Source organism: Burkholderia sp. D-99 (assembly GCF_011605345.1).
GTDB lineage: Bacteria > Pseudomonadota > Gammaproteobacteria > Burkholderiales > Burkholderiaceae > Burkholderia.
This window is the reverse complement of sequence record NZ_JAAOXM010000002.1, coordinates 626,384-854,569: the sequence shown is the minus strand read 5'-3', so window position 1 is coordinate 854,569 and position 228,186 is coordinate 626,384. Positions and strand designations below refer to the sequence as shown.

At 66.5% G+C, this 228,186-nt stretch carries 210 protein-coding genes and 3 pseudogenes (1 of these 213 running past the window's edge); 117 read left to right on the top strand and 96 right to left on the bottom strand.

Going from position 1 to position 228,186, the window contains the following annotated elements; genetic code table 11:
* Positions 1–59 precede the first annotated feature (59 nt).
* Together HAV18_RS11020 and HAV18_RS11015 are read left to right on the top strand one after the other, a co-directional pair.
* Positions 60–434 carry a nuclear transport factor 2 family protein gene (locus tag HAV18_RS11020; RefSeq protein WP_166955464.1) on the top strand — a complete coding sequence of 125 codons (375 nt, stop codon included), beginning with the start codon at positions 60–62 and terminating at the stop codon, positions 432–434.
* A gap of 690 nt (positions 435–1,124) precedes the next feature.
* On the top strand, positions 1,125–2,045 hold the full coding sequence (locus HAV18_RS11015; RefSeq protein WP_166954203.1) for a hypothetical protein: 921 nt from the start codon (positions 1,125–1,127) through the stop codon (positions 2,043–2,045).
* A gap of 97 nt (positions 2,046–2,142) precedes the next feature.
* On the opposite strand, the gene HAV18_RS11010 is transcribed toward HAV18_RS11015, so the two are convergent.
* A complete protein-coding gene (locus tag HAV18_RS11010; RefSeq protein ID WP_208101904.1) occupies positions 2,143–3,789 on the bottom strand; it encodes an EAL domain-containing protein in 1,647 nt (548 codons plus the stop codon).
* Between the two features lie 451 nt (positions 3,790–4,240).
* On the opposite strand from HAV18_RS11010, the gene HAV18_RS11005 reads away from it, so the two are divergent.
* On the top strand, positions 4,241–4,498 hold the full coding sequence (locus HAV18_RS11005; RefSeq protein WP_243771602.1) for a hypothetical protein: 258 nt from the start codon (positions 4,241–4,243) through the stop codon (positions 4,496–4,498).
* 35 nt (positions 4,499–4,533) lie between these two features.
* Here the strand turns inward: HAV18_RS11005 and HAV18_RS11000 are convergent, their stop codons facing one another.
* Complete coding sequence (locus tag HAV18_RS11000; RefSeq protein ID WP_166955460.1) at positions 4,534–4,839, bottom strand: hypothetical protein; 306 nt, start codon at positions 4,837–4,839, stop codon at positions 4,534–4,536.
* Positions 4,840–4,913: 74 nt separating this feature from the next.
* Complete coding sequence (locus HAV18_RS10995; RefSeq protein ID WP_166955459.1) at positions 4,914–5,960, bottom strand: AraC family transcriptional regulator; 1,047 nt, start codon at positions 5,958–5,960, stop codon at positions 4,914–4,916.
* Positions 5,961–6,053: 93 nt separating this feature from the next.
* On the opposite strand from HAV18_RS10995, the gene HAV18_RS10990 reads away from it, so the two are divergent.
* The 3 genes from HAV18_RS10990 (at position 6,054) to HAV18_RS10980 (ending at position 8,550) form a co-directional block, all read left to right on the top strand.
* Positions 6,054–7,073 carry a sterol desaturase family protein gene (locus HAV18_RS10990; protein WP_166955458.1) on the top strand — a complete coding sequence of 340 codons (1,020 nt, stop codon included), beginning with the start codon at positions 6,054–6,056 and terminating at the stop codon, positions 7,071–7,073.
* 36 nt (positions 7,074–7,109) lie between these two features.
* Positions 7,110–7,790, top strand: a complete 681-nt coding sequence (locus HAV18_RS10985; RefSeq protein WP_166955457.1) for an alanyl-tRNA editing protein — start codon at positions 7,110–7,112, stop codon at positions 7,788–7,790.
* Positions 7,791–8,019: 229 nt separating this feature from the next.
* Positions 8,020–8,550, top strand: coding sequence for a YcxB family protein (locus HAV18_RS10980; RefSeq protein WP_166955456.1), 531 nt, complete (start codon positions 8,020–8,022; stop codon positions 8,548–8,550).
* Between the two features lie 89 nt (positions 8,551–8,639).
* Here HAV18_RS10980 and HAV18_RS10975 read toward each other — a convergent pair whose 3' ends face one another.
* From HAV18_RS10975 to HAV18_RS10965, 3 genes are all read right to left on the bottom strand, one after another.
* The gene (locus HAV18_RS10975; protein WP_166955455.1) at positions 8,640–10,271 is read right to left on the bottom strand and encodes a histidine-type phosphatase; all 1,632 of its coding nucleotides are present in this window, start codon (positions 10,269–10,271) and stop codon (positions 8,640–8,642) included.
* A 179-nt stretch (positions 10,272–10,450) separates the two neighbouring features.
* A complete protein-coding gene (locus HAV18_RS10970; RefSeq protein ID WP_166955454.1) occupies positions 10,451–10,885 on the bottom strand; it encodes a phosphatase in 435 nt (144 codons plus the stop codon).
* Between the two features lie 324 nt (positions 10,886–11,209).
* Positions 11,210–12,568, bottom strand: a complete 1,359-nt coding sequence (locus HAV18_RS10965) for an NAD(P)/FAD-dependent oxidoreductase (RefSeq protein WP_166955453.1) — start codon at positions 12,566–12,568, stop codon at positions 11,210–11,212.
* A 100-nt stretch (positions 12,569–12,668) separates the two neighbouring features.
* Between HAV18_RS10965 and HAV18_RS10960 the strand changes: the two genes are divergently transcribed.
* The gene (locus tag HAV18_RS10960) at positions 12,669–13,622 is read left to right on the top strand and encodes a LysR family transcriptional regulator (RefSeq protein ID WP_166955451.1); all 954 of its coding nucleotides are present in this window, start codon (positions 12,669–12,671) and stop codon (positions 13,620–13,622) included.
* 30 nt (positions 13,623–13,652) lie between these two features.
* Here HAV18_RS10960 and HAV18_RS10955 read toward each other — a convergent pair whose 3' ends face one another.
* A complete protein-coding gene (locus HAV18_RS10955) occupies positions 13,653–13,850 on the bottom strand; it encodes a hypothetical protein (RefSeq protein ID WP_166955450.1) in 198 nt (65 codons plus the stop codon).
* A 191-nt stretch (positions 13,851–14,041) separates the two neighbouring features.
* Between HAV18_RS10955 and HAV18_RS10950 the strand changes: the two genes are divergently transcribed.
* The gene (locus HAV18_RS10950) at positions 14,042–14,959 is read left to right on the top strand and encodes an AraC family transcriptional regulator (protein ID WP_166955449.1); all 918 of its coding nucleotides are present in this window, start codon (positions 14,042–14,044) and stop codon (positions 14,957–14,959) included.
* Positions 14,960–15,329: 370 nt separating this feature from the next.
* Entirely contained in the window at positions 15,330–16,217 is an 888-nt protein-coding gene (locus tag HAV18_RS10945) for an NAD(P)H-binding protein (RefSeq protein WP_166955448.1), read from the top strand.
* Between the two features lie 34 nt (positions 16,218–16,251).
* Here HAV18_RS10945 and HAV18_RS10940 read toward each other — a convergent pair whose 3' ends face one another.
* The 3 genes from HAV18_RS10940 to HAV18_RS10930 all read right to left on the bottom strand — a co-directional run bounded on the left by HAV18_RS10940 (position 16,252) and on the right by HAV18_RS10930 (position 19,196).
* Positions 16,252–17,454 (bottom strand): benzoate/H(+) symporter BenE family transporter, encoded by a 1,203-nt coding sequence (locus tag HAV18_RS10940; protein WP_166955447.1) that lies wholly within the window; start codon positions 17,452–17,454, stop codon positions 16,252–16,254.
* Positions 17,455–17,609: 155 nt separating this feature from the next.
* The gene (locus HAV18_RS10935) at positions 17,610–18,041 is read right to left on the bottom strand and encodes a hypothetical protein (RefSeq protein WP_166955446.1); all 432 of its coding nucleotides are present in this window, start codon (positions 18,039–18,041) and stop codon (positions 17,610–17,612) included.
* Positions 18,042–18,170: 129 nt separating this feature from the next.
* Positions 18,171–19,196, bottom strand: a complete 1,026-nt coding sequence (locus HAV18_RS10930) for a fatty acid desaturase (protein WP_166955445.1) — start codon at positions 19,194–19,196, stop codon at positions 18,171–18,173.
* Positions 19,197–19,495: 299 nt separating this feature from the next.
* On the opposite strand from HAV18_RS10930, the gene HAV18_RS10925 reads away from it, so the two are divergent.
* The gene (locus HAV18_RS10925) at positions 19,496–20,320 is read left to right on the top strand and encodes a phosphate/phosphite/phosphonate ABC transporter substrate-binding protein (RefSeq protein WP_166955444.1); all 825 of its coding nucleotides are present in this window, start codon (positions 19,496–19,498) and stop codon (positions 20,318–20,320) included.
* A gap of 162 nt (positions 20,321–20,482) precedes the next feature.
* On the opposite strand, the gene dbpA is transcribed toward HAV18_RS10925, so the two are convergent.
* The 5 genes from dbpA to HAV18_RS10900 all read right to left on the bottom strand — a co-directional run bounded on the left by dbpA (position 20,483) and on the right by HAV18_RS10900 (position 25,962).
* Positions 20,483–21,880, bottom strand: a complete 1,398-nt coding sequence (dbpA, locus tag HAV18_RS10920) for an ATP-dependent RNA helicase DbpA (RefSeq protein WP_166955443.1) — start codon at positions 21,878–21,880, stop codon at positions 20,483–20,485.
* Between the two features lies 1 nt (position 21,881).
* Positions 21,882–22,079: a hypothetical protein gene (locus HAV18_RS10915; RefSeq protein ID WP_014900532.1), complete on the bottom strand. Its 198-nt coding sequence runs from the start codon at positions 22,077–22,079 to the stop codon at positions 21,882–21,884.
* 868 nt (positions 22,080–22,947) lie between these two features.
* Complete coding sequence (gene mqo / locus HAV18_RS10910) at positions 22,948–24,591, bottom strand: malate dehydrogenase (quinone) (protein ID WP_166955441.1); 1,644 nt, start codon at positions 24,589–24,591, stop codon at positions 22,948–22,950.
* 529 nt (positions 24,592–25,120) lie between these two features.
* Positions 25,121–25,408: a hypothetical protein gene (locus tag HAV18_RS10905; protein ID WP_166955439.1), complete on the bottom strand. Its 288-nt coding sequence runs from the start codon at positions 25,406–25,408 to the stop codon at positions 25,121–25,123.
* Positions 25,409–25,473: 65 nt separating this feature from the next.
* On the bottom strand, positions 25,474–25,962 hold the full coding sequence (locus HAV18_RS10900; RefSeq protein ID WP_166955438.1) for an Lrp/AsnC family transcriptional regulator: 489 nt from the start codon (positions 25,960–25,962) through the stop codon (positions 25,474–25,476).
* Positions 25,963–26,077: 115 nt separating this feature from the next.
* Here HAV18_RS10900 and HAV18_RS10895 point away from each other — a divergent pair, with 115 nt between their 5' ends.
* The 3 genes from HAV18_RS10895 (at position 26,078) to HAV18_RS10885 (ending at position 29,462) form a co-directional block, all read left to right on the top strand.
* Positions 26,078–27,115 carry a histone deacetylase family protein gene (locus tag HAV18_RS10895; protein ID WP_166955436.1) on the top strand — a complete coding sequence of 346 codons (1,038 nt, stop codon included), beginning with the start codon at positions 26,078–26,080 and terminating at the stop codon, positions 27,113–27,115.
* A gap of 60 nt (positions 27,116–27,175) precedes the next feature.
* Positions 27,176–28,252 carry an ornithine cyclodeaminase gene (locus HAV18_RS10890; RefSeq protein WP_166955435.1) on the top strand — a complete coding sequence of 359 codons (1,077 nt, stop codon included), beginning with the start codon at positions 27,176–27,178 and terminating at the stop codon, positions 28,250–28,252.
* Between the two features lie 76 nt (positions 28,253–28,328).
* Positions 28,329–29,462 (top strand): branched-chain amino acid ABC transporter substrate-binding protein, encoded by a 1,134-nt coding sequence (locus tag HAV18_RS10885; RefSeq protein WP_166955434.1) that lies wholly within the window; start codon positions 28,329–28,331, stop codon positions 29,460–29,462.
* An 80-nt stretch (positions 29,463–29,542) separates the two neighbouring features.
* Here the strand turns inward: HAV18_RS10885 and HAV18_RS10880 are convergent, their stop codons facing one another.
* Positions 29,543–30,412 (bottom strand): mechanosensitive ion channel family protein, encoded by an 870-nt coding sequence (locus HAV18_RS10880; RefSeq protein WP_166955432.1) that lies wholly within the window; start codon positions 30,410–30,412, stop codon positions 29,543–29,545.
* A gap of 332 nt (positions 30,413–30,744) precedes the next feature.
* On the opposite strand from HAV18_RS10880, the gene HAV18_RS10875 reads away from it, so the two are divergent.
* Entirely contained in the window at positions 30,745–32,118 is a 1,374-nt protein-coding gene (locus HAV18_RS10875; protein WP_166955430.1) for a M23 family metallopeptidase, read from the top strand.
* Positions 32,119–32,591: 473 nt separating this feature from the next.
* Complete coding sequence (locus tag HAV18_RS10870; RefSeq protein ID WP_166956756.1) at positions 32,592–35,891, top strand: autotransporter outer membrane beta-barrel domain-containing protein; 3,300 nt, start codon at positions 32,592–32,594, stop codon at positions 35,889–35,891.
* A gap of 82 nt (positions 35,892–35,973) precedes the next feature.
* Here HAV18_RS10870 and HAV18_RS10865 read toward each other — a convergent pair whose 3' ends face one another.
* From HAV18_RS10865 to HAV18_RS10855, 3 genes are all read right to left on the bottom strand, one after another.
* Positions 35,974–36,813: an AraC family transcriptional regulator gene (locus HAV18_RS10865; protein ID WP_166955428.1), complete on the bottom strand. Its 840-nt coding sequence runs from the start codon at positions 36,811–36,813 to the stop codon at positions 35,974–35,976.
* A 152-nt stretch (positions 36,814–36,965) separates the two neighbouring features.
* Complete coding sequence (locus HAV18_RS10860; protein ID WP_166955426.1) at positions 36,966–37,802, bottom strand: fucose-binding lectin II; 837 nt, start codon at positions 37,800–37,802, stop codon at positions 36,966–36,968.
* 118 nt (positions 37,803–37,920) lie between these two features.
* Positions 37,921–38,310, bottom strand: a complete 390-nt coding sequence (locus tag HAV18_RS10855; RefSeq protein ID WP_043178912.1) for a fucose-binding lectin II — start codon at positions 38,308–38,310, stop codon at positions 37,921–37,923.
* Positions 38,311–39,265: 955 nt separating this feature from the next.
* Here HAV18_RS10855 and leuA point away from each other — a divergent pair.
* Positions 39,266–40,975: a 2-isopropylmalate synthase gene (gene leuA, locus HAV18_RS10850; RefSeq protein WP_166956754.1), complete on the top strand. Its 1,710-nt coding sequence runs from the start codon at positions 39,266–39,268 to the stop codon at positions 40,973–40,975.
* Here leuA and HAV18_RS10845 read toward each other — a convergent pair.
* Positions 40,893–41,948: a LysR family transcriptional regulator gene (locus tag HAV18_RS10845; RefSeq protein ID WP_166955424.1), complete on the bottom strand. Its 1,056-nt coding sequence runs from the start codon at positions 41,946–41,948 to the stop codon at positions 40,893–40,895. The genes leuA and HAV18_RS10845 overlap by 83 nt on opposite strands.
* Before the next feature lie 102 nt (positions 41,949–42,050).
* The gene (locus HAV18_RS10840; protein WP_166955422.1) at positions 42,051–42,824 is read right to left on the bottom strand and encodes a helix-turn-helix domain-containing protein; all 774 of its coding nucleotides are present in this window, start codon (positions 42,822–42,824) and stop codon (positions 42,051–42,053) included.
* Positions 42,825–42,922: 98 nt separating this feature from the next.
* On the opposite strand from HAV18_RS10840, the gene HAV18_RS10835 reads away from it, so the two are divergent.
* The 4 genes from HAV18_RS10835 to HAV18_RS10820 all read left to right on the top strand — a co-directional run bounded on the left by HAV18_RS10835 (position 42,923) and on the right by HAV18_RS10820 (position 47,902).
* Complete coding sequence (locus HAV18_RS10835) at positions 42,923–44,404, top strand: efflux transporter outer membrane subunit (RefSeq protein WP_243771600.1); 1,482 nt, start codon at positions 42,923–42,925, stop codon at positions 44,402–44,404.
* Between the two features lie 124 nt (positions 44,405–44,528).
* Positions 44,529–45,647: an HlyD family secretion protein gene (locus HAV18_RS10830; protein ID WP_166955420.1), complete on the top strand. Its 1,119-nt coding sequence runs from the start codon at positions 44,529–44,531 to the stop codon at positions 45,645–45,647.
* Positions 45,644–47,236 (top strand): DHA2 family efflux MFS transporter permease subunit, encoded by a 1,593-nt coding sequence (locus tag HAV18_RS10825; RefSeq protein WP_166955418.1) that lies wholly within the window; start codon positions 45,644–45,646, stop codon positions 47,234–47,236. Before HAV18_RS10830 ends, HAV18_RS10825 begins: the two co-directional genes overlap by 4 nt.
* A 261-nt stretch (positions 47,237–47,497) precedes the next feature.
* Complete coding sequence (locus HAV18_RS10820; RefSeq protein ID WP_166955416.1) at positions 47,498–47,902, top strand: peptide ABC transporter ATPase; 405 nt, start codon at positions 47,498–47,500, stop codon at positions 47,900–47,902.
* A gap of 167 nt (positions 47,903–48,069) precedes the next feature.
* Here HAV18_RS10820 and HAV18_RS10815 read toward each other — a convergent pair whose 3' ends face one another.
* The 4 genes from HAV18_RS10815 to HAV18_RS10800 form a co-directional block, all read right to left on the bottom strand.
* Positions 48,070–48,390, bottom strand: a complete 321-nt coding sequence (locus tag HAV18_RS10815; RefSeq protein WP_166955414.1) for a helix-turn-helix domain-containing protein — start codon at positions 48,388–48,390, stop codon at positions 48,070–48,072.
* On the bottom strand, positions 48,387–48,728 hold the full coding sequence (locus HAV18_RS10810; RefSeq protein WP_166955412.1) for a SymE family type I addiction module toxin: 342 nt from the start codon (positions 48,726–48,728) through the stop codon (positions 48,387–48,389). Before HAV18_RS10810 ends, HAV18_RS10815 begins: the two co-directional genes overlap by 4 nt.
* A 158-nt stretch (positions 48,729–48,886) precedes the next feature.
* Positions 48,887–49,159, bottom strand: a complete 273-nt coding sequence (locus tag HAV18_RS10805) for a hypothetical protein (RefSeq protein WP_166955410.1) — start codon at positions 49,157–49,159, stop codon at positions 48,887–48,889.
* A gap of 3 nt (positions 49,160–49,162) precedes the next feature.
* Positions 49,163–49,762 (bottom strand): NAD(P)H-dependent oxidoreductase, encoded by a 600-nt coding sequence (locus HAV18_RS10800; RefSeq protein ID WP_166955408.1) that lies wholly within the window; start codon positions 49,760–49,762, stop codon positions 49,163–49,165.
* Positions 49,763–49,872: 110 nt separating this feature from the next.
* Here HAV18_RS10800 and HAV18_RS10795 point away from each other — a divergent pair, with 110 nt between their 5' ends.
* A complete protein-coding gene (locus HAV18_RS10795; protein WP_166955406.1) occupies positions 49,873–50,790 on the top strand; it encodes a LysR substrate-binding domain-containing protein in 918 nt (305 codons plus the stop codon).
* A gap of 105 nt (positions 50,791–50,895) precedes the next feature.
* On the opposite strand, the gene HAV18_RS10790 is transcribed toward HAV18_RS10795, so the two are convergent.
* Positions 50,896–51,705, bottom strand: coding sequence for a TlpA disulfide reductase family protein (locus HAV18_RS10790; protein WP_166955404.1), 810 nt, complete (start codon positions 51,703–51,705; stop codon positions 50,896–50,898).
* 417 nt (positions 51,706–52,122) lie between these two features.
* On the opposite strand from HAV18_RS10790, the gene HAV18_RS10785 reads away from it, so the two are divergent.
* Positions 52,123–52,677, top strand: a complete 555-nt coding sequence (locus HAV18_RS10785; protein ID WP_166955402.1) for an MFS transporter — start codon at positions 52,123–52,125, stop codon at positions 52,675–52,677.
* Between the two features lie 100 nt (positions 52,678–52,777).
* Here the strand turns inward: HAV18_RS10785 and HAV18_RS10780 are convergent, their stop codons facing one another.
* Together HAV18_RS10780 and HAV18_RS10775 are read right to left on the bottom strand one after the other, a co-directional pair.
* Complete coding sequence (locus HAV18_RS10780) at positions 52,778–53,365, bottom strand: DUF4410 domain-containing protein (protein ID WP_166955400.1); 588 nt, start codon at positions 53,363–53,365, stop codon at positions 52,778–52,780.
* A gap of 260 nt (positions 53,366–53,625) precedes the next feature.
* On the bottom strand, positions 53,626–54,633 hold the full coding sequence (locus HAV18_RS10775; protein ID WP_166955398.1) for a hypothetical protein: 1,008 nt from the start codon (positions 54,631–54,633) through the stop codon (positions 53,626–53,628).
* Between the two features lie 193 nt (positions 54,634–54,826).
* Between HAV18_RS10775 and HAV18_RS10770 the strand changes: the two genes are divergently transcribed.
* Complete coding sequence (locus tag HAV18_RS10770) at positions 54,827–55,552, top strand: class I SAM-dependent methyltransferase (protein ID WP_166955396.1); 726 nt, start codon at positions 54,827–54,829, stop codon at positions 55,550–55,552.
* 157 nt (positions 55,553–55,709) lie between these two features.
* On the opposite strand, the gene HAV18_RS10765 is transcribed toward HAV18_RS10770, so the two are convergent.
* From HAV18_RS10765 to HAV18_RS10755, 3 genes are all read right to left on the bottom strand, one after another.
* Complete coding sequence (locus tag HAV18_RS10765) at positions 55,710–56,186, bottom strand: GNAT family N-acetyltransferase (protein WP_166955394.1); 477 nt, start codon at positions 56,184–56,186, stop codon at positions 55,710–55,712.
* A 154-nt stretch (positions 56,187–56,340) separates the two neighbouring features.
* Positions 56,341–57,342, bottom strand: a complete 1,002-nt coding sequence (locus HAV18_RS10760) for a zinc-dependent alcohol dehydrogenase family protein (RefSeq protein WP_166955392.1) — start codon at positions 57,340–57,342, stop codon at positions 56,341–56,343.
* 61 nt (positions 57,343–57,403) lie between these two features.
* A complete protein-coding gene (locus tag HAV18_RS10755; RefSeq protein WP_048021417.1) occupies positions 57,404–57,706 on the bottom strand; it encodes a helix-turn-helix transcriptional regulator in 303 nt (100 codons plus the stop codon).
* 106 nt (positions 57,707–57,812) lie between these two features.
* Between HAV18_RS10755 and HAV18_RS10750 the strand changes: the two genes are divergently transcribed.
* Positions 57,813–58,268, top strand: coding sequence for an ATP-binding cassette domain-containing protein (locus HAV18_RS10750; RefSeq protein ID WP_243771599.1), 456 nt, complete (start codon positions 57,813–57,815; stop codon positions 58,266–58,268).
* A gap of 223 nt (positions 58,269–58,491) precedes the next feature.
* Here HAV18_RS10750 and HAV18_RS10745 read toward each other — a convergent pair whose 3' ends face one another.
* A complete protein-coding gene (locus HAV18_RS10745) occupies positions 58,492–59,529 on the bottom strand; it encodes an aldo/keto reductase (protein WP_166955390.1) in 1,038 nt (345 codons plus the stop codon).
* 131 nt (positions 59,530–59,660) lie between these two features.
* Here HAV18_RS10745 and HAV18_RS10740 point away from each other — a divergent pair, with 131 nt between their 5' ends.
* The 7 genes from HAV18_RS10740 to HAV18_RS10710 all read left to right on the top strand — a co-directional run bounded on the left by HAV18_RS10740 (position 59,661) and on the right by HAV18_RS10710 (position 68,801).
* Positions 59,661–60,548 carry a LysR family transcriptional regulator gene (locus HAV18_RS10740; protein ID WP_166955388.1) on the top strand — a complete coding sequence of 296 codons (888 nt, stop codon included), beginning with the start codon at positions 59,661–59,663 and terminating at the stop codon, positions 60,546–60,548.
* A gap of 174 nt (positions 60,549–60,722) precedes the next feature.
* Positions 60,723–61,022: a helix-turn-helix transcriptional regulator gene (locus HAV18_RS10735; protein WP_021160594.1), complete on the top strand. Its 300-nt coding sequence runs from the start codon at positions 60,723–60,725 to the stop codon at positions 61,020–61,022.
* Positions 61,023–61,042: 20 nt separating this feature from the next.
* Positions 61,043–62,395: a pyridoxal-dependent decarboxylase gene (locus HAV18_RS10730; protein WP_166955386.1), complete on the top strand. Its 1,353-nt coding sequence runs from the start codon at positions 61,043–61,045 to the stop codon at positions 62,393–62,395.
* Between the two features lie 60 nt (positions 62,396–62,455).
* The gene (locus HAV18_RS10725; protein WP_166954202.1) at positions 62,456–62,602 is read left to right on the top strand and encodes a hypothetical protein; all 147 of its coding nucleotides are present in this window, start codon (positions 62,456–62,458) and stop codon (positions 62,600–62,602) included.
* Positions 62,603–62,722: 120 nt separating this feature from the next.
* On the top strand, positions 62,723–63,190 hold the full coding sequence (locus HAV18_RS10720) for a cupin domain-containing protein (protein WP_166955384.1): 468 nt from the start codon (positions 62,723–62,725) through the stop codon (positions 63,188–63,190).
* 328 nt (positions 63,191–63,518) lie between these two features.
* The gene (locus HAV18_RS10715) at positions 63,519–65,990 is read left to right on the top strand and encodes a GH92 family glycosyl hydrolase (RefSeq protein WP_166955382.1); all 2,472 of its coding nucleotides are present in this window, start codon (positions 63,519–63,521) and stop codon (positions 65,988–65,990) included.
* Between the two features lie 114 nt (positions 65,991–66,104).
* Positions 66,105–68,801 (top strand): GH92 family glycosyl hydrolase, encoded by a 2,697-nt coding sequence (locus tag HAV18_RS10710; protein ID WP_166955380.1) that lies wholly within the window; start codon positions 66,105–66,107, stop codon positions 68,799–68,801.
* A 60-nt stretch (positions 68,802–68,861) separates the two neighbouring features.
* Here the strand turns inward: HAV18_RS10710 and HAV18_RS10705 are convergent, their stop codons facing one another.
* Entirely contained in the window at positions 68,862–69,536 is a 675-nt protein-coding gene (locus tag HAV18_RS10705; protein ID WP_166955378.1) for a metalloregulator ArsR/SmtB family transcription factor, read from the bottom strand.
* 72 nt (positions 69,537–69,608) lie between these two features.
* Between HAV18_RS10705 and HAV18_RS40365 the strand changes: the two genes are divergently transcribed.
* From HAV18_RS40365 to HAV18_RS10690, 3 genes are read left to right on the top strand one after another with little or no spacing between them, the layout of a single operon-like run.
* Complete coding sequence (locus HAV18_RS40365; protein WP_407062417.1) at positions 69,609–69,758, top strand: hypothetical protein; 150 nt, start codon at positions 69,609–69,611, stop codon at positions 69,756–69,758.
* A gap of 4 nt (positions 69,759–69,762) precedes the next feature.
* Positions 69,763–71,004, top strand: coding sequence for an MFS transporter (locus HAV18_RS10695; RefSeq protein ID WP_166955376.1), 1,242 nt, complete (start codon positions 69,763–69,765; stop codon positions 71,002–71,004).
* A gap of 14 nt (positions 71,005–71,018) precedes the next feature.
* Entirely contained in the window at positions 71,019–71,840 is an 822-nt protein-coding gene (locus HAV18_RS10690) for an SDR family NAD(P)-dependent oxidoreductase (protein WP_166955374.1), read from the top strand.
* A gap of 190 nt (positions 71,841–72,030) precedes the next feature.
* On the opposite strand, the pseudogene HAV18_RS39845 reads toward HAV18_RS10690, so the two are convergent.
* From HAV18_RS39845 to HAV18_RS10670, 4 genes and pseudogenes are all read right to left on the bottom strand, one after another.
* Positions 72,031–72,162: pseudogene (locus tag HAV18_RS39845) on the bottom strand (5'/3'-nucleotidase SurE); the annotation flags it as partial.
* 48 nt (positions 72,163–72,210) lie between these two features.
* Entirely contained in the window at positions 72,211–72,990 is a 780-nt protein-coding gene (gene surE / locus HAV18_RS10680; protein WP_166955372.1) for a 5'/3'-nucleotidase SurE, read from the bottom strand.
* A 196-nt stretch (positions 72,991–73,186) separates the two neighbouring features.
* The gene (locus tag HAV18_RS10675; RefSeq protein ID WP_166955370.1) at positions 73,187–73,495 is read right to left on the bottom strand and encodes an AzlD family protein; all 309 of its coding nucleotides are present in this window, start codon (positions 73,493–73,495) and stop codon (positions 73,187–73,189) included.
* On the bottom strand, positions 73,488–74,222 hold the full coding sequence (locus HAV18_RS10670) for an AzlC family ABC transporter permease (RefSeq protein ID WP_166955368.1): 735 nt from the start codon (positions 74,220–74,222) through the stop codon (positions 73,488–73,490). Before HAV18_RS10670 ends, HAV18_RS10675 begins: the two co-directional genes overlap by 8 nt.
* Positions 74,223–74,347: 125 nt before the next feature.
* On the opposite strand from HAV18_RS10670, the gene HAV18_RS10665 reads away from it, so the two are divergent.
* From HAV18_RS10665 to HAV18_RS10655, 3 genes are all read left to right on the top strand, one after another.
* Positions 74,348–74,806, top strand: coding sequence for an Lrp/AsnC family transcriptional regulator (locus HAV18_RS10665; RefSeq protein ID WP_006749370.1), 459 nt, complete (start codon positions 74,348–74,350; stop codon positions 74,804–74,806).
* 309 nt (positions 74,807–75,115) lie between these two features.
* Positions 75,116–75,685: a hypothetical protein gene (locus HAV18_RS10660; protein WP_166955366.1), complete on the top strand. Its 570-nt coding sequence runs from the start codon at positions 75,116–75,118 to the stop codon at positions 75,683–75,685.
* A 159-nt stretch (positions 75,686–75,844) separates the two neighbouring features.
* Positions 75,845–76,570: a YebB family permuted papain-like enzyme gene (locus HAV18_RS10655; RefSeq protein ID WP_166955364.1), complete on the top strand. Its 726-nt coding sequence runs from the start codon at positions 75,845–75,847 to the stop codon at positions 76,568–76,570.
* 43 nt (positions 76,571–76,613) lie between these two features.
* Here the strand turns inward: HAV18_RS10655 and HAV18_RS10650 are convergent, their stop codons facing one another.
* From HAV18_RS10650 to HAV18_RS10640, 3 genes are all read right to left on the bottom strand, one after another.
* The gene (locus HAV18_RS10650; RefSeq protein WP_166955362.1) at positions 76,614–76,901 is read right to left on the bottom strand and encodes a helix-turn-helix transcriptional regulator; all 288 of its coding nucleotides are present in this window, start codon (positions 76,899–76,901) and stop codon (positions 76,614–76,616) included.
* Positions 76,888–77,229 (bottom strand): type II toxin-antitoxin system RelE/ParE family toxin, encoded by a 342-nt coding sequence (locus HAV18_RS10645; RefSeq protein WP_166955360.1) that lies wholly within the window; start codon positions 77,227–77,229, stop codon positions 76,888–76,890. Before HAV18_RS10645 ends, HAV18_RS10650 begins: the two co-directional genes overlap by 14 nt.
* A 246-nt stretch (positions 77,230–77,475) precedes the next feature.
* Positions 77,476–78,108 (bottom strand): LysE family translocator, encoded by a 633-nt coding sequence (locus HAV18_RS10640; RefSeq protein WP_166955358.1) that lies wholly within the window; start codon positions 78,106–78,108, stop codon positions 77,476–77,478.
* A 434-nt stretch (positions 78,109–78,542) separates the two neighbouring features.
* Between HAV18_RS10640 and HAV18_RS10635 the strand changes: the two genes are divergently transcribed.
* Positions 78,543–80,174: a ShlB/FhaC/HecB family hemolysin secretion/activation protein gene (locus HAV18_RS10635; RefSeq protein WP_407062416.1), complete on the top strand. Its 1,632-nt coding sequence runs from the start codon at positions 78,543–78,545 to the stop codon at positions 80,172–80,174.
* Between the two features lie 63 nt (positions 80,175–80,237).
* On the top strand, positions 80,238–83,246 hold the full coding sequence (locus HAV18_RS10630) for a GLUG motif-containing protein (protein ID WP_166955356.1): 3,009 nt from the start codon (positions 80,238–80,240) through the stop codon (positions 83,244–83,246).
* Between the two features lie 464 nt (positions 83,247–83,710).
* Here the strand turns inward: HAV18_RS10630 and HAV18_RS40165 are convergent, their stop codons facing one another.
* Positions 83,711–83,845: a hypothetical protein gene (locus HAV18_RS40165; protein ID WP_279573906.1), complete on the bottom strand. Its 135-nt coding sequence runs from the start codon at positions 83,843–83,845 to the stop codon at positions 83,711–83,713.
* On the opposite strand from HAV18_RS40165, the gene HAV18_RS10625 reads away from it, so the two are divergent.
* The 14 genes from HAV18_RS10625 to HAV18_RS10560 all read left to right on the top strand — a co-directional run bounded on the left by HAV18_RS10625 (position 83,844) and on the right by HAV18_RS10560 (position 104,002).
* Complete coding sequence (locus HAV18_RS10625) at positions 83,844–86,948, top strand: ATP-binding protein (RefSeq protein WP_166955354.1); 3,105 nt, start codon at positions 83,844–83,846, stop codon at positions 86,946–86,948. The genes HAV18_RS40165 and HAV18_RS10625 overlap by 2 nt on opposite strands.
* Positions 86,949–87,575: 627 nt before the next feature.
* On the top strand, positions 87,576–88,244 hold the full coding sequence (locus HAV18_RS10620) for a response regulator (RefSeq protein ID WP_166955352.1): 669 nt from the start codon (positions 87,576–87,578) through the stop codon (positions 88,242–88,244).
* A 178-nt stretch (positions 88,245–88,422) separates the two neighbouring features.
* Positions 88,423–91,515: a hybrid sensor histidine kinase/response regulator gene (locus HAV18_RS10615; protein WP_166955350.1), complete on the top strand. Its 3,093-nt coding sequence runs from the start codon at positions 88,423–88,425 to the stop codon at positions 91,513–91,515.
* A 420-nt stretch (positions 91,516–91,935) separates the two neighbouring features.
* A complete protein-coding gene (locus HAV18_RS10610) occupies positions 91,936–92,511 on the top strand; it encodes a fimbrial protein (RefSeq protein WP_166955348.1) in 576 nt (191 codons plus the stop codon).
* 112 nt (positions 92,512–92,623) lie between these two features.
* The gene (locus HAV18_RS10605; protein ID WP_166955346.1) at positions 92,624–93,379 is read left to right on the top strand and encodes a molecular chaperone; all 756 of its coding nucleotides are present in this window, start codon (positions 92,624–92,626) and stop codon (positions 93,377–93,379) included.
* Between the two features lie 205 nt (positions 93,380–93,584).
* Positions 93,585–96,152 (top strand): fimbria/pilus outer membrane usher protein, encoded by a 2,568-nt coding sequence (locus HAV18_RS10600; protein ID WP_347814746.1) that lies wholly within the window; start codon positions 93,585–93,587, stop codon positions 96,150–96,152.
* 47 nt (positions 96,153–96,199) lie between these two features.
* Positions 96,200–97,135 (top strand): fimbrial protein, encoded by a 936-nt coding sequence (locus HAV18_RS10595; RefSeq protein WP_208101902.1) that lies wholly within the window; start codon positions 96,200–96,202, stop codon positions 97,133–97,135.
* Positions 97,136–97,564: 429 nt separating this feature from the next.
* Positions 97,565–98,101 carry a fimbrial assembly protein gene (locus HAV18_RS10590; RefSeq protein WP_166955342.1) on the top strand — a complete coding sequence of 179 codons (537 nt, stop codon included), beginning with the start codon at positions 97,565–97,567 and terminating at the stop codon, positions 98,099–98,101.
* A gap of 105 nt (positions 98,102–98,206) precedes the next feature.
* Positions 98,207–100,468 (top strand): TcfC E-set like domain-containing protein, encoded by a 2,262-nt coding sequence (locus HAV18_RS10585; RefSeq protein ID WP_347814745.1) that lies wholly within the window; start codon positions 98,207–98,209, stop codon positions 100,466–100,468.
* 51 nt (positions 100,469–100,519) lie between these two features.
* The gene (locus HAV18_RS10580; protein WP_243771598.1) at positions 100,520–101,188 is read left to right on the top strand and encodes a pilus assembly protein; all 669 of its coding nucleotides are present in this window, start codon (positions 100,520–100,522) and stop codon (positions 101,186–101,188) included.
* Positions 101,185–101,664 carry a hypothetical protein gene (locus HAV18_RS10575; RefSeq protein WP_407062415.1) on the top strand — a complete coding sequence of 160 codons (480 nt, stop codon included), beginning with the start codon at positions 101,185–101,187 and terminating at the stop codon, positions 101,662–101,664. Before HAV18_RS10580 ends, HAV18_RS10575 begins: the two co-directional genes overlap by 4 nt.
* A complete protein-coding gene (locus tag HAV18_RS10570; RefSeq protein WP_166955338.1) occupies positions 101,661–102,680 on the top strand; it encodes a hypothetical protein in 1,020 nt (339 codons plus the stop codon). Before HAV18_RS10575 ends, HAV18_RS10570 begins: the two co-directional genes overlap by 4 nt.
* Before the next feature lie 8 nt (positions 102,681–102,688).
* Positions 102,689–103,243, top strand: a complete 555-nt coding sequence (locus tag HAV18_RS10565) for a hypothetical protein (RefSeq protein WP_166955336.1) — start codon at positions 102,689–102,691, stop codon at positions 103,241–103,243.
* A gap of 87 nt (positions 103,244–103,330) precedes the next feature.
* Entirely contained in the window at positions 103,331–104,002 is a 672-nt protein-coding gene (locus HAV18_RS10560; RefSeq protein WP_166955334.1) for a hypothetical protein, read from the top strand.
* A 100-nt stretch (positions 104,003–104,102) separates the two neighbouring features.
* On the opposite strand, the gene HAV18_RS10555 is transcribed toward HAV18_RS10560, so the two are convergent.
* The 12 genes from HAV18_RS10555 to HAV18_RS10500 form a co-directional block, all read right to left on the bottom strand.
* On the bottom strand, positions 104,103–105,146 hold the full coding sequence (locus tag HAV18_RS10555; RefSeq protein ID WP_166955332.1) for an acyltransferase: 1,044 nt from the start codon (positions 105,144–105,146) through the stop codon (positions 104,103–104,105).
* On the bottom strand, positions 105,143–106,285 hold the full coding sequence (locus tag HAV18_RS10550) for a hypothetical protein (RefSeq protein WP_166955330.1): 1,143 nt from the start codon (positions 106,283–106,285) through the stop codon (positions 105,143–105,145). The genes HAV18_RS10555 and HAV18_RS10550 overlap by 4 nt, the downstream gene beginning before the upstream one ends.
* Entirely contained in the window at positions 106,275–107,558 is a 1,284-nt protein-coding gene (locus tag HAV18_RS10545) for an oligosaccharide flippase family protein (RefSeq protein ID WP_166955328.1), read from the bottom strand. The genes HAV18_RS10550 and HAV18_RS10545 overlap by 11 nt, the downstream gene beginning before the upstream one ends.
* 17 nt (positions 107,559–107,575) lie before the next feature.
* The gene (locus tag HAV18_RS10540) at positions 107,576–108,730 is read right to left on the bottom strand and encodes a polysaccharide pyruvyl transferase family protein (protein WP_166955326.1); all 1,155 of its coding nucleotides are present in this window, start codon (positions 108,728–108,730) and stop codon (positions 107,576–107,578) included.
* Positions 108,727–109,983 (bottom strand): glycosyltransferase family 4 protein, encoded by a 1,257-nt coding sequence (locus tag HAV18_RS10535; protein WP_166955324.1) that lies wholly within the window; start codon positions 109,981–109,983, stop codon positions 108,727–108,729. The genes HAV18_RS10540 and HAV18_RS10535 overlap by 4 nt, the downstream gene beginning before the upstream one ends.
* A complete protein-coding gene (locus HAV18_RS10530; protein WP_166955322.1) occupies positions 109,980–112,277 on the bottom strand; it encodes a polysaccharide biosynthesis tyrosine autokinase in 2,298 nt (765 codons plus the stop codon). Before HAV18_RS10530 ends, HAV18_RS10535 begins: the two co-directional genes overlap by 4 nt.
* 4 nt (positions 112,278–112,281) lie before the next feature.
* Positions 112,282–112,812: a low molecular weight protein-tyrosine-phosphatase gene (locus HAV18_RS10525; RefSeq protein WP_166955320.1), complete on the bottom strand. Its 531-nt coding sequence runs from the start codon at positions 112,810–112,812 to the stop codon at positions 112,282–112,284.
* The gene (locus HAV18_RS10520) at positions 112,809–113,984 is read right to left on the bottom strand and encodes a polysaccharide biosynthesis/export family protein (protein ID WP_407062414.1); all 1,176 of its coding nucleotides are present in this window, start codon (positions 113,982–113,984) and stop codon (positions 112,809–112,811) included. Before HAV18_RS10520 ends, HAV18_RS10525 begins: the two co-directional genes overlap by 4 nt.
* A 46-nt stretch (positions 113,985–114,030) precedes the next feature.
* Entirely contained in the window at positions 114,031–115,446 is a 1,416-nt protein-coding gene (locus tag HAV18_RS10515) for an undecaprenyl-phosphate glucose phosphotransferase (protein ID WP_166955318.1), read from the bottom strand.
* 870 nt (positions 115,447–116,316) lie between these two features.
* A complete protein-coding gene (locus HAV18_RS10510; RefSeq protein WP_166955316.1) occupies positions 116,317–116,649 on the bottom strand; it encodes a DUF2322 family protein in 333 nt (110 codons plus the stop codon).
* Positions 116,650–116,702: 53 nt separating this feature from the next.
* Positions 116,703–118,136 carry an MFS transporter gene (locus HAV18_RS10505; protein WP_166955314.1) on the bottom strand — a complete coding sequence of 478 codons (1,434 nt, stop codon included), beginning with the start codon at positions 118,134–118,136 and terminating at the stop codon, positions 116,703–116,705.
* A 226-nt stretch (positions 118,137–118,362) separates the two neighbouring features.
* Complete coding sequence (locus HAV18_RS10500) at positions 118,363–119,064, bottom strand: flavin reductase family protein (RefSeq protein WP_166955312.1); 702 nt, start codon at positions 119,062–119,064, stop codon at positions 118,363–118,365.
* A 290-nt stretch (positions 119,065–119,354) separates the two neighbouring features.
* Between HAV18_RS10500 and HAV18_RS10495 the strand changes: the two genes are divergently transcribed.
* Together HAV18_RS10495 and HAV18_RS10490 are read left to right on the top strand one after the other, a co-directional pair.
* A complete protein-coding gene (locus HAV18_RS10495; RefSeq protein ID WP_166955310.1) occupies positions 119,355–119,681 on the top strand; it encodes a thioredoxin family protein in 327 nt (108 codons plus the stop codon).
* Between the two features lie 10 nt (positions 119,682–119,691).
* Complete coding sequence (locus HAV18_RS10490) at positions 119,692–120,111, top strand: secondary thiamine-phosphate synthase enzyme YjbQ (protein ID WP_166955308.1); 420 nt, start codon at positions 119,692–119,694, stop codon at positions 120,109–120,111.
* A gap of 75 nt (positions 120,112–120,186) precedes the next feature.
* On the opposite strand, the gene atsR is transcribed toward HAV18_RS10490, so the two are convergent.
* Genes atsR through HAV18_RS10475 form a run of 3 tightly spaced genes read right to left on the bottom strand, consistent with a single transcriptional unit; the run spans position 120,187 to position 123,428 of the window.
* Positions 120,187–121,998 carry a hybrid sensor histidine kinase/response regulator AtsR gene (gene atsR / locus HAV18_RS10485; RefSeq protein ID WP_166955307.1) on the bottom strand — a complete coding sequence of 604 codons (1,812 nt, stop codon included), beginning with the start codon at positions 121,996–121,998 and terminating at the stop codon, positions 120,187–120,189.
* A gap of 13 nt (positions 121,999–122,011) precedes the next feature.
* On the bottom strand, positions 122,012–122,512 hold the full coding sequence (locus HAV18_RS10480) for a molybdopterin-dependent oxidoreductase (protein ID WP_166955305.1): 501 nt from the start codon (positions 122,510–122,512) through the stop codon (positions 122,012–122,014).
* 46 nt (positions 122,513–122,558) lie between these two features.
* Positions 122,559–123,428, bottom strand: a complete 870-nt coding sequence (locus tag HAV18_RS10475) for a helix-turn-helix domain-containing protein (protein WP_166955304.1) — start codon at positions 123,426–123,428, stop codon at positions 122,559–122,561.
* Positions 123,429–123,786: 358 nt separating this feature from the next.
* Here HAV18_RS10475 and HAV18_RS10470 point away from each other — a divergent pair, with 358 nt between their 5' ends.
* From HAV18_RS10470 to HAV18_RS10460, 3 genes are all read left to right on the top strand, one after another.
* Entirely contained in the window at positions 123,787–124,374 is a 588-nt protein-coding gene (locus HAV18_RS10470) for a tetratricopeptide repeat protein (RefSeq protein WP_166955302.1), read from the top strand.
* 120 nt (positions 124,375–124,494) lie between these two features.
* Positions 124,495–125,322, top strand: a complete 828-nt coding sequence (locus HAV18_RS10465; protein ID WP_166955300.1) for a hypothetical protein — start codon at positions 124,495–124,497, stop codon at positions 125,320–125,322.
* Positions 125,323–125,443: 121 nt separating this feature from the next.
* Complete coding sequence (locus HAV18_RS10460; RefSeq protein WP_166955299.1) at positions 125,444–126,472, top strand: hypothetical protein; 1,029 nt, start codon at positions 125,444–125,446, stop codon at positions 126,470–126,472.
* Between the two features lie 201 nt (positions 126,473–126,673).
* Here the strand turns inward: HAV18_RS10460 and HAV18_RS10455 are convergent, their stop codons facing one another.
* Complete coding sequence (locus HAV18_RS10455; RefSeq protein ID WP_166955298.1) at positions 126,674–127,690, bottom strand: 1-aminocyclopropane-1-carboxylate deaminase; 1,017 nt, start codon at positions 127,688–127,690, stop codon at positions 126,674–126,676.
* Positions 127,691–127,881: 191 nt separating this feature from the next.
* Here HAV18_RS10455 and HAV18_RS10450 point away from each other — a divergent pair, with 191 nt between their 5' ends.
* Complete coding sequence (locus tag HAV18_RS10450) at positions 127,882–128,382, top strand: Lrp/AsnC family transcriptional regulator (protein WP_166955297.1); 501 nt, start codon at positions 127,882–127,884, stop codon at positions 128,380–128,382.
* A gap of 29 nt (positions 128,383–128,411) precedes the next feature.
* Positions 128,412–128,737, top strand: a pseudogene (locus tag HAV18_RS10445) (RES family NAD+ phosphorylase); the annotation flags it as partial.
* A 29-nt stretch (positions 128,738–128,766) separates the two neighbouring features.
* Here HAV18_RS10445 and HAV18_RS10440 read toward each other — a convergent pair.
* Positions 128,767–128,898: pseudogene (locus HAV18_RS10440) on the bottom strand (IS5/IS1182 family transposase); the annotation flags it as partial.
* A 75-nt stretch (positions 128,899–128,973) separates the two neighbouring features.
* On the opposite strand from HAV18_RS10440, the gene HAV18_RS10435 reads away from it, so the two are divergent.
* The 12 genes from HAV18_RS10435 (at position 128,974) to HAV18_RS10380 (ending at position 139,692) form a co-directional block, all read left to right on the top strand.
* On the top strand, positions 128,974–129,813 hold the full coding sequence (locus HAV18_RS10435) for a hypothetical protein (protein WP_243771597.1): 840 nt from the start codon (positions 128,974–128,976) through the stop codon (positions 129,811–129,813).
* 31 nt (positions 129,814–129,844) lie between these two features.
* Positions 129,845–130,342 (top strand): Lrp/AsnC family transcriptional regulator, encoded by a 498-nt coding sequence (locus HAV18_RS10430; RefSeq protein WP_166955296.1) that lies wholly within the window; start codon positions 129,845–129,847, stop codon positions 130,340–130,342.
* A gap of 151 nt (positions 130,343–130,493) precedes the next feature.
* Entirely contained in the window at positions 130,494–131,573 is a 1,080-nt protein-coding gene (locus HAV18_RS10425; protein ID WP_166955295.1) for a homoserine dehydrogenase, read from the top strand.
* Positions 131,570–133,000, top strand: a complete 1,431-nt coding sequence (locus HAV18_RS10420; protein ID WP_166955294.1) for an aldehyde dehydrogenase family protein — start codon at positions 131,570–131,572, stop codon at positions 132,998–133,000. The genes HAV18_RS10425 and HAV18_RS10420 overlap by 4 nt, the downstream gene beginning before the upstream one ends.
* Before the next feature lie 77 nt (positions 133,001–133,077).
* Entirely contained in the window at positions 133,078–133,875 is a 798-nt protein-coding gene (locus tag HAV18_RS10415; RefSeq protein WP_166955293.1) for an ABC transporter ATP-binding protein, read from the top strand.
* A 31-nt stretch (positions 133,876–133,906) separates the two neighbouring features.
* Positions 133,907–134,686 (top strand): transporter substrate-binding domain-containing protein, encoded by a 780-nt coding sequence (locus tag HAV18_RS10410; RefSeq protein ID WP_166955292.1) that lies wholly within the window; start codon positions 133,907–133,909, stop codon positions 134,684–134,686.
* Positions 134,687–134,760: 74 nt separating this feature from the next.
* On the top strand, positions 134,761–135,438 hold the full coding sequence (locus HAV18_RS10405; protein WP_166955290.1) for an ABC transporter permease: 678 nt from the start codon (positions 134,761–134,763) through the stop codon (positions 135,436–135,438).
* 12 nt (positions 135,439–135,450) lie between these two features.
* Complete coding sequence (locus HAV18_RS10400; RefSeq protein ID WP_166955289.1) at positions 135,451–136,146, top strand: ABC transporter permease; 696 nt, start codon at positions 135,451–135,453, stop codon at positions 136,144–136,146.
* Positions 136,147–136,189: 43 nt separating this feature from the next.
* A complete protein-coding gene (locus HAV18_RS10395; RefSeq protein ID WP_166955288.1) occupies positions 136,190–137,359 on the top strand; it encodes a PLP-dependent aspartate aminotransferase family protein in 1,170 nt (389 codons plus the stop codon).
* A 25-nt stretch (positions 137,360–137,384) separates the two neighbouring features.
* Complete coding sequence (gene dapA, locus HAV18_RS10390) at positions 137,385–138,332, top strand: 4-hydroxy-tetrahydrodipicolinate synthase (protein ID WP_166955287.1); 948 nt, start codon at positions 137,385–137,387, stop codon at positions 138,330–138,332.
* Complete coding sequence (locus HAV18_RS10385) at positions 138,329–139,258, top strand: homocysteine S-methyltransferase family protein (protein WP_347814744.1); 930 nt, start codon at positions 138,329–138,331, stop codon at positions 139,256–139,258. The genes dapA and HAV18_RS10385 overlap by 4 nt, the downstream gene beginning before the upstream one ends.
* Positions 139,255–139,692, top strand: a complete 438-nt coding sequence (locus HAV18_RS10380; protein ID WP_166955285.1) for an Lrp/AsnC family transcriptional regulator — start codon at positions 139,255–139,257, stop codon at positions 139,690–139,692. Before HAV18_RS10385 ends, HAV18_RS10380 begins: the two co-directional genes overlap by 4 nt.
* Before the next feature lie 300 nt (positions 139,693–139,992).
* Here the strand turns inward: HAV18_RS10380 and mdeB are convergent, their stop codons facing one another.
* Positions 139,993–142,722 (bottom strand): alpha-ketoglutarate dehydrogenase, encoded by a 2,730-nt coding sequence (mdeB, locus tag HAV18_RS10375; protein WP_166955284.1) that lies wholly within the window; start codon positions 142,720–142,722, stop codon positions 139,993–139,995.
* Positions 142,723–142,884: 162 nt separating this feature from the next.
* Here mdeB and HAV18_RS10370 point away from each other — a divergent pair, with 162 nt between their 5' ends.
* The 3 genes from HAV18_RS10370 (at position 142,885) to HAV18_RS10360 (ending at position 145,932) form a co-directional block, all read left to right on the top strand.
* The gene (locus HAV18_RS10370) at positions 142,885–143,412 is read left to right on the top strand and encodes an Lrp/AsnC family transcriptional regulator (protein ID WP_166955283.1); all 528 of its coding nucleotides are present in this window, start codon (positions 142,885–142,887) and stop codon (positions 143,410–143,412) included.
* Between the two features lie 283 nt (positions 143,413–143,695).
* Positions 143,696–145,417 (top strand): ubiquinone-dependent pyruvate dehydrogenase, encoded by a 1,722-nt coding sequence (gene poxB / locus HAV18_RS10365; RefSeq protein WP_166955282.1) that lies wholly within the window; start codon positions 143,696–143,698, stop codon positions 145,415–145,417.
* Positions 145,418–145,491: 74 nt separating this feature from the next.
* Positions 145,492–145,932: a GNAT family N-acetyltransferase gene (locus tag HAV18_RS10360; RefSeq protein WP_166955281.1), complete on the top strand. Its 441-nt coding sequence runs from the start codon at positions 145,492–145,494 to the stop codon at positions 145,930–145,932.
* A gap of 358 nt (positions 145,933–146,290) precedes the next feature.
* Here the strand turns inward: HAV18_RS10360 and HAV18_RS10355 are convergent, their stop codons facing one another.
* Entirely contained in the window at positions 146,291–147,208 is a 918-nt protein-coding gene (locus HAV18_RS10355; RefSeq protein ID WP_166955280.1) for a LysR family transcriptional regulator, read from the bottom strand.
* 119 nt (positions 147,209–147,327) lie between these two features.
* Here HAV18_RS10355 and HAV18_RS10350 point away from each other — a divergent pair, with 119 nt between their 5' ends.
* The 5 genes from HAV18_RS10350 to HAV18_RS10330 all read left to right on the top strand — a co-directional run bounded on the left by HAV18_RS10350 (position 147,328) and on the right by HAV18_RS10330 (position 153,164).
* Complete coding sequence (locus HAV18_RS10350) at positions 147,328–148,311, top strand: aldo/keto reductase (RefSeq protein WP_166955278.1); 984 nt, start codon at positions 147,328–147,330, stop codon at positions 148,309–148,311.
* Between the two features lie 472 nt (positions 148,312–148,783).
* Positions 148,784–149,374 carry a class I SAM-dependent methyltransferase gene (locus HAV18_RS10345; protein ID WP_166955277.1) on the top strand — a complete coding sequence of 197 codons (591 nt, stop codon included), beginning with the start codon at positions 148,784–148,786 and terminating at the stop codon, positions 149,372–149,374.
* 154 nt (positions 149,375–149,528) lie between these two features.
* Entirely contained in the window at positions 149,529–150,968 is a 1,440-nt protein-coding gene (locus HAV18_RS10340; RefSeq protein WP_166955276.1) for an alkaline phosphatase, read from the top strand.
* A 32-nt stretch (positions 150,969–151,000) separates the two neighbouring features.
* Entirely contained in the window at positions 151,001–152,392 is a 1,392-nt protein-coding gene (locus HAV18_RS10335) for an alkaline phosphatase (protein ID WP_166955275.1), read from the top strand.
* Positions 152,393–152,426: 34 nt separating this feature from the next.
* The gene (locus tag HAV18_RS10330) at positions 152,427–153,164 is read left to right on the top strand and encodes a hypothetical protein (RefSeq protein ID WP_166955274.1); all 738 of its coding nucleotides are present in this window, start codon (positions 152,427–152,429) and stop codon (positions 153,162–153,164) included.
* Between the two features lie 180 nt (positions 153,165–153,344).
* Here the strand turns inward: HAV18_RS10330 and HAV18_RS10325 are convergent, their stop codons facing one another.
* The 3 genes from HAV18_RS10325 to HAV18_RS10315 all read right to left on the bottom strand — a co-directional run bounded on the left by HAV18_RS10325 (position 153,345) and on the right by HAV18_RS10315 (position 156,768).
* Positions 153,345–154,484 (bottom strand): acyltransferase, encoded by a 1,140-nt coding sequence (locus HAV18_RS10325; protein WP_166955273.1) that lies wholly within the window; start codon positions 154,482–154,484, stop codon positions 153,345–153,347.
* Positions 154,481–155,290 carry an OXA-1043 family class D beta-lactamase gene (gene blaOXA, locus HAV18_RS10320; RefSeq protein ID WP_166955272.1) on the bottom strand — a complete coding sequence of 270 codons (810 nt, stop codon included), beginning with the start codon at positions 155,288–155,290 and terminating at the stop codon, positions 154,481–154,483. The genes HAV18_RS10325 and blaOXA overlap by 4 nt, the downstream gene beginning before the upstream one ends.
* Before the next feature lie 326 nt (positions 155,291–155,616).
* On the bottom strand, positions 155,617–156,768 hold the full coding sequence (locus tag HAV18_RS10315; protein WP_166955271.1) for a porin: 1,152 nt from the start codon (positions 156,766–156,768) through the stop codon (positions 155,617–155,619).
* Between the two features lie 570 nt (positions 156,769–157,338).
* On the opposite strand from HAV18_RS10315, the gene HAV18_RS10310 reads away from it, so the two are divergent.
* The 3 genes from HAV18_RS10310 to HAV18_RS10300 all read left to right on the top strand — a co-directional run bounded on the left by HAV18_RS10310 (position 157,339) and on the right by HAV18_RS10300 (position 160,266).
* Entirely contained in the window at positions 157,339–158,394 is a 1,056-nt protein-coding gene (locus HAV18_RS10310; protein ID WP_166955270.1) for an ABC transporter substrate-binding protein, read from the top strand.
* Positions 158,395–158,464: 70 nt separating this feature from the next.
* Positions 158,465–159,430 (top strand): proline/glycine betaine ABC transporter permease, encoded by a 966-nt coding sequence (locus HAV18_RS10305; protein WP_166955268.1) that lies wholly within the window; start codon positions 158,465–158,467, stop codon positions 159,428–159,430.
* A gap of 14 nt (positions 159,431–159,444) precedes the next feature.
* The gene (locus HAV18_RS10300) at positions 159,445–160,266 is read left to right on the top strand and encodes a glycine betaine/L-proline ABC transporter ATP-binding protein (RefSeq protein ID WP_166955266.1); all 822 of its coding nucleotides are present in this window, start codon (positions 159,445–159,447) and stop codon (positions 160,264–160,266) included.
* Between the two features lie 33 nt (positions 160,267–160,299).
* On the opposite strand, the gene HAV18_RS10295 is transcribed toward HAV18_RS10300, so the two are convergent.
* Positions 160,300–161,331 (bottom strand): NAD(P)H-quinone oxidoreductase, encoded by a 1,032-nt coding sequence (locus tag HAV18_RS10295; RefSeq protein ID WP_243771596.1) that lies wholly within the window; start codon positions 161,329–161,331, stop codon positions 160,300–160,302.
* Positions 161,332–161,451: 120 nt separating this feature from the next.
* On the opposite strand from HAV18_RS10295, the gene HAV18_RS10290 reads away from it, so the two are divergent.
* The gene (locus tag HAV18_RS10290) at positions 161,452–162,345 is read left to right on the top strand and encodes a LysR family transcriptional regulator (RefSeq protein ID WP_166955264.1); all 894 of its coding nucleotides are present in this window, start codon (positions 161,452–161,454) and stop codon (positions 162,343–162,345) included.
* Between the two features lie 320 nt (positions 162,346–162,665).
* Here the strand turns inward: HAV18_RS10290 and HAV18_RS10285 are convergent, their stop codons facing one another.
* Entirely contained in the window at positions 162,666–163,373 is a 708-nt protein-coding gene (locus HAV18_RS10285; RefSeq protein WP_166955262.1) for a hypothetical protein, read from the bottom strand.
* A 109-nt stretch (positions 163,374–163,482) separates the two neighbouring features.
* Between HAV18_RS10285 and HAV18_RS10280 the strand changes: the two genes are divergently transcribed.
* Positions 163,483–164,385, top strand: coding sequence for a LysR family transcriptional regulator (locus HAV18_RS10280; protein ID WP_166955260.1), 903 nt, complete (start codon positions 163,483–163,485; stop codon positions 164,383–164,385).
* 16 nt (positions 164,386–164,401) lie between these two features.
* Here the strand turns inward: HAV18_RS10280 and HAV18_RS10275 are convergent, their stop codons facing one another.
* The 5 genes from HAV18_RS10275 to HAV18_RS10255 all read right to left on the bottom strand — a co-directional run bounded on the left by HAV18_RS10275 (position 164,402) and on the right by HAV18_RS10255 (position 171,461).
* Positions 164,402–166,069: a GMC family oxidoreductase gene (locus tag HAV18_RS10275; RefSeq protein WP_166955258.1), complete on the bottom strand. Its 1,668-nt coding sequence runs from the start codon at positions 166,067–166,069 to the stop codon at positions 164,402–164,404.
* Between the two features lie 15 nt (positions 166,070–166,084).
* A complete protein-coding gene (locus tag HAV18_RS10270; RefSeq protein ID WP_166955256.1) occupies positions 166,085–167,302 on the bottom strand; it encodes a mandelate racemase/muconate lactonizing enzyme family protein in 1,218 nt (405 codons plus the stop codon).
* Positions 167,299–168,630, bottom strand: coding sequence for a nitrate/nitrite transporter (locus HAV18_RS10265; RefSeq protein WP_166955254.1), 1,332 nt, complete (start codon positions 168,628–168,630; stop codon positions 167,299–167,301). The genes HAV18_RS10270 and HAV18_RS10265 overlap by 4 nt, the downstream gene beginning before the upstream one ends.
* Before the next feature lie 132 nt (positions 168,631–168,762).
* The gene (aldA, locus tag HAV18_RS10260) at positions 168,763–170,187 is read right to left on the bottom strand and encodes an aldehyde dehydrogenase (RefSeq protein ID WP_166955252.1); all 1,425 of its coding nucleotides are present in this window, start codon (positions 170,185–170,187) and stop codon (positions 168,763–168,765) included.
* 335 nt (positions 170,188–170,522) lie between these two features.
* Positions 170,523–171,461, bottom strand: coding sequence for a LysR substrate-binding domain-containing protein (locus HAV18_RS10255; RefSeq protein ID WP_111938505.1), 939 nt, complete (start codon positions 171,459–171,461; stop codon positions 170,523–170,525).
* A gap of 230 nt (positions 171,462–171,691) precedes the next feature.
* Between HAV18_RS10255 and HAV18_RS10250 the strand changes: the two genes are divergently transcribed.
* Positions 171,692–172,567 carry a LysR substrate-binding domain-containing protein gene (locus HAV18_RS10250; RefSeq protein ID WP_166955250.1) on the top strand — a complete coding sequence of 292 codons (876 nt, stop codon included), beginning with the start codon at positions 171,692–171,694 and terminating at the stop codon, positions 172,565–172,567.
* A 95-nt stretch (positions 172,568–172,662) separates the two neighbouring features.
* Here the strand turns inward: HAV18_RS10250 and HAV18_RS10245 are convergent, their stop codons facing one another.
* The 3 genes from HAV18_RS10245 to HAV18_RS10235 form a co-directional block, all read right to left on the bottom strand.
* A complete protein-coding gene (locus tag HAV18_RS10245) occupies positions 172,663–173,040 on the bottom strand; it encodes a hypothetical protein (protein WP_166955248.1) in 378 nt (125 codons plus the stop codon).
* Positions 173,037–173,762, bottom strand: coding sequence for a hypothetical protein (locus HAV18_RS10240; protein WP_243771595.1), 726 nt, complete (start codon positions 173,760–173,762; stop codon positions 173,037–173,039). The genes HAV18_RS10245 and HAV18_RS10240 overlap by 4 nt, the downstream gene beginning before the upstream one ends.
* Positions 173,763–173,866: 104 nt before the next feature.
* Positions 173,867–174,586: a hypothetical protein gene (locus HAV18_RS10235; protein ID WP_166955244.1), complete on the bottom strand. Its 720-nt coding sequence runs from the start codon at positions 174,584–174,586 to the stop codon at positions 173,867–173,869.
* Between the two features lie 223 nt (positions 174,587–174,809).
* On the opposite strand from HAV18_RS10235, the gene HAV18_RS10230 reads away from it, so the two are divergent.
* Together HAV18_RS10230 and HAV18_RS10225 are read left to right on the top strand one after the other, a co-directional pair.
* Complete coding sequence (locus HAV18_RS10230; RefSeq protein ID WP_048021519.1) at positions 174,810–175,067, top strand: type II toxin-antitoxin system ParD family antitoxin; 258 nt, start codon at positions 174,810–174,812, stop codon at positions 175,065–175,067.
* 2 nt (positions 175,068–175,069) lie between these two features.
* A complete protein-coding gene (locus HAV18_RS10225) occupies positions 175,070–175,363 on the top strand; it encodes a type II toxin-antitoxin system RelE/ParE family toxin (RefSeq protein WP_407062413.1) in 294 nt (97 codons plus the stop codon).
* 182 nt (positions 175,364–175,545) lie between these two features.
* Here the strand turns inward: HAV18_RS10225 and HAV18_RS10220 are convergent, their stop codons facing one another.
* The 4 genes from HAV18_RS10220 to fae form a co-directional block, all read right to left on the bottom strand.
* A complete protein-coding gene (locus HAV18_RS10220; RefSeq protein ID WP_243771638.1) occupies positions 175,546–176,880 on the bottom strand; it encodes an MFS transporter in 1,335 nt (444 codons plus the stop codon).
* Between the two features lie 160 nt (positions 176,881–177,040).
* Complete coding sequence (locus HAV18_RS10215; protein ID WP_166955240.1) at positions 177,041–178,492, bottom strand: NAD-dependent succinate-semialdehyde dehydrogenase; 1,452 nt, start codon at positions 178,490–178,492, stop codon at positions 177,041–177,043.
* A 46-nt stretch (positions 178,493–178,538) separates the two neighbouring features.
* Positions 178,539–179,561 (bottom strand): aldo/keto reductase, encoded by a 1,023-nt coding sequence (locus HAV18_RS10210; RefSeq protein WP_166955238.1) that lies wholly within the window; start codon positions 179,559–179,561, stop codon positions 178,539–178,541.
* Positions 179,562–179,602: 41 nt separating this feature from the next.
* On the bottom strand, positions 179,603–180,127 hold the full coding sequence (gene fae, locus HAV18_RS10205) for a formaldehyde-activating enzyme (RefSeq protein ID WP_124520836.1): 525 nt from the start codon (positions 180,125–180,127) through the stop codon (positions 179,603–179,605).
* Between the two features lie 326 nt (positions 180,128–180,453).
* Here fae and HAV18_RS10200 point away from each other — a divergent pair, with 326 nt between their 5' ends.
* The 3 genes from HAV18_RS10200 to HAV18_RS10190 all read left to right on the top strand — a co-directional run bounded on the left by HAV18_RS10200 (position 180,454) and on the right by HAV18_RS10190 (position 182,805).
* Positions 180,454–181,371 carry a LysR family transcriptional regulator gene (locus HAV18_RS10200; protein ID WP_044848054.1) on the top strand — a complete coding sequence of 306 codons (918 nt, stop codon included), beginning with the start codon at positions 180,454–180,456 and terminating at the stop codon, positions 181,369–181,371.
* Positions 181,372–181,752: 381 nt separating this feature from the next.
* The gene (locus HAV18_RS10195) at positions 181,753–182,103 is read left to right on the top strand and encodes a hypothetical protein (protein WP_166956734.1); all 351 of its coding nucleotides are present in this window, start codon (positions 181,753–181,755) and stop codon (positions 182,101–182,103) included.
* Between the two features lie 141 nt (positions 182,104–182,244).
* A complete protein-coding gene (locus HAV18_RS10190; RefSeq protein WP_166955236.1) occupies positions 182,245–182,805 on the top strand; it encodes a hypothetical protein in 561 nt (186 codons plus the stop codon).
* Here the strand turns inward: HAV18_RS10190 and HAV18_RS10185 are convergent, their stop codons facing one another.
* Positions 182,806–183,681 carry a LysR family transcriptional regulator gene (locus HAV18_RS10185; protein WP_166955234.1) on the bottom strand — a complete coding sequence of 292 codons (876 nt, stop codon included), beginning with the start codon at positions 183,679–183,681 and terminating at the stop codon, positions 182,806–182,808.
* Positions 183,682–183,842: 161 nt separating this feature from the next.
* Here HAV18_RS10185 and HAV18_RS10180 point away from each other — a divergent pair, with 161 nt between their 5' ends.
* Both HAV18_RS10180 and HAV18_RS10175 read left to right on the top strand, forming a co-directional pair.
* Positions 183,843–185,162, top strand: coding sequence for a DUF3422 family protein (locus HAV18_RS10180; protein ID WP_166955232.1), 1,320 nt, complete (start codon positions 183,843–183,845; stop codon positions 185,160–185,162).
* Between the two features lie 34 nt (positions 185,163–185,196).
* Positions 185,197–185,400, top strand: a complete 204-nt coding sequence (locus HAV18_RS10175; protein ID WP_166955229.1) for a hypothetical protein — start codon at positions 185,197–185,199, stop codon at positions 185,398–185,400.
* Between the two features lie 60 nt (positions 185,401–185,460).
* On the opposite strand, the gene HAV18_RS10170 is transcribed toward HAV18_RS10175, so the two are convergent.
* Positions 185,461–185,916, bottom strand: coding sequence for a DUF3304 domain-containing protein (locus tag HAV18_RS10170; protein ID WP_208101899.1), 456 nt, complete (start codon positions 185,914–185,916; stop codon positions 185,461–185,463).
* 85 nt (positions 185,917–186,001) lie between these two features.
* A complete protein-coding gene (gene cynR / locus HAV18_RS10165; protein ID WP_166955227.1) occupies positions 186,002–186,898 on the bottom strand; it encodes a transcriptional regulator CynR in 897 nt (298 codons plus the stop codon).
* Between the two features lie 113 nt (positions 186,899–187,011).
* On the opposite strand from cynR, the gene HAV18_RS10160 reads away from it, so the two are divergent.
* From HAV18_RS10160 to HAV18_RS10125, 8 genes are all read left to right on the top strand, one after another.
* On the top strand, positions 187,012–187,671 hold the full coding sequence (locus HAV18_RS10160) for a carbonic anhydrase (RefSeq protein WP_166955225.1): 660 nt from the start codon (positions 187,012–187,014) through the stop codon (positions 187,669–187,671).
* 30 nt (positions 187,672–187,701) lie between these two features.
* Positions 187,702–188,172, top strand: coding sequence for a cyanase (cynS, locus tag HAV18_RS10155; protein ID WP_166955223.1), 471 nt, complete (start codon positions 187,702–187,704; stop codon positions 188,170–188,172).
* Between the two features lie 107 nt (positions 188,173–188,279).
* The gene (locus HAV18_RS10150) at positions 188,280–188,747 is read left to right on the top strand and encodes a nucleoside deaminase (RefSeq protein ID WP_166955221.1); all 468 of its coding nucleotides are present in this window, start codon (positions 188,280–188,282) and stop codon (positions 188,745–188,747) included.
* Positions 188,748–189,260: 513 nt separating this feature from the next.
* On the top strand, positions 189,261–190,382 hold the full coding sequence (locus HAV18_RS10145) for an ABC transporter ATP-binding protein (protein WP_243771637.1): 1,122 nt from the start codon (positions 189,261–189,263) through the stop codon (positions 190,380–190,382).
* A 10-nt stretch (positions 190,383–190,392) separates the two neighbouring features.
* Complete coding sequence (locus tag HAV18_RS10140) at positions 190,393–191,379, top strand: ABC transporter permease subunit (protein ID WP_166955217.1); 987 nt, start codon at positions 190,393–190,395, stop codon at positions 191,377–191,379.
* Positions 191,376–192,215 (top strand): ABC transporter permease subunit, encoded by an 840-nt coding sequence (locus tag HAV18_RS10135; protein ID WP_166955215.1) that lies wholly within the window; start codon positions 191,376–191,378, stop codon positions 192,213–192,215. The genes HAV18_RS10140 and HAV18_RS10135 overlap by 4 nt, the downstream gene beginning before the upstream one ends.
* Positions 192,216–192,463: 248 nt before the next feature.
* Entirely contained in the window at positions 192,464–193,270 is an 807-nt protein-coding gene (locus HAV18_RS10130) for a hypothetical protein (RefSeq protein ID WP_166955213.1), read from the top strand.
* A gap of 95 nt (positions 193,271–193,365) precedes the next feature.
* The gene (locus tag HAV18_RS10125; protein WP_166955211.1) at positions 193,366–193,800 is read left to right on the top strand and encodes a GNAT family N-acetyltransferase; all 435 of its coding nucleotides are present in this window, start codon (positions 193,366–193,368) and stop codon (positions 193,798–193,800) included.
* A 28-nt stretch (positions 193,801–193,828) separates the two neighbouring features.
* Here HAV18_RS10125 and HAV18_RS10120 read toward each other — a convergent pair whose 3' ends face one another.
* The 3 genes from HAV18_RS10120 to HAV18_RS10110 form a co-directional block, all read right to left on the bottom strand.
* Complete coding sequence (locus HAV18_RS10120; protein WP_166955209.1) at positions 193,829–194,404, bottom strand: hypothetical protein; 576 nt, start codon at positions 194,402–194,404, stop codon at positions 193,829–193,831.
* A 137-nt stretch (positions 194,405–194,541) separates the two neighbouring features.
* The gene (locus HAV18_RS10115; protein WP_166955207.1) at positions 194,542–195,825 is read right to left on the bottom strand and encodes a cystathionine gamma-synthase family protein; all 1,284 of its coding nucleotides are present in this window, start codon (positions 195,823–195,825) and stop codon (positions 194,542–194,544) included.
* A 140-nt stretch (positions 195,826–195,965) separates the two neighbouring features.
* The gene (locus HAV18_RS10110; RefSeq protein WP_166955205.1) at positions 195,966–196,862 is read right to left on the bottom strand and encodes a LysR family transcriptional regulator; all 897 of its coding nucleotides are present in this window, start codon (positions 196,860–196,862) and stop codon (positions 195,966–195,968) included.
* 138 nt (positions 196,863–197,000) lie between these two features.
* Here HAV18_RS10110 and tam point away from each other — a divergent pair, with 138 nt between their 5' ends.
* Positions 197,001–197,786: a trans-aconitate 2-methyltransferase gene (gene tam / locus HAV18_RS10105; protein WP_166955203.1), complete on the top strand. Its 786-nt coding sequence runs from the start codon at positions 197,001–197,003 to the stop codon at positions 197,784–197,786.
* Positions 197,787–197,815: 29 nt separating this feature from the next.
* Here the strand turns inward: tam and HAV18_RS10100 are convergent, their stop codons facing one another.
* Complete coding sequence (locus tag HAV18_RS10100; protein WP_166955201.1) at positions 197,816–198,406, bottom strand: N-acetyltransferase; 591 nt, start codon at positions 198,404–198,406, stop codon at positions 197,816–197,818.
* A gap of 748 nt (positions 198,407–199,154) precedes the next feature.
* Between HAV18_RS10100 and HAV18_RS10095 the strand changes: the two genes are divergently transcribed.
* On the top strand, positions 199,155–200,318 hold the full coding sequence (locus tag HAV18_RS10095; protein WP_166955199.1) for a porin: 1,164 nt from the start codon (positions 199,155–199,157) through the stop codon (positions 200,316–200,318).
* A 221-nt stretch (positions 200,319–200,539) separates the two neighbouring features.
* On the top strand, positions 200,540–201,199 hold the full coding sequence (locus HAV18_RS10090) for a M24 family metallopeptidase (protein WP_166955197.1): 660 nt from the start codon (positions 200,540–200,542) through the stop codon (positions 201,197–201,199).
* Between the two features lie 111 nt (positions 201,200–201,310).
* Here HAV18_RS10090 and HAV18_RS10085 read toward each other — a convergent pair whose 3' ends face one another.
* The 4 genes from HAV18_RS10085 to HAV18_RS10070 form a co-directional block, all read right to left on the bottom strand.
* Positions 201,311–203,761, bottom strand: a complete 2,451-nt coding sequence (locus HAV18_RS10085) for a phosphocholine-specific phospholipase C (protein ID WP_166956731.1) — start codon at positions 203,759–203,761, stop codon at positions 201,311–201,313.
* Positions 203,762–203,805: 44 nt separating this feature from the next.
* The gene (locus HAV18_RS39835; RefSeq protein ID WP_243771593.1) at positions 203,806–203,943 is read right to left on the bottom strand and encodes a hypothetical protein; all 138 of its coding nucleotides are present in this window, start codon (positions 203,941–203,943) and stop codon (positions 203,806–203,808) included.
* A gap of 168 nt (positions 203,944–204,111) precedes the next feature.
* Entirely contained in the window at positions 204,112–204,792 is a 681-nt protein-coding gene (locus tag HAV18_RS10075; RefSeq protein WP_166955193.1) for an HAD family phosphatase, read from the bottom strand.
* A 23-nt stretch (positions 204,793–204,815) separates the two neighbouring features.
* Positions 204,816–205,760: a choline ABC transporter substrate-binding protein gene (locus tag HAV18_RS10070; RefSeq protein WP_166955191.1), complete on the bottom strand. Its 945-nt coding sequence runs from the start codon at positions 205,758–205,760 to the stop codon at positions 204,816–204,818.
* A gap of 268 nt (positions 205,761–206,028) precedes the next feature.
* On the opposite strand from HAV18_RS10070, the gene HAV18_RS10065 reads away from it, so the two are divergent.
* From HAV18_RS10065 to HAV18_RS10050, 4 genes are all read left to right on the top strand, one after another.
* Positions 206,029–206,709, top strand: coding sequence for an MgtC/SapB family protein (locus HAV18_RS10065; protein WP_166955189.1), 681 nt, complete (start codon positions 206,029–206,031; stop codon positions 206,707–206,709).
* A gap of 43 nt (positions 206,710–206,752) precedes the next feature.
* On the top strand, positions 206,753–207,520 hold the full coding sequence (locus tag HAV18_RS10060; protein WP_166955187.1) for a DeoR/GlpR family DNA-binding transcription regulator: 768 nt from the start codon (positions 206,753–206,755) through the stop codon (positions 207,518–207,520).
* A gap of 140 nt (positions 207,521–207,660) precedes the next feature.
* Positions 207,661–208,161 carry a molybdopterin-dependent oxidoreductase gene (locus HAV18_RS10055; protein ID WP_166955185.1) on the top strand — a complete coding sequence of 167 codons (501 nt, stop codon included), beginning with the start codon at positions 207,661–207,663 and terminating at the stop codon, positions 208,159–208,161.
* Between the two features lie 78 nt (positions 208,162–208,239).
* Positions 208,240–208,605, top strand: coding sequence for a winged helix-turn-helix domain-containing protein (locus tag HAV18_RS10050; protein WP_230950191.1), 366 nt, complete (start codon positions 208,240–208,242; stop codon positions 208,603–208,605).
* A 108-nt stretch (positions 208,606–208,713) separates the two neighbouring features.
* Here HAV18_RS10050 and HAV18_RS10045 read toward each other — a convergent pair whose 3' ends face one another.
* Complete coding sequence (locus HAV18_RS10045; RefSeq protein WP_166955183.1) at positions 208,714–210,060, bottom strand: DUF2325 domain-containing protein; 1,347 nt, start codon at positions 210,058–210,060, stop codon at positions 208,714–208,716.
* 120 nt (positions 210,061–210,180) lie between these two features.
* On the bottom strand, positions 210,181–210,750 hold the full coding sequence (locus tag HAV18_RS10040) for a hypothetical protein (RefSeq protein ID WP_166955181.1): 570 nt from the start codon (positions 210,748–210,750) through the stop codon (positions 210,181–210,183).
* A 75-nt stretch (positions 210,751–210,825) separates the two neighbouring features.
* On the opposite strand from HAV18_RS10040, the gene HAV18_RS39625 reads away from it, so the two are divergent.
* Positions 210,826–211,230 carry a hypothetical protein gene (locus tag HAV18_RS39625; protein WP_208101898.1) on the top strand — a complete coding sequence of 135 codons (405 nt, stop codon included), beginning with the start codon at positions 210,826–210,828 and terminating at the stop codon, positions 211,228–211,230.
* On the opposite strand, the gene motB is transcribed toward HAV18_RS39625, so the two are convergent.
* Positions 211,214–212,170, bottom strand: a complete 957-nt coding sequence (motB, locus tag HAV18_RS10030; RefSeq protein WP_166955179.1) for a flagellar motor protein MotB — start codon at positions 212,168–212,170, stop codon at positions 211,214–211,216. The genes HAV18_RS39625 and motB overlap by 17 nt on opposite strands.
* Positions 212,171–212,180: 10 nt before the next feature.
* Positions 212,181–213,050, bottom strand: coding sequence for a flagellar motor stator protein MotA (motA, locus tag HAV18_RS10025; protein ID WP_166955177.1), 870 nt, complete (start codon positions 213,048–213,050; stop codon positions 212,181–212,183).
* A 473-nt stretch (positions 213,051–213,523) separates the two neighbouring features.
* Here motA and HAV18_RS10020 point away from each other — a divergent pair, with 473 nt between their 5' ends.
* The gene (locus HAV18_RS10020; RefSeq protein ID WP_208101897.1) at positions 213,524–214,450 is read left to right on the top strand and encodes a patatin-like phospholipase family protein; all 927 of its coding nucleotides are present in this window, start codon (positions 213,524–213,526) and stop codon (positions 214,448–214,450) included.
* A gap of 407 nt (positions 214,451–214,857) precedes the next feature.
* On the opposite strand, the gene HAV18_RS10015 is transcribed toward HAV18_RS10020, so the two are convergent.
* From HAV18_RS10015 to HAV18_RS10005, 3 genes are all read right to left on the bottom strand, one after another.
* Positions 214,858–216,339, bottom strand: coding sequence for an aldehyde dehydrogenase family protein (locus tag HAV18_RS10015; protein WP_166955173.1), 1,482 nt, complete (start codon positions 216,337–216,339; stop codon positions 214,858–214,860).
* Positions 216,340–216,367: 28 nt separating this feature from the next.
* Positions 216,368–217,318 (bottom strand): agmatinase, encoded by a 951-nt coding sequence (gene speB, locus HAV18_RS10010; RefSeq protein WP_166955171.1) that lies wholly within the window; start codon positions 217,316–217,318, stop codon positions 216,368–216,370.
* A 168-nt stretch (positions 217,319–217,486) separates the two neighbouring features.
* Complete coding sequence (locus HAV18_RS10005) at positions 217,487–218,371, bottom strand: helix-turn-helix transcriptional regulator (protein ID WP_166955169.1); 885 nt, start codon at positions 218,369–218,371, stop codon at positions 217,487–217,489.
* A 198-nt stretch (positions 218,372–218,569) separates the two neighbouring features.
* Between HAV18_RS10005 and HAV18_RS10000 the strand changes: the two genes are divergently transcribed.
* The 4 genes from HAV18_RS10000 (at position 218,570) to HAV18_RS09985 (ending at position 222,790) form a co-directional block, all read left to right on the top strand.
* Positions 218,570–218,914, top strand: a complete 345-nt coding sequence (locus HAV18_RS10000; RefSeq protein ID WP_011356376.1) for a cupin domain-containing protein — start codon at positions 218,570–218,572, stop codon at positions 218,912–218,914.
* 85 nt (positions 218,915–218,999) lie between these two features.
* Entirely contained in the window at positions 219,000–220,460 is a 1,461-nt protein-coding gene (locus tag HAV18_RS09995; RefSeq protein ID WP_166955167.1) for an FAD-binding oxidoreductase, read from the top strand.
* An 87-nt stretch (positions 220,461–220,547) separates the two neighbouring features.
* Positions 220,548–221,738, top strand: coding sequence for an MFS transporter (locus HAV18_RS09990; RefSeq protein ID WP_166955165.1), 1,191 nt, complete (start codon positions 220,548–220,550; stop codon positions 221,736–221,738).
* Positions 221,739–221,869: 131 nt separating this feature from the next.
* Positions 221,870–222,790, top strand: coding sequence for a LysR family transcriptional regulator (locus tag HAV18_RS09985; RefSeq protein WP_166955163.1), 921 nt, complete (start codon positions 221,870–221,872; stop codon positions 222,788–222,790).
* A 228-nt stretch (positions 222,791–223,018) separates the two neighbouring features.
* On the opposite strand, the gene HAV18_RS09980 is transcribed toward HAV18_RS09985, so the two are convergent.
* The gene (locus HAV18_RS09980; protein ID WP_166955161.1) at positions 223,019–223,849 is read right to left on the bottom strand and encodes a helix-turn-helix transcriptional regulator; all 831 of its coding nucleotides are present in this window, start codon (positions 223,847–223,849) and stop codon (positions 223,019–223,021) included.
* Positions 223,850–224,087: 238 nt separating this feature from the next.
* Here HAV18_RS09980 and HAV18_RS09975 point away from each other — a divergent pair, with 238 nt between their 5' ends.
* The 3 genes from HAV18_RS09975 to HAV18_RS09965 all read left to right on the top strand — a co-directional run.
* On the top strand, positions 224,088–225,812 hold the full coding sequence (locus HAV18_RS09975; protein ID WP_166955160.1) for an amidohydrolase: 1,725 nt from the start codon (positions 224,088–224,090) through the stop codon (positions 225,810–225,812).
* Positions 225,813–226,022: 210 nt separating this feature from the next.
* A complete protein-coding gene (locus tag HAV18_RS09970) occupies positions 226,023–227,138 on the top strand; it encodes a polyamine ABC transporter substrate-binding protein (RefSeq protein ID WP_166955158.1) in 1,116 nt (371 codons plus the stop codon).
* Between the two features lie 98 nt (positions 227,139–227,236).
* Positions 227,237–228,186: the 5' portion of a DUF3138 family protein gene (locus tag HAV18_RS09965; protein WP_166955156.1), read on the top strand. It continues 640 nt past the right edge of the window; only the first 950 of its 1,590 coding nucleotides appear in the window; its start codon is at positions 227,237–227,239; its stop codon lies beyond the right edge, outside the window.

Here is a 228,186-nt window from a genome sequence, read left to right as displayed (position 1 = left end):
GCCGAGGGCGGGGAGGAGCGCTCACTATACGAGCGGTTCACTATCGAGGAAAGCCAGCCATGACCCAGACCCAAGCCGTAGTCGCGTTGATCGACGACTACTTCAATTTGGCCTATGAGCCGAAGAGCCGTGACTTCAACAAAGTCTTTCACCCAAGCTGCATGATTCAGTGGCTGGATGAAGGGCGGTTGCGCACCCTGTCGTCGCAGGAGTATGCGGCGCTCATCGACGGTAGGCCGAGTCCGCGATCGACCGGCGCGCCCAGGGACGAGGCGATTCTCTCGATGGAGCATGTCTCGGATGGCCTTTCAACGGCGACGGTGCGGGTGCGGATCGGAAGCCGGCTGTTCAACGATCACTTCGTCATGCATAAGGTGGATGGCAACTGGTTGATCGCAACCAAGGCGTCTGCCGTGGTGTGTACGTTTGACTGACGCGCCGCGCGCGCCGGGCGATGCGTTCGTCGATGCGGATATTCGATGTCGCCTGATGACCGCGTGATGCCCGTAGGCCCAGACGAGCACGCTGCAGCGGCATTGGAGCACGGGCGGAAGGCGCTCCGGACGTCGTAGTCCAGCACTGGCGCGTGATGGCTGACGGCAATCATGAGCATGAGCGGCAGATTCAGGTTTTCAATTATTTGAATCCCGCCTGATTGACGTCGCAGAATCATCGTTCGTAGAATCGCCGGTCAAGAACAACATCATTCTGAGAGAGGCGCCATGAATGCGCACCGCGCGGTCGAAGCAATTGCGGAAGGGCCGGCTCGGCAGGAGCCGCTTCTCGCGTTCAATACCCGGCCTGGCAGTCATGCTCCAATACTCCGCCGGAGCGCCGGGCCGCCTCGCATCGCATCGGTCGCGGCGATGTGCCGATACATCGAGCAAGCTGCATGGGAGCGCATCGCGTATCTCGACCTGAATTGGTCGGCCTCGTTTCCGATCGCCGCGGATCAACGCCCCCATTCTGTAGTCGACACGCCTATCGCTCGACATGAGCGAAGGCAATCGGCCGCAACACTACACGCATCCACTGATCCCGATTGAATCCGGCTGGCCGTCCAGTTTGCCTGGAAGTTTGCCGCCGCACGCATTGCCGACGAACTCATTCACCCCGGACTCCCCATGAACTCACCCTCCCGGCAAATCTCGTTACCCGGTGCCGCCGCGCTCATCGCGGCGGTCATTACCGCGGCGCAGTTTCTGATCGGCCTCTACGTGTGGTCGACGAAGTCTTCGCTGCCCGTGAGTGTGCTGGCTGTGCAACTGTCCAGTTTCATCGGGAGCCTGGTGTTTCGAAGCGGCCTGGTTTTCCTGATTGTCCGATGGCATGGAGAGTCTCGGGATCAGCTCGCATTCCGTCGCCCCGCGTTGCCGCTGACGGCCTTTGCGTTGTGCCTGCTGGTCTGGCAGGCCGCGCAGATACTGGTATTCCAGGCGCAGGTGAAAATATTGAGCGGCGGTGTCCTCAGCCTGACGCAAATCGTGACGATCATGGCCCCGCTGAATGCCGCCCTTTATGCGCTCGTGGCCTGGCTGGCGTGGTGGTTCGTCACCCACCTGTTCCGCAACGAAGTGTTGCCCGGGGCGCCGCGCGGTCATGCCCGGCGGCGCATTGCGGGTCTCGCGGCCTGGTTGTTTGCCAGCGTATTGCTGGTCTTCATGCCGCAGGCAGTGCTGATGCTGCTCGATCATTTTGACGATGATCTCAAGCTCGTGATGCTGAACTACGTCGGGGGCATGGTTGTTCCCGCCGCGATCGTCTTCGCAGGCGCGATGTTCGGCCTGCCTCGCGATCTCGGCCGACTGCACGTCTGGCGTCTGCTGGGGGCGTCGCTTGCGTCGATGGTATCGGTCTTGCTGCTGGCTTATGCGGTGCTGCGCGTGCTGGGCGACGTGCTCGGGATCGTCAGTTTGATGTCCGGAATGATGCCGATCGTCGTTCTCGCCGTAACCGGCGTGGCCTACTGGGTGTGGTTCCGCGTGTTCTATGCCGCTGCGCGTCGCGAGACTGCTGAACCGTCGCAAGGCATGCCGTCGTCATGAAAGCCGCAAGCGGATACGGCGTGATCCGCTTGCTCGACAAGACGACCCACGGTGATTCGGTAGCGTGCGCGTCGGTCGCACGCACCGACGCAGGACCTTACACCGACACCCACCCGACATCGCGCTTCAGATTCTCCACCCGCTGCGGCCGCTGATACAGATACCCCTGCGCGTACTGAATCCCGACCGTATGCAGCGCACGATGCTGCGCTTCCGTTTCCACGCCCTCCGCGATGATCTTCAGGTCGTAGTGATGCGCGACGGACGCGATGCCCTCGATCAACCCCGCGCTGCCGCCGTTCAGTTGCGAGACGAACTGCCGGTCGATCTTCACGTAGTCGAACGGAAAGCGCGACAGCATGTCGAGATTGCTGTGATGCGTGCCGAAATCGTCGATCGCGAACTTCGCGCCTTTTGCTCTCAACGCATGGAAGATCGCGGTGGTTCGCGCATTCTTCTCGAGCAGGATGCGCTCGGTGACTTCGAGCACCAGCGTAAAGCCGGGCGGCAGCGCGCGGATCGCATCCTCGACGACGGACACGAACCGCGTGCGCTCGAGATCCTTCGGCGCGATGTTGACGGCGATGCGCAGCGGCATCGACGGCGTCAGCGCGGACAGTTCCGACACGGCTGTCCGCAGCACGAATTCGGTCACTTTCGGCAGCACCGCGCTCGATTCGACCTGCGGGATGAACACGGCCGGGCTGATGGCCCCCCACTTGGGATGCTCCCAGCGCAGCAGCGCTTCGACGCCGACGGTCCTGCGCGTTCCAACCTCGACGATCGGCTGGTACACGACATGGAGCTCGTCGCGCCTGAGCGCGTTGCGGACGGCCTTCAGCAACAGCCGACGCGGTGCCATGGCCAGCAGGTAGGCCGCCATCACGAGGCCGTCCGCCAGCAGCACGATCGTGATGCCGATCAGCCGATAGTGTTGCCGGACCTGCGACGCATAGTGCGCGGATGCGGCAACAGACACCGTGAACGGCCAGCGGGGCGACGCGATCGTGCTTCCGCCGGCGGGTTCCGCGGCCGATTCCGGCGTGAATTTTCCGTGCTGATCGAGATGGCCTGAACCCGCGATCGACAGTGTCGCGGTTTCCGTCCCGTAGCGGGCGCCGTGCGCGAGCGCGTCGGCCACGTAGTCACCTTCGATCAGGTAGAGCACGCCCGCGCCGGGCGCGGTGGCGTAGAACACGGGCAGCACCGGAATGCCCTGCTGGAACGGCGTCTGGCGCAGCAGCGTGACGAGCGTCGTTCCCGGCTCCGGCTCGTGTGTGTATGCGCCGAGCGGCAAGTCGATCGCCCCCAGCGCCGACGAGCACATGACGCGGCCGTCGTTCACCAGCGCAACGGCGCGCAGGTAGCGCAGGCGCGTGCCGATTTCGGCGAGCGTCCGGAATACCGTCGCGCACGGCCGCCCGACGAGCGCGGTCAGTTCGTCCACATGTCGCAGGCGCGCACCGTCCAGGATGCGGTCCACCGATGCCACGATGTCGTTTGCCACCACGCGTTCATGCTCGGTGACGGTATCGCGCGCGTATCGGTCGGCCAGCGCGATCGCGAATGCCGGCACGAGCACGCAAACGATTACGGCGACGAAAAAGACAACCCGCGGCCACGCGCCGCTGCGCTGGAAAACTGGCTTCGAGCCTGGCGTGAACGCCGACATTCCCGCGGTCGCCTTGGGTGTTGTGTGTTGGGAGAGGCAAGTCGAACCGGTCGATACACCAGCGGCGCGCATGCATCATGCCCCGTTCGGGCAATGCGCTGTGCGCGCCGGTGTCGCGATGCGATCGATTCTACGGTCGCAACGGGCCTCTGCGGCAACCCCGTCGCAATCGGCCGTTCATTCCGAGGCTTGCCTCTATGAACATGCGTATGCAGTGCATATATATTGGCGTCGCGCACCGAAAAAACCCCCGGCCGCATGGTCTTGCGGCCGGGACGAAAAACACCGTCTCTTGGCACGAGGATGGTGCGCGGCAAGTATAAGATGTGATGAGAGATTACGAAATATTGTTATTCAACAATTGGTGTAGTTTTGTCATTGTGTCTCGACGAGAAACATTCTTTCGAGATGCTGTCTTCGCCGGCCTGCCGGCGGCCTGCAATCGGTCGCCACGCGATACGGTCGCGCGTCTCGCCTTAGCGTCCGGATGAAAAAAATACCGTGGCTTCGGTCATCGCGACCGATGGTGCAGCGCAACCGACGGAGGCTCGCGTGGATCCGGATGGCCGTGAACGGGCAAGCCCGCCATTGCCTGCTCGATCGCGCGCTCACGTCACGCGGTACGCCGTGCTACGACACCATCAGTGGCGAGCATGGGCTGCTTTTGAAAGGTGAACGAAAGAATTTGCTGACGCTACCGCTCAGCATTGCCGCCCCCGCGATGCGAGCCGGCGCCGCCAGCGCGTTCATGCAGGTGCTGCAGGAATCCGGTGGTGAATGAGCGATGCTGCGCCGGTGCGTCTCGCCGGCCGCGATTCAGAAATCGTTGCGCATCTTTCGTAGCAGGTCGCCAGCCGACTGGTGGGTATCCACCGCGGTGAGGACGTCGGTCAGGAACCACGGCAGGTTCAGTTGCGTATTGGAATCGCTGACGCATACGCGGATCGGCGGCGCCTTCGACGGCGAGCGGGTGTCGGTCGTGGCGTTGCGGGACGGCACGCAGTTGTTCGCGTGCGCTTGAACGGGAACCGGCTCGGCGCTGCCGGATGTTGCGCCGGCGGCTGCCGGCAAGCTGACGGCGGCAAGCAGGGTCAGGACAACGACAGGGGCAACGCGTTTCATGGGATTCTCCGGCGATGCTCGTTCGACCGCGCGGGCGGACGCGAGTTCGTCGGCGGCACGGTTGCGAGCCGCGCTCAGCCGCGTGCGACGTTCGCTGCGCGCGCAGGTTGCCGGCTACGCCACTGTTGCGGCGATTCGCCGGTCCAGCGCCGAAAGGCGCGCGTGAATGCGCTGTGCTCCGAATAGCCGAGCAGCCATGCGACTTCTGCGAGGGTCAGCCGCGGATCGTTCAGGTGGTCGATCGCGAGCCGCCGCCGCGTGTCCTCGTGCAGTATCCGGAAGTTGAGCCCGAGTTCGGCAAGCCGCCGATGGAGCGTGCGCGACGACACATGCAGGTCCGACGCGATCTGTTCGATGCTCGCTTCGCCTTGCGTCAGCAGGCGTGCGACGGCTTCGCGCACCGACTGTTCGAGATCGTCCGTCTGCCGCAGTTCGGCAAGCAGCGTGCTCGCCTGGCGTTCCATCATCTGCAGCAGCGCGTCATCCGGTTGGCGCAGCGGCTGCGTGAGCAGGTGCAGCGGGAACGCGAGGCGGTTCACCGGCTGGCCGAACCGCACCGGGCAGCCGAAATAATCGACGTACGGCCGTTCGTCGCCGGGCGACGGATGCATGAAGCAGACCTCGTCGGGCCCGTCACGCGTGCCGGTGATATTGCGTGCGAACTGCACGATGGCCGTGAGCGCGACTTCGTCGACGAGCGGGCCGAGCGGCTCGGGCGCGTCGTGCCATTCGATCGCGACCGATGTCACCTCGACGCGCACTTCCATGCGTGCGACGTTCGCGATCAGGTGTTCGTATTGCTGCCAGCGCGCGAGCGCGGCGCCGGCATCGCGGCACGCATGCAGTGCGTAGCCGAGCGCACCGAGGTGGGCGGGCGTGATCCGCTGGCCGACGTGCAGGCCGAGCAGTGGATCGTCGAGCGCGCGCACCGCGCATTCGAGCAGGCGCCGCCAGTGCGCGCTCGCGTACAGCGTGAGGCCGCGGTCGTCCTCGGGAGGCCGCGCCTCGCCGAGCACGCGCGCGGCGTCCCTGCCCTGCTCGGACAGATAGTCGAACAGCAGCCGCACGTAGGTGCTCGAGTAGTAGACGCGCTGCGTCGATAGCGGGGAGGCGGCGGGCATGGCGGAAAGTGTCAAGTAATCGTCGGCAAGTGTCAACGCGGGGCGACCCGTGCGCGACCATACTGCCGATCAATTCTTGATCGAGGCCGCAACATGCCGACCGAGTGGATGACGTGGCTCCATGCGTTCCTGGGTAACGACGTGGACTGGAAGCAGGTGCTGCTGATCGGCATGACGCCGGTCTTCCTGATCGCGTTCGCGATCGAATACGCGGTGATGACCCGGCGCGGCCGCCGTGACCCGTTTCGCTGGAAGGAGATCGTTGCGAACCTGTCGCTCGGCGCCGGCTATCAGGTGGCCGAGACCGTGATGGGGCTCCTGTTCACGGGCGCGATCTTCGCGTGGGTCTACCGGCACCGGCTGTTCGACGTGCCGGTGAACGGCTTCACGATCGTGCCGATCTTCGTTGTCGTGGAGTTCTGCTACTACTGGTTTCATCGCACGTCGCACCGCGTGCGCTGGTTCTGGGCCGCGCACGTGCCGCATCACAGCGGTGAAGTGATGAACTTCACGACGGCGATGCGGCAGTCGCTGCTGAACGCGTTCGTCGGCGTGTTCGTGTTCTACCTGCCGCCGGTCTGGTTCGGCATCCCGCCTGCTGTCGTGCTGTTCCTGCTTGCGGTCGATCTCGCCTACCAGTACTTCGTGCATACCGAAGCGATCGGGCGGCTGCCGCGCTGGTTCGAGTACGTGTTCGACACGCCGTCGAACCATCGCGCGCATCACGGCCGCAACCCGCGCTATATCGACAGGAACTACGGTGGCGTGCTGATCATCTTCGATCGCCTGTTCGGCACCTATGTCGAGGAAACGGAGCCGGTCGACTACGGGATCACGCAGCAGATTCGTTCGTACAACTTCCTGGTGCTGAACCTGCACGAATTCGTCGACATGTGGCGCGACGTGTTCGCGCCGGGGCCGATCATGCAGCGGCTGAAGCATCTGTGGATGCCGCCCGAGTGGGAGCGGCCGGGGCATCGGCCGATCCACACGTGGAGCGTCGAGCGCAAGGACGAGGCGGGAGCCGCGACCGCGCCGGCGCCGCACGTTGCGCCTGGCGACGACGCAGCCGGGCGCAAGATCGTACAAGCCACCCGGACGCGATCCGGCTAACCTGCGTGCTTTCCTCGGCGAAAGGCGCGGCGGGCAATGACGAAGAAAGTATTCTGGGACGATCCCTACCGGACCACGCTGGATACGGTCGTCAGCCGCGTCGACGGCGATCGCGTGCAGGTGGACGCGACCATCTTCTTTGCGTTTTCAGGCGGGCAGGAAAGCGACGCGGGGTCGCTCGGCGGCTATCCGGTCATCCAGGCCGACAAGCAGGGTCTCGACATTGTCTATACGCTGCCGCGCGATCATGCGCTGAGCGTCGGGGATCGCGTGACCTGGCGCATCGACTGGGCGCGGCGATACCGGCTGATGCGTCTGCACTTCGCGGCTGAAATGGTGCTGCAGCTGGTCTATCGGCTCAGGCCGGGCATCGAACGCATCGGCGCGCATATCGGGCAGGACAAGGCGCGCATCGACTTCGCGAGCGACACGAGCGTGGCACCGCTCTTTCCCGAGATCGAATCGGCGGCGGCCGATCTGTCGATGCGCGACCTGCGCATCGTGACCGACTTCAGCGATGTCGACGCGCAACGCAGATACTGGACGGTCGACGGCTTCGCGACGATGGCGTGCGGCGGCACGCATCCGGCGTCGACCGGCGAGATCGGCACGCTGACGCTCAAGCGCAGAAATACCGGGAAGGGCAAGGAGCGGATCGAGGTCATGCTGGCCGAGCCGGAGAGTGCCGGCGGGCATCGGGGCGAGCGGGTCGCGTGACCGTCGGAAGCGCACGTTCGAAAGGTTGAATGTCGTCGCCGATACGCGATTCGGCAAGGCTCTGGTTCCGCGCATGTATATTGGCGATCCATGCATCGATTGGCCGGCGATTTCGCGTGGCTTCGTTTGCAGGTCGCCCTGCGCACGCGTCGCCGGCTGTCCGGATCGTGGCGCGCGCGGTGAAAGATCCAGCGCCAGCATAAAAACAGCCAACATTCCGAGCCCGCGCATGAGCGATACCGATATCGTGTTTCAACCGACCGTGGACGATCTGGTCCACGCTTACCGCCTGAATCTCTGGCGCAGATACAACTGGAAAAATCTGCTCAGGACATTCGCGATCATGTCGATTGTGTACGTCGTCCTATTGTTCGGCGGCTTCCGGGTGGCAAGCGGCGCGTTGCCGGAATGGCGCAATATCTGGTGGATCGCGGGAATCGCGGCGGTGGTCACGATCGGTGTGCCGCTGCTCTACCATCTGGTAATGCGTCGTGTCGCTCGCAAGATATACAGCCAGCAAAAGACCCTCCATCAGCCGCACACGGTCATCTGGCGCAGCGAATGCTTCATCGTCGAATCCCCGACTTCGCACGAGGAATTTCGCTTTGCGGATCTTGTTCACTGGAGCGAGGATCGTTACGTGATCCTGCTTTATCAGTCGGCGGTGATGTTCCGCCTCATACCGAAGCGGGCGCTTGCGGCGTCGCAGGTGGACCTCCTGCGACGGACGCTGCTACAGAACGGCGTCCGCAAGATCTAGCGGGCCGGTGCGCACACCCTGAAACCCGGCGCGGTGCTTCGCCCGGGTTGCGAAACGGGCTGGTCGCACGATGCGATGCCCGCGTCACGTTACTGATACCCGTAGCACTGCTTCAACCCCGCGTAGTCGTAGAAGTGACTCCCCGGCGCGATCTTCGCGCCGTCGCACGCAGCCTGGAAATCCGTTTCGCGCTCGTTGTACAGCATCTTCACGATGAGCCGCGACCCGTTGCGATAGACATCCCACTGCATGTTCGCGGCCATCGGCGATACCTTGTCGCCGCGCCACGGGTTGTTCGCGGACGTGTACGTCTGCGCTTGCGGCGTCGGCACGAACACGTTCTTCAGGTTCATGATCGACGCAAACGGAATCACGATCTCCGCATGCGTGAAGCGCAGCTTCGCGGCGCGGGTCAGGTCGCCGCGCGCGATCGCATCGACTTCGCCGAAGAAATCGTCCTGCAGCACCTTCGCCATCCGGTACGTGACAGGGTTCGCTTCCTGGATGCCGGGCCCCTTCTGGTAGTAGTCCTCGGCATCCTGCAGATACGCGAGATACTGCGCCTGCTCCGCGCCGATGTACTTCTCCATCGTGACACCGCCGGTTTCTGCCGTCATCGCGGGCGCGACCTGCAGCAGGTTGTACAGCACGTTGACCGCTTCGACGGCCGTCGCGATCTTCGTCTTGCCGTCGCCCTTCAGCGTGTTGGTGAACTTGCCGTCCGCCGACGTGAACGCATAGGTTCCCGTGTTCGCGAACGTGTAGCCATCGGTGCCGAGCTTCGCGATGAAGGCCGGCGACACGAGCGCGGCGAGTACCGTTTGCGCGACCTCGGCCGCCTGCGGCGCGGCCTTGATCGCTTTGAGCTTCGCGGCAACCGTCGCGTCGTTCGCATAGGCCTGGTAAGCCTGGCTCGCCTGGTAGGTCGCGTAGTACGGATTGCCCGCATCGGTCACGAGGTCGGTGGCCGGCTTCAGCGAGTGGAAATACAGCAGGAAACGGTTGGTGCCGGCCGGCTGGGCGACCGGCGCGTTCGAGGGATAGCCGGATGGCGCGGCCGGCAGCGTGATCGCCGGGGCCAGCGCCGGCTGCGCGGCCACGAGCGACGCGGAGAAATAGGTCGAACTGTCGACCGCGCGATCCTGGCCCGAGTTGACGACGACGATCTGCCGGTTGCCGGCCGCGAACAGCGCAGGCAACCGCTGCGCGAGGCGCGCGGCGAGTTGCTGGTGTTCACGGATGCCGGTTTGCGTGAGGTTGCCGTACCCGGGTGTCGAGATGCCCGCCACGCCATAGCCGAGCAGCGCATTGGCCTTCATCATCGCGTACGTATCGGCCTTGAGTTGCGCGCCGAGCGCGGTCAGCGCGCCGTCGGCCTCGGCCTTGACCAGCATCGCGTAGATCGCGCCGTCGTACTTGAAGCCCGACAGCCCGCGCGAGCCGTGGCGCGCGACGAGTTCGGTGTAGACGGGCGCGTAGCCGGCGGGCGGCGCTTCGTACGTCGCGGCGTCCTGCTGCGGACGGTAGGGCGTCTTCGTCTGGTAATAGGTCGCGGGGGCCGGCGTGGGCCGGGGTTGCGGCTGCGGTTGCGGTGCGGGCGTCGAGCCGCTGTTGTCGGCAGAGGCCGCGGGCGGTGTCGAGTCTTCCCCGCCGCAAGCGGCGAGCAGCAGGCAGGCAACGGCGAGGGCGGTGGCGGTGGCGGTGCGGATCGGGCGTGTCATCGTGGCGTGCAACGGGCGGGGCGACGCGGGTTCGCGTCGTCCCGTTTCCGGGAGGGATCGGTCAAGCCCGGAAGTGTTGCAAGCGACTTTGACAGCAGAATGTCAGGATGCGGTCGGGCAATCGTCGGATTGCCGCCGGATCGCGGGTGGCCGGCTGCCGCCAGCCCGTGTGCCGGCGTTCAGTGCAGCCCGGCCGACGCGATCGAGCGCACGGTGTCGGTGATGTTCACGCAGCGCGAGAGGCCGAAATGCTCGGCTTCGCGGCGCTCCGGTTCGCTGCTCGCGATCGCAAATGCGCGTTCGGGTGGCACGCCGAGTGCCTGCAGCGCGACGTCGTAAGGATGCTGGTTCGATCGGGAGTCCTGCTGATTGGCGTCCGTGACGACGACCGAGAAGCGGTCGAGATTCGCGCGGCCGAACTGGCCTTCGAACATGTCGCTGAGCCGTGCGGCCGGCAGCGTCGTGACGAGACCGAGTCGATATCCTTCTTCCGATGCCCGGTCGAGCCACTGGATGATCGCGTCGCGTTGATGGCGCGATTCGTGCGAATCCGGTGTTGCTTCGATTTGCGCGAATGCAGCGTCGAGACGGGTGACGATGGCTTCGATAACCACGGTGATTCCTCTTCAGAGACGTGATGATCCGTTCGCCGACGGGAATGCCACACACCTTAGCGTCGATCCGGAAAACGCGACCAATTAATATTTTTATCCGACCTATACTGTTTGGCTAATGAGTAGGCGGGCGAGCCAGAACCGGCGCGGGATGCGGGTCGCGCGGCATTTCTCGTGCGACATGCATCGCATCGACGGCCTTCGATGTGATGCACCAGATTCGAGCACGTTGTGGATGCAACCGTTATATGCATATAAAAAAACGGCATATCGGGCGATGTGCGCCCGATATGCCGTTGTGTGACGCCGGGTGCCGGTCGTCGATCAGTGCAGCTTGATCGACGGCTGGTTGCGGCTTTGCAGCCAGTGGCTCAGCGACTGGAACAGCGCGCGCTTCACGCCGACCACGCTGAACAGGTGCTTGCGATACAGGAACTTGTACAGGCCGATCGCGGCGAGCCCGTCGACGATCAGCGAGCGCGAACGCACGCCGAGGTCGGCCTGATACACGGCGCCCGCATCCCCGAGCGACACGACGGTGCCTGCATCGCGGAACGTGAAGCCGGCCACCGGCTTGCCGGCGACACGGCGCGCGAACGCGTTGACCAGATACACGGCCTGCTGGTACGCGACCTGCGCGCGCGGTGGCAGGAAGCCGCTCGCGCCGGCCGTCGGGCACGCGGCGCAGTCGCCGAACGCATACACGTGCGGATCGTCCGGCGTCTGCAGCGTATCGGTCACGATTACCTGGTTCGACCGGTTGAGCGCGATGTCGCCGATCTGCCGCAGAAGCGCGGGCCCTGCCACGCCGGCCGCCCAGATCGTGATGTCGCTCGCGAGCCGTTCACCCGTCGCGGTCGTCACGGCATCCGCGCCGACTTCCGCCACGCGGGTATCGGTCAGCACGTCGACGTTCAGCGCGCGCAACTGCGCGTGCATCTTCGCGGACAGCCGCTCGTCGAGCGCCGGCAGGATGCGCGGGCCGCCTTCGATCAGCCGGATGTGCACGTCGCGGGCCGACACCAGCGCCTTGAAGCGGTACGTCGTCAGTTGCTGGATCGCATGCCGCAATGCCGCTGCCAGCTCGACGCCCGTCGCGCCCGCACCGATCACGTTGATGCAGATCGGCGCCGCCCGCCGCGCGGGCTGCTGCTCGGCCAGGTGATTCGCCTTCGTGCAGGCCGCGAGGAACTTCCGGCGGAAATCCTCGGCCTGGTCGAGGTTCTCGAGCGGCAGCGCATGGCGTGCCGCACCCGGTACGTTGAAGAAGTTCGTCACGCTGCCGACGGCGAGCACGAGGTCGTCATAGCCGAGCTCGCGCTGCGGCAGGATCTCCGTGCCGTCCGCGTCATGCACCGCCTCGATCGTCGCCGTGCGTGCCGCGCGGTCGACCCGCTGCAGCGCGCCCTGCACGAAGCGGAAGCCATGGCGCTTCGCTTGCGCCGCGTATTCGATCGTGTGGGAGGCCGGGTCGCGATGGCCCGATGCGGCTTCGTGCAGCAGCGGCTTCCAGAAGTGCGTCGGGTAGCGGTCGACGAGCACGACTTCGGCTTGACCGCGGCGCCCGACCGTATCGCCGAGACGCGTGGCGAGGTGCAGGCCGCCGGCGCCGCCGCCGACGATTACGATGCGCGGCAGGCGCGGTGCGCGGTCCGTTGCAAGGTTGGGCGTGGTGTTGTCCATGTTGGGCTCCCGCTGAATGACGATTCGGATGACATTGCTCAAGAACCGACGATATAGTTTCGAACCAACGCGAACAATTTAATGTTTATAAGCGACTCATATGTATTCACTTATAGGAAAGACCGCGACGTTCCGGCAGTTGAAGGCGCTGGACATGATTGCGCGGCTCGGCAGCGTGTCGCGGGCGGCCGAGGAGCTGAACCTGACGCAGCCGGCCGTGTCGCTGCAGGTTCGCCTGCTCGAGGAGGCGGTGGGCGCCGCTTTGCTGCAGCGGGTGGGGCGTGGCGTGCAACTGACCGCGGCCGGCGAGATCGTGTCGCGCTATGCGCGCGAAATCCTGCATCTGTGGAGCGAGGCCGGCGACGAAGTGGCCGCGCTGACGGGCGATCTCGGCGGCACGCTGCGGATCGGCGCGATCACGACGGCCGAGTACCTGATTCCGCCGCTGCTCGTGAAATTCACCGCGACGCGTCCGCATGTGAAGACCTATTTCAAGGTTGGAAATCGTGACGACATCATCCGCATGCTCGCGACGCATGAAATCGATCTCGCGGTGATGGGCAGCGCGCCGAAGGAACTGCGTACGCATGCGGTGGAGTTCGCGAAGCATCCGATGGTGTTCGTCGCGGCGCCGGGCCATCCGCTGATGCAGCGCAAGCGCATCTCGCTGAAGGATCTCGAATCCGCGCACCTGCTCGTGCGCGAACGCGGCGCGGGTACGCGCTCGACGGTCGAGAACCTGTTCAAGACGGGGGGCTATCGCTTTCATGTGGGCTCCGAACTGTCGAGCAACGAAGCGATCAAGCAGATGGCTGAAGCGGGGCTCGGCATCGCGTTCCTGTCGTTGCACGCGTGTGCACTCGAACTGCGCACCGGGCTGCTCGGGCAACTGCCGTTCCCCGGCAACCCTATTGAGCGCGAATGGTATGTGGTCACGCTCGCCGACCGGCGCATTTCGCAGGTCACGGGGCTGTTCCGCGATTTCCTGATCAAGCAGGGCGCACCGGTGATCGACGGCGCGACGGTGGCGCCGCACGAGCGGCGGCGCAAGTAAGCGGACGACGCCGGCCGGTCGTCCGGTCGGTCAGACGAGCCCGAAATCGTCGTTGCTGTCGGGGATCGACGCGAGCAGCCGTTCGAGCCGGTACCAGCCGACGATGCGCAGAAACCAGGCGGCGAGCGTGGTGCGGTCGTTGCGGGAGTCGGCGCTGGAACGAAGGCGCGCGGCGCCGGACGGCGAAGCGGCGGCGAAGGCCGCGCACTGCGGGCGGGAATGGGGCATGACGGGCTCCGTAGGAGTCGGATGGGGCCATCGTAAGCGGCGTGGCGCTCGCCGGCGCGCACGCAAGGATCGTCCTGAGCAGAAACGGATGATCTTTTTTTGTGCGGCAGGATGCGGCCCCGCAGGCGAGGCACGCCGGCCGAAAACGCGTCACAATGCGCGTTCGACACACGATCTGGTGGAGCCAAGCCATGAGCGACCCGATTCTCGCCGCGCCGCCGGACAACGGCGTCCCGGTCAGCTTGCGTTCCAGCCGCGGGCTCGGCTGGCGGGGCTTCGGCGCGGCGCTGCTCGACATTCGCGCCGGCACATACCGGATTCCGGCGGCCGACCATCATCGCATTGGTGTGCATATCGGCGGGCCCGTTCGCGCGGAATGCGTGTGCGACGGCGAGCGCGTGTCGCGCATCCAGGCGCATGGCGACGTCGACGTGATTCCGGCCGGCCTGCCCGGCCAGTGGACCGACAGCGCCGACTGCCGGATCCTGCACATCATGCTCAGCGACACGTTCGTGCGGCGCACTTTCGAGCACCTCGAACTGAAGCCGTCGCAGGCGCAGATCCGCCGCAGGCTGCAGGTGCGCGATCCTCGCCTGCAGCACATCGCATGGGCGATGGCGGCCGAACTCGAAGCGGACGATGCGTCGGATCCGCTCTATGCGGAAAGCCTGTGCACGGCGCTTGTCGCGCGGCTGGTCGATGGCCAGCCGGCGTTTCGCGGGCGCCGGCGCACGCTTGCACCGAAGGCGGCGGCGCGCGTGATCGACTATGTCGAGGCGAACCTCGAGCGGCGCATGACGCTTGCCGAACTCGCGGCGATCGTGTCGATCAGCGTGCCGCATTTCAAGGTGCTGTTCCGCGAAACGCTCGGGATGCCCGTGCACCAGTACGTCGTGCGGCGCCGGGTCGAGCGGGCGAAGGCGTTGCTGCTCGAAGGCCGGCTCAGCATCAGCCAGATCGCGCTCGAAGCCGGTTTTGCGCACCAGAGCCACATGGCGAACTGGATGAATCGCGTGCTGGGTGCGACACCGACGGAGATTGCGCGGTCAGGGGCGGGTTGCGGCTTGCGGCTTGCGTATGACGGTGACGGCAGCGGGAGTACGGTATGACGGCGTGATGGCGCCGAGCGGGACGTGGGGTGTCGCGGCCGATTCCGGACAATCGTCCAACAGGCTGTTGGACGATTGTCGCGCTTACCTTTATCCGGCGGCTAGCTCATCGCCTTTCGTCTCGACGGGCCTGCTGAAGCGCAGCGCGCTGGGTGGACGGCTCGACCATCGATGGGTGCAGCTGTTCGTCGTCGGCAGATCGTACGATTCGAAGTGACCGGTGGCGCAGCACGCAACGCATACGGCACATGGCAGATGAAGGCCGCCAGTTAATCCGTCATCCTTTCCTGCTCCATTCATCCCTCCCTGCGCGCCGCTCCGGCCACGCAACCTGACAATCACCGCACCTTCATCCCCCCAGGAGCGAATCGTGTTCGTGATATTCGGAGCATCAGGCAATGTCGGCCTGTCGACCGTGACGGCCTTGCGCAACGCCGGCCATCCCGTGCGCGCGGTGTTGCGCGACGCACGCCATCGTGAACGTTTCGTGCAGCTCGGCTGCGACGTCGTGATCGCCGAGCTGACCGACGCCAACGCGGTCGCATCTGCAATCGACGGCGCACAGGCCGTACAGATACTGTGCCCGGTGCCCGTCGCCGACCCCGATCCGGCGGCGACGATGACGCGTACGATCGACGTCGCGACCGCCGCACTCGCCGCAAACCCGCCGCCCGTGCTGCTCGCACTGTCGGATTACGGCGCGGAGCGTGAAGGCAACACGGGCATCACGCGTCTGTTTCATCACCTCGAGGAGCGGTTGAAGGCGATCCCGACGCAACTGACCTTGCTGCGTTCGGCCGAGCATTTGCAGAACTGGACGCGGATCCTGCCGGTCGCGCTCGGCACCGGTGTGCTGCCTAGCTTCCACCATCCGGTCGGCAAGGTGTTCCCGACGGTCTGGGCGCCCGATGTGGGCGTCGTCGCGGCCCGGCTGCTGCTCGACGTGCCCGAGGGCGGCAACGGGCCGCGCATCGTCAGCGTCGAAGGACCGAGGCGGGTGAGCGTGACCGCGATCGTCGATACGCTCGGCGCGGCAGCCGGCCGCGTGATCGTCGCGCATGAGCTGCCACGCGACACGTGGACTGCGACGCTATTGCGCGCGGGCCTCAGCGAAGGCCACGCACAACTGATCGTCGATCTCTACGACGTGCACAACGCCGGACAGATCGACGTCGAGGCGGGCGTGTCGGAGCGGCTTTACGGGACGACGACGCTGACCGATGCGCTCGCGCAACTGGTGCGCCAGCACGCGCGCTGATCGCCGTGGCGGCGAGCGGTGCGCGCGTGGCGCATCACGTCGCCCGCCGCACCTTGTTCAGTACAGCATACGAAAGCGACCCGATCACGATTCCCCAGAACGCGGAGCCGAGCCCGAGCCACGTCATGCCCGATGCGGTTGCGAGGAACGTGATCAGCGACGCCTCGCGGTGATTCTCGTCCTCGAAGATCCCGTGCACGTTCGCGCCGATCGCGCCGATCAGCGCGAGCCCGGCGAGGATCGCGACGAACGCCTTCGGCAGCGCGAAGAACACCGTGACGATCGTGCCCGCGAAGAGCCCGCCGACCAGGTAGAACACACCGTTCGCGAGGCCGGCGACGTAGCGCCGGCCCGCATCCTCATGCGCGTCCTTGCCGGTGCAGAGCGCGGCCGTGATCGCCGCGACGACGATCGTGATCCCGCCGAAGCACGCAACCACGAGCGACATCACGCTGGTCGCCGTGATGATCGGGCGCGCAGGTGTGTGATAGCCGGACACGCGCAGGATCGTCATGCCCGGCAGGAACTGGCCGGTGAGGCTGACGACGACGAGCGGCAGCGCGAGGCTGAGCGTCGTGCCGAGTGTCCATTCGGGCGCGATGAAGATCGGGTGCGCGATGCTCGGCGACACGTTGCCGAGATGCGTCATCCCGAGCGCCGTCGCCAGCGCGGCGCCCGTCAGCAGCACGAGCACGATGCTGTAGCGCGGCAGCAGGCGCCTGAAGATCACGTAGGCCGCGATCATCCCGAACGCGAGCGCGGGCTGCTCCGACGCGGCGGCGAATGCATGCGTGCCGAACGGCAGCAGGATGCCGGCCATCATCCCGCACGCGATGCCGCGCGGAATGTGACGCACGAGCCGGTCGAAATAGCCGGTGACGCCGATCAACAGGATGATCAGCGCGGCCGTGATGTAGGCGCCGACGGCCTGGTTGAGCGTCAGTTGCGGAAACAGGCCGACGAGCAGCGCGGTGCCGGGTGCCGACCACGCGGTGATGACCGGCACCTTCATCTTCCAGCTCGCGAACAGGCCCGATACGCCCGCGCCGATGGAGATCGCCCAGACCCACGACGACACCATTTCATCGGACACGTGCGCGGCCTGCGACGCCTGGAAGAAGATCGCGAGCGGGCCCGCGTAGGAAATCAGTACCGCGAGAAAGCCGGCGGTAATCGCGGAAACGGACCAGTCGTTGCCGATCGCGCGGATTGCGCCGGGCGGGGTGTTCGGTTGCATCGTCGTGGGGGCATGCGGCGCGTGGCCGGGGACAGAGCCGGGGCGAATGATTGTTGGAAGCCCCGGACGAGCCGCCATTCTGGGCATTGGCGGCTCACTTGGCAATGCGCGGGGGAGACGATCGGCGCTGTCGGCATTTTGTAATATTATGGCCGCTAGCGAGCAGGATCGACGGAGATTGAATCGACTTGCTCCACCACCTTGACCGCTTCTTTCAGATCGCCTTCGAGCGTGCGGCCGTGGCTGTCGTAGAAGACCTGCGTCGTGTAGATCGTCAGCGTGGCGGCAACGGGCCTGCCGTGGTCGCTCCAGTTGACGGGCACCGTATAGGGGCCGACTCGTGCTCCCGACAGGCCGGGGATGGCGTCGCCCGCGATGCGAATGCCCACCGGGGCTCCGCGAATCTCGAAAGTCGCCAGCACGAAGCGCTCCAACGTCGGCTTGTCGCGGAACAGCGGGAGAATGTCTTCGTTGAATCCGACTGTGCCTTCCGCAAATCCAGGCAGTGGAAGCAGGGCGAGCAGCATGGCCGCCAGAACATTCCGTAGCCCGATGCGCTCGCGAGATTTCGCGCCCTGTGTGTTCATGATCGACACTCCTCTACCGGATTCCCGTGGTTCGTGACATCGGGGGACTCTACCGGAAGCAATGTCGATGTTGTATCGGAGCGGTGGGATCGACGTGGCGCGCAAGCCGCGACGGGAATCGACCGCCCGTCACGTACTGATCTGCAGCACCTTGTCGACCACCGCCACCTTCACGCCGCTCCCCGTCGACAGCGACGCCGTGCCCTGGTCGAACGGATGCACGGGCGTATCGGTCGGTGTCCACGCATGGCGCGCGAGCAATTCGCGATACCCGCCGCGAATCACGAAGCCGCCGCATTTCCGGCCATACGCGTCGCGTCGCATCCGGTACGCGCGCGGTAGGTCGTACCACGGTAGCTTCGGCAGGTCGTGATGGACGAGGTGGTAGTTGTTGTTCAGGTACAGCAGCCGCATCGCGAAGCCGGCTTCGTTGATCGTGATGCGTGCCTTCGGATGCCGCGCGGCGCGGTGCTCGTACAGCGAGCGGATCATCGCGAGGGACAGCGCGGGCCACGTGACGGCCAGCAGGTAGTACCACCACGGCACGCCGATCGCCCATTGCAGCCACGCGAGCAGCGCGGCCACGCAGGCGCCGTGCGTCGCCCACATCGGCAGGTAGCGGAAGTCGCCGCGCCGGAACCCGGCGCACGCATCGGCGAACGTCGCGGCGATGCTCAGCGGCGGCCCGACGACGATGCGTCCGATGAAGGTCTTGCGCGCGACCGTCAGCGCGCGGCGCCAGCGCGGCAGCCGCGCCCAGCGTTCGCGCGTCACGTAGTTCGTTTCGGGATCGACGCCCGGCACGGTCAGGTCTTCGTCGCGGTGATGGTCGAGATGCGTGTCGCGATACAGCGTGTACGGATACCAGACCGTCAGCGGCGGATAGCCGAGCAGCTTGTTCACGAATGCGGAGCGCGTCGGATGGCCGTGCAGCAGCTCGTGCTGTAGCGACAGGTGCCATGCGCCGAGCAGGATCAGCGGCGGCGTCGCGGCCGCGAGCGACAGGGTCCGTTCGCGCACGAGCAGCAGCACGGCGAGCCAGCCGCCGTAGATCGCGGCGACCAGCAGCCAGGTCGGCCATTCGGTGCGGGCGGTGAAGCGGGCGTGGAGCGCGGCGATCGCACGCGCGTGGTCGACGTCGAAGTATTCGGCCATGGCGTTGAGGCAGGATTGAACGGGCAGTGCGGGGAACGAGCGGTTGAACCGGTGCGCTCGGCCCGGTGCGCAGGTGTCTCGCGGATCACGGTCGGCCTGTCCGGTATCGCGACGATGGCGATGCTCGGGCAGGCATCACGACGGTACCGGGATCGCACGGCACGGCCAACCAATCGATTCGCAATTGCTTATCGTCGCGCGGCCGATAAGCTTCGGGCGCGCGGCATGACGGTCGTGCCCCATTTTCGGCGGGATGAACCGGGTTCCGCTGTGTCGCCGTCGCTGCGTAGAATGCCCGGATGAGCCAATGGATCGCCGCCCTGCCGATGTACAACGTGACGCCGCGCCACGCCGTGCTGTGGCGCGCGCTGCTGCGCGACGCGCTCGCCGCGTTCGCGAACGCGGGCGGGCCCGCCGATGTCGCGCTGCCTGACGAACCGTTCGGCGACCTGCACGCGCTGTGGCGGCGGGGCGATCTGCTGCTGTCGCAGACCTGCGGCTACCCGTACCGGATGCTGGGCTTGCGCGACGACGTGCGATTGATCGCGACACCGTGTTTCGATGCGGACGGCTGTGACGGCGCGCAGTACCGCAGCATGCTGGTCGTGTCGGCGCGCGCCCATGCGGGCGGCGCGACGACGCTCGCCGCCTGCCGGGGGCTGCGGGCTGCATTCAACGGCGAGGATTCACACAGCGGGATGAACGCGCTCCGGCATGCGGTGGCGCCGCATGCACATGACGGGCGGTTTTTCGGATCGGTCACGCCATTCGGTTCACACCTGAACGTGCTGCGTGCGCTGGCTTCGGGCGAAGCCGATTGCGCGTCGATCGACTGCGTGACGTTTGCCTATATCGGCGACGCGTTGCCCGATCTGCTGAAGGACGTCCGGATCATCGGTACGACGGCCTCCGCGCCGGGATTGCCGTTCATCGCATCGTGCGGGCTGCCGGAAACGCTGATCGGCGCATGGCAGGATGCGCTCGATCGCGCGGTCGCCGCCGATGCGGAGCGCGCGCGCGTGCTGAGACTGAAGGGATTCGAACGGCTGCCGCCCGATGCCTACGAGGCGATCGAACGGTTTGCGCGGGAGGCCGCCGCGCACGGATATCCGGAGCTCGCGTAGCGCGCGGGAGCGGTGCGCGGCCTGACAGGGCGCCGCCCGATGGCCGATAGAAGCGGCGACAACCGTGGGTCGCCCGAGGCCATTCAGATCCGGATGCCGGTTCAGGTTCGGCGAAGGCGCCACGGCGCAGCCATGCCAGCCGCGCCGCTCCCGCCATGCCGCTTACTCTTCGTCCATCAAGCGGACCTTGACCCGCTTGCCCTTGATCTTCCCCGCATTGAGCTTGCGCAGCGCGTCGCGCGCGACGCCGCGCTCGAGCGCGACATAGGTCGAGAACTCGGTCACGTTGATCTTGCCGATCTGCTTGCCGTCGAACCCGGCGTCGCCGGTCAGCGCGCCGAGCACGTCGCCCGGACGGATCTTGTCCTTGCGCCCGCCGAGGATCTGCAGCGTTTCCATCGGCGGCGTCAGCACGCCGTCGTCGGCCGGCTTCAGTTCCGCGAGCGGATGCCATTCGACTTCGCGCTTCTGCGCCTGTTCGATCCCGCCGACGCGGCCCATCTCGTCCATGCTCGCGAGGCTCAGCGCCCAGCCGTCCTGATCCGCGCGGCCCGTTCGGCCGATGCGGTGCACGTGCACTTCGGGATCGGGCGTCACGTCGACGTTGATCACGGCTTCGAGCTGCGCGATGTCGAGCCCGCGCGCGGCGACGTCGGTTGCCACCAGCACCGAGCAGCTGCGGTTCGCGAACTGGATCAGCACCTGGTCGCGCTCGCGCTGGTCGAGCTCGCCGTGCAGCGCGAGCGCGTGGAAGCCTTGCGCGTGCAGCACGTCGAGCAGGTCGCGGCACTGCTGTTTCGTGTTGCAGAACGCGATCGTGCTCACCGGCCGGTAATGGTTCAGCAACTGGCCCACCGCATGCAGCCGCTCGTCCTCCGTCACTTCATAGAAGCGCTGGCGGATCTTGCTGTCGTCATGGCGCTCCTGGAGCTTGATTTCCTTCGGATTGCGCAGGAACTGCTGGCTCAGCTTGACGATGCCGTCCGGATAGGTCGCGGAGAACAGCAGCGTCTGGCGCGTGGTCGGGCACATGCGTGCGACCTTCGCGATGTCGTCGAAGAAGCCCATGTCGAGCATCCGGTCGGCTTCGTCGAGCACCAGCGTGTTCAGTGCGTCGAGCTTCAGGTTGCCGCGATCGAGGTGGTCCATGATGCGGCCCGGCGTGCCGACGACGATGTGCGCGCCGTGCTCGAGGCTCTGCGCCTGCGGGCGCATCGGCGTGCCGCCGCAGAGCGTCAGCACCTTCACGTTCTCCTCGGCGCGCGCGAGGCGGCGCACTTCCTGCGCGACCTGGTCGGCGAGTTCGCGCGTCGGGCACAGGATCATCGCCTGCACGTCGAAGCTGCGCGCGTCGAGGCGTGCCAGCAGCGCGAGCGAGAACGCGGCGGTCTTGCCGCTGCCCGTCTTCGCCTGGGCGATCAGGTCCTGGCCGGCCAGCGCGATCGGCAGGCTGGCGGCCTGGATCGGCGTCATGTCGACATAGCCGAGCTGCGCGAGGTTGGCGAGCGTGGCGGGCGTCAGCGGCAGCGCGCTGAAGGGTGTGGCGGTCGGTTGGGTCATGTCAGGAGAGATCTCCGAGGTAAGGCTTGCCTTCCATCTGTTCGTAGACGACGTTGCCTTCATCGTCCTCGAAGCGCTCGAGGTAGTTGCGTGCGCCGCACAGCGGGCAGCGGAACAGCAGCCCCTGGCCTTCGTCCTTGATGACGACGTCGGACTGCTCCCACTGCGTGCCGCAGCTCTGGTTTCGGCAAGTAAACACGGTTATTTCTCCAGCTGAATTCGGTTGATGGCGCGCCCGGCGGGCGCGGCAGCGAGGTGCGGCACTCGCGCAGCTTGGGCGCGGGCCGCACCGGCGGTCGCGTGGACCGCGTCGATGCGGGTGGTGGATCGGTGGCGACGGCGTCGCGCGTGCCCGCAATTCTAGCGGATGCGGGCGGCCGGGGACGACTGATCGCGCGTGGCCGGTAGCGGGCGCGCGGCCGGGGCGATCGGCTGCGGTTCGGCTGGTAGCGGACGACATTGTGGGCGACCTTGCGGGTGACCGGTTGCGGACGACCGGCAGCGGATGACCGGTAGCAGACGACCGGTAGCGAGCGACCGGTAGCGAGCGACCGGCAGCGGATGACCGGTAGCAGACGACCGACAGTGAACGACCAGCAGCGGACGACCGGCAGCGGACGACCGGCAGCGGACGACCGGCAGCGGACGACCAGCAGCGGACGACCAGCAGCGGACGACCGGCAGCGGATGACCCGCAGCGGACGACCCGCAGCGGACGACCGGCAGCGGACGACCGGTAGCGGACGACCAGCAGTGAACGACCAGCAGCGGATGACCGGCAGCGGACGACCAGCAGCGGACGGCCGGCAGCGGAAGACCGGCAGCGAACGACCGCCAGCGAACGACCGCCAGCGAACGACCAGCAGCGAACGACCAGCAGCGAACGACCAGCAGCGAACGACCAGCAGCGAACGACCCGCAGCGAACAACCGGCAGCGCTGCGACGTGCAATGTAGCAGCCGACGCAGCCCCCGCAGCACGAAGCACGCCGCTCCATCCCCATCCGCCATGTAAAACGGCCGCCCCGGAGGGCGGCCGTGCGGTGCGGCGAATCGGGGCCGGACGCGTTACAGCGCCATGTCGGCCGCGGCCTTCGCCGGGCGCGCCGGGGCCGTGCCCGTCGCCTGCGACGGCGTCGCCATGTCGATCTTCGGCGGCGGCGAGAGCTGCAGCACGTCGCTCGTGTACGTCCATTCCTCGACGACCTTCGCCGGGCTGTCGTTCAGCTTCGTGCCGTAGCTCGGCACGATCTGATGGATCTTCTGCTGCCACTCGGGCGTCGCGACCTTGTCCTTGAACACCTTCTTCATCAGGTTCAGCATGATCGGTGCAGCCGTCGACGCACCCGGCGACGCACCCAGCAGGCCCGCGATGCTGCCGTCCTGCGAGCTGACGATCTCGGTTCCGAGCTTCAGCACGCCACCCTTCACCGGGTCGCGCTTGATGATCTGCACGCGCTGGCCGGCCTGCCACAGGCGCCAGTCTTCCTTCTTCGCGTTCGGGAAGTATTCCTTCAACGCGTTGAAGCGGTCGTCGTCGGACAGCATCAGCTGGCCGGCGAGGTACTGGACCAGCGGGAATTCGTCCACGCCCACACGCATCATCGGCGCGACGTTATGCGTGTTGGTGCTCTTGAGCAGGTCGAAGTACGAACCGTTCTTCAGGAACTTGGTCGAGAACGTCGCGAACGGCCCGAACAGGATGATCTTCTTGCCGTCGATGATCCGCGTGTCGAGGTGCGGCACCGACATCGGCGGCGAGCCGACCGACGCCTTGCCGTACGCCTTCGCGAGATGCTGCTTCACGACCTCGGGGTTCTCCGTCACGAGGAACGAGCCGCCGACCGGGAACGCGCCGTAGTCCTTCGCCTCGGGGATGCCCGATGCCTGCAGCAGGTGCAGCGCACCGCCGCCCGCGCCGATGAACACGAACTTCGCGTCGACCGACTGCGCGGGTTCATCCGAGTGCAGCTTGACCCACGTCACGTGCCACGTGCCGTCGGCATTGCGCGTGATCTCGCGCACTTCGCTCGACAGCGACAGCGTGAAGTTCGGCTGCGTCTTCAGGTAGCCGACGAACTGGCGCGTGATTTCGCCGAAGTTCACGTCGGTGCCGATCGGCGTCCACGTTGCCGCGACCTTCTGGTTGCGGTCGCGGCCTTCCATCATCAGCGGCACCCACTGCTTGATCTGGTCGTAGTCTTCCGAATACTGCATCCCGCGGAACAGCGGGCTGGCCTGCAGCGCCTCGTAGCGCTTCTTCAGGAAGCGGACATTGTCGTCACCCCACACGAAGCTCATGTGCGGCGTCGAGTTGATGAACGAGCGCGGGTTCTTCAGCACGCCCTGCTTGACCTGCCACGCCCAGAACTGGCGCGAGATCTGGAACGACTCGTTGATCTCGATCGCCTTCGAGATGTCGACCTTGCCGTCCGCCTTCTCCGGCGTGTAGTTGAGTTCGGCGAGGGCCGAGTGGCCGGTGCCGGCGTTGTTCCAGCCGTTCGAGCTTTCCAGTGCGACGCCGTCGAGGCGCTCGACCATCGTCATCGACCAGTCAGGTTGAAGCTCGTGCAGCCAGACGCCGAGCGTCGAGCTCATGATGCCGCCGCCCACCAGCAGGACGTCGACCTTCTTCGTATCGGCGGCGTGCGCGGACGATGTCGCGACGCACAGCGCGAGCGCCGACAGTATTACCCGTAACGTTTTGATCACAGCAGATCCCTTTTTCAACTTGGATGCATCGGTTTGCCAAGCCGCCCGGCGCGCGTGTCGACCGCGGTGAAACGCGGATCCGGAGATCCGGATCGCGAATCCGGAATTCCGGATCGTCGCCGCGCGCCGTTGCATTTGCGCACGCGAAACCGTCGGGAAGGACACCTTCGGATCGGCTTCCTGCGGGCAGGCAAGCGCCTGCGTCACAGTGGCGCACAACGCGCCCGGGCCCTTGCGGCAAGCCTGCGCGGAACGCGCTTCAGGCTGCGTGGAAAGAGGCCGCGCGCGACGCGTTTTGCGGGGGCGGGGTGGCAAGGGGCGCGTAATGTAACCGAACTCGTTTGCTGTGTCACAAACGAAAAATACCGTTGCTTTCGTGGGGTTTTTTGCGTGTCCGGGTTTCCGGAATGACGGTCGGCGGAACCGGGAAACGTGTGGATAACTGCGCGGGATCGGGAGGGGTTTTCGGGGAATATTGTGTCGTGTCGCGGCAGCGCGCCGCGACACGATCGCGTGACGTCACGTCACTTTACTTCGCGGCACCGTTCCGGCAGAACTGGTCGTACGCTTGCGCCGAATTCGCGAAGCCCTTCTGCTTCGCCAGTTCCCACGGGCGCTCGCATTGTTGCGTTGCTTCGCACCACGAATAGCCGGCCGAGCCGATGCAGCCGTGCGCGTCGCGATCGCCGCCGACCATCGGCGGTGCGGGCGGCGCCGACGCTTGAGCCGGCGGCGCGGATGGTGCCGCACAGGCGCTCAATGCGAACGCGCAGGCCAGCGTGGCGGCCAGCGACAGGGAAGGGGTGAAGCGCATCATAGGTGGTGCTCCATGGGATGAGTATTCGGAGAATCGGCGGACGGCCCGTGCGTTCGCCGCATCGTTCAGCCGCCCGGCACCGGCACGCGCGACGAGAACTTCACTTCGCGCAACGCGAGGCTCGACTGGATCGACGAAACCCCGCCCTGCTTGCGCAGCACGCGCTCGACGAATTCGGCATACGCGTCGAGATCGGCCGCGACGACCTGCAGGATGTAGTCGGCCGCGCCGGTGATCTTGTGGCACGACAGCACCTCGTCGTGTTGCCGGATCACGTCCTCGAAGTGATCGGAATCCTGGTCGGAATGCATGTTGAACGTCACCTGCACGAACGCGAACACGTTCATGCCGAGCGCGCGCCGGTCGAGATTCGCCTGGTAGCCGGTGATCACGCCTTCGTCCTCGAGCCGCTTGCGGCGGCGCCAGCAGGGCGTGACGCTCAGCGACAGCTTCTCGCCGAGCGTCGCGTTCGACAGCGCGCCGTCGTCCTGCAGCAGGCGCAGCATGGCGCGGTCGACGCCATCCAGTTCGGCCGAAGCGCGAATTTTGCTCATTTCCGGGATTCCGTAGGCGGTTTTCTCAAAATTGTACGAAAGGTGCGCGTCAAAAGCAAAGCTATTGCCGGTCGCCGTCAATAAACTGTTGCCACCCTCACCGCAACAGATAACCATGCTCACGGTCTACAGCAGCGATCACCAATTGCATCGCGGCGTCGAACTGAAAGACGGCGCGATCACCGATTCGTTCGAAAACCCCCTTCGCGCCGAAACGGTGCTCGCGCAGGTGCGCGCCGCCGGCCTGGGCGACGTGATCGCGCCGAAACCGTTCGATCGCGCGCACTACGCGGCCGCGCACAGCGCGCGCTACGTCGATTTCCTCGCCGGCGCGTGGGACGAGTGGACCGCGACGGGCCGAACCTGCCAGGCGCTGCCGCTCGTGTGGCCGGTGCGCGCGATGCCGGCCGCCGCGACGCCGCCCGCGTTCATCGACGGCAAGCTCGGCTTCTACGCGATGGACGCCGGCGCGCCGATCAACGCGGGCACGTGGGATGCCGTGAGCGCGAGTGCGAACTCGGCGCTCACCGGCGCCGACCTGCTGTCGAGCGGCGCGGCGCGCGCGGCGTTCGCGCTGTGCCGCCCGCCCGGCCATCACGCGGGCCGCGAGTACATGGGCGGCTATTGCTACCTGAACAACGCGGCGATCGCCGCGCAGCACTGCATCGCGCAGGGCGCCGCGCGCGTCGCGGTGCTCGACGTCGATTTCCACCACGGCAACGGCACGCAGGACATCTTCTACGATCGCGCGGACGTGCTGTTCGCGTCGATCCACGGCGAACCGGCGGTGTCGTACCCGTACTTCTCCGGCTATGCGCAAGAGCGCGGCACCGGCGCGGGCGAAGGGTTCAACCTGAACCTGCCGCTGCCGAAGGGCACGCTGTGGGACACCTACTCGGCGGCGCTCGACCACGCGGCCGCGGCGATCGCCGCGCATGCGCCCGACGCGCTCGTCGTGTCGCTCGGCGTCGACACCTTCGAGCACGATCCGATCAGCCATTTCCGGCTGCGCTCGCCCGACTACCTGCGCATCGGCGCGGCGCTCGCGCGCCTGAACCTGCCGACGCTGTTCGTGATGGAAGGCGGCTACATGGTCGACGAGATCGGCATCAATGCGGTCAACGTGCTGCTGGGATTCGAAGGGCGCGCGTAACGCGCGGCGCCGACCGTTTAAACGGCGGCCCACCGGCCGCCGCAACCGTGGAGCAAGGGCATGACGCGATACCTGGATGTGACGAGCGTGTCGACGCTCGTGGCCGAAGTCGGGATGACGCAGATCCTGACGACGATGGCCTCGTATATCGAGCAGGACTACCGGCGCTGGGAGACGTTCGAGAAGACCGCACGCCTCGCCAGCCATTCGACCGATGGCGTGATCGAACTGATGCCGACCTCGGACGCGCGGCTGTACGCGTTCAAGTACGTGAACGGCCATCCGAAGAACACCCGGGCCGACCTGCTGACGGTGATGGCGTTCGGCGTGCTGGCCGACGTCGATACCGGCTATCCGCTGCTGTTGAGCGAGATGACGCTGACGACGGCGATCCGCACGGCCGCGACCTCCGCGCTGGTTGCGCGCTTTCTCGCGCGCGCCGATGCGCGTTCGATGGCGCTGATCGGCAACGGCGCGCAGAGCGAATTCCAGGCGATCGCGTTCCACGAGATGCTCGGCATCGACGAACTGCGCGTGTTCGACATCGATCCGGCCGCGACCGACAAGCTGATCCGCAACCTCGCGCCGTTCGCGGGGCTGCGCGTGATCCGCTGCGCATCGGCGGCGGATGCCGTGCGCGGCGCGGACATCGTGACGACGGTCACCGCGGACAAGACCAACGCGACGATCCTGACGCCGGACATGATCGAGGACGGGATGCACGTGAACGCCGTGGGCGGCGATTGCCCGGGCAAGACCGAGCTGCATGCGGACGTGCTGCGGCGTGCGCGCGTCGTCGTCGAATACGAGCCGCAGACGCGCATCGAAGGCGATATCCAGCAGATGCCGGCGGATTTTCCGGTGATCGAGTTCGCGCGGATCGTGTCGGGTGCCGAACCGGGCCGTGAATCGGATGCACAGGTGACGGTGTTCGATTCGGTCGGCTTCGCGCTCGAGGATTTCTCGGCGCTGCGCTACCTGAACGCGGCGGCGCGCGAGCGCGACATCGGGATCGAGCTCGACCTGATTCCCGTGCCGCGCGATCCGAAGGACCTGTACGGCGTCGCCGTGCGCGGCGAGACCGGCAACGTGCCGGCCGCGGCGGGCCATGCGGTGCAGGCCGCGCTGCGCCATTGACCGAAACCGATTCGTCATCCGAACCACAACACGTCCCGCGTTGAACGGGACCCACGAGACTGACCAGGAGACAGACATGCTTCGACATCCCATGACGACACTCGCCGCGGCGGCGGCGCTTACGTGCGCGCTGCCCGCGCACGCGGACGAGATCGTGCGCATCGGCCACGTCGCGCCGCTGACCGGCGCGATCGCGCATCTCGGCAAGGACAGCGAGAACGGCGCGCGGCTTGCGGTCGAGGAAATCAATGCGAAGGGGCTCGTGATCGGCGGCAAGAAGGTCACGCTGCAGCTCGACGCGCAGGACGACGCGGGAGACCCGCGCACCGCGACGCAGGTCGCGCAGCGGCTCGTCGACGACAAGGTCGTCGGTGTCGTAGGCCATCACAACTCGGGCACGTCGATTCCGGCGTCGCGCGTGTATCGCGACGGCGGCGTCGTGCAGATCTCGCAGGCCGCGACCAACCCGACGTACACGCAGCAGGGCTTCAAGACGACCTATCGCGTCGTCGCGACCGACGCGCAGCAGGGGCCGGCGCTCGCGATGTATGCGGCGAAGAACATGGGCATCAAGACGGTGGCCGTGGTCGACGATTCGACCGCGTACGGGCAGGGCCTCGCGACCGAGTTCGAGAAGGCCGCGAAGGCAGCCGGCATGAAGGTCGTGTCGCGTGACGCGACCAACGACAAGGCGATCGACTTCCGCGCGATCCTCACGAAGATCAAGGGCGCGAACCCGGACGCGATCATGTACGGCGGGATGGACGCGACGGGCGGCCCGCTCGCGAAGCAGGCGCGCCAGCTCGGCATGCGCGCGAAGATCCTCGCCGGCGACGGTGTGTGCTCGACCGACCTGCCGAAGCTCGCGGGCCCGGCGTCCGACAACGTCGTGTGCTCCGAAGCCGGCATCGCGCTCGAGAAGATGCCGGGTGGTGCGGCGTTCGCGAAGCGCTACGAAACGCGTTACCACCAGCCGATGCAGGTGTATGCGCCGTTCTCGTACGACGCGGTGTACGTCATCGTCGACGCGATGAAGCGCGCGAACTCGACGGACCCGGCGAAGGTGCTGGCCGCGATGCCGGCCACCGACTATCGCGGCGTGATCGGCGAAACGAGCTTCACGCCGCAGGGCGACCTGAAGCACGGCGCGATCTCGGTGTTCACGTACAAGAGCGGGAAGAAGGCGCTGCTGGATATCGTCAAGATGTGACGCAGCGGTGGCGTTGCGTTGACGTCGCGCTTGATGTCGCGAAGGCCGCGAAGCGGAACAGGCTTCGCGGCCTTCGCTGTTTACAGCGCGCGTGCTCGCGTGCTGTCGGCTCGGCGCTCCGCATCGTGCACGATATGCAGCTCGCGCGTGCGGATCGGCAGCGCGCAGTTCGCATCGGCGAGGGTCTGGCGCACCTGGCGCGCGAGGCGCCAGCGCATCGCCCAGAACGTGTCGGTGTGCGTCCATACGCGCATGTTCGCCACCACCGTGCTGTCGTCGAAGCGCATCACCATCACGTCCGGCGCCGGTTCCTGCAGCACGTCGGGATCGGCGATGGCCAACGCACGCAGCGCATCGAGCGCGCGATCGATATCGTCGTGCACCGACACTTCCACTTCGAGATCGAGGCGGCGCGTCGGATTGCGCGTGTAGTTGCGGATCGAGCTGCCCCACAGCGCGCTGTTCGGTACGTATTCGCAGATGCCGTCCGGCTTCGTCAGCCGCGTCATGAAGAGCCCGACTTCGTCGACGGTGCCCGCGACACCCGTGCCGCCGTCGATAAAGTCGCCGACCTTGAACGGCCGCAGCAGCAGGAGCATGATGCCGGCCGCGATGTTCTGCATCGTGCCCTGCAGCGCGAGCCCGATCGCGAGGCCGGCCGCGCCCAGCACCGCGACGATGCTCGCGGTCTCGATGCCGAGCTGCGACAGCGCGCCGACGATCGCGACGATCCGGATGCCCCACACGGCGACGTCGCAGAGGATCGGCCGCAGCGTGTCGTCGACGCGCTCCTTGTTCGCCAGCAGCCGGTTCAGCCAGTTGCCGAGGCGTTTCGACAGCCACCAGCCGGCGACGAGCAGCGCGAGGCCGGCGCACAGCTTGATTGAGAGGGTGGACAGCGCGTTCCACAGGAACGTCCAGCGTTCCGGATGAAGTTGATCGAGAAACATGCGGGATTCCGGTTGGGTGACAGGTTGCGCGATACGCGAGGGTCCCGCCGCGTTCGGGCAGGCACGGGTTCGCGCGCAGGCAGCCTTCGACTGCAAACGCCATGCGATGGTTCGCGCGAATGCATGCATGGGGTCCGAGCGGCATGCTGTCGGACGGCGCGATCGGGATTTCGTTCGTGTACTAAGCGAAGGTTCCTGAAAATAAGATTTGTCCTATTTAGCCGTTTCAGGGACGCCGATACACTCGCTTTCAGGTTGCCGGTTCGCGATGCCAGTTCCTCCGCGATATCCGGTTTCTTCCCGATTTTTCATTGATAGCGAGTGACGACGTCATGCGGTTCGACCAGCGTTTCCGTCTCGCACGCGAACAAGGTCAACCCGCCCGGCGCGGCGCCTCGTGTTTCCCGATTCGTCGTGTGCTGTTGCGCGGCGTCATCGCGACGGCCTGCGCGGCCGGCGTTCACGGTGCGGCCGCGCAGGCCGCTCACGACGCCGCGCCCCTCGCGCCGGTGACGGCGGAAACGACCGACCTTGTCGACGTGCCCTTTTACAGTTCCGCGCGGACGGCGTGGGGCGGCTTGCGCGCATCGGCGGCAGCGCCGCTCGATATCGCGTATCCATTGCATGCGTCGAACATGTCGACGGGCACCGGTCGCGATGATCCGGTCGCTCGCTTCGGCGCATGCGTTGCCTACCGCGTGCTGTGCGATGCGGCGCGTGATGCGGTCGAACGCGGCTACGCGTCGCGGTTCGACTACGGGCTGGCGTCGGCGTTGCCCTCGATGGTCACGCAGCCGGCGTTCGAACGGGGCGCAGTCGATCTGGCATCGGCCGAACCGTTCACGCTGGCCGAGCCGGATCGCGGCACGCGCGCCGGCACGATCGCCGGCAGCCTGCACACGTCGCTGGCACGTGCCGAGCTGCCGGCCGGCGTCGCCGCGCAAATCGTCCGCATGCTCGCAGGACGCATCGATCCGAAGCTGCGCGGCGGGATCGGCGACACCTTCCGCGTCGCATTTGAACCGGACGGCAGCGCGACGCGGCCAGGCCGCGTGCGCGTGACGGCGCTCGACATCCGCTTTCGCGGGCAGCACGTGACGGGCGTGTGGTTTGCGCCGCAAGCGGGCTCGCGGGGCGCTTACTACGACCTCGACGGCATGCCGCTCGCCGGCGCCCGGTTTGCGATGCCGGTCGCCGCGAAGCGGATCAGCTCGCCGTTCGGCACGCGCGTGCATCCGGTGAGCGGCGCGCGTCACGTGCATTCGGGCGTCGATCTTGCGGCGCCGGCAGGCCGTGCGGTTCATGCATCGGAGCGCGGCGTCGTGACGTTCATCGGCACCGAGCCGCGTGGCTACGGGAAGTACGTGGTGATTCGCCATGACGGCGGCTATGCGTCGTACTACGCGCACCTGTCGGCATTCGAGCCGACGCTGCGAACCGGCACGCGGGTCGCGCGCGGCCAGCGAGTCGGCGCGGTTGGCAGCACGGGCACGGCCACGGGGCCGCATCTGCACTTCGAGGTACGGCGGCATGACCGTCTCGTCGACCCGGTCGAACTCGTGCAGGCCGCCAAAGCGGCGACGCTGAAGGGCGAACGGCGGGTCGCGTTCAACCGCGTGGCCCTCGACGCGCGCACGCGCCTGGCGTCGGCTGCGTGGTCGACGCCGGTCGCGATGTCGGCTCCGGCAGCATCGCCCGCCGGCTGACGGCTGACCAGATGCCGGCCACGGCGGCCGGCATCGTTGCAGGCGCGCATCAACGCGCCCGCCGGCCGCTTCGGTGGCCGGATATCGTGCGCAGCAGCATGGCAGAATGACCGGCAGCCAACGCACGATTAATTGATCGTCGAATGACGTCAAATTTTCCGGCTTGCCCGATTCGCATTCTTCAACGCTTTTGAGTCTTTCATAAAAACCGGCAAATTCAACCGGTTTCCGCCCCGCATTCCCGCCACGCCTGTCACACAAGATTTGCCGCGACGCAACAGCGCGGCGATTCCCGTTATTTCCGAATGCGAAATTAATCCCGCGCTGATTTCCAATATCACGCGCTCGGATCTTGCGATTATTTCAAGGCAGGTGATATAACCCGGTTCACGCACCGATTTGCAGCAATAACGTCACCAATAAAGGCGAGCCGAAAAATGAAAAGAAAGGCGCGGAACCTGGGTTTGGGTGGGATGGCGATCCTGACCGGTGCGATACCGGTGGGGGCTTATGCGGCATGTTCGGCCGCCGTGCCGGGCAGCGGCACGACGGTCACGTGTTCCGGCGCCAATGTGCCGTCGGTCGTGGCCGCGGCCGGCAGTACCAACGTGACGATCAACCTCGATTCGACCGTGACGGGCAGCTATGTGCTGGCGTCCACGCCGACGCCGTTTTCCGTCGACACGTCGAGCGCGATTACCAACAACGGCAACCTGTCGATGTCCGGCAACGGCACGGGCGTCGCGAACCGCGGCGCGGTGCTGCTCGGCGTGAACAACGGCAATACGCTCACCAATGCCGCAACCGGCGTGATTTCGACGACGGGCCAGTACAACGACGGGATGGCGGCGAACGGCAACAACAACACGCTCGTCAACAACGGCACGATCACGACCACCGGCAACAACTCGTACGGGATGACGGCCGCGTGGGGGCAAAGTAATCCCGGTGCGGCGGGCAACCAGATCGTCAATACCGGCACCGTGACGACGTCCGGCAACAACGCGCGCGCGGCGTCGCTGCTCGGCGGCAACGGCACGATCACCAACAGCGGTACGCTGACGTCGAACGGCCGCGATGCGCCGGCCGTCTACATGCAGGGCAACAACGACACGCTGGTCAACAGCGGCACGATCCAGACCACGGGCACCGCGACGAGCGGCGGCAGTGTCGACGCGGTCGTGTCGAACACGCTCGGCAGCTCGTTTACCGCGACGATCACGAACCAGGCCGGCGGCAGGATCATCAGCAACAACGGCATCGGCGTGCGCTCGACCAACGGCGCGACGACGATCACCAACGCGGGGCTGATCCAGGGCGGTGGCGGCACCGCGATCCAGGGCGGCAACGGCAACGTGACGCTGATCCTGCAGACGGGCTCGCAGATCGTCGGCACCGCGAACGGCGGCGGCGGCACCAACACCGTGACGCTGCAGGGCACGGGCACCGCGTCGAACGCGTTCACGAACTTCCAGAGCCTGACGATGGCCGGCACGAACTGGACGTGGGCCGGCACCGGCACGTTCTCGACCGCGCTCGTGCAGAGCGGCACGTTGAATCTCACCGGCACGCTCGGCACGACGACGGCGTCCGTCGTCGCGACCGTCAACGCGGGCGCGACGCTGCAGGCGAATGCGTCGAACCTGCCGCTGTCCGTCACCGACAACGGCCTCGTGCGCTTCCAGCAGGACAGTGCCGGCACGTACACGGGCACGATCGGCGGTGCGGGCGCGGTGGAGAAAACCGGCGCAGGCACGTTGACGGTCGCGCCTTCTGCCGCCGGCGGCAACACGTATTCGGGCGGCACGACGATCACGCAGGGAACGCTGTCGGTCGCGGCCGACAACGCGCTCGGCGCATCGTCAGGAAGCCTGACCTTCAACGGTGGAACGCTGCAGCTCGGCAGCGCGTTCAATCTCGCGTCGGGCCGCGCGGTGTCGATCACGTCGAACAACGGCACGATCGATACGCAGGGCTTCAACTCGACGTTGACGCAGGGCATCACGGGCGCGGGTTCGCTGACGAAGCTCGGCAGCGGCACGCTGACGTTGAACGGAACGAGCAGTTATGCGGGCGGTACGAACGTCAATGTGGGCACCGTGATCGTCGGCGACGGCACGAGCGCGTCGGCGGCGCTGGGCGGCGGCGGGCCGGTGACGGTGGCGTCGGGCGCGACGCTCGGCGGCTACGGCAGCGTCACGGGCAACGTGACGAACAACGGCACGATCTCGGTGGCGAATGCACTTGCCAGCCTCGCGAGCGGCGCGACCGGCAATTTCCAGATCAACGGCAACCTGACGAACGCGGGGCTCGTGCAGCTCGGCGGCAGTGGCGTGGGCAACACACTGACGGTCGCCGGCAACTACGTCGGCCAGAACGCGAAGATCGCATTGAACACGACACTCGCCGGCGATGGTGCGCCGTCAGACAAGCTGATCGTCAGCGGCGGTACGGCTAGCGGTTCGAGCACGCTGAAGGTGACGAACGTCGGCGGTGCGGGCGCGCAGACGACCGGCGACGGCATCCAGGTCGTGCAGGCGACCAACGGCGCGACGTCGAGCGCGGGCGCGTTCACGCTGTCGGGCGGCACGGTGAGCGCCGGCGCATATTCGTACTTCCTCGCGAAGGGCGGTGCGGCGACCGGCACCGGCGATAGCTGGTACCTGCGCAATACGGTGCCGCCGAAGCCGGAGCCGCCGGTCGTCGAACCGGGGCAACCGACACCGCCGCCCGTGACGCCGGTCACGCCGGCCGAAGGCACGCCCGAATCGATTGTCGAAGCCGTCACCGATGCAGGCACCGGCGGCAATCCGGAGCCGATCTACCGCCCCGAAGTGCCGCTCTACGCCGAAGCGCCGGCCGTCGCGCGCCAGCTCGGGCTGCTGCAGATCGACACGTTCCACGACCGGCAGGGCGAACAGGGGCTGCTGAGCGAAAACGGCCCGATGCCCGCGTCATGGGCGCGTGTGTGGGGCGGCAACAGCAACATCATGCAGAAGGGCGACGTGACGCCGTCGTTCGACGGCACGGTGTGGGGGATGCAGGTCGGCCAGGATCTGTACGCGGACACCGGCGCCAGTGGCCATCGCAATCACTACGGCTTCTTCCTCGGCTTCTCGCGCGCGGTCGGCGACGTGAACGGTTTCGCGCTGGCCCAGCCTGACCTGGGCGTCGGCTCGCTGCAGATCAACTCGTACAACCTCGGCGGCTACTGGACGCATATCGGCCCGGGCGGCTGGTACACGGACGCCGTGCTGATGGGCAGCGCGCTGACCGTACGCACGCATTCGAACGACAACGTGAACGGCTCGACGAACGGCAACGCGTTTACGGGGTCGGTCGAGGCAGGGCTGCCGATCGCGCTCGGCTACGGGCTGACGCTCGAACCGCAGGCGCAGCTCGTGTGGCAATGGCTGTCGCTCGATCGTTTCAACGACGGCGTGTCGAGCATCGCATGGAACAACGGCAATACCTTCCTCGGCCGGATCGGCGCGCGGCTGCAATATGCGTTCGATGCGAACGGCGTGAGCTGGAAGCCGTATCTGCGCGTGAACGTGCTGCGCTCGTTCGGCACCGACGACAAGACGACGTTCGGCGGTTCGACGACGATCGGCACGCAGGTCGGGCAGACGGCCGGGCAGATCGGCGCGGGGCTGGTTGCGCAGCTGACGAAGCGCGGCAGCGTGTATGCGACGGTAAGCTACCTGACGAACCTTGGCGGCGAGCATCAGCGCACGATTACCGGAAATGCGGGCGTGCGCTGGGCGTGGTGATTTCGATGGCGATGATGCGTTGATCGATCGGCCGTGGCGAGCGACGTCGCGGCCGATCGGTGCAGATCATGCACTCACGTGCTCACGCGGATTTCTCGACAGGCAACCAGATTTCAAGCACGCCGGCACCCGTAACCGGATCGTAGTCGTCGCTGTAGCGTTCGAACTCGGGCGCGTCCACCGCCTTGAACCCCGACGTCGGCAGCCAGCCGTTCCAGATGCTGTAGAAGGTCTGGTGAAGCGTCGAGATGTGCCCGCGGTGTTCGAAGACTGCATAACGTTGCGGTTCGAGTTCGACGCAGCGGAACGGCGCAGGCAACCGGTCGCGAGTCTTCACCTCCACGCCCGCGATGTACTCGAAGCTGCCGTCCGCATCCGGGTTGCAGCACACGCCGTACGTCACGTCGTCGACCTGGCCGGGAAGGGTACCGATGTATGGGATGAACGCCTGCCAGAGCGCCGGAATCCCTTCGTTGGTTTCGAACGTATACTGGTCGCTCATGCCCGCGATCAGCCGCTTTTCGGCGACTTCGAAGCGTGACGGCGTCACGGCGATGAGTTTCAGTTCTTTCATGCGTAGCGGCTCCACAAGAGACAACCCGTCGAGAGTGCGCCGTGCCCGCACGTCCTCGGGCGTGACGCCGAAGAGATCGCGGAAGGCGCGCGTGAACGCCTCATGGGAGCCATAACCGGCATCGAGCGCCACGTGCAGGATGTCCGGCGCGCCTTGCGCCAGCGCGTGCGCCGCGCGCGTCAGCCGCCTCGACCGGACATAGCGCATCACCGGCCAGCCGGTGTTCATCGAGAACAGGCGCGAGAAGCCGAAGCGCGTCATGTCGCAATTGGCGGAGATCCTGTCGAGCGTCAGTTCCCTGTCCAGTTTGGTTTCGATAAACCAGAGTGCTTGTCCTACCGGGTTCATGGTGTGCCAATGAGGGTGTCGGGCGGACTATATGGTATCGGCGGCGGGGGCATTTGATCGTTCTTGCGGCGCGGCGGGGAGTGGACCGGCGGGCGCACTGAAACAGGTCGCCACGCCGGGCGGCGTGGCGACGGCAGGCAGGATGGCGCTACTTAGCCCAGCGGCCAGTTCAGGAACACGATGCCGTCGTTGTAGTCGTCATCCGTGCCGTCCTCCGAGCCGACGATCCCGAAATACGACTTCTTGAAGATATCGACCTGTCGCGAGCCGAGCCGCGACGGCTTGCCGTTCACCGTCACGATCACGCGCACGCGGCCCTTGCCGGAGTCGAGCACCTTGGTGCCGAGGTTCTCGTCGTGCGTGCCGGCGCCCTTGAACGTGGCGGCCGGTTTCGGGTTGTCGTCGATGTAGATGTCGATCGTCTGCTCGTTCGCCGCATTCGCGAGCGCGGTGACGCCGAACTTGATGTTGGCCGGGAGATTGAACGTGCCGTCGCGTTCGCCGCCGCCACCGATGTTGCCGGCGCCCCCGGTGCCCGTGTTGCCGCTGCCGGTTTCGGCCCCCTGATTGCCGCTGCCGTGCGACGACGATTGCCCGACCGTCTCACCGATTGCGGAAAGGCTCGCGAACGAATCGATATGGATCGTGCTGCCGCGCACGCTTTTCCACTGGCCTTTCACGAACGTGACGCCGCTGTCGACGTCGATGGCGACGACGAGCGTGAACGGCGAGCGTCCGCTGGTTGCGGGGGCTTTTTCCGAGTGGGTGAAGCAGCCGTCCGCGACGATGCCCTTGTCAGTCGCAATTGCGAAATAGGCGCCGGGGTAGTTGTCGCCGGTGGCATACGGCGTCGGCACGTTGAGCGTGACGAGCAGCTTGCCGTCGCGGATCTTCTCTTTCGCGAGGTCGAGATGTAGGCCCGGAATGTCGACGTAGGCTTCGGATGTCACTACGGGCGCGCTGTTGATCGATGCCGAAAGGATGGGCATGACGGTCTCCTGAGATCGAAACGGATTTCGGTTGGCTGGCTTCGTGTGTTCGACACGCAACCGCCCGGCTGCCTTGCAGGCGGCCCGGCGGTCGTCGGTCAATTGGCGGGGCGATCGATCAGCCGATCGGCCATTGCAGCACGACGATGCCGTCGTTGTAGTCGCTGTCGTGGCCGTCTTCCGACACGACGATCCCGAAGTTGACCGTGTACGGCGAGCCGTCCGATTTCTTGCCGTTGATCGGTGCGAGGCGCGCGTCGGTAGCCGACGGCTTGCCGTTCACCGACACCTCGAAGCGGATCTTGCCGTTGCCGGAATTCAGCGTGGCTTCACGCGTGCCGTCGCGCGTCGTCAGCTTGTGATACGCGGCGGGTTCCTTGCTGTCGCCGATGAAAAGCTTGATGTGCTGTTGTTCAGCGGCATTCGCGAAGAAAATCGCACGGAAATCGGTATTCGGCGGAATCGAAAATTCGCCGGCGCGATTGGAAGACGTTTGAGAATCGGCCATGCTTTCCTCCTGATGAACAGTGGTGAGGCGTCTCGCCGCGTCGTGCAAACGGTTGCAGTTTGAAACGCGGTCTGGAAAGCATGTCGAAAAATAAATAAAAAAATAATCGCAGTTTGCTGGTTATTGTTCAGTCAATCGAAAGTGAATACGATTTGATTGAATGAATCGAATTCAATTGACGGTGTTTTGGGATATTCGGGAAATGATATTGGCGCGTGTATCGCTTTTCGGAACGATGCGCGGTCGCGCAGGCGGATCGGGAAAGGCGGGGAAATCGGGGAAATCGGGGTTTCGGGGCAGGCGCTCGACGCTCGCATATGGCAGCGTTGTCGTTTCAACATCAGCATCTCTGTCGTGTGGCCGCGCCCACCGGCCACCACCGAACGCCCACGCCGAAACCCGATCGCAACAGGAAGGGGGTGCGGCAACCGGCGAAGTACATTGACCCACTCACTCCGAACGTGAACAGGGGCTCCACCGGCGCCGCACCCAAGAAGCATATCGACGGGGCTGCGCGTCGCCTATCGGACAGGACTGATTCTGAACGATCAAATTCGACGCCATTTGCGCTCAGCCCGTTGACAGCCCCCCTCACCCTGTGATTTGATTTCGGCCATGCAAGCCGCCCAGCCCCTCTTCTCGCTACGACTACTAGTCCGTTTCTCCGGGCTGGGTCTGCGGCTGCGCGCTTTCCATCTGCTTCTTTCCTGAAGCGCCAGATTTCCCCCGCATCACCGACCTGGCCCCGGTTGTCGACTGGCGCCTGAGTTCGTCTTTCTTCCGAATCGTTCCGCTCCGTCCCCGGTCGCTCAACCGCCAAGGCTGTCGTTTGCCGTACCGCTTTGCCGTTGTGCCGTTTTCTACCGTTTCACCGCTGTGCGCGCAGCCTGCCATCACGACGGATGGCCACCGCGCCGCGGTTTCCCGACATACCGACCGAGGACCGAACATCATGATGCTGAAGAACCCCGCGACGAAGTACCGACCGTTCACGCCCGTCAACCTGCCGAACCGCATGTGGCCGACGCGCACGATCACGCAAGCGCCGATCTGGATGAGCACCGACCTGCGCGACGGCAACCAGTCGCTGTTCGAGCCGATGGACGCGGCGCGCAAGATGCGGATGTTCAAGATGCTGGTCGCGATCGGCTTCAAGGAGATCGAGGTGGCGTTCCCGTCGGCGTCCGAGACCGACTTCAACTTCGTGCGCGAGCTGATCGAAGGCGGCCACATTCCCGACGACGTGACGATCGAGGTGCTTACGCAGGCACGCGACGACCTGATCGAGCGCACCTTCGACTCGCTGCGCGGCGCGAAGCGCGCGATCGTGCACCTGTACAACGCGACCGCGCCGGAATTCCGCAAGATCGTGTTCGGCCTCGACCGCGACGGCGTGAAGACGCTGGCGGTGAACGCCGCGCGCACGATCAAGCGTTTCGCCGACGCCGCGACCGACACGCATTTCACGCTGCAATACAGCCCGGAAACCTTCACGGCGACCGAGCTCGATTTCGCGAAGGAAGTCTGTGACGCCGTGTTCGACGTCTGGCAGCCGACGCCGGAGCACAAGGCGATCGTGAACCTGCCTGCGACGGTCGAAGTCGGCACGCCGAACTTCTACGCGGACCAGATCGAATGGATGCACCGCAACCTCGCGCGTCGCGATGCGCTGATCGTGTCCGTGCATCCGCACAACGACCGCGGCACCGCGGTCGCGGCGGCCGAGCTCGCGGTGATGGCCGGCGCGGACCGGATCGAGGGCTGCCTGTTCGGCAACGGCGAGCGCACCGGTAACGTCGATCTGGTCACGCTCGCGTTGAACCTCTACTCGCAGGGTGTCGATCCGGGCCTCGATTTCTCGCAGATCAACGAAGTCGCGCGCACGTCCGAGGAATGCACGCAGTTGCCGATCCATCCGCGCCATCCGTATGTCGGCGACCTGGTGTTCACCGCATTCTCCGGCTCGCATCAGGACGCGATCAAGAAAGGCTTCGCGGTGCAGAAACCCGACGCCGTGTGGGAAATGCCGTACCTGCCGATCGATCCGAGCGATGTCGGCCGCACGTACGACTCGATCATTCGCGTGAACAGCCAGTCGGGCAAGGGCGGTATCGCGTACCTGCTCGAGCAGAGCTATGGCGTCGCGCTGCCGCGCCGCCTGCAGGTCGACTTCAGCGCGGCCGTGCAGCGCCTGACCGACGACAGCGGGCTCGAGGTGACGAGCGCGCAGATCTGGTCGCTGTTCCAGCAGGAATACGTGGAAGGCGATGCGCCGCTGCGTTATGTCGGCCATGAGCTGACCGAGCGCGACGGCCGCGAGTCGATCGTGCTGACCGCCGACGTGCACGGCGAGCGCCGCGTGCTGCGCGGTGAAGGCAACGGCCCGCTCGACGCGCTGATGCACGCGCTGCGCACGCCGCTGCGCATCCAGCACTACGAGGAGCGCGCGTTGTCGCAGGGCGCCGATGCGAAGGCGATCGCGATCGCGGAACTGTCCGGCACGGGCGTGCGCGGCAGCGCGTTCGGCGTGGGCATCGACGCGAACCTGACGACCGCGTCGATCCGCGCGGTGATCAGCGGCGTCAACCGCGCGTATGCACGCGCGGACGAAGCGGCGCAGGCGACGTTTTTTGCCGCGCAGCCCGCGGTGAGGGCCGTCGCGTAAGCGGAGTCGTGGCGACCGCGCCGGCGGTGTCCGGCGCGGTCGCGTTGTCGCCATCGCGGTTGCCGCCGCGCGGCCCGGCAAGCGCGGCACGCAGCTCCACCTTCATGAAATCCACCCACGCGCGCGTCTTCGCGTCGAGATGCCGGCGCGACGGATACACCAGAAACACACCCACTTCCTCCGCCCGGTAATCGGGCAGCACACGCACCAGCGCGCCTGAACGCAGCTCGTCCACCGCGACGAACTCCGGCAGCAGGCCGATTCCCGCCCCTTCCCGTACCGCGATCGCGAGCGAGGCCGCGACGTCGGCTGTCATCGTCGGCTCGAACGTGACCGTTTCCGAATCCGCACCGCGCGTCAGTGTCCATTCGCGTGCCGGGTAGGCGGGCGCGACCAGTTGCAGGCAGCGATGCCGAGCGAGTGCGCGCGGCGTATCCGGCATACCATGATGCGCGACATACGCGGGCGCGGCGCACAGCACGCTGCCGATCCGCCCGACGTCGATCGCGACCTGATCGGAGCTCGGCAGGCTCGGCATCGCGATCACGGCGACGTCGTAGCTGTCGCGGATCAGGTCCGGCACCTGCGGCGCGAGCGTCAGGTCGACGCTGACGTCCGGGTAGCGCGCCTGGAAGCGCGCGACGAGCGGAATCACGAAACGGTTCGCGATGCTGGCGCTGCAGTGCGCGCGCAGCCGGCCATGCGGATGCAGCCGTGCGCCGCGCGCTTCGCGTTCGCTCGCGTCGACGGCGAGCGTGATGTCGCGTGCACGCGCCAGATAGCGTTCGCCGGCTTCGGTCAGGCACATCGAGCGGGTGGTGCGGTTCAGCAGCCGGATGCCGAGATGCGTCTCGAGCGACGCGATCGTGCGGCTGACATGCGCGGTGGTGAGGTTGAGCCGTTTGCCGGTTTCGGTGAAGGTCCCGGCGTCGGCGAGCGTGACGAAAACGTGCATGCTTTGAATCAGATCCATCGGCGTGGCGCGAGTGTCGTGCGATGCCGTCACTGTAGCGAGCGGCCCGTCGCGCCGCGCGCGCAGGTCTGCGATCGATCGTCGCGAAACGGACAATGCGGTTCAGCGCCGCCGGAAGTATTCGCTGGGCGGCACGCCGAGTGCCTTGCGGAACATCGCCGCGAACGCGCTGGGGCTGTCGTAGCCGTGTTCGAGCGCGAGTTCGAGGATCGGCGTGCCGGCCGCGAGGCGCGGCAGGCTCAGCAGCAGACGCGCATGGCGGCACCACGCGCCGTGCGTCATGCCCGTCTCGCGCTTGAACGTGCGTGCGAGCGTGCGCTCGTTCATGTGCGCATCGCGCGCCCACGACTGCAGCGTGACGGCCGACGACGGGTCGTTGATCAGCTGCGTGCACAGCGCGGCGAGTGTCGGATGGCGCGGCATCGGCACATGCAGCGACAGCAGCGGTGCGATTTCGATTTCGTCGAGGATCAGCGCGAGCACGCGCCCCGCGCGATGCGACAGGTCGTAGTCGGCCGGCAGTTCGCACGCGGTCACGATCAGTTCGCGCAGCAACGTGCCGACCTCGATCACGCGGCACTCGCCCGGCAGGCTCGGCCGCACTTCGCGCGCGACGAACACCGAGCGCATCTGCACGTCGCCGGCCATCCGGATCTCGTGCTGGGTGCCGCCCGGCACCCACACCGCGCGCCCGGTCGGCACGACCCAGCTGCCGGCATCGGCATGCACGAGCATCACGCCGGAAATCGCGTGAATCAGCTGGCCGTGCCGGTGCGAATGCGGCGGATACAGGACGCCGGACGCCGCGTCGGACGCGACGACCGCGATCTGCTTGTGCTTGTCCTTGCGCTCGAGCGCACTGAAAAATGGGTCCACTTGTCCTTTTCTCGACGACGAATGCGCTTTGCGCGCGAGATCGACTGAATGGGTCGAAATTACCATAGGCCCATCGTTTGTTCGACTGCCACTGCACGATGCGCACCTCGCTCCTTGCTTCGCTTTCCTTCGATTTACCCGTTGCCGCCGCGTCTTGCGCGCCGCGCATTGCCGCCACGCTGCTGAGCGCGGCGACGCTTGCCGCCTGCTCGGTCGGCGCGCCATATCGCCCGCCGTCGATCGATGCGGCACATCACGCGCCGTTCGACGCCGCGACCGATGCACCCGTCGCGTCCGGCGGCGCGTTGCCCGATCGCTGGTGGCAGCTGTTCGACGATCCGGCGCTGGACGCCCTCGTGCGCGAAGCGCTGGCGCAAAACCGCGATCTCGCGGTGGCCGCGGCGCGCGTCGCGCGTGCGCGCGCCGTGCTCGAAGAAGCGGGCGCCGCGCGGTTGCCCGATACGACAGCGGGCTTCGGCGTCGACTACGGCAAGCACGCGCCCGACCAGATCGTCGCGAGCGCGAAGGGCACCGATGCGCGCACGCGCTGGGGTTTCGCGCCATCGTTCGCGCTGTCGTGGGAAGTCGATCTGTGGGGGCGTGTCGGCTATCTCGTCGATGCCGCGCGTGCCGATTCGGAGGCCGTGCAGGCTGCGTCGGATGCGATGCGCGTCGCGGTCGCCGCCGAGACGACGGCCGCCTATGCGCAGGCGTGCGCGTACGGTGAGCGGATCGACGTGGCCGAGCGCTCGGTCGCGATTGCCGACCGCCTCGCCGCGCTGACCGCGCGGCAGCGCGCGCACGGATTGGTGTCCGACCTGGAAGTCGCGCGATCGCGCGCGTTCGCCGACGATACGCGTGCCGAACTCCCGGTGCTCGCGGGTGCGCGCCGCGCCGCGCTGTATGAACTGGCGGTGCTGACCGGACACGCACCCGGCTCGATTCCCGATGCCGCCGCGCTTTGCCGTGCAACGCCGGCGCTGGCGCGACCGTTTCCGGTCGGCGACGGTGCCGCGCTGCTCCGGCGCCGGCCCGACCTGCGCGAAAGCGAGCGCCGGCTCGCCGCGTCGAACGCCCGGATCGGTGCCGCGACGGCCGAGCTGTATCCGTCGATCGTGCTCGGCGGCTCGGTGAACTGGCTGTCGACGACCGGCGATCCGTCGTCGCTCGGCGACAAGTACGCGATTGCGTGGGGCGTCGGGCCGCTGATTACCTGGCGCTTTCCGAATCTCGCGGCGAGCCGCGCGCAGCTCGCACAGGCACGCGCGGACGATGCCGCCGCGCGCGCGTCGTTCGATGCGCAGGTGCTGCGCGCGCTGAAGGAAACCGAACAGGCGCTCGCACGATATGGCGCCGAGTGGCGCCACAAGGCCGCGCTCGAAACCGCGCGCGCCGAGCACGCCCGCGCTTACCGGCTCGCCGAACTGAACTACGACGCGGGCGCGCTGGATTTTCTCGGCGTGCTCGACGCGCAGCGCAGCCTCGTTTCGGTGGATGCGGCGCTGGCCGCGTCGACGCAGCAGATCGCGCTCGATCAGGTCGCCGTCTTCAAGGCACTGGGGGGCGGCTGGCAGCGTTAGGGCACGTTCCCCTGTTTTGGAAAAATTCATTCGTGGGGCCAGCGCAAGCCCGTTATTAGCGTGAACAGGCCCTAACCAGCCGTTCGTGAATCCGCACGCACTCTCAACCATTCCGATTCCGATCATGAGCACCACAGCCGTACCCGAGAAATCCGCCCGTTCCGCGCGGCGCCACTGGATCGCCGCCGGCGCCTTCATCACCGTCATCGTGCTTGCCGGGTTCGGCTGGCGCTGGTGGACGGTCGGCCGCTTCATCGAGCACACCGACGATGCGTACGTGCGCGCCGACATCGTGACCGTCAGCCCGCGCGTGGCCGGCTATGTCGCAAGCGTGGCCGTCGACGACAACCAGCCGGTGAAGCGCGGCGACGTACTCGTCATGCTCGACGATCGCGACTATCGCGCGAAGTTCGACGATGCGCAGGCGGCCGTCGCCGCGGCCGACGCGACGCTGCAGGCCGAGGAAGCCGCGGCCGCGACGCTCGATGCGCAGGTCGGCCAGCAACGCAGCGTGATCGAGCAGGCGCAGGCCGATGCGGCCGCCGCGCGTGCCGAGGCGACACGACGCGACGCGGATGCGGCGCGCTACAAGCAGTTGCTCGCCGAATCGGCCGCCAGCGGGCAGCGCTGGGAACAGGCGCATGCCGATGCACTGAAGGCGCGCGCGGAACTGGCCCGCGCCGGCGCGGCCGTGCATGCGCAGGACGACCAGCAGACGGTGTTGCGCCGGCGCCGCGCGCAGAGCACGGCGGCGATCGAGCAGGCACGTGCGCGGCTCGCGGCATCCCGCGCGAAGCTTGCGCTGGCGCAGCTCGATCTCGAGCACACGGTGATCCGCGCGACACGCGACGGCACGATCGGCCAGCGGGCGGTGCGCGCGGGCCAGTACGTCGAGGTCGGGATGCCGTTGCTCGCGGTCGTGCCGCTGCGCGACGTGTACGTCGTCGCGAACTTCAAGGAGACGCAGCTCGGCGCGATGCGCGACGGGCAGCCGGTCGAGATCGACGTCGATACCTACTCGGGCCGCACGCTGCACGGCCGCGTGCTCGGGCTCGCCCCGGGCTCGGGCGCCGAATTCGCGCTGCTGCCGCCTGACAACGCGACCGGCAACTTCACGAAGATCGTGCAGCGCGTGCCCGTGAAGATCCGCCTCGATGCGCCGCCGTCGGGCCTCGTGCTGCGGCCCGGCATGTCGGTGATCGCGCGCGTCGATACGCGCGGCACACCGGGAGCCGGATCGTGACGGCCGCGGCATCACCGGCTGCGCCGGCCGCGCATGACGAAACCGTCTCGCTGCGCGCGTGGGTCGCGGTGCTCGGCGGCGTGTTCGGCTGCTTCATGGCGGGGATGAACGTGCACGTGACGAACGCGTCGCTGCCCGACATCCGCGGGTCGCTGGGCGCGAGCTTCGAGGAAGGCTCGTGGATCTCGACCGCGTACCTCGTGGCAGAGATCGTCGTGATTCCGCTCACCGGCTGGCTCGTGCAGGTGTTCTCCGCGCGCCGCGTGCTGCTCGTCGGCGCGTGCGGTTTCCTCGCATTCTCGATCGCGTGCTCGGTCGCGCCGACCATTTCGTCGATGATCGTCGCGCGCGCGCTGCAGGGCGCGTTCGGCGGCGTGCTGATTCCACTGTCGTTCCAGTTGATCGTCACCGAGCTGCCGCCGTCGAAGCATCCGTTCGGCATGGCGCTGTTCGCGGTCGCGAACAACGTCGCGCAGGCGGCGGGGCCGTCGCTCGGCGGCTGGCTCACCGACATGTATTCATGGCGCTGGATCTTCTATCTGCAGATTCCGCCCGCGATCGCGCTGATCGCCGCGATCGCGTGGGCGATCCGCCCGGTGCCCGTGCAGTTGTCGAAGCTGCGCCAGGCCGACTGGTTCGGGATCGCGACGATGGCGATCGGCTTGAGCGCGCTGCAGATCGTGCTGGAGGAGGGCGGGCGCAAGGACTGGTTCGCGTCCGGCCTGATCGTCGAGCTGTCGATCGTCGCGGTGGCGGGGCTCGTCGCGTTCGTCGCGATCGAGCTGCGGCGCAAGGAGCCGTTCATCAACCTGCGGCTGCTCGGCCGCTACAACTTCGGGATCGCGAGCCTGATGCAGTTCCTGTTCGGCGCGGTGGTGTTCGGCGTCGTGTTCCTCGTGCCGAACTACTTCGCCGAACTGCACGGCTACAGCGCGCGCGACATCGGCCTCGCGATGATCCCGTACGGGCTCGTGCAGTTCGTGATGTCGTTCCTGACGCCGCCGCTGATGCGCCGCACGAGCCCGCGCACGACGATCGTGCTCGGCTTCGCGCTCGTCGCGGCCGGCTGCCTGATGAACATCCACCTGAGCGCCGATGCGGCGGCGAACGTGATCGTGCCGTCGCTCGTCGTGCGCGGGATCGGGCAGTCGCTCGTCGTGATCGCGCTGTCGGTGATGGCCGTCGACGGGATCGAGAAGGCGCAGCTCGGTTCGGCGTCCGGCGTGTTCAACATGGTGCGCAACGTGGGCGGTGCGATCGGCATCGCGGTGGCGAGCCAGATCGTCGTCGAGCGGCAGAAGCTTCACGCGATGCAGATCGGCGAGGCCGTTTCGCCGTTTTCCGAGGCGTTCCAGGAGCGCATGGCGACGCTCGTGCGGCTGCTGTCGCGCGTGCATGTACCGCGTGCCGATGCGTTGCCGGGTTCGGCGACCGGTGGCGTGCACGAACTGGCACTCGCGCTCGTGAACCAGCGCGTGATGCGCGAGGCGTTGTTGATGGCGTACAGCGATACGTTCCTGATCGCGGGTGTCGCGATGGCGGGATGTACTGCGGCGGCGTTCGTGCTGAAGGGGAAGAAGAAAGCGTGATGGGGACAGACGCCCGATATTGAAGCCTGATATACCTGACAGGCGAAGAATTCCTGCAATGGGCGTATCTTTCACCCGGCGCAGGCGGGACGACCCGCCTGCGGCCGATATCGTGAGCCGGGCCGGCGCATGTCGCCGGCCTGTCGTTCGTGGTGGCCACGGACGCCGGGGTCGCGCAGATCCGCACTTCATGCCGGCTGCTCTCCGTGGTCCTTGTCCATTCAACCGGCCCGTTGACGGGCCCATCGCGAGGAAAGCGTCATGACGAAACCCGATTCCCTGAAAGGCGACATCAAGGAGCAGGCCCAGGAAGCCGACCGCCACAACCTGGCGCGCCCCGCCGTGAACGGCGCATTGTGGGCGCGCGGATTGACGACGCAGCGGGTGGCCGACCTGTTCAGGACGCAGCGGGGCCTGCCGGGGCACTGGATGCAGGTTCAGAACGAGGTCAACGCCGGGAACCGCTATTTCTATGGTGTCCAGAACGGCCACGAGACGACCGACGAAGGCAAGGAGCTGATCCGCTGGATCGCCGATGCGGTGATCAGCGCCGCGCAGCGCGCGGAGTTCGACTTTCCGTTGCAGCAGCTTCAGTTTACGGCCGATACGGGGTGGCTGAAGCTGCAGCGCGTGTCGGGGCGTGTGATGGTGTTGTCGCGGCCCTGACCGTCAGGTCCGGGGCATCGTCGAAACCGGGGCGCTTAGTACGTTGCCGGTGTGTCGAGGATGCCTGCTGCGAGCCGGCACGGCGCTCCCGCTCGCCGGTGACGGGCATCCGGCGGCGGCCGGGCCCGGCCGCCACACACACGACCTTTCGTTCATTCCGCCGGCCGTCAGACTGAAACCGCGATGCCTGCCGAATGCGGTGGCCCCGCAGGCCGGACCACGATTTCCACATGCTGGCCCAACGACGCCAGCGTCTGCATCAGCAATTCCAGCGAAACGTTCCGGAGCCTTTCGCGTTGCTCGGGCGTGACGACCGGCCGGGCCATCTCTGCGAGGGCCGCCGCCTCGTCTTCGCTCAGGCCGCGCGAGACGATCAGTGCGTTGACCTTCAGTACGAGCGCGGACTTGGCCGACAGCGCTCCCGCGTCATCGAGGTCGAAGTCGGCCGGCGAGGTGTCGGCACGTTGGCGCGAGTCGTTGCGATTCATTGCGCGTCTCCCGTGATCACCGAAAACTTCGGCCGCGGCCGCGGCCGCGGCTGCGCTGTTGCGCGATCGACATCCTTTCCGGAATCGTCGCAGTGCCCGTCTTCGATCGGCGTGATCACCAGCCGCTTGTGCGTCACCTCGACCTGCAAGCGTTGCTCGGGTTCGAAGCCCGCTGCGTCGATCCAGCGGCCGGACAGCTTCATCCACAGATGGAGGGCCGGCGGTGCCGTGTCGGTGAGTCTGAGGTGCGGAACGACGCGGCGAGTGTGAAAAGACGTTCGAGGGGGCACGAAACGATCAGGAAGACGAACCGGTGCGTTATGATTCGCGTCAGCCATGACTGACTCCTGTACAGAGTGGGTTGTGGTCAGCGGCCCGCAGGTGTGAGTGCACCCGCGGGCCGCGCTCGTTTACGCAACGGATTTCGATCGGCATCCCGTCATATGTTTTGCATGACGAAATGACATGACATTCCACGCGAAAACGTGCAATCACTCTAGCCGAGATCGGTCGCTGTCAGGTGATGGTCCGGAGCGTCGTTGTCGGTACGAACGGTCGCGCCGATGTCTTGCATGCTTGCTGCGAAACGATTCCCCGGCGATTGCGCCGGCGGGCCGCGTCGCCACTTTACTGCCGATATGTCAGAAAGCGTGTCGGTCGAATGCTCCGATTCGCCGGCCACACGACGCACGAGGATGCCATTGGTGTCGTGCAGGTGCCGCCCGAACGTGCGCGGGAACGCCGCCGTGCTTTCCGCCACGCCGGGCACGACTCATCCGTGCAGTGCGTCCATCTGCAAGCGTGCGTTCGCGAGTCCCGCCTCGAAGCCGTGCGGCTTCATGTCGAGCCCTTCCGCGTAGACGAATTCCACGTCGGTGATGCCCATCAGGCCGAGCACGGCACGCAGGTACGGCGTGACCGCATCCGTTTCCTGGCCGACGTGCATGCCGCCTCGAGAGCTGAACACGATCGCGCTGATGCCGTCGACGAGGCCCACCGGGTAGGTCTCCGTGTACCGGAACGTCACGCGTGCGCGCGCAACGAGGTCGAACCAGTTCTTCAACTGGGTCGGCACGTTCAGGTTGTACATCGGCGCGCCGATCAGCAGCAGGTCGCTGCCCTTGAGCTCGGCAATCAGTTCGTCGGACAACACGATGGCGCGTTGTGCGCGCTCGCTCGGGTTGGCTGCGCCGCGCAGCGCGTGAAACAGTTCGCTGTCGAGCATCGGCAGGTCGGTGTCGACGAGATTGCGCACGATCACGTCGTCGGCATGGCCGTTGGCCTGGCGCTCGGCCAGGAACGTATCGATCAGCGCGCCGGTTTGCGACTGACTGCCGTTGATGCTGGATTTGAGGACGAGGATCCGGGCCATGCGGGGTGCTCCGTTGCGATTGTGAAGACTGGAATCGATCCTAGCATCCACTTTTTATCGCCAAAAGCGATAAGATCGACGCACTGTGTAGCGTATTTATCCCCAATCGTATGCGAAGCAACCTGAAGGGCATCGACGTCTTTGTCGCCGCGGCGGAAGCGAGCAGCTTCGCGCAGGCCGCCGACAAGCTGCACATCACGCGTTCCGCGGTCGGCAAGAGCATCGCGCGCCTCGAGGAGCGGCTGGGCGTCGTGCTGTTTCAGCGGACGACGCGCAGTCAGAGCCTGACCGACGAAGGCGCATTGTTCTACGACCATTGCCTGCGTGCGATGGAGCAGATCCAGGCGGGCGAGGCGCTGCTGGAAACCGGCAAATGGCACATGAAGGGGCGCCTGCGCGTGTCGATGCCGACGCTCTTCGGTCACCTTTGCGTGGCGCCGATCCTGATCGAACTGGCGAAGGTGCATCCCGAGCTCGATCTCGACCTGTCGTTCAGCGATCGATCCGTCGACCTGGTCGAAGAGCGTTTCGACCTGGCGGTTCGCGTCGGCACGTTGCCGAACAGCAGCGGCCTGGTGGCGCGTCCGCTGGGTGAGCACCGGATGGCGTTCTGCGCATCGCCAGCGTACCTGAGCCGCTGTGGTGAGCCCGCGACCTATGAGGAACTCGAGCGGCACAGGGCGCTGGCCTATACGCGTTTCGGCCAGGTGCATCGCTGGCCCGTCATCGTCGATGGCCAGCGCGTGGAATTGCAGCCGGCCGTTCGCCTGCTGTCCGACGACCTGAGCGCACTGATGGATGCGGCCGTTGCGGATCTCGGTGTCGCGTGGTTGCCGTACTGGCTGGTGCGCGACGCGTTGCGCGGCGGCGCGTTGCGGGAGCTGCTGCCCGATCGGCCGGGCGTGATCTTTCCGATCCAGGCGGTCTGGCCATATACGCTGCATCTTCCGCTGAAAGTCCGGGCCGCCGTCGATGCGCTGCTGGAACATCTCCCGGCCCGGCTGGCCGTGGTCGAGGCGCGGATGTGACGAAGCGATGCCCCGGCCTGTTCACGCTAATAACGGGCCAGCCTCGAGAATGAATTTTTACAGACAGGGGAACGTGCGTTGCCGGCCGCATTGCGGCGTCGCGCGTTACTGGCCGAAGCGATCCGCCACGGCGTCCTTCAGCCGCGCGGCGGTGATCTCCCCCATGTGCGATTCGACGAGATTGCCTTTCGCATCGAAGAAGAGGGTCGTCGGCAGCCCGCGCGAACCGTAGGCCTGCATCGCGTGCAGCGTGCGATCGAGCAGCACGTGATCGAACCGCAGCCCTTTCTGCTCGAGGAACGCGCGCACCGCTTGCGCATCTTCACCCTGATTGAGCATCAGCACCGTCATCCCCGGATGATCCTGCTGCGCTTGCGCGAGGATCGGCATTTCGCGCTGGCACGGCGGGCACCATGTGGCCCACAGGTTCACGACGACGGGCTTGCCCGCGAAGCGTTGCACCGGCACCGGCGTGGCGTCGAGCGCTTCGAGCTGCAACGCGGCAAGCGGCGGCGCACTGTGCTGCAACGTGGCGAGCGTGCCCTGCGCGATGCCCCATGCGGCGAGGCCCGCGAGCATGCCGGCCATGACCGGGCGACGCAGCGCGGGCAGGCGGCGCAGGCGCCAGCCGGCAAACACCAGCGCGGCCACGAGGCCGATACGCCAGTCGAAACCGCCATCGCCGAGCGCGACGATCGATCGCGGCGCGCTCGCGTAGTCGCGCCACCATTGCGCGACATAACCGATGCGTGCGGCGAGCAGCCCGAGCAGCAGCACGTCGAGGATCAGGCTCGGTGCGGTCTTGTGATGCCCGTCAGGCGGGCGGCGCTGGACGAAACGCGCGACGAGCCACGCCAGCAACGCGGCGGCGGCTACCGCGATGACGCGGATCGAGAAGGGACCGATGCTCAGCATGAAAGGAAAAGGGTGGGTGTGATCGAGCGGGGCAAGAGAGGGGATTGTCCGCCGCGGTGATGAAGCTGTCGACGGGTGTGCGGCGTTTCGACCGGCCGTTACGTATGAGGGTTCCCATTGCGAACGTAACGGCGTATTGCGGATTCGATGTGCGCGGTTGCGTCAGGACTGCGTGATTTTCATGCGGACGGGCAGCGAATCAGACAGGTCAGATGGTCGGCCACCGATCGTTCGACAACAATGCGTATGCCGGTCTGGCTTGGTGTCCATCCGGTATCCCGAACAGGGATCTCTCCTTGACGGCCGCTCCCCCGCGAGCGGCCGATTTTCTTATCGTCGTGCATGCGGGGGGAATGACTTGGCGGCGACCTGCTGACGCTCGCGCGCAACCCCAGCCTATGGGGGTTCGCGCTGATCGTGTTTAGCGGCTATCACCTGTCATGGGCGATTTACAGCATCTCGCCGTATCTGCAGCAGAAGGGCGTCGGCATGTCGATCGTCGCGGCCGGCTTCATCGCGTCGCTGAAGCTGTGGATGCGCCCGATTGGCGGGATCGGCGGCGGTTTCGTCGGCGATCGCTTCGGCACGCTGAACGTGCTCGGCGCGGCGTTGTTCTGCGCGGCGCTCGCGTTCGTCGCGCTGATCGTGTTTCCGTCGTTCAATCAGCTCGCGCTGCTCGCGGGCGTGGTGATCGTGATCGGCCTGCTGACCTATGCGGTGCGCGGCCTGTACTGGAGCGTGCTCGAGCGCTGCGACGTGCCGCCGCGCGTCACCGGGCTCGCGATCGGCATCGTGTCGCTGCTCGGCTATTCGCCGGACGTGTTACTGCCGCTGTTGAACGGCTGGCTGACGACCGCGTATCCGGGGATGCACGGTTATCAGCTGTATTTCGGCTATGTCGCGTGCGTCAGTGCGGTGGGCGGCGGTGCGTGCCTGTTGCTGAAGGGCATGCTCGAACGCGCATCGGCTTGATGAAAATCGTGGGGCTCGAAACCTGCATCGCCGCCGGCGGATGCGCGCCACCGCTGCCGCCCGACGAGCCGCACATTCGCGGTCGGCCGGGCGTCGGGCATTACTGCGTCTTCGTCTGCGTGGCGTTCGCCTGTTGCGCGTCAGCCGCCGGTTCGAGCGTCGTCAGCGTCTTCTCGGTGAACTTCTCGTACAGCCAGTTCAGGCGCGTATCGTCCATGCCGCCGGCGATGCCGCCGAGTGCGTACGAAGCCGACACCTTGAAGCGGTCGATCTGATGATTGTCGGCGTCGACGAGCGTCACGGTGCCGTCGACATGATCGTTGCCCGCCATGAAGCCGAACATGACGGCCGAGAAGCTCGAGCGCACGCGAATGCCGTTGACTTCCACGTTCAGGTGCATCGCATCGGTCGAATCCGCCGTTGCCAGCAGCTTGCGTGCGGCCAGTGCGCTTTCGAGTTTGCCCTTCAGGTTCTCGGGGCTGAACTTCAGGTTGTCCTTCAACGCTTCCTGGGCGGCATTGTCCAGCGTCACTTTCACGATAACGGGCTTCGTGCCGAATTTCGGCGTCGATACTGTTGCGATGGCCCCCGCCGGATCGCTGGCGTCGCGTGTCACGCTGCTGGCGCAGCCCGACAGGAAGCCGATCGTCACCAATGCCAGAGCGGCATGACGGAATACAGATTTCATGATTTGGTCTTTTTTAGTTTGGGTTATTTGAGATGGCTCTGTGGCCGGGCGGGAATCTAGCACAGGACAATCCGGTTCAAATGGTCGAATAGACCGAAACGCCCGTTCGATCCCGATTCGTCGCGGCGTTTGGTGCCGATGAAAAACATGCGCCGCTCGTGTGGCGAGCGATGACGGCGCGCGGTTCACCGGGACGACCGGTTCCGCGCAGAAGAGGGAGGCCGGCTTTCGCCGTGGCGGCGCCGGCTATGTGCGTGTCGTCACGGGCTGTTGCCTGGTGCCGCCCCGCCGAGTCGATACGCCGTGAAGAACTCGTACCACGGCGACCCTTCCGCAACCGGCACACCGAGCGCCGCGGTTCGCCGCTTCAACGCGCCGAACACGTCGTTGATACGCGCCGTCTGCCCCGCATCGTTGAACGGATAGGGCCGTGCCCGGCCGGCTGCGAACGCGCCATATGCAATCGCGAGCAGGCGCGCGCGGCCGTCGGTCGACGCGATCGATCCGTTGATCGCTTCAGCGAGGCGCGGCCGGTCTTCGGCGCGTGATCCGGACAGGCACAGGAACACGATCGCCGACAGTTCGTGCAGGTCCTTCACGCGCAGCAGCGCCGGCAGTCGCGCGACGATTCGCTCCACCGGTTCATCGCGCAGGGCATCGCCGAAGTCGAGCACGGCGGTCATCGGATTCGTGTCCGCTGTCAGGCGATCGAGTGCCGACGGTGCGGCCAACGCACTGGCGCCGTCCGGCGACGATGCCGGCGCAGACCGCAACGCATCGGCCACCTGCTGCGTCCATTCCGGAAAGATCATCCGCACGTTGCCGAACTGCTCGCCGCCTTCCGCCGCCGGATTCCATCGATACACGATCGTGCCGCCGCGAATGAACGGCGAATACAGGTGTTCGGGCGTTTGCGGCAGCGGCCGCCGGTTGATCGGCAGCCATGCGAGCGTCAGCCAGTCGTAGCGGCCGGTGGCGGGCACGGCAGGGCTCGAACTCGCGACGACCTGCCACATGCCGCGATTCGCATAGCGGCGCCGCGCGTCGGGCACCGGGACGGTCCGGCCTTTCGCGGTGTCGAAGTAGGTCGTGCCGGTCACGTTCGTTCCGCTGTCCGCGGCCGGCGTGAGGGTGGAGATGACCCACGACACGCCGTCCGCCGAACGGTAGTCGGACGGCTTCAGCGTCGCGACGTCGTGCACCATGCGCGTTTCCGCCGCGACGGGGCTCGGGGGCAGATTGGCGGGCGCGGCCAGGATGCTCGGCATGGGATGTCCTCGGAATCGGGTGCGACTCGTCTAAAGGGGACGATGCACGGCGGCTCAGGTTGTTTTCTGTAACTGTAGGACTTCGCCGCCGGAAACGGAAACCGGCAACACGGCGCAACCCGTTCACGCGTTCCGCCGCTTCGGCTTACCATGCGCATCCTGAGCCAACGACGAATACCGGGCGGGAGCGCGCATGACCGACACGAAAGCCATCACCGAACACTGGATACAGGTCGCCGATCAATGGATCGACTGGGCCGGCAGGCCCGGCCACGATGCGTTCTGGAAATACCGCGCCGGGCTCGCGGCCTATATCGGCCGCGATACCGGCCGCGCGCTGGAGATCGGCTGCGGCGAAGGCCGCGTGAGCCGCGAACTGAAGGCGCTCGGCTACGACGTGACCGCGAGCGACGTGGTGCCCGCGATGCTCGACGTCGCGCGTCACGCGGATTCCGCGCATCGCTACGAGCTGGCCGACGCGGCGTCGCTGCCGTTCGACGCGGCCAGCTTCGATCTCGTGATGGCGTACAACGTGCTGATGGATCTCGACGACATGCAGCGCGCGCTGAACGAGGCACGCCGCGTGTTGAAGCCGGGCGGGCTGCTGTTCATCTCGCTCGTGCATCCGTTTCGCGATCGCGGCGGCTTCGCGGGGCCGCAACCCGATGCGCCGTTCGTGCTGAAGGGCAGTTATTTCGGGCGTGAGCACTTCGACGGCGTGGAAACGCGCGACGGGCTGTCGATGCACTTCGCGGGCTGGTCGCTGCCGCTGCAGGCGTATATGGAAGCACTGGAAGCGGCCGGGTTCGCGATCGTGTCGTTGCGCGAGCCGCCGCCCGACCAGGCCGATACGGACCAGTTGAAGCAGTGGGCGCGCGTGCCGCTGTTTCTGTGGATCAAGGCGCGGCCGGTGGGTTGAATCGGTAGCCCCGAGGACACCAAAATTGACCGAAAGGATGATCTTGTATCCCCGGGGCTACCAGGTTTGCCGAAGCGGCCGTCCCCGGGAGGGATCATGGCCTTCAATCGGGCGGGTCGATTGAGCCGTGGCGCTTACGCACGTCTCGCCGCTCAGCTCAGCGCGACAGCTCCTTCCGGTAGAGCACGGCCCCCGGCTTTACCGCGACCGTGTCGTAGAGCCGCATCGCCGTGTGGTTCGTCTCGTGTGTGTTCCAGTACACGCGTTCGGCGCGATGCGCACGCGCGGTGTCGTACACGGCTTCGATCAGCGCGCGGCCGACACCCTTGCCGCGCTTGCTGTCGAGCGTGAACAGGTCCTGCAGGTAGCAGGTCGGCCCGGCGTGCGTCGTGCTGCGGTGATACAGGAAATGCACGAGCCCGACGAGCTTGCCGTCACGTTCCGCGACGAAAGCATGAACGGGCTCGTAGCCGTCGAAGAAGCGCGACCACGTGAGCTGCGTGATGCGCAACGGCAGGGCAGTATCGTCGAAGCGGCCGTAGAAGCGGTTATAGCCGTCCCACAGCGGGAGCCACTGGTCGTAGTCGTTTTCCGTGACCGCGCGTACGGTCAATCCGGTGTCGTTGGCATTCATGTTGGCGGACCTTTCGATGAGAAGGGGGCGCGCTGCCGATCCGGCCGGCGCGTCGCAGGTCTCTACGATAGGAAGTTCGCGGCACCATGGGTAGGCCCATGACGACTGCATTTCATGGTGCCACGGCCAACGGTCGAGCATCCGCGCGACAGAATCATGAAGACCCGGCAACGCGTTCGGGATGAGCCGGCGGCTCGACTGCGACCGCAATCGCGATCTTTCCCCGCACACCGTGGTGGGGACTTTCCAGCCGGGCATGGGCGAGCGGAATATCGGCAAGCGAATAGACGGCGCCGACGTGTGGCCGCAGCTGTCCGCGCGCAACCAATGCGCTCAACTCATCCAGCTTGCCGCGGTTTTGCCTCGTGAAAACGAAGTGATAACTCGCGTTCTTGCCCCAGGCCTGAATGACGTTTTGCGGCTGTGCGATGTCCACGATCGTGACGACGCGGCCAAGCTGTGCGAGCGCATCGGGGCTGCGCGACAAGGTGTTGCCGCCGATGGTGTCGAACACGACATCGACGCCGCGGCCATCCGTGGCCCGCATGACGGCGTCGACGTAATCGTCCTTTTCGTAGTCGATGATCCCATCGGCACCCAAGCTTCGGGCGAACTCGACGTTGGCTTCGCGCACGGTCGTGAGCACCCTTGCGCCGATGGCTTTGGCGAGCTGGATCGCCACATGACCGACGCCTCCGGCCCCGCCATGTACCAGGATGCTTTCCCCCACGCGCAGCGCCGCACGCACGACCAGTGCTTCCCATGCCGTTCCGCCGACCAGGGTCAGGCTTGCCGCCTCGAGATGGCTCAGCGACGGAGGCTTCTTCCCGACGATGTTTTCGGCGGCAACGTGGTACTCGGCATAACTGCCCGGCCCGTCGAAGATTTGCGGGGTGTACCAGACCTCGTCTCCCGGAGAGAAGGCCGTCACACCCGGCCCGATCGCTTCGACCACGCCGGAGACGTCATGCCCGGTAATGGCTGGCAGCTGCACCAGGTCGGGATAGTCGCCACGCCGGACCTGGTAGTCCAGCGGGTTGATGGACGTCGCATGGACGCGAACCAGGACTTGTCCCGCGTTCGGCACGGGCTTGGGCACGTCACACAGTTCGAACGATTCCGGGCCGCCAAACGATTTGAGCATGAGCGCTTTCATCGGAAATCCTTGTTTCGGTAAAAAGGGATATCGGGAATTATCGATATATCGGGATAAAAAATTACAGCTCTTTGCCAATGGCCTTGGCAAGCGCACTGATGGCTGCTTCATTGCGCTTGTAGTAGGTCCACTGACCGATGCGCCTGACTTCGACCAGGCCGGCTCGTTGCAGCGTGGCAAGGTAATCGGACACTGTCGACTGCGACAGTCCGACGCCCTCCTGGATGCTGCTGACACAGACGCCCACCGTGAGAACGTCCCCTTCGTCCTGCGGAGGGAAGTTTTTCACGGGATCCTTCAAGCCTTGCAAGATCTCGAGGCGGGTGCGGTTCGAGAGGGCTTTGAATATGTCGAGCAATTCCATGGCGCGGAGTATATCGAGATTTACCGATATGTCAATGTGAGGGCCATCCGCCGTTCGGTAGAGCCCGGGGCTGACCGGCCTTCAAAGGGCGCGCGTTGCTGGCGCCATGCCGCGCGAAGGGCGCGTGGTGTTCGACCGCGTCGGCTATGCGTACGGCAACGGTCGCGGTGTGACCGATGTCGATTTCGTCGCCGAGCGCGGTGCGATCACGTTCGTCGTCGGTGAAACGGGTGCGGGAAAATCGACGGTCTTCAAGCTGGCGCTGAAGTCGATCGAACCGACCGGCGGGCGGATTCTCGTCGACGGCGTCGATCTCGCGGACATCGACCGCGCCGACTGGTACGGCGCGGTCGCCGTCGTGCTGCTGAACGAAAGCCTGGAGGACAACATCCTGCTCGGTCGGCCGCGCGATGTGCGGCGCTTGCGGGAAGCCGCCGCGAAGGCCACGATCCTGGCGTTCATCGACGCCCTGCCGGACGGCTTCCGCACGACGGTCGGCGAGCGCGGGCTGAAGCTGTCCGGCGGCGAGCGCCAGCGCATCGCGATCGCGCGGGCGCTGTAAGGCAACCCGACCGTCCTGTTTCTCGACGAGGCGAGTTCCGCGCTCGATGAAGCAACGGAACGCGACATCATGGAACACGTGCGGCTGCTCGCCCGCGACGTCACGGTGATCGCGATCACCCACCGGCGCTCGGTCATCGGCGCCGCCGACAAGGTCGTGCGGCTCGGCCACACAGGCGTGCCGGCCTGACGCAGGCACGCAGCCGCGTCGCCGCTGCCGCCGCTTACCCGCGCATCGGCGGATTGAGCCGCGCGAAACCCGCCTGCCGGCGATACGGGAAGTACGGATAAGGCGCTTCCACGGCGCTCGCCGCATCGAGCTTCGCGACCTGCGCATCGGTCAGCGCCCAGCCTGCCGCGCCGAGGTTCTGGCGCAACTGTTCCTCGTTGCGTGCGCCGATGATGACCGACGACACGGTCGGCCGTTGCAGCAGCCAGTTCAGCGCGATCTGCGGCACCGTCTTGCCGGTTTCCTCCGCGATCGCGTCGAGCACATCGACCACGTCGTACAGGCGTTCGTCGTCGACCGGCGGCCCGTAGCTGGCCGTTTCATGCAGGCGGCTGCCTTCGGGCAGCGGCGCGTTGCGCCGGACCTTGCCGGTGAGCCGGCCCCAGCCGAGCGGGCTCCACACGAGTGCGCCGAGGCCCTGGTCGGCACCGAGCGGCATCAGGTCCCATTCGTAGTCGCGGCCGACGAGCGAGTAGTAGACCTGGTTCGCGACGTAACGCGACCAGCCGTGCCGATCCGCCGCCGCCAGCGATTTCATGATCTGCCACCCCGCGAAATTCGACACGCCGATGTAGCGCAGCTTGCCCGCGCGCACGAGATCGTCGAGCGTCGACATCACTTCCTCGACCGGCGTGCCCGCGTCGAACGCGTGCAGTTGCAGCAGGTCGATGTAGTCGGTGTCGAGGCGGCGCAGCGCGTGGTCGACGGCACGGACCAGCCGCGCGCGCGACGTGCCCGCGTCGTTCGGGCCGTCGCCGGTCGGCAGGCCCGTCTTCGTCGAGATCAGCACCTGGTCGCGACGCCCCTTGATCGCGGCGCCGAGTACGCGCTCGGATTCGCCGTCCGAATACACGTCGGCCGTGTCGAACAGGTTCACCCCGGCTTCGAGGCAGATGTCGATCAGGCGGCGCGCTTCGTCGACGCCCGTGTTGCCCCATGCGCTGAACAGCGGGCCGGTGCCGCCGAACGTGCCGGCGCCGAAGCTCAGGACGGGAACCTTGAGGCCGGAGCGGCCGAGGGTGCGGTATTCCATGGCGGGTTTCCTTTGGATGATCGAAGTGCCGAGGGGGCGGCCGCGAAGCCAGGCGTCGGCACACTGTATCGCTTGCGGATATTTCGGATAATTGGGCAGGCTTCGAAAATATCCTTCGAAAGGAGCGAACAATGCTGCTGGACAATCTCGCGCTGTTCCTGCGCATCGTGGAGAAGGGCGGGCTCGCCGCGGCGGGCCGCGAGTTCGGGATGTCGCCGGCCACGGTGTCCGAGCGGCTGAGCGCGCTCGAGCGTCACTACGGCGCGGCGTTGCTCGCGCGCACGACGCGCGCGATCAGCCTGACCGACGAGGGCCGCACGGTCGTGGACGGCGCGCGGCGCCTGCTGGCCGAAGCCGACGAACTCGAAAGCCGTGTGCGGCTGGGCGTGCAGACGCTCTCGGGGCCCGTGCGGCTGAGCGCACCGGCCGATCTCGGGCGCGAGCGCGTCGTGCCTGTAGTCGATGCGTTCCTGGCCGAGCACCCGGGTGTGACGGTCGATCTGCATCTCGGCGACGGTTACGTCGATCTCGTCGGGCAGGCGTTCGATTTCGCGATCCGCCGCGGCACGCTCGCGGACAGTTCGCTGCGCAGCCGCTCGCTCGGCCGCGGGCGGCGCGTGGTGTGCGCGTCGCCCGCGTATCTCGCCGCGCACGGCACGCCAACGCATCCGGACGATCTCGCTTCTCACGACTGCATCGTGATGCGTTTCGGGCCGGACCTGTATGCCGAATGGCCGTTCAGCATCGATGGCGAACCGAAGCGCGTGACGGTGCGCGGCCGCCGCGTGGCCAACGACGGCGCGCTCGTGCGTGCGTGGTGCATCGCGGGGCACGGCGTCGCGCTGAAGTCGCTGGTCGACGTCGAGCAGGATCTGGCGTCCGGCGCGCTCGTCGAAATCCTGCGCGACTTCTCGCCAGGCGACGTCGACTTGCAGATCGTGTACCCGGGCCGTGCCGCGCAGCCGAGGCGCGTGCGTGCGTTGATCGACAGGCTGGCGCAGGCGCTGACTGCGGCGTAATGCAGGTGGCCCAGGCTGTCGCGAAACGCTGAAGCAGCGATCCCGTTGCGATTGCATCGTGTGTCGATGCGGCATCCCCGCGCGCCACGTCACCCGCTGAAATCGTCCTTCAAACCGATTGCCCACATTTCGTCATTTAGCTAATATTCGAAACGTCAAACGAAACCGCACGCCATGGACGACGTTACCCGCATCAGCGCTTTGGCCAACGAAAGCCGTCTGGCCGTGATGCGCTGGCTCAAGCAGCCGCGCAAGCATTTCCCGCCGCAGCCGCACGGCGACTTCGACGAGCTCGGCGTGTGCTGCACGTACATCACCGAGAAGCTCGGCATTGCGCCGGCCACGACCACGCGCCACATGCGCATCCTCGCGGATGCCGGGCTCGTGCGGGCGACCCGCGTCGGCAAGTTCACGTACTACAAGCGGATCGACGGCGCACTGCAGCAGCTCGGCCAAGATCTCTCGCAACTCTGATTCCCCCCGAGGCAACCGACATGGACGAACTTGCACTGCTGGCCGACGCCGACCGGCGCGCACACGCGTATCTGGCTGCAACCAACGAGCGACGCGTGTTTCCCGACTCGGCCGCGCTGGCCGGCCTCGCCGCATTCGACGAGCCGCTGCCCGACGCGGGCCGCCCGGCCGACGACGTGCTGCGCCTGCTCGACGAGCGCGGCACGCCCGCGACGGTGGCGTCGAACGGCCCGAACTACTTCGGCTTCGTGATCGGCGCGGCGCTCCCGGCGGCGGCGGCGGCCGAGCGCCTGATGCTCGCGTGGGACCAGTGCGCGTCGTCGTACGCGAATTCGCCGGTCGCGGCGACGATCGAACGCCAGGCTGCGCGCTGGGTCGTCGATGCGCTCGCGTTGCCCGAAGGCAGCGCGGTCGGGTTCGGCACGAGCGCGACCGCCTGCACGCTCGTCGCGCTGGTGGCAGCGCGGCGCGCGCTGCTCGCGCGCAAGGGCTGGGATATCGACGAGGACGGGCTGATCGGCGCGCCCGAAGTGAAGGTCGTGATCTCCGCGCTCGCGCACATCACGGTGAAGAAGGCGCTCCGCGTGCTCGGTTTCGGGATGAAGCGCATCATCGTCGCGCCGGTCGACGCGCACGGCCGCATCGACCCCGCCCGGTTGCCGCCGCTCGACGACATGACGATCCTCTGCGTGCAGGCCGGCGAAGTGAACACCGGCGAATTCGATCCGTTCGCGGCGCTGATTCCGCCCGCGAAGGCGGCCGGCGCATGGGTGCACGTGGACGGCGCGTTCGGCCTGTGGGCGCGCGCATCGTCGAAGCGTGCGCTGACGGACGGCATCGACGGCGCGGACAGCTGGACGACCGACGGCCACAAGTGGCTCAACACGCCGTACGACGGTGCGATGGTGATCTGCCGCGACGCGGCCGCGCTCGCCACCGCGATGAACAGCGACGCCGTCTACCTGAGCGGCGCACAGGATGCGCAGAAGAACCTGAACCTCGAATTCTCGCGGCGGGCGCGCGGCATTCCCGTGTGGGCTGCGTTGCGTGCGCTCGGCCGCGCCGGCGTGGCGACGATGGTCGAGCGGCATTGCGCGCAGGCGGCGCGGGTCGCGGACGGGCTGCGTGCGGCCGGCTACGACGTGCTGAACCGCGTCGTGCTGAACCAGGTGCTCGTGCGCGCCGGCACCGACGACGAAACCGCGGCGATCCTCGAAGCCGCGCAGGCATCGGGCGACGTGTGGTTCGGCGCGACCGTGTGGCAGGGGCGGCCGGCGTTCCGGATCAGCGTGTCGTCGTGGCGCACGGAAGATGCGCACATCGATCGGCTCGTCGCGTTGCTGACGGCGCTGCGCGGCGTGCACGTGCGCTGAGCGTCATGCGGCGTCCGTGCCCGTCACGGTGGCGGACGCAACCTTCAGGCATTCGATGAAGTGCAGCGCGGCCGGCGTCAGCCGCCGCTCGTCGCCGACATCGAGGCAAGCTGCGTTGAGCGTACCGCGCTGCGCGGCGCGAGCGTGCAGGCGCAGCTCCCCGATTACGAGCCGGTGGTGTTCGGTGCGGAATGCGTCGCGCGCTAGCCGCGTGCGACAGCGGTGTGGGCGACACGTCTGCCGGCTTGAAAATGTCGGACAATAGCCGGCGCGCGCGCCGCGCCGGCGCAGCGTTCAACCGAAGCATTCACGCTTGCGAGACCCCCAATGTCGACTCCCTTTCCCCGGGAACTGCTGAAGGCCGCCGATATCGCGAAGATGGAACCGATGCGCGCGGTGCATTCGCTGAATCCCAATGCCGTCCGACTCAAGCGACAGCTCAGCGACCTGACCGGCCTGACGCAATTCGGTATTCACCTGCTCACATTGATGCCCGGTCACGAATCGGCCGAGTATCACCGTCACCTGTACGAAGAAGAATTCGTCTACGTGCTGTCCGGCACGGGCTCGGTCACGATCGGCGAACGCGTCAGTGAAATCGGGCCCGGCGATTTCATCGGCTTTCCGCGCGGCGGCGAAGCGCATACGGTGCAGAACACCGGCGATGCGCCGCTGGAGCTGCTCGTCGGTGGGCAGCGGCTCGAACACGATGTCTGCGAATACCCGCGTAGCGGCAAGCGGCTTTATATCGCCGGCGAGCTTGAGGATTATGTCGAGCTGCCGAAACAGCCGTGATCACCAATCGCATTCGCAATGTCGAATTGCGTATAAAAAACTGAATCGATCGCCTCTTGTTTAGATAAACAAAATAAAAATTCGTAAAAACACGGGGTAGAGAAATCGCGTTTATTTGGGCACGCTTGTGCGCATTGTCCGTTCCCGGGTGCCGGCATTTCGACATGCCGGCGCGTCTTTTTCGGGCACCCGAGTACGGAAATAAATACACGCGTCAGGCAGTTTCGACCGATTGACCGCGTACGCGACAAGTCACGGAAAGATTCCTGATTTAAAGCTCAGTAGTTCGAATCAATAGCGTGATTCAAGAACGAAACGGAGACAGGCGATGTCGAGGAACTGGGGGTTGGGAACGGCGCTGCTGGCCCTGTGCGTTGTCGTGGCTTCGTGCGGCGGCGATGGCGATTCGCCGTCGGCAGGCGCTTCGAATCTGTCGGCCGCGGCGCAGTCGCAAGGCAACGATAACGGCAACGGCGGCAACGACAACGGCAATGGAAGCGACAACAGCAACGGCAACGAAGCATCGAAGAAGAACGCCGACATTCGCGTCGTCCAGTACGTCAACCCGCTGATCGGCACCGACTACGCGACCGATCAGCCGGCCGACCCGGTCGGCTCGGGTCTTGGCGGCGGCACGTTCCCGGGGCCGACGGTCCCGTTCGGAATGATGCAGTGGAGCCCGATGACGCCCACCGCCCAGTACGACAGCCGCAAAGGCGACGGCTCCGGCTTCTCCGGCGGCTACTGGTACGGCGACACGTCAATCAACGCGTTCAGCGTGCTGCACCTGAGCGGCACCGGTTGCTGGGCGAACGGCGGCTACCTGAACGTGATGCCGCAGCTCGCGCCCGACGACGCCGGCACGCCGGCCAGCTTCAGCCACGCGAACGAAACCGCGCAGGCCGGCTATTACGGCGTCACGCTCGGCAACGGCATCAAGGCCGAGCTGACGACGACGGTGCGCACCGGCTTCGCGCGCTTCACGTATCCGGCACTCGCGCAGGGCCAGCAGGCGACCATTGCGATCGATCCGACGGTGCAGAACAACCGCTCGCAGGGCACGACCGCGGATACGGTGAAGCAGGTCGGCGATCGCGCGCTGTCCGGCACGATCGCGGGCAGCGGCTTCTGCTGGGCCGGGCACGCGGTGCCGCTCTACTACTACGCGGAGTTCAGCCAGCCGTTCGCGGTGAAGCCGTCGCTGGCCGCGAACAGCCCGCTCACCGTGACGTTCGCGGTCGACAAGCAGCACCCGGCCGTGATGATGAAGCTCGGCATCTCGTTCGTCAGCGAGGCGAATGCGAAGGCGAATCTCGACGCGGAAAATCCGGGCGACGAAGCGCACGGCCGCGCGGGCTGGCATTTCGACAAGGTGCGCCGCGCGGCGAGCGATGCATGGAACGCACGCCTGAACGCGATCCAGGTGAAGGGCGGCAGCGACGCCGACAAGACGAAGTTCTACACCGCGCTGTATCACGCATCGCTGCATCCGAACGTGTTCAACGACGTGAACGGCCAGTATCCGGACTTCTACGCGTCGAACGGTGCATCGGCCGCGCCGACGCGTCAGGTCGAGAACGGCCGCACGATGTACGCGAATTTCTCCGGCTGGGACATCGACCGCTCGTTCATCCAGCTGCAGGCGCTGCTCGATCCGGTGCGCACCAGCGACATCGTGCAGTCGCTCGTGCTCGATGCGAAAGCGTGCGGCGCGTTCCCGCGCTGGGCGTATTTCAATACCGAGACGGCCGTGATGCCGGGTGATGCGGGCTCGATCATCGTCGCGAACGCGCATGCGTTCGGCGCGACGAACTTCGACACGCAGGCCGCGCTGTCGATCATGAAGCGCAGCACGGCACCGGGTGCCGCGTGCGCCGGCACACCGGTGATGGGCAGCCGCGCGGACTACGACCGGCTCGGCTACGTGCCGTCGTCGGGCTCGGGCGACAACCAGACCGCCTCGAACACGCTCGAATATGCGGTGCGCGACTTCGCGGTGTCGCGCTTCGCGACGGCGCTCGGCGATACGGCGACGGCCGGCACGTTGATGAAGTCGAGCGGCAACTGGCAGAACCTGTTCGACAAGAGCGCGATCCAGCCGAAGACATCGGCGGGCGCGTGGGTCACCGACGGCACCGGCTTCATGGAAGGCAACTCGGAGCAATACACGTGGTACGTGCCGCACGATCTCGGCGGCGTGGTCGCGCAGGCCGGCGGCGCCGCGTCGGTCGTCAAGCGGCTCGACACGTTTTTCACGCACCTGAACATCGGCACCGTGCAGCCGTACTTCTACGTCGGTAACGAAGTGACGATGGCCGTGCCGTGGGTCTATGCGTGGGCCGGTGCGCCGTCGCATACGCAGCGCGTGCTGCACGCGTCGCTCGCGAACGAGTTCGGCACCGGTGCGGCCGGGCTGCCGGGCAACGACGATCTCGGCGCGATTTCGGGCTGGTACGTATGGGCCGCGCTCGGCCTGTACCCGGTCGTGCCGGGCGTGAGCGGGCTCGCGCTATCGAGCCCGCAGTTCGAGAAGATCGACGTGCGCGTCGGGCAGATGGACGGCAGCTACCGCCTGCTGCACATCGTTGCGCCGGGGGCGGGTTCGGGCGATACCGCGTCGTTCTACGTGAAGTCGCTGCGGCTGAACGGCGCGCCTTACTCGACCGCATGGCTGCCGTTCGAGCACATCGCGAAGGGCGGAAAGTTGTCGTATTCGATGACGGCCGACGCGAGCGCCGCGACGTGGGGCACCGACGCATCCGCGATGCCGTCGTTCCCGCAGGCGGCCGGCGCGCCTTGAGTTGACGTAACAAGTCGCGAACGGGAAAACACGTTCGGCACGTGCGGGAAACGGAGGAAGTTCAACGAGCGGTCCTTGCGAACGGGATCGACACAGAGAGGGTGGGACGAACGAATGAAGCTACGTCATGTGGTGGGTATCGGATGCCTTGCCGTGTTGTCGGGTTGCGGGGGCGATCAGTCTTCGACGGATGCGAGCGTGCTCGCGCAGATGTCGAACGCGCAGGGCAACCAGAACGACCAGGGTGATCAGAACGATCAGGGCAATCAGGGCAATCAGGGCAATCAGGGCAATCAGGGCAATCAGGGCGAGCACGGTGGCGCGGGCAAGCGCTCGGTGCTGCGCAGCGTCGATCCGATGATCGGCACTGCGAACCTCGACATCAACGCGGACTGGAGCAGCGGCGTGCGCGGCCACGGCCACGTGTACCCGGGCGCGACCGTGCCGTTCGGGATGGTGCAGTTGGGGCCGGACACGACCGGCGGCGCGCACACGCTGCCATGGAACTGGGGTCGCACGTCGGGCTATCAGTACGACGATCCGCTCATCACCGGCTTCACGCATACGCACCTGTCGGGCACCGGCATCGGCTCCGGCGGCGAAGTGCGCTTCATGCCGACGCTCGCGCCGGTCGACACCGCGACGCTGGCGAAGGTGGCGGCGGATGCGTCGATCACCTACAACGCGTCGTTCAGCCACGATGACGAAACCGCGAGCCCCGGCTATTACCGCGTGAAGATGGCGCCGGTCGGCAGCGGCAATACCCCGTGGAACGTCAAGGGCGCGAAGATCGTCGCCGAGATGACGGCCACAGCGCACGCGGGCGTGCATTGCTACACGTATTTCCCGAGCGCGGCCGCGCAGAAGCGCAGCATGATCGTCAGTATCGACAACCCGATCGGCGGCTCGACCGCGAGCGGCAAGATCCAGGTGATCGATGCGCAGACGATCGCCGGCTGGGAGATCACGAACAACTGGGCGAACAACAAGCCGACGTATTTCGTCGCGCGTTTCTCGAAGCCGTTCGATACGAAGAACGTCGCGTTCAGCGCCGACGGCTTCAAGGCTTACCTGACGTTCGCGGCCGACGGTAACGATGGCGGCGGCGCGGTCACGGTGAAGGTCGGCATCTCGCCGTCGAGCATCGCGGACGCGCAGGCCAATCTCGCGTCGGAAGTCGGCGCGAAGTCGTTCGACCAGGTGCGTGGTGCGGCCGAGCGCGTGTGGAGCGCCGCACTCGACCGGATCCACGTCAAGGGCGGCAGCGCCGACCAGCGGACGATGTTCTACACGTCGCTGTATCGCACGATGCTCGCGCCGACGGTCTACAACAACGCGGACGGCAGCTACGTCGGCATGGATTCGATCAACAACGGCACGAGCGCGCCGCCGACGACGAGCAAGCATGCCAATCCGGGTTTCGACTACTCGTCGACGTTCTCGCTGTGGGACACCTTCCGTGCCGAATCGCCGCTGATGACGCTGGTGCAGCCCGAGCGTGTCGACGGCTGGGTGAAGTCGCTACTCACGCAGTTCAGGCAGAACGGCAAGGGTGAGCTGCCGGTGTGGCCGCTCGCGCAGACGGAAACCTTCACGATGGCCGGCCACCCGTCGATCCCGATGATCGCGGATGCGTACCTGAAGCATCTGACGAGCGCCGGCATCGACGACATCTGGACCGCGCTGACGACCACGCAGGCCGCGAGCGCGCACGGTTTCGACCAGTATCGTCAGGGCGGTTACGTGGTCGCGGGCGACAACGCGTCCGTTTCGACGACACAGGACTATTCGTTCGACGACTGGGCGACGGCCGCGGTCGGCAAGGCGGCCGGCAAGAGCACGGCCGATTACCGGCCTTACCTGCAACGTAGCCAGAACTACCGGAACGTGTTCAACCCGGTGCTGAACAACGGCTGGAAATTCTCGCAGCCGAAGGATGCGCAGGGCAACTGGACGGCGGGCTTCGACCCGACCGCGGCGGAGAAGACCGACTTCTCCGAATCGAATTCGTGGGTTGATACGTGGAACATCTTCCATGACTTCCCCGGCCTCGTCGCGCTGCTGGGCGGCAAGAGCCAGTTCATCGCGCAGCTCGATCGCACGTTCGATCCGGCCAACCCGCTGACCTTCCTCAACAACCAGGGCTTTCCGGACCTGACCGGGCGCAGCGGGCAATTCTTCGCGGGCAACGAGCCGGCGAACCACCTGCCGTATCTGTACGCGGTCGCGGGCATGCCGTCGAAGACGCAGGACCGCGTGCGCACGGTGATGGACGACATGTACTCGCTGACGCTGACGGCCGGCGATCGCGCATTGTTGAGCGGCGACAGCCTGAAGGCCGCGGTGAACGATCCGCGGCGCGTGCGCGATTCGGCGATTCCCGGCAATGACGATTGCGGGCAATTGTCCGCGTGGTATGTGCTGTCCGCGCTCGGCATCTATTCGCTGAATCCGGTGGGCGGCGTGTTCTACCTCGGCACGCCGCTGTTCGAGGAAGCGACGATCGACATCCCGGTCGCATCGGGAGGCGGGGACGGTGGCGCGTTGAAGTTCGGCAAGTCGCGGCGCTTCAAGGTGACCGCGCATACGTCCAGCGGCGGCGCGCCATCGTCGGTCAATCGTTATGTTCAGTCGGTGAGCCTGAACGGCACGCCGCTGCATCGGCCGTACATCACGTACGACGAGATGAAGGCCGGCGGCACGCTCGACTTCGTGATGGGGGCGACGCCGAACGACGCGTGGGTCAGCACCTGGAACGGGCAGGACCCCAACAGCGCGCTCGCGCCTTCACTGGCGTTGGCGGGCAAGTAGCAGCACGCAAGTAGCAGCAGGCAACACCAAGCGGCCCGCATCGACGCGGGCCGTGTGGCTTCATCCAGCGGTGTCGGTCTCGACCGCGAGGCCGGCCGCTTTCCACTCCGGAAATCCGTCTTCCAGCCGCGCCGCCCTGAAGCCGCGTGCGCGCAATGCGGCGACGGCCTCGACCGCAAACACGCAGTACGGGCCGCGGCAGTAGGCGACGATCTCCGTCCCGGCCGGCAACTCGCTCACGCGCGCATCGAGTTCGGACAGCGGGATGTTCAGCGCACCCGGCAGGTGGCCTTGTGCGTATTCGTCCTGCGGACGCACGTCCAGCAGCGTGACGAGTCCGTCCGCGAGGCGCGCGGTCAGTTCGTCGCGCGACACGGGCTCCAGCGCATCGCGCGCATGGAAGTAGTCGCCCATCACTTTGCCGACCTCGGCGACGTTACGTTCGCCTACGCGGCCGAGCGCCTTCATCAGCACGACGACCTCGCTGTCACCGGCGAGGCGATACACGATGTGCTTGCCGCGCCGCTCGGTATCGACGAGGCGCGCGCGCCGCAGAATCTGCAGGTGCCGCGACGTGTTCGCGAACGTCATCCCGGACAGGGTCGTCAGTTCCTCCACCGACCGCTCGCGCTGGGCGAGATGCTCCAGCAATTCGAGCCGGTTCGGATGGCCGATCGCCTGTGCAATCTCGGCGAGGCTTGCATAAATCGCTTGCTTGGGTCCCGTGCTTGACACGTGGCCGCTCCTCGATCAATCATTAATCAAATTGATTGAATGTTAATGCATTCGTGGGACGGGAGCAATCCGATGATCCTCAGACAATTCCTGCATCCCGATACGGGAGGCATTTCATACCTGTTCGGTTGCGGCGGCAAGGCGACCGGCGTGCCGCCCGCACCGCCGGCCGCCGCGCAACTGCGCGCGCTCAACGCGGGGCGCGAGGCGGAGGGAGGCTGATGCGATGGAGAACGTAGCGGTGACGCGCGGCGGGCGCGCAGTAGCGCTCGGCTTGCGCGAGAACGGGCGGCAATTCTCGCTGCTTGTGCTGGTCAACGCGTTCGTCGGCGGGATGGTCGGCATCGAGCGCACGGTCGTGCCGCTGATCGGCGCCGAGCAGTTCCATCTCGAATCGACCGCGCTGATCACCTCGTTCATCGTCAGCTTCGGGCTGGTCAAGGCGTTCGCGAACCTCGTGTCGGGCCAGCTGGCCGATACGTGGGGGCGCAAGCGCGTGCTGATCGTCGGCTGGCTGTTCGGCCTGCCCGTGCCGTTCATGATCATCGCGGCGCCGAACTGGGAATGGGTGATTGCCGCGAACGTGCTGCTCGGGTTGAGCCAGGGGTTCGCGTGGTCGATGACGGTGATCATGAAGGTCGACCTCGTCGGCCCGAAAAGCCGCGGGCTCGCGGTCGGCCTGAACGAATTCGCCGGCTATTTCGCGGTGGGCACGACCGCGTTCGCGACCGGCTATCTCGCGAGCCGGTACGGGTTGCGGCCGACGCCGATCTATCTCGGTGTGGTCTACGCGATCACGGGCCTGCTGCTGTCGATCCTCGTCGTACGCGATACGCGCGAGCATGTGCGCGTCGAAAGCGGCCAGCCGGCCGGCGCGTGCGCGCTGTCGTTCCGCGACGTTTTCATGCTGACGTCGTTCCGCGACCGCAACCTGTTCGCGGCGTCGCAGGCCGGCATGATCAACAACCTCAACGACGGAATGAGCTGGGGCATCTTTCCGCTGTTCTTCACGACACTCGGGCTCGGTATCGAGCGGATCGGGATACTGAAAGCGGTCTATCCGATCGTGTGGGGAAGCTGCCAGATCGTCACGGGGCCGCTGAGCGACCGATGGGGGCGCAAGGGCCTGATCGTCGCGGGGATGTGGGTGCAGGCAGCAGGGCTCGCGTTGACCGCGCTCACCGGGCGGTTCCGCTGGTGGCTCGTCGCGAGCGTGCTGCTCGGGCTCGGCACCGCGATGGTCTATCCGAGCCTGATTGCGGCCGTGTCCGATGCGTCCGAGCCCGGCTGGCGCGCGCGTTCGCTGAGCGTGTACCGGTTCTGGCGCGATCTCGGTTATGCGATCGGTGCGTTGTCGGCCGGCCTTCTGGCTGACCGTTTCGGCTTTGCTGCGGCGATCCTCGTGGTGGCCGCGGTGACGTTCGCGTCCGGGGGCGTCGTCGCGATTATGATGCGGGAACGCCACTGACAGGGTTCCCCGATATGGACGCGCCGCTCCCGCCGCTGCATGCCCCGATTTCCGAAACGGAGCCTGAAACCGAAACCGTCGCCGAGCCGCGCGCGTCGCGTCTGCACCGGCCTGTCGCGCTCGTCACCGGATCGACTTCGGGGATCGGCGCGGCCATCGCGCGTCGCCTGACGGCGGACGGCTACGCGGTGATCCTGCACTCCCGCAGTTCGGCCGAGACGGGCCGCGCGATGGCGCGCGAACTCGGCGGGGCCTACGTGCAGGCCGACCTCGCCGACGACGCCGAACGCGTGCGGCTGATTCGCGACGCACTCGCCGTGCACGGGCGGCTCGACGTGCTGATCAACAATGCGGGCGTCAGCCGCGTGATCCCGCACGACGATCTCGCCGCGGCCACGCCCGACGTATGGCGCGAGATGCACGAGATCAACGTGATCGCGCCGTTCCGGCTCGTTGCCGAAGCGCAGCCTGCGCTGCTCGAAGCGGCGTCGCGCGGGCGGGCCGGTTGCGTCGTGAACGTCAGCTCGCACGCGGGCGTGCGGCCCAAGGGCGCGTCGATTCCGTATGCGGCGGCGAAAGCCGCGCTCAACCACACGACGCGGCTGCTGGCGCGCACGCTCGCGCCGGCGATTCGCGTCAATGCGGTCGCGCCGGGGCTGGTCGATACGCCGCTGACTGCTGACTGGACCGAAGCCCAGCAGCTTTGGCGCGAGCGCGCGCCGATGCGCCGCGCGGCGACGCCGGATGACATCGCACAGACAGTCGCGATGCTCGTCGCGTCCGATTACGTGACGGGCGAGATCGTGATGCTCGACGGGGGATTGAACCTGACGTGACGGGGTGCTGGGGCGTTGAACGCAGACGCGGTGACTCAGCCGGGTGGCCGCGCGAGCGCTCGAACTTCAGCGCCCCGACGGCGACACGCCTGTCACAGGGTGCGACCGTCTCCGAGTTGCCATCGTCATCACGCGGTGCACTCGTCAGCATCACGCGCGCACTCGCCGGGGCCGCTTGGCGGATGTCGGATCAGCCGACGCTCGACCGTAGCCGCGCGAGCGCAGCGTCGTGCGTGCGCTCGAACTTCAGCGGCGTGACGGCGACACGCCTGTCACAGGGTGCGACCGTCTCCGAGTTGCCATCGTCATCACGGGGTGCGCGCGTCGGCATCACGCGCGCACTCGCCGGGGCCGCTTGGCGGATGTCGGATCAGCCGAGGTTCGCTCGCAGCTTCGCGAGCGCAGCGTCGTGCGTGCGCTCGAACTTCAGCGGCGTGACGGCGACATACCCTTCGCCCAGCGCGACCGTTTCCGAATCCGGATCGTCCTCGCGCGGCGCACGGGCCAGTTTCAGCCAGTGATAGTCGATCTCGCGCGGGTCACGGCCCGACACGATCTCGACGCCCTGCAGCGTGCCGGTGCCCTGGTTCGTCACCTTCAGGCCGCGCACGTCGTCGGCCGGCCGCGCCGGGAAATTCACGTTGAGGCACGCATCGCTGTCCCAGCCGGCGGCGACGAGCCGGCGAATGACGTCCGGCGCGAGCGCGAGCGCGGTGCCCCACGGCACCGCGTTGCGATCGGTGAAGGCCTGGCTCAGCGCGATGGCCGGCACGCCGACCAGCATGCTCGTCATCGCCGCGCCGACCGTGCCGGAGAACACCGTTTCGGTGCCGAGATTCGCACCGCGATTCACGCCGGACAGCACGACATCCGGCCGCGCATCCTTCATCAGGTGGCTGATCGCGATCGCGACGCAGTCGCCGGGCGTGCCGCGCACCGCGAAGCGGCGCTCGCCCTTGCGATGCACGCGCAGCGGTTCATGCAGGCTCAGCGAATGGGACGTGCCGCTCTGGTCTTCCGCCGGCGCGACGATCCACACTTCGCGTGCCAGTTGCGTGGCGACCTGTTCGAGCACTTCAAGGCCGGGGGCGTCGAATCCGTCGTCGTTGGTGAGCAGGACGCGGTCGAACAGCGGGCGGGTTTCTTGCATCGGGACGATCCTCGCAGGTAGGCAATGAGGGGAGAAGGCATCGCGGGTACACCCGCAAGGCTAGCATCCCGTCGTTACGCGTGTTGTGCCACGCAGTGCCTTGCACCGTGCGCGCATGCGAAAACGGGCGCATCGCGCGCCCGTTCTCAGGTTCGACAGACTGCCCGTGCGGCGGGTCGGATCCGCGTTACCCGCTTTACCCGAGCAGGTGTCGCAGCAGCCCGGCCGATACGACGCCGACGATCACGGTCGGCAGGATCGACAGGCGCGTCGCCGCGAGCAGCGTGACGGCGAGCGCGAGCAGGTCGGCCGGGCGCGTCGACACGAAGGCCGGCGCGATCACCGAGATCAGCACGCAGCCGGGCACGTTCTCCATCACCGACGCCATGCGCGGGCTCAGCGTGCGGTTGCGCAGCAGCACATAGCCGAGGATGCGCGACAGGTAAGTCGTCGACGCCATCAACACGATCGTCACGACCGTGTTGAGATCCGGGAAATCAGGCATCGCGCGGCTCCCACAGCAGCGCGGCGGCGAGCCCCGCGCATGCGCCGGCCGCGACGTACCACGCGCCGGGCACGGCCAGATGCGTGGCCGCTGCGACGACGAGGCTCACGAACCACGGGCGGCTCGCGCGCATCCCTTTCCACATCCCGCGCAGCAGCACCAGGAAGACCGCCGTGAACGCCATGTCGAAGCCGTACTGCTCGACGTTGCCGATCGTCGGGCCGACGGCCGCGCCGAGTGTGGTCATCGAGATCCACGTCAGGTAGAGCCCGACGCAGATGCCCGCGTAATACGGCACGCTGATGTGCGTGGCCGAGCGCGAGCGCGCATCGGCGAGCGACATCGCCCAGCTTTCGTCGCACATGAAGAACAGCGCGAAGAGTGCGCGGCGGCGGGGCAGGCGGCGAATATACGGTTCGAACGCGGCGCCCATCAGGATATGGCGCGAGTTCACGAGGAACGACATCGCGACGATCAGCGCGATGTGCGGCGGCGAGGTCCACAGATGGATCGCCGCGAATTCGGAGCCGCCGCCGAAGTTCAGGCCCGTCATCATCGGCACCTCGAACAGGCTCAGCCCTTTCTGCGCGGCCTGCGCGCCCAGTACCAGCGCGAACGGCACGAAACCCAGCATGACGGGCAGCGCCGCGCGCAATCCGCGACCCATCTCGGCGACATAGGCGGGCTTGTCGCGAAGCCCGGACGACGTTGAAACGCTACTGCTCATTACTCCTCCTTCGGGGGAAGGATTGTCTGCTTTTTTGACTCGAATCGGGTTGCGTTGTGGCTATGAATTTCGGAGAATTTGGCATCGAACACGCGATTTGCATATTTTTTGGAATCGGATGCCAAATGAAACTTGACGCCATCGACCGCCGGATCCTGAGCGCGCTCCAGCGCGACGGCCGCATGCAGAACGTGGAGCTCGCGCACGAGGTCGGGCTGTCGCCGTCGCCGTGCCTGCGGCGCGTGCGGCTCCTCGAGGAAGCCGGCGTGATCGAGAAATACGTGGCCGTGCTGAATCCCGCGAAAGTCGGCAAGGGCCTGACGATCTTCACGCGCGTGTGGCTGAAGGGGCAGGACGCGGAATCCGTGAACCGTTTTGCCGACGCCGTCCAGCAGATGCCGGAAGTCGTCGAATGCCACCTGATGGCGGGCGACTGCGATTTCCTGCTGCGCGTCGTCGCGGCCGACATCGACGATTACCGGCGTTTCCAGATGGAAACCCTCACGCGCATTCCGGGCGTGCTGAGCGTGAAGACCGACATCCCGATGCAGAAGGTGAAGCTCACGTCGGCGCTGCCGACGTAACGTGACGTAGGCGACGTAGGCGACGTAGGCGACGTGGGCGACGTAGGCGACGTAGGCGACGCAGGCAACGCAGGCGACGCAGGCGACGCGGGTGCACGGACCCGTGACAATGGGTCGACGAACGGTCACGGCTCGGTGACAATCGCCCGATAGACTGACGAATCACGCCGCTTCGGACATGTCGCCCGTGTTGTCGTGCGACGTTCGATGCGCAAGCAACTAACGGTCAATGTCGACGCAATCGGGCAGGCGGCGCTGCGCGCCGGGTCATGCGCCGGCGCGGATGCGTTTCTTCTTGTCGGGCCATTCATGCAGCCACTCAACAATCCGTGGAATTCGCTGGAAATCGTCAAGCTCGTGCTCGGCGTGCTGACGCCGCTGTCGGTGGCTTGCCTCGGCTGGCTCGTCGCGCGCCGGCTGAAACGGCTCGAACTCGTGCAGTGGACCAACCAGCGATTGATCGAGAAGCGGCTCGCGCTGTACGACGCGGTCGCGCCGCAGCTCAACGCGCTGCTGTGCTTCTACACGTGGATCGGCTACTGGAAGGACATCTCGCCGGACGACGTGATCCGCGCGAAGCGCGAGCTCGACCGCACGTTTCACATCTACCGCTACCTGTTCGACGACGATGTGTACGACGCGTATCACACGTATATCCACGCGCTGTTTGACATGCATACGGGCCCGGGCCGCGACGCGCGGATCCGCTCGCTGATCCAGGCGCCCGACGGCGACCGCAGCGTGCACGGCTCGTATGAATGGAAACCGGCGTGGTCCGACCGTTTCGCGACCGCGAATGTCGTGCCGAAGGACGATGTGCTACGGCACTACACTCAACTGATGGAGCGGCTGCGCGTGGCGCTGGGCGCGACGCGCTGAAGAGTTCCGCGTCATGCCGCGCGGATGACGCGTCACGCATCACACCGGTATCGAAATCCGCCACCCGGCGGCACGGATTCGTTCGCTCGCACATGCGGCGGATGCGCGGCGCGGCTGCTGCTGACATGCTCTCGCCATCTCCACTCGCGCGAGGTCCGTATGGTTGTCGATACCGGCTGCCAGCCGCTCATGATCCGCTCGCCCGGCGCGGGCTGGCGGCATCTCTTTCCCGTCGGTTCTTCTCGTCGCAATGACCTGTCGTTGCCGGCCGAGCCCGAGATCGGCGACATCGTGTTCATCCGCGTGACCGTGCGGCCGTTTCTCGAAGTGGCGAGTGCAACGCGCTCGTGGACGAATCACGTCGGGATCGTCGTCGGCGAGCGGGGTGGCGAAACGCTGATCGCGGAGAGTACGTTTCCGCTCTCGCGCGTCACGACGATGTCGCGGTTTCTCGCGCGCTCCGATCGCGGCGCGTGCGTGATTGCGCGGCTGAAGCAGCCGCTCGATGCCGCGCAGCGGCGCCGGCTCGTCGACGCGGCGATGCGCCGGACCGGCGTGGTGTACGACACGGGTTTCAATCTCGCGTCGCGCCGGCAGTTCTGCTCTCGGTTCGTGCGCGAAGTCGTGCGCGATGCGACGCGGATCGTGCTCGGCGACGTCGAGACCTTCGACACGCTGCTGCGCCGGAACCCCGATCACCCGCTCGGCTTCTGGAAGATCTGGTATTTCGGCCGGATTCCGTGGCAGCGGCGCACGGTGACGCCGGCGAGCTTGATGGAAAGCGGGGAACTGCGCGTGGTGGCGGATACGCGTGATCGTGCCGGCGCTGCGTGGGCGCGTGGGGATCGGGCGGGAGGCGAAGAAGGGGGGCCGTCGGTTGTATGAGGAACGGACGGTCGAGACGTCGATGTCCGGGCCGCGTGGCGATTCAGGCGAACGAGATCACGAGTTTCTTGCCGCACGCGGCCGCATACTTTCGCAACGTATCGATCGACGGCGAGTGCTTCCCGGTCGCAAGCGCACGTTCGAGCCGCGTGACGGCAGGCGCTTGCGTGCCCATGCGCTCGGCCACGTCGGCTTGCGAAAGACCGGCGGCGTGCCGGGCGGCCAGCATGACGTCGAGCAGCGCGAATTCCTCGCGGTTCAGCCGGTCGTATTCGGCGCGTACTTCGGGATCGTCCAACGCCCGCTCGCGCAGGGTCTTATAGGTTGCCATATCGAACCTCCTTCAAGCGGCGGCGCGCGGTTGCCAGTTCTTTCAGCGGCGTTTGCTGCGTCTTCTTCACGAAGGCGTGAAGCATGACGATCCGCCGATCGACGACCACGCAGTAAAAGACACGGGCGATGCCTTCCAGGCGCTTCAAGCGCATTTCATACAACCCGTCGCCCATCGGTCTGGTATGAGGTTCGCCCAGATGCGGGCCGTACTTTTCCATACGGTCGGCGAGTGCGAAGAACCCTGCGGTCAGTGTGTTTGGGAACGCAAACACGCGTGCCTCGACCTGCTCGCTGAAGAAATGGATTTCATACGCGACGGTTCGCATCGTAACAAATATGTTATTTGTTCACAAGAAGGCGCGCCGTCGTGTGTCATGAAGGCGGCTCGCGGAATGCACGAAAACAGCGGAGAAACGTCTGGGCATTTCTCCGCTGCTTCGTTGCTGATGTGCGAGGCGGATTGTTTGCTGGTGGCCTGGATTCGACCAGCTGGCCGAATGGATATCAGGACTGCCTGCGTGCTTCGGGAGGACTGCGCGAGGATTTCGGGAAGACTGCAGGAGGAGGCGGGATCAGTTCCGCCCAGCCACCGCGAGCCGTGCCGCGAGGCCGACGAATACCGTGCCGAGCAGATACTGCGGCAGCTTCGACGGGCGGCGGCGCGCGCCGATCCGCTGGCTCAGCCGGCTTGCGGAGAGAATGACCGCACCATTCACGACGATCCCGATCAGGTTCAGCACCGTCGCGAGCACGAGAATCTGCACGGCGATCGAGCCGTGCTCGGGCCGCACGAACTGCGGGAACAGCGCCAGCACGAACAGCGCCATCTTCGGGTTCAGCAGGTTCGTCGTCAGGCCCTGGCGGAAGATCGTCGCGGTCGAGTGGCGACGTTGCGACGCGACGGGCGACAGAGCGGTCGCATCCGAACGGAACGTCTTCCACGCGAGATAGAGCAGATACGCGGCGCCCGCGAAGCGTACGGCGTCATATGCAATCGGTACCGCGACGAAGAGCTGTGAAAGCCCGAGCGCCGCCGCGAGCGCGTGGCAGTAGGTACCGGCCTGAATGCCCGCGAGCGTCGCGAAGCCGGCGCGCCGCCCCTGGCTCACGCTGCGCGACGCGATCAACAACATGTCGGGGCCTGGCGTGGCGGTCAGCGCGAGACATGCGCCGGAGAACAGCGCGAGCGTGGAGATGTCGATCATGGGGATCCCTTTTGCGTGAGCGGCGTAAAAGGAATGCCAGTTTAGGAGCGCCGCCGCAGGTGGTCAATCGTGATCGTGCCTGGAGTATGGCCGAACGCCGATGCGTTTCCATCCATTCGATCAAGCGCAGTCGGCCTTGCCCTCCCGACATTTCGTACGGTTGCGCGTGCAATTAACAATTAAGTCACGAATTTTCGTACGTGATCTAAATACATGCGAAACGTCCGTCTGTAGCATCCGGCGATTGAGTCAAAGCCGGCAAGTGCGCTGCCGGCCGGGTCCGAAGGTGTTCCATGTGGTTAGATCCTATGCAATTCGTCGGCCGTCGTCGGGCCGACATCGGTAACGTCGCAGCCACGCGGTCGCACGAGGCCGGTTCGTGTGCGGTGCGCCCTGCCGCCGGCGTCGCCCTGCGGGCCCGCCACGCATTGTGCGTGGCGCTGATCTGCGGCGGTGCCGCGGGCCTGTTCGAGCCGGCCCATGCGCAAGTGCCGGACGCGGGGCGTGCGATGCGCGACATCGAGACGCCGCGTCCGGAGCTGCCGCCGGAAACCGCGCCAGAGCTGACGGTGCCGCCGTCGGAAGAGGCCGCCGAGCGCGCGCCCGAGTCGGGGCCTCGCGTGTACGTTCGCGCATTCGCGCTCGACGGCAATACGGTGTTCGGCAGCGACACACTGCTGCCGCTCGTCGCCGATCTGGCCGGCGGCACGCTGAGTTTTGCCGAACTGCAACGCGCCGCCGGGCGCATCACAGCCTACTATCGCCGCCATGGCTACGTGCTTGCGCGCGCCTACCTGCCTCGCCAGGACATCGACGACGGCGTTGTGCGCATCGAAATCGCCGAAGGACGCTACGGCGCAATCACGATCCAGAATCATTCGCGCGTGGTCGGTGCCGCGCTGCGCCAGCCGCTCTCGGCGCTGCATCCGGGCGACGTCGTTCGCGGGCCCGATCTCGAGCGCAGCCTGTTGCTGCTCGACGACCTGGCCGGCGTCAGTGCGCGCGGCACGTTGCGTCCGGGCGAAATGCCGGGCACCACCGATCTCGTCGTCGACACCGACAAAGGGCCGCTCGCGTCCGGATCGCTCGAATTCGACAACTTCGGCGACGTGGCGCTCGGGCGCTACCGTTTCGGCGGCAGCGTCGACGTCAATTCGCCGCTGCGGCTCGGCGATCGGCTGAGCCTGCGCGGGCTCGTCAGCAACGAGCTGCAGCGCTACTACCGTGCCGCTTACCAGGTACCGGTCGGGCCCGCGTCGACGCGGGTCGGCGTCGCGTATTCGTCGCTGCGCTACCGGCTCGGCGGCGCTTTTTCCGATCTCGAATCGCAAGGCCGAGCGAGCGTGCAAACCGCGTACGTCACGCAGCCGCTCGTGCGCGCGCGCAACCTGAGCGTCACCGCGCAGATCCAGTACGAAAACAAGAACCTGCGCGACGACTACGGCATATTCGACATCCGGCGCGACAAGAACGTCGGCCTGTGGACCTTCGGCGTCAGCGGCAACAGCCAGGACGGCTGGCTGGGCGGCGGCCGCAACGGGTTCTCGGTGATGTTCGGCATCGGACGGCTGCGCAGCAACGATCCGTTCGAGGCGGATGCGCTGAAGAAGTCGATCGGCAGTTTTGCGAAGCTGAATGTGAGCGCGCTGCGCGTGCAGGCGCTGGGGCGTCGGTTCGAGTTGTACACGCAATTCAGCGCGCAGCTTGCGTCGCGCAACCTCGACGAATCGGAGAAGTTCAGCCTCGGCGGCCCGTACGGCGTGCGCGCGTATGCACTCGGCGCCGGCAGTGGCGACCAGGGCTGGCAGGCCAGCGCCGAGTTGCGTTATCTCGTCGCGCCCGGATGGCAGGTCAGCACGTTCGTCGACGCCGGGCGCGTGCAGGCCGACAAACACCCGTGGACGCGAGAGCGAAACATGCAGCACATGCAGGCCGGCGGTGTCGGCGCGAGCTGGTTCGGCGCGAAGCGGCAGGTGATGCTGACGGCCGCATGGCCGCTCGGCGCGGCGTTCGGTTCGCCGACCCGCGCGCCGAGCGTATGGGTTCAGGCCGCTCAGTATTTCTGAGCGCGCGTGATCGTTCCGTCTGGCAAGGCGGGTTTTCTACAATAAATTGAAGAGGATACCAAAATGAATAAAGCCTATTCATTGGTGTGGAATGAAGCACAGGGTGGCTGGTGTGCAGTCGGGGAAACGGCACGCCGTCGCGGCAAGTCGGGCGGCGGCAAGCGCCTGCTCGCGGCGGGCGTGTCGCTGCTGGGGCTGGCCATGGCGTCGGGCGCATACGCGCTGCCGACGGGCGGCGAGATCAAGTCGGGTAACGCGAACATCGATACATCGGCGGACGGCAAGACGATGTCGATCCACCAGCACACGGACAAGCTGATCACGAACTGGCAGGACTTCAGCGTGGGCGGCGGCGAGCGGGTGTCGTTCAAGCAGCCGACGAACCAGTCGATCGCGCTGAATCGGGTGATCGGGGCGAACGGCAGCCAGATTCACGGCCAGCTGGACGCGAATGGGCGCGTGTTCCTGGTGAACCCGAACGGAGTGATGTTCGGCGCGGGCGCGCAGGTGAACGTGGGCGGCCTGGTGGCGTCGACGCAGAACCTGTCGGACGCCGATTTCCTGGCGGGTCGCTACCGGTTTGCGGGAACGTCGGGCCAGTCGGTGGAGAACGCGGGGACGATCGCGGCGACGGACGGCGGCAGCGTGGCGCTGCTGGGTGCGCGGGTGTCGAACACGGGCGTGATTCGTGCGCAGATGGGCCGCGTGGCGCTGGGCGCGGGCAATGCGTTCAACGTGAACTTCGACGGCAACGGGTTGCTGAACCTGCAGGTGGAAGGCGGGGCGGTAGATGCGCAGGCACACAACGGCGGGCTGTTGAAGGCGGACGGCGGGGAAGTGCTGATGACGGCGCGCGCGGCAGGCGATCTGCTGGGCTCGGTGGTGAAGAACAGCGGCACGATCGAGGCGAAGGGGCTGAGCAGCCGCGCCGGGAAGATCACGCTGGACGGCGGCCAGGTGCATGTCGCGGGCAAGCTGGACGCGAGTGCGCAGGACGCGTCGACGGCGGGCGGTACGGTGACGACGCGCGGCGAGCGGGTGGTGGTGTCGCGTGACGTGCAGGTGGATACGCGTGCGGCGTCGGGCAAAGCGGGCCTGTGGACGATCGAGGCGGCCAACGCGGGCGTCGGTGCCAATGCCAATGTCAATGCGATCGACGGAGAGACGCTGTCGCGCAACCTCGGCACGACGAACGTGGCGTTGACCAACACGTCGGGCGACCTGACGGTGGGTGACGCGGTGAGCTGGACGAGCGACAACGCGTTGTCGCTGACATCGCGCCAGGGTAACGTCAACCTGAACCGCGCGCTGAACGCGAGCGGCGCGAACGCGGGCGTGATGATGAGCGCGGCAAAACAAGTTCGCATCGGCAACACGCTGACGCTGACGGGCGAAAACGCAAGCCTGGCGCTGAACTCGGGCAGCGGCTATACGCTGACGAACGACGATGCGGTGGTCACGCTGTCGGGCCGCAATGCGTCGTTCTCGGCAAACGGCAAGGCGTATCGGGTCATTCACGATCTCGAGGGGCTGCGCAGCGTCGAAGGCAACATGAACGGCGGTTACGTGCTGGGCAATGCGATCGACGGCAAGGGCGCGCAATTCCGCAGCCTCGGCGGCGGCACCGCGAGCTTCGGCGGCGTGTTCGACGGTCTGGGCAATACCGTGCGCAACCTGTCGGTCACGAATCCCGGCGTGGCGGTCGTCGGGTTGTTCGCATCCAATACCGGCCGTATCGCCAACCTCACGCTTGAAAAAATCACGGCAAGGGCATTTGGTCCGGCCGGCAGCTCGCCTGTCAGTGTCGGCGCATTGGCCGGCTACAACATGGGCGAGATCTCGAACGTGAAGGCGAAGGACATCCTGGTCAGCGGCAGCGGCCGTACGATGGTCGGTGGTCTGGTCGGCAGCAACCTGAGCGGACGAATCGATCGCGCATCCGTTTCCGGCCGTGTCGAAGGCGACAAGGATGCGATATCCGTCGGCGGTCTGGTCGGCGAAAACCTCACTGTCCTGTGGCCGGATCGCGGCGACGCGATCATCAGCAACAGCCGCGCCGACGTACAGGTCAGCAGCCAGTCGGCCGGCGACACGGGCGGTCTGGTCGGTCTCAACCGCGGCGTCATCACGGCGTCGACGGCAGCAGGCAGCGTCACCGCCATGGCCCGCGGCGCGCGTGTCGGCGGCCTCGTCGGTTTCAACCAAGGCGGGAACAAGGCCGGGCGTATCAACGCCTCTTCGTCGAGCGCGAGCGTGCGAGGCGGTCATGACGCGACGGCGGGCGGCCTCGTCGGCTACAACGCCGCGTCGATCGAAGCCTCCGACGCGACGGGCAGCGTGACCGTGGGCGACAACGCGAAGGCGGGTGGCCTGGTCGGCGTCAACACCGGGAGCGTGAAGTCGTCCGATGCGCGTGGGTCGGTTATCGCCGGTGCATCGGGCACCGTGGGCGGCCTCGTCGGCGAGAACAGCGGTTCCGTGGTCGCTTCCTCGGCGGCCGGCAGCGTATCGGCCGGCACGAACGGCATCGCAGGCGGGCTCGTCGGCAAGAACGCGGGCAAGGTGGCAAGTTCCAGCGCGCGCGGCGCCGTCAACATTGCCGGTATGGGCCGTGCCGGCGGCCTGATCGGGCGCAACGAAGGCAGCGTGTCGTCGTCGAGCGCATCGGGTGACGTCGTCGCGGGCGCTGATGGTTTGGTCGGCGGCCTGGTCGGCGAAAACTACATGGGCGCATCGATCGATGCGTCCAGCGCGTCCGGTTCGGCGAAGGGCGGCGATCGCAGTTGGGTCGGCGGCCTTGTCGGCAACAATTCCGGACGGATCGCGTCGTCGTCATCGTCGGGTAGCGTGGCAGGTGGTCGCGAGGCACGGCTGGGCGGCGTGGCGGGCGGTAACTTCGGCAATGTCGAGAATTCGACGACGAGCAGCCGTATTGCCTACACGGCCGGCTACGACCAGTTCTACGGCGGACTGGTCGGCCTCAATTTCGGCTCGATGCGCGGCAATAGCGTGAGCGGAAGCGCGGCGGCGGTGCCGCTCGCGGGCCTCGATCTCGGCGAAATCCGGAACTGATCGGTCCCGTTCCGGGAGGCGGCGTTCGTTGCAGTGCCGCTTGCTTCCCGGGCACGTTGCGCCGTCGCAGCTTCGATCCGACGCCCGTTCGGCGCAGGTGCCGGGCGGGTTGGCTGGTCGGCGATGGTGGTACGCATGCCATCGCCGCCCGGTCTTCGTCGAAACGATGTCTTCCAAAGGTTCTTCACGTCGATTCGTGAAGAACCTTTTCTCTTTGGCGGCGAGCCGGGTACGGCCAGAGAGAATCGTTGGGACAGTCGGTATTCACGTGGGCAGTACGCGTCAAGGTGGCAGCGTGATCGGAGTTATCTCTAAAAAAACTTCAACACATTGCGTTGCCCGAGATGTTGATTCGCCGAGCACTCATTTAACGCAATGCGGAGCAAGCGACTCATATTTGTCGCATCAAATTTCGGTCAAGTCCGAAAGTATTAATAAATTCTGTGTGACGTGTACGAAATGGTTCACGCGATGAGGACGCTCGCGCGGGCCTTTGGCATGATCGGAAATCCCTCCTTTTTATAGGTGTTTTCCGAGACGATCACGGGGGCCGGAACGACGTCGTTCCGGCCGCGTTCGCGATCGTCGCCGCGCGCCATGTCGCAGAGCCCGCTTCAATCCCTTCGTCGTTATCAGAGCATTTCGGTGTTCGGCGGCGGAATCATCGTCACCATCCTTGTCCTGATCGCTTGCGGTCTCGGGATGGCGTCGATCGTCTCAGGCTATGTCGAGGGGGCGCGGCGCAACTACCTGAACGGCCTGGAGCAGACACTCAACGAAATCCAGGTGAGCGAAACCTCGTTCCGTAACGGTGTCGCGAACGCGCAGCTGATCTGGCAGGAGGCCAGCGATGCTCCTGCGGCCGTCGTCGACGAATTCTTCGTCAACGACCAACGCATCGCGACCCGGCCGCATCCGTCGCTCATCGTCGGCGTGCCCGCGCAAACCAGCAACCGGGCCGAAGTCGCGCGCTATCTGTCGTTGTCGGTCCTGTTGGCGCGCATCTGCGCGGCCAGTTCGATCAATCGCGGGCGCACGCTTGAGGGCTACCACTACAGCACGCGCACGGGTTTGTTTGCGCTGATTCCCCATCGGAACCGCGACGATCCTGCGCTGCTTTCGCCGGAAAGTCGCGCACGGGTGCTGGACGCGCTGCGCGTCGATTTCGAGCGCCCGTATCCTGGCATCGCCGATCCGCGCCCGCATGTGCGCTGGCTGGCGCCGTTCATCGATCCCGTGTCGGGGCAATCGCGCATCCGGATTGCGGCCGAGGCACGCGATAACGGCAAGCCGTTCGCGGTGCTCGTCACCGAATATCCACCTGATTACCTGCTGTCCTGGCTTGCCGACTATCGCCCGGAAGGCACGTTCTACATCAAGACGGCCGATGGCCGGCTCGTCACGATGGATCCGTCGGCGCGCGATACCGGTCGCATGGAAAGCCTGTCGAAGCTGAACCCGCGGTGGAGCGGTGCGTCGGCGTCGGGCACGCCCGTGTTCCGTGACGGTTTTCTGTTGTTTCACGGCAAGCTCGAATCGACGGGCTGGACGCTTGCGTATGCGCTGTCGTGGACCGACATCGCGGCCGGCATCGCGCAGTCGGCCGGCACGCTCGGCGCCGCGACGCTGCTCGCGCTCATGGTCATGTGGGGGCTGCTGCTGCGCTTTCATCGGCGAGAGTTCGTGCCGCTCTACGCGCGTTCGCAGCGCGTGTTCGACAGCGAAGCGCTGTGCCGCAGCGTGATCGAGATGGCGCCGATCGGGCTCGGGCTGATCGCGCGCGACGACGGGCGCTTCATGCTCGTGAGTCCTGCGCTGACGGACATGGTCGCCCGGATCGGCGGCGACTATCACGCGCTGTCGAGCCAGGTGGCCGACGCATGGCAGGCGCGCGGCGACGCAGGCGGCGTGCTGCACGACGACCTCCTGCTGGGGGGCGTGGAAGCCGCGCATCTGCACCTCGAATTCATTGCGTGCGGCGCGCGCTATCAGGGCACGGACGTGCTGATCGCCGCGGTCGCCGACATGTCGGCGAAGCGACAACTCGTGCAGCAGCTGGAAGAGGCCGTGCGCGCGGCCGATTCGGCCAACGCCGCGAAATCGTCGTTCCTCGCGGCGATGAGCCACGAGATCCGTACGCCGCTGAACGTGATACTCGGCAACCTCGAACTGCTCGAGCGTTCGGCGCTCGACGCGACCCAGCACGATCGCGTGCACACGTTGCGCACGTCGGCGACGAGCCTGCTCGCGCTCGTCAGCGACATTCTCGATTTCTCGAAGATCGAGGCCGGTGCGATGTCGGTGGAATCGATCGAATTCGACGTGATCGCGACGGTCGAGCGCGAGTTGAACGCGTTTGCGACGATCGCGAAGGCGAAGGGGGTGCAGCTATTCTGCGAGATCCATGCGAGCAGCACGCAACAGATGCGCGGCGATCCGACCCGGTTCGCGCAAGTGCTTCGCAACCTGCTGAGCAACGCGCTCAAGTTTACCGACGTCGGCTGCGTGACCGTGCGCGTCGCGGTCGTTGCCGAAAGGCACGACACGCCGGAGCTGTCGGTCGAGGTCGAGGACACCGGCATTGGCATCGCCGCTGAACATCGACGCAAGCTGTTCAACGCATTTTCGCAGGTCGACACGTCGATCACGCGGCGTTACGGGGGCACCGGGCTCGGGCTTGCGCTGTGCGACCGGCTCGTCGCGGCGATGGGCGGCCGCATCGACGTGGCGAGCGAACCGGGCGCCGGCAGCCGTTTCACAGTGCTTCTGCCGCTCGGCCTGGACGTCGTGGCACTCGCACAGCCGCGCACGGCTCACGCACACCGGCTGTCACTGATCGCCGCACATCCCGGGTGGCGCGATTTTGCATTGCCGCATCTGCGCGCATGGGGATTCGACGTCAGCGTGTACGACAGCCCGTCGAGTCTGCCGGCCGGCATTGCGCGGCACGGCGCGCTTGTGCTGTTCGGCGATTCCGACACATGGTCGCACGCGGATCTGGCCAGCCTGAGCGATTGCGCACCGCTGATACTCGCGATACCCGACGGCCCGCTCGAACCGTATCGCGCCGGCGCCACGGTACGCGTATCGAGTTATTCGCTCGGCGGCTTGCGCGCTGCGTTGGCGCTTGGCGGTCCGAGGGGCGACGAAAGCGGGATCGACGTCGCATCGGGCGATGACCCGCGGCGTGACGACTCGCATGCCCACGATCTGGCGCTGACCGAAACGTCGCGCGACGCGGCCGCGCAAGGCGTTCGCGCATTGCGCGTGCTTGTCGCAGACGACGAAACGATCAACGGCTCGATTTTCCGCGAACAGTTGTACGCGCTCGGCTGTGCGGCAACCGAAGTCGGATCGGGGCGCGAGGCGCTTGAATCGCTGGCCGGCGGCGGCTGGGACGTACTGCTGATCGGCGACGATCTGCCCGACATGCGCGCGCACCAACTGGCGGATGCGGCACGCGGCGTCGATGCGGCGTGCGACGTACTGGTCGTGACGTCGCATTTGACGCCCGACAGCCTGCACCGCTGCACGACAGCCGGTGTGCGACGCGTTTTGACGAAACCTGTGACGCTCAGGCACCTGCGCGGCGCGCTTGCGCATGCGTGGCAGTGGCGTGCCGCGACTTCGGCGAAGAAGCCATGCGCAGCCGCGTGTCCATTGGGCTCAACCAAACATGAAACGGCATTGCATGACAAGTAACCAACAGCAGCAGATGCGTCAACGAGTATTCGAGATAACAACAAAGGCAGGGTGCCGACGCGCGTCGCGCGGCAGATTTCAAATCAATACTGGAGGGGAACGCCGTGCGCCATGTAGGGAAAATATTCGCACTGTTGCTCGAATTTGCTGCACTCTCTGAGAAGTCCCGTCGGGAGTTCCTGACGATGATGAACGAGTTTTTGCTTATGTCGCCGGTTCAGCGGCGGCGCGCGCTGATCGAGTGGAAAAATCGGGTGGATGACAACTCGCGTGATCTGCCCGGCGATTCGAGCCACCGATAGCGTGCCGTGTAGCGGCACGACCGCGCTGCGGGAGAGCGCAGCCGGACGCCGTCGCGGTATCCCGTAACAGCGCCGAGCTGTTGCGAGTTTCGGCGAATCTGCGCGGCGCGGCCGTGCGGACACGTCGTGCGCTCACGGGCGCCGGCACGTATCGTCCGCTGCGTGGCCCGCGCTAGTTGCAGGGCGAACCGGGATTTATCTTAAAATTGAGTCACTATTGGTCCGGTGCGCCGTATACGGCCAGCCATCGACACGATGGCGCGAGCATGCTCCCCGTCGCGATGGGGACCGGATGCGTGACTGAAAGCCTCGGGGAAACAGGAACATGGACGAATTCTTTGTGCGCGTGATGGTGGCCGACGATCATCCGGCATCCGCGCTCGGCATGTCGCAGTCGCTGCAAGGCAATAGCACGATCAAGCTTGTCGGCACGGTTTCGAACTCGACGGACCTGGTAACGGCGCTCGACGCGCAGCAGAGCGATGTGCTCGTGCTCGACTATGTGATGCCGGGCGGCAAGTACGGCGACGGGCTCGTGCTGCTGTCGTTCCTGCAGCGCCGCTATCCGGCGCTGCATATCGTGACGATCACGATGATCGACAATCCGAGCGTGCTGCGCGCGATCCACAAGCAGGGCGTAAGTTGCATTCTCAGCAAGTCGGACGCGATCTCGCACCTGATCGGCGCTGTGCATGCCGCCTACGTCGGTGCGAACTACATGTCGCCGTACATCAAGCAGCTCCTGCAGGACATCGAATCCGAGCCCGTCGCCCGCGCACTGACGACACGCGAGATCGAGGTTGTTCGATTGTTCGGCGCGGGCTACACGGTGGGAGAGATCGCCGCGCAGCTGCATCGCAGCAAGCAAACCATCAGTTCGCAGAAGTCGAGCGCGATGAAGAAACTCGGGATCGTTCGCGACGCGGATCTGATCCGTTACAACGATGAGCAAAATCTCGCCGGCGCGTCCGGCGACGGTGCGTCGTCGACGTGACGCGCGAGGGCCGGCAGCCGCTCCGGTCGGCTTCGGGGCAGACGCCGCCGAAGTGACGCGTTGCGGGTGGGCGGAGGCGCGCCACGCGACACGATTACCCTGTTTCCCAGGGAGCCGATGCGCCCGCATCGGTGAATGATGCGGTATGCCCGGCCACGAGCAACGAGATCGACACGACATGCCCGCAAAGCTGAAAAGACTTTTCTCGCACGGCACGGTGGCCGTTCGCAAACCGTTCGAACCGGGTCGCGTCCGGCGGCAGCAGCAGTTTCTGCTGTACGGCAGCGGCGCGGCGACCTCGGTGTTCATTCTCGTGTGTGTGACGCTCGTTTTGCTGCTCGACGTGAAGGAGTCCCTCGAGCGCTTTCGCGTCGAGTTTACGGAGCACAGGGCCGAACTCGTTGCCGAGCTGGAGATCATGAGGGCGCTGCGGAATCGCTATGTCGAGGACATGGAACTGCAATGGGCCAGCGTCGTTGAGAATTCTCCGGGCTTGCCCGGGTTGCTCGCCGGCAAGCACGGCAAGCAGACGTTCGTCGGGCGGAAAGGGCGAATTGCGATCGCCGCATTCGCCGACATCCCGCCGGCCGCATCGGCGAACAGTCATTTGCCTTACCTCGCGCGCTATCTCGAGGGGGTCGAGGTGACGGGCGTCCTGCCGCCGGCGCAACCGGCCGATCCGGGCGGCACTTCCTATCTGATCGACCCGAACGGCGATTTCATCCTTGCCGCAGGGCATCCGCTGGTGAAACGAGCGCTTGCGCTGCCAGCGGGTTTCGACGTAAGGGCACGGGTCGAGCAACTGCTGCCGATAACGAAAGATACAGCCGCATTGATGACGCCCGTCGCTCGTCAAAACACGATGGCGCTCGAGCGGCGATTCGATCCGGTGCTCGGACGCTCCGTGCTGCGGATGGTGCAATGGGTGCTTGGCGCGAACGGCAGGCCGGTCGTCTGGTTCGTCATCAACAGCCCGCCGCTGGTAGAGGGGATACTGCGCTCGCCGGGCGCCGGCAGGGAATACGCGCTCGTCGATTCAGGCGGAAATCTCCTGCTCGGCAGGCAACCCGACAGCACGATGGTGGCCCGTGCGCTCGGGCATGCGCTCCACGAGGACGGCGAGCGAGCGGCCGCACATCGTGTCGGCGTGAACTTCGTTGTCAGCGACCGGGTACCGAGATCGGACGCGGTGGTGATGGCAAGCATCTCATGGCGTGCCGTTCTGGACGACGTAGCCTTGCGCGCGAGCGTGACGGTTGTACCCGCGCTCCTCATAATCGCGCTGCTGTGGGTCGCAATCGTGATGTTCGACCGGCGCGCGCTGCGCCCCGCGAATCGGCGTGCGATTCGCCTGATCGAAAGCGAGGCGCTTAACCGGGCGCTGATCCGCACTGCGCCGGCAGGGCTCGTCCTGCTGTCGTTCGCCGACGGCGAAGCGATCGTGCGCAACGACGCGCTGATCGCGTACGAGCGGGACGTGGCGGGCGAGCCGCTCGGCAAGCGGTTGTGGCGCGCGTACCGGGAGGGTGCACCCGCCGGCAACGCGCGTAAGCGCGTGACGCGGGAACTGGCCGTCGAGCGCGCGGGATACGGCACCGTCTATCTCGACGCGCACATCGTGCGCACCAGGTACCGCGGCATCGACGTGCTGCTGTGCACGCTGCTCGACATCACCGCCCGCAAGCAGGCGGAGGAGAAGCTGCACGAGGCGCGCGAAGCCGCCGAGTTCGCGAACAAGGCGAAATCGACGTTCCTTGCGACGATGAGCCACGAGATCCGTACGCCGCTGAACGCGATCATCGGTAACCTGGAGCTGATGGAGCGCGCACAGATGGCGGCGCCGCTGCGGCGCCGGCTGGGAACGATCATGTCGTCGTCCGATACGCTGCTGCGCGTGATCAACGACGTGCTCGATCTGTCGAAGGCCGAGTCGAACCAGATGGTGCTCGAAAGCATCCCGTTCGACCTGCGCCGCGTTGTGAACGAAGTGGCCGCGATCTTCCGTCCGCTCGCGGATGCGAAAAACCTTGCGCTGACGTGCCGTATTGCCCCGGATCTCGCCGATGGTTACGTGGGAGATTCGACACGGCTGAGGCAACTGGTCTCGAACCTCGTCAGCAATGCGGTCAAGTTTACGAAGCGGGGCGGCGTAACGATCGACGTGCGGCTCGCCCAAGTGGGCCCGGCCGGCCTTGGCGTCGAAATCGCCGTCCGCGATACGGGCATCGGCATTCCCAAAGACAGCCTGCCGACCCTGTTCGACGTCTATATCCAGGCCGACGCGTCGATTTACCGGCGTTTCGGCGGCACGGGGCTTGGGCTACCGCTGTGCCGGCGCATCGTGGCGCTGATGCGCGGCGAGTTGAGCGTCGACAGCCGTCTTGGCGAAGGCACGACATTCGTGGTTGCGTTGCCGCTGCCCGAAGCGCCGTCCGGCTGGCGAAACGATGCGCCGGAACCCGGGACGTTCGCGGAAGCGGCGCACGGGTATGAAGCGGAGGCGGAATCCGAAGTGGGCGCGGAAGCTGAAGCGCGCGCAGAGGCAGGCGATGACGAACCGGTGCAAGTGCTGGTCGCCGAGGATCATCCGGCCAGCCGGGCGTTGCTGCGCGACCAGCTCGACGCATTGGGCTACGACGCGACGATCGTTTCCAACGGCATCGAGGCGATGCGCGCCTTCTTCGAGCGGCCGTACGACGTCGTGCTGACCGATCTCGGCATGCCGGAGCTCGACGGCTTCGCGCTCGCGAACTTCCTGCGCGAGCAGGGCGCGCGCGTGCCCGTGATCGCGATGACGGCGCACGCGACCGACGAGGATCGCCGGCGCTGCGAACAGGCCGGTGCGGTGGAGGTCGTGCTCAAGCCGTTGTCGATCGAGACGCTCGATGCAGCGTTGCGGCGGCATGCGGGACGCGATGCGGCGTCGCCTGCGCCTGCGCACGGGCGCGCGCCTGCCGCGCCCGCGATGACCGACGAAGTGCGGCGCACGCTGCGCGACGCGACACTGCATTCGCTCGCGGCGATCGGCGACGCGCTCGCGAGCGGCGACGCCGATACGCTGCGCATCGAACTGCATTCGATGCGCGGCGGTTTCGCGCTGGCGGGCGACGTCGATGCGCGCGACGCGTGCGCACGTGCCGAACACGCGATGCGGGACGGCGGTCCGGAAGCATTGAAGCACATCTGGCATTCGATCGAGGATGCCGTCCGGTTGGCACTCAGGCGGCTGTCGATGGATGACGGGCCTGGATCAGGTCCGACAGAGAAGTAGTCCGGAGAACTGGTCGTCGGTTCGGGGCTGACGACCACCATGCCGCGAACCGCTGTTTCCGCGTCCGACGACCCGCCGTGCAAACGCGGACGAAGCCGCACTCGAGTCTGTTCAAGTTCCCCCTTCCCGCGGCAGTCGCACGAAATATTGCGGTGCATGCTCGTCGTCCTAACAGATCGCTTGGATATCTTGACAACGCGCGTCATTTGTCGGGATATGTCCCATTTATTATTTAGTACGTGTCCTATGCATATAGGACAAGGATTAGTTTTCGTCCAATTTTCCTCTGCGTGTTAACCCGAGAAAATAGCATCTGAAATGTACTCCGCAGCATTCGACACGCCGTGAGGCAAGTCTGAAGCGGGAGTGGCACTTCATTCATTTTGACAATCGTTGACAATAGCTATCAAGGGTATTCACATGCAAAAGAAAATCAGCATCGCACGTCTCGTTCAAGGCGCAGCAGCAGCGGCCGTCCTCGCATCGATGGCGCCGGCCATGGCGGCCGACGGCGAGATCGCATTCACCGGCAAGGTGCTGTCGACCACCTGCTCGATCGGCGCGGGCGGCGGTGCGACCGGCAACAAGAACATGACCGTGAAGCTGCCGAGCGTGTCGGCAAACGCACTCGAGGCCGAAGGCAATGTGGCGGGCCGTACGCCGTTCTCGATCGTGCTGAGCGGCTGCACGGGCGATTCGACGAAGGTTTCGACCGTGTTCGAGGCGGGCGACACCGTCGATTCGGCAAGCGGCCGCCTGAACCTCGTGTCGGCAGGTGCGGAAGACGCCGTCGCCGGGAACGTCCAGATCGGTCTCCTGAACGACCAGCAGCGCCCGATCAAGGCAGGCCTCGCGGGCGAGCAGCAGAACTCGCAGCAAGTCGCTCTGAAGGACGGCGGCGCAACGCTGAACTACTACGCCGAATACCACGCCATCGGCAAGGCGAGCCCGGGCTCCGCGAACTCGCGCATCCAGTACTCGCTGGACTATCAGTAATGCCAGCGCTGCCGCCGGGCGTTCGCCCGGCGGCATCTTCCTGCCCTACCTCGTGTCGGGCGGCTCCGTCCGGATGCCCGCCCGCACCCGACTCACCCAACAGGACGAACATATGAACTGGAGGCTACCGAAGCCGGCAGCTCTGCTGGCGTTGTGCGCGACGTTGTGGGCCACGGGCTCGCAAGCGAGCGTCGTGATTACCGGCACGCGCGTGATTTTCCCCGGCGATAGCCGCGAAGTGACCGTACGGCTGGCAAATGACGGCAATGCGCCTGCGCTCGTGCAGGCATGGATCGATACCGGCAACGAAAAGGAAGCGCCCGAGCAGATCTCGGTGCCGTTCGTGCTGACGCCGTCGATGTTTCGTCTCGATCCGGGCAAGGGTCAGTCGCTGCGGCTGATCAAGACGGAGGAGTCGTTGCCGGCCGATCGCGAATCGCTGTTCTGGCTCAACGTGCTGGAAGTGCCGCCGAAGGCGACCAGCGATGAAGAATCGAACAAGATCCAGCTCGCGTTCCGGTCGCGGATCAAGGTGATGTACCGCCCGAGCGGGTTGCCCGGCCGTGCCGAAACCGCGTCGAATCAATTGAAATGGCAGATCGTGCCGCAGCGCGACGGTCACGGCTATGCGCTGAAGGCATCCAATCCGACGCCGTACGTCGTGAATCTCGGCGTCGTCAACGTCGAGGTCGGCGGTCGCAAGCAAGAACTGAAGCCGAATTTCGTGCGGCCCGGCGGTGAGACCGAATTCCCGCTTCAGGGCGTGACGGCCGCTCCCGCGAGCGCTGAAGTCGAGTACGCGCATATCGACGACTGGGGCTCGATCAAGCCGTCGAAGCGTACGACTGCCGGCGCGGCGCAGAACTGACGCGCAGAGGCTCGAGCGAGGCCGGCAAACGCCGCGCCACGCGACACCGACCTTCGGCGCAGTCAGCGCCGATGACTGCTCCGGCATAGCCGACACGATACAAGCGACACCCGCGTATGCGGAATGTGTCAGTCATTTCGCATAACGAACCAAATACACGTCGAACATGAACCTTCATCTCCAACCTGGCGGTGGTGCGCGCCGCGTGCCCCGTCCAAGCGTAATCCATTCGATGGTGCTGTCGGCCCTCGCGGGCTGGACCGTGCACGCGATCGGCGCGCCGGCCGCGGCCTCGGACGTCGATGCATCGACAGCGGCCGCGACACAGGTGGCGAGCGTCGAGTTCGACAGCGGATTCCTGCCCGGCCAGCGCGGCGGGAATGTCGATCTGTCCCGGTTCGAGAAGGGCAATGCGGTGCTGCCCGGCTCGTACGGCGTCGACGTGTACGTCAACGACAATCTCGTGACCTCGATGCAGGTCGCGTTCCGCGCGTCGGCGCGCTCGATCGACGCGCAGCCGTGCTTCGGCGAAGCGCAACTGGAGGATCTCGGCGTCGACGTGCAGCGGCTGGCGCCCGACGTGCTGTCGCGGCTGCGCGACGATCGCGCATGCCTCGAACTGGCCGATGCGATTCCCGATGCGAGCACGTCGTTCGAGTTCGGCGAGCAGCGCTTGCGCGTCAGCATTCCGCAGACGGCGCTGCGCCGCAGCCCGCGCGGCTACGTGGGGCCGGAGCGCTGGGACAGCGGCGTGACGGCCGGCATGCTGAACTACAACACGAACGTGTACAGCCGTCGCGGCAGCGGTGGCCCGACGCTCACGCAGGGCTACGTCGGGCTGACGGGTGGCGTCAACGTCGGCCGGTGGCGTTTCCGTCACGAAGGCTCGTACAGCTGGTCGACGGGCGGCGGCGCGCAATACCAGGACATCGCGACTTATGCACAGCGCGATCTCACCGCGCTGAAATCGCAGCTCACCATCGGCGAATCGTATACGTCGGGCGAGCTGTTCGACTCGACCCAGTTCCGCGGCGTGCAGCTCGCGTCGGACGACCGGATGCTGCCCGACTCGGTGCGCGGCTTTGCGCCTGTCGTGCGCGGCGTTGCGAACACCAACGCGAGGGTGACGATTCGCCAGAATGGCCTGACGATCTACGAGACGACGGTTGCGCCGGGCGCGTTCGAGATCGACGACCTGTATCCGACCGGCTATGGCGGCGACCTGATCGTGCAGGTGACCGAAGCCGACGGCTCCGTCCACCAGTTCAGCGTGCCGTACGCAGCCGTGCCGATGTCGCTGCGGCCGGGCATTCACCGCTACAGCTTCGTCGCGGGCACGGTGCGTAACACGCAGAGCGATCGCAATCCGCTGTTCATGCAGGGCACCTGGCAGCAGGGCCTGACGAACCTGGTGACCGCATACGGCGGCGTGACCGTCGCGCAGGGCTACCTGTCCGGCATGATCGGCACCGCGCTCAACACGCGATATGGTGCGTTCGGCCTCGACGTCACGCAGGCGAGCACGTCGGTGCCGGGCATGAAGCGCTTCAGCGGCACGAGCGCGCGGCTCAGCTACGCGAAGTCGATCACGCAGACGCAAACCGACGTCGCGCTCGCCGCGTACCGCTATTCGACGAGCGGCTTTTTCGGGCTGAACGACGCGATGCTCGCGCGCGAGCGCGTCGCGAACGGCGGGAATGTCGACTCGGTCGCGCGGCAGCGCAGCCGCACGTCGCTGTCCGTGAACCAGGCGCTCGGCGAGCGCGCGGGGCGACTCGCGCTCAACGTGTCCGCGACGAACTACTGGAACCGTGGCGGCACCGACGTCACCTATTCGGCAACGTACTCGAACACGTTCCGGCGCATGACCTACGGCGTGTCGGTGCTGCGTCAGCAGAACAGCATGGGGCGCAGCGACACGCAGTACTACGTGAGCGCGACGATCCCGTTCGGTCGCACGTCGCCGGTGACGGCCACCACGAGCTTCTCGCACAGCACCAGCGGCCAGAACCAGGCGCTCGCGACGCTCTCGGGCTCCGCAGGCCGCGACGACAACGTGTCGTACAGCGTCACCGCGAACCGCACGTCCGGCTCCGGCAATGCGAGCAACGACGGCAGCGGCAGCGTCGTCTATCGCGGTGCGGCCGGCGAGCTGTCGGCGACGGTCGGCGCGGGGTCCGGCTACCAGCAGGGCTCGGTCGGCATCCGCGGCGGGATGGTCGCGCACAGTGGCGGGCTGACGCTGTCGCAGCCGCTGTCGGAGACGTTCGCGATCGTCAAGGCCGACGACGCGGCCGGCGCACGCGTGATGAATTCGGCAGGTGCGCGGGTCGACGGGCGTGGCTACGCAGTCGTGCCGTTCCTGACGCCGTATTCGCTGAACGCGATCGAACTCGATCCGGAAGGATTGTCCACGGACGTCGAGATGAAATCGACGACGCAGCAGGTCGCACCGCGCGCGGGCGCGGTGCCGCTGGTCGAGTTCGCGACGACGTCGGGCAAGTCGGCCGTGATCGATGCGCGGCGCGGCGACGGCAGCGCACTGCCGTTCGGCGCGGCGGTCGTCGATGCGCAGGGCAACGAAATCGGCGTCGTCGGCCAGGGCAGCCGGATCTTCGCGCGCGGGCTGGTCGACGACGGCACGCTGACGGTGCGCTGGAGCGACACGGGCGACGCATCGTGCTCGATCAAGTACTCGCTGCCGGTCGCGAAGAGCAAGGCGGCTGCGCGCGGCGTGCGCCACCTTCATTCGGTATGCGTCGCGGGCCGGTGAGGCCCGGGCGCGATCTCATGGATTCGATTCGGAAACAGGATAATCAGATGACGCACACGACAACGACAGGAACCCGCGCGATGGCCGCCGTAAGGCTGCGCACGATTGCGCTGATCGGGCTGGCGGCCGGAACCGTGCTGGGCGCGATGCCCGCGCACGCCGTGGACGCGTTCGGGCAGCAGATTTCGATTCCGAAGAACACGCCGAGCGGCACCGTGCTCGCGCGCTATTACATCACGCCGCAGCAAGCGTGCGGCAAGCCGACGTGCTCGATCAAGACGGTGTGGAACTACCCGAACGGCGGCGCGTCCGGCCCGGGGCCGACGGTGACGACCAACGTGTCGGGCGTGTCGGCCCGCATGCTGATCAACGGGCAGTCGCACCCGACCACCGACCCTGTGCTGATCGAAATCACCCAGCCGATCGAAGTGCAGTTGCTCGGAGACGGGCGCCCGAACCTTGGCGGGTCGCTGGCAGGCAGTGCCGGCAATCCGGCTTATTTCGGGATGGCCCTTGTGGGGGGCGGGTCCGTCTATATTAATCTGAGGGGCCAGATCACGCCGATCGACGGCACTTGCTCAGTGCCGAACCAGACGGTCACGATTCCGCCTGTCAACAAGCAGAAGTTCGGCGACATCGGTTCGACGGTTGGCACGCAGAGTTTCTATCTCCGCGTCGACAATTGCCCGAAGGGCTATAACCAGGTCGGCTACACGCTCAACCCCGTTGGTGGCGTGATTGCGAACGCAACGGGCGTGCTGCCGCCAGGTGCAGACACGACGGCCGCGGGCGTGCAGATCCGCATTGCCGATGCGGCGGGCACGCCCGTGACGTTCGGCCGGTCGATCAAGCTCGATGCATACAGCAAGACGACGGGCGGTTCGTACGCAATTCCGATGCAGGCGTCCTATATTAAGACGGGTCCAACGGTGGGTACCGGCACGGTTAGCGGCGCGATGGTCGTGCTGATGGATTATCAGTGATGACAGCGTGTCGGTTTTAGGGAGAATTTTTTGAGATTTTTAGTGATTAAATATTGATGTCGATGGGACAAGTCTAAATATTCGTAAAATGCCGATCGACGGTGGAAGTGCCGAGGTGGAAATTCAAGCTGAATCGGTCTGATTGTGCGGTATGCAGCGTTGTCTATGTGCCATGGAGAAGAGGGCGCGATCACGGTGGCGGCAGTGCTCGGTGCCGCTCATATCTGCGCCATAAATCGCCATTTCGCTGAATTTCGTATATATCCGATTATTTTTTGAAGAAATATCGGTCAAGTTCTATTTATCTGGTGGTATGGTCGGCGAGTAATATTTGGTTCGTGGATTTCATTTTTCCACGCAAGGATTTCCGATCCGGTTTGAAGTGGACGGCAATTGCTTATTCAAGTCTATTTTTATAGAGACCATTCGATGAAACTCAGCAAACTCATTCTGGCACTCGGCATCAGCGGCGCACTGTTCGGCATCGCACAGACGGCACAGGCCGACGCAGTGTCGAAGAAAATCACGCTGACCGCACAGATCAACGACGCAATCTTCGTGTCGAAGCCGGACGGTTCGACGTGGTACGGCTCGGAAGAGCTGGCCCCGACCGACCACACGCAATCGAAGTTCACGAAGGTGCTGCCGGTTCGCGTGTTCACGAAGAGCGCCGATTTCAACGTGTCGCTGGCCCAGCCGCTGAAGATGTCGAGCGGCGCGTATGAAATGAAGAATGCGAAGGTCACGCTGTCGACCAACGCGGGTCCGCAGGAAGTCAAGTTCGGCGCTGTCCAGAAGATCACGCAAACCACGCCCGGCAACGGCGGCTTCGACGAGACCCACAACCTGACGATCGACGTCGAAGCGCCGATCCAGAACGGCTCGATCAGCACCAACGGCAGCTACAGCGGCGATCTCGTGATGGTGTTCGAGCCCGTCGCATCGTCGGGCGGCCAGACGCCGTAATACCCCTCCCTCCGCGAGCCCCGTTCCATGGGGCTCGCCTTCCGCTTCGCCGCCCGGCCGTCGTGCCGGGCCTGCCCGTCACGATTCTCGTCAGAAGAAAGCAACGTGTTCGCTTATCAGGCTCCGTTTCGTTTCAACAAGCTGTGGCTCGGTGCATGTCTTTTCATTTCATCGCACTCGTACGCAGAACTAAAGGTATCGTATGGCGTGCCGGAAGGATTCAGCGCGGCCGAGCTGGACGACAGCGCGAGCTATGTGGCGACGTTCAACGGGCTGACGCTGCCGGGCTTGATCCGTTATTCGCCGGAAGCCGGCGCACTCGTCTTCGACGAAGCGAAGTACGAGGAAAACGGGATCTCCCGAAGCGACATCGACACGCTTCACCGTGTCGTTTCGCAGCTCGACTACAAGCAATGCAGCAATGGCTGCGATCTCGAGATCGCCGGCCATCACGTTACCGTCGACAAGCTGAAGCGTTCGATCGCCATTCGCGATGCAAGCGAGGATTACGTCGCACCCGTCACCGGCGTGGGCCTCGTCAACAACCAGTCGCTCGACTTGCGCGCGGCATCCGACGGCTATCGCACGGCCAACGTGAACGGCAACACCTGGGTCGGGCTGCCGTTCCAGAGTTTCGGGTACATGAGCTGGTACGCCAGCCGCACCGACACGCGCGCATACAGCGGTAGTTCGAAAGGCGTGTCGTCGTATTTCCTGCAGAAGAATTTCGCCCGTACCTACATGCGAGCGGGCAAGCAGAACAGCATCGACTATGCGGCCGGGTCGGTCAGCACGCTGCTGTCGCCGAGCTTCGATCAGTTCGTCACGGTCGGAAGCCAGACACACCTGCAGGCCGACAGCCGTGCGGGGTCGCTGATCCTGTACGCGACGGCCGAAGGCAATTACGAGTTTTACCGCGATGGCCGTCTCATCCTGAAACGGCCGGCCATGCTGGGCCGCAACGAAATCAACTTCGCCGACCTGCCGGGCGGCTACTACTCGGTCGATGTTCGTCTCGTCGACCGCAACGGCAACCTGATCAATCGCGAAACCCGCGAGATCAACAACCTCAATTTTGGCGCGAGCAGCGGCAACGCCTGGCACGTGACGGCCGGCAAGGAGATGGGCGAGGGCGGCTACCTGCTCGAAGCCGCGATGAGCCGCAACCTGCAGCAGTTCTACCTGAACGCGTCGGTGCTCGCCGGGCGGGGCGGCAAGTGGGCGGCCGAAGTGAACGTCACGCGGCCGATGCGGGTTCGCGGCATCGACGTCACGCCGACGCTCGGCGTGCTGAGCGGCGAGCGCAGCACGGGCGGCTACATCAATATCTCGACCGCGAGCGAAGCGCTGGGCAGCTTGTCGCTGAGCCGCTACCAGAACACCAACGTCTCGCGCTTCTATGCCGGGCAGCCGAGTACGGCCGTGTCGTACAGCCGCAACGTGCGCGGCGCGACGTTTGGCTACAACTACCGGAAATCGAATTTCGGCGAGTCGCAGCAGGCCGAAGTGCGCTGGAACTATCGGCCGAACGGCTTGTGGGGCACGTTCGCGCTGGGTGTGCAGAAAGGCGGCTTCCAGCGTAGCGGCAACGGCGGCTACGGCGTGTACTTCAACATGACGATGATGCTCGATCGCGTGCAGGGTACCTTCAGCGCGACGCACGCGGGCGGGCAGACCCAGGTCAGCGCCGACGTCCGCAAGGAATTCATCGACAGTTTCGGCTCGACGACGGCCGGCTTGACCGGCAGCCGTATCGGCAACGATTACAGCGTCAACGTGTACGGCACCCGTGCCGGCTCGCGCGGCGATGCATCGCTGAACCTCGGCCATAGCAGCGCGGGCAGCAACGTGGATTTCAACTATCGCGGCATGGTCGCGGCCAACCGCGACGGCGTCGCGTTCGGACGCTACAGCCCGAGCGGCACCGCGATGCTGCTGAAGACGCCGGCCGTCGACGGCATGGCGTACGGCTTCAACGTCGAAGGCAGCCCCGTCGGCAACGGCAGCACCTACGCGGTGCCGCTGAATGCGTATCGCGATGTGCCGTTCGCGCGCGTGATGAGCAGCAGCGAACAGGTCGACATGAACGTCGAGGTGCCCGCGAATATTGTTCGCGCGCACCCCGGGCAGGTGTATTCCGCGAAGGCGCGGATCGACATCAACATGGTCTACAGCGGTTTCCTGACGGACGCCGATGGCCGGCCCGTCAGCGGGAAGGTCGTCGAGACGGGCGACACGGTGCATCCGAACGGGCTGTTCTCCGTGATCAGCAAGACGATGCTGTCGAAGATCACGATCGATTCGGACGGCCAGCGCCGCACGTGCAGCCTGAAGCAACCGAACGGCAACTACTTCCGCTGCGAATGACGGCCCCGACAACGACTTCAATGGATGGACGATATGAATCTTAAACGGCGAATGGTACGCCTAGCGATAGGCGGCCTGTGGCTGGCGGCCGCACTGTCGGCGCGTGCTGAAGGCGAACTGATGGTGATGCCGGCAACCACCAAGGTATTCAACGGTCACGATCAGCAGGTCAGCGTGAGGAACAGTGGCGATGCGCCGCTTTATCTGTCCGTGTTCCTGCAGAAGGTGACGAATCCGGGCATGACGCCCGAGACGAAGGTGGCGCTCGGCGATCTCCAGCATCCCGGCATACTCGCGAGCCCCGAGCGGATGACGCTCGGGCCGAACCAGGCGCGCTCGATCTCGCTGAAGTCGCTGGCGGAGCCTGACCACGAAGCGCTGTACCGGCTGTATGTGCTGCCAGTGCGGTCGCTGAAGGTGGACGATGCGCCGCAGGACAAGATCACGGCGCCGATGTCGATTGCCGTCGGCTACGGCGTGCTCGTCCGGCACATGCCGCCGCCCGGCAAGCAGCGCAGCGGCTGGACGCATCGTTGCGAATCCGGCGGGATCACGCTGGAGGCCACCGGGAATGTGCGCCAGATCTTCACGGACGTGTCGTATGGCAATGCTCAGCCGGTACAGACGATCGCCGTGTTTCCCGGCACGCCGCAGCGATTCGCGACGCGCCGGATGACGCTGAACGCCGGCAGCGCACCGCAGGCGCTGGAGTGTCCGTGAAGCGGCGCGTGTTCGGCGTCATTGCCGCGCTGTGCTGCATGCCAGCCCTCGCGGCGGGCGTGCTCAAGCTGTCGCGCACGGAGTTGACGCTGGAGCCGGGCAAGCCTCCGGGCGAGTTGTATGCCGAGAACGTTGGCGACACACCGCTGTACCTGAACGTCGAGCAGGCGCTGCTGACGAATCCGGGGCAAACGCCCGAGCATCTCGTGCCCGTGTCGGCAGTCAGCCGGCCCGGCCTGCTCGTGTTGCCGAGCCGGCTGACCGTCGCGCCCGGGCAGAAATACCGGATCGGGCTGCGAACATTCGATACGCCGCCGGGTACCCCGGCTGATACGCAGGTCTGGCGTGTGACGTTTCGTCCGAAGGAACGGATTGTCGTCGATACCGTGCAGGGCGACGGTGCGCATGCGCCGCTATTCGTCAGCGTCGGTTATGGCGTTCTGATCTATCAGTTCAAGCATGCGAGGGCAGAGTGAACGATTCGATTTTCAAGCGCGGAATGGCGCTGTTATTGCGTTGCGTAATTCTGGTGGCAGGCGTTATGCCGATGCATGGAAACGCGGCGCCGCTGTACAACCTGCTGTTGGATAACCTCAGCAATGGTTACGGTTCGTGTGTGTGGCAGAACAACGGGAACGGCACCAGCACGATCAACCTGACCATCGACTACAAGAAGGCCCAGGGGCATACGCATGGCAAGAATTTCCAATCCCGGGGGATCCTGGTCTATACGTACGACTCGAACGGCGTCATGCGGGCCAGCAGCAAGGCGGCCAGTGTTGTCTCGATGAACGGCAAGCCGCACAGCACCGTCTATGAAGGCAATGGGTACGCCATGTATGCCAGAACATATGAGGAGCGCGATCCAGATTGGATGAACACAGACGCCCATGTCGCGAATGTATCGGTCCTGATTTCGAATTCGGTGATCCAGGACTGGCCGGCCGTCGCCATCCGGGCTGGCAATTTCACGCCCGGCGACGACATCGGCGAGATCAAGGGCGGCGCCTATCTCAGCACGCTCGGCGGCAGCCCCGGGTGCAAGGTGGTCGATCCCATCATTCCTCCACCGGAGCCTCCGCCCGCGATTAACGTCGTCGTCGCCGCGCCGGATTGGGATCTCGGAGAATTGTTCCGTGGCGATGCCGTCGAGAAGACGCTCGCCCGTCCCGCCGACCAGCTTTGCTTTACCTACTCGGGCGTCGCCGGCACGAAAAACTTCGTCATCGATGCGCAGAGCAAGAACGGCATCGCAGCGAATCGCTATCTGCTCCGGAACGTGTCGGACGCGAGCCTGACGATTCCGTACGACCTGACGCTCGACAGCGGCACCGCGAGTTTCACGGTGCCGAACGCCGCCAAGCGTCCGATCGCGCTGAACAAGGACAACCGGACCTGCTTCGCCCCGACCTTCCGCACGTGGATCGATTCGATCGTCAAAACCGGCGACTACAGCGATGTCCTTACGTTCATGATTTTCACCAAATCCTAGGAGGCATGATGCGAGCACGTATTTTCGGCCTGTTGCTGGCCGCATTGGCAAGCCTGCCGGCCACTGGGGCCGCGGAAGACGGGATGTTGCTGATCAGCGGCAAGACCGAGAGCAAGATCACGGCCCACGTGATCCGACCGGACATTCTCGACGTCACCGACGCGAACGGCGGGTCGCTCGATAGCGGCCTGAAGCTGGCGCAGCTCGGCGGATGGGAGACCGCCTACGAAGTGCAGGCGCGGCTGCGCGTGGTGTCGACCACCGGGCAGTTTCGCGTGCGGCTCGACGAGCCGTTGCGGATCGTCCATCAGTCGAAGCCGGCGCAGGTATTCCGTTCGCCGACGGTCCGGTTCGGTGCGGAAGGCAATGCAATGCAGCCGCTCGCGGTCGGGCAGGGCATCTCGTTCCGGAATCCGAAGCCGCCGTCGCCCGACGTCGATTCGATCGGGTTCTACGACCTCGCCGTGTCGGCGTTCCCGCCGGAAGGCGACTTCAAGAGCACGTCCGGCACCTATACGGGCACGCTCGCGCTGACTTTCGAGCCGCTGGCCGTCGCGCCATAGCGGTGGCGGGCCGGTGCGCCCGCCGGCGTTGTCGCGATTACCTTCGCATCCGGTTTTTCCCGTGCTGATATGAAATTGCCTGTTTTGATGTTGCCCCTCGTCGCGCTGCTCGGTTGCCTGGGCGGCGCGCGCTCCGCCGCCGCCGCGATTGACGTTATCCCGAAGGAGATCATCGTCGGCAAGGACACCGAATTCGTGCAGATCGTCAACAACGGCGACCGGCCCGAGTTCGTGAACGTATCGCTCGCGCGTCTGCTCAATCCGGGCGTGCCGGTGGGCGACGAAACCACGCAGCCGGTCGGCGGCATCGAGCGGCCGTCGCTGTACGCGTATCCGTTCCGCATGAGCCTCGCGCCGGGGCAAGCGAAGACGATCGCGGTCAAGCCGATGCAGGCGGTCGATACGGAAACCGTGTACCGGCTCGACGTCAGGCCCGTGATCAACGCTTCGAGCGAGAAGCGGCAGGCGATGGCCGGCAGCATCGTCGTCAATCTCGGCTTCAGCGCGCTGGTCCGGCAACTGCCGGCCAGCGAGAAGGCGACGCTGTCGGTGAGTTGCGATGCGTCGGGCGCGCAGCTCGCCGCGACGGGCAACGTTCGTTATACGGTGAAGAAGGCCGAGGTGGACGGGCAGCCCGTCGAGCGCTTCAACGTGTATCCGGGGGTGCCGCGCCCGTTGACGGGGCGTGTCGTGAAGATTCCGGGGCAGCCCACGTGCAGTGGGCGGGCGGATTCGGCGGCGACAGATATCGGCCGATAGTTCGGGTACCGGCTCGAATCCGACGCTTGCAATGCCCATAGCAGCCAGCTGAGTCCGGCTTGTCGCATTCCGGGCCGTGCATGTGGTCTTCTGTTTGTGATCACGTCGCCGATTCAGCCGCGCCGCGTGCGAGCCGGAATCTCCGGTTCAGCGCCTTCAACATCGGACGTTCGATCCATACGTGACAGACGTAACCGCAGACGCAGGCCACGCCGAGGATCGCGCACGCGGCGCCAAGGCCCGCCCCCGTGCGCGGATCGGCGCGCAGTCCGGCAAGCTTGCCGGCCATGCCGATCACGTACGGATGGATCAGATAGATCGAATAGCTGGAGGCGCCGAGCGCTCCCATGATCCGGCTCCTTTGGGTCCAGTTCCACTGGTCGAGCGCGACGAGTGCGACGATCAGCACGAACGCGGGGCCACCCCACAGCACGACCCGCGCGAACCCTTCCGGCGTGCCGTAGCGCATCTGCAGCAACGGGATTGCCGCGATGGCGGCAATGGTGACGGCAGCCCATGCGGGCGCGGCGATCCGCTTCGCGATGCCGGCTTGCAGCACACCGTACGCGACGACACCGAGACCGAACTCCAGCACGAACGGCTGCCCGAGATGGCCGACTACGGTAGCGCCAGATGGGTCGACAACGGCCACGCATATGCACAGCAACGCAAGCGTCAGCGCGGCGAACGTGGTCGCATGACGCGCGCGCACGCAGCCGAGCGCGGCTGCGGCGACGAGATAGAACAGCATCTCGCACTCAAGCGTCCAGCCGTTGAGATTCAGCGGCCCCCAATGGCCGTTTTCCTTCACGTATGGGATGAACAACAGCGACTTGACGAGATAGTCGGGCGCTGCTGTCGTCGTGTTCAGCCAGTGAGGACGAAGCAGCGCGATCGCGTAGATGCCGAGCGTTGTCACCCAGTAGAGCGGCACGATCCGGATCAGGCGCTTGACGAGGAAATCGCGCCCCTCGTACGGTGCGACGCACGACATGATGAATCCGCTGATCACGAAGAAGACGTCGACGCCGGCCTGCCCGGACGGCAGCACGTGCAAGTGATAGGCGACCACAGCGAGCGCGGCGAGCGCCCGTGCGGACTGGATGTTCTGGTAGATCGGTCGGTGTCGTGTGTTTGCGCTCACATGCCCCGCCGGATTGGGTGCCGCGAAGGCGAGATTGCGGACGGAGGCGAGTCCGCTTCGACACCGCCTTCGGCGACAGCATCGGCGCCCTGCATGGGCGTCGAGCGACCCAGCCGGCGTAGCTGGCGCGCGAAGCCGGCGAACTGCATTGCGCACAGCAGCGACACGCTCGACAAATGGCGCGTGTAACTGCCGAGATCGGGCTCGAACAGCATCGACACGGCGACATGCCCGATGACGAGCGACGCGAGCACGTCGCGGGCCAGCTGGCCGTCGCCGGGCGTGCGCCGCCACACGGCGGCCAGCGCGATCCAGACAAACGCCTGCATGGCGATTTCCTTCGGCCCGGGCGAGAACAGCACCGGCAGATTCAGCCGCAGCGTCGCATACAGGTAATCGACGGAGAACGCGAAAAACGACGTCGGGGCGACCGGGTTGTGGAAGCTGGTGCGCGCGCCGTACGGCGAACCGTATGCGAGGTAGTCCGCGGCCATGTCGCGCGGATGCAGCAGCAGGTAATACGCGTCGTTCGGCAGCAGCACGAGCATGAGCGGCGCGGCGAGCATCAGCAGCGTCCTGCGGCGCCATGAGCCTCGCCGGAACAGCAGCACGGCGAATGCGACCCCGAGGATCAGCACGAAATAGCTGCGCACGATTGCCGCGTAGGCGCTGTACAGCACGACGGCCGCCGCGATCGCGGCGAGCGCCGGGCGGCGTTGCGCGACCCTGGCCAGCACGATCGCGATCAGCACGACGAGCGTGTCCTTGCTCGCGACGAACAGGTTGAAGAACACGCAGGGCACGAGCAGCACGAGGCTCGCCGCGAGCGAACCGATACGGCGCCCCTGCGCGATCATCAGGCAGATGAACAGCGCGCCGACCGCGGCGGTGAACGCGTGAGTGCCGCTGACGCCCAGCATCGTGTAGAACTTCGCGACGGCATCGAACGAGGTGCCGTCGTAGTCGCCCGATCCGCCGATCTGGCTCTGGATCTTCTCCGCGTCGCGGAACACGTATTCCGGGAGGAACGTGCCGGCCTTCGCATAGACGATCCAGTAAAGCAACACGGCCAGCGCCGCGATCGCGCGGGTCAATCCGCGACTGAGGGGCGGCCCTGCGCCAATCAGCTTATGCAGCATCGGGTACGCTCCTCCGGATCGCGCCGGCCGCGTGGGTTCGCACGCTGCGCAGGACGATCGGCGCCAGCGCGGCGACGATCGCGATGCTGGCCGTCAGATGCGCGAGCGCCGCACCGGTCGTGCCGAAACGCGCGATCAGGTACCACGCGGTCGGCACGCAAACCAGCGCGATGCCTGCCATCGACAGCGTGACGGCGACGCCGGTCCGCAACGCGATCGCGGCCGCCCACAGCACGTCGGCGGCCGCGCGCAGCACGAACGACGCAAGCAGTACCGCCAGCAACACGACCTCGTGCGCACCGGCCCGTTCGTTCGCGAGCCGAAACAGGTCGTCGTGCACGGCGAGGATCGCGACGGAAAGCAATGTCGCCAGCCCCGCGCTGGCCGCCACCGCACGGCGCAGCCGACGACGGAAGTCGGCGGGGTCGTCTGTGAGCACACGCACGAAACCTGGCGCGGCCGTGGCGACGACCGTCGCGAAGGCGATCGCCTGCACGGCGTTGGCGACCGACCACGCGAAAACATAGCGGCCGAGCGAGTCGGCACTTGCGTGGCCATTGGCGATGAAGCGCTCGACGTACTGCAGGATCGACAGCAGCCCGCCTGCCGCGTAGAACGGCAGGCCTCGCAGCCAGACCTCGATCATGTCGCGGGCCGCCGGCATGCGTGCGATTCGCCCCGCGTGGCCGGCCCGTCGCGCAAGCACGCCGATGCGATGCCACGACACGGCCACGACGCACGCATTGCACACGAACCACAGCGCGAATACGGCTTCGATCGAGCGTATCGCACCGACGAGCAGGCCGGCGCACGCGATGGCGGCCCATCCGCCGGTGCGGACGAACTGGAGCAACGAGCCCGCGCGCGCGCGGTGCAGTGAGAACATCCATGTATTCGTTTCGAATGCCGCGTGCTCGGCGAGCGCAACGAGCAGGACGCACCCCAGTACGCGCGCCGACGGGCCGAATTCACCGGCTGAAAAACCGGCGAGCGATGCGATCGCGAGCGACGTGCAGATCAGCAGATACAGCCCGGCGAACGCGGTGCCCAGCCTGCGCGCCTCGCCGATCGCGGGCAGCGGGTCGCTCGCGCTCAGCCGGCGGTTGAGTTCCGTGCTGAAGCCGAGCCCGAGCAGCTTCGACGCGACGACGGACGCGGCGACCGCGAGCCCGTAGACGGCGAACGCATCGAAGCCGAGCGCGCGCGCGATGATGATCGTCAGGCCGAACTTCAGGCCGAGCGCGGCGAATCTGAGGGTGAGTCGAATGAGCATTGGCAGCCTTCAGGTCGTCACGCGTATCGAGCCGCGCGCAACGCGTCGACTACGTGTTCGCGCGCGGTGCGAATCCGGTCGAGCCCCGTCCGGGCCGAATGCCAGAACGCGGTTGCCGAGCCGGTGGCGAGAATCCTGTCGGCGACGGCGTCCGGATCGAACGCCGCGCCGTTGACGACCCAGTCGTCGAGATGCAGGTCCGCATACGCGCCGAAGCCCTTGCGCTCGTAGCTGACGTGGAACGCCGGCACACCTTGCAGCACGGATTCCAGCGCGCCGTGCAGGCGCACCGAGACGACCCAGTCGGGCGCATCGTGCGCGAGCAGCGTCTTGAGCGGCACGAGTGCGTCCTGGATGCCCATGTCGCGGTAGTACGCGGCGTCGTCGTTGCCGCGGCAGGCGCTCTGCACCGCGAACGAGATGCGGCAGCGCGGGCGGACGCGCTCGATCAGCCGTGTGATCGATGCGGCGTAACGCGCGCACTGCGAGCGGCTCCATGCCGGCGGGCGACGCAGCACGAATGCGATGTGCCGCGTGCCGTCGCCGGAGCGGGCGGCCCGCTTCAGGATCGTGTCGCTGTGGCGCTCGAAATCCAGCACGGCGAGATCGGGCGCGCGGCGCGTGTTCGCATTGGCGGCAAGGAACGCGGACGAGCGGTCGTCCCGCACGAATACCGTGTCGAACGACGCAAGCAGGCGGCGCAGGTGCGTGCCCACGGGCCATGTCGGCCGCACGGGGCCGATGCTTTGCGGCAGGTACACGGCCGGTTTGCCCGAGGCCTTCGCCGCGCGCATCTGCAGCAGGTGGCCAGCTTCCAGCTTCAGTGCCTCGAGGCAATTGAGCGCGCGAAGATAGCCGCCGCCGACGCCGACGATCAAATCGACGCGATCGAGCAGGCCTCGCAAGTCGTGCAGCCTCTTGTTCGCGTGGACCGGCAGCACGAAGCGGGCCGCGCCCGTCACCCGCCTCGCGCCGTGGTTGGCAAGCACGGGTGCTGCGGCGACGTCGTCGTAGGCGGGAAACGAAGCCGGATCGGCCGCGACGATCGAGATCCGGATCGCATCCCCGAATGCCTCGCGCAGCAACCGGACGGACAGATCGACCAGCAGGCCGTCTCCGGAATTGCGCGCGCTGTACGCATGCAACAGTGCTACGTGGGTGGTCGGGGTCATTTCGGTTCCTGGTGAGCGAGGCTGCGGTAGAGCGCGAGCGTGCGCTGGACCATCGCGGCGGCGGAATAGTGTTCGAGTGCGTGCGCGCAATTCGCGCGCATGCCGCGCCGCAACGCCGTGTCGTCAGCGAGCGTGACGACGGCGTGCATGAAGTCGGTCGTATCGTCGTCGTTCGGTACCACGAGGCCGATGTCGTGCGAGCGAATCAGTTCGGCGGCACCGGCCACGTTCGATGCGACGATCGGCACGCGCGCGGCCATTGCCTCGAGGCAGACGTACGGAAAGCCTTCGTAGCGGCTCGGCAGCGCAAAGAGGTCGAACGCGGAGAAGTAGCGATTCGCGCCTTCCACCGCGCCGACGACGCGCAGGTTCGGCGGCACGTCGTCGGCATCGGGGCCGGCTGCCGTGTCGAAATCGCCGGGGCCGATCACGACGAATTGCACCGCGCTGCCGCACCGGCGATGGACGCCGCGCGCGATGCGCACGAGCCGATCGACACCCTTCTGGTGTTCGAGGCGGCCGACAAAGCCGACCACCACTGCATCGCGCGGCAGGCCGAGCGCACGCCTCGCGTCGTCGCGCGGCATCAGCCGCGGCGGCGTTACGCCGTTGACGATCGTGTCGATGCGGTGGTCCGGAATACCGAGCGTGTCGTGCAGATGCGCCGCCTCGTCGCGCGAGACCGCGACGATCCGGCTCGAGCGCAGGCAGCCGAGCACGCGCTCGACCGTACCGTAGAAGCGGCGGCGCCAGCCGCGCAGCGACGGGTTCAGCGTATACACCGCGTGTGGTGTATAGACGTGCCGCCAGGGGCCGATGCACAGGCGCGCGATCGCGCCGGCCTTCGAACTGTGGCTGTGCACGATGTCGGGGCCGATGTGCAGCAGATGCCGGTAGAGCCGGGCGACGGTGATCGCGTCGCGCCAGCCGACCGCGCGCCGCATCGGCACCGCGTGAACGGACCGGCAATGTGCGAGTACGCCCGCGTCGAGAATCGATGCGTCGAAACGCGGGCCTTGCGGAATGATCAGATGCAGCTCGATGCCGTCGTGCGCGCTCAGGCCGCGGATCAGATCCGCGAGATGAACGGCGACGCCGCCGCCCGCGGCTTCGACGACCAGCACGATGCGAAGGCGCGGATGCGGGCCGTGCGCCGTGCCCGCGGCGGGGCCGGGCGGGAGGGTGAGGACGGGCGCTCGGGATGCGTCCGTGGCGGGGCGCGCGTTGCGCCCGAGATCGATCGAGTCGCTCATCGCGAACCTCCTTGGCGAAGCCGTGCCGTCAGCGCGCGCAGTGCGCGCCGTGCAGGCGATGCATGGGTGTCGCGACGCGGCGCGTCGCCGTATCGCGTATAGCGGTAGGCGCCGTAGCGGCCGCCGTAACGGCCCGCGCGCGGGATGACGCCGTTGAGCAGCACGCCGGCTGTTGCGATGCCGTTGTGCGTGAGTTGTCGAGCGGCTTCGCCCAGCTCGGCGAGACGCGTTGCGCCGGCGCGGGCGACCAGCAGCACGGCGCCGGCATGCCGGCCGAGCACGACCGCATCCGCGACCGCGAGAATCGGCGCGGAATCGATGACCACCGCGTCGTAGCGCGCCGACCAATCGCCGAGCAGCGCGGCGATCCGCTCGTCGGCGAGCAACGCATCGGGGTTCGGCTGCAATGCGCCGGTCGCGACGAAATCGAGGTTCGGCACCACGTTCGCGTGAATCGCGTCGTGCGGCGCGAGGTCGCCCGACACGATCTCGGCGAAGCCGCGCTCGCGCGCGACGCCGAAATAGTCGTGCAGGTAACCCTTGCGCAGATCGCCGTCGACGAGCAGCACGCGTGCGCCGTTCGCGGCAAGCAGTGCCGCGAAATTCGCGGACACGAACGACTTGCCCGCGCCCGGCGCCGGGCCGCTCAGCAGCAGCACGTTGTTGCGCGCGCCCTGCATCGCGTAGCGCAGCGCGGTGCGCAGGCTGCGCAAGCTTTCGATCGCTGCATCGTGCGGATCGCGCACGCTCAGCAGATGCGGGCCGGGCGCATGGGCGGCCATCCGACGGGCGACATGCCGCTGCTCCGTCGAATCGGGAATCGTCGCGTAGACGTTCATGCCGAGGTGCCGCTCGATTTCGTCGGCGCTGTCGACGCCACCGAACAGGAAATCGCGCGCGAACGCGAGCCCGACGCCAAATACGAAGCCGAACAGTGCGGCCGCGCCGATCACGAGGGTCCGCTTCGGGCGAACGGGCTCGTCGGGCACGGTCGGCGCGTCGACGAGCCGCACGCTGCCGGTCCGGCCCGCCTTCACCAGCTCGAGCTGCTGCGCGTTGCCGAGCAGCGCGGTATACAGATCCGTGTCGACCTTGACGTCGAGCATCAGTCGCAACGCGTTCTGCTGGAGATCGGGCAGGCGCTTCACGTGCTGCTCGACGTCCTGCTGCTGGCGTCGCAGCGTGCCGATCTGCGCGTCGATCGCGATCATGTCGGGATGGCCGGGCGCGAAACGCGTGGCCATCTCGTCGCGCTTCTGCTGCAGTTCCAGCAGGCGCGTCTTCGCGTCGGCCGTCTGCTGCAGCACCAGCTTCGCTTCCTCGGTCAGGTCGACTGCGCCGTGTGCGTTGCGCATGTCCGTATAGCGCTGCTCGGCTTGCTGAAGCTGCTTCTTGAGGATCGGCAGTTGCGTGTTGAGAAATGCCAGTGACTGCGCGGCATCGGCGGACCGGCGCTCGATGTGCTGTCGGACGTAGTGGCTCGCGATGGCCTGAAGCGTCGCCTGAACGCGCCGCGGATCGGGGCCGCGCAGCGTCGCGACGATCACGCCCGACTGCTTGACCTTCTCCTGCACGTCGAGCGCGCGGCGCAGCGTATCGATGGTCTCCGCGCGCGACTGGCGCACGACCGTGAAACGCGTGCCGGGTTGCGCGTCAACGCGCGCGAGCTCGACGACGAGCGGGCCGTTCGCCGTCCGGAACGTTTCCGTCCGGCCGTGCTGCCCGATGACGGGCGTGGACAGGCCGGGCCCCGAGAGCCGGTAGCGTCCGTCGTCGAGCACCGTCAGTTCGAAACGGTCGCCCTCGAGCGGTTTCGGCACGTCGAAGCGGGTGAGATCGGCGCGCTCGTTGCCCCACGCATAACCGCCGATGCCCAGCACGCCGGGGCGCGCGACATCCGGGTTGAAACGCGAGATGAAATCGCCGACGACCGGAAAGCGCTTCGGCTGCACATCGATATAGCTGCGCAGGTCGTCGACGGCACGCGTGACGACGAGCCGCGACGCGAGGATCTGCGCTTCGGCCGCAGCGGTGGACTTGACGTCGAACAGCGACGACACGTCGCCGAGCAGGCTCTTCGCGGCCGATGCGTCGCCGCTGTCCTCGATCTGCAGCAGGATATCGGCCTGGTATTGCGGATGGCTGAGGAATGCGTACAGCGTGCCGGCGCCGACGCATGCAGCGGTGACGCACGCGATCAGCCAGCGATGGGAGACGAACGTGTCGATCACGCCGGCCAGCGTGATCTCGTCGGCATGCTCGGGCATGCGCGGAGGGGGAGAGGTTGGCATCATCGGTTCAGTTCGGAAATCGGGAGAAAGCGGCAGGCGGCGGGGAGGCGGCGCCCGCCGAGGTGATGGGCTGCGTGGCCGACGCGAGGCGCGCGCACCAGTGGTCGACGCCGTGCTCGATGAGCCGCAGGCTCTGCTCGAACACCGGGCGCGTGCCGCAATACGGGTCGGGCACGTCGAAGCCCGGACGTGCGTGGCCCGGTGCCGGGCAGAATTCGCCGAGCGTGAACACGCGGCCCAGCAGCGACGGATGGCGGCGCTCGAGCGCGCGCTTCTGTTCGCGCTCCATCGTCAGGATCAGGTCGGCTTGCGCGCTGAGCGTCGGCGTCAGCAGGCGCGCGCGATGCGTGGTGATGTCGAGGCCGCGCTCGCGCATCAGCGCGACGGCGAACGGCTCGGCGGGATGTCCGACGAGCGCGCCGAGGCCGGCCGATTGCACGTCGACGCCCGGCATGCGCACGCGGAACAGCGCCTGCGCCATCGGGCTGCGGCAGATATTGCCGACGCACACGACGAGCAAGGTGGCGAGCGCGCTCATTTGATGGCGAGCGCCGCCGCCATGGCGCCGGAGTTGACACCGGGCAGCAGCAGGCTCAGCACGCGGCTGAAGCGCACGAGGCTGTTGCCGTCGACGTAGACGATGTCCTTCGGTTGCAGCTCGAACTCGTTCGCGAGGACCATCGACACGGGCGAGCGCGCGTCGAGGTGGAACACCTGCGGGCTGTCGGTCTGCGAGCCGCGAATCACGAACAGTTGGGCGGCGTCGGCTGTGTTCGGATTCACGCTGCCGGCCTGCGACAACGCGTCGGACAACGTGAGCCCGCCGTCGCGCAGCGGCAGCGCGAGCGACGGCTTGTTGACCTCGCCCATCACGTAGACGCCGTAGTCGCTGCGGCTCGGCACGTGCAGCAGATCGCCGGCGGCGAGCACGATGTCGGCCGGATTGCGGCCCTGGCGCAGCAACTGCGTCAGGTCGAGCGGATGCGACACGCCATCGCGCACGAGTGTCATCCGGCTCTGGTCGGCGGCGGGATTCAGGCCGCCTGCGCGACCGAGCGCTTCGTAGAGCGTCATCGGCACGTCGTTGACGGGCTGGTTGCCCGGCGCGCGCACTTCGCCGTCGATGTAGACCTGCTTCGAACGGAACGACGCGACGCGCAGCGTGACTTGCGGATTGCGGTAGGCGCGCGCGAGCGCATCGGCGACGCGCGTTCGCGCGGCGTCGGCGGTGAGGCCCGCGACGCGAACCCGGCCGGCGAACGGGAACGCCAGGTCACCGTGCTGATCGACGACGAAACCGGTGACGGGATCGGCGGCGTGCGGCGTGTTTGGCGCTGCCGCGCCTTGCGCGGCCGCCAGTTCGGGGTGATCCCATACGGTGATCTGCAGCACGTCGCCCGGGCCGATCCGGTACGCGCCGGGTGATGTCGTCAGCAGATCGACTTGCGCGGCCAGTTGCCGTGTCGCCTCAGCCTTCAGTTGGCGAATCAGGTCGGGGCGGATTTTCCGGATCTCGTAATGCGGCGTTTCACCGTCGGGCCGGGCATCCGTCGCGGATGGCGGGGGTGGCTCGACCATCCGCATGCCGGGGGCGAGCGCGCAGGCGGACAGCGCGACGCTGAGCGTCGCGATCGACAGTATCGGCAACAGGCGGGCGCCGCGCACGCGCGCGGCTCCGGTCCGCGCGCGTGCGGCGGATTCCATAGGCATGGCTTTCTCCAGGAATGGGCGCCGCGCGGCGGCACCCTATGCGTGATCAGTACGCGTTGTGATGTGTCCAGCCGCACGCGATCGTCGCGACGACAATCCGCATATCGAGTGCGAACGACCAGTTGCGCAGGTAATGAAGATCGGCTTCGACGCGGCGCTGCATCTTCTCGACGCGATCCGTTTCGCCGCGCAGGCCGTTGATCTGCGCCCAGCCGGTAATGCCGGGCTTGACGCGGTAGCGATGGATGTAGCCGTCGACGATCGTCTGGTACAGGTCGTCGTGTTCGAGCGCATGCGGACGCGGGCCGACGACGGACATCTCGCCGCGCAGCACGTTGATGAACTGCGGCATCTCGTCGAGGCTCGTGCGGCGCAGGAATGCACCGATGCGGGTCACGCGCGGATCGTTGGGCGTCGCTTGCCGCACGCCGGCGTCCGCGTCTGCATGAATCCGCATCGTGCGGAACTTGTAGATCGAGAACGCCTTGCCGTCCGCGCCCTTGCGCTGCTGACGGAACAGCGCGGGGCCGGGCGAAGACAGCCGGACGGCTGCCGCGATCGCCAGCAGCAGCGGTGCCGTACCGACCAGTATCACTGCCGCGAACAGGCGATCGAAGATCGCCTTCTGAACCAGCGCGCGCGGCGACAGCGGAGACGCGACGAGGTTGATCGCCGGCGCGCCGACCAGGTCGATCATCTCGCCGTCGAACATCGCGAGCTGGCTGACATCGGGCACGAGTCGGACGTTCACGAGGTCGTGCCGGAAGGCATCGAGCACGCGAATGACGGCACCGGTTTCGGTGATCGGCAACGCGATCCAGACTTCCGGGATCGCCTGCGCCTGCACGTGCGCGGCGAATGCATCCAGCGTGTGAAAAACATCGATGCCGTTCGCGCCGCCTTGCGCGGAACAATCCGGATCGAGCACGGCTGCCGGGCGATAGCTCGCCGACGGCGAGTGCGCGATCCGTTCGAGCACGGCGGCGCAATGCGCGCCGCCGCCGACGATCGCGACTTGCCTGATGCGTTCGCCCTGGTGGACGATCCGTTCGAGCGTCGCGCATGCGATGAGCCGAAATGCGACGAGTGCGATGCCGCTTGCCGCCGCCCAGAACAGGAACCCGTTCAGCGGCACGGGCAACGCGCCGTGCATCGCGAACATGACGACCGCCGAGCCGGCGAGTGCGATCAGCCACGCCGTAAAGGTCAGGATGGCGACGCGATATTTCGCGCGATGATGCGGTGTGCGCGCCATGCCGAACGCCGGGAACAGGACCATCGCGAACGCCGAGGTGCTGGCGACGATCGCCACGCAGCTGGACGGATCGACACCGTCGCCGGGGAAAAAACGGGCTGCCGCAGCAGCGCCGACCGCAATCAGCGTGATGTCGACGATGCGTGCGAGCAGCCCATCGACTGCCTGCGGCGCTGCGGGGCGCCGCTCTTCGAGTGCCGTATGCATATATCCTTCACTACCGTTTTTTGTCTGATGGGCGTGCGTCATCCTTCGCACGACACAACGCGTCGCGGCAGGGGAGTGCCGAGCGGTGTCAGTGCTTCCGTTTCACGGGAAGGGGAGATGCGGGGAGGGAGCGCCGCCTGCCTTATCGGTTGGTCGCGTGCAGCGCATTGAGGCATTCGTGAACGAGGCCTGATCAATGCGACGCGTCTGAATCAACTCGACCGGAATCAATTTTCGTCAACCGGGGAAGGGATTTAAATGGGACGTGTATTAAATGACCTCGTACGCAACTGGTACACGTACGAATGCGATGAGACCGGGTTTTCGAGATGCGTGTGCCGCGAACGAACAGGCCTCGATTGATCCAGTCGTCGGAGCAGGGCGCGGAGAAGCGCGCCGGCATGGGCAAAGGGCGGGACGGTAGCCGGCGATGCCGGGGCGGCATGCGGTTTCGGGTAGGGCGATTTGCGATGCGTCGCAAAAATTCGGTGCCGGCGCGCAATAGACGAAGTGATTCGCTGGCGGCGGCGTGGGCGACCGGTGCTAGGTCGCGCAGAAATCAGGATAACAAAGCGAAAAAATGATGACTTGCGCGCGACGCCGTCATTGATCGCATGAATGCGGTCGCCTGCGTGACGGCATGGGCAGGGGCATGCGTTTCATCAGGTCGGGCCGACATGCAGGCTGGCGACCGCGCGTGTTCGGCGAAAGCGATGCGTCGTTGCTGACGCTTGCCTGCGGCCGATCAGGCATGACTGAATTGCTGCGGTTTTGCGGGCGGGACGACGATGCGGCATGCATTGGCGCCCATCGAAGAGAAGCATGAGCGTGCCATGCACTCATGGTCGGCATCGTTGTCCCGCCTGTCGTTCAGCCCTTCGCGGCGACGTCGATGCGCAGCGCTTCGCCGCCGGCGACGATCGCCAGCAGGCGATCGACGTTCGGGTGCGCGCCGGGGCGGTTGCGTGCGTCGGCTGTGTGCTCCGCGAACACGGCAAGGCCATGCTCGGCAGCGTTTGCGTCGAGCACACCGAAGGCCTGCTTCAGGTAGTTGTACACCGCGAGCGAACCTTGCTTGCCGGGCTGATTCTCGATGCTGGCGACCACGTCGCCGTTCGCGCCGACGAGATCGATGCGCGCGATGCCGTCGATGGCCGGCAGTTGCGCGAGGTTGTCCTTGAATACTGGGGTCGGTTGAATCACTGAAAACACTCCGTCGGTTCGGTCTTGGGCCAATGAGGGCGGCCGGCCGTATCTTATCCGATCGGTTTCGGCGCACCGGCGCTCGCGGCCGCGCCGGCCGTGCGCCACGCGAGTGCCGCGCACGCGAACTGCACGGCGCTGCCGCTCAGCATCGCAATCCGCAGCCCGGCCGCGCCGCCGCCGCACGCGTCGTACAGTGCGCCCAACATGGCGACGCCGAACACCGCGCCGATCATCCGCATCACGTTCATCAGCGACGCCGCCGTGCCTGCACGCGTCGCGTCGACGGCGCCGACGGCCGTGGCCGCGAGCGATCCGACGGCGAGCCCGAGCCCGGTGCCGGTGAAGGCGAGGCCCGTTTCCGCCCAGTCAAGCATCGGCGCATGGGCATCCGTCGATCCGGCCGCGCCGACGCCGATCGCGGCGAGCCCGACGCCCATCAGCGCGACGCCGCCCGCGCCGGCCGTGCGCCCGCCGACGCGCGCGGCGACTGCACCGGAGCCGAACGACATGAGTGCGAACAGCACGGACATCGGCAGCAGCGCAAGGCCCGCACCGGTAGCGTCGAGCACGTGGTGGCTTTGCCATGCGAGCGGCAGCACGAACAGCATCCCGTAGCCGCCGAACGTCATCGCACCGTTGGCGATCAGCATCCCGCGGAACGGACGGTTCGCGAACAGGTCGAGCGGCACGAGCGCGGCTGCGCCGAGGCGCTGTTCGATGCGGACGAACAGCGCGACGGCGATCGCGCCCGTCGCGACCAGCAGCGCCGCGCGCTGTGTGTCGACGCGTGCGTCGATCGTCGCGAACACGACGCAGCCGATCGCGATCGCGCCGAGTACCTGCGCGGCCGGATCGAAGCGGCGTCCGTGCGGATCGGCCGATTCAGGTACGACGGCGCGGGCCAGCCCGATCGCCGCGATGCCAAACGGGATCACGACCCAGAAGATGCTGCGCCATCCGAACGCACGGATCAGCACGCCGCCGAGCGTCGGGCCGACGATCATCGCGATGCCGCCGCACGCGGCCCAGATGCCGAGCGCACGCGAGCGTTCGGACGGATCGCGCCAGATCACGCGGACGATCGCGAGCGATGCGGGAATCAGCAGCGCGGCGCCGGCGCCGGCGAGTGCGCGGCCCGCGATCAGCACACCGAGCGTCGGCGCGAGTGCGCACACGACCGACGCGCCGCTCAGTACGGCTGCGCCGAGGATGAACGCGCGCCGCCTGCCGTACAGGTCGCCGATGAGGCCGCCCGTGAGCAGCAGCACCGCATAGGCGAGGTTGTACGCGTCGATCACCCATTGCAGCGCGCCGACGCGCGCACCGAATGCCGTGCCGATCGGCTCGGTCGCGAGATTGACGATCGCGGTGTCGATCTGCGCGATCAGCACCGCGATGCACAGGGCCGGCAACACGAGGCGGTGCCGGGCCGGCGCGGCTTTGATTGCCGCGTCGGCGGATGCGTGACGGATCGGCAGGTTCATCGGTGTTCTCCTGATCGCCCGTCGCCCGACAGGGCGGCAACGATATCGTTACGACGGCAACGCGCGTGCGCTGCCGCAACGCGGCCGCCGCGGGGTGCGCGGGCGCGTGGATGCGCTGATGCGGGCGGCCGGGCGGGGCCTGCGCCCCACGCATCGTCGCGCTCGACCTTCTCGTCGATCAGTTCGCGCGCATCCGGGGTCGCATCGGGCCAGCCATCGCGTTGCATTACCGCCCGGCGCCGGCTGGCAAACCCGCGTCGCGTGCTCGCTCGATGTCGGGGCTGCGATACGCGCGCTCGGGAATCTCGGCGAGCCGCGACGTGTGCACCTGCTGCGGTGCGAGGCCGTAGAACTTCTGGAAGCTCATGATCAGCGGCGACCATTTGTCTGGGTCGATGCGATCCGGATGCCCGTCCATCAGCAGGTCGGGATGGACATGCACGCGCTGGATGCGTAACTCGAATACGCGGATGTGGCCGCGCAGGTCGGGCGCTTCTTCGCCGATGCCGTGCGTGGCCGCGACGACCGCTTCCATGTGCACCTGGCATTCGAGCGCGCGTGGCGGCGATACGGTTTGCGATGCCGTTTCGGTGAGTCCGGCCGTGCCGAACTTGTCGGGTTCGAATACATAGCCTTTCGCCCGCTTCCCGTCGGGCACCGGATACGTGCCGGTCGTGCGGGCGATCCGGTCGACCGCGGGCGCCTGCGCCGGCGACGGCAGGTTCAGTACGCATTCGCCGGTACGCAGCAGGTTGCGGGTGGTCTGCGAGCTGGCGGCGATGCCGATCACGCCGCGCCAGCCGAGCCAGAATGCGGACGAGATCGGCGCGAGATTGGCCGTGCCATCCTCGTTCAGCGTGCTGACCAGCACGACGGGCGTGCCGAAATAAAGGATGTTCGGTTCGGTGACGCAATGCGGAGCATTCATGGTCGGGGCCTTCGCTTCGTTGAGGGGATCAGTCCGCATGCTGATCCTCTCGCGGCGGCCCGGCGCTCCGATTCTTGTTGTTTCATCCGGATGGCGGCAGCGAGATCGAGGAACGGGAATGGCGCGTCATGCGCAGGCGGTGCCCGGAAGACGGCAGGCAATCGAAACCGCCGGCTTGCGCGTCCGCGTGCGCCGGCATCGCGCTTGCTTTTCCGCTACAGTAGGACATCACCGACCGCGCCTGCCGACCCGGCGTGGTCACGTTCCGGTATTCCACACGAGGGCCCTCGATGCACACCCCGCAACGCTATTCCGAAGAAGCGCCCACGCGCGCGGAAGTCGACGCGCTGACCGGCGCGACCGTCATCGAATTCGGCGCGAACTGGTGCGGCATCTGCGCGGGCGCGCAGCCCGCGATCGTCGCGTCGTTCTCTGCCCATCCCGCCGTGCGACACCTGAAGATCGAGGACGGCCCGGGCCGCCCGCTCGGCCGCTCGTTTCGCGTGAAGCTGTGGCCGACGCTGGTGTTCCTGCGCGATGGCGTCGAAGTCGCGCGCGTCGTGCGCCCCGCCGACGCGAAGCAGATCGAAGCCGACGGTTTCGCCGCGCTGGCCTGACGCCACGGTCATGCAACAAGCCATCACCCACATCGCCGTCGACACGCGCGGCAGCGGCCTCGTCGAATTCACGTCGCAGGCGCGCGCGTTCGTCGACCAGCAGGCGATCCGCACGGGCCTGCTCACCGTGTTCTGCCGCCATACGTCGGCGTCGCTGCTGATCCAGGAGAACGCCGATGCGTCGGTGCGGCGCGATCTCGAACGCTACTTCGCGACGCTTGCGCCCGAGGATGCCACGCGTTACGAACACGACACCGAAGGCGCCGACGACATGCCCGCGCATCTGCGCACGGCGCTCACGCAGGTGCAACTGTCGATCCCGGTCGAGAACGGGCGCATGGTGCTGGGCACGTGGCAGGGGATCTACCTGTTCGAGCATCGCCGCGCGGCGCACCGGCGCGATATCGTGCTGCACCTGATCGGCGAATGAACGGGAAGGTGAGCGTGCGCGCGTGATGCCGCGCCGGCACGCGATGCCGTGCGCGGTCGCACGCGGTGCACCGGCTCAGGCGAGCAGTTTCTCGACGAGTGCGCCGAGTTCGCGCAGGTGGACAGGTTTGGGCAGGAATTCGTCGAACACCTGCTTGTTCTCGCGCAGCGCGGCCGATTCGTACGCGCTGACGCCGAGAATTGCCGGATGCCGGCCGTCGTCGTCGGGTACCGCCACCGCGCGAATACGCCGCGCGACCTCGAAGCCGCTCAGGTCCGGCAGTTCGAGATCGAGCACCACGATGTCGTAGCGGCCCGTGCCGAAGCGCGTGATGCCTTCCTGCCCGGTGCCGCACAGATCGGCGTCGATGCCGAGCGCCGACAGCATCGCACCGAGCGTTTCGCGTGCGTTGTCGTTGTCGTCGACCACCAGCGCGCGCCGGTCGCGGTGCGCGGCGGCCTGTGGCAGCGCGGGCACATCGCCGGCTGCTTCGTGGGTATCGGGCACCTCGACCGGCAGCGTCACGACGAATTCGCTGCCTTCGCCGACCACACTCCGAACATCCACATGCCCGCGCAGCGTCGTCACGATTTCGCGCACGACGGCGAGCCCCATGCCGATCCCGTCGACATGCAGGCCGATCGCATCGTTCGCGCGGTAGAACGGCTCGAAGATCTTCGACAGATGCTGTTTCGCGATACCGGCGCCCGTGTCGCGCACCGAGATGGTCAACTGCTGGCCGGCCGGTACATCGGCGCGCGTGATCGATACGTCGATCGACCCGCCGAGTGTGTACTTCACGGAATTCTCGATCAGGTTCGACAGCACCTGCCGCAGCAGCTTGCGGTCGGAACGGACGGCAAGACCGTGCGGCTCGACCTGCTGCGTGATCACGATCCGCTTGGCCGCGATCTTCTCGCGCAACGGCTCGATCACTTCGGCAAGCAGCGACGCCATGCCGACGGTTTCGAGTTCGGCGAGGCGCTTCGTCGAGCGCAGCTTGATGTAGTCGGTCAGGTCCTTGACGAGCGCTTCGAGCGACAGCGCGGAGTTCTGCAGCCGGCGGATCGTCTTGAGGTTCGCGTCGGACTGCGGGCGCGCGAGCAGGATCTCGATCGACCCGCAGATCGCCTGCAGCGGCGTGCGCAGCTCGTGGCTGACCATGCCGAGGAAGGCGTTTTTCGCCTCGATCATCTCGAACGCACGGTCGGACGCCTTGCGTTCCGCATCGAGCGCCGCGTCCTGCCGTTCGAGCAGGTCGTCGCGGGTGCGCATCGTATAGAACAGCAGCAGGAACAGCGCGCAGAGGATCACGCCGAGCACGATGCCGAGGATCAGGATCGCGCGCTGCTTTTCCTTCAGTTGATGGAACGTGAAGTCGCGCTGCGCCATCTCGATCGCGCGGAAGTAGTTCGCGAGGCTGTTGACCTTGGGCCAGTACGCGTCGACGTCGTCGATCACGCGCTGCGCGTTCTTCGGCGTATCGCGCAGCAGCGGCACGTCATGCTTCAGGCGCGCCATGAACTCGCCGAGCGCCTCGATCTCGTTGCGCGCGCGCGGGATGCGCAGCCAGTATTCGGACACTTCGGACGGCCGCTGGAGGAACCCGAACGACACCGACAGGCTGTCGAGCTGCATCTGCACGTGGTCGAAGTCGTCGTCCTCGTGCGTGGCGTAGAGAATCAGCTGGCGGTCGAAGCGCGTATAGACGTTCCGATATTGCGCGGCCGTCCAGAACACGCCTTCACGCGGCCCTTCGAGCACGCCCTCGTTGACAGACGTCGCAAGCAGGTCCCACAGCAGGAACGCCCACGCGGCGAACCCCATGATCCACAGCGACCCGAGGACCAGGATGATTTTCCGGTTTTTCCATCGCCGACGCTTCATCTCGCGAGCCGACTCACTTCACCGTCAGGCCGATGATCTGCCAGGCGAACTTGGCTTCGCCGAGCGGCGTCTTCAGTTCGTCGGGATACTCGTCGCGCGGATACATGATCCACAGCGGGCCGTAGTTGTCGTTGCCGAGCACCTTGCCGTTCATCGTCCGCGCGAGGATCACGCCGTACCGGTCGGCGTCGGAGACGGGAATCGTGAACGTGTATTCGTCGATGCAGCGGAATTCGATCTGCGTGCCGTGCGCGCCGACCGTCTTCAGGATGTCGGACAGGCGCGGGCCGGTGAAGGTCGCCTTCGGCGTCCAGCTCGTCGACGTGACGATCGTGTGCTGCGGCAGCGCCATCAGCGCCTGTTCGGAAAATACGTAGGCGTTCTTGCCTTGCTGGTTGCTCTTGTCGATCTTGCCGTCGACGGTGAACGTGAACGAAGCGGCCCATGACGCCGCGGCCATGCCGAGCAGGCAGGCTGTCAGCAGGCTTCTGGCCCAGATGGTCGAAATTCGCATGGCTTTCCCTCGGTCGTGTAATTATGGGTTGTCTGTTGTTCTGGTCTCAGTTCGCGGCGGCGGCCGGCAGCGCGATCTTCAGTTCGCGCGCGACTTCGGCGAACAGGATCGGCAGGCGTACCGGCTTTTCTTCGCAGCGCGCGTTGTAGTGCGACACGATATGCGCGATCTCGTCCTCGCTCGCTTCCCCGGTCGAGATCTTGCCGGTCAGCAGGAAGATCGGGGCGCCGCTGTTCTCGCTCGAGCGGATGCCGCGCACGAGATCGGCGGCGGTCTGGTCGCCGAGCATCCAGTCGAGGATGTAGCCGTCGAAATCCTCGACTTCCAGTGCCTTGCGGAACGTGGCGCCGTCGAAGTACGGGATCGCGTTCACGCCTTTTTCGATGAAATACTCGCAGACCGTTTCGGCGACGTCCCGCGAATCGTCGACCACCGCGATCCGTGCCGCATACACGTTCGGCTGGGCCGAGCGCAGCTCGATCACGTCGACCGGATAGGTGCGGCCCTCGCGCGCGTGCTGGCGCTCGGTGATGAGCCATTCGCCTTGCCACTGCAGCGCGACGAAGTCCGTCTCGATCTGGCTGCTGGCCTTGGTCGAGATCGCGGCGCGGCAGCGGAAACGCCGCGACTCGATCACGAGCGTCGCGTCGATCATCTCGGCGGCGGCCGGCTGCGTGCCCTTGTCGTCGAGCAGGATCGCGGGCGGCACGCCGAAGTGCGTCGCGATGTCCTGCAACTGCGACAGGTTCCACGGAATCAGGCCTTTCATCTTGCGCGTGACGACCGAGAAGCTGAGGCCGAGCACATTCGCGATCGTCGTGTTGTGACTTCGCGGCGGAATGCCGTTTCGGTTCAGTAGGTCGCGCACCTTGTTGGCGGTGATGAGATCGACGTTGGCCTGCTCGCTGTTGGACATCTCGATGGGGTCTCCAGGGGTTTTTGGCGAGGAAGAGCATATCAAAAGTGACGCGTCATGCAAGCTTTGAAAAGACGAATGACCTTGACATGCCATTTTTCTCCATTATTATTGCTCACCACGTCACCTTTGTTTGTCGCGTCATGTTTGGAGATCGCAGCCGGCGGGAGCCGGTACAACGAAAAGCGACAACAATGAATCGGTGACTGAACGATTCGAAGAGAGAACCTGAGAGAGCCTTGGATTGCGTGTCGGCGTGGCGGATTGTATCCGTTGCGCCGCGCGCCACCGGGTGCGAGCTCACGGGGGTGAAAGGCTCGAAGAATTGCGGCGCCAATAAAACTTGAGGAAAGTACCAATGTACCGCCGTCTACTCGCACCGGGGCTGCTGTTGCTATTGGCCGCGTGCGCGCAGGATCCGTCCGCCACCAGCAACACGGTGCGGATCTGCGACGACACAGGTTGTTCCGACCGTCCTAAAGATCAGGTGTCCTATCAAAAAAGGGACGATTCGGAAGACCAGGAAAGCCCGCGTATCGCTGCGCTGAAGCAAACCGCGAAGACCCAGCCGAAGGCCGCGTATGACCTCGGCCTGCGCTATTTCCGCGGCGACGGCGTGCGCCAGGACAGCTACCAGGCACTCAAGTGGATGCGCGACGCAGCGGAGCGCGGCGACCTGCAGGCGCAGAAGGCGCTCGGCAGTTTCTACCTGTTCGGCCTCGAGGAAATGGGCTCCGACGCGCGCGAAGCGGAGAAGTGGCTGTCGATCGCGGCAGGCCGCGGCGACAAGGAATCGAAGAAGCTGCTCGACCTTGCACGCAAGGCCAAGAAAGAAGACGAAGAAGACTGGAAATGGCGCACGCAATGGCGTGACGTCTATTACGGCTACTGGTACTCGGGCTATCCGTACTACGGCGTCTGGCAGCAGACGTACTGGTACTACTGACCGGGCCTGAAGCAACGGGGGCAGCAGCGGGGAGACCACCATCGCGCGCCAGCCGGGGGGCTTATCGAAGTTCGCACGAACACATAAGCCGAACAACGACTCTAATCGATCGACAACGACATGAAGACCAACCTTTCCCAACGTCTCACTCAAGGTGCGCTGGTCGCAGCGCTTTGCGCGTCCGTGACGGGCTGCGGCGGCGTAGTGACGCCCGGCGGTCAGAACGCGGGCGTGACCGGTGCCGCCGCGGGCGGCACGAGCGCCGGCGCCGATTCGGGGCTGCAGCGCTGTGCGTCGCCGCTCGGCACGATCGCCGTCGACGACGGCCGTAACGCCGACTGGTGGGGCCCGTTCGGCAGCGCGACCAAGATGACGACCATCGACCCGCTGCTGCGCCTGGCCGTCCAGCAGTCGAACTGCTTCGTGATCACGTCGATCGGCAACCAGAAGAGCGACGCGCGCCTGTCGCGCATCACGCAGCTGCAGCGCAACTCGGGCGAATACCGCGCGGGTTCGAAGCAGCAGAAGGGCCAGCGCGTCGCGGCCGACTACTACATGGAACCGCAGATCGTCATCAACGATTCGCCGATCGGTGGCATCGGCAGCATGATCGGCGGGCTGATCGGCAACAGCGCGGTGGCGGCCGTGGCCGGCCATCTGCAGACGAAGGCATCGGTCGTCACGCTGACGCTGTTCGACGTGCGCTCGGCCGTGCAGATCGCGGCGTCGGAAGGCAGCTCGACGGCGACCAACTACGGCGCGGCGCTGGGCGGCTTCGGCGGCGGCGTGGGCGGCGCGCTCGCGGGTTTCTCGTCGACGCCGGAAGGCAAGGCGACCGTCGTCGCGTTCATCGACGCGTACAACAAGATGGTCGTCGCGCTGCGCAGCTACAAGGCGCAGGACGTCAAGGGCGGCCTCGGCCGCGGTGGCCAGCTCCAGGTCAACTGACGTTCAACGGCCGGCGGCGGGCCGCCGGCCGTGTCCTGATTCGTGATTCGTGATTGTCCGTGCGCGCGGGGGGAACCGCGCGTGCCGGCTTCGTTCGTCCTTTTCGTTTGAGGTGATCCCGATGAAAGCCGTTGCATTGATCGCATTGACCTGCCTGGCGCTGACCGCTTGCGGCGGCGACGACAATTCCCCGTCCGCATCGGCTGGCGGCGGATCGGGCACGAGCAACAACGGCGGCACCGGTGGAACCGGCGGCACGGGTTCCGGCGGGACCGGAAGCGGCGGCAGCGGAGGTAGCGGCAGCGGCGGGTCGGGAAGCGGCACGCTGACGTGGCGCTACGAGGCGCAGCCCGTCGCGGCCGACAAGGCGAGCTTCCTGACGCTGGTCAACAGCGAAGGCGCGAAGGGCTACCGCTATCTTGGCGACTTCTACTACAACGCCGGCAACGGCGGGACGCAATCGGTCTTCGTGAACGACGGCACCGCGCAGACCTATACCTACCAGCTGCAGGCGGCGCCGGCCGACATGACGTCCTTCGTCAACGCGGCCAACGCGCAAGGCTCGAGCGGCTACCGCTACGAAGGGCCGCTCACGTACGGCGATCTCTATCGCAAGGATGGCGGCTCGTCGGCGACCTACACGTATACGACGACGGGGCTGCCCGCCGACACGAACGCGTTCCTCACGCAGGCGAACGGCCAGGGCCAGTCGGGCTACTGGTTCCTGGGGCCGATCGTGGTGGCGTCGGTGCAGGCGAACATCTACATGAAGAACAACGCGTCGAACGCGACCTATACGTACGATGCGCTGGCGCCGACATCGACCGTCAGCGACTTCATCGCACAGGCCAATAGCGAAGGGGCGAAGGGTTATCGCGCGAAGGGCGCGATGGCGTTCGGCGCGACGATCTCGTGGGTCTACGTGAAGGACCAGACGCAGTCGCCGACCTTCACGTACCAGTCGGCCGCGATCCAGTCGACCGGCGCCAGCTTCGTCCAGCAATCGAACACGTATGGCGCGCAGGGTTCCGCGTACCTGAGCGATATCGCGCTGGGCATGGCGTCACCGGTGATGGCGTCGTTCTACTTCAAGCCGACGAACTGCACGGGCTTCCTGTGCACGACGCTGAATCCGCTCACGCAGAACTGAGCGGACGATTGCGGCGCGGCGGCATGATGCGGACCGTGCTCCGCCGCATGGCGGGCGCCGCCTGAATCGAGTGCCTCAGATGCGCCACGTTATCCCTGGGCGCATCTTTTGCCGCCGGCTTGCCGGCGGTGTTTCGTTTGAGGGGCCGTCGCGCATCGGCACACGTGTCATTTCGCGTGCCGACGCCCGACGGACCTCTCGTCATCCGTTCCGGAAAATCTCCGCATACGCGCTCAGCGCCGGCACGCCGCCGAGATGCGCGTACAGCACCTTCGAGCCCGGCTCGAATTCTCCGCGCCGCACCTTGTCGATCATCCCGTGCATCGACTTGCCTTCGTAGACCGGATCGGTCAGCACGCCTTCTAGTCGCGCGCACAGCCGGATCGCTTCGAGCGTGCCTTCGTTCGGCAAACCGTATTCGGGGCCCGCGTAGCGCGTGTCGAGCACGACGTCCTGCTCGTCGATGCGACGCCCGAGTTCGACGATCTCGGCCGTATGCCGTGCGATGCGCGTGATCTGAGCATGCGTTTTCTCCGGCGTTGCAGACGCATCGATCCCGATCACGCGATCCGCGCGGCCGTCGGCCGCGAAGCCGACGACCATTCCCGCCTGCGTGCTGCCCGTCACCGAGCACACGACGATGTAGTCGAACTTGAAGCCGAGTTCGGCTTCCTGCTGCCGCACTTCTTCGGCGAAGCCGACGAAGCCGAGCCCGCCGAACGGATGCTCGGAGCAACCGGCCGGAATCGGATACGGCTTGCCGCCGGCCTGCCGCACGCTTTCCATCGCTTCTTCCCAGCTGCGGCGGATGCCGATGTCGAAACCGTCGGCGACGAGCCGCACGTCGGCGCCCATCATCCGCGACAGCTGGATGTTGCCGACGCGGTCGTACACGGGATCGTCGTAGTTGACCCAGTGCTCCTGCACGAGCACGCATTTCATGCCGAGATGCGCGGCGACGGCCGCGACCTGGCGCGTCTGGTTCGACTGGACGCCGCCGATCGACACGAGTGTGTCGGCGCCCTGCGCGAGCGCATCGGGGATCAGGTATTCGAGCTTGCGGGTCTTGTTGCCGCCGAACGCGAGGCCGCTGTTGCAGTCCTCGCGTTTCGCGTAGAGCTCGACCTTGCCGCCGAGGTGTTCGCTCAGGCGCTTGAGCGGCTGGATCGGGGTCGGGCCGAACGTCAGCGGGTAGCGGGGGAAACGTTGCAGGTTCATCGACAAGCTCCGAAAGGCGGTGGGCAGGAAACCGGATCGGTCGGGTGCTGTTCGCACACCGTGTCCCGATGGAAAAATGATAGACAGGAGTGCGCGAAATGAGCTTGCGAAATAAATCGTGAAGACCTACGTTATCGACGTGATGGTGATCATCGAGATAATTTTGATTCGTAGAATCGACAGGAGACGCAATGAAATTAGATCGCGGCAGTACATCGCCGGCCGATGTCGCGCCGGCGCTCGACCGCATCGACCGCGCGATCCTGCGGCAGTTGCAGCAGGACGCGTCGATCTCGAACGTGAGCCTCGCCGCGAAGGTCAAGCTGAGCGCGCCGGCGTGCCTGCGGCGCGTCGAGCGGTTGAAGGAGATGGGGCTGATTCGCGGGATCGTCGCGCTGCTCGACCCGAAGCCGCTCGGGGCCGGCATGCTCGTCGTGATCGGCTTCGTGCTCGACCGCTCGACGCCGGAAGCGTTCGCCGCATTCGAGAAGGCCGCGCAGAAGGTGTCGGGATGCGTCGAGTGCCACGTGGTGACCGGCGAATTCGACTACTTCATGCTGGTGCGCACGCGCGACAACGAGAGTTTCAATCGCTTGCACGCGGAGCAACTGCTCTACCTGCCGGGCGTGCGGCAGGTGCGCTCGTTCATGGTGCTCAAGGAGATTCTGTCGACGCACGTGCTGCCGGTGTAGCGCGGAGCGTCGGCCATGCGTCGACGTCGATGCTCGAGGCACTCGTCCGTATGTCCGGCTGGCTTCCCGCCGGCGGATTTTTTGAGTGACGCTGGAAGTGCCCGACATCGTCCATGACAACGCGTACCAGCCGGACCAGCCGGACGATTGGGCGGCACGGTCGCGGGATCCTGAGTCGACCGCCCGGATCGGGCAGGCCTGGCTTGAAGCGGGCGCGCAGTTGGCGATGCGCGTACCGTCGGTCGTCTGCCCGACCGACTTCGACTTGTTGCTGAACCTGCAGCATGCGGATTTTGCGTCGAGCGTGAAAGTGATCGGCAAGGAAGCGTTCGCGCTGGATCCGCGCCTTTTCGGCCGGGTCGTGTTGACACTATCGAAGACCTTTGACATCAGGGCGACGTCGATAAACGCGGTGAACATCACATCGAGCTTGTCGAAGCGCGAAAAGATGCGACGAAAACCCTTCAGGCGTCGGAATAGCCGTTCGACTTCGTTTCGACGCTTGTACATCTCACGATAGCGTGAACATGCGCTGGCGCATCGTCGGGCGGGTTTTCCATAATTTCGACAAAATTCATCCTCAGAGAGGGCATGTTCTCCGTTTTTCGTCGCCGATCGCGCCTACTGAGATTTTTCTCGCCGCGGCCGAGCGATATGATTTCTCGAATCCAACACCCGTCAGCAGAACCATCGGGGCGCGCCGGCACGACTCCGGCGCGGCACCGCGAGCATCGAGAGAGTTTCATGCCGGACACGCCATTCGTCATCGTTGAACGCGCCCGTAGGCGAACCGCGCAGGTCCGGTTCGGCGATACGCCCGCCGTCTTGCAGGACGGCCCCAAGTGGGTTTGCCAGATCGTGCCGGACGGCGCAGTGCGGACCGGTGTCGAGCCGATTCCGTCGGCGCGCGTGGTCGAGTTGCTCGGCCGCCTGAAGCCCGCGAACGTCGCGCTGAACGGTGCCGCCGCGCATGCCGACGGCTGGCTGGCCCGTTCGGCGCCGGATGCAGTCGGTCAATGCCGGGCCTATGCCCACCTGGGCGCGGACCGGACCCTGGAGATGGTCGGGATGCCAGGCGTCGGCCCCTGGCTAGCCGAGGGCGACACGTGGTGGCCCGGCACATACGAGTTGCCCCTGCTCGAGCATTTGTCCGCGACCGTGCCGCCGCTGTACGGCCTGCCCGGCGCGACCGAAATCGCGTCCGCGCATCTGCTGATGAGCCTGACCGCGATCGACGGCACAGCGCTCGTGACGGAATCGGACGACGGCATCGAGCGCCCGTTCCGGATTCCCGCGGGCGTCGACACGATTCATTTCGCGCCGGTCCGCATCGACGGGCCGGCACCGCTTTGGCGCGAAGCGCTCGTCGCGGCGTTCGACCGGGTCCGGCATCTGGTCGGGCTCAAGTCGACCCGCCCGTTCTATCTTTGAATTTCACGCCGTTCACCCGGCAAGCCTCGCCATGACCGACGCACTCGACGCCTTCGACCGCAAGATCCTGACCATCGTCCAGCGCGACTGCACCGCGACTGCGGACACCATCGCCGAGCGCATCGGCCTGTCCACGTCCGCCGTGCAGAAGCGGCTGAAGCGGATGCGCACCGAAAAGATCATCTCGGCGGAAATCGCGGTTGTCGATCGCGCGGCGGTCGGGCGCCCGATGACCTTCATCGCCGCGATCGAGATCGAACGCGAAAACTACGAGACGATCGCGAAGTTTCGCGATTGGTCGAAGTCGCACGACGAGATCCAGCAGATTTACTACGTGACGGGCTCCGTCGACCTGATTGCGATCATCACCGCGTCCGACGTCGAAGCGTACGACCGATTGTCCGCGCGGATCATGCAGGGCAATCCGATGATTCGCCGCATCAACACAAACGTCGTGCTGAATCCGCTCAAGATCGGGCTGTTCGTGCCGGTCGAGAAGGACGGAGACGACGAGCCACCCGCCGGCTGACGCGAACGCGCGGCGCGACGACGGCCGATCCGGCCGTCCCGCGTGACGAACCGCAATGCATGCATGTCGATGTCGGACGAAACGCATAATTTGGCAATCGATTCGCACCACTAATCTGTTTCCTGAATTTACTGAACAGGAGATGATCGAAATGGAACTCAAGTTGGCACTGGTCGGCTTCGGCGGCGTCAATCAAGGACTGGTCGAGCTGCTCAAGAAGAAGCGCGCGATGCTGTCGGCCGCGGGGCTCGACGTATCGGTCACGATGGTCGCGGATCTGCGGCTCGGGATCGCGACGAATCCTCGTGGCATCGCACTGGACGTACTCGACGAAACCGCACGGCGCGGCGTCGATGCCAAAGCGTTGCACCGCGATCCCGGCACGCTGGTGTCGCCCGACGTCGATCTCGGCGCAATCCTGAAGGCGATTGCGTCGGAGCACGTCGATGTCGTCGTCGAAGCGACCTTCACCGATCCGAACACGGGCGAACCGGCGCTGTCGCATTGCCGCACCGCGCTCGAATGCGGCAAGCACGTGATTACCACCAACAAGGGGCCGATCGCGCTCGCACAGCAGGCGCTGTCGCGGGTCGCTGCGCAGTCGCGCGTGTGCCTCAAGTACGAAGGCACGGTGATGAGCGGCACGCCCGTGCTGCGCCAGCTCGCGACGACGCTGCGCGGCTGCGACGTGAACGGCTTCGCCGGCATTCTCAACGGCACGTCGAACTTCGTGCTCGGCCAGATCGAGGGCGGCGCGAGCTTCGACGCGGCGATCCGGGACGCGCAGCAGCGCGGCTACGCGGAAGCGAATCCCGCCGCCGACGTCAACGGCTCGGACGTGCAGCTCAAGGTCGTCATTCTCGCGAACACGCTGTGGAACGCGGGCCTCGAGCGCGGCGACGTGACCTGCCGCGGAATCGTCGAGCTGACCGAGGACGACGTGCGTGCCGCGGCGGCCGACGGGATGTCGTGGCGGCTGATCGGTTCGGCGCTCCGTCATCCGGACGGCACGGTGACTGCGAGCGTCGAGCCGCGCAAGCTGCCGGCCGACCATCCGCTGCGCGCCGCGAGCGGCGTGACGAATGCGATCACGTTCGACACTGACGTGCTCGGCGGCGTGACGATCAGCGGGCCCGGTGCGGGCCGCGAGGAGACCGCGTTCGCGATCCTGTCGGACCTGATCGAACTGGGCGAGCGCATCGGTGCCGCCGCACCGGAGGTGCTCGCATGACCGCGCGCGATGCAGTGATCGGCGATCTCGCGACGGCCGGCGTGGCCGACGTCCGGTCGCCTTATGACGGGGCCGTTGTCGGCACGGTCCGCCTGTCACCGGTCGAGGCGGCACCGGCGCTCGTCGAGCGCTCGCTCGCGGGTGCAAGCGCGGCCGCGGCGTTGCCGCGCAGCCGGCGCGCCGAGATCCTGTCTCGCGCGGCGGCACGCGTCGAGGCGTGCGCGGAGAATCTCGCGCGCACGATCGCGCTCGAAGCGGGCAAGCCACTGCGGCAGGCGCGCAAGGAGGTCGAGCGCTGCGTGAACACGCTGCGCCTGTCCGGCGAGGAGGCGAAACGCCTGGTCGGCGAGACGATCCCGTTCGATGCGTATCCGGGATCCGAGGACCGCAGCGGGTACTACACGCTGGAGCCGCTCGGCGTGATTCTTGCGATCACGCCGTTCAACGATCCGCTGAACCTCGTCGCGCACAAGCTCGGGCCGGCGATCGCGACCGGCAATGCGGCGATCCTGAAACCGTCGCTGCTCGCGCCGCTGTCCGCGCAGGCGCTCGTCGAAATCCTGTGGGAGGCGGGTGTGCCGCGCGACGCGCTGCAGATCGTGCACGGCAGCGCGGAGATCGCGTCCGCGCTGGTTCGCGACCGGCGGATCCGGATGGTGACGTTCACGGGCGGCCCGGCAACCGGCGAGGCGATCACGCGCGACGCAGGGCTCAAGAAGATTGCGATGGATCTCGGCGGCAACGCACCCGTGATCGTGATGGCCGACTGCGACCTGAAGGACGCCGCCGAATCGTGTGTGTCGGGCGCGTTCTGGGCCGCGGGCCAGAACTGCATCGGCACGCAGCGGATCTTTGTCGCCGAGGCCGCGTATGAGCCGTTCGTTCGCTACTTCGTCGAGCTGACCCGCAAGATGGTCGTCGGCGATCCGCTCGACGACGCGACGGACATGGGGCCCATGATCGGCGAGGAACAGGCGATGCGGATCGAACGCTGGATCGACGAAGCGGTGGCGGGCGGCGCGACGGTGCTGACCGGCCATCGCCGGCGCGGCGCGCTGGTCGAGCCGACGGTGCTCGTCGACGTGCCATGCGACGCGCGCGTGTGGACCGACGAAGTGTTCGCGCCGGTCGTGACGATCACGAAGTTCACCGACCTGCAGCAGGCGCTCGACGCCGCGAACGCATCCGAAAGCATGCTGCACGCGGGTGTGTTCACGAGTCGGCTGGAGAACGCGCTTGGGGCAGCGGAGCGCCTGCAGGCGGGCGGCGTGATGATCAACGATTCGTCCGACTACCGTTTCGATGGCATGCCGTTCGGCGGATTCAAGTACGGGTCGCTGGGCCGCGAAGGCGTGCGGTTCGCGATGACGGAAATGACGCAGCCGAAGGTGGTCTGCTTCAGGCGCAACCGGATGCTGTCGAGCTGACGCGAGGTGCCGGCGCGTGAGGCGCCGGCACCTCGCGGACCGGGGCGGTGTGCAACGTATCGATTAAGGAGTCGGGAATGCCAGCAGCAATTCCTGCATGCAAGCCAGCGGCCGACGTGCTGGTGGTCGAGGATATTCACAAATCGTTCGGCGGCGTCGAGGTGCTCAAAGGCATCTCGCTGACCGCGAGAAATCATGAGGTCGTGTCGATCCTCGGCAGCAGCGGATCGGGCAAGAGCACGTTCCTCAGGTGTATCAACCTGCTGGAAACGCCCGACCGCGGCCGGATTCGCGTGAACGGCGAGACGCTCGCACTGAAGCCGACGGGCCGGGACGGCGCGCTCGTCGCCGCCGATCCGAAGCAGGTGATGCTCGTGCGCCGCAAGCTTGCGATGGTGTTCCAGCAGTTCAACCTGTGGGCGCACATGACGGTGCTGCAGAACGTGATGTTCGTACCGGTGCGCGTGCTCGGCGTGCCGAAGCGCGAGGCGCGCGACAAGGCGATCGCGATGCTCGAACGCGTCGGGCTCGCGGGCAAGTGCGAGCACTACCCGAACCAGTTGTCGGGCGGCCAGCAGCAGCGCGTCGCGATCGCGCGCGCGCTTGCGACCGATCCCGAGGTGATGCTGTTCGACGAGCCGACGTCGGCGCTCGATCCCGAGCTCGTCGGCGAAGTGCTGAAGGTGATGCGCTCGCTCGCAGACGAGGGTCGCACGATGCTGGTCGTTACGCACGAGATGGGCTTTGCGCGCGAGGTCGCGAACCGCGTCGTGTTCGTCCACCAGGGGCGGATCGAAGAGGACGGCAGTCCAGACGAAGTGTTCGCGAATCAGAAATCGCCGCGTTTCCAGAAGTTTCTGTCCAGCATCATCTGATGCGGACCCATTGCCAACCGGAGGGGAAATCATGAAGAAACTGCTTCAGTCGCTGTGCGTGGGCGCGGCCTTGCTCGGATCTGTCGCGCATGCCGAACAGGTCGTCCGGGTCGGCACGCTCGCCGATTACGCGCCGTTCGAATACAAGGACGCGTCCGGCAAGCTGCAGGGCATGGAGATCGACATCGGCAAGAAGATGTGCGACGCGATGAAGGTCAAGTGCCAGTGGGTGACGATGGACTTCGATGCGTTGATTCCAGCGCTGAAGGCGAAGCAGATCGATGCGGTGCTCGCACAAATGTCGAAGACGCCGGAACGTGAACAGTCGGTCGATTTCACGCGCGTGTTCACGACGGCGCCCGTGCAGTTCGTCGCGAAGCAGGGTTCGGGCATCACCGACAACCCGGCCGCGCTGCGCGGCAAGACGATCGGCGTGCAGACCGCGTCGACGCACGAATCCTATCTGCGCCGACGACTGCCGGCGAGCAAGTCGGGCGTTAGCGTGAAGGTCTACCAGACCCTCGACGAGGCGTGGCTCGATCTCGAGGCCGGCCGCGTCGACGCCGTGCTCGCGGACAACACGGTGGCCTACGACTGGCTGGAAAAGGCGGGCAAGAAGGAGGGCTTCGACTTCGTCGGCAAGCCGATCACCGACGCGGAGATCTTCGGCGACGGCACGGCGATTGCCGTGCGCAAGGGCGACGCGCCGCTGAAGACGCAGTTCGACAAGGGCATCGCGCAGGTGCAGGCCGACGGCACGTTCTCGGCCGCCAACAAGCGCTATTTCCCGTTCAGCATCGCACCGCAATAACCGCGCATCCGGATCGTGCGGCCGCCGGGCGGCATCGCGCGCACGGTCCGCGCCTCACAAGGAGCGATACCACGATGGACATGTTGGTGAACTACGGCGCCCAGATTGCGGCGGGCGCGCTCGTTACGCTGGAGCTTGCGGTGGCTGCGCTTGGCCTTGGCATGCTGCTCGGCATCGCCGGTGCGTCGGCGAAGCTGTCGAGCGTGCGCTGGCTGAGCGGCGCGACCTACGCGGTGACCAATTTCCTGCGCGGCATTCCCGAATTCCTGATCCTGCTGATCTGCTACTTCGGGCTGTCACGGATGCTGAACACGCATTTCGACGGCGCGATCACGGTCAGCCCGTTCTCGGCCGGCGTGATCGCGCTCGCGCTGGTGTTCGGTGCCTATTCGTCGGAGATGTTCCGCGGCGCGTTCCTCGCGGTGTCGGCCGGGCAGATCGAGGCGGCGCGCGCGTACGGGATGACGCGCCTGCAGACGCTGTGGTTCGTCCGCCTGCCGCAGGCGTGGCGAATCTGCCTGCCGAGCCTGAACAACATGTGGCAGAACCTGCTGAAGGACACCTCGCTCGTGTCGATCGTCGGGCTCGAGGACATGCTGCGCAAGGCCAACATCGCCGCGCAGTTCACCAAGCAGCCGTTCGTCTTCTACATGGCGGTCGGCCTCGTCTACTTTGGCTTTCTCGCCGTTTCCAACCCCGCGTTCGCGTGGCTCGAACGCATCGCGGGTCGCGGCTACGCGAAACGCACCTGAACAGGCCTTGCCATGAACGACTTTCTTTTCCTGCTCGGCCAGTCCGGCCCGGACATCGCGCGCGGCGTGTGGATGACGCTGCAGCTGCTGGTGCTGTCGTGCGCGCTCGCATTCGCGCTCGCGGTGCCGCTCGCCGTCGCGCGCAGCTCGGAGAGCCGCTGGCTGGCCATGCCGAGCGGCCTCTTCATGTCGGTGTTCCGCGGCACGCCGCTGCTCGTGCAGATCTTCGTGCTGTATTACGGGCTCGCGCAGTTTTCGGTCGTGCGCGCGTCGCCGCTGTGGCTGCTGGTCGGCGGCTCGTTTTCGTGCGCGTTGTGCGCGCTGACGCTCAATCTGGCCGCCTACATGGCGGAAGACATCCGTGGCGGGATCGCCGGTGTGCCTGCCGGCGAAAAGGAGGCCGCACTCGCGTTCGGGATGAGCCGCTTCATGCTGACCTGGTACGTGGTCGTGCCGCGCGCCATCGGCATCGTCGCGCCGACGCTTGGTAACGAGATCGTGCTGCAGCTCAAGTCGACCGCGCTCGCGAGCACGATCACCGTGCTCGACCTGACGGGAGTCGCGCGGCGCATTTCGATCGAAACCTATACGACCGACGCGCTGATGCTCGCCGGCATCGTGTACGTCGGCATCACGGCGGTGCTGTCGGCCGTGCTGAGACACGTGGAAGGCTCGCTGAACCCGCATCTGGGCCGCGTGCGCGCATAGCGGCGCGGGATGGACCCAACGCATCGAACGATCCGAGGACGACATGGGATACAAGCTTGAAACGCTGGCGCTCGCCGCCGACCGCGAAGTGACCGACGAGAAGACGGTCGCGCCCGCCATTCACTATTCGGCCGTGTTCAAGGCCGCCGGCAGCGATGAATTCGCGGAGATGTCGAGCGTGCCGCAGCACCCGCGCAACTACACGCGCTACGGCAACCCCGTCCATGAGCGCGTGAAGGCGATCATGGCCGAGCTCGAAGGCACGGAGACCGCGCTCGTCACGGCCTCCGGGATGGGCGCGATTACGACGGCGATTCTCAGCGTCGTGAAGGCCGGCGATCACGTGATCGGCCAGACGCGTCACTACATGAGCACGACGAAGATGCTCGACGACATGCTGCGCAAGTTCGGCGTGGACGTAACGTTCGTCGACCAGGCCGACGTCGCCGGGTTCGACCGCGCGATCCGTCCGAACACGCGGCTGATCGTGCTCGAGACGCCGGTCAATCCGCTGCTGTTCGTGACCGATATCGCCGCTGTGACGGAGATCGCGCGGGCGCGCGGCATCCTGACGCTCGCGGACAACACGTTCGCGTCGCCGGTCAACCAGCAACCGCACCGGCTAGGCGTCGACATCGTCGTACACAGCGCAACCAAATACCTGGGCGGCCATCACGACCTCACCGGCGGCGTGATCTGCACGAGCCGCGTGCTCGCCGAGCAGATCTGGCATACGCACATCACGCTCGGCTCGGTGCTGTCGCCGATGGACGCGTGGTTGCTGCTGCGCGGTTTGCGCACGCTGCCGCTGCGCGTCGAGCGGATCAATGCGAATGCGCTGGTGCTCGCCGAATTCCTCGAAGAGCAGCCGAAGATCGAACGCGTGTTCTATCCAGGCCTGCGCAGCCATCCGCAGCACGCGCTCGCGTGCCGGCAGATGCGCGGCTTCGGCGGCGTGATCGCATTCGGCGTGCGGGGCGGCTACGACGACGCGCGGCGTTTCGTCGAGGCGCTGCGCGTGCCGCTGAACGCCGGCAACCTCGGCGGCGTCGATTCGCTCGCGATCCACACGGCGTCGATGTGGGCCGGCACGATGTCCGCGGAACAGATGCGCGCGGCGGACATTCCGCTCAACTTCATCCGCTATTCGGTCGGCATCGAGCATGTCGACGATCTGAAGGCGGACATCGCGCAGGCCCTCGAACGTATCTGACTTTCCGGCTCACGCCCAACGAACCATGAACCCAATTTCCCATCCGATCCGAGGTAGCATCGTCGCGCTCGTCACGCCGATGCACGACGACGGCAGCCTCGACCTTCCAGCGCTGCGCGCACTTGTCGACTGGCACGTCGCGAGCGGCACCGCAGCGCTCGTCGCAGTCGGCACGACCGGCGAATCGCCGACCCTCTCTGTCGACGAGCATCTGCGCGTGATCGCAGCCAGTGTCGAGCATGCGGCGGGCCGCATTCCGGTGATCGCGGGCAGCGGCGCCAATTCGACGGCCGAGGCGATCGAGCTGACCGCGCGTGCCAAGGCGCTCGGCGCGAACGCGTCGCTGCAGGTGGTGCCGTATTACAACAAACCGACGCAGGAGGGCTTATTCCGGCATTTCACGCGGATTGCCGAGGCGGTCGATTTGCCGGTCATTCTGTACAACGTGCCGGGCCGTACCGTGGCAGATCTCGACAACGACACGGCGCTGCGTCTCGCACGCGTGCCGGGCATCGTCGGAATCAAGGACGCGACAGGCGATCTCGAGCGCGGGATGCGCTTGTTGCGCGCGGCGCCGGCCGGCTTCACGATCTATAGCGGCGACGACGCGACAGCGCCTCTGCTGATGCTGATGGGCGGTGGCGGCAACATCTCGGTGACCGCGAACGTGATGCCGCGCGCAATGGCGGCGCTGTGCGACGCCGCGCTCGCCGGCGACGCGGCCACGGTGCGCGCGTTGCAGCGTGCACTGATCGAGTTGCACGGCGCGCTGTTCACCGAAGCGAATCCGATCCCGGTGAAATGGCTGCTCGCGAGGATGAGCAAGGTGCGCGAAGGCATCCGGCTACCGCTGACGCCACATGACGCGCGCTTTCACGCGGCACTGGTGGCCGCGTATGACCACGCCGAAACCCAATGCGAATCGATCCTTGGCCAACACGCGCGGACTGCATCGCAGGAGCACGGACAGTGAACGGCATCACGGTACTCGACGGCGGCATGGGGCGCGAACTGGCCAGGATCGGCGCGCCGTTCCGGCAGCCGGAATGGTCGGCGCTTGCGCTGATGGAAGCACCGCACTATGTCGGTGTCGCGCATGACGCGTTCATTGCGGCAGGCGCAGACGTCATCACCGCGAACAGCTATGCGATCGTGCCGTTTCATATCGGCGAAGACCGGTTTCGTCGCGATGGCGCGACGCTCGCGGCGCTCGCCGGGCAGCTCGCGCGGCAGTCGGCCGGCCGCGCGGGGCGGCCAGTGCGCGTCGCGGGCTCTCTGCCGCCGACGGGCGGTTCGTACCGGCCCGACCTGTTCGACGCGGCGCACGCCGACACGATCTTGGCGACACTCGTCGACGGGCTCGATCCGTACGTCGACCTGTGGCTGGCCGAGACGCAGAGTCTGACCGGCGAGATCGGCGCGGTCCGGCGCGCGCTCGGCGCGAATCCGAAGCCGCTGTGGGTGTCGTTTACGCTGCGCGACGAGATGGACGGCGGGGTGCGGCCGGTGCTGCGGTCGGGGCAGACGCTCGACGAGGCGGTCGACACCGCGTTGTCGGCGCGCGCGGCTGCGCTGTTGTTCAACTGCAGTCAGCCCGAAGTGATGGGCGCAGCGGTCGAGACGGTGCGCAATGTACTCGCGCGCTCGGGCTCGACGCTGCCGGTCGGTGTTTACGCGAATGCGTTTCCACCGCAGCGCGACGATGCGCAGGCGAACGAGGCGCTTCACGGACTGCGAGGCGATCTCGATCCGCACGGCTATGCGCAATGGGCGGAACAGTGGATGTCGCTCGGTGCGCAGATCGTCGGCGGATGCTGCGGGATCGGTCCCGATCACATTGCAGCGCTGCGGGGCGCGGTGGATGCCCGCGGTGCCGACAGAGCAGGAACGCCGCGATGAAAGTAGACGGCATCGACCAGAAGATCATCGACGCGCTGTGTGCCGATGCACGGATTCCGCTTGCCGCGCTGGCCGACCGGATCGGCCTGTCGCGGCAGGCCGTCCGCCACCGGGTCGACAGGCTGGAAGCGCTGAAGATTATCGTGGGCTATACGGTGCGGCTCGCGTTGCCTGACGATGCTGCACCGGTGCGCTCGGTGATGCTGGTCTACCGCAAGGACCGGATGCGCGGCGCCGACGTGCTCGCGGCGCTCGAGCGAATCGCCGAGGTGCGCGACTGCGCGGTGCTGAGCGGTGAGGTCGACCTGCTCGTGCAGATCGAGGCAGCGTCGCACGAGCGCGTCAGCGAGATCTGGGCGACGATCAGTGCGCTGGACGGCGTGCAAAACATGACAACCTGTTTCGTGCTCGATTCGGTGATACACAAGCGGTGAGCCATTCGACACTTCGGGTTGCGTACGAAGCAGAAAAGCGAGCGCCGGCTTGTTATCCGGGCGTCTCGCGTTTGAGTTCGTTGCGAACGGCTCGTCGGCAAACCACTCCGGTGTTGCAACCGTGCACGAGCTCGAGGTGCAAACCGGACTGCGATTCCCCGGCACGAGCGATAGGCCGGATCGGAATTGTCTACTTCGCCCCGATCGTCGAATGTCTTCGATAGTGTGAACACGACCTGGCCAGTCGTATTGTTCGGGGCGACGAGCAATCGTTGGCCGCCGCGCGATCGTGCCGTCCGGTCAGCGCTGCCACGGCGCCACGTCAGGCTGCGCCGTCTTGCCGAGCCGCTCGCGCGCGGTGCGGACGACCGCCGCGTCGAGCTCGCCACCATCGGCCAGCGCCTTCAACGCAGCAATCACGATGCTCGCGCGATCGACCTCGAAGAACGCGCGCAGCGCGTCGCGCGTGTCGCTGCGACCGAATCCGTCGGTGCCGAGCGTCACGTAGCGGCGCGGCACGTACGCGCGGATCAGCTCGGGCACCGCGCGTACATAGTCGGTTGCGGCGATCACGGGCCCGCGCGTTGCGGCGAGCGCGGCGGTTACGTAAGGCGTTGTGTCGGCATCGTCACCAAGCCGCGTGCGGCGTTCGGCCTCCATCCCGTCACGCTGCAATTCGCTGAAGCTCGTGACGCTCCAGACGGCCGCATCGATACCCCAGTCGTCCTTCAGCATCCGCTGCGCAGCGAGCACTTCGCCGAGGATCGCGCCCGCGCCGAGCAACTGCACGCGCGCGGTCGCATTCGAACCGGACGGCAGCCGGTGCATGCCTTTCAGGATGCCCGCACGCCGCGCGTCCGGATCGTCGCCGGGCATCGACGGCTGCGCGTAGTTCTCGTTCATGACGGTCACGTAATAGAACACGTCGCGCTGCTGCTCGACCATCTCGCGCATGCCGGCATCGACGATCGTCGCGACTTCGTATGCGAATGCCGGATCGTACGCGCGGCAGTTCGGAATCGTCGACGCCGCGAGATGGCTGCTGCCGTCCTGGTGCTGCAACCCTTCGCCGCCGAGCGTCGTGCGCCCGGACGTCGCGCCGACGAGGAAGCCGCGCGAGCGCTGGTCGGCGGCGGCCCAGATCAGGTCGCCGATGCGCTGGAAGCCGAACATCGAGTAGTAGATGTAGAACGGCAGCATCGGCAGGTCGTGCACGCTGTACGATGTCGCGGCGGCGATCCACGACGAGATCGCGCCCGCTTCCGAGATGCCTTCCTCGAGGATCTGGCCGCGCGTGTCCTCGCGGTAATAGAGCATCGAGCCGAGGTCTTCCGGCTCGTAGCGCTGGCCGAGCGGCGAGTAGATGCCGACCTGCCGGAACAGGCTCGCCATGCCGAACGTGCGCGCTTCGTCGGCCACGATCGGCACGACGCGCGGGCCGATGTCGCGATCCTTGATCAACGCGGCGAGCATGCGCACGAGCGCCATTGTCGTCGACATCTCGCGGCCGGCCGCATCCAGCGCGAACGCACCCCAGGCCGGCATCGAAGGGACGGTCAGCCCCTTCGATGCCGCCATCCGCCTTCTGGGCAGATAGCCTCCCAGGGCAGCCCGGCGGGCATGCAGGTAACGCATTTCCGGGCTGTCTTCCGCTGGCTTGTAAAACTTCAACTGCTCGACGTCGCCGTCCGACAGCGGCAACCGGAAGCGGTCGCGGAACGCCTTCAGATCGTCGACGTCGAGCTTCTTCTGCTGATGGGTCGTCATCCGGCCCTGGCCGGCCGTGCCCATCCCGTAGCCCTTCATCGTCTTCGCGAGGATCACGGTCGGCTGGCCGCGATGGGCGAGCGCGCGCGCATACGCGGCGTGCAGCTTGCGCGCATCGTGGCCGCCGCGGCGCAAGCGGTCGATTTCGGCGTCGGTGAGCTGCGCGGCGAGCGCCTCGAGCGCCGGGTCCTGGCTGAAGAAGCGCGCGCGGTTGTATGCGCCGTCGTTCGCGGAGAAGGTCTGGAACTGGCCGTCGACGGTATCGGCGAACGCGCGCGCGAGTGCGCCCGCGTGATCGCGTGCGAACAGCGGATCCCAGTCGGACCCCCACAGCACCTTGATCGTGTTCCAGCCGGCACCGGCGAACAGCGCCTCCAGCTCGTCGATCACGCGGCCGTTGCCGCGCACCGGGCCGTCGAGCCGCTGCAGGTTGCAGTTGATCACGAACACGAGGTTGTCGAGCCCCTCGCGCGCGGCCAGCGACAGCGCGCCGAGCGATTCGGGCTCGTCCATCTCGCCGTCGCCGAAAAAGCCCCACACGGTGCGGCCGGCGGTGTTCGCGAGCCCGCGATGCTGCAGGTAGCGCATGAAGCGCGCCTGGTAGATCGCGTTGATCGGGCCGATGCCCATCGAGCCGGTCGGGAACTGCCAGAAGTCCGGCATCAGCCACGGATGCGGATACGAACACAGCCCGGGCCCGGCGATTTCACGGCGATAGTGCGTGAGGTGGCCTTCGCCGAGAAAGCCTTCGAGATACGCACGCGCATAGACGCCCGGCGACGAATGTGGCTGGAAGTACACGAGATCGCCGCCCGGGCCGCCTTCATGGCCCGCGCCGGCGGGCGTCGCGCGGAAGAAGTGGTTGAAGCCGACTTCGAACAGGTCGGAGGCCGACGCGTAGCTCGCGATGTGGCCGCCGAGCTCGCCGTACGCACGGTTCGCGCGCACGACCATCGCGAGCGCGTTCCAGCGCAGCGCGGCGGACAGCCGTTCCTCGAGATCGGCGTCGCCCGGGTAGGGCGGCTGTTCGTGCGCGGCGATCGTGTTCAGGTACGGCGTGACGGGGCCGCGCGGCGCCGCGAGCCCGCGGGTGTGTGCATGCGCGGCGAGCCGGCCGAGCAGGTACTGCGCGCGCTCCTTGCCGACGTGCGCGACGACGGCGTCGAGCGCCTCCAGCCATTCGGCGGTTTCTTCAGGGTCGGCGTCGGCGTGCGCCGCGCCCGCGTGCCGCGTGGCATCGATACCGTTCGACAGGTCCGTCATCGCAGGTCTCCCGCGCGCCGGTTCGAGCGGCGCGCATCAGTGGCAATCGGTCGGATCATGCTACCCGCCGATCTGCAAAATATGCGTCTGATTTCATTGGGATTTTGCGTGCCGATAGTGTAAATATTCCGGTTGTGGCCACTCTTCCGGAATATTTCGACCATGAGCTCAAACCCGCGGCGGCTCGACCGCATCGACATCGGCATCCTGAACCAGCTTCAGCAGAACGCGCGGATCACGAACGCGGAACTCGCGCGGGCGGTGAACCTGTCGGCCACGCCATGCTTCAACCGCGTGCGCGCGCTGGAGAAGCTCGGGCTGTTCCGGCAGCAGGTCACGCTGCTCGATCCGGAGCCGCTCGGGCTGCGGATCAACGTGTTCATCCAGGTCAGCCTCGAGAAGCAGGTCGAGGATGCGCTGCGGCGCTTCGAGGAAGCGATCTCGCAGCGGCCCGAGGTGATGGAGTGCTATCTGATGTCGGGCGACGCCGACTATCTGCTGCGCGTCGTGATGCCCGACATGCGCACGCTCGAGCGTTTCATCATCGAGCGGCTGACGACAATCCCCGGCGTGTCGAACATCCGGTCGAGCTTCGCGTTGAAGCAGGTGCGCTACAAGACCGCGCTGCCGCTGCCGGCGGCGGGGTTGACGCTGGTCGATCCGGACGAGGCCGCGTCGGACTGGAGTTGAGCGCGGCGCTTGCCAGCGTTGTTTGCCGGGCCGCCTTTCAGCCAGCTTGCCCGCCTGTCCGTTCGATGACGGATGGGTGACCGGGACGTGACAGGCGTCTTGCATTGCCGGAACGGATCGAACGAATCTCGCGCGTGAGCCTCATAGGGCAGTCGGCGCGTCTGCATCGTGGCGACGCGGCGCGGGGCAGGCGCGTATGCTCGTCGTGTTGGCGGTATCGGCGGTATCGGCCTCCGCCGGGCGGGTTCATGCGTGTCTCCATCCATCAATCAGCGAGGGCATCATGGCAAGACAGACGATGGCGGAATACCTGGCGAAGACGCTCGCGGCGGCGGGCGTCGAGCGCATCTGGGGCGTGACGGGCGACAGCCTGAACGGCCTGTCGTTCAGCCTGGGCCAGATCGGCTCGATCCGCTGGATGCATACGCGTCACGAGGAAAGCGCCGCGTTCGCGGCCGGCGCGGATGCCGCGTCGACCGGGCGGCTCGCGGTGTGCGCGGGCAGTTGCGGCCCCGGCAACCTGCACCTGATCAACGGTCTCTACGACTGCCACCGCAATCACCAGCCGGTGCTCGCGATTGCCGCACACATCCCGTCGACCGAAATCGGGCTCGGCTACTTCCAGGAAACTCATCCGCAAGAACTGTTCCGCGAGTGCAGCCACTTCGCGGAGCTCGTGACGAACGCGTCGCAGTTCCCGCGCGTGCTTGCGCGCGCGATGCGTACCGCGATCGACGAGCGCGGCGTTGCGGTGATCGTGCTGCCGGGCGACATCGCGCTCGGCGACGGCCCGGAAGAAGCGCCTGCATGGAGCGAAGCGGCGCCGCCGTCAATCCTGCCGGCCGATGCCGATCTCGACCGGCTCGCCGCGCTGCTCAATGCGTCGGACGCGGTCACGCTGCTGTGCGGCAGCGGCACGCAAGGCGCGCACGACGAGGTGGTCGCGCTGGCCGACGCGCTCGGCGCGCCGGTCGTCCATGCGCTGCGCGGCAAGCAGTTCGTCGAATGGGACAACCCGTTCGACGTCGGAATGACGGGGCTGATCGGCTTCAGCTCGGGCTATCACGCGATGGAATCGTGCGACACGCTGCTGATGCTCGGCACGGATTTCCCGTACCGGCCGTTCTATCCGTCGAACGCGAAGGTCGCGCAGATCGACTGGAAAGGCTCGCAGCTCGGCCATCGCGCGCCGCTCGCGCTCGGCCTTGTCGGCACCGTGAAGGAAACGATCGCGGCGCTGCTGCCGCGCCTGACGCGCAAGACGCAGCGGCGCTTCCTCGAGAATGCGCTGAAACACTACGCGGCCGCCCGCAAGGGGCTCGACGATCTCGCAGTGGCCGAGCCGCCGGGCCGCGCGATCCATCCGCAATACCTGACGAAGATCGTCGACGAAGTCGCGGCGGAAGACGCGATCTTCACGGCCGACGTCGGCACGCCGACGCTGTGGGCGGCGCGCTACCTGACGATGAACGGCAAGCGGCAACTGCACGGCTCGTTCAATCACGGCTCGATGGCGAATGCGATGCCGCAGGCGCTCGGCGCGCAGGGCGCGCATCCGGGGCGGCAGGTGGTGTCGCTGTCCGGCGACGGCGGGCTGTCGATGCTGCTCGGCGATTTGCTCACCGCACGCCAGCTCAAGCTGCCGATCAAGATCGTCGTGTACAACAACAGCCTGCTCGGCTTCGTATCGATGGAGCTGAAGGCGGCCGGCTATCTGGACACGAACGTCGACCTGAGCCCGACCGACTTCGCGGCGATCGCGAAGGGCGCGGGCATCTTCAGCGTGCGCGTCGAGCACTCGGAGAACGTCGAAGAAGCGCTGCGCATGGCGTTCGCGCATGACGGGCCGGCCGTCGTCGACGTCGTCACGTCGAAGTACGAACTCGCGATGCCGCCGAAGATCGAACTCGCGCATGCGAAGGGCTTCAGCCTGTTCATGCTGCGCGCGATCCTCAGCGGGCGCGGCGACGAGATCGTCGAGCTGGCGAGAACCAACCTGCGGTGACACGCGGCGTACCGCATCGACGAACGCGCCGGCGCGCGTTCGTCGTCGCATGACGAATTGAACAATACAAAGACATGGCAATCGAGATTCGCGCCTACGAGGCATCCGACCTGCACACGCTGTCGGCCATCTGGTTCGACGCGTCGCTGCATGCGCATCCGTTTCTGGGCGAGGCGCGGCTGCGCGAGCAGCGCTTGCTGGTCGAAAAAGTCTATCTGCCCGACGCGGAAACCTGGGTCGCGTGCCGTGCCGGCGAACCGGTCGGCTTCATCGGCCTGCTCGATACGTCGATCGGCGGATTGTTCGTCGCGCCGTCGATGCACGGCCACGGGATCGGCCGCGCGCTGGTCGAGCATGCGCTCGCGCTCAAGGGTGCGCTCGATCTCGAGGTGTATGCCGACAATCGCGATGCATGCGCGTTCTACGCGCGGCTCGGCTTCGAGGAAATTTCGCGGCGCGACGAGGACGACGAAGGCTTGCCGTTCGCGAACATCCGGATGCGCGCCACGCGCTGAGCGGGCGGGCAGGAAGCGTGCGCCGCGTTGCGCGGTACCGCACAGGCCGGCCCGGCCCGGCCCGGCAACGGCACCGCACGACACGGCACCGCACCGCACCGCACGACACGACACCGCACGAAACGGCACGACACGACACGACACGACACGACACGACACGACACGGCACGACACGGCACGACACGGCACGACACGGCACGACACGGCACGGCACGGCACGGCACGACACGGTACGGTACGAACGGCACCGCACCGCACCGCACAGCCCGGCCCGGCCCGGCCCGGCCCGGCAACGGCAACGACACGACACGCCATCGGCCGCGATGATGTTCCGGTGCGCTTGTGTTTGTGCGTGCGCTCAGGCCGGCGCCGCTTCGCACCCGGTGGCCACCCACTCGCGCACGGCCTCGACGAACAGCCGCAACGCGGCCGGCGGATGCCGGTTCGCCGGATAGTAGAGGCACAGGCTGTCGAACATCTGGCTCCACTCGGGCAGTACCTGCACCAGTCGCCCCGACGCCAGATGCTCGGCGACGCGCGATTCCGTGACCCACGCGATCCCGATGCCGGCCAGCGCCGCGTCGATCATCAGCGTCTGGTTGCCGAGCGTCAACGGCCCGTCGACATCGATGCTCACGCGCTTGCCGTCGCGCATCAGGTCCCAGCGATAGAGCGCGCCGCTTTCGAAGCGGTAGCGGATGCACGCGTGGCGCGTGAGGTCCTGCGGGCTTTCCGGCGCCGCGTGCCGCGACAGGTAGCCGGGCGATGCAACCGCGACGAAGCGCATCGGGCCGCCGAAGCGCACCGCGATCATGTCGCGCGGCACGTCCTCGTGAACGCGGATGCCGGCGTCGAAGCCGTGTTCGACGATGTCGATCAGCCGTGAATCGACGACGAACTCGACATGGATGTCCGGGTAGCGGGCGACGAAGGCCGGCAGCACATGCCGGATCAGCGGACGCGACGCGGCTTCCGACGCGCTGATCCGGATCTGGCCTGACGGGCGGTTGCGGGCGGTGGCGGCGTCGTTCAGCGCGTCCTCGAGATCGGCCACCGCGGGCCGCACGCGCACCAGCAGCTGTTCGCCGGCCTCCGTCAGCGCGACCGAGCGCGTCGTGCGGTTGAACAGTCGCACGCCGAGGCGGGCTTCGAGGTGGCGGATCGTATGGCTCAGCGCCGACGGCGACACGCCCAGGATGCGCGCCGCGCCGCTGAAACTGCGCTGCTCCGCAATCGTGATGAAGCTCGTCAGTTCGCCGATGTCGGTGCGCTGCATTTGTGAAAATTCCTCAATAACGTGTGAAATGGTACGCCGATTGTTGAGCGGTATCCATCAACCTACACTGGCTTCCTCGGCATCCCGTCGAACTTTTTCATCTTCAGCAGGAGAGCGTCATGCAAAAGCGCATGCTTGGTAAGAGCGGCCTCGAAGTCTCGGCAATCGGGCTTGGCTGCATGGGATTGAGTTACGGCTACGGCCCCGCGACCGACAAGGCGAGCGGCATCGCGCTGATTCGCACCGCGTTCGAGCGCGGCGTCACGTTCTTCGATACGGCGGAAGCGTATGGCCCGTTCGCCAACGAGGAACTGGTCGGCGAGGCGCTGGCGCCGTTTCGCGACCAGGTCGTGATCGCGACCAAGTTCGGTTTCGAGGACGGCCTGCCGATGAAGGGCGTCGACAGCCGGCCGTCGCATATCCGCGACGTGGCCGAGGCGGCGCTGAAGCGGCTGAAGGTCGATCGCATCGACCTGTTCTACCAGCATCGCGTCGATCCGAGCGTGCCGATCGAAGACGTGGCCGGCACGGTCAAGGACCTGATCCGCGAAGGCAAGGTCGCGCACTTCGGGCTGTCGGAAGCCGGTGAGCAGACGATCCGCCGCGCTCATGCGGTGCAGCCGGTCGCCGCGCTGCAAAGCGAGTATTCGCTGTGGTGGCGCGAGCCGGAGGCCCGGATCCTGCCGACGCTCGAGGAGCTCGGGATCGGCTTCGTGCCGTTCAGCCCGCTCGGGAAAGGCTTCCTGACCGGCGCGATCGATGCGAACACGACGTTTGCGGAGAACGATTTTCGCAACCTCGTGCCGCGCTTTTCCGAGGACAACCGCAAGGCCAATGCGGGCCTCGTCGACCTGCTCGGCCGCATCGCGACCGATAAAGGCGCGACGCGCGCGCAGATCGCGCTGGCCTGGCTGCTGGCCCGCAAGCCGTGGATCGTGCCGATTCCGGGCACGACGAAGCTGCACCGGCTCGACGAGAACGTGGGCGCGGCCGCTGTCGTGCTGACGGCTGACGATCTCGCCGCGATCGAGACCGCGCTGCAGCAGGTCACGATCGTTGGTGAGCGCTATCCCGCGCAATTCCAGCAGCGCATCGATCGCTGATTGGGCGGCGGGTGGCGGGCATCCGGCGGCGGGCATCAGGCGCGAGGCATCAGGCATCAGGCATCAGGCACGAGGCACGAGGCATCAGGCACCAGGCACCAGGCACCAGGCACCAGGCACCAGGCACCAGGCACCAGGCACCAGGCACCAGGCATCAGGCATCAGGCATCAGGCACGAGGCCCCCGGCTTCCGGCAGCAGACACCAGGCATCAGACACCAGGCGCGAGGCATCCGGCAGCGGCGAGCGAGCCGTGTCCTGCAGCGCGCTCGCGCTTTGGTCAGGCGTATCAGGGACAATCTTCACGTCGCCTTAAGTTTGCGTTTCCTAGAATCGATTTGATCGTCGCTCTTCCTGCGACGGACCGATTCGTCCAGGAGGATGCGCATGAACCGGAGCCGTGTCGCCGTAGCCCTGTCCCACGTCGCCTTCGGCATGTCGAAGCCGCAGGCGCAGCCGGTCGAGGCCCGCCGATGATCTGGCCGAACGCATGGCGTGTTTCCGCACTGTTCGTGCGCGAGTGGGTCGGGCGTCCGGCCGCGGTGGGCGCGTTGTGCCCGAGTTCGCGGCAGCTGGCGCGCGAGATGGCCGACGCGGTACCGGACGGCGACGGGCTGGTCGTCGAGCTCGGCGGCGGCACCGGCGCGATCACGGCGGCGTTGCTCGAACGCGGCGTCGCGCCGCGGCGGCTCGTCGTGGTCGAGCGTTCGCCGGCTTTCGTCCAGCATCTGCGGCGCCGCTTTCCGGGCATCTCGATCGTGTCGGGCGACGCGCGGCAGCTCGAGCGCCTGCTGCCGCCCGAGGCGCGCGTCGACGCGATCGTGTCGTGCCTGCCGCTGCGCACGCTGCCGCGTGAGGACGTGACGGCGATCATCGGCCAGTGCCATCGCGTGCTGTCGGCCGACGGCGTGATGATCCAGTTCACGTACGACCTGCGGCCACCCCGCCGTCATCCGCTGGGCGATTCGGCATTTGTTGCCTGCGGCAGCCGGATCGTCTGGGCAAACATTCCGCCTGCGCGCATCGTGACCGTGCGCAGCATCGCCGCCGAACACGCGGAATGACGCCGCTGCGCGCGCGGTGCCCGATCGTGGCGCCGCGCCGCATCCTTTCATCTTTCCTTCTAATCCTTCCAATCACCATTCATATTGCCGTCACATCAGGTTCCTAACATCGCCTTTCATTTCGAAAGCATCAACGGCGGGGAGAACCGGCAACATGAATCGAATCAAAACGGCGGCGCTGCTGTGTGCGGGCGCCTTTGCACTTGCCGGATGCGGCAGCGACGACGGCCCGACCAGCACGTCGCCCACCCAGCCGCCCGTTCAGACGGCCGCGCGCAACGTGATCTTCTTTCTCGGCGACGGCATGGGGATGACGACGCTGACGGCCGCGCGCATCTATGCGGTCGGTGAAGACGGCGCGCTCACGATCGACACGCTGCCCGAATCCGCATTCGTGAAGACCTATTCCAACGACGCGCAGGTGACGGACAGCGCGCCGTCGATGTCGGCGTACATGACCGGCGTCAAGACCAACAACGAAGTGATCTCGATGTCGCCCGACACGAAGGCGATCGAGCCGACCGCGAGCCTGACCGGCAACTGCGGCGCGAACAACGGCAAATCGGCGACGACGCTGCTGGAGATCGCGAAGGCGAAGGGGCTGGCCACCGGCGTCGTGACGACCACGCGCGTCACGCACGCCACGCCCGCCGCGACCTATGCGCACGTGTGCCATCGCGACGCCGAGAACGACATCGCGGCGCAGCTCGTGCCGGGCGGCGCGGGCTACAACGGCGCGCTGGGCGACGGCGTCGACGTCGTGCTCGGCGGCGGCACGCAATTCTTCGTGCCGAAGGACGGCGGCGGCAAGCGCACCGACGGGCGCAACCTGGTCAACGAGCTGAAGGCGAAGGGTTATGCGTTCGCGCAGAACCGCGACGACCTGCTGGCGGCCGACGCGACGAAGGGCGGCAAGCTGGTCGGCCTGTTCTCGTCGAGCCACATGAGCTACGACCTCGATCGCGGCACGACCAAGGAGCCGAGCCTCACCGACATGGCGACGCGCGCGCTCGACGTGCTGCAGAAGAACCCGAACGGTTATTTCCTGATGGTCGAAGGCGGCCGGATCGATCACGCGCTGCACGACACCAATGCGAAGCGCGCGCTGCAGGACACGGTCGCGTTCGACAACGCGATCAAGGCGACGATCGACAAGGTGCGCAAGACCGATCCCGACCTGAAGAACACGCTGATCGTCGTCACGGCCGACCACGACCACACGCTGGTGCTGAACGGCTATGCGGCGCGCACCGGCAAGACCGAGGCGGGCAAGCCCGGCGTGCTGGGCGTGCTGCGCAACTACCAGACGGGCGCGGTCGCGAAGGACGCGGACGGCGCGCCGTACACGATCATCGGCTTCGGCAACGGCGAGAACCGCGTGCAGGGCAGCCGCGCGGGCACCGCGCTCACCGACGCGGTGACGGGCGCCGACGATTATCGCCAGGAGGCGGTCGTGCGGATGGACAAGGGCAACGAGACGCACGGCGGCACCGATGTGTTCCTCGGTGCGATCGGCCGCGGCGCGGACGCGTTCCACGGCGTGATCGAGAACAACAAGGTCTTCGAGCTGGTGCGCAGCGCGGTGCAGCTGTGAGCGCCGACCATACGGGTACAGGGGAATACAGGATGTCGACCATCAAGTACATCGCGGCGGCGCTGGCCGTCGCGGGTTTCGCGTGCGGCGCGGCGCAGGCCGCCGGCCAGGCGAAGAACGTGATTTTCTTTCTCGGCGACGGCATGGGGCCGACGACCGTGACGGCGAGCCGGATCTACAAGGTCGGTGAGTCGGGACAACTGACGATGGAGAAGCTGGCGCGCACCGCGCGCATCAAGACCTTCTCGAACGACGCGCAGACCACCGACAGCGCACCGTCGATGGCCGCGTACATGACCGGCGTGAAGATGAACAACGAAGTGCTGTCGATGTCGTCCGACACGCGCGCCGTCGCGCCGGGCAGCGACGCGAACGGCAACAAGACGGTCAACAACTGCGCGCCGGGCAACGGCCAGCCGGTCGCGACGCTGCTGGAGCTGGCGAAGGCGCGCGGCAAGGCGGTCGGCGCGATCACGACGACCGAGCTCACGCACGCGACGCCTGCCGCGACCTATTCGCACATCTGCCATCGCGATGCGCAGTACGACATCGCCGCGCAGGCGTCGCCGGGCGGCGCGGGCTACAACGCGGCGCTGGGCGACGGCGTCGACGTGCTGATGGGCGGCGGCCGCAATCACTGGACGCCGTTCGATCCGGTGGCCAACAAGCGCGGCCGCGCGGACGGGCGCAACCTGCTCAACGAGATGAAGGCGAAGGGCTACACGGTCGTCGCCACGAAGGATCAGCTCGCGCAGGCCGGCAACGGCAAACTGGTCGGTTTGTTCAGTTCGACGAGCCATCTCGAGTACGAGCTGGACCGCGTCGCGGGCAAGGGCGAAGGCCCGTCGCAGCCGAGCCTTGCCGACATGACGTCGAAGGCGATCGACGTGCTGTCGAAGAATTCGAACGGCTACTTCCTGATGGTCGAAGGCGGCCGGATCGACCACGCGCTGCACGGCACCAACGCGAAGCGCGCGCTCGAGGACACGGCGGCATTCGACGAAGCGATCCGCGTCGCGCTGTCGAAGGTCGACCTGTCGAACACGCTGATCGTCGTGACGGCCGACCACGACCACACGATGACGATCAACGGCTATTCGAAGCGCGGCAACCCGATTCTCGACATCAGCCGCAACTATCGTGACGGCCAGCCGAGCAAGGACGCCGACGGCAATACCTACACGACGCTGGTGTTCGGCAATGGCGCGAACCGGCCGAACGTGCGCACGTCGGTCGATTCGGCCACCGCGACGAACGAGGCGTATCTGCAGGAAGTCGGCGTGCGGATGGGCAGCGCGGGTTCGGAGACGCACGGCGGCGGCGACGTGATGCTGTTCGCCGACGGCGCGGATGCGAAGGCGTTCAAGGGCACGATCGACAACACGAAGGTGTTCGGTCTCGTGCGCTCGGCGTTCGGTTTCTGAGGCAGGTGATTAGCACGATGAACGGGAACGCTCGATGAAACGTCAGATCCTCTGTGCGCTCGCTTGCGGGATGGCTGCACTGCCGGCTTTTGCAGCGGCGGACCTCGACGCCGTGCTGCTGCACGAGAGCCGCACGGTGACGGCCGACGGCGTGACGCGCACGACGCTGTATCGCGAACGGATGGTGCGGCGCGACGGCCACGTGTGGGTCGAGCGCGTGCTGCCCGCCGCGGCGGCCGGCGGCGGTCATGGTGACGATCACGATCATGACCACGACGCGGGCCGTCGCGCCGGCGTGCAGCCGGCCGCCGCCCACGCGGGCCACAAGCATTTCAACTTCCAGGCGGCCGCGCGGCACGTGACTTACGACGGCAAGACGGCGCGCATCGAGTACGTGGATGCGGCGAACCGGACGGTCGTCAGCGTGCCGCCGGCCGAGTACGAAACCACCGGTTTCGACGGCTCGTGGGACAACGCGTATTACGTGACGCCGCCGTCGCAGCTGAAGCGGCTCGCGGTCGCGAAGCGCGGCGACGCGCCCGGCACGCGCTGGTACGAGCAGGCGGTCGACACGCCCGGCGCGCGCGGCGTGAACCGGATCCTGTGGAGCGAGACGCTGCAGGCGCCGCTGTCCGTCGAATACCGGAGTGCCGACGGCCGCGTCGTGCGCAAGCTGACGTTGACGCAGGCGCCGGCCGCGCGGCGCGAGCCGTTGCCGTGGACGACGCTCGCCAGCTACACGCGCAAGGAATACGCCGACTATCTGGATTGACCGGCGGGCGGCCACGCTCGACCGATCACGCAACGGCTTCTGTCGCCCGGTCGATCGTACGATTCGTACGCGGGGTTTGCGGTCAGGCCGGCCGGTATCGCAATCGCGATACGGCCGGGCGCTGGCCGCTTTTTTCTTTTTCCGACGTCGTGTCGCCCGGCAGGGGATGCCGACAATTCGCTAGAGCTGCGCGCCGTCCGGTACACGTGCCGCAGGCCGTGACGCGACCCGCTTGATGAGGCGGTCGAGCGGCGTCGCATAACCGCGCGCAATCGCTGCACTCAACGCGGCCGACAGCGCCAGATACGCGACGAGCAACCCGAGCTTGCCGTCGCCGTGCATGCCCGACGGCGGCCAGAACGTGCGCAGCGCGCCGAGCACGATCAGGTGGAACAGGTACAGCTCGTAGCTCAGCGTGCCGGCACGGCGCAACGGCGCGAGCAGGCGGCCCTGCGCGCGCGTGCCGTTGACGTGCGCGCCGATCAGTAGCACGGCCGTGCCGAGCGCCATCGCCGTGACGCCAGCGACGTGGCTTTCCGCGATCGGCCAGGCCAGATAGAGCGCGGCCATCGCCGCCGCGACGGGCCATTGCATGAACGGCGCGGCCAGCCGTTGCCAGCTTGCGCGCTCGGCCAGCAGCGCGGTGCAGCAGCCGATCGCGATCCCGTCGAACGACGCGAAGTACGCATAGAGGAACCCGCCTTCGTCGCCGGCGTGCGTGAAGCGGTACACGGGCCCGATCGCGGCGACGATCACCCAGAACGCGGCCAGCCGCGCATCGCGGCGCAGCGCGATGCACAGCAGCGGAAACGACAGGTAGAACACCTCTTCGACCGACAGCGACCACAGCACGCCGAGCGCGTAGTTGACCCATCCGTATGCGCCGATCAGCACGTTCATCCAGAACGTCAGCGACGCGAGATTCACGAGCCAGAACGACACCGCGATGCCCTCCGGCGCGTGGTTCTGGAAGATCGGCACGCCGGCTGCCGCGAGGCCGTTGACGAGCGCGAGCAGCAGGAGCAGGCACGGCACGATGCGCGCGACGCGCGACACGTAGAACGAACGCACGTCGACCGCGCCGAGGCTGCCCCAGCGGCGCCGCGCATTCGACGTGATCAGGTAGCCGGAGATCACGAAGAACATCGTCACGCCGTAGTTGCCGTTGCGTGCCACCGCATGCACCGCATCCCAGCCGAACGCGCGAGCGAGCGACGTGTCGCGCAGCGAGTAAGGGATGTTGAAGTGATGCAGCAGGACGAGCACGATCGACACGCCGCGCAGCAGGTCGATCCGCGCGTTGCGCGGGCCGGCGCTCATTGCGTGCCACCCGCTTCGGCGAGGGCCGGCAGCGTCGTCAGGAAGGTATCGCGTGCGCGCAGGCCGGCGTTCGGCGTCTGCCGCTCGTCGTCCTGAATCAGGTAGGCGAACACGAGCTTGCGCGGCCCTTTGGCCGCCCAGCCGACGAACCAGCCGTACGCGTGCGACGCATCGTACTTGCGCCCCGGCGACCCGGTGCCCGTCTTGCCGTGCACGATCCAGCCGCCGGGCTGCGTGTCGATCAGCGTGATGCGCTCGGTCATGTCGTACGCGTGCGCGCTGACGGGCAGCGTCCGGTTCGCGATCTTGCGCATGAAGGCGACCTGTTCGAGCGGCGAGATGCGCAGCGACGCGTTGACCCATGCGCCCATCACGCCGTTCAGCTCACCCGCCTGACTGGTGGCGTCCGCGTTACCGTAGCCGAATGCATTCGTGTACTGCTGAAAGCGCGCCTGCCCGAGCGCCTGCGTGACCTGCTGCGAGTACCAGAACACCGACAGCTTCATCCACCGCGCCGGATCGGTCGGCTCGCGCCACGGCGCGCCGCCCCAGTCGGGGTAGCCGGCGTGGAAGTCGAGCGTCGGGGTGTGCTCGTCCTTCAGGACGCCCGCATCGAAGCCCATCAGGCTGATGGCGACCTTGAACGTCGACGCCGGCGTCACGCGGGTCGCGCAGTCGCCTTGCTGCACGAGCACCTGGCCGGTGGCGGCGTCGGCGACGACGGTGCAGATCGGGCGGGCATGGGAAGTCGTGGTGGCCAAAAGGCCGGCGGTGAAGGTGAACAGCGCGCGGCGCCAGTGCTTCAAGTGACACTCCTCGGAGATGTGCGGCAGGCACGCGGTGCAGGCAGAACGCGGCGGGCCGTGCGCGACGAAGGCGACGGCCGGCATCGACGAAGGTGTGGATGGCGGCCGTTGCGGAGGCTCACATTGTATCGACGGATCGTCGTCCGTTGACCTGTCACGCTTGACGGGGCCGTTGCGCGCCCGTTACCCGTTCCGGCGGCATCGGCCGGTCACGCGTTGCGCCGCGCATGAAAAAACCCGCCGGCAGGCTTGCGCTTGCGGGCGGGCGAAGACACCTCGGGCCGACCGGCGCGGGTGTCGCGTGAAGAACGGAGAACCGGGTTGCGTCAGAACTTGTGGCGCAGCGCGAGACGCACGGCCACCTGGTTCGACGTCGACGACGGTGCGTCGGTACCGGGGATGAACGCGTTGTCGAGGATCGAGTTCGTCTTGTCGCCGGCGATGTGCTGGTACGCGGCCTGTACGTACACGTCGGTGCGCTTCGACAGGTTGTAGTCGGCCATCAGCCCGGCCGAGTGGATCTTCGGCTTCGCGTTGCCGGTCGATGCGTCGTATTTCTCGAGCGACAGCACGTACTGCGCGCCCACCATGAACGCCGGCGTGATCTGGTACGAACCGTTCAGCTCGAAGTTCTGGTACTTGATCGCGCTGACCGTCGCGCCCGGGGCGATGATCGCGCCCGGCGTGCCGAGGTAGCCGTTGCCGGTCGGGTTCTTGTAGTTCGAGTTCGTGTACGCGAAGCCGACCGTCGCCTGGCCGAACGTGTAGTTGATGCCCGCGCCGAACACGCGCATGCGCTCGGCGATGTAGCTCGCGTCGTTCGCGGTGATCGCGCCGGCCGAGCCGTCGCCCGGGTGGTTCGCCTGCAGGTACGCGGCGCCGATCAGCAGGCCGTTGTTCTGGTATTGCGCGCCGAAGCTGTACGCGCGGTTGTCCGAGAAGTTCGTGCTGTTGCTGAAGCTGTATGCGCCGCCGAACGTGAAGCCGCCGAAGTTCGGGCTCGCGTACTTCACCGTGTTGTCGAGGCGGAACGAGTTGTCGGTGTTGTCGTTGTCGAACGGGTGCGCGAGCAGGTAGCCGCCCCAGTTGCCGTTGGCGGTGGTCGGCGCGAGATAGTCGACGACGGAGTCGTACTGGCGGCCGAACGTCAGCGTGCCGTACTGCGCCTGGCTCAGGCCGACATATGCCTGGCGGCCGAACATGCGGCCGCCCTGGTTGAGCCGGCCGGTGTTCACGTCGAAGCCGTTTTCGAGCTGGAAGATCGCCTTCATGCCGCCGCCAAGATCCTCGCTGCCCTTCAGGCCCCAGCGGCTGCCTTGCGCGTAGCCGCTCGCCATCTCGTAGACGTGGCCGGTGCCGACGTTGTTCGTGTAGTTCAGGCCTTCGTCGATCACGCCGTACAGCGTGACGCTGCTTTGCGCGAACACGGGGGCTGCGAAGGTTGCCGTTACGGCGAGCGCCGTCAGGGTCTTTTTCATTGAGATCTCCGGGATGTCCAGCTTGTATCGGTTGTCGTGAGCGCGTCCGGCGAGGCGCGCCCCGTCATCCGGGGCGACCTGGCGCAGCGCGCGCGGCGCCGGAAGCGCGCAATGCGCGGCGGCGCGGCGACCGGCTGTGCCGGGTCGTGTCTCCTCCGTTGACACCGCGCATTCTTCCCAAGCCGAAAAGGATCCGAAAGCGAGTAATTTCGATGGATGGGATCGGGTTCGCCAATGGGGTCGCGACAGGCGGTTTCGACAGTCGAAACGGGGTGCGCGGCCCGGCGCTTCAACGCCGGTCGAGCACTAGCCAAACGGGGCCGCGACGCAGCCCGGGCGGGGCCGTGCGCGGGCCCGGTAAATCGGTCGAGAAGCCCGCCCGGCGGGCTTCGCGGGGCACCCGGCGATCGATTGACGCTGCCGATTGCAATGATCGGAATTACTCGTTTCCCTAAACATATTGGCGGCTGAAACATGCAGACTGACCGGACGTGGCTGGATGCACGATTCGCCGGTCGCCGCGCATGCCGCGACGCACAAACAACAGATTCGATTTGGAGACGACCCACCATGCAGATTCGACGACTGAAAACGGTCCTTCTCGCCGCCGCGGCGATCCTGTCCGCGCCGGCGGCCCACGCCGCGCCGGCGGCCCACGCGGCCGGCGGCGCGTGCGCCGACGGCAAGACGGTCCATTTCGCGGGCATCACGTGGGAGAGCGGGTCGTTTGCGACCGAAGTGCTGCGGCAGATCATGGAGAAGGGCTACGGCTGCAAGACGGACGTCGTGCCGGGCAGCACGGCCGCGACCGAAACGGCGCTTGCGCGCAACGACCTGCAGATCTGGGCCGAGCAGTGGACGGGCCGCAGCGAGATCACCGCGAAGGCCGTCGCGTCGGGCGCCGTGAAGCTGATCGGCGACACGCTGCCGGGCGGCACGACCGAAGGCTGGTTCGTGCCCGACTACGTGGTGAAGGGCGATCCGGCGCGCAACATCAAGCCGGTCGCGCCCGGGCTCGTATCGGTCGACGATCTGCCGAAGTTCAAGCAGGTGTTCGCCGACGAGGAGGAACCGGACAAGGGCCGCTTCCTGAACTGCCCGACGGGCTGGGACTGCGAGCGCGTGAACACGCGTCTCCTGAAGGTGCTGAAGCTCGACCAGTCGTACACGAACTTCCATCCGGGCACCGGCGCGGCGCTCGACGCGGCGATCGCGTCCGCGTACCAGCGCGGCGCGCCGATCGTGTTCTATTACTGGGGCCCGGCCGCGCTGATGGCGAAATACAAGTTCACGGCGCTGAAGATGCCGGCCTATAACGAAGCATGCTGGAAGACGTTGCGCGACGAGAGCAGCACGCACCAGTGCGCGTCGTCGTACATGGTGTCGCGGCTGACGGTGGGCGTGTCGAAGCCGTTCGCCGATGCGAATCCCGATCTCGTCGGCGTATTCGGCAAGGTGCGTTTTCCGATGGACTTCCTGAACCAGACGATCCTCGAGATGACGACGAAGAAGATCGACGGCGCGGCGATGGCCACGCAGTTCCTGAAGACCCGCCAGGACATGTGGAAGCAGTGGGTGCCGGCCGACGTCGCGCAGAAGATCGCCGGCAGCCTGAAGGGCGCGTAACCTGCGCGCGGCGGCGGGCCCGCGCCCGCCGCCGCCGTCACGCGCCTTCGCGGCGCGACGGAGAATCAACATGAACGGCTTCTTTCTGCACCTGTCGATCGCCGACTGGGTGAACAGCGCGCTCGAGACGTTCGTCGCGCAATACGGCGACAGCTTCCATCACTTCAGCGTGCTCGTGCTGCGCTACCTGCTCGTGCCGCTCGAAGGCGCGCTGCGTGTCGCGCCGCCGTGGCTCGTGCTGCTGGTCGTCGGCGCGATCGCGTGGAATGCGACGCGCCGTATCGGCCTCGGCGTGCTCTTCATGCTGCTGCTTTACGCGATCGGCTGCTTCGGCCTGTGGGACAAGCTGATGCAGACGCTCGCGCTGATGCTCGTCTCGACGGTGCTGTCGGTCGCGATCGGCGTGCCGGTCGGCATCCTTGCCTCGCGCAGCGCGTGGCTGCGGCGGATGCTGTTGCCCGTGCTCGACGTGATGCAGACGCTGCCGAGCTTCGTGTACCTGATCCCGGTGCTGATGCTGTTCGGGCTCGGCAAGGTGCCCGCGATCCTCGCGACGATCATCTATGCGCTGCCGCCGCTGATCCGCCTGACCGATCTCGGTATCCGCCAGGTCGATCCGGACGTGACGGAAGCCGCGCGTGCGTTCGGCACGACGCGCTGGCAATTGCTCGTCAACGTGCAGCTGCCGCTCGCGCGGCCGAGCATCATGGCCGGCATCAACCAGACGACGATGATGGCGCTGTCGATGGTCGTGATCGCGTCGATGATCGGCTCGCGCGGGCTCGGCGAGGACGTGCTCGCGGGCATCCAGACGCTCGACGTCGGCAAGGGCACGCAGGCCGGCCTCGCGATCGTGATCCTCGCAATCGTGATCGACCGGATCAGCCAGGGCTTCGGCCAGGAGCGGCGTGCGCGCCGCCGGCTCGCGCAGCAGCGCCGGCAGAAGGGCGCGTCGCGCGTGCCATACCGGCTGCCGCGCAAGGCGCAGTCGGCGGGCGTCGATTCGAATCAGGCGACGCAATCGTCGCGCGCATAGGAACGGAGACAGACATGGCGACCATCGACGTCAAACACGTGTACAAGCTGTTCGGGCCGCAGGCCGCGCATGCGCGTGTGCTCGACCTGCTGCGCTCGGGCAAGCGCAAGGCCGACGTGCTGGCCGAAACGGGCTGCAACGTCGGGCTCTACGACGTGAGCCTCGGCATCGAGTCGGGCGAGATCTTCGTGATCATGGGGCTGTCGGGCTCGGGGAAGTCGACGCTCGTGCGGCACTTCAACCGGCTGATCGAACCGACGGCCGGCGAGATCGTGATCGACGGCAGCGATGTGATCAAGCTCGACGCGCACGGGCTGCGCGAGCTGCGCCGCTTCAAGGTCAGCATGGTGTTTCAGAACTTCGGGCTGCTGCCGCACCAGACCGTGCTCGACAACGCCGCGTATGCGCTGCGCACGCGCGGCGAGAAGCGGCACGACGCGGCCGAGGCCGCGCGCAACTGGCTGACGAAGGTCGGGCTCGACGGGTATGGCGATCATTATCCGGACGAGCTGTCGGGCGGGATGCGGCAGCGTGTCGGGCTGGCGCGCGCGCTGGCGGCCGATACCGACGTGCTGCTGATGGACGAAGCGTTCTCCGCGCTCGATCCGCTGATCCGCACCGAGATGCAGGATCAGTTGCTCGAATTGCAGGCGACGCTTTCGAAGACGATCGTGTTCATCACGCACGATCTCGACGAGGCGCTGCGCATCGGCGACCGGATCGCGATCCTGCGTGACGGCACGCTCGTGCAGGTCGGCACGCCGGACGACATCCTGTCGCGTCCGGCGGACGATTATGTGCGGCGGTTCGTCGAGAAGCGCTCGAGCATGAACTGACGCGCGTCACGCCGACCACGCCGCGTACCGCGCTCACTGCGCGCGGTGCGCGGCCGTCGTCAGCACGATCTTGCCGACGTGCACGCCCGAGTCGATCAGCACGTGTGCGCCGCGCGCGTCGTCGAGCGGGAAGGTGCGGAACACCTGCGGCTTGACCGTGCCCGCCGCGACGTGCGGCCACAGGTGCCGTTCGAGTTCGGCGATGAGCGCGCCCTTCTCCTCCGGCGTGCGCGAACGCAGCGTCGAACCGATGTGCGTGAGGCGCTTGGTCATCATCGGCCACACGTCGAGTTCCTTCGCCGGCCCGTTGAGCGCGCTGACCTGCAGAATCCGCCCGTTCATTGCCGCGGCCCGGTAATTGCGCGCGACGTAGTCGCCCGCGATGATGTCGAGGATCACGTCCACGCCCTTGCCGGCGGTGATCCTGTCGACTTCCGCGACGAAATCCTGTTCGCGGTAGTTGATCGCGTGATCCGCGCCGAGCTGCAGGCTCGCGGCGCGATGCGCTTCCGAGCCGACCGTCGTGATGATGGTCGATGCGCCCATCGCCTTCGCGATCATCGTCGCGGTGGTGCCGATGCCAGACGCGCCGCCGTGGATCAGCACCGATTCGCCCGCCTGCAGCCGCCCGCGCTGGATCAGGTTCAGCCAGACAGTCAGGAACGTTTCCGGCATCGCCGCGGCTTCGATCATGTCGAGTCCAGGGGGCAGCTTCATCGTCGTGAGGTGATGGGCGACCGCGTATTCCGCATAGCCGCCGCCCGTCACCAGCGCGCTGACCCGGTCGCCCGGCGCGAAGCCGTGCACGGCTTCGCCGGTCGCGACGACTTCGCCCGCGATTTCCAGGCCCGGGATGTCGGATGCGCCGGGCGGCGGGTTGTACAGCCCCTTGCGTTGCAGCACGTCCGGGCCGTTCACGCCGGCGGCGTGAACCCGGATCAACACTTCGTCGGCCTTCGGCCGCGGCACGGGGCGACGTGCGGTCGCCAGGACGTCGGGGCCGCCGGGGCGGGTGATTTCGACTGCCGCCATGTCGGCGGGGACGGAGGAGAGCGTATCGGACATGTTTGCCTCTAAAAGACAGGTGAGTGGTCGGTGAAAAAAGTATAGGCTTGGGCGTTGATGAATTTGCGCAGCGATTTTCACGACCACAGATGCAAATTTGCATCACACCGGAGAAGGCGCTTGAACTGGGACGACGCACGGATTTTTCTCGCGATCCACCGGGAACGCAGCCTGCGCGGCGCCGCGCGGGCGGTCGGGCTCGACCAGGCGACGGTCGGCAGGCGGCTCGCGGCGCTCGAGCGCGCGCTCGGCGCGACGCTGTTCCTGCGCACCTCGGCCGGGTACGTGCCGACCGCGGTGGGCGAGGTCGCGCTGCGCAACGTGGAGAAGATGGAACAGTCGGCGATCGACCTGGTGCGGCAGACCCAGGGCGTCGACCGGCGCCTAGCGGGCGACGTGCGCGTGACGACGACCGATACGATCGGGCTCGAATTCGTGATGCGCGCGATGCGCAACCTGCACGACGAGCATCCGGACGTGCGCGTGCTGCTCAACACGTCGACGCAGGTGGAGAACCTGGCCAAGCGCGAGGCGGACATCGCGATCCGCACGATCAAGCCCGACAATCCCGATCTGCTGACGCGCCGGCTCGCCGCGTGGCCGACGGGGTTGTACGCGTCGGAGGAATACCTGGAGCGGCATGGCGAACCGGTGCCCGGCACCGGCTTCGAAGGGCATGACCTCGTGTGCTTCCTGCCGCACCTGAATGCGCGCAGCCCGCTCACGGTGGTCGGCGAGCCGGTGCGCGCGGGGCGGATCGTGTCGGGACTGAATTCGAATCTGATGCTGCGCGCGGCGGCACGCGCCGGGCTCGGGCTCGCCGAACTCCCGGTGCCGATCGCGGAGCGCGACGCGCTGGTGCGTGTGTGGCCGGCGCGTACGTCGGCGCGTCCTTACGAAGTCTGGATGGTGACGCACAAGGATTTGCGGCATACCGCGCGGATGAGCGCGATGATCGATCACATCGTGCGGGTGTTTGGCGATGTGCCGGTGCAGGGCGGGGCGGGGGATTGAGGCGGGCACGGCGACCGGATCGCGATCCTGCTCGACGGCGCGCCGGACGATATTCCGTCGCGGCCGGCCGACGATGATGTGAGGCGGTTCGTGGAGAGGCGCACGAGTGTGAACCGAGCCGGCGGTGGTGTGTTGCGAGACGGCACTACTTGCCGGCCGCGGTCGACGTGACGACCGATATGTCGGTCAGCCGCACGCCGTACGGGCCGACCAGTTCCTTGACGCGGACGATGCCCGACGCGCTTGCGTCAGGCAGGTCCAGATCCCGCTTGCATAGCGAGACGCGCCGTGTCTTGTCTCGGTTCGTATGCCGCCCGCCGTTACGGCTCGATCGAAAGATAGCGCGGATAGCGCCCGCTTCCGTAGTTGTCAGGCATCCTGCATTTCTGGTAACACTGCGTCAGCCGGAACGCGGCTTTTTCCCGGTCCGTCTCGTCGCCGTCCTGCAGCCAGATCGCGTGGCTTTTCTCCGCGAGCAGGATCAGCAGGCGCCGTCTGGCGGCCGACAAGGCCGAACGCTCCAGCAGGTCGCAGACGAGATTGGCCGTGACGATGCCGAACAGCCGGCGGTGTTCGCGGCAGTCGCTGGACGCGAGCAGGTGCATCGCTTCGGCGAATGCCGCTTCCGCTTCCGCCACCGATTGTTGCAGCGTGATCGCGGGGAGCGCGAGTGCCGTGATGTAGATGCGATCGTCGGCGTCGAACCGGTCGAGCGGTGCCTGCACGTCCTGCGATTTCTCGAGCACCGCACGCTGGCGATCGATACGCCGGCGCGCATCGGCCGGCGCATCGTCGTGCGCGTCCACGAGTCGTTCGAGAGCGTCCATTCCCGCTTCCCAGTCGCCGAGATGCTCGCCGAATACGTGCGTGACGAGCGCCGCGAGCTCGACGAGATCCTGCTCGCCCATCGGCAGCGTCAGACGTTCCCGTAGACGTGTCGCGACCGCTACCGGCTGTTTCGTATGTTCCTGCCAGTCCTGTATCAGCGATCCGCGCAATCGCTCGTCAAGTAGCTGCATCGTTTCCATGCGTTCCTCCGTTCGATTGCACGAATGGTAGGAGCGGGGGTGGCATGTGTACAGTGCAGGTTTGGCAGATATATGACGCATCCGATGCAAATCTGCGAGGAGCGCGGCGATGGACCGGATCGACCTGAACCTGTTGCTGGCGCTGAAGGCGCTGATCGACGAGGAAAGCGTGTCGCGTGCGGCGCGCAGCCTCGATTTGAGTCCGTCCGCGATGAGCCGGACCCTTGCCCGCGTTCAGGACGCGATCGGCGACAAGGTGCTGGTGCGCGCGGGCAAGGGCATGGTGGCGACCGAAACGGCGCGGCGGCTGAAGGTGCCGCTCGACCGCATCCTTCAGGATGTGGAACTGCTGCTCGGTGCGCAGCACCGGTCGATCGACGCACAACGCGTGTTCAACATCAGCGCCAACGACGGCTTCATCGATTCGTTTGCGGTGCCCATCATCGCGCAGGCGCACGATGCATGGCCGCATGCGAGGCTGCGGTTCCTGCCCAAGCACGAGAAGACGGTGGCGCGCCTTCGTAGCGGCGAAGTCGATATCGAAATCGGCGTGATCGGCGAGACGGGGCCGGAAATCATGATCCGCAAGCTGTTCGACGACCAGATGGTCGGCGTGCTGCGAAAAGGCCACCGGCTCGCGCGGCGCCGGATGACGCTGGATGCCTACCTGTCCGTGCCGCATATCAGCGTGTCGCGCAAAGGGCGCTTTCACGGGCCGATCGACGATGCGCTCGGCGAGCAGGGGCGCGAGCGGAACGTGATCGCGGTGGTGCCGAATTTCAAGTCGGGCATCGAGCTGGCCCAGCGTTCGGACTGGATCGTGCAGGTGCCCGAGAAGCACACCGCCCAGGCCCGGCGCGACGTCGTGACGTTCGAGCTGCCGGTCGCGACGCCCGGGCTTCCGATCTCGATCATGTGGCATCCCCGCTTCGACCGGGACGCGGTGCATGCCGGGCTGCGAGACCTGATCGTGAGCGTCTGCCGGCAGGTCGTGGACGCAGGGAACGGCTGAGGTTGCCCGCGCCGCGTCACTGTGCGACCGTCTCCCGTTGCGTCGATGGCACGCCGGCCCGTTCCGAGCGCGACGCATCCGCCAGAATCAGGTCCGCGCCTTTCTCCGCGACCATCATCGTCGGCGCGTTGATGTTGCCCGACGTGATGTTCGGGAACACCGACGCATCGACGATCCGCAGCGCCTGCAGCCCGTGCACGCGCAGCGACGCATCGACCACCGACGTCGCCGCGTCCGATCCCATCGCGCACGAGCCGCACAGGTGGTAGATCGAACCCGACTGCTCGCGGAAATACTGCAGCATCGCCTCGTCGGAATCGATCTGCGGCCCCGGCGAGATTTCCTCGACGGTCATCGACTTCAGCGCCGGTGCGCGCATCAGCGCACGAATCACCTTGCTGCCCTGCACGGCCTCGTCGAGATCCTTCTGCGTGGTGAGCGCGTTGATGTGGATCTTCGCGGCATCTTCCACGCGGTTCGACGCGATCTCGATCGTGCCGCGGCTCGTCGGCCGGCACGGGTTGAACGCGATCAGGAATCCGGAATAAGGCTCGGGCTTGATGCTCGCGCGGTCGCTCTTCGGGATCCGGTACGACAGCGGGTTGAAGTAGAGCTGGATGTTCGGTTCCTGCGTATCGGCCGTGCCGCGGAAGAAGCCGCCCGCCTGGTTCACGCTCATCGCGAGCGGGCCACGCTTCGTCAGCAGGTAGCGCAGCCCGATCTTCATCTTGCCGAGCAGGGTGCCCATCTCGTCGTTCAGCGTCGGCCGGTTCGCCTTGAAGTAGAAGCTCACGCACAGGTGGTCCTGCAGGTTGCGGCCGACGGCTGGCAATGCATGCACGAGCGGCACGCGGTGGCGCGCGAGCAGCGCCGGATCGCCGACGCCCGACAGTTGCAGCAGCTTCGGTGTATCGACCGCGCCGGCCGCGAGGATCACCTCGCGCGCGGCGACGAGCGTTTCGTCGCCTTGCTCGCCCGCGACGACCACGCCGGTCGCGCGCGTGCCGTCGAACGTCACGCGCCGCACGAGCACGCCCGAGCGCAGCGTTAGGTTCGCGCGACCCAGCGCGGGACGCAGGTACGCGAAGCTGCTGGAGCAGCGCTCGCCGTTCTTCGTGTTCAGGTCGTAGATGCCCGCGCCTTCGAACTGCGCGCCGTTGAAATCATCGGTGCGCGGCAGGTTCAGTTGCCCGCAACCCTTCAGGAACTCGTGGACGATCGGATGCACGTCGGCCTTCATCGACGTGATGTGGATCGGCCCCGTCGCGCCGTGATGCTGCGGATCGGTCATGCCGGCCGCATGCGTTTCGAGCTTGCGGAAGTACGGGAGCACGTCGTCGTACGCCCAGCCCGGATTGCCGGCGGCCGCCCAGTCGTCGTAGTCGCTGCGCTGGCCGCGCACGTAGACCATCGCGTTGATCGAGCCCGACCCGCCGACCACCTTGCCGCGCGGGCAGTACAGCGTGCGATCGGCGAGCTGCGCTTCGGGCTCGCTGTAGTACATCCAGTTGTAGCGGCGGTTGTAGTAGGTCTTCGTGAAGCCGACCGGCACCTTGAACCAGAACGACGCGTCGCGTTCGCCCGCTTCGAGCAGCAGCACCGAGTGCCGGCCCGATTCGCTCAGGCGGTTCGCGAGGATGCAGCCGGCCGAGCCCGCGCCGACGATGATGTAGTCGTAGCTCATGTGTGTCCTTTGCGCTCAGCCCTTCGCGGGGGCGAGATCCTTCACGTCGACGGGGTGTTCGCCCATCTGCAGGTGCAGCCGTTCGCCGGTGTACGGCGTGTGGCGCCTCACGACGTCCATGTCCAGCTCGATGCCGAGGCCCGGTTCGTTCGACGGGATGATGTAGCCGTCTTCCCAGCGGATCGGCGTCTTCACAACTTCCGCGTGGAAGCCGCCCCACGTCATGATGCTTTCCTGGATCAGGAAGTTCGGCGTGCAGGTCGCGAGCTGGATGCTCGCGGCCGCGCCCACCGGCCCGTTGTACAGGTGCGGCGCGATCTGCGCGTAGTGCACTTCGGCGAGCGTCGCGATCTTCTTCGCTTCGAGCAGGCCGCCCACGCGCGCGACGTTCAGCTGCAGGATCGATGCGCCGCCCGCCTGCAGCAGCTTGTGGAATTCGTACTTGGTGGTCAGGCGCTCGCCGGTCGCGATCGGAATCGACGTGTGCTTCGCGACTTGGGCGATCGCTTCTTCCTGGCCGGGGGGAACCGGCTCCTCGAACCACAGCGGGTCGTATTTCTCGAGCCGCTTCGCGAGCCGGATCGCCGATGACGGCACCATCTGCCCATGCGTGCCGAACAGCAGGTCGGCCTTGCTGCCGACAGCCTCGCGCACCTTGCGGCAGAACAGTTCGCAGCGATCGAGCACTTCCAGCGACAGCTGGTGGCCGGAGTAGGCCGTGTACGGGCCGGCCGGGTCGAACTTGACGGCCGTGAAGCCGAGCTTCACGTTCTCGGCCGCGCATTCGGCGGCGAGGTCGGGGTCGTCGTAGTCGTATTCGCCGTTGGCGTTCTTCGGGTACAGGTACGTGTACGAGCGCAGCCGCTCGTGGATTTTCCCGCCGAGCAGTTCATACACGGGTTTGCCGGCGGCCTTGCCGATGATGTCCCAGCACGCCATTTCGAGGCCGCTGACGACGCCCATCATCGTGAGATCGGGGCGCTGCGTGAAGCCGCTCGAATAGGCCTGGCGGAACAGCCGTTCGACGTGATGCGGGTCGCGGTTCAGCAGGTGGCGTTCGAACACGTCGTCGATGATCGGAGCCATTGCCTTCGGGCCGAACGTCGCGGAATAGATCTCGCCGACGCCTTCGATGCCGTCGTCGGTCTTCAACTTCACGAAGATCCAGTACATCCCGCCGATATGCGGCGGCGGCACGGCGACGATATGGGTTTCGAGCGAAACGATCTTCATACGGACTCCTGGGTACGGTGAATGCGGTTGAGGCGGACTTTGAGGAACGCAGCCGCGCCCGCGCCGCACAGCGCGATGGCCGCGATATAGCCGAAATAGAGCTGGTAGCCGTGCGCGCCCGGATAGGTCTGCGTCACGTAGCCGTTGATCAGCGGCACGAACACGTCGGGCGAATAGCCGAGCACCGAGATCAGGCCGATCGCGAGGCCCGCGCAATGCGTGGGCACCTTGCAGTCGTCGAGCAGCGACCAGTACAGGCCGCGGATCGCGTAGGTGAGGATGCCGATGAACAGCACGAGCACGACGAGCATCGCCTGCGGGCTGTGCGCGGGCGCGGCGATCAGCCCGACGAGCGACAGCGCGGCGAGTACCAGCGCCCAGAACAGCACGGACACCTTCGACACGCGGTCGCCGAGGAAGCCGCCGCCGATGCCGCCGACGGGGCGCATCCACAGCTTGAGCGTCGTGATGAAGCCGGCCGCCGTCGCGCTGAGCCCGAAATTGCCTTCGTGCAGGTAGGCCGAGAAGCTGTAGGTCGCCCAGAACACCTGGTAGCCGCAAAACACGATCGCGGCGACGAGCCAAAGCTCGGGGATCGCCGCGAGCGTCTTCAGGTCGGTCAGCACGTTGCCTTTTCGGCGTTCCGTTACGGCCTTGCGTTCGTTCGGGTTCGCCGGATCCTTCACCAGCGCGAGCAGCACGCCGAGCGCGATGCAGAAGAACGCGTACAGGTGCACGACGAGCCTGAAGCCGGCCGCATCGGTGCCGCCGTGCGCCTGCGTCACGTAGGCGAACAGCGTGATCGCGATCGTCGCGAGCAGCGCCTCGACGAGCCCGCGGCCGCCGTCCAGCAGCCCGAAGAAGCGGCCCTGTTCGTCGGGGCCCGCGATCATGTTCACGCGCTTGATCACGGCGGCCCAGAACGTCAGGCCGGTGGTCAGCCCCCAGCCGCCGAAAATCAGCACGAGCGTGTCGAACGACGGCCCGGTCGCGTAGACGAGCCCGAGCGTGCCCGTCGCGAGCAGCGAGAAGCAGATCAGCCAGCGCGGCGACAGGCGGTCGGCCAGCCAGCCGCTCGGCAGGTAGCTGACGAGGAAGATCGTGCCGAGCGACGAATACAGGTAGCCGAGCTGCACGTCGTCGATATGGAAGAACTGCAGCATCGTCGGCTGGTACACCTGCCGCAGATACAGCATCGGGTAGATCGCGCCCGCGGCAATCACGAGCAGCAGCAGTTGCAGGTAGCGTTGCGCACGGGAATGCTGCGACGCGTGAGCGTCGTCGTGCAACGCGAGCGACGCCGCGGGCGTCGACGGTTGGGTCGGCATGATGTCTTCCTCCATCAGGCGTCCTTGAAGCGGAGGCCTGCAGGTTTTTTATGTTCTGGTTGAATCAGGGGCGGCGCGCGCGGCGTGGTGTCGTGGTGCGCGCGCCGGAAACTGTGCGTTGGCGAGGCGGTGTCAGTACTTCATGACGACGAGGCGCGTCTGCGTGAATTCGAGCATCCCGTGCTTGCCGTCGTCGCCGCCGAGGCCCGAGCGCTTCCAGCCGGCGTGGAAGCCCTGGTACGGATCGGCCGGAGTACGGTTCACGTACAGCTCGCCGGCTTCGATCGCGTTCGCGACGGTCATCGCGGTGCGGTAGTGCTCGGTGTAGAGCACCGACGACAGGCCGAACTGATGGTCGTTCGCCTGCGCGATCGCTTCGTCGATCGTCGTGTAGCGCAGCACGGGCATGATCGGGCCGAAGGTTTCCTCCTGCACGATCTCCATGTCCTGCCGCACGCCGGTGAGCAGCGTGGCCGGGTAGAAGAAGCCGGGGCCGGCGGGGATCGCGCCACCGGTTTCGAGCGTCGCGCCTGCCGCGATCGCGCGTTCGACCATTCCGTGAATGTGCGCGCGGGCCGATGCGCTGACGAGCGGGCCCATCCGCGTGGCGTCTTCCGCACGGTTGCCGATGCGCACGGCCGCCATCTTCTCCTTCAGCAGCGCAACGAAACGGTCGTGCACGCTGTCGTGCACGTACACGCGCTCGATGGCCGTGCAGAGCTGGCCGCAATGGGTCGTCTTCGACGCGACGAGTGCAGCGGCCGCGCGTTCGAGGTCGGCGTCGGGCTCGATGATCGCGGGCGTCTTGCCGCCGAGTTCGAGCGACGGCTTCGCGATGTTCGCCTTGCAGTAGTCGAGCACGTTGCGGCCCGCGTTCACGCTGCCGGTCAGCGTGATCATCCCGACTGCCGGGTGCGTGCACAGCGCTTCGGCCGTCGCGTGGTCCATCGTCAGGATGTTGACGACGCCCGGCGGGAAGCCCGCATCGTCGGCCGCCTTCGCGATCTCGAACGCGGACACCGGCGTGTGGTTGCTCGGCCGCACGACCACGGTATTGCCGGCGATCAGCGCGGGCGCGACCTTGCGCAGCAGCGTGTAGACGGGATAGTTGAACGGGATCAGGCACGCGACGACGCCGATCGGCTCGCGCTGCAGGAACAGGTTTTCGTCGGGCGTGTCGCTCGGGATGATCTCGCCCTCGATCCGGCGCGCCCACTCCGCGTGGTAGCGCGTGATCTGGCCTGCGTAGACGGCCTCGTTCGACGCGTCCTCGACGCTCTTGCCGGATTCCTGCGCGAGCGCCGCGCCGATCTCGGACGCGCGTGCGGTCAGCGCGTCGGCGAAACGGTGCAGGTACACGGCGCGCTCGGCGCTCGGCAGCTTGCGCCACGCCTTCTGCGCGGCGGCCGCGGCGTCGACGGCGGCGAGTGCATCGGCCGGTGTCGCGGCGGGCACGCGCGCGAACGGCGCTTCGGTGGCGGGATTGTGGACGACGATGAACGCGTCGCTTTCCGGGGCGACGAAACGGCCGTTCACGTAGTTGCGTTCGGTGCGCATGAAGTGACTCCTCCGATGAATGCAGGCGGATCGCTTCGGGTGGCGACACGCGTGGCATGGGATAGAGGCCATTCTGTTCATGCGTTTAGCGCACGACAAACGACTTATTTTCGCGCCGAGCATGAGAAAAACGCACGTTACTCGGCCGATCAGCCGGAATCGCGCGTCCGGCAAGGCTGCCGTGGCGCGGGCCGGGAGCGGGGCGGGCGGCGGCGGGGCCGCATTTTCCGACGGGTCCGGATGCGCGCGGGGGCGGAAGCCGGTAAGGTGTCGGCCGCGCCTGGGGCTTCGGCGCGGGCGGGGCGGTCAGCTATGCCTCGGGGGCGGGGCGTGCGCTAGGCCAGCGGCACCTGCGGAAGCGGCGACGACGGTTCGAGATGGCGCTTCGCGAGCCACACTTCCTGCTGCAGCCAGTCGCGGAACTGGACGATGTGCGGCAGGTTCGTCTGCTCGGGCCGCGTGACGAACCAGTACGACTGGTGGCCGTCGACGTGCACGTTGAGCACCTGCATCAGTTGCCCGGTCGCCAGTTCGCGCGCGACCATGTGGCGATCGGCGATCGTGATCCCGAGGCCGTCGATCGCCGCGCGGATCGCGTGGTCGAGCAGGTCGAATTCGTAGCCGCCGCGCGTGTCGACGTCGGTGATGCCGGCGGCCTTCAGCCAGTGCTGCCAGGTCAGGTAGCGCTGGTCGTCGGTGGCGAGCACGTGCAGCAGCGTGAAGCGGTTCAGGTCGATCGGCGCGCCGTCCTGTCGTAGCCGCGCATACAGCGCGGGCGCGCAGACGGCGATATGCTGCTCCTGCATCAGCAGTGCGTTGTCGAAGCCGTCCCATTCGCCGTCGCCGAACCGGATCGCGCAGTCGAGCACGCGCGATTCGCCGAGGCTGTCGTGAATGCGGGTCGTGAGGCTCAGCTCGAATTCGGGATGCGCGTCGCGCAGCCGGCCGAGCCGCGGCATCAGCCAGCGCGCGGCGAAGGTGGGCGGCACGTTCGCGCGCAGGCGGTTCAGGTGGGTTTTTTCCTGCAGGCTGCGCACGGTCAGCTCGATCTTGTCGAACGATTGCTGCAGCGCGCGCAGCAGCACGCGGCCGGCCGCTGTCAATTCGAGCTGGTGATGGCGGCGCTCGAGCAGGGTTTCGCCGAGCTGGCCCTCGAGCTGGCGAACCTGCCGGCTCACCGCGCTCTGCGTCACGTTGAGCAGTTCGGCCGCGCGTGTGAAGCTGCCGGTGCGGCCGGCCATCTCGAAGGCTTTCAGCGCGTTCAGCGCCGGCATCTTGCGTCTCACGGGGCGGTGTCGTGTTTGGTGCGGGATGCTTATTGTAGGCGGGCGGCGCGGGCGCGGGGACGATGAATGGATGCGACCGAGGGCGCGGGCCCTCGCGGTTTTGACGGCGCGGCGATTGGCGCGCCTTGTTGCGATCAGGCTGCCCGCAGGAGGGACGGCGGTGACGGCCGGCAACAACACGAACGATACGAACGATACGAAAGAAAGGGACACACATCATGCGACGCCTGCCATCGTTGATCGCACTGCGATTTTTCGAGGAGACCGCGCGTCACCTGAGCTTCAACCGTGCGGCGGTTTCGCTGTGCGTGACGCAGGGGGCGGTGAGCCGGCAGATCCGGCTGCTCGAGGAGGCGCTCGGCGCGCGATTGTTCGAGCGCGATCACAAGGGCGTGCGCCTGACCGATGCCGGTCAGCGGTTGCTGCCGTTCATCGGGCAGGCGTTCGACACGATCGAGCGCGGCGTCGACGAAGTCGCCGCCACGCGGCCGGGTGCGAAGCGGCGCCTGACGGTGTCGCTGCCGCCGACGTTCGCGACGCAGTGGTTTTCGCCGCGGCTCGGCACGCTCGCGGAGGCGCTGCCCGACGTCGAGTTGTCGATCCGCACCGAGCCGGCCGACGATTGCCATTGCCACATCCGCTTCGGGCGCGCGGCGCGCGCCGGGATGCAGTCGGAGTTGCTGATGATGGAGCGGCATGCGCTCGTCGGCGCGCCGCGTTATCGCGGCGATGCGCTCGACGTGCTGCTCGGCCGGCTGCCGTCGCTGCATGTGCTGCACGAAGGCAAGCGCCTGACGCTATGGGCCGACTGGTGCGAGCAGGCGGGCGTGCAGGTGGCGCGGATCGGTGACGGCATCGAGTTTTCCACGCTCGAACAGGCGATCCGCGCGGCGCGCAAGGGCGCGGGGCTCGCGGTGGTCGACCTGAACATGATCGAGGAGGAGATCGGCGAGGGCAGCCTCGTGCGGCTGTCGCCGGTGCAGCCGATCGGGCCGTTCGGTTATTGGCTCGATGTCGAGCCGGAGAGTGTCGCGGTCGAGCATGTGGTTGCGTTTGCTGCGTGGTTGCGGGAGCAGGCGGGGCGGAAGGGGTAGGGGTAGGGGGCGGGCGGACGGCCTGGCATCACCGTGTGCCGATGCCTGCCGTCACGAGGTCGGGCGGATCGTTCCGGCGGCCGTACTGCAATCTGTCAGAGAGTGTCACCAGTCGCGGAGTACAAATCGGGATCCAGGCCGAAGTGCATGAACGTTTCCCGGCCACCGATGGCTCTGGCCTCGGCTTCCGAGATGATGGGCAACTGGCACTTCGATGGATCGATGCGTCCCTCGGAGAAGAATTTTCTGGGCAGCCGGGAGACAGGTCTCGCGGTCGGCCATGCGACGGGTTCGGTAGCGGACGTCTGCGCAACATGTGTGAAGCCGCGACGGAGTTCGTTCACGATGAGTTCTTCAATGAGTTGCCTCACTTCCGAGCGTCGAACGGGACGACGCTCGAGCATCGGGCGACCGCGCCTCGTTTCCGGTCGTGCGATGCGGAATCCGGCAATCGGGCTGTGCTTTTCGGTCATTCGTAAATCCCCTTCTCGATCAGATATTCCTGCAGTGTCGACACGCACGCGCCGCACGGTGCGACGTCGAACGTCATCCACCGGTGCGAGCCGGCTGCTCGCCAGAAATCTTGCCCGAACCGGGTTGCATAGAGCGTGCGCAATGATCGAAGCGATCCATCGGCCAACCCGACCGGATATCCCTGGAAATACTGGAACAGGGCTGCCTCGTCGGCATGCACACCAGGAATGGGCGCATCGAAGCCAAACCTTGGCCACGCGTAATATCCAAGGAGTCGCGGCCCGCCGGGTTCCGGCGGCGACTTGCGGCCACCCATCGCCAAAGCGCTGATCCGCGCGATGCCCAACGTATCACACGCTCGAACGATCCTCCAGAGCATGGCCGCACCGAACCCGGCGGCCGCGCTGTCGGCCAGATCGATTGAACGAAGTTCGAGTACCCGTGAGTCGCCGGTTTGGAATACGGATATCCGGTTTTCCGATCGGATCAACGTCGGGTGGGTGACGGCGAATGTCAGTCTGCCCGCGCTATCGAGATAGGCCTGAACGTCCGATCCGGCTGGCGCGCCGCATAACGAAGCGAGCAACCCGTCAGGAACTTCGTCATCCATACCAAGCAATGCGGAGATGTCCAGATCGTTACGCTCGATCGCCCATCGACCGTCGAAGAACGCCTTCTCGTACGGCAACGTATGGTTGAGATCGACGGGTTGGGTAGACATGGCGGCCCGAGGAGCGGAAAACCCCAGCATATCGCCGCGAATCCGTCGCGCCGAGTCCGCCAAACGGCCAATCACGAGACGGAACGCCCGCCGTTCCGCCCGCCTTACGTCCAGTCGAACGTCAACAGCGCCACGCGGCTGACCGGTTCGTAAAACAAGAGAATCCAGTCAGCCCCCATCGCGCGATATTCCCACCCCGTCACGCCGGCGACGAAGCGAAAGCGCGCACCGTCGGGGCCGATCGGCCGGATGTCGTCGGGATCGCTGTCGTCGATCGGAAAATCCGAGGTGCCTGACCAGTTGCCCCAGCCGACTGTTCCACCGAGCTGGTCGATCAGGTTGCACGGTTTTTCCTGGCTGAAATCGCGCTCGTCCGGCGCGTACTGGTTGGACGAGTAGAGCACGCCGTATTCGGCGAACCGCTTGCGCGCGGCTTCGATGCTGGCCTGTTGCTCGGCGTAGTGCGCCTCCAGTGCCTCGCGATAGCCCGTGTCATGCGTGCCGGGTGGGTTTTCCAGATAGAAGTAGCGCGGGTCGCCGAGCAGCGTGTAGCGGTTATTGTCGTCGAGCCGGAACCCGATCCAGTTCGCGCGCAGATAGTCGTTGTGGTACGCGGTCGTGTCCTGCCCGACGAGCCCGTCGTACGGTTCGACGGGGCTGAGCAGGTGGATCCAGCCTTCCCACGATGGATTGACCGTCGACAGGTCGATCGACACGAGCGGATGCAGGTGGCGCGCGAGTGCGGCATGGGGCTCGGCAAAGACGTCGGTGTCCGGCGGGTACACCTTCAGGCCGGGTTGTGGCGTGACGATGTCTTCGATCATGATCGGTCTCCGCACGGTGAGGATCCGGCAAGGCTACACGAGTGAAGGCGAAAACCGGATGAATGCCGGCGCCGCCGCGGCCTGTGCGAATCCCGTCCCGCTCCATCCACCCGTTCGGCTGTGAAGGCATTCGCGTCGATCCGTCTGGAGATCGTATTCTTGATAATAGTTGATAACCGGGATACGCTTGACCGATCGAATTCAATCCGGTCGGGACGTCGACATGATCAGTGCGGAACTGGGCCAGCAACTGGAGGCTTACGTCGCGAAGCTGGTCGAATCGGGGCGTTACGGATCCAAGAGCGAAGTGCTGCGCGAAGGCGTGCGCCTGATCCAGGATCGCGAGGCGCAACTGAATGCGCTGGACGCTGTGATCGCGCGCAGCCTGGCCGATGCGGAAGCAGGACGTGGCGCCGAGGCGGCGGAAGTCTTCGATCGTCTGGAGGCAAAGTATCGGGCCCAGGCGGATCGTCAGGCCTGACCGTGCGCCTGTCTGATTTTGCGATTGCCGAACTCGAAGCGATCGCCGATTGCATCGCGCGTGACAATCCGCAACGAGCCGTGACCTTCGTGCGGGAGATTCGCGACAAGTGTCTGGGTCTTGCCGGGATGCCGCTGGCGTTTCCGCTGGTGCCGCGCTTCGAGCGTCACGGCGTGCGGCACCGTGTGTACGGCAACTACCAGATCTTCTATCGGGTCGTCGGCGATCCGCCTGAGCGGATCGACATCCTTCAAATTCTGCACGGGGCGCGGGATTACGCGTCGATTCTGTTCTGAGCGATATCGGCAACCGCGTCTTCTCGCAGGGAACACGAAAATCCGCCGGCCGCATTGCATGAACCCGGCTTCGGCCGGGTTCGTTCAGATCGCATTCCGTATCGCCACGGCGCATGAGCCGTATGTCGCTGCGAAAGCACCGAGCGCGACGACGCACGCGCGTCCGCACGCCGCCTCCATCGTCAATGCCCCGACGCCTCCTCCAGCGTCAGATGCTTCGTCTCCGGCGCCCACGCGATCGACACGATCATCCCCACCAGCAGCACGCCCGCGAGCGCGAACATTGTCGCGTGAAAGCCGAGCGTCGCGATGCCGGCCGGCAGCAGGAACGTGCCGATCGCCGAACCGAGCCGGCTGCACGCGATCGCGAGGCCCACGCCGCATGCACGCACTTCGGTCGGGAAGCACTCGGGCGGGAACACGCCGACGAGATTGCTGAACGCCGACATCGTCAGCGTGAAGATCGCGAACGCGACGATCATCGCGAGGGCCGCCGACGAAGGCAGCACCGCCAGCGCGACGAGCGACGCGCACGTCACCGCGAACGAGCCGATCAGGAAGCCGCGTCGCGACAGCCGGATCGTCAGCCAGATGCCGATCAGCGCGCCCAGCACGAGAAACGCGTTCAGCAGCAGGTCCGCACCGAAGCCTTCGGCGAGGCCGATCGTCTTCAGGATCGTCGGCAGGAACGTGTAGATCGCGAAATACGGAATCACGAGGCACACGAAGAACGCGCAGTTGAAAATCGTGCGGCGGATCAGGTCGCGCTGGAACAGCCGCGCGAAGCCTGCATTCGCATGCGGTTCGGCCGAACCGTCGAGCATCACGTGCGGCCCGAAATGCTTCGCGACGATCGCGCGCGCCTCCTGCACGCGGCCCTTGCCGAGCAGCCAGCGCGGCGACTCGGGCGTGCCGATTCGCAGCACCAGCACGATCAGCGCAGGCAGCGCAGCCGACGCGAGCAGCCAGCGCCATGCACCGGGCGTCGCGTCGCTGTATGCGAGACCGAGCACGTTCGCGGCGACATAGCCGATCGTCCAGATCACGCTGAACGAGCCGAGCAGCGCACCGCGATGCTTGCGCGGCGAGAATTCGGCGAGGATCGCGTGGCCGACGGTGAAGTCGCCGCCCATCCCGAAGCCGATCAGCACGCGCAGCAAACACAATTCGAGCGGCGACGTGACGAAGCACTGCGCGAACGCGGCCGCCGTGATGATCACGAAGCTCGTCAGGAAGATCTTCTGCCGGCCCATCCGGTCGGACAGCCAGCCGAACACGAGGCTGCCGAAGAAGATGCCGATCAGCGCCGAGCTGCCGATCATCCCCATCCAGAACGCGTCGATCGGCATCTGCTTGCCGAGCGCGGCGAGCGCGTAGCCGATCGTGCCGAGCGTGTAGCCTTCGGTGAAATGCGCGCCGAACGTGAGGCCGGCGATCTTCACGTGGAAACGGTTGAGCGGCACGTCGTCGAGGGCGACGGGGCGGTGCGGCGCATCGGCGCCACGCGACAGCGGCAGCGCGCGTGCGGCGCCGGATTGAACGTTGGCTTGAGTCAAGCTGCCTCCTGGATTGTTATCTGGCGCGCAGCGGTGCGCGCAGGCGGCGTGCCGCCGCGAGCGCCGTGCGAGGCGCCGCGCGGCCGGACGGCGCGCGGCGCGGGTCGACCGCGGGGAGCGGTCAGCGGCCGAGGCCGGCCATCAGCGTGTACTTGAGTTCCACGTATTCATCGAGGCCGTACTTCGAGCCTTCGCGGCCGAGCCCCGATTGCTTGACGCCGCCGAACGGCGCGACTTCGGTCGAGATGATCCCGTCGTTGACGCCGACCATCCCGCTTTCCAGCGCACCCGACACGCGCCACGCGCGGCCGAGGTCGCGCGTGTAGAAGTACGCGGACAGCCCGAACGGCGTGTCGTTGGCCGCGGCGACGGCCTCTTCCTCGGTCGTGAAGCGGAAGCAGCCGGCGACGGGGCCGAAGGTTTCCTCTTCGGCGATCAGCATGTCGGCCGTCATGCCGGTCAGCACGGTCGGCTCGTAGAACGTGCCGCCGAGCGCGTGACGCTTGCCGCCGATGAGCACGTTTGCACCTTTCGCGGTGGCATCGGCCACGTGCCGCTCGACCTTGCCGAGCGCCGCTTCGTTGATCAGCGGCCCCTGGTCGACTTCACCCGCGAGCGCGTTGCCGACGCGCAGCGTGCGCACGGCATCCGCGAGCTTGCGCGTGAACGCGTCGTACACGCCGTCCTGAACGAGAAAGCGGTTCACGCACACGCAGGTCTGGCCCGTGTTGCGAAACTTCGACGCGATCGCACCGACGACCGCCGCATCGAGATCGGCATCGTCGAACACGATGAACGGCGCGTTGCCGCCGAGTTCGAGCGACAGCTTCTTCAGCGTGTCGGCCGACTGCTTCGCGAGCAGCTTGCCGACCCGCGTCGAGCCCGTGAACGACAGCTTGCGCACGACGGACGAACTCGTCAGCGTCTCGCCGATCGCGACCGCGTCGCCCGACACCACGTTGAACACGCCGGCCGGCACGCCCGCGCGTTCGGCGAGCACCGCGAGCGCGAACGCCGACAGCGGCGTTTCCTCCGACGGCTTCAGCACCATCGTGCAGCCGGCCGCGAGCGCGGGGCCGGCCTTGCGCGTGATCATCGCGAGCGGGAAATTCCACGGCGTGATCGCCGCGACGACGCCGACCGGCTCGCGCGTGACGACGATCTGCGAATCCGGCTTCGGGCTCGGGATCACGTCGCCGTACATGCGCTTCGCTTCTTCCGCGAACCATTCGAGAAAGCTCGCCGCATACGCGACTTCGCCGCGCGCTTCGGCGAGCGGCTTGCCTTGCTCGCGCGTCAGCAGCTCGGCGAGCGCGTCGCGATTCTCGAGCATCAGCTCGCCCCAGCGCTTCACGCGTGCGCCGCGCTCCTTCGCGGTCAGTGCGCGCCACGCGGGAAACGCGTGTGCGGCCGCGTCGATGGCGCGCTGCGTGTCGTCGGCGCCGCCTTTCGCGACTTTCGCGATCGTCTCGCCGGTCGCGGGGTTCAGCACCGGATAGGTCGCATCGCTCGCGCCATGCGATTCGTGCCATTCGCCGCCGATGAAATGGCCGGTCCTCAGAAATTCATTCATTGTGTGTTGTTCCTTCAGTGCCTCGGAGCTTCAGTCCTTCAGTCCGTCAGTCCGTCGCGAAACTGCCCTGCGCCGGACGCGACGCGCGCGCGATGCGCTTGCCGGCCGTGTAGTCGTTGATCAGGTCGCACGGCGTGTAGTTGCGTTCCAGTTCGTGCAGCTCTTCTTCGGTGAGCTGCGTTTCGAGCGCGCCGAGCGCGCTGTCGAACTGCTCGACGGAATCCGCGCCGACCAGCATGCTCGCGATGCCGGGGCGGCTCAGCACCCACGCCTGAGCGATCTGCGCGGGCGGTACGCCGCGGCGCTTCGCGACCTTCGCGACCGATTCCGCGATCGCGAGCGACGAAGCATCGCCGTACATCTGCGCGGTGAAGAAGTCGGTCTGGTTGCGCGTCGATTGCGGCTCGCAGGTCAGCAGGCCGCGCGCGAGCGGGCTGAACACCGACACGCCGACGCCCTGGTCGATGCAGTACGGCACCATCTCGCGCTCTTCCTCGCGATACGCGAGGTTCAGCTGCAGCTGCATGTTGATCGGCTTGTCCCAGCCGTTTCGTTCGCAGGCCTGCATGATCTTCGCGAACTGCCACGTGTACATCGTCGATACGCCGATATAGCGCGCCTTGCCCGCGCGCACGATGTCGTGCAGCGCGCTCATCGTTTCCTCGACGGGCGTGTTCACGTCGAAGAAGTGCAGCATGAAGATGTCGACGTAATCCATCCCGAGCCGCTTCAGCGAAGCGTCGATGCCGTCGAGCACGTGCTTGCGCGAATGGCCGCCCGCGTTCGGATAGCTGCCCATGTCGTAGCCGACCTTGGTCGTCACGACGAGCTCCTCGCGGCGCGCGTTGCGCTTCAGGATGCGGCCGACCACTTCCTCGCCGACGCCCGTCGAATAGAAATCCGCGAGATCGATGAAGTTGACGCCGGCGTCGAGCGCGCGGCGCACGATCGGCTCGCTCTGCGCTTCGTCGAAGATCCAGGGCTTCCATTCGGGGGTGCCCATGTTCATCGTGCCGAGACACAGGCGGGACACCTTCAGGCCGGACTGGCCGAGGCGGACGTATTCCATGTTTCCTCCAGGTGCGGCCTTGTGTCGGCCGCTTGTCGTCGTCAGTTTTTCTTCGGGGTGTAGAACGGGTTCGACACGTCGCGTGCGGCGGCGAACACGGCATCGCGATGCGGCAGCCCTTCCATCGCGGCGACGATCGCGTTGCGGCACGCGCGATAGTTGTTCTCGAACACGGCATCGAGATCATCGGTTTGCGGGTTCACCCAGTTCGCCGACACGACGACCCAGTCGTTCTCCGCTTCGGGCGGCAGCGTGCCGTTCTCGAGCGCTTCGGCCACGGCCTTCGCGATGCCGGCCTGCGACGCACCCCACGTGGCGTTGCCGTGGAAATCGTTGGCGATCTGCGCCTTGTTGACGTACAGCGTGAGCGGCTTGGTCGGCACGCCCGGCTGCGCGATCACGACGAACGGCGCGTGGCCGGCCGACGGCGTCGCGAGGGCCGTGGCGAACGCCTGGCCCGCCGGGCCGTTGCGCGGGCCGACCAGCACGTTGATGTGCGCGAGGTTGACGCCGGGGCCTTCGAAGCCTTCGCCGATGTAAAGCTGCCTGGGTTGGGATGCGGTCATTGCGGTGTCTCGTCGATGAGGTTGGGTGTGAGGCGATTGTGGTGGGCCGCGGCGCGGCCGGTGAATCGATGTTTTCTGATCGGGCTATGAGTTTTCGTCGTCTCCGGGAATGCCCTGAGCCCGGTGCGCAGACGCCCGCCGGGCGGGCCTCGGCCGGTGTCATGACGGCGGGCGGGGCGGGATCGGCGGGTGGGCGTTCGCGAACCGGCTCCGGGTTTGTCATACCCGGGCAGGGGTTGGAGGGCCGGGCGCATCCGGACAACAATCGGCGTACTCCGAGCCCTATCTTTCGTCTTCCCTTCTTTTTTCGAAAGCGAGTAATTCCGATGGCTGCCATTCAAAGGCCCGATTGGTCGAAGCTCAGTTCGCTCGATCCGGAGCTGATCCGCGCATTCGTCGCCGTGGTCGAGAGCGGCGGCTTCACCGCGGCGGCCCGGCAACTGCATCGCACGCAATCGACGATCAGCCTGCGCATCCGCACGCTCGAGGAGCGGCTCGACACGCACCTGTTCATGCGCAACAGCCGGCGGCTCGAGCTGTCGCGCGACGGTGAGAATTTCCTGATCCATGCGCGTCGCATCATCCAGGTGCAGAACGACGCGATCCTCGCGCTGAAGCAGGCGAGCAGCGACCGCGGCGTCGTGCGCTTCGGGCTGCCCGAGGACTATGCGGAGCTGTGGCTGCCGGACCTGTTGAAGTCGTTCTATGCGATGCGGCCGGGCGCGCGTTTTCACGTGCATTGCCGCACGTCGCTCGAACTGCTCGAACGGCTGCAGGCCGGCGAGCTCGACGTCGCGCTCGTCGTGCGGCACGGGCCGAACGCAGGCGGGCGGCTGCTCGGCCGTCACGAGGTCGTGTGGGCCGCGCACCGGGATTTCGCGCTCGGCCCGCAGGCGTCGGTGCCGCTCGCGCTGTTTCCGGAGACGTGCTGCTACCGGCAGCGCGGGCTGCAGGCGCTCGCGACGGCCGAGCGGCCGTATCACGTCGTCTATACGAGCCAGAGCCCGACCGGCATCAAGATCGCGGTGAACCACGGCGCGGCCGTGACGATGATCGACCGCTGCACGCTGCCCGAGAACTGGCGCGTGCTCGACGAGACGGACGGGCTGCCGCCGCTGCCGGCGGCCGATCTCGAACTGCATCGTTCGCCGGGCATCTGCGATCCGCTGACCGACGATCTGGTGTCGCTGATCGAATCGATGGTCGACGAGCGGCGGCGCGCGTCGCTCGAGGCGTTCGCGTAGCGGGGCGACTGATGCGCAGGCGGGGGCGACGCGAACGGTGGCGCGCGGCCGCGGCGCCGGCGCGATGACTGCGAGATCGGCCGCCGGTCGCCAGCTTTTAGCTGCCGCCCAGTGCTCAGCGCCCAGCGCCCACCGCCCACCGCCCACCGCCCACCGCCCACCGCCCACCGCCCACCAGCCACCAGCCACCAGCCACCAGCCACCAGCCACCAGCCACCAGCCACCAGCCACCAGCCACCAGCCACCAGCCACCGCACGGTGGCGTATCGCGTCCCCCGTCCCGCTTTTTTGCACCGGCAGCCCGTTTCTTTGCACGACGTTTATGCGGTCTCTTCTAAGCTGGGCATGTGTCTAACAGCCGAGACGGCCTCCGTCCGCTCCATGACCTTCATTCATCCCGTTCCCGCCTTCAATGTCGCCGGCCGCCAGTTGGACGCCGGCGCACGCAACAACGTCATTCCGTTCCCGCCGCCGCGCCCGCGCCTGCAGTTGCCCGTCACGTTGACGGCCGATTCCGGCGAACACGCGCACGCCCGGCTCGCGGCGCTGCTGCATTCCCCGCTCGGCGTGTATGTCGTCAGTGCGCGTGCCGTGCGCGACGTGGTTCACGTGCACTTCGACATCGCACCGGAAGACCTGGATTTCACGCTGCACATGCTGATCGCGCAGCAGGCCGATGCGGTGATCGGGCCGGTCGCGCGCCGATTGCGCATCGGACCGAAGGCACGGTGAAGCGGGGAACGGGTGTTGCCCGTTCCTTGACGGCTTGTCCGATCCGCCGCCCGATCGCCGGTTGCCGTGCTGTTCGCCCGCAGGCGGCGGACTGGCGTGCGACACCGCGTGCGCGGCGCCGATCCTGAATACGGAGGGGTCATGGACCTCATGGAAGCAGTGCATGTCGCGCGGCCGGCAAGCCGCCGGGTACGGACGGCGTCGCTGCCGTCGGGCCAGCAACTCGCGCGTCAGCTCGTGACGACGGTGCGCGTGGCCGAAGTGCTGCTGCATCAGGCGATCGTCGTGCCCGACGGACATCAGTGGTCGGTCGACACCGAGCGGGTCGACGCGGCCGGCGGGCCGCTCGCGGCCTGGGAGACGTGTGTGACCTGGCGGATCGGCAAGGTGTTCGCCGCGACGGTCAACCCGGCCGCGCGCGTCAACGATCGCAACCAGGTCGCGGTCGAGATCCGGCTCTGCCTGCCCGAACAGGACTACCTGGCCGAGCGGCGCGTGAGCACCTTCGGCCGCCGCCACGGCAACCGCTTCGGCGCGACGCTGTCGGTTGCGTCGGGCGCGCAGTGGGGCTGGCAACGCGCGGAGCACGTCGCGCCGGAACATATGCAGGTGCGCGGCGATACGCTGGAAGCGCTCGTCGATGTGGTGGCCGCGAACGTCAACGCGGCGCTGGGCGCGGCCGGGTTCGGCGCGATGCGCTGATTACGCGTCGCCGGCCTGCCCGGTCTGACGCTGCAGGTCTTCCATCAACTGTTCCGCGAGAAAGTCGCACGGCGGCCGCTTCGATTTCGTGCTGCGCGCGAGAATCAGTTCGAGCGGCGGCAGGTCGGGCAGCCCGTGTGCGCGGCCGAGCATCGACAGTTGCGCAGGAATCGCGCAGCGCGCGAGCGGCGCGACCGCGAGGCCGGCCTCGACCATGCTGAGTAGCCCGAGCAGGCTCGGGCTTTCATACGAAGTGCGATACGGCACCTTCGCGCGTTCGAGGCTGCGGATCGCGTTCTCGCGCGCGACGCTGCCCGGCATGAACACCGCGATCGGCAGCGGCCGCTCTTCCCACACGCGCGGCCCGTTCGTCATCGCGGCCCACGCCATCGGCTCGTGGCGGATGAAGTCGCCCGACAACCCCTTGATGCGCGTGCCGCATACGAGATCGACGGTGCCCTCCTTGATCAGCGGCGCGAGCGCGCTGCTCGGCAGCCCCATCACCTGGATCTCGACCTTCGGGTAGGTTGCCGAGAATTTTTTCAGGACCGACGGCAGCAGCGACGACGCATAGTCGTCCGGCACACCGATCACGACTTTACCGGTCACCTCCGGCCGCACCACGGCCGCCCACGCCTCGTCGCGCAGCGCCAGCATTCGTCTGGCAAATCCCAGCAGCACCTCGCCTTCGCGCGTCAGCACGATGCTGCGCGGCTTGCGCACGAACAGCGGCCGCCCGATCGCGTCTTCCAGGCTCTTGATCTGCATGCTCACGGCCGACTGCGAGCGGTTCACGGCCTCGGCGGCGCGGGTCATGTTGCCGGTCTCCGCGACGGCGACGACGGTGGCCAGCACGTCGTGATCGAGCATCTTCATGGGTATCAGGAAAACTGAACGTAACGATCAGCATTATGCGTTTTTATTGTTGCTGTGTGTCTGCCATAGTGCGATCACGCTGGCGTTTCGCCCGAGGGTGGCGCGGCGTTCAGGCCGGTTGATCCGGTGTGCAGGACTGAACAAGGAAGCGTGGTGTATCGATGATCGACCATCCGTTGCGCGCCGCACTGGCCGCGGAATTGCATGCCCGGCCATTCCTGCGGCTCGCCGAAGCCGTGTCGCTCACGCATTACGCGATCTACGCGGACGGCCAGCCCGACATCCACGAGACGCTGCTGCACGCACTGTGCCGCGATACCGGCATCGCCGCGCCGCACGAGGGTGCGACGCACTACGCAGTGCAGTCGCCGAGCGGCTGGCACCTGAAGTGGGAGCGTCACACCGAATTCTCGACCTTCACGTTCGTCGCGCCGCGTCGCGACACTGGCTATTTCGACGATCTCGCGATCGAAGGCATTCCGGCCGCGTGGTTCGCTCGGCTCGCCGGCATCCGCTTCGTCGCGGTGCGCATGGAGCTGCTGACGGGTGACGCCGCGCGGCTCGTCTGCGGCGACCTGCGCCGCTGGATCGACGGGCCCGCGCTCGTCGGCAGCAACGTGCTCGGCGGCGGCAAGGTGTTCTGCGACTGGCATGTGCGCGACGACGGCTTCATGCGTTTTCTCGTCGTCGACGAGGATTTCCGCGAGGAGCAGGGCGGCCGCCTGCTGCAGCGCCTGTATGAAATCGAAACGTACCGGATGATGGCGCTGCTGGCGCTGCCCGTCGCGCGCCGGATGAGCCGCGAGCTCGACGAGATCCACGCGGCGCTGCACGCATTGATGCAGCGGATGGACGCGAGCGGCGCCGACGGCGACGATACAGCGCTGCTCGTCAAGCTCACGCATCTCGCGGTACGGGTCGAATCGCTGTCGGGATCGGGCGCGCGCTTCAGCGCGTCGCGGGCGTACGAAAAGCTCGTGCTGGCGCGCATCCACGAGCTGCGCGAGGAACGCATCGAAGGGATGCCGACGATCGCCGAATTCATGGAGCGGCGCTTCGCGCCGGCGATGGAAACCTGTCGCAGCGTATGGGCGCGCCACGAACAGATCGCCGCGCGGATCGCACGGGCGGTCGACCTGCTGCGCACGCGCGTGAATCTCGCGCAGGAAAAGGACGTGACGCGCCTGCTGGCGGGCATGGAGCGCACCGCGCGCAACCAGCTGCATCTGCAGCACGCGGTGGAGGGGCTGTCGGTGGCAGCTATTTCGTACTACGTGCTGTCGCTCGCGACAGCGGCGTTCAAGGCGCTGCACGTGATGAACCTGCCGGTCGATCCCGAACTGGCGGAGGGCCTGCTGATCGCGCCGGTCGTGTTCGCGGTGATTCATATCACACGGCGCACGCGCGCGCAGCTGGCACGATCGGAGGCGGCGCATGACGGCACGACGGTGCATGCGGCGGCGTTGAAGCAGGTTGGTTAGAACATCTAAAACATATTCAGGTAAAGGAGTGGAGATGACTTTTTCGCAGAAACAACCGGGGTTTTACAGCGGCTTCGATGCCGCGTTCGACGAAGCGGCACCGGATGACGCGGGTGTGCCCGAGGCCGCGCGCGTGACGTCGTATCAGGCCGTGCTTCAGGAGCCGATGACGTCGCTCGTCGGGAATACGATCGATCGGCCGGATGTCGCGGCGGTGGCGATTCTCGGTTACAACTGATGCAACGCTGAGCGAGTGTTCTGCGCGGCCGCGCAGCGTCGACGAGCAAGCCCTTCCCGATCAACCGGTGGCGTGCATCCGCGGCATCGTCGGGTACGCCACCCATCGGGCGTCGATCTTGCGGCCGGGCAGAAAATGAAACTCGATATAGCCGTCGCGCCGGTTCGGCAATGCCGGCACGGCGACGTCGGTTTCGACGATTTCAGGCGCCTGGTTCCGGGCGTCTTCTTCAGGCGTCAGATCGTACGTGATCCTGACGTGCCAGGTCTTCCTGTCGCGCGGCACGCTCATGCAGCACACCGTGCCGCCCCCGCCACCGAACTGGCGTGCGTGCACGCTGCCGGCGCCGAAGCCATCAACCACGAAGCTGTAGATGCCACGATCGGTGTAGTTGAATCCCACGACCCGATACGGGCCGTCGGCGCGCGTCTGTGCGTGGACCCACCAGACCGCGCCCACCAGCAGCGCTGCGATGGCAAGCGGGTTGAGCATCACGCGGCGTAGCAGGTTCGGCATGTCGATGTTCTCGTGAATCGGTTCGTCGGCGACGATCCATTGTTGGTGGTGCCCGGGCGCGTGACGCGCGCGCCGGCGGCCGAGGTCATCGCGCACGCCTGACCGGCCCCGCTCCTTGCGCAAGCGCCAGTTCGACGAACGCGCGCGCGGCCGCGCTCCGGTACGCCCCCTTGCGCTGCAGCAGCACGGCCGTGCGCCGCAGGACGGCCGGATCGAGCGCGACGGCGACGAGATCGTCGTGCCCGCTCGCGATTGTCGCGGGCAGCAGCGTCGCAAGGTTCGTGCGGCGCACGATCTCGATTACCGCGCCCAGCGAATTCGCTTCCATCAATACGCGCGGCCGCACGTCGTGCTCGCGGAAATAACGATCGATCTGCACGCGTGTCGCGAACTCGGCCGTGAGCAGCGCGAGCGGCGCGTCGTGCAGCGCGCGCAGGCCGGCCTTGCGTTTCCCGGCGAGCGCATGCCGGCGGCTCACGACGAGCGCGAGCGTTTCGACCAGCAGCGTCTGCGCTTCGATATCCGCCGTCTGCACCTCGTCGAACGCGATGCCGACATCGAGCTCGTCGTCGACGAGCAGCGCCTCGATGCGTTCCTGCGACATCTCGCGCACCGACAGCGACACATCCGGATAGCGGCCGTGAAACGCCTCGACGAGCGGCCCGACGAGATAGCTCGTGAAGGTCGGCGTAACCGCGATCCGCAGTGAGCCACGGCTCAGATCCTGCACGTCGTGAATGGCGCGCCGGCCTTCCGCGAGATCGTGCAGCGCCTGCCGCGCATAGCGGAAATACACGTCGCCGGCATCGGTCAGCCGCGTCACGCGCCCGGTGCGGTCGAACAGTTGCGCGCCGAGCGTCTCCTCGAGCTGACGGATCTGCTGGGACAGCGCGGGCTGCGACACATGCAGCGCGGCGGCCGCGCGCGTGAAGCTGCGATGCTCGGCGACGGCGAGGAAGTAGTGGATATGGCGCAGCAGCATGGCGGTTCCTATAAGTCCTGCTTATCCGGTGGATCATAAATCAGTCTTTTACGTTATTGGAAGTCCGGCGTAACCTGCCCTTCATCGATTCCACCCGCACCGGAGAACACACGATGAAGGACATCATCGAAGGCTTCCTGAAGTTCCAGCGCGACGCCTACCCGGAGCGCGCCGCGCTGTTCCGCGATCTCGCGCGCAGCCAGAATCCGCGGGCGCTGTTCATCTCGTGCTCGGACAGCCGGCTCGTGCCCGAACTCGTCACGCAGCGCGAACCGGGCGACCTGTTCGTGATCCGCAATGCCGGCAACATCGTGCCGTCGTACGGCCCCGAGCCGGGCGGCGTGTCGGCGTCGGTCGAATACGCGGTGGCCGCGCTGCGCGTGACCGACGTCGTGATCTGCGGCCATTCCGATTGCGGCGCAATGACAGCGATTGCCACCTGCCAGTGCATGGACCACATGCCGGCCGTCGGCCACTGGTTGCGCTACGCCGATTCGGCGCGCGTCGTGAACGAGGCGCGTACGCATCGCAGCGAACGCGAGCGGATCGACTCGATGGTGCGCGAGAACGTCGTCGCGCAACTGGCGAACCTGAAGACACACCCGGCCGTGCGGCTCGCGCTCGAAGAAGGGCGGCTCGCGCTGCACGGCTGGGTCTACGACATCGAATCGGGCTGCATCGACGCCCATGACGGCGCGACCGGCCGGTTCGTCTCCCTGGCGGACCATCCCGATGTCCGCGCCATGCCCGCGACGCTTCCCGTCGCGGCCTGAATCGCTCCTACCCCACCACGAGGAATTGCCATGATCCAGTCCCAGCACAGCCAGACCGCCCGCCACGCGCTTGCGGAGACCGTCGTTCTCGCGAAGGCGCGCAAGAACCTGTCGTTCGCGCAGCTCACCGAAGGTACGGGCCTGAGCGAAGCGTTCGTGACGGCCGCGCTGCTCGGCCAGCACGCGTTGCCGGCCGATGCGGCGCGCAGCGTCGCCGACAAGCTCGGCCTCGACGACGACGCGGTGCTGCTGCTGCAATCGATCCCGCTGCGCGGCAGCATCGACGATCGCGTGCCGACCGACCCGACGATTTACCGCTTCTACGAAATGCTGCAGGTGTACGGCACAACGCTGAAGGCACTCGTTCACGAGAAGTTCGGCGACGGCATCATCAGCGCGATCAATTTCCGGCTCGACGTGAAGAAGGTCGACGATCCCGAAGGCGGTTCGCGCGCGGTGATCACGCTCGACGGCAAGTACCTGCCGACCAAGCCGTTCTGAGGCCGGTGCGGCGCCACGGCAGCGGTGCCGCGCAGGTTTCCGCCCGACCTGCGTCGGCCGCCGGCCGGCGCACGTTCCCGCCATTCCGTTTCTACGAGGACGCAGCCATGGATTTTGTGAAACGCACGATCGATCTTGCGATGAAGAACGTGGAAGAGGGCGGCCGCCCGTTCGCGACGGTGATCGTCCGCGACGGCGAGATCGTCGCCGAGAGCCCGAACCTCGTCGCGCAGACCAGCGATCCGACCGCGCACGCCGAGATCCTCGCGGTGCGCGACGCGTGCCGCAAGCTCGGCACCGAGCACCTGACCGACTGCGAGATCTACATTCTCGCGAGCCCGTGCCCGATGTGCCTGGGCTCGCTGTACTACTGCAGCCCGAAACGCGTGGTCTACATCACGACGCGCGAGGACTACGCGCCGTTCTACCGCGACGACCGCAAGTATTTCGAGCTCGACACCTTCTATGCCGAATATGCGAAGCCGATCGAGGAACGCCGGCTGCCGATGGTGCAGCACAAGCACGGCGACGCGATCGCCGTCTACCGGCGCTGGAAGGAACTGAACGCGAAGTGACGTGACCCGCGCGGCGCACCGGCCGCGCGCGGCAGCCGCCCGGCTGCTCGTTTTCCCGACCCTCCGTTTCACCCTCCGTGTCACCCGGCGGCGCCCGTGCCGCCGGGGCGCCCGCGCTGCCGCGGGGGCCGGGTCGTGCCCCCGTTTTCCCGCCTCCCCAAACATCGATCCCGTTCAATGTCCGGAACGGAAATCCGCGATCCAAAAGGTTTTTGACGGGTTTAAAAATTCGCACTGGAGACGACAGAAACGTGCGGAAAGCCCGATGAAAACCGATGAAATCTTCATGACAGCCAGCGCGGTGCCTCCGGTCGTTCGCGACTGATTGCCCACGATCGCCGTGCGTGCCCCCACACCTGTTTCGTTGCGCCATTCGTTCCGGACGAGGAATCGCTCGATCCCTCTCCGCCAGCACCGCGCGACTGCCGACCGGTCGCGCCTGACGCCTGAGATTCGCTTACCTGCTTAAAACGGACCATCATGAAACGGGATTCATTCAGTACACCTGATGCGATGCATCGACCGGCGACGGACATGCTCAAGTCGAACGACGCCTTTGTGCGCATCGAAAACGTCGTGAAGAAATTCGGCGACAGCACGGCCGTCGACAACGTGAACCTGACGATCGCGAAGAACGAGCTGTTCGCGCTGCTCGGCAGCTCCGGCTGCGGCAAGTCCACGCTGCTGCGCATGCTCGCCGGGCTCGAGACGGCCACCTCCGGCAAGATCTTCGTCGACGGCGAGGACCTCGCGTCGCTGCCGCCGTACCGCCGCCCGGTGAACATGATGTTCCAGTCGTACGCGCTGTTCCCGCACATGACGGTCGAGTCGAACGTCGCGTTCGGCCTGAAGCAGGAAGGCACGCCGAAGAACGAGATCAAGGAGCGCGTGGCCGATGCGCTCGCGCTCGTGCAGATGAGCAAGTACGCGCAGCGCAAGCCGCATCAACTTTCAGGCGGCCAGCAGCAGCGCGTCGCGCTCGCGCGTTCGCTCGTCAAGCGCCCGAAGCTCCTGCTGCTCGACGAGCCGATGTCCGCGCTCGACAAGAAGATCCGCCAGAAGACCCAGCTCGAACTCGTCAACATCATCGAGAAGGTCGACGTGACCTGCGTGATGGTCACGCACGACCAGGAAGAGGCGATGACGATGGCGAGCCGCCTCGCGGTGATGAGCGAAGGCAAGATCGTGCAGATCGGTGCGCCGGGGGAAGTCTACGAATTCCCGAACAGCCGCTTCTCGGCCGAATTCATCGGCTCGACCAACCTGTTCGAAGGCCGCGTGGTCGAGGACGAACCCGATCACATCTTCGTCGAGAGCGACGACCTCGAAGCGCGCATGTACGTGAGCCACGGCATCACGGGCCCGCTCGGGATGCCGGTCGGCATCTCGGTGCGCCCGGAACGCATCCACGTGTCGCGTGAGAAGCCGGGCTCGAAACACAACTGGGCGCGCGGCGTCGTGACCGACATCGCTTACATGGGCAGCTACTCGCTGTACCACGTGCGCTTGCCGAGCGGCAAGACAGTCGTGTCGAACCTGTCGAGCTCGCACCTGATGAGCGATACGGCTCCGGCGTGGAACGACGACGTGTTCGTGTCGTGGTCGCCGGCGAGCGGCGTCGTGCTGACGCAATGAGGACGCCACGATGAGAACCTCTGCTTCCACTCCGTCCGCGCCGGTGTCGTCCGGCGCCGCGAGCGCCGGCGCCGGCCGCGCCCGCCCGAGCCGCTTCGCCGCGCTGTCGCGCTTCCTGCCGTCGGGCCGCAGCGTCGCGATCGGCGTGCCGTTCGTGTGGCTCGCGGTGTTCTTCGCGCTGCCGTTCGTGCTGGTGCTGAAGATCAGCTTCGCCGACCAGGTGATGGGCATTCCGCCGTACACGTCGCTCGTCGAGTTCAAGGACGGCGTCGTGCACTTTGCGCTGCAGCTGTCGCACTACGCGTTCCTGCTGCAGGACGACCTGTACATCGCGACCTACCTCAGCTCGCTGAAGATGGCCGCCGTATCGACGGTGCTGTGCCTGCTGATCGGTTACCCGATGGCGTACTACATCGCGCGCTCGGAACCGAACCGCCGCAACGTGCTGATGATGGCCGTGATGCTGCCGTTCTGGACGTCGTTCCTGATCCGCGTGTACGCATGGATCGGCATCCTGAAGGATGACGGCCTGCTGAACCACACGCTGATCGCGCTGGGCATCATCCACACGCCGCTGCGCCTCTATCACAGCGACGCGGGTGTCTACATCGGGATGGTCTATTCGTACCTGCCGTTCATGGTGATGCCGCTGTACGCGCACCTCGTGAAGATGGACCTCACGCTGCTCGAAGCCGCGTATGACCTCGGCGCGAAACCGTGGGTCGCGTTCACGCGGATCACGCTGCCGCTGTCGAAGAACGGGATCATCGCGGGCAGCCTGCTGGTGTTCATCCCGGCGGTGGGCGAGTACGTGATTCCGGAACTGCTGGGCGGCGCCGACACGCTGATGATCGGCCGCGTGATGTGGGATGAATTCTTCAACAACATGGACTGGCCGATGGCGTCCGCGGTGACGGTCGCGATGGTGATGCTGCTGCTGGTGCCGATGGCGCTGTTCCAGTACTACCAGGTCAAGGAACTGGAGGACGCGAAATGATCAAGCCGAGCAAACCGCTGTCGACGGGCGTTCTCGCCTTCGGCTTCCTGTTCCTGTACATCCCGATCATCAGCCTGATCGTGTACTCGTTCAACGAGTCGAAGCTGGTGACGGTGTGGTCGGGCTTCTCGCTGAAGTGGTACAGCGCGCTGCTGGACGACGACGAGCTGCTGACCGCCGCGTGGCTGTCGCTGAAGATCGGCCTGCTGACGGCCACCGCGTCGGTCGTGATCGGCACGTGGGCGGGCTTCGTGCTCGCGCGCTTCGGCCGCTTCAAGGGCTTCACGCTGTACACGGGGATGATCAACGCGCCGCTGGTGATTCCGGAAGTGATCCAGGGTATCTCGCTCTTATTGCTGTTCGTTGCGCTGGAGCAGATGTTCGGCTGGCCGAAGGGCCGCGGGATGCTGACGATCTGGATCGGCCACGTGATGCTGTGCGTGTCGTACGTGGCGATCATCGTGCAGTCGCGCGTGAAGGAGATGAACAAGTCGCTGGAGGAGGCGGCGCTCGACTTGGGCGCGACGCCGCTGAAGGTGTTCTTCGTGGTGACGCTGCCGCTGATCTCGCAGGCGCTGCTGTCGGGGTGGCTGCTGTCGTTCACGCTGTCGATCGACGACCTGGTGCTGTCGGCGTTCCTGTCGGGGCCGGGGTCGACGACGCTGCCGCTGGTGGTGTTCTCGCGCGTGCGGCTGGGGCTGAACCCGGAGATGAACGCGCTGGCGACGCTGTTCATCACGGCGGTGACGATCGGCGTGATCGTCGTGAACCGGATGATGATCGCGCGCGAGCGGCGCCGCGTGGCCGACATGAAGGCGGCGTTCGCGGTGGCGTGAGCGTGAGCGCAGGCGTGATGGCGTGATGGCGTGATGGCGTGATCGCGTGACGAAAGCGACGGCGGGCCCGTAACGGGCCCGCCGTTTGCATTGGCCGCTTGCTGGCGAGGCGGGTGGCGGGGTGGTCGTGTGCCGCGTGCTTTGCTGGCATCATGTCGGACAATTCCACGACACACGTTCCTGCCATGTCCTGCCACCCGTCAAGAAGAATGGCGCCGCTGATCGGCGCTGCCGCCGCCGCGGTCGCGATGAGCCACGGACCATGGGCGGCCGCCGCGCCGGCCGCCGACACCCGGACCCTGCCGGCCGTCGGCACGACGTGGTGCTACAGCGTCGGCGAGGGCCACGTGACGCCGATGACGCTCAAGGCCGTGCATGACGGCGTCGCGAGCTACGACGCCGGGCCGGCCGCCGCACCGGTGAAGATCGACGAGGACATCTCGACCTATACGACGCCAAACCCGGCGCGACACGGCCAGCGCAGGCTGCTCGTGTTTCCGTTGAAGCCGGGCAAGCAGTGGGAGGACCGCTTCGACGAAACCGTGACCTCGAGTATCGGCCGCGGATGGGCATGGCATTACCGCTACCAGGCCGTTGCGTCGAGCGAGGTGATCGGTACGGAGAAGCGGCAGGTTGGCGCGGGCACGTACGACACGTTCGTGATCGTGCGCACCACGTCGTGGACCAAGAGCGATCCCGGCACGACCGATGCGACGCTGCGTGAAATGGGCATGCATTGCGACGCGCCGGAGTGCACGGTGTCGGGCTACAGCAGGGAAGTATCGTGGTATGCGCCGTCGATCGGGCGGGTCGTGCTGCGCGCGAATGTGCAGAGCGGGTTCGAGCCTTCGATGACCGATGGTTCGCCCGATGCGTCGCTGAAGAACGCGGGCTCGCTCGTGACCGAGCTGGTCGGCTACGGCGACGATGCCACGTGCAAGGCGGCACAGCCGTCGCGATTCGCGACGGTGCCTTCGGCGCCGGGGTTCGGGTTCCCGATGTGGCCGAACAACGCGTGGGAATTCCACATGGCACGCGATATCGCGCGCGAGTAGCGCGGTCGTCACGCAGCGGGCGGCGCGCGCTGGTCGTGCGATGCCCGCTGACGGTGCGGCACACCCGACAGCCCTTTCACGCGCACATTCTCCCGATGACAGCCCTTCCCGACGTAACCCTTCGACTGACCGACACCGAGCAGCCTGCCGCACGCGACTTCATCAGCCGCAAGCTCGGCGAATTCAATCACGCGATGACGGGGCGCGCCGACGCGGCCACGCTCGACGTGTACGTCACCGATCCCGCGACCGGCGAGATCGTGGGCGGCCTGACGGGGCGCACGTCGCTCGGTCTCTTCTTCATCGATCTGTTCTACCTGCCGGAATCGCTGCGCGGCGGCGGATTCGGCAGCCGGCTGCTGCGCGAGGCCGAAGCGGAAGCGAAACGACGCGGATGTGCGCGTGCGGTGCTCTACACGATCTCGTTCCAGGCGCCGGATTTCTACCGGAAGCAGGGTTACGAAGCGTTCGGCGAAGTGCCGTGCGAACCGGAAGGGACGTCGCGCGTGTTCATGGTGAAGGTGCTTTGAACCGGTTCAGCCGGCTCGCGTCGCGCGGTCAGATTCTCTTGGCGATCGCCTTGGGCGCATAGCTGGCGTGAGTGGCCGGATCCACGAACCGGCCTTTGAAAAATCCTTCGCCGTTCTCGTCGGACTCGAACGTCAGGCTGGCCGGATCCAGCATGCGGCGCCAGAATCCGTTCCGGCGTTCGAGGTTGTCGATCGTTTGCTGCTTTCCGAGGATCGTGCCGGTCATCGTTGCATCCTTGTCGCTGAGCCTGCCGGTAAGCAGGAGCGAGAAGCCCGGCGGAAGGGGAAGCGTTTGATGGATCTCCGACCAGCACAGCGTGCCGATGCCCCGGCAGCACAATTCCGGCGGCAGGATGAAGTCGCCGATGTGCATCTTGAACGACGATTCGTCCAGCGGAAACCATCGTCCTTCGAACGGGAATATCTTCACCCGAGTGGTCGATCCAAATCGCGATCCCGGGTATTCGAGTTCGACGGACACGCGACCCGAGCAGTAGCGATCGGGCAACTCGTCCAGCTTTTCGATTTCCTGCACGATCGTCATGGTCGCGATCGGCGCGCCTTGCAGATCGGTGATCCGGTACGGATGCCGTACGGTGCTCATGTTGTTGATCCTTGTGCGAGCACGTTTACGTGGCTCAAACGCCGGCATCCGGGCGCGGGCGGTGTCACTGAATGCCCGCTCCGCGCCGCGGTGGGAACTACCCCCGTGCGAACGGCACGGGGCGCACGCCCCCCGCGTCAGCAATGCTCCAGCGCGTACGACAGGTCGGCGATCAGGTCGTCCGGATGTTCGAGCCCGACCGACACGCGAATCAACCCTTCCGACACACCGGCCGCCGCGCGCGCATCGGCCGGCACGCCCGAATGCGTCGTCGACGCCGGATGGCAGATCAGCGACTCCGTGCCGCCGAGACTGACCGCGGACTTGAAGAGCGTCAGGTGGTTGATGAACCTGAACGCCTGCTCGCGGCCGCCGTCGAGGATGAACGCGAACGTCGAGCCGGGCCCGCTGCACTGGCGCTGGTAGACGGCCTGGTAGACGGGATCGTCGATGAGTTCGGGGTGCAGCACGCGCACCGGCCGATGCGGATTGCCGGCGAGCCAGCGGGCGACGTCGCTGCCGCTGCGCGCGGCCTGCTGCATGCGCAGCACGAGCGTTTCCATCGAGCGCGTGATCATCCACGACGAATGCGGGTCGAGCTGCGAGCCGAGCGAGCTGCGGATCGAGCGGATCTTCGTGATCAGGTCGCGGGCGCCCGTGACGCCGCCGGCGACGAGGTCGCTATGTCCGCCGATGTATTTCGTCAGCGAGTACACGCTCAGGTCGATGCCTTGCCGCGACGGTTTCTGATACAGCGGCCCGAGCAGCGTGTTGTCGCAGACCGACAGCGGGCGATAGCCGTGGCGTGCCTCGAACGCATCGATCTCGCTGCGCAGCCCGTCGAGGTCGAACAGCGCGTTGGTCGGGTTGGCGGGCGTCTCGATGTAGCACATCCGCACGTTGCCCTTTTGCGCGGCCGCTTCGAGCGCGGCGCGGATCGCAACGGTGGACAGCCCGTCGGCGATGGCTTCGGAGCGAATGCCCCACTCGGGCAGGAACTTCGAGATCAGCGTTTCGGTGCCGCCATACAGCGGCACGGACTGGACGACGCAGTCGCCCGGCCGCAGGAACGTCAGCAAGATCGCCGCGATCGCGGACATGCCGCTCGACGTCACGACGGCGGCTTCGGAATCGTCGAGCAGCGCGAGGCGATCCTCGACGATCTCCAGGTTCGGGTGATTGAAACGGCTGTAGACGAGGCCCGCGCCTTCGCCTTCGGGCGCAGGCTTGCGTCCGGCCACGACGTCGAAGAATTCGGCGCCGTCCTCGGCCGTGCGGAACGCGAACGTCGACGTGAGGAACACGGGCGGCTTCACCGATCCTTCCGACAGGAACGGATCGTAGCCGTACGACATCATCTGGGTTTCGGGATGGAGTTCCCGGTCTGCAATCTTGCGCTTGTGGTAGGTGCGATAGGCCATGCAGTGCTCCGTGCTGGGGTGGTGAGGAACAGCCGTTGCAGCGGTGGCGTGACGGGTGCGGCGCCGGGTAGGCACCGGCCGTCGCGACCGCGTGTGGCGATACTACCGGAAGGCACGGCTTTCGTGACACGCTACTGACACTATCGGGCAAGTGTCGCCTGTTCGACGATCATGTCGTACAGCGCACGGGCGGCCGGCGACAGTTGCGCGTTCCTGCGCGTGACGAGCACGAGCGTGCGCGACACCGCCGGCTCGACGAGCTCGATCGTGCGGATCATCGGATACGCGTTCTTCTGGATCGCGAGCTTCGGCACCACGGCCGCGCCGAGCCCCTCCGCGACGAGCCCGAGCGCCGTCGAGCTGCGCTGCACTTCGTAGAACGAATGCAGCGACACGCCGCTCGTTTTCAGCGCGCCGTCGAGCAGCCCGCGATTGCCGCTCACTTCGCCGGCGAAGATCAGCGGATGCGGCTGCAGTGCGGCCCAGCGAATGCGCCGCCGCTTCGCAAGCGGATGATCGTCGCGGCACACCAGCACGTACGGATCGCTCGTCAGCGGGACGTTGACCAGTTCGGGATGCTGGTCGCCGGCGATGCCGATGCCGAACTCGGCCTCGCGATGCAGCACGGCCTGCAGCACCGACGCCGACGCGTGATCGAGGATCTTCACGCGATCATGCGGCCGGTGCGCGGAGAATGCGCGCAGGATGCGGGGCAGGTATTGCACGCCGACCGTCGGCACGCACGCGATCGTGACGTCGCCGCGCTGGCTCAGGCCGGTCTCGCGAATTTCGGTGAGCGCGTCGGACAGCTCGTTCAGCAGCCGGCGCGCTTGCGGCAGGAAGCGCCGGCCGATTTCGGTGAGTGTGGTGCGGCGCGTGGTGCGCTCGACGAGCGCGACGCCGAGAAAGGTTTCGAGCTTGCGCAGCCGCTGCGTGATGGCCGTCTGCGTGACGTGCAGCGTATCGGCTGCCTGCCGGAAGCTGCCGCCGTCGGCGATCGCGACGAAAGCCTGGACACCGAGCGTATCGATCTTCATCAGATTTTTGAATCAATCACGATATTAAATTCATTTTACTGAACTTCGTGACGATCGCAGAATGCTTCGCATCGACGGCCCCCCGCATCGTGCACGCAGGCAGCTGCACGGCCGTCCACGCCGACCAGGAGGAACGACATGACGACCCCACTCGATCGATACGCCGCCCAGTACGTGCAATTCGAGGACGAACGCACGCGCCCGATCCGCGATCTGCTGGCCGCGGTGCCGAACACGCCGATCCATACCGCGATCGACATCGGCTGCGGGCCCGGCAATTCCACGGAGGCGCTGATCGCGCGTGCGCCGGACGCAACGGTCCACGGGATCGATGCATCGGCGGACATGATCGACGCCGCGCGCAAGCGCCTGCCGGACCAGCGTTTCGATGTCGTGGATATTTCCACATGGGCCGATCCCGGCGGCTACGACCTGATCCTCGCGAACGCGGTGCTGCAATGGGTGCCCGCGCACGCCACGCTGTTTCCGGCGCTCGTCGGCAGGCTCGCGCCGGGCGGCCATCTGGCGGTGCAGATGCCCGACAACCTCGACGAACCCGCGCATCGGCTGATGCGCGAGGTCGCCGCGGCCGGGCCGTGGGCGGACAAGCTGAAAGGCGCGGCACGCACCGAGCGGTTCGATGCGCGTTATTACCACGCGCTGCTGTCGCCGCTGTGCTCGCGCGTGGACGTGTGGCGCACGACCTACTACCACCCGCTGCGCGGCGGTGCCGACGCGGTCGTCGAATGGTTCAAGGGTAGCGCGCTGCGGCCGTTCCTCGCGGCGCTCGACGACGGCGAACGCGCGGCGTTTCTCGCGCGGTATCGCGATGCGATCGCGGGCCCGGGCGGTTATCCGGCGCTTGCCGACGGCACCGTGCTGCTGCCGTTCCCGCGTCTGTTCATCGTGGCGACGCGGGCCTGACGCGGCAAAGACGCGCGCTCGGCGGTGCGTCAGCGCACCGGCCGCATCGATGCCGGGTCGACCGTGCGGATCCGCGCGGTCTGCCCGTCGCGCAGGTCCTTGTACCAGAACAGCGCGACTTCACCGGCGTTCTCGTCGTCCGCGTACAGCAGGCGATCGTGCCCGCCCAGCACGAAGCCCGAGCGGGCATAGGTGCTGCACGCGGCGACATTGTTCGACTGCGTTTCAAGCCGCATGAAGCCGAACCCGTGGCTGCGCGCCCAGGATTCGGCGGCCGCCAGCAGCAACTGCCCGATGCCTTGCCGCCGGCTGTGGCGATCGACGGCCAGCTCCGCGATCTCGGCCATCCCGTTCCAGCTCTGCCCGATCGCCACGAACCCGGCGAGCCGGCTGCCGGCCGTCGCGCGAAAGAGCGCGGTCTTGCCGGTCGCCTCGTCTGCCCAGCCGGCCGGATCGAAGCCGTAATTCTTGCGGCGCGCCGGCAGCGCGCGCAGATCGAGCAAGTCCTGATACGGCGCGTTCAATTCCCACGCGATGTCGAACGAGAAGTCGCATCGATCCAGTTCGTCGGCGGGAAGCCCGCTCGTCTGTTCGATGCTGATGTGTTCGGCTCGGTCCATGTGTCGGTGTCCTGTCTTCTGCGGGATGGCGTGGTGTGGTCCGTGATGCGATCGGCGGCGTCGTGAGGTGCGCCGCATCGCGTTTGTGCTTGCTTCGATTTTTTGCCCCGGCACAATCCAGCGCGCGCGAGACCGGCACAGACTGGCTCCTTCCGTAACGGCGGAACGCGGGCAAGCCGTGAACCGGACGGCGACGCAAACGTGTGCGGGATTCGCACGCCGGCTACGACGCCTGTTCAACCGCCCGATTATGCTGGATTTCGGCGATGGCCCGTCGCCGGCATCGGTGCGATGCCGGCCGTCGTACGTCGCGACTTCGATCCAGTCGACCGTCGTCCGCATGTGGATGAAAGACGACAGGAACCCGAATAAATGTTTACCGTTTCGTGACAACTCGATATATTTCGAAAAATATATCGAAGGTCGTGGCGTCGTCAGGCGCCACGTCGCCACCCGCTCCACGAAAGCCGGAAGAGATTCTGACCTGCATCGCCGGAGCAACGCGTCGTCGCGGCATGCGCAATCGGTGCGCACGCTTGCCGGCGCTGCAACACGAGCGGCCGCCCCGCGGCATGCCGCTTCAGCAAGCCCACACAGGCATCGAAACGGAACATCGTGCACGCGCATGAGGCAGGCGTGCGTGCGGCGATCCTGTGGCTTGCGCTCGTTCATCAGTCGGTTCGTCGTCAACACGCCGCGCGTCACGCTGCGACACAGGCGCGCGCGTCAACAACAAAAGGAAGGGAACATGAAAAAGACCATCGTGGCCGCGGCCGCACTCGGGATGTTCGGCACCGCCGCGCACGCGCAAAGCAGCGTCACGCTCTACGGGCTGATCGATGCGGGTATCACGTATTCGAACAAGGTCGCGACGTCGGGCGGGCACGGCAAGCTCGTCAAGTACGGTGACGGCGTTGCTTCGGGCAGCCGCTGGGGCATTCGCGGGACCGAGGATCTCGGCGGCGGGCTGAAGGCGCTGTTCGTGCTGGAAAACGGCTTCAGCAGCGGTGACGGCTCGATCGGCCAGGGCGGTGCGCTGTTCGGCCGGCAGGCGTTCGTCGGGCTGTCGAAGAACGGGATCGGCTCGCTGACGTTCGGCCGCCAGTACTCGTTCTCGACCGACTACATCGGCGCGAACTACACGATGGGCAGCCAGACGCCGGCCGGCAACTACGCGTATCACATCAACGATCTCGACCAGCTGACGTCGAGCCGCATCAACAACGCCGTGAAGTTCCAGAGCGCGAACTTTGCGGGCCTCACGTTCGGCGCGATGTACGGCTTCTCGAACTCGACGCAGTTCGCAGGTACGCCGACCACGACCGGCGCGAACGGCTCGCAGGGTTCGTCGAGCGCGTACAGCTTCGGCGCGAACTATGCGCAGGGGCCGTTCGGCATCGGTGCCGCGTACACGAACATCCGCTTCCCGAACGGCGCGACGCCCGCGTTCGGCGTGAGCATCGCGAACATCAACACGCAGGGGCTGCGCGATCTCGAGACGGTCGGCGTCGGCGCGCGCTATGCGATCTCGGCGGCCCTCGTGTGGGCGAACTGGACGCATACGAAGTTCGTGCCGCTGTCGGGCGAATCGTCGAAGCTGAACAACTACGAAATCGGCGGCCGCTACGCGTTCACGCCGGCCCTGAGCGGTGGGCTCGGCTATACGTTCTCGAAGCTCGACGGCCGCTTCGACGGCAAATGGCACCAGGTCAACGCCGCGGTCGACTATGCGCTGTCGAAGCGCACGGACGTCTATGTGAGCGCGGCTTACCAGAAGGCGTCGGGCAGCAACACGATGGGCGGCCGCGCGGTGCCGGTACAGGCAGAGATCGGCTCGTCGGGGTCGTTCATCGGCAACGCGGGCGCGAACACGCAGCTCGTCACGCGGATCGGCCTGCGTCACAAGTTCTGATCGACGAAGGAAGGCGGGCGTTGTCGAAGCCGGCAGCACCCGTCGCGACGTCCGGAACCTGAGCCGGCGCGACAACGGGCACTCCATCGGAGTGCCCGTTTTGCTGTGGGCGACACGATGACCCGGCAACGCGTCGGCCCGGAAAGCGATATATTCGATCATGCATATCGAAGCGACGGTCGATCGTGTCGCCCCACATTCACCCTCACGGGAGCCCCATCTTGAACTCGACGCAACGCGAAGCCGTCGGCGAAGCCTTTTCGCTCGACGCGATGCAGCACGCAAGAACCATGACATGGCAGGCCGTCGACGCGATCGCCGACGGCATCCGGCCCGGCATGCGGGAATCGGAGGCCAACGCGCTGGGGCTGAGCGTGCTGCAGGCGCTCGGGATGGACCGGATCTGGCATCCGGTGCTGGTCCGCTTCGGGGAAAACACGCTGCGCACGTTCAAGGAGCGCTCGGTGGCAGACCCGGTGCTCGCCGACGACGACATCTTCTTCATCGACCTGGGCGCGGTGTGGTCGAAGCATGAGGGCGACGCGGGTGCGACGTTCGTGTGCGGCGACGATCCGGACATGCATGCGTGTGCGCACGCGGCGCGCGTGATCTACGACGAAGTCGAGCATCACTGGCGCACCACCGGCTGCGCGGGCATCGCGCTGTACGAATTCGCCGCGCAACGCGCCGACGCGCACGGCTTCCGGCTGAACGTCGACATCAAGGGGCACCGCGTCAGCGATTTTCCGCATGCGATCTACAAGGCCGGCAATCTCGGCGACTTCGATGCCGCGCCGGCGGCCGGGCTGTGGATCCTCGAAATCCAGATCGCGCATCCGACACGGCCGTTCGGCGCGTTCTACGAGGATCTGCTCGTGTAGCGTCTGTCGCGCGTGTAGCGCGGCTGGAAATGCATTCGGGCGCAACGTGGCACGTCGCGCCCGAATGCGTGCCGGCCCCATACAGGCGGCCGGCGCGGTCTGGCCCTGCCGTCAGATGTTGATCGTGACGGGGCCCGCGAGCGGCGTGTAGCCGTCGTCGAACAGATACCACGCGTCGTACTGCCCCGACGCCAGCGTGCTGTTGGCCGTGGACGAGAACAGCAGCGAGCCGGTGCTCTTCGGCAGGTACGCCCACGACTTGTAGCTGCCCTTGGTCGGCTGCGCGCCATGCGCAAAGATGCCCACCCAGTTCTTCGGGCTGTGGCTCCACGGCGGCGCGACGTAGTCGAACCGCAGCGTGCCGAACGTCGAGCCCTGCGAAGCGAGCGACGCGACGAACTTCTTGCCGGTATTGCCGATCGCCGAATCCGTGAGCAGGAGGCCGGATTGCGTCTGCACGCAGCCGGCCACCCGGCGCAGGAAGTTCGGATCGTTCGCATCGCGGATGCTGGCGTCGTACCAGCCGCCGTCGCCGTACCACGTGACGGCTTGCGTCGCGCCGGCGGCGACGGTGACCGACTGCCGCGTGTTCATTCCGTATGCGTTGTCGGTGAGCTGGAACGTCGTCGCGCCGGCGCCGGCGGAGTTGTCGAGCGTGATCTGCACGTTGCCGTTGGCCACGTCGTAGCACAGGCTGATTTCGGCGGTCGATCCCCTGTTGCCGGACGAACCGACGCTGCCGCGGAACGTCTGCAGGAAGCCGTTCGGGCCGTAGACGGAATAGTCGTAGCTGCCGCCGGCATTCAGCGCGAGCGAATCCGACAGGTTCGCGCACGGGCTCGCGCCGGCCGCGATCGTGTAATGCCGGGGGATCGTGCCCGTGCCGTCGACCCACGCCTGCAGGTGTACGCCGGCGGTGCCGGTGTTGGTCATCGTCAGCGACAGCGCGTTGCCGGCGCGGTTGACCTTGCCTTGCACGAAGAACTCGTAGGGCAGGCGGCAGGCGGTGCTGCGGCCGGCCGTCTGCGCCGGCACCGCGGTGGTGGTCGGGTAGGGGATCAGGACGGCCGGGCCGTTCGGGTTCATGTTGCTCGCCGGCGGCTGGATCGCGGGAACGGTCTGGTCGGCGTTCGAGAAATCGAAGGCCGACGTCAGGTCGCCGCAGACCGCGCGCCGCCACGGCGAGATATTGGTTTCCTGAAACCCGAAGCGCGCCTCCAGGAAGCGGACCACCGACGTGTGATCGAACACCTGCGAATTCACCTTGCCGCCCTTCGACCACGGCGAGATCACGAACATCGGCACGCGCGGCCCGAGCCCGATCGGCACGTCGCCGCTGGCCGAACCATCCGATGCGCTGCCGCTGCTGGCGACGAATTCCGCGGCCGTCGAGACGGTCGACTGGCCGGTGCCGGCCGCGGAGCTGGCCGGGACGGCGGGCGGGACGTGATCGAACAGGCCGTCGTTCTCGTCGTACATCACGAGCAGGACGGTGCTCGCCCAGACCTTCGGATTCGAGGTCAGCGCATTCAGCACGTTGCTCACGTACCATTCGCCGCCGCTCGCGGCCCACGACGGATGCTCGCAGTACGCGTAAGGCGCGGCAATCCACGACACTTGCGGCAAGGTGTCGTTCGCGACGTCGGCCTGCAGCTGGCTGAACAGGTTCGTGTCGTATTCCTTGCCGCCGCCGCTCGGGTCGATCTGCGTGCCGTTGATCGCGGGCGCCAGCGGATCGTTGGCGCCGAGGTTCTGGTACTGCTTGAAGTTGAGAACGATGTTGTCGCCGTAGTTCCCGTTCCACCAGAGCGTGCTGCCGGCGCTGTTGGAATTGCCGTACGCGTGGCCGGCATCCAGGCCGTTGCCTTTGTCCTGGTAGAACTTCCACGTGACGCCGGCCGCGTTCAGCCGTTCCGGCAAGGTCGTCCAGCCGGTGCCGGTCATCGTGTTGTCCGTGTACGGCGAATAGCCCGGCACGTTGCCGCAGCACCCGGTCCACAGATACAGCCGGTTCGGGTCGGTCGGGCCGAGCATCGAGCAGTGGTAGTCGTCGCACACCGTGAAGGCGCTCGCCAGTGCGTAGTAGAACGGGATGTCTTTCTGCGTGAAGTAGTACATCGTGCCGCTGGTCTTCGCGTCGGCCCAGTTGTCGTAGCGGCCGTTGTTCCAGGCGCTGTGCGTGCCGGTCCAGCTGTGGTCCAGGTCGCCGTAGTAGGTGTCGCCGTTCGCCATGCCGGAGGGCGGGGACGGGTTGAACGGAAACACGTAGGACAACAGCCAGGGCTGGCGCCACACCGGATACCCGCTCGAAATCACCACCGGCCGCGGATCGCCGAAGCCGCGGGCGCCGCCGAGCGTGCCGAGGTAGTGGTCGAACGAGCGGTTTTCCTGCATCAGGATCACGACGTGCTTCACGTCCTGGATCGTGCCGGTCACGGTGGCCGCCGGAATGGCCTGGGCGCGCGCGATGCTTTCGGGCAGCATGCCCGTGATCGCGGTCGCACCGGCGAGCTTCAATGCATCGGCGAGGAACTGGCGTCGTGTTGTGGGTTTGTTTTGAATGATCGCTCTCTGTCGTGGATGGCTGGCCCTGGGGCCTGAGTCGGTCAGTGGCACGCGCTCGCGCAGTGCAGGACGGGCGTGGACGCCGAACCCGGTGCGGCCGCGCGCGCGGCCGCCACGTTGGCCGCGGTGCCCGAGTCGCCATCGCCGCAAGCGGCCAGCGTGCACATCAGTGCGATCATGAAAACGCCGCGCCAGTGCGGAAAACGGCTTTCCGGCGGGCGCGACCTGACGACATGCTTTCTATCCGATTCGAATCGGATTCCTGAACGATCGAGATTGTTGCTGCGTGCTCCGTATTTCATTACCCCTCCAGACATGAAAATGGACAGCAGAGAATATCGCCCGAATCAGAACAACTTCATGACAGGCCACCCGCGCGTGCCTGCCACTTGCAACAGCTTCGAGTCGGGATTGGTTGCGACCGGATGTGTGACGTAGTCCAGCAGCGGCACGTCGTTGATCGAATCGCTGTAGAAGTAGGTGCGTTCGAAATCGACCGGAGCGTAGCCGAGCGACTCCAGCCATGCGGTCGTGCGCACGATCTTCCCTTCGCGGAAGCTCGGCACGCCGGTGCTGCGCCCGGTAAACGCGCCGCCCGGCGTGCCGTCGTCGGTATCGAGTTCGATACCGAGCAGGTGCTCTATGCCGAATTCGGCCGCGATCGGCCGCGTGACGAACACGTTGGTCGCCGTCACGATGCAGCAGAGATCGCCGTTTTCGCGATGCCGGTCGACCAGTTCGCGCGCTTGCGGCGTAATCGCCGGACGGATCACTTCGTCCATGAACCGCGCATGCCAGCGTTCGAGCACCTCGCGCGGATAGCGGGTGAGCGGTGCGAGCGTCACCGCGAGATACGCGTTCATGTCGAGCGTGCCGGCCGCGTAATGACCGTAGTGCTCGTCGATCAGCGCGGCGTGCGCGTCGTCCTCGCGCCAGCCGACCCGCGAGATGAAGCGGGCCCAGGCCTGGTCGCTGTCGAGCGGCAGCAGCGTGTGGTCGAGATCGAACAGCGCGAGATTCTTGTACATGCGGGGTTCCTTGTCTTGCGGGCTTACGCGCCGATCAGCTTCTCGATCGCGTCTTTCGCGTTCTTTCCATCGATGGTCGTCACGCCGTCGAGCCACTTCGACAGCTCGCCGGGATGCTTCTTCGCCCATTCCCTGGCAACCGCGACCGGGTCCGCGTGATTCATGATCGGCACCATCAGCTGGTTCTCTTCGTCAGTCGTGAACTTCAGGTTGGTCAGCAGCCGGCCGACGTTCGGGCAGCGTTCGAGATAGCCGGGCGTGACGAGCGTGTAGACCTTCGCCGAGCCGTAGTTCGGGCCGAACACGGTGTCGCCGCCGTCGAGATAGGCGATCTTGTAGTTGATGTTCATCGGATGCGGCTCCCACGCCAGGAACACGATCATCCGGTGCTCCTGCACGGCGCGCGTCACCTGTACGAGCATCCCGGCCTCGCTCGATTCGACCAGCTTGAAGCCGCCGAGCCCGAACTCGTTCCTGTCGATCATCCGCTGGATCAGCGCGTTGCCGTTGTTGCCGGCGCCGATCCCGTAGATCTTGCCGTCGAGCTGGTCGCGGAATCTGGCGATATCGGCGAAGCTCTTGAGCCCCTTGTCCGACACGTATTGCGGCACGGCCAGCGTGTAGCGCGCGCCGACCAGGTTGGGCTGCGGTAATTGATGCACGGCGCCGGCGTCCACGAACGGCTTCACCGTCGGCGTCATGCTCGGATCCCAGTAGCCGAGGAACGCGTCGATCTGCGCCTTCTTCACGCCGGCCAGCACGATCGGCGGCGACGCGATCGTCTTGGTCGCCTCGTAGCCGAGCCCGTCGAGCAGCATCATCGCGACGCCGGTGGTGGCCGCGATGTCGCTCCAGCCGACATCGCCGAGCGTCACCTTTTTACAGACGTCGCCTTCCGATGCGTGAGCGGGGGCCGTCGCCAGCGCCGCCAGCAGCGTTGCTGCCAGCATCCATGCCTTCTTCATCATGTGGGTCTCCTAAGCAAGTGTTCCGGATCGTGTTGCCTGAATGGTCTGACGATTGATCGTGCTGATCGGATGAAACAAACGAACTTGGGTCTGGCTTTGTAGTTTTTCGTACCGTATATTAGAACGCACAAAATCGCAAGATCGCACAAAAATACAACTCGCCGGAAGCCGGATGCGGTTTCCGGCGGATGAAGGCAGGAAGAATCGGGTGGTGGCCCGTGCGGGCCGCGCTTCATCAGGTGGACCAGGCATAGCAAGGAGACCTCGAATGATCAGTCAGCTGGAAATCGTGTCCCGCCTGTTGCTGGCGGCATTGCTCGGCAGCATCGTGGGCATCGAGCGCGAACGCCTGTCGTGGGCGGCGGGATTGCGCACCCACATGCTGGTGGCCGTGGGCGCCGCGCTTGTGATGGTCGTGTCGGCGTTCGGCTTCGCGGATATCCAGAACGCGAAGAACGTGTCGCTGGACCCGTCGCGCGTCGCCGCGCAGGTGGTGTCGGGCATCGGCTTCCTCGGCGCCGGTTCGATCATGCTGCGCGGCGAGATCATCCGCGGCCTGACGACCGCGGCGAGCCTGTGGGTCGTGGCGGCGGTCGGGTTGGCGGTGGGCGGCGGCATGTACGTGGCCGCGATTGCCGCGACGGCGATCGTGCTCGCGATCCTGGCCGGCCTGAAGCCGATCGAGAAGCGTTTCTTCGCCGCACGGCAGCGCTGGGGCGTGCGCATCCTCGCGAGCCGCGGCGCTGTGAAGCTGACGTCGCTGCAGGCGATGCCCGGCATCGACCAGGCGCGCATCGTCCAGTTCATCATCGAACAGGACGATGCCGCGCCGGACGACGACCGCATCCACGTGGTGTTTTCAAAGATGACGAGCAGCGAGGTCCAGGCGGTGCGTCAATCCCTGCAGACCCTCGTCGGCGTCAAAAAGATGGAGGAGAGCGCTGCGTAGTTCGTCGTTCGAATAATATTGACGTTCACTCCGAGGACATTCCATGTGGCAAGAAGAGCGATACCAGAGGATCCGGCTTCTGTTATCGAAGATGCAGCGCGTTTCCACCGACCGGATCATGGCCGACCTGAACGTGTCGCGGGAAACCGTGCGTCGCGATCTCGTCGATCTCGAAGCGCTCGGTGAACTGAAGCGCGTGCACGGGGGCGCGGTGCAGGTGGGCGACGAAGCGCCGATCGCCGAGCGCGCGCAGACCCACGTGAAGGCGAAGCTGGCGATCGCCCGGGCGGCGGCCAGGCTGGTCACGGGCTCGCAGACGCTGTTCATCGACGCGGGCACGACCACGACACTGCTGGCCGAAGAACTGGCGAAGCTGTCGGGCCTCACGATCGTCACGAACTCGATCGACGTCGCGCTGAAGATGCGGTCGGGCGATCCGGGGCAGGCGAGGAACGAGACGATCCTGCTCGGCGGGATGATCGGCAGCCGCGCGGCCGCGACCGTCGGCGACGGCACGGTCGCCGAAATCTTCCGCTATCGCGCCGACCTCGCGCTGCTGTCGCCGGTGGGCGTCGATGCCGTCCGCGGCGCGACCAACTACGACCGGATGGAAACCGAAGTGGCGCGCGCGATGGTGAGCAACGCGGCGGACGTCGCGATCCTGGCCGATTTCAGCAAGCTCGGCACGAACAGCCGGATCAGCTTCTGCGAGCCGGCGCGGATCGGCGCACTGGTGACGGACGCCAAGGCGGAATCGGTCGACAGCTTCAAGAGCCTGAAGAAAGCCATCAAGAACATCGTGCTGGCGTAGCGCCGGGCGGCGGGGGCACGATCGGCCGCCGTTATGCCGCCCATGCGGCGCGCATTCTGCCGGCCAGGCTTTTCCCGGCGTAATATATCCGCCGATACAGCGCAGGCACGCCCACCGGCGGGCCGTCATGGAGGCGGGCGATGGAGATGGCAGGGACGGCGGCGCCTTCGGCGCAACAGGAGCATCAGGCGGCGGCAGGCTCGATCGCGCTGACGGGCGCATTCGTGCGGCCGATGACGGTGACGCTCGATGATCTGCGCCGGCATGCGAGCGCGACGGCCGAGCCGTTCGACCTGCGCTGCTTCACGACGAACCGCTTCATCCGCTCGGTCGCGCCGTATCGCGGCGCGCGGCTGAAGGACCTGCTCGACGCGGCCGGGCTGCGCAACGACGCACCGGGCGACTTCAAGCGCATGGTGTTCATCGCACATGCGCACGACGGCTACGCGGTCACGTTTTCCTGGCATGAACTGTTCAATACGCCCATCGGCGAACACGTGATCGTCGCGTTCGAATGCGGCGACGCGCCGCTGTCGATCGACGACGGCGCGCCGCTGTTGTTCTCCGGCGCCGACCTCCTGCCCGCGCCGCGCCACGTGAAGCGGCTGGCCGGCATCGTCGCGCGCGTGCTCGAGGTTTGAACGGGCGCGCAGGCGGCCGGCATGCGTCGGACCGGCCATCGTGTATGCTTGCCCGCATCGTTCAAAGGGCAGGACAACATGAAGACACCGGCACACCCCAAGCCTGAGGTGCGGTTCAGGATGCGGATCCAGCAGGCCGACACGATCGCGCTCGGCCCGGGCAAGGTCGCGCTGCTCGAAGCCGTGCGCGAGCACGGTTCGATTTCGGCGGCGGCGCGCAGCCTGAAGATGTCGTACCGGCGTGCGTGGTTGCTGATGGACGAACTGAACCGCTCGCTGAAATCGCCGGCGACGGTGTCCGAGCATGGCGGGCAGAGCGGCGGCGGCAGCGTGCTCACGCCGGTCGGCGAGGAGATCATCCGTCTCTATCGCGGGATCGAGGCGCGTGCCTACGCGGCGTGCGCCGACGAAATCGCCGCGCTGACGAAAATGGTGCGGCGCTGAAAGGGGGGCTGCGCGAACGCTTGCCCGTGGCCTGCTCTTGCTGACGACGGGCTTGCACTGGCCTGCTGAAGGGCCGTGCGTAAAGAACGCGTCGAAGCGAATTGGGCCCTAGCCGTGCCGCAGGCAGAAGCGCGGCGTGCCGCCCGCGGCGGCATCCGGCGCCATGACATCGCGTGCCTGCGCATCGAGCCGCCCGATCAGTTCGACGAAGCTGGCGACGCTGGCAGTCCGCAGCGGGTAGTACGCGATGTGGTGGCGTTCGCAGATGCGCTTGAGCAGGTTCATCGAATCGTGGTCGATACAGTCGACCGGGAACACGACCATGTGCGCGCCCGGTAGCGCAGCGGCCAGCAGGCCCTTGCGATCCTCGATGCCGCCGTCGTGCAGCGTCACGTCACCGCCCGCCGCTTCGACGATCCGCCTGATCGCGCGGTTCGAGCCCGGGCGCCCGCCGACGTACACCAGACGCATGCCCTGAAGGATCGACAGCGGATCGGCCGCGTGTTCGGCAGGATCGTCCGCCGACGCCTGCACCGCCTGTTCGATCGCGCTCGCTTCGGCGCGCAGCGTCTTCACCATCGCCATCAGGTCGTCGAGCCGCGCGCGCATCGCGCGGGCGCTCGCCTGTTCCGCGGCGATCCGCTGCTCGGCCGCCTCGCGGCGGCTCGTGTGCAGTGCGAGTCGTTCGTCGCGCACGGCCAGCGCTTCGCGCAGTTCGTGGACTTCGTCGCGCAAGACGCTTTCAGCCGCCAGCGGCTGCGCGTTCTGGCGCGCGGCGAGGGCATCCCGTTCCTGCAGCGCCGCGTCGCGCTGCGCGCTCATTTCTTGCAGGCGCGCCTGCTGCCGGTCGATCTTCGCGTGCAGCGCCGCATTCTCCTCTTCCAGCGCGACCAGCCGACGGATATCGGCGCGATTGGCCGCGCCGACCAGGTGCGACAGCATGTGCAGGTCGCCGAACGCAGCCTGGCGCACGACCATCGTCGTGCGCGGATGCGTCATCAGCGCCCAGTAGGCCGGCGGGATGTCGCCGCTCTTCAGCGCTTCCTTCCAGCGCGCGAGGAGGTCATCCGCGTCCTGTGCGCTGTCGAATGCGCGGATCGCGCCGGCGTAACGCTCGTCGAGCGCCTTGTGCAATGCCTTGGCGCCGGCCGTGCCGTCGATCGCGAGCTCGACGGCAGCGTGATGGATGTCGAGGTCGGTTGCGTGCTGGCGGTCGAGGTCGGTGAATTTCGGCACGAGCCTGCGTAGTTCGTGCGTGGTCAGGCAGGTGCCGATGATCGAGCAGTGCAGGTTCGCATCGAGCTCGGACAGGCGCGTGCGGCGCTTCAGCTCGGTCAGTTGCGCGCGCGACGGCGCGCAGCATGCGTCGACCCGCGTGCCGGTTGCCGCAGGCAGATTACCGCCGGGCGACGAGAGATCCGCCGTGCGGGCAAGGCGAAAGGGCGGAGCGTGCATGTTGACCTCTGTCCGGCGTGGTCGAGCCGGGGACGGATGCGCGAAAGATTCGCGAAATATACCACGGAATATAACGCGAGAAATTCCGGGGAAATCAGGGAGTAACGCGGCGTGGCGCGGTCAGCAGAGCGCGGTCGAGCGGTCGGTGCGCGGTAGTGCGGCCGATGCCGATGCGGACGCGGATGCGGACGCCGGCGCCGCGGGCGAAACGGGGAGCGATGCCGGTGCGTGCCGCTCCATCACGTACTCGACGCACAGCCCGACGAACAGCACGTCGACGCGCTCCAGCGCGGCGACCGCGTCGCGCATCGCGGCCGGGTCGTTGCTGAACGAATCGGAGAACACGTCGTCACGTGTGCGTTCGAGTCGGCGCGCGTGGCCGATCGCCCGTTCAAGTTCGGGCAGGCGCGTGAAGCGGGCGGTGCGTGCGTCGTCTTCGAGCGTTGACAGCAATTCGCGAAAGCCCATTGCGGACAGCGCATCGTCCGGCGCGGCTTCAGCGTGCGTGGCCGAGAACATCCGGATGAAGCGTACGACGCTGCCGCGCAGGCGCCGGAACGCGTCGACGACATCCGTGACCTGCTGCGCGCGCGCGTCGCTCGACAGCGGCCTGAGCGCGCTGATCTTGCGCGCGAGCGGCTGTTCCCGTGCGACGCGCTGCGAGGCGCGATCCGTCGGCGTACGGGGCATGGTGAATCTCCGGAAGTGCAGGTATCGATATATTCTACGGAATATATCGAGTGCGCAGAAAAAACGGCACCGTGCGTGAGACATGGTGCCGTTAGCGGCCTGAACAACGGCCTGAACAACGGCTCGAACAACGGCTCGAACAACGGCTCGAACAACGGCTCGAACAACGGCTCGAACAACGGCTCGAACAACGGCTCGAACAACAGCTCGAACAACAGCTCGAACAACAGCTCGAACAACCGCCCAAACAACCACGCAAACAACCACCTGAACAACCACCCGAACAACCACCCGAACAACCACCCGAACAACCGCCTAAATAACCGCACGAGTCAGTCGATGTCGCGCCCGCCCGTCCCGAACGCGACCGTGAAGCTGAGGAAAACGCTGTCGCGCACGAGCATGCGCGCGGCGGCCGGGCACATCGCACACACCCCGCCCACGTTCGCGAATGCGCTCGCGCCTAATGCTGCCGTGTGAGCGTCGCCGGCAGCACGGCGGCCCGGGTGCCGGCCGATTCGTCCACGGGCGTCCTGCCGCCGTCCCGAAAGAACGCCTGCTCGGCGGCATTGTTCATCACGAGGATGCTGATGCGGCGATTGGTCGGCTCGTCCGCGACGTTCCTGTCGAGCGGCAGGACATCCGCGAGCCCGCGCACCTGGAGCAGCTTTTCTTCCCGCAATCCGCCCGCGACCAGCGCGCGCCGCGCGGCGTTCGCGCGATCGCTGGAGAGCTCCCAGTTCGAATAACCCGTGCGGCCGTCGGGATACGGCGTCGAATCGGTATGGCCTGCAATCGACACGCGGTTTTCGACATCGTCGAGTGCCGTACCGATCTGGCTGAGGATGGCGGTGGCATAGCCTTCGGGTTGCGAACTGCCCGACGCGAACATCGGGCGCTTGAGCGAATCGACGATCTCGATGCGCAAGCCCTCGTGGGTGATCGCGATCCGGATCTGGTCCTGGTACGCGCGCAATGACGGGCTTTGTGCAATCGCCGCGCTCAGCTTCGCCTTCAGGCGTTCGAGCTTTTGCGTATCGACGATGTCGGCAAGTGCCGCGGGCGAGCTGGCCGGCACCGGTTGCGCTTTCGCGTCGATGGCCGGCGCCGGGTTCGACAGGTCGCGGCCGCCGCCTTGCACGACGCTCGGACGCGGCGCCTGCGCATCTTTCCCGCCGGACAGCAGCGTCGACAGCGGCGTGTTGAAGTAATCCTCGATCCCCTGCTTGTCGTACTTGGACACCGAGCCGAGCAGCCACATCAGCAGGAAGAACGCCATCATCGCCGTGACGAAATCGGCGTAGGCGATTTTCCATGCGCCGCCGTGGTGGGCATCGTGGTCCTCGCCTTTCTTGCGGCGCACGACGACGCGCGATGCCGATGCGGACTGTTTCGACGAGTTGGAGCGGCTGTCGGCCATGGCGCCTCCGTTATGCTGGCTTGGGCGACTTCGTCGCGCGGACGGCCTCGTCGAGCTCCTTGAAGCTCGGGCGATCGGCCGTGAACAGCACCTTGCGGCCGAATTCCACCGCCACCGCCGGCGCGTAGCCGCTCATCGACGCGAGCAGCACGGCCTTCACGCACTGGAACGGCTTGGCCGCGGCGCGGCCCTTCGCATTGAGCAGATCCGCGAGCGGCCCGACGAAGCCATACGCGAGCAGGATGCCGAGGAACGTGCCGACGAGCGCGCCGGCGATCATCTTGCCGAGCACGGCGGGCGGCGCGCCGACCGAGCCCATCGTATGCACGACACCCATCACCGCCGCGACGATGCCGAACGCCGGCAGGCCGTCCGCCATCTTCTGGATCGCGTTGGCCGCGACCGATGCCTCTGCATGGTGCGTATGCAGTTCTTCATCCATCAGGTCCTGCATTTCCAGCACGTTTACGTTGCCGCCCGACATCATCCGCAGATAATCGACGATGAAGTCGAGCAGGTGATGATCCTCGAGCACATGCGAATACTTCTGGAACAGCGGGCTTTGCTCGGGCGCATCGACATCGGCCTCGAGCGCCATCATGCCGTCCTTGCGCGCCTTCTGCAGCAGCTCGTACAGCAGTGCGATCAGTTCTACGTATTGCTGTTTCGTATAGCCGCCGCCCTTGAAACAGGTCGGCAGGCTCTTGATCGTCTTCTTCAGCGTCGTGACCGGATTGCTGACGACGAAGGCGCCCAGCGCGGCACCGAAAATGCACAGGAGTTCGAATGGTTGCAGCAAGGCCGGCAAATGGCCGCCCACGCCGACAAAGCTGCCGATCACCGACCCGATCACGACGATCCACCCGATGGCTACAAACATGATTACCTCTTGCGCGGCTTGCGCTGCTGCATCTGTTGTCGAAAGGCGAGCGGGACGTCCGGCCATACCGCTCCATGCCCGCGACGGCGCCGGATCGTTGTATGTGGGGTGCGATCCGGGCAGCCGTCCCGATGCGTCGCGACGCGATGCCAGTCGGTGGGTGTTGATGCAATAACGGCGATCGCCCGGACGACTGAACCCGTGATTCCACGTATCACGCAGGATTCACGCCCGGCACACGTTTGCGTGTGCCGATGTACACGATTTTCTTGATCGAAGTCAAAAAGTGCGCGGCCTTCGCGTTGATTTCCGTAGGGATGCGACCCGGAAACGAGGCGACGCATGACGTAACCTTCCCCATGAAAGCTTCATCGCGGGATTCAGGGGACCGCGGCGCGCATCGTCGCCGAACGGCCGGAGCAGCGTGCCGGCAGGGTTTTCATCAGGACATACGGGGCGCCGCACGATCCATCATGGAGAAAGCACTGTCGCAGCCAACCGCAGGAGGGTGCACCGTGACGTCCGATTCCACTCCCTCGACCGCCTTCGTGTTCGCCGGCGGCGGCAGTCTTGGCGCGATCGAGGTCGGCATGCTCCGCGAGCTGGTCGCGAGCGGCGAACGGCCGGATTGCGTCGTCGGCGCATCGGCCGGCGCGATCAATGCCGCCTATTTCGCCGGCCGGCCGGATGCGGACGGCGTCGCGATGCTCGCCGCGCTGTGGTGCAGGATCCGCCGCCAGGACGTGATGCCGTTCTCGATGCGCAGCATCGTCGCGATGCTGCTGCGCAACCGGCCGCATCTGGTCGAAGCCGACGCGCTGCGCCTGCTGCTGGAAAGGAACCTGCCGTACCAGCGGATCGAGCAGGCCGCGTTGCCGCTCCACATCGTCGCGACCGACGTGCTGAGCGGCCGGGAAGTCGTGCTGTCCGCCGGCCCGGTGGTGGATGCCGTGCAGGCCAGCGCGGCGATTCCCGGCGTGTTTCCGTCGGTCAGCATCGGCGGTGTGGAGCTGGTCGACGGCGGCGTCGCGAACAATACGCCGATTTCCGTGGCGATTGCGCTCGGCGTCAAGCGGATCGTCGTGCTGCCGGCCGGGTTTGCCTGTGCGTTGCGCGTACCGCCGCGCAGCGCGATCGCGCATGCGACGCATGCATTGACGCTCGTGATCGCGCGGCAGCTGGTGCGCGATCTGGAGCTGTACGCGGCACGCGCGCAAATCCATGTCGTGCCGCCGCTTTGCCCGCTCGACGTGTCGTCATACGATTATTCGCAGTGCGCGCAACTGATCGACAAGGCCGCGGAACGTACGCGCGCGTGGATCGACGCGGGCGGGCTCGCGCAGTGCGCGATTCCTGGCCCGCTGCGCGAGCACGATCACGCCGCGGCGCTGTCGCATTGAGGGTTGCTTACGCGCCGTCAAACTCATGAACGCAGAACGCAGAACGCAGAACGCAGAACGCAGAACGCAGAACGCAGAACGCAGAACGCAGAACGCAGAACGCCGAACGTAGAACGCCGAACGCCGAACGCCGACCGCCGACCGCCGAACGCCGAACGCCGAACGCCGAACGCCGAACGCCGAACGCCGAACGCCGAACGCCGAACGCCGAACGCCGAACGCCGAACACCGAACACCGAACACCGAACACCGAACACCGAACACCGAACACCGAACACCGAACACCGAACACCGACCGAAGGGCTGCCAGGCTGCCCAACCCTCTCCCCGTAATCTGCGAAGAACCAAAAAAAAACGGCACCGTGCACGAGACACGGTGCCGCCAACGGCCTGAACGGCCGCACTGGTCAGTCGATCGCGCGCATCGCGTGGCGCAGTTCCTGATAGCTGCGCAGCCCCGCGACGCCGAGTTCGCGGCCGATCCCGCTGAGCCCGAACCCGCCCCAGCACACGTGCGGATAGATGAGCTGCGGTGCATTGATCCACACGAGCCCCGCGCGCACGCGCTGCTGGAATTGCGTCGCGATACCCGCATCGCGCGTCACGACGGTCGCGACGAGCCCGTAGCGCGTGTCGTTCGCGAGCGCAATCGCTTCGTCGTCGGTGCGGAACGATTTCACGCACGCGACGGGGCCGAACACTTCGTCGGTCCACAGCGGGTTGTCGGCCGCCGGCTCGGCGATCACGACGGGCGCCATGAAGAAACCCGCACCGCCGGCATCCGTCACCCGGCCGCTGAAGGCGACGCGTGCGCCCGCATCGATGCCGTGCTGGAGCATCGCTTCGACGCGCGTGCGCTGCGCGGCCGAGATCAGCGGCCCCATCGCGACCTGCTCCGTGGCGGGCGGCGCGACGACGAGCGCACGCACGGCCGTCTCGAACGCGGCCATGAAGCTGCGGTACACGCTGTCGTGCACGAGGATGCGCGCGGTGGCCGAGCACATCTGGCCCGCGTTCGTGAACGCGCCCGCGACCGCGAGCGACACCGCGACGTCGAGATCGGCGTCGTCGCGCACGATCAGCGACGACTTGCCGCCGAGTTCGAGCGTCACGCGTTTCATGTCGACGGCGGCGGCCTGCATGACCTTGCGGCCGGCCGCCGTACTGCCGGTAAACGAAATCTTGTCGATCAGCGGATGCGCGGTCAGCGCCGCGCCGACCTCGGCGCCGCCGTTCACGACGTTGACGACGCCGGCCGGCACACCGGCCTCGACGATGATGTCGAGCAGCGCGTGCTCGGTGGGCGACGTGAGTTCGGACGGCTTCAGCACGACCGCACAGCCGGCCGCGAGCGCGGGCGCGAGCTTCCACGCGGTCGTGACCATCGGGAAGTTCCACGGCATGACGAGTGCCGCGACGCCGACGGAATCATAGAAGCGCTCGGCCGTGACGGCGTCGCTCGGCAGCGCGACCGGTTCGGCCGCGAACAGCGCCGGGTCTTCGCACAGCTTCGCGTAGTACGCGAACGTGGCGGCGACGTCGCCGACATCGGCGTCGGCCTCGAACGGTGGCTTGCCGCTCACTTGCATCTGCAGCGCCGCAAGGCGGTCGCGCGACGCTTCGACGCGCTCGGCGATCTTCGCGAGCAACCGGCCGCGTTCGGCCGGCGGCGTGTCGCGCCAGCCGGCGAATGCGTCGCGCGCGGCACGCACCGCGGCATCGACATGCGCGGCCGTCGCGAATTCCTGCCAGCCGATCGCGTTACCGGTCGACGCATCGAAGATCGGCGCGCCAGCCGTGTCGGAATGCGTGTGCACGGGCTGGCCGGCGATGCGCGCGGCGGGCAGCACGAACGTCGCGGCGGAAGGGGAAAGCTCGGCGGTAGACATGAGGTTCATCCTGTCGAGGTCGGTCGGGTTAGCGGTAGGCGACGCCCGGCATCACGCAGAGCATCTCGAACGCGAGGTTCGCGCCCGTGAGCGCGGTGGTGCCGGTCGGATCGTACGGCGGCGCGACTTCGACGAGGTCCGCACCGACGATGTTCAGGCCCTTCATCCCGCGGATGATTTCCAGGCCCTGCTGCACGGTGAGGCCGCCGATTTCCGGCGTGCCGGTGCCGGGCGCGAACGACGGATCGAGGCCGTCGATGTCGAAGCTCAGGTAGACCGGCGTGTCGCCGACGCGTTCGCGCACCTGCGCCATCAGCGGCACGAGCGACTTGTTCCAGCATTCCTCCGCCTGCACGACGGTGAAGCCCTGCTGGCGGCACCAGTCGAAATCGTCCGCGTGGTAGCCGGTGCCGCGCAGGCCGATCTGCGTGACCTTGTCGCATTGCAGCAGCCCGTCTTCCACCGCGCGGCGGAACGGCGTGCCGTGCGCGATCTTCTCGCCGAACATCGTGTCGTTCACGTCCGCATGCGCGTCGATGTGCACGACGGCGACCTTGCCGTACTTTTTGTGCAGCGCGCGCAGGATCGGCCACGCGATCGTGTGGTCGCCGCCGAGCGTGATCGGCCGGCAGCCGTTCGCGACGATCTCGTCGTACGCCTCTTCGATGCGGCGCACCGAGTCCTTCAGGTCGTACGGGTTGGTCGCGACGTCGCCGATGTCGGCCACCTGCAGCGAATCGAAGGGCGCCGCGCGCGTGGCCATGTTGTACGGGCGCAGCAGAACGGATTCGGTGCGGATCTGGCGCGGGCCGAAGCGCGAGCCCGAGCGGTTCGACGTACCGAGATCGAGCGGCACGCCGACGAAGCACACGTCGAGGCCGTCGGTCGTCGCGGCTTGCGGCAGCCGCATCATCGTGGCGATGCCGCCAAAGCGCGGCATCTCGTTGCCGCCCATCGGTTGGTTCAGTTCGCGGGGCATGGGCCGTCTCCTTTTTTCTGAGGTAAAGCGATCGGCCGATGGTAGAGGAGAACGCCCGCGCGAAGATTTTGAAGTCGCAACGTTTACATCGACGGGTCTCGATGCGAGTGGCGCCGCCGCATCGACGAGGCGCAACCGAACGCGGCGGTGCGGCGAGGCCGGGTCAGGTCAGCGCGAGAGGGACGGCGGCGCGGCGCCGTCGTGCGAACCCGGGGAAGGGAATGTGGTGGTCGCCGAACCCCACGCGGCGAGTTCGCGCTTCGTGCGCACGCCGAGCTTCGCGAACGCGCGCTTCACGTACGACTCGGCCGACGCGACGCGCACGCCGAGGATCTCGGCCGTCTCCGGCACGGTCTTGCCGGAGAGCAGGTGCTTGCAGGTTTCGTATTCGCGCTTCGACAGCTTCACGCCGTCGGCCGCGATGCGCGCGTCGAACTGCGCGAGCGGATGGACTTCCGGTGTCGGATGCGCGACGCGCCGCACGGCCGTGGTCGACGCGTGCAGTTCGAGCAACGGGAACAGCACGTCGCTGATGCTGCGAAAGCGGTTCATCTCGGCGAGCGTGAACGGCGGCCGGTCGCGGCCGCGCTCCAGCGCGATCGAATGCTGCGAATAGCGCGTGCCGCGCGCGAGCACGCACTCGTGCCCGATCTGCACGTCGTCGAATATCCGCTGGCGGAATTCGCCGGGCGGGATCGCCGCGATGTCGCGCACGACGAGCATCGTGCCCGTCTTGCCGCGCAGCCCCGCGAACAGCGGGTCGCTGTCGAGAAAGCGCTCGTAGTAGAGCGTCATCACGTCGGAGACGTCGGCGCTCGCCGCGCCGATCCCGCTGCTGCCGATCCATTCGCATCGGTAGCCGGTGGGCATCGATCCGTCGACGCGCGAGCGTTCGACGTGCGCGACGTCGAGCGGCACCACTTCATTGAGCAGTTGCGTGAGGCGCGGCACGAAGTGCGGCGTGCCGACCGTCTCGATCAGCTCGCCCAGCGCCTTGAACGACACGTTGAAGCGGTCGTTGTCGCGGTGGAAGGGGTTCACGTTGAGCAGCATGCGGTTCCCCGGTGAGAAGCGGGCGGATTGTAGCGTCGGCAACGAAAAACGTCATTAGGGGGAAATACCGGCAGGTGTCCTTGCGACCTGTCTTGCCCCGGAAAACACCGCTTGTCCCCCCCGGAGGGGGGCATACCGGGGCAGTGTAAATGAGTAACTTTGTCTCTGCTTTTTTCAATCAAGAGACGAAAGATTCTGATGACCAAACTGATCAAGGACATCCTGCCGCTCGGCGCAGGCATTGGCGAATTCACGAAGCTCGACTTCGGGATGGACGAAAGCGACTGGCGCGCGGCGGAAGGCAAGAGCGGCAATTACATCATCGGCTGGTGGGAAGGCAAGGTCGGCTCGGTGGAGTTTCCGGAAACGGCGGCCGACGAAGCGGTGTGGCTCGTGGAGGGCCGGATCGCACTGACCGACGTCGAAGGCAACCGCAAGGAATTCACGCCGGGCCAGGGCTACCTGCTGCCGGCCGGCTTCGCGGGCCGCTGGGAGACGATCGAGGACGCGAAGAAGTTCTACGTGCTGCTCGAGAAGTCGTGATGGCCGAAGCCGCCGCCGTGGTGTCGTCGTCCGTGTGACGCGCACCCGGCGGCGGTTTCGTTTTTCGCGTGTGATGGCTGGGATCATGGAAATGGAAGTCAACGAAGCAAAACAGACCGCGTCGATGCAGGCGCACGCGCAGCGTGGCGCGCCGGTCGCACTGGGCGTCGAGGCGGCGCTCGCGAATACGAAGCTGTTCCCGTACTGGCTCGACAATCCGACTGCGCCGGCCACCGAGCCGGAACTCGTCGGCGACGTGAGCGCCGACCTGCTGATCGTCGGCGGCGGCTTCACGGGGCTGTGGTCGGCCGTGCAGGCGAAGGAACAGATGCCGCACCTGAACGTGGTGCTGATCGAGGCCGGCAAGGTGGCGCACGGCGCATCGGGCCGCGCGGGCGGGATCATCTCGACGTCGGTGATGCACGGGCTGCCGAACGCGGTGCGCGTGTTCCCGAACGACATCGCAGAGCTCGAGACGTTCGGCCATCACAACCTCGACGGCTTCGAGGAAACGCTGAAGCGCTACGACATCGACGCCGATATCGAGTGGAACGGCGAGATGACCGTCGCGGTCGATCCCGAGCACATTGCACATTTGAAGGGCGATTACGACCTGCATCGCGAATACGGCCACGACGTCGTGCTGCTGAACCGCGAAGAGACACTCGAACAACTGAATTCGCCGATGTTCGCCGGTGCGCTGTGGTCGCGTAACCGCAGCGGCATCGTGCATCCGGCGAAGCTCGCGTGGGGGCTGAAGCGCGCGGCGCTGTCGCTCGGCGTGAAGCTGTACGAACACACGCCGCTCGTGACCGTGACCGACGAAGGCAGCACGGTGTTCGTGAAGACGCCGAAGGGCAGCGTGCGCGCACCGCGCGTGGTGTTCGGCAGCGGTACGGCGAAGGTCGGGATTCCCGACATCAACCGCCGCGTGATGCAGGTGCGCGACCACGTGCTCGCGACCGAGCCGCTCACCGACGAGCAGCTCGCGCGGATCGGCTGGAAGAACCGCCAGGGCGTGTACGACACGCGCACGCAGCTCAACTATTTCCGGCTGACAAAGAACAACAACATCATCTTCGGCGGCCTGGTCAGTTATCACTTCGACGGCGATCCGGAACCGCATCAGGACGGCCAGCGCGAGACCTACTACCGGCTCGCGGAAGCGTTCTATCGCACGTTCCCTCAGCTGTGCGACGTGCGCTTCTCGCACGCGTGGGGCGGCCCGATCGACTATTGCTCGCGCGGTTCGGTATTCGCGAAGCGCTATCTCGGCGACAAGGCGGTGTTCGTCGCCGGCTATACGGGCTTCGGCGTCGCGGCGAGCCGGTTCGGCGCGTTCATGGGGCTGAACATCCTGTTCGATCGCGACAGCCCCGAGCGCAAGCTCGACATCGCGAACCAGAGCCCGAGCTACATTCCGCCCGAGCCGATGCGCTGGGTCGCCGCGAAGATCACGTTCCATGCGTTCGACGGCGCGGATGCCGAAGGCGGCTGGAAGCGCGCGTGGATCAGCGGCCTCAAGGCGATGGGTTTCCCGATGTAAGCGACACGGCGGCCCGGGCCGGGCCGCCGCCATACCAAACTCCTTCGAGGAGACGGTCCGCGCAGCGGACACGGAGAGAGACATCTGATGAACGTAGTGAATCTGCAGGATGAAGCGCGACAGGAAAGCGCGCTGTTCGTCGTCGTGATGCTGCTGCTCGGCATCCTCGGGCCGACGGTTTTTCTCGGCCTGCCCGCGATCGTCGGGCAGGTCGAGCGTCATTGGGGCTTCGGCGAAGCGGCGCTCGGGCTGTCGAGCTTCGTCGAGGTGCTCGGCGAATCGACGGGCACGCTGCTCGTCGCGTTCGTGCTCGGCCGCCAGCCGGTGCGGTGGGTGCTCGCGGGCGCGGTGACGCTCGCGGCCGGCGCGAACCTCGGCACGCTCGCGACGCACGGGCTCGTCGCGTATTCCGCGTTGCAGTTCATCGCGGGCGTCGGCTCGGGCGGGCTGAACGGGATCGCGCTGCGCTACCTGTCGTATTCGCGCGCGCCGGAACGCAATCTCGGGATCATGCTGATGGGACAGGTGACGTGGAGCATGGTGCTGCTTGCCTACATCTTCCCGATGCTGAGCGGCAGATGGGGCGCGCACGGCGTGTTCGGCTTCGTCGCATGCGTGCTCGGCGTGTTCGTGCTCGCGGCGCCGCTGTTTCGCCGCGGCGAGACGCTGGCCGCGCCGACGCCGGCCGGCATCGCCGGCCGCATCGACCGGAAGGGCGCGATGCTCGTGCTGTGCGCGCAGCTTGCGTTGTATGGCGGCGTCGGCGTCGTGTGGACCTTCCTCGAGAAGATCGGCACCGATGCGGGCCTGAGCGGCAAGTCGGTATCGCTCGTGCTCGGCATCGCGAACGTCGCGAGCCTCGTGATCTGCGCGGCGATGCCGAAGCTCGGCGCGGGCGCGGGCCTGCGCCGCTGGGCGCTCGTGAACCTCGGCGGCTGCGCGGTCGCGGCCGTGCTGCTCGCGATGCCGGCATCGGCCGTGACGTTCACGCTCGGCGCGATCGTGTTCATCGGCTGCTGGACCGGCGGCGCGCTGCTGATCTACGCGACGATTCCGCAATACGACCTGGTCGGCAAGTCGGCGGCGCTGTCACCGGGCTGCGTCGCGCTCGGCTACGGCGTCGGCTCGGTCGCGGGCGGTTCGCTGATCGAGAGCGCAGGCACGCAGTCGGCGCTGATCGCGGCGATCGTGCTGTGCGCGGTGGCATTCCTGTGCTACAGGCGGCTGCGGCCGGCCGTGTTCGGCATGGAACGCGCGCTTGCGGTGGCACCTGAATGACGGATGCGACGCGCGCCGCTGCCGATGGCGGCGCGTGTCCGGTTCGGTTCATCGGCGAAGGCGGCCGGCGTGGCGCGCGATGCGCGTCGTGCGGGGCCCGGCAACGCGCACACGCACAAGCGGCTTGAAGCATGTTCTCGAATACCTCCGATCTCGATCTCCGGCTCATCCGGGTCTTTCTGGCCGTCGTCGACGCACGCGGCATCACGGCCGCCGAGGCGTCGCTCGGCGTGCGGCAGTCGACGATCAGCACGCAGCTGTCGGCGCTCGAGGCGCGCGTCGGCTTCAAGCTGTGCGATCGCGGGCGCGGCGGCTTTCGCCTGACGTCGAAGGGCGAACGTTTCGCGGCCACCGCGCGCACGCTCGTCGCGGCGACCTCCGAATTCGTCGCGCGCGTGCGCGACATCGACCGCAAGCTGGTCGGCACGCTGTCGATCGGCCTGATCGGCCAGGCGCCGCTCGTCGAGAACGCGCGCGTGGCCGATGCGATCGGCGCATTCCGCAAGCGCGACCAGGCCGTCACGTTCGCGATGAAGGTCGCGTCGCCTCAGGAGCTCGAGGAAAGCCTCGTCAACAACCAGCTCGATCTCGCGATCGGGTATTTCTGGCATCGCGTGCCGGGCCTGCTCTACACGCCGCTCTTCACCGAGCAGCAGGTGATCTACTGCGGGCGCGGGCATCCGCTGTTCCACGCGTCACGGCCCGTGACGGCGGACGACCTGCAGCTTCACGACTGGGTGTGGCGCACCTATCCGGTGCCGGAGGAGCAGTATCCGCTGCCCGAGCGGCGCGTGACCGCGAGCGCGGACAGTATCGAGGCCGCGACGATCCTGATCCTGTCGGGCGGCCATCTCGGCTACCTGCCCGCGCATTACGCGGAGCCGTTCGAGCAGCGCGGGCTCGTGAAGGCCGTCGGCCGCACGACGTTCAGCTTCGACGTGCCGCTGCATCTCGCGATGAAGCGCAGCACGAGCGACAAGCCGATCGTCGACGCGTTCTGCGAGGACTTGCTGCGCGCGTTCAATATCAAGGCGGCCGCGCTGGCCGCATAGGGCCTGTTCCCGCTAATAACGGGCCAGCCCCACGAATGAATTTTCCCAAACAGGGGAACGTGCCTTTCCGCCCGCATGGCGGCGTCGTTCGTCGTTGCAATAGCTACGGCTATTGCGCCTCCTCTCTCCTTGCACGTGCCCAACGGAAGTGCCCTTGGGGGACGGGCGGAAAGGCACGTTCGCAAGCCCGTTATTAGCGGGAACAGGCCCTATGCACGCGCCGCGCGCTCAGCAGTCGACGAGTACCCAGTCGAACAGCTCGCGGCGCGTGCGCACGCCGAGCTTCGCGAACGCGCGCTTCACGTACGACTCGGCCGTTGACAGCTTCACGTCGAGCTGCTGCGCGGCCTCGGGCACCGAGCGCCCGCACAGCATCAGCCGGCAGATCTCGTGTTCGCGGCGCGACAACTGCACGTCCTGCCGTTCGAGGCGCGCGTCGAAGCTCGCCTGCGATTCGACATTCACAGACACCGACGCCACGCGCCGCGCCGCGCAGGTGCGCGCATGCAGCTCGAACATCGGGAACAGCAGGTCGACCATCTGCCGGAAGTGGAACAGCTCGTCCGTGGTGAACGCGGCGCGCCCGACGGTGCGCGCGAGCCCGAGCGCGTACTGCAGGTGCGCGTTGCCGTGCACGAGCAGGCATTCCTGCCCGATGCCGGGTTCGTCGAAGATCCGCCGGCGGAATTCGCCTTGCGCGATGCCGTCGACATGGCGCTGCACGAGCAGCGTGCCGGCCTTGCCGCGCAGCGGCGCGACCAGCGGGTCGGCCTGGCAATAGTCCTGGTAGTAGACGTCCATCACGCGCAGCGTATCGGCCGCGAAACGCAGGCTGCCGCTGCCGAGCCATTCGACCACGAAGCCCGATGTGCTGCCCGCGTCCGCACGCCAGCGTTCGAGGTGCACGGCGTCGGCGTCGATGCTGTCGTTGACGAACTCCGTCACCGCGCCGACGAAATCCGGCGTGCCGACCGCGCGTAACGTCGCACCGAGCGAGTCGGGGCGCACGCCGATCAGGTAGTGGCCGCGGGCGGCAGGGTCGGGCTGGAGAAGTCGCATGGTCGGACGAAGGCGGTCGGGGGACAGCGCGACGTTACGCGAACGCCGTGCACGCGTCAGCCGGGAATTCACCGGATCAACCCCACGGATTTCGAGCGTTGTCCCCAAAACGACGACAAGACCGTGCGCGCGGCGGCCGGAATTCGTCCAAGCCCCGGCGGCGGGGGGGCATACCGGCGCGAATCGTCTGCCTATAGTGAAAGCACTTCGAAAACCTGATGACCAGAAAGGACAGGCCATGCAGATGCAACCGACGCCCGCCGCCACGACGCCGGCGGATTTCGTTCTGACCAACGCGAAGGTCTATACCGTCGATCCGCACAAGCCGTGGGCACAGGCCGTCGCCGTGCGCGACGGCCGGATCGTCCACGTCGGCGACACGGCGGCCGTGCAGGCGTACGTCGGTGCGGGCACGAAGGTGGTCGATGCAGCAGGCCGGCTCGTGCTGCCGGGCTTCGTCGAATCGCACTGGCACTTCGAGACGACCGCGTTCGCGTTCCAGGCGTTCGTGAACTACGAGGACCCGCAGAAGGTGCTCGGCGCGTTGCGCGCCTATGTCGAATCGCATCCGGACGAGCCGGCGATCACCGGGATGGGCTGGGTGCAGGCGACGATTCCGCCCGCGCTGCTGCGCAAGGAGACGCTCGACGCGATCTGCGCGGATCGCCCCGTGTGCCTGCTGTCGACCGATTTCCATTCGATGTGGGTGAACTCGAAGGCGCTGGAGATCGCCGGCATCGACGCATCGACACCGCCCGTGCAGGAAGGCGCGAGCTGGTTCGAGAAGGACGCCGTGACCGGCGAGCCGACCGGCCTGATCGTCGACGGCGCCGCGTATTCGCTGCTGATGCAGCGGATCAGCGCGGCCGGCCTGCTGCCGACCGGCATCGACCTTTACCTGAAGTCGATCCCGCCGTGGCAGAAGAAGCTGTGCGCGGCCGGCGTGACGACCGTGTTCGACGCGGGCTTCTTCGATCCGAGTGGCGACCAGTCGCTGCTGTACGAGACGCTGCAGACGATGGAGCGCGCCGGCGACCTGAAGCTGCGGGTGGTCGGCAGCGTCGCGGTGATCGGCGAGATCGACGATCCGGTCGGCACGCTCGTCAGATACCGCGAGCAGTACGATTCGCCGCTCGTGAAGGCGCGCGCGCTGAAGCTGTTCCTCGACGGCACCGAGGCGAACCACACCGCCTACCTGCTCGAACCGTACGCGGACCGCCCCGACACCTGCGGCGCGCCGACGATGCCGGCCGACACGTTCAACCGCTATCTCGTCGAAGCCGATCGGGCGCACGCGAACGTGATGGTCCACTGTGTCGGCGACGCGGCCGTGCGGATGGCGCTCGACGGCTTCGACGCGGTCAACCGCACGAACCCGCCGCGCGACCGCCGCCACGTGATCACGCACGCGTTCCTCACGCATCCGGACGACATCCCGCGTTTCCGCCGCGCGGGCGTGATGGCGAACACGCAGCTGCAGTGGGGCGTGGTCGACGCGTACACCGAGCAGCTGCGCGACCACTACGGGCACGAGCGCTGGAGCAACATGTACAAGTTCCGCACGTTCCTCGACGAAGGCGTGACGGTGTCGATCGGCATGGACGGCCTCGCGTGCCAGTGCCGCTGCCAGCACAAGCCGCTCGAACACATCGAGTCGGGCCACACGCGCCAGCTTGCGGGCGAGCCCGATGCGCCGGTGTTCCCGGACATCGCCGAGCGCCTGAGCATTCCGCAGCTGATCGCCGCGTACACGATCCACGGCGCGTACCAGCTCGGGATGGAGCACGAGGTCGGGTCGCTCACGCCCGGCAAGCGCGCGGATCTCGTCGTGCTCGAGAACGACCTGTTCGAGGTCGGCCAGTACGACATCGGACGCATCGACGTCGGGCTGACGATGATGGATGGCCGCATCACGCACGTGGGCGACGATTTCTGCGAGCGCACGGGTATGCAGGCATCCTGAGCGGTTTTCGGCTGACGAAGCGGTGACGGTTGCTTTCAGATGGCTTCCGTTTTCGAGGATCGGCGCATCCGGCCGGAACCGGATGCGCCGATTGTGCGGCGTGTCCCCCTATTGGCAGGGCAGACCGGCCAATTTCCTCTGGCTACATTTTTCCGGACCGAAGCACACACCGTTCATCGCGAGCGGATCATGATATCGACGGAGGAAACCATGGCAGGGGATTGGAGCAAGCATCTGAGAACGGCATGCGCGGCGCTCGCGCTGGGCGGCGTCCTGTGGGCCGGCGCGCCGGTTGCGCACGCGGCGGACGTCGTCAACGTGTATAACTGGGGCAACTCGATCGGCAAGGCGACGATCGCGAACTTCGAGAAGGCGACCGGCATCAAGGTCGTCTACCAGGAGTTCGATTCGAACGAGACGCTGCAGGCGAAGCTGCTGTCGGGCACGTCGGGCTACGACGTCGTCGTGCCGTCCGACATCTTCTGGGCGCGGCAACTGCAGGCCGGCATCTTCCGCAAGATCGACAAGAGCCAGGTGCCGAACTACGGGCTGCTCGATCCGGAGATCATGAAGGTGCTCGCGAAGGACGATCCGGGCAACCAGTTCGGCATTCCGTGGACGTGGGGCACGGATGGCCTCGGGATGAACGTCGAGAAGGTGAAGGCCGCGCTCGGCAACGACGCGCCGCTCGACAGCTGGGCGCTGCTGTTCGACCCGAAGTACGCGCAGAAGCTGAGGAGCTGCGGCGTGTCGGTGCTCGATTCGCCGGTCGATGCGTTCGGGATGGCGCTGGTCTACCTGAAGAAGGATGCGAACACGACGAACCCGGCCGACTACCAGGCCGCGTACGAGCTGCTGAAGTCGGTGCGGCCGTACATCACGCAGTTCAATTCGAGCAGCTACATCAACGATCTCGCGGGCGGCGACATCTGCCTCGCGCTCGGCTGGTCGGGCGACGTGAACTCCGCGCGGATCGCGGCCGCTTCCGCGAAGAAGCCGTATCACATCAAGTACGTGATCCCGACCGAGGGCAGCGCGATGTGGTTCGACATGATGGCGGTGCCGAAGGATGCGCCGCACCCGGACGCCGCGCTGAAGTTCGTCAACTTCGTGCTGTCGGAGAAGGAGAGCGCGAACCTGACCAACGACACGTCGTACCCGTCGGCCGTGCCGTCGTCGAAGCGCCTCGTGCGTGCCGAAGTGACGAGCGATCCGGCCGTGTTCCCGCCCGCCGACGTGATCCGCAAGCTGAGCCTCAGCAAGCCGGTTCCGCCTGAGCTGATGCGTCTGCAGAACCGTCTCTGGACGAAGCTGAAGACCGAGTAAGCCGGCCGCCGCTTCTCCCGACTCCCGCATACCTATCGCGCGCCCCGCCGCTCATCGCGGCGGGCGGGGGCGCGCTCGTCCCGACGACCACCCACGACATGAAAATCAAACACATGACGGCGCTGTGCCTGCTTGCGTTCGAAGCGGCCTCCGCATTCGCGCACACGCCGCAGGCGACCGACGCGAGCAAGATGAAGGCGCTGCAGGCGCAGGTCACTGCGCTGCAGCAGCAGGTGAACGAACTGCGCGCGAGCATGCAGGCCGCGCAGGCGCCCGGCGCCGCAACGACCGCCACCGCCGCCACCGCCGCATCAGGCGGCGCGAAGATCGGCACGATCAACACGGCGGCGGCCGCCGCGCCGGCCACGGATTCCGCACCGGCGCTCACGAACGACGACCTGCAGCAGATGCGCGAGCAGATCGCGAACGCGTCGCTGAAGGTCGACTCGCTGCAGGAAGCCGCGACCACCGGCCCGCTCGCGGGCCTGAGCATCACCGGCTACGTCGATCCCGTGTACCTGTTCAACCGTGCGCAGCGCACGTCCGGCTTCCAGTTCCTGAACCACGACCCGGGCGCGTACGACTACTTCAATAGCACGATCGGCGACGTCTACCTCGACATCAAGAAGACCTTCGGCGTCGGCCCGATGGCGCCGGCGGCGGAGATCGTGATCCAGCCGAACCGGGGCTTCGGCAACGTGTTCAGCAATTCGCACGGCGGCGTCGGCAACAACATCGTCACGCAGGCCGTGGTGACCGTGCCGCTCAGCACGACGCGCACCTTCGAGGTCGGGATGATGCCGAGCCTCGCCGGCTACGAGGTGCAGCCGTCGAACCAGATGCTGACGCTCACGCACGGGCTGCTGTACGACTTCAGCGAACCGGGCAACCTGATCGGCGTCGGGCTGAAGGGCTCCAACGCGGCGATGACGCGCTTCTGGCAGGTCGTGATCGGCAACGAGGTGATGCGCACCGCCGGCGCGATCGCGAACGCGGCGAACAACACGACGAAGACCAACTGGACGCCGACGATCACCGCGCGCTTCGA

Bases quoted from the DNA above. Each gene is read 5' to 3' on its own strand.
- HAV18_RS11020 (WP_166955464.1), top strand. From the start codon at position 60: ATGACCCAGACCCAAGCCGTAGTCGCGTTGATCGACGACTACTTCAAT.
- HAV18_RS11015 (WP_166954203.1), top strand. From the start codon at position 1,125: ATGAACTCACCCTCCCGGCAAATCTCGTTACCCGGTGCCGCCGCGCTC.
- HAV18_RS11010 (WP_208101904.1), bottom strand. From the start codon at position 3,789: ATGCGCGCCGCTGGTGTATCGACCGGTTCGACTTGCCTCTCCCAACAC.
- HAV18_RS11005 (WP_243771602.1), top strand. From the start codon at position 4,241: ATGGTGCAGCGCAACCGACGGAGGCTCGCGTGGATCCGGATGGCCGTG.
- HAV18_RS11000 (WP_166955460.1), bottom strand. From the start codon at position 4,839: ATGAAACGCGTTGCCCCTGTCGTTGTCCTGACCCTGCTTGCCGCCGTC.
- HAV18_RS10995 (WP_166955459.1), bottom strand. From the start codon at position 5,960: ATGCCCGCCGCCTCCCCGCTATCGACGCAGCGCGTCTACTACTCGAGC.
- HAV18_RS10990 (WP_166955458.1), top strand. From the start codon at position 6,054: ATGCCGACCGAGTGGATGACGTGGCTCCATGCGTTCCTGGGTAACGAC.
- HAV18_RS10985 (WP_166955457.1), top strand. From the start codon at position 7,110: ATGACGAAGAAAGTATTCTGGGACGATCCCTACCGGACCACGCTGGAT.
- HAV18_RS10980 (WP_166955456.1), top strand. From the start codon at position 8,020: ATGAGCGATACCGATATCGTGTTTCAACCGACCGTGGACGATCTGGTC.
- HAV18_RS10975 (WP_166955455.1), bottom strand. From the start codon at position 10,271: ATGACACGCCCGATCCGCACCGCCACCGCCACCGCCCTCGCCGTTGCC.
- HAV18_RS10965 (WP_166955453.1), bottom strand. From the start codon at position 12,568: ATGGACAACACCACGCCCAACCTTGCAACGGACCGCGCACCGCGCCTG.
- HAV18_RS10960 (WP_166955451.1), top strand. From the start codon at position 12,669: ATGTATTCACTTATAGGAAAGACCGCGACGTTCCGGCAGTTGAAGGCG.
- HAV18_RS10955 (WP_166955450.1), bottom strand. From the start codon at position 13,850: ATGCCCCATTCCCGCCCGCAGTGCGCGGCCTTCGCCGCCGCTTCGCCG.
- HAV18_RS10950 (WP_166955449.1), top strand. From the start codon at position 14,042: ATGAGCGACCCGATTCTCGCCGCGCCGCCGGACAACGGCGTCCCGGTC.
- HAV18_RS10940 (WP_166955447.1), bottom strand. From the start codon at position 17,454: ATGCAACCGAACACCCCGCCCGGCGCAATCCGCGCGATCGGCAACGAC.
- HAV18_RS10935 (WP_166955446.1), bottom strand. From the start codon at position 18,041: ATGAACACACAGGGCGCGAAATCTCGCGAGCGCATCGGGCTACGGAAT.
- HAV18_RS10930 (WP_166955445.1), bottom strand. From the start codon at position 19,196: ATGGCCGAATACTTCGACGTCGACCACGCGCGTGCGATCGCCGCGCTC.
- HAV18_RS10925 (WP_166955444.1), top strand. From the start codon at position 19,496: ATGAGCCAATGGATCGCCGCCCTGCCGATGTACAACGTGACGCCGCGC.
- dbpA (WP_166955443.1), bottom strand. From the start codon at position 21,880: ATGACCCAACCGACCGCCACACCCTTCAGCGCGCTGCCGCTGACGCCC.
- HAV18_RS10905 (WP_166955439.1), bottom strand. From the start codon at position 25,408: ATGATGCGCTTCACCCCTTCCCTGTCGCTGGCCGCCACGCTGGCCTGC.
- HAV18_RS10900 (WP_166955438.1), bottom strand. From the start codon at position 25,962: ATGAGCAAAATTCGCGCTTCGGCCGAACTGGATGGCGTCGACCGCGCC.
- HAV18_RS10895 (WP_166955436.1), top strand. From the start codon at position 26,078: ATGCTCACGGTCTACAGCAGCGATCACCAATTGCATCGCGGCGTCGAA.
- HAV18_RS10890 (WP_166955435.1), top strand. From the start codon at position 27,176: ATGACGCGATACCTGGATGTGACGAGCGTGTCGACGCTCGTGGCCGAA.
- HAV18_RS10885 (WP_166955434.1), top strand. From the start codon at position 28,329: ATGCTTCGACATCCCATGACGACACTCGCCGCGGCGGCGGCGCTTACG.
- HAV18_RS10880 (WP_166955432.1), bottom strand. From the start codon at position 30,412: ATGTTTCTCGATCAACTTCATCCGGAACGCTGGACGTTCCTGTGGAAC.
- HAV18_RS10875 (WP_166955430.1), top strand. From the start codon at position 30,745: ATGCGGTTCGACCAGCGTTTCCGTCTCGCACGCGAACAAGGTCAACCC.
- HAV18_RS10870 (WP_166956756.1), top strand. From the start codon at position 32,592: ATGGCGATCCTGACCGGTGCGATACCGGTGGGGGCTTATGCGGCATGT.
- HAV18_RS10865 (WP_166955428.1), bottom strand. From the start codon at position 36,813: ATGAACCCGGTAGGACAAGCACTCTGGTTTATCGAAACCAAACTGGAC.
- HAV18_RS10860 (WP_166955426.1), bottom strand. From the start codon at position 37,802: ATGCCCATCCTTTCGGCATCGATCAACAGCGCGCCCGTAGTGACATCC.
- HAV18_RS10855 (WP_043178912.1), bottom strand. From the start codon at position 38,310: ATGGCCGATTCTCAAACGTCTTCCAATCGCGCCGGCGAATTTTCGATT.
- leuA (WP_166956754.1), top strand. From the start codon at position 39,266: ATGCTGAAGAACCCCGCGACGAAGTACCGACCGTTCACGCCCGTCAAC.
- HAV18_RS10845 (WP_166955424.1), bottom strand. From the start codon at position 41,948: ATGGATCTGATTCAAAGCATGCACGTTTTCGTCACGCTCGCCGACGCC.
- HAV18_RS10835 (WP_243771600.1), top strand. From the start codon at position 42,923: ATGCGCACCTCGCTCCTTGCTTCGCTTTCCTTCGATTTACCCGTTGCC.
- HAV18_RS10830 (WP_166955420.1), top strand. From the start codon at position 44,529: ATGAGCACCACAGCCGTACCCGAGAAATCCGCCCGTTCCGCGCGGCGC.
- HAV18_RS10820 (WP_166955416.1), top strand. From the start codon at position 47,498: ATGACGAAACCCGATTCCCTGAAAGGCGACATCAAGGAGCAGGCCCAG.
- HAV18_RS10815 (WP_166955414.1), bottom strand. From the start codon at position 48,390: ATGAATCGCAACGACTCGCGCCAACGTGCCGACACCTCGCCGGCCGAC.
- HAV18_RS10810 (WP_166955412.1), bottom strand. From the start codon at position 48,728: ATGGCTGACGCGAATCATAACGCACCGGTTCGTCTTCCTGATCGTTTC.
- HAV18_RS10800 (WP_166955408.1), bottom strand. From the start codon at position 49,762: ATGGCCCGGATCCTCGTCCTCAAATCCAGCATCAACGGCAGTCAGTCG.
- HAV18_RS10795 (WP_166955406.1), top strand. From the start codon at position 49,873: ATGCGAAGCAACCTGAAGGGCATCGACGTCTTTGTCGCCGCGGCGGAA.
- HAV18_RS10790 (WP_166955404.1), bottom strand. From the start codon at position 51,705: ATGCTGAGCATCGGTCCCTTCTCGATCCGCGTCATCGCGGTAGCCGCC.
- HAV18_RS10780 (WP_166955400.1), bottom strand. From the start codon at position 53,365: ATGAAATCTGTATTCCGTCATGCCGCTCTGGCATTGGTGACGATCGGC.
- HAV18_RS10775 (WP_166955398.1), bottom strand. From the start codon at position 54,633: ATGCCGAGCATCCTGGCCGCGCCCGCCAATCTGCCCCCGAGCCCCGTC.
- HAV18_RS10770 (WP_166955396.1), top strand. From the start codon at position 54,827: ATGACCGACACGAAAGCCATCACCGAACACTGGATACAGGTCGCCGAT.
- HAV18_RS10765 (WP_166955394.1), bottom strand. From the start codon at position 56,186: ATGAATGCCAACGACACCGGATTGACCGTACGCGCGGTCACGGAAAAC.
- HAV18_RS10760 (WP_166955392.1), bottom strand. From the start codon at position 57,342: ATGAAAGCGCTCATGCTCAAATCGTTTGGCGGCCCGGAATCGTTCGAA.
- HAV18_RS10755 (WP_048021417.1), bottom strand. From the start codon at position 57,706: ATGGAATTGCTCGACATATTCAAAGCCCTCTCGAACCGCACCCGCCTC.
- HAV18_RS10750 (WP_243771599.1), top strand. From the start codon at position 57,813: ATGCCGCGCGAAGGGCGCGTGGTGTTCGACCGCGTCGGCTATGCGTAC.
- HAV18_RS10745 (WP_166955390.1), bottom strand. From the start codon at position 59,529: ATGGAATACCGCACCCTCGGCCGCTCCGGCCTCAAGGTTCCCGTCCTG.
- HAV18_RS10740 (WP_166955388.1), top strand. From the start codon at position 59,661: ATGCTGCTGGACAATCTCGCGCTGTTCCTGCGCATCGTGGAGAAGGGC.
- HAV18_RS10735 (WP_021160594.1), top strand. From the start codon at position 60,723: ATGGACGACGTTACCCGCATCAGCGCTTTGGCCAACGAAAGCCGTCTG.
- HAV18_RS10730 (WP_166955386.1), top strand. From the start codon at position 61,043: ATGGACGAACTTGCACTGCTGGCCGACGCCGACCGGCGCGCACACGCG.
- HAV18_RS10720 (WP_166955384.1), top strand. From the start codon at position 62,723: ATGTCGACTCCCTTTCCCCGGGAACTGCTGAAGGCCGCCGATATCGCG.
- HAV18_RS10715 (WP_166955382.1), top strand. From the start codon at position 63,519: ATGTCGAGGAACTGGGGGTTGGGAACGGCGCTGCTGGCCCTGTGCGTT.
- HAV18_RS10710 (WP_166955380.1), top strand. From the start codon at position 66,105: ATGAAGCTACGTCATGTGGTGGGTATCGGATGCCTTGCCGTGTTGTCG.
- HAV18_RS40365 (WP_407062417.1), top strand. From the start codon at position 69,609: ATGATCCTCAGACAATTCCTGCATCCCGATACGGGAGGCATTTCATAC.
- HAV18_RS10695 (WP_166955376.1), top strand. From the start codon at position 69,763: ATGGAGAACGTAGCGGTGACGCGCGGCGGGCGCGCAGTAGCGCTCGGC.
- HAV18_RS10690 (WP_166955374.1), top strand. From the start codon at position 71,019: ATGGACGCGCCGCTCCCGCCGCTGCATGCCCCGATTTCCGAAACGGAG.
- surE (WP_166955372.1), bottom strand. From the start codon at position 72,990: ATGCAAGAAACCCGCCCGCTGTTCGACCGCGTCCTGCTCACCAACGAC.
- HAV18_RS10675 (WP_166955370.1), bottom strand. From the start codon at position 73,495: ATGCCTGATTTCCCGGATCTCAACACGGTCGTGACGATCGTGTTGATG.
- HAV18_RS10670 (WP_166955368.1), bottom strand. From the start codon at position 74,222: ATGAGCAGTAGCGTTTCAACGTCGTCCGGGCTTCGCGACAAGCCCGCC.
- HAV18_RS10665 (WP_006749370.1), top strand. From the start codon at position 74,348: ATGAAACTTGACGCCATCGACCGCCGGATCCTGAGCGCGCTCCAGCGC.
- HAV18_RS10660 (WP_166955366.1), top strand. From the start codon at position 75,116: ATGCAGCCACTCAACAATCCGTGGAATTCGCTGGAAATCGTCAAGCTC.
- HAV18_RS10655 (WP_166955364.1), top strand. From the start codon at position 75,845: ATGGTTGTCGATACCGGCTGCCAGCCGCTCATGATCCGCTCGCCCGGC.
- HAV18_RS10650 (WP_166955362.1), bottom strand. From the start codon at position 76,901: ATGGCAACCTATAAGACCCTGCGCGAGCGGGCGTTGGACGATCCCGAA.
- HAV18_RS10645 (WP_166955360.1), bottom strand. From the start codon at position 77,229: ATGCGAACCGTCGCGTATGAAATCCATTTCTTCAGCGAGCAGGTCGAG.
- HAV18_RS10640 (WP_166955358.1), bottom strand. From the start codon at position 78,108: ATGATCGACATCTCCACGCTCGCGCTGTTCTCCGGCGCATGTCTCGCG.
- HAV18_RS10630 (WP_166955356.1), top strand. From the start codon at position 80,238: ATGAATAAAGCCTATTCATTGGTGTGGAATGAAGCACAGGGTGGCTGG.
- HAV18_RS10625 (WP_166955354.1), top strand. From the start codon at position 83,844: ATGTCGCAGAGCCCGCTTCAATCCCTTCGTCGTTATCAGAGCATTTCG.
- HAV18_RS40165 (WP_279573906.1), bottom strand. From the start codon at position 83,845: ATGGCGCGCGGCGACGATCGCGAACGCGGCCGGAACGACGTCGTTCCG.
- HAV18_RS10620 (WP_166955352.1), top strand. From the start codon at position 87,576: ATGGACGAATTCTTTGTGCGCGTGATGGTGGCCGACGATCATCCGGCA.
- HAV18_RS10615 (WP_166955350.1), top strand. From the start codon at position 88,423: ATGCCCGCAAAGCTGAAAAGACTTTTCTCGCACGGCACGGTGGCCGTT.
- HAV18_RS10610 (WP_166955348.1), top strand. From the start codon at position 91,936: ATGCAAAAGAAAATCAGCATCGCACGTCTCGTTCAAGGCGCAGCAGCA.
- HAV18_RS10605 (WP_166955346.1), top strand. From the start codon at position 92,624: ATGAACTGGAGGCTACCGAAGCCGGCAGCTCTGCTGGCGTTGTGCGCG.
- HAV18_RS10595 (WP_208101902.1), top strand. From the start codon at position 96,200: ATGACGCACACGACAACGACAGGAACCCGCGCGATGGCCGCCGTAAGG.
- HAV18_RS10590 (WP_166955342.1), top strand. From the start codon at position 97,565: ATGAAACTCAGCAAACTCATTCTGGCACTCGGCATCAGCGGCGCACTG.
- HAV18_RS10580 (WP_243771598.1), top strand. From the start codon at position 100,520: ATGGTACGCCTAGCGATAGGCGGCCTGTGGCTGGCGGCCGCACTGTCG.
- HAV18_RS10565 (WP_166955336.1), top strand. From the start codon at position 102,689: ATGCGAGCACGTATTTTCGGCCTGTTGCTGGCCGCATTGGCAAGCCTG.
- HAV18_RS10560 (WP_166955334.1), top strand. From the start codon at position 103,331: ATGTTGCCCCTCGTCGCGCTGCTCGGTTGCCTGGGCGGCGCGCGCTCC.
- HAV18_RS10550 (WP_166955330.1), bottom strand. From the start codon at position 106,285: ATGCTGCATAAGCTGATTGGCGCAGGGCCGCCCCTCAGTCGCGGATTG.
- HAV18_RS10545 (WP_166955328.1), bottom strand. From the start codon at position 107,558: ATGCTCATTCGACTCACCCTCAGATTCGCCGCGCTCGGCCTGAAGTTC.
- HAV18_RS10540 (WP_166955326.1), bottom strand. From the start codon at position 108,730: ATGACCCCGACCACCCACGTAGCACTGTTGCATGCGTACAGCGCGCGC.
- HAV18_RS10535 (WP_166955324.1), bottom strand. From the start codon at position 109,983: ATGAGCGACTCGATCGATCTCGGGCGCAACGCGCGCCCCGCCACGGAC.
- HAV18_RS10530 (WP_166955322.1), bottom strand. From the start codon at position 112,277: ATGATGCCAACCTCTCCCCCTCCGCGCATGCCCGAGCATGCCGACGAG.
- HAV18_RS10525 (WP_166955320.1), bottom strand. From the start codon at position 112,812: ATGAGCGCGCTCGCCACCTTGCTCGTCGTGTGCGTCGGCAATATCTGC.
- HAV18_RS10520 (WP_407062414.1), bottom strand. From the start codon at position 113,984: ATGCCTATGGAATCCGCCGCACGCGCGCGGACCGGAGCCGCGCGCGTG.
- HAV18_RS10515 (WP_166955318.1), bottom strand. From the start codon at position 115,446: ATGCATACGGCACTCGAAGAGCGGCGCCCCGCAGCGCCGCAGGCAGTC.
- HAV18_RS10505 (WP_166955314.1), bottom strand. From the start codon at position 118,136: ATGAACCTGCCGATCCGTCACGCATCCGCCGACGCGGCAATCAAAGCC.
- HAV18_RS10500 (WP_166955312.1), bottom strand. From the start codon at position 119,064: ATGAATGCTCCGCATTGCGTCACCGAACCGAACATCCTTTATTTCGGC.
- HAV18_RS10495 (WP_166955310.1), top strand. From the start codon at position 119,355: ATGCACACCCCGCAACGCTATTCCGAAGAAGCGCCCACGCGCGCGGAA.
- HAV18_RS10490 (WP_166955308.1), top strand. From the start codon at position 119,692: ATGCAACAAGCCATCACCCACATCGCCGTCGACACGCGCGGCAGCGGC.
- atsR (WP_166955307.1), bottom strand. From the start codon at position 121,998: ATGAAGCGTCGGCGATGGAAAAACCGGAAAATCATCCTGGTCCTCGGG.
- HAV18_RS10480 (WP_166955305.1), bottom strand. From the start codon at position 122,512: ATGCGAATTTCGACCATCTGGGCCAGAAGCCTGCTGACAGCCTGCCTG.
- HAV18_RS10475 (WP_166955304.1), bottom strand. From the start codon at position 123,428: ATGTCCAACAGCGAGCAGGCCAACGTCGATCTCATCACCGCCAACAAG.
- HAV18_RS10470 (WP_166955302.1), top strand. From the start codon at position 123,787: ATGTACCGCCGTCTACTCGCACCGGGGCTGCTGTTGCTATTGGCCGCG.
- HAV18_RS10465 (WP_166955300.1), top strand. From the start codon at position 124,495: ATGAAGACCAACCTTTCCCAACGTCTCACTCAAGGTGCGCTGGTCGCA.
- HAV18_RS10460 (WP_166955299.1), top strand. From the start codon at position 125,444: ATGAAAGCCGTTGCATTGATCGCATTGACCTGCCTGGCGCTGACCGCT.
- HAV18_RS10455 (WP_166955298.1), bottom strand. From the start codon at position 127,690: ATGAACCTGCAACGTTTCCCCCGCTACCCGCTGACGTTCGGCCCGACC.
- HAV18_RS10450 (WP_166955297.1), top strand. From the start codon at position 127,882: ATGAAATTAGATCGCGGCAGTACATCGCCGGCCGATGTCGCGCCGGCG.
- HAV18_RS10435 (WP_243771597.1), top strand. From the start codon at position 128,974: ATGTTCTCCGTTTTTCGTCGCCGATCGCGCCTACTGAGATTTTTCTCG.
- HAV18_RS10430 (WP_166955296.1), top strand. From the start codon at position 129,845: ATGACCGACGCACTCGACGCCTTCGACCGCAAGATCCTGACCATCGTC.
- HAV18_RS10425 (WP_166955295.1), top strand. From the start codon at position 130,494: ATGGAACTCAAGTTGGCACTGGTCGGCTTCGGCGGCGTCAATCAAGGA.
- HAV18_RS10420 (WP_166955294.1), top strand. From the start codon at position 131,570: ATGACCGCGCGCGATGCAGTGATCGGCGATCTCGCGACGGCCGGCGTG.
- HAV18_RS10415 (WP_166955293.1), top strand. From the start codon at position 133,078: ATGCCAGCAGCAATTCCTGCATGCAAGCCAGCGGCCGACGTGCTGGTG.
- HAV18_RS10410 (WP_166955292.1), top strand. From the start codon at position 133,907: ATGAAGAAACTGCTTCAGTCGCTGTGCGTGGGCGCGGCCTTGCTCGGA.
- HAV18_RS10405 (WP_166955290.1), top strand. From the start codon at position 134,761: ATGGACATGTTGGTGAACTACGGCGCCCAGATTGCGGCGGGCGCGCTC.
- HAV18_RS10400 (WP_166955289.1), top strand. From the start codon at position 135,451: ATGAACGACTTTCTTTTCCTGCTCGGCCAGTCCGGCCCGGACATCGCG.
- HAV18_RS10395 (WP_166955288.1), top strand. From the start codon at position 136,190: ATGGGATACAAGCTTGAAACGCTGGCGCTCGCCGCCGACCGCGAAGTG.
- dapA (WP_166955287.1), top strand. From the start codon at position 137,385: ATGAACCCAATTTCCCATCCGATCCGAGGTAGCATCGTCGCGCTCGTC.
- HAV18_RS10380 (WP_166955285.1), top strand. From the start codon at position 139,255: ATGAAAGTAGACGGCATCGACCAGAAGATCATCGACGCGCTGTGTGCC.
- mdeB (WP_166955284.1), bottom strand. From the start codon at position 142,722: ATGACGGACCTGTCGAACGGTATCGATGCCACGCGGCACGCGGGCGCG.
- HAV18_RS10370 (WP_166955283.1), top strand. From the start codon at position 142,885: ATGAGCTCAAACCCGCGGCGGCTCGACCGCATCGACATCGGCATCCTG.
- poxB (WP_166955282.1), top strand. From the start codon at position 143,696: ATGGCAAGACAGACGATGGCGGAATACCTGGCGAAGACGCTCGCGGCG.
- HAV18_RS10360 (WP_166955281.1), top strand. From the start codon at position 145,492: ATGGCAATCGAGATTCGCGCCTACGAGGCATCCGACCTGCACACGCTG.
- HAV18_RS10355 (WP_166955280.1), bottom strand. From the start codon at position 147,208: ATGCAGCGCACCGACATCGGCGAACTGACGAGCTTCATCACGATTGCG.
- HAV18_RS10350 (WP_166955278.1), top strand. From the start codon at position 147,328: ATGCAAAAGCGCATGCTTGGTAAGAGCGGCCTCGAAGTCTCGGCAATC.
- HAV18_RS10345 (WP_166955277.1), top strand. From the start codon at position 148,784: ATGATCTGGCCGAACGCATGGCGTGTTTCCGCACTGTTCGTGCGCGAG.
- HAV18_RS10340 (WP_166955276.1), top strand. From the start codon at position 149,529: ATGAATCGAATCAAAACGGCGGCGCTGCTGTGTGCGGGCGCCTTTGCA.
- HAV18_RS10335 (WP_166955275.1), top strand. From the start codon at position 151,001: ATGTCGACCATCAAGTACATCGCGGCGGCGCTGGCCGTCGCGGGTTTC.
- HAV18_RS10330 (WP_166955274.1), top strand. From the start codon at position 152,427: ATGAAACGTCAGATCCTCTGTGCGCTCGCTTGCGGGATGGCTGCACTG.
- HAV18_RS10325 (WP_166955273.1), bottom strand. From the start codon at position 154,484: ATGAGCGCCGGCCCGCGCAACGCGCGGATCGACCTGCTGCGCGGCGTG.
- HAV18_RS10315 (WP_166955271.1), bottom strand. From the start codon at position 156,768: ATGAAAAAGACCCTGACGGCGCTCGCCGTAACGGCAACCTTCGCAGCC.
- HAV18_RS10310 (WP_166955270.1), top strand. From the start codon at position 157,339: ATGCAGATTCGACGACTGAAAACGGTCCTTCTCGCCGCCGCGGCGATC.
- HAV18_RS10305 (WP_166955268.1), top strand. From the start codon at position 158,465: ATGAACGGCTTCTTTCTGCACCTGTCGATCGCCGACTGGGTGAACAGC.
- HAV18_RS10300 (WP_166955266.1), top strand. From the start codon at position 159,445: ATGGCGACCATCGACGTCAAACACGTGTACAAGCTGTTCGGGCCGCAG.
- HAV18_RS10295 (WP_243771596.1), bottom strand. From the start codon at position 161,331: ATGTCCGATACGCTCTCCTCCGTCCCCGCCGACATGGCGGCAGTCGAA.
- HAV18_RS10285 (WP_166955262.1), bottom strand. From the start codon at position 163,373: ATGGAAACGATGCAGCTACTTGACGAGCGATTGCGCGGATCGCTGATA.
- HAV18_RS10280 (WP_166955260.1), top strand. From the start codon at position 163,483: ATGGACCGGATCGACCTGAACCTGTTGCTGGCGCTGAAGGCGCTGATC.
- HAV18_RS10275 (WP_166955258.1), bottom strand. From the start codon at position 166,069: ATGAGCTACGACTACATCATCGTCGGCGCGGGCTCGGCCGGCTGCATC.
- HAV18_RS10270 (WP_166955256.1), bottom strand. From the start codon at position 167,302: ATGAAGATCGTTTCGCTCGAAACCCATATCGTCGCCGTGCCGCCGCCG.
- HAV18_RS10265 (WP_166955254.1), bottom strand. From the start codon at position 168,630: ATGCCGACCCAACCGTCGACGCCCGCGGCGTCGCTCGCGTTGCACGAC.
- aldA (WP_166955252.1), bottom strand. From the start codon at position 170,187: ATGCGCACCGAACGCAACTACGTGAACGGCCGTTTCGTCGCCCCGGAA.
- HAV18_RS10255 (WP_111938505.1), bottom strand. From the start codon at position 171,461: ATGCCGGCGCTGAACGCGCTGAAAGCCTTCGAGATGGCCGGCCGCACC.
- HAV18_RS10250 (WP_166955250.1), top strand. From the start codon at position 171,692: ATGCGACGCCTGCCATCGTTGATCGCACTGCGATTTTTCGAGGAGACC.
- HAV18_RS10245 (WP_166955248.1), bottom strand. From the start codon at position 173,040: ATGACCGAAAAGCACAGCCCGATTGCCGGATTCCGCATCGCACGACCG.
- HAV18_RS10240 (WP_243771595.1), bottom strand. From the start codon at position 173,762: ATGTCTACCCAACCCGTCGATCTCAACCATACGTTGCCGTACGAGAAG.
- HAV18_RS10235 (WP_166955244.1), bottom strand. From the start codon at position 174,586: ATGATCGAAGACATCGTCACGCCACAACCCGGCCTGAAGGTGTACCCG.
- HAV18_RS10230 (WP_048021519.1), top strand. From the start codon at position 174,810: ATGATCAGTGCGGAACTGGGCCAGCAACTGGAGGCTTACGTCGCGAAG.
- HAV18_RS10215 (WP_166955240.1), bottom strand. From the start codon at position 178,492: ATGAATGAATTTCTGAGGACCGGCCATTTCATCGGCGGCGAATGGCAC.
- HAV18_RS10210 (WP_166955238.1), bottom strand. From the start codon at position 179,561: ATGGAATACGTCCGCCTCGGCCAGTCCGGCCTGAAGGTGTCCCGCCTG.
- fae (WP_124520836.1), bottom strand. From the start codon at position 180,127: ATGACCGCATCCCAACCCAGGCAGCTTTACATCGGCGAAGGCTTCGAA.
- HAV18_RS10200 (WP_044848054.1), top strand. From the start codon at position 180,454: ATGGCTGCCATTCAAAGGCCCGATTGGTCGAAGCTCAGTTCGCTCGAT.
- HAV18_RS10195 (WP_166956734.1), top strand. From the start codon at position 181,753: ATGACCTTCATTCATCCCGTTCCCGCCTTCAATGTCGCCGGCCGCCAG.
- HAV18_RS10190 (WP_166955236.1), top strand. From the start codon at position 182,245: ATGGACCTCATGGAAGCAGTGCATGTCGCGCGGCCGGCAAGCCGCCGG.
- HAV18_RS10185 (WP_166955234.1), bottom strand. From the start codon at position 183,681: ATGAAGATGCTCGATCACGACGTGCTGGCCACCGTCGTCGCCGTCGCG.
- HAV18_RS10180 (WP_166955232.1), top strand. From the start codon at position 183,843: ATGATCGACCATCCGTTGCGCGCCGCACTGGCCGCGGAATTGCATGCC.
- HAV18_RS10175 (WP_166955229.1), top strand. From the start codon at position 185,197: ATGACTTTTTCGCAGAAACAACCGGGGTTTTACAGCGGCTTCGATGCC.
- HAV18_RS10170 (WP_208101899.1), bottom strand. From the start codon at position 185,916: ATGCCGAACCTGCTACGCCGCGTGATGCTCAACCCGCTTGCCATCGCA.
- cynR (WP_166955227.1), bottom strand. From the start codon at position 186,898: ATGCTGCTGCGCCATATCCACTACTTCCTCGCCGTCGCCGAGCATCGC.
- HAV18_RS10160 (WP_166955225.1), top strand. From the start codon at position 187,012: ATGAAGGACATCATCGAAGGCTTCCTGAAGTTCCAGCGCGACGCCTAC.
- cynS (WP_166955223.1), top strand. From the start codon at position 187,702: ATGATCCAGTCCCAGCACAGCCAGACCGCCCGCCACGCGCTTGCGGAG.
- HAV18_RS10150 (WP_166955221.1), top strand. From the start codon at position 188,280: ATGGATTTTGTGAAACGCACGATCGATCTTGCGATGAAGAACGTGGAA.
- HAV18_RS10145 (WP_243771637.1), top strand. From the start codon at position 189,261: ATGCATCGACCGGCGACGGACATGCTCAAGTCGAACGACGCCTTTGTG.
- HAV18_RS10140 (WP_166955217.1), top strand. From the start codon at position 190,393: ATGAGAACCTCTGCTTCCACTCCGTCCGCGCCGGTGTCGTCCGGCGCC.
- HAV18_RS10135 (WP_166955215.1), top strand. From the start codon at position 191,376: ATGATCAAGCCGAGCAAACCGCTGTCGACGGGCGTTCTCGCCTTCGGC.
- HAV18_RS10130 (WP_166955213.1), top strand. From the start codon at position 192,464: ATGAGCCACGGACCATGGGCGGCCGCCGCGCCGGCCGCCGACACCCGG.
- HAV18_RS10125 (WP_166955211.1), top strand. From the start codon at position 193,366: ATGACAGCCCTTCCCGACGTAACCCTTCGACTGACCGACACCGAGCAG.
- HAV18_RS10120 (WP_166955209.1), bottom strand. From the start codon at position 194,404: ATGAGCACCGTACGGCATCCGTACCGGATCACCGATCTGCAAGGCGCG.
- HAV18_RS10115 (WP_166955207.1), bottom strand. From the start codon at position 195,825: ATGGCCTATCGCACCTACCACAAGCGCAAGATTGCAGACCGGGAACTC.
- HAV18_RS10110 (WP_166955205.1), bottom strand. From the start codon at position 196,862: ATGAAGATCGATACGCTCGGTGTCCAGGCTTTCGTCGCGATCGCCGAC.
- tam (WP_166955203.1), top strand. From the start codon at position 197,001: ATGACGACCCCACTCGATCGATACGCCGCCCAGTACGTGCAATTCGAG.
- HAV18_RS10100 (WP_166955201.1), bottom strand. From the start codon at position 198,406: ATGGACCGAGCCGAACACATCAGCATCGAACAGACGAGCGGGCTTCCC.
- HAV18_RS10095 (WP_166955199.1), top strand. From the start codon at position 199,155: ATGAAAAAGACCATCGTGGCCGCGGCCGCACTCGGGATGTTCGGCACC.
- HAV18_RS39835 (WP_243771593.1), bottom strand. From the start codon at position 203,943: ATGATCGCACTGATGTGCACGCTGGCCGCTTGCGGCGATGGCGACTCG.
- HAV18_RS10075 (WP_166955193.1), bottom strand. From the start codon at position 204,792: ATGTACAAGAATCTCGCGCTGTTCGATCTCGACCACACGCTGCTGCCG.
- HAV18_RS10070 (WP_166955191.1), bottom strand. From the start codon at position 205,760: ATGATGAAGAAGGCATGGATGCTGGCAGCAACGCTGCTGGCGGCGCTG.
- HAV18_RS10065 (WP_166955189.1), top strand. From the start codon at position 206,029: ATGATCAGTCAGCTGGAAATCGTGTCCCGCCTGTTGCTGGCGGCATTG.
- HAV18_RS10060 (WP_166955187.1), top strand. From the start codon at position 206,753: ATGTGGCAAGAAGAGCGATACCAGAGGATCCGGCTTCTGTTATCGAAG.
- HAV18_RS10055 (WP_166955185.1), top strand. From the start codon at position 207,661: ATGGAGATGGCAGGGACGGCGGCGCCTTCGGCGCAACAGGAGCATCAG.
- HAV18_RS10050 (WP_230950191.1), top strand. From the start codon at position 208,240: ATGAAGACACCGGCACACCCCAAGCCTGAGGTGCGGTTCAGGATGCGG.
- HAV18_RS10045 (WP_166955183.1), bottom strand. From the start codon at position 210,060: ATGCACGCTCCGCCCTTTCGCCTTGCCCGCACGGCGGATCTCTCGTCG.
- HAV18_RS10040 (WP_166955181.1), bottom strand. From the start codon at position 210,750: ATGCCCCGTACGCCGACGGATCGCGCCTCGCAGCGCGTCGCACGGGAA.
- motB (WP_166955179.1), bottom strand. From the start codon at position 212,170: ATGGCCGACAGCCGCTCCAACTCGTCGAAACAGTCCGCATCGGCATCG.
- motA (WP_166955177.1), bottom strand. From the start codon at position 213,050: ATGTTTGTAGCCATCGGGTGGATCGTCGTGATCGGGTCGGTGATCGGC.
- HAV18_RS10020 (WP_208101897.1), top strand. From the start codon at position 213,524: ATGGAGAAAGCACTGTCGCAGCCAACCGCAGGAGGGTGCACCGTGACG.
- HAV18_RS10015 (WP_166955173.1), bottom strand. From the start codon at position 216,339: ATGTCTACCGCCGAGCTTTCCCCTTCCGCCGCGACGTTCGTGCTGCCC.
- speB (WP_166955171.1), bottom strand. From the start codon at position 217,318: ATGCCCCGCGAACTGAACCAACCGATGGGCGGCAACGAGATGCCGCGC.
- HAV18_RS10005 (WP_166955169.1), bottom strand. From the start codon at position 218,371: ATGCTGCTCAACGTGAACCCCTTCCACCGCGACAACGACCGCTTCAAC.
- HAV18_RS10000 (WP_011356376.1), top strand. From the start codon at position 218,570: ATGACCAAACTGATCAAGGACATCCTGCCGCTCGGCGCAGGCATTGGC.
- HAV18_RS09995 (WP_166955167.1), top strand. From the start codon at position 219,000: ATGGAAATGGAAGTCAACGAAGCAAAACAGACCGCGTCGATGCAGGCG.
- HAV18_RS09990 (WP_166955165.1), top strand. From the start codon at position 220,548: ATGAACGTAGTGAATCTGCAGGATGAAGCGCGACAGGAAAGCGCGCTG.
- HAV18_RS09985 (WP_166955163.1), top strand. From the start codon at position 221,870: ATGTTCTCGAATACCTCCGATCTCGATCTCCGGCTCATCCGGGTCTTT.
- HAV18_RS09980 (WP_166955161.1), bottom strand. From the start codon at position 223,849: ATGCGACTTCTCCAGCCCGACCCTGCCGCCCGCGGCCACTACCTGATC.
- HAV18_RS09975 (WP_166955160.1), top strand. From the start codon at position 224,088: ATGCAGATGCAACCGACGCCCGCCGCCACGACGCCGGCGGATTTCGTT.
- HAV18_RS09970 (WP_166955158.1), top strand. From the start codon at position 226,023: ATGGCAGGGGATTGGAGCAAGCATCTGAGAACGGCATGCGCGGCGCTC.